This window comes from Clostridium gasigenes (assembly GCF_900104115.1).
Lineage (GTDB): Bacteria > Bacillota > Clostridia > Clostridiales > Clostridiaceae > Clostridium > Clostridium gasigenes.
Window position 1 is genome coordinate 675403 of record NZ_FNJM01000001.1, and the last position, 230686, is coordinate 906088.

Sequence of the window (230686 nt, forward strand, 5' to 3'; positions counted from 1 at the left end):
AAATGATACAGAGGAAAAACATGACAGGTGGGAGGACGGAGATAACTGGTCACATTATCAAATATTACACAGAACATTAAACTTCATGAAATCAAGAGGATTTGAAGTAGGAAGAGATCCAAGAATGGAAGAAAACTATAATTGTATTAGCAAAGACTATTGGAAGGGTAAAAAAGAAAACTTAGAATTTGAATGTAATAGGTATCCAAGAGGTTTCTCAATAAAATTTTATCAAAATATCAATACAGAAAATAAAAATGGTGGTCAATATGATTTTGATAAGTTTAAGAAAGCTCCATATCTAGTAAGATTACTGTGGATTAATGAAACTAAAAAAATGGGTGAATTTATTAAAAGCATTGTTCCAGAGGTAGTTTGCAGTACAGATGCTGATTATAAGAATTCAGAAGAAAAAATAAAGAATTATTTTGTTAAAAGCTGGCACCATCCTCAAGAAAATATGAATTTCAATTTAAGAGATTTTGATGGAGCCACTTGTGAAGATAATTATAACAATAAGGATAGAGACAAAAAGATAATATACAATGGTGAAACTAAATATTTTAGAGATTATAGAGGTAGATTAAAACGTGGAAAAGTCTATCACAATATTAATAATATGTGGTGGGTAATACTAAATGATACAGAATATACTAATGAGGCTTGTTTTAGTTTATTTGATGCAAGTGGAGAAGCGTTTAAGAATAGGCGTATTCAAAAGAATAAAAAACAAGCATATGAGACAAGTAGAACAGCAGCTAGAAAAAAGTTTGATAATAATTTTGTTTATAAAGATATAACAAGAAAAGATATTGAAAAATTACATGAATTAGTAGGAGTTGAAATAGAAGAAGGTGCTAACAATGGTGAGTCTATGGATACTATGAGGATTAGTACAAAGATAAGAACTAGGTGTACAAGTAGTAAAAAGATACAACATGCGTTTCTATATGTTGATTCACATTATTTTAAAAAAAGAGAGTGCATAAGTTTTAATAAAAATTGTTTTATAGGATTTGCTGGATGGGCAGATGGTTCTAATGTTAAACCTATATTAAAAGGCTTTAATAAATGGTGTGATTATTTATTGGAAAATAAGTAGATTAAATTCAAAGGTATAAATAGGGAGAGAAGATGGAGTATATAGAGTTAACTATAAAGTTCATAAAAAAAATGATAGATGTAAATGGACTAGCTTTAGTAGGAGCAATAGTATTACAAACTATATTAATGGCAACAGTAACAAAAATAACTGGTGATAAAAGCTGGTTTAAAAAAATGATGGAGGGAAGCAAAAATGAGAAATACAGGAATAGTAAGAAAAATTGATGATTTAGGAAGATTATGCATACCAAAGGAACTTAGAAAGGTTTTGAGTATAGATATACAAGATCCTTTAGAAATTTATATGGATGGTGAAATGATTGTTTTAAAGAAATATGAGCCAGCATGTATATTTTGCGGTGAATCAAATGACATAACAGAATTTAAAGGAAAGAGAATCTGTAAGAAGTGCAAAAGTGATTTAAAGTAACTGAATAATATGAGAATAGTGATTGAAATGGCTATTGTTATAAAGTGCTATTATCATATGAAAATCAAATGATAGGAGTGGTAAAAATGAATAACTTAACAATTGTCAATAAAGAGGGACACTTAATGGTGGATAGTAGAGAAGTAGCAACAATGGTAGAAAAAGAACACAAGCATTTAATGAGAGATATAAAGGGGTATCAAGAAATTTTAGGACAGTCCAATTTTGGGCTTACCAATTTCTTTATAGAAAGCACTTATATAACTTCTCAAAATAAAGAATTGCCTTGTTATTTATTAACAAGAAAAGGGTGCGACATGGTGGCAAATAAAATGACTGGAGAAAAAGGAGTTTTATTCACCGCTGAATATGTAACTCAATTTGAGGAAATGGAAAATAAACTTAAGGAAGTTAAACAACTATCCCCAATGGAAATTATGAAGCTACAATTCGAAGCATTAGAAGGAATTGATATCAGAGTTGAAAAGTTAGAGAATACTATGACTATTGATTATGCACAACAAGAGCAACTACACAGATATGCAAGAGCAAGGCTAGTAAAAGTCTTAGGTGGTAAAGAAAGCCCGGCTTATAAAGAGTTAAGTAAAAAAGTATTCTCTAACTTGTGGAATAGGTATAAGCAAATATTTAAAGTAAGTAGCTATAAAAATACTGCGAAAAAAGATTTTGTACAAGCAATAGATTATATAAATGTATGGGAACCATCTAAAGAAATGGGATACATGATAACTGGAGCGAATAGTCAAATTCAATTTAACAATTAAAGGAGATTAAGAATGGACAAACAGTGCATAGAGTGTGGACATCATCATCCGGAAGAGCATCATATTGTTTTTAGGAGCCAACAAAAAGCCATGATAAATTGTCCTCATAATAAGATAACATTATGTTATAAGCATCATAGAGGCGACAGTAGTCCTCATATGGTTAGGGAAATAGATGTTGAGTATAAAAAGAATCTCCAACAGAGATTAGGATATTTATTTAGCCTTAAGGAATGCTATTCAGAAGAGGAAATAAAAGAAATACTTATGATAACAAATAGTGATGCTAGAAAGCTGGTTAAATCATTGATAACTATAATAATTGATGATGATGTTGGTTATAAAGTTGAAGATATTATAAGGCAGTGCATGGGAGGTAGATTGTATATATGAGTAAAAACATAGGAAAAGTTTTTGAAGAAGAGTTTAAAGGTTCTGTAAATAAGGAGCATTTTTACTATAGATTTAAAGATGGGACAGCTGCTTATAACAAAGATATAGAAAATAAAAACATTAGATTCCAAGCAAAGAACATTTGTGATTGCCAAGTAATGGCTAGGGACAAACTGTTTCTATTAGAGCTTAAGAATACTAAAGGTGCAAGCTTACCATTTACTAATATAAAAGCTAATCAAGTAGAGGGATTAAGCAATATTAATCACAATAAAATTAAAGCATATTTCATTGTGTGTTTTAGAGATAAGGAAAAATGTTATGCAGTAGAAGCCAAGCTGGTTAAATACTTTATAGATAAAGCAACCAGTAGATCAATACCTCAAGCATGGTTTAAATCTAACGGTATAGAAATACCAATGATTAAGAAGAGAGTTAGATATAAATACGACTTAGAATTATTGTTCCGGGAGGTAGTTGAAAGTGACAATTAGAAAGTTGCAGCAGTTAGAGAAAAGTAAGTTAATATTGGAAGCATTAACTGAAGAATTAAGAAAAAGAGGTTACAAGAAGGCTCAAAGCGAAAGAGATTATAGAAGATCTCTAGCAAAGAAAGAATTAACTTTAAAAACCAGGGGAAATAACTTCCCAGCAGGTATGGTATCGGATATGGCTAGAGGTGACGATGAGGTATCAGAACTAAGATATATCAGAGATATATCAATAATAGAATATGAAGTATGTAAGGACAAGCTGAGAAATGAAAGAAGTCAGATAGAGGCTTTAAGAAGCTTGATTGCATATGATAGAGCTACCTATTTAAATTCATAAAGGGATGTGATTGATAGTGATAAAAATAGATATAAATCAAATTAATGTAGAACTTGGAAAGAATGATATTGAAATAGGAACAGTAAGTCGAAGTGATAATAAAGCAGAAGTAATTCTTGAAAATAAAGTAAATGATATTACTATAAATTTAAGGTTTGGCACAGTAGAAAGTATAGATATTGTTATAGATGAGCTTCAAGAAGCTAGAAAATATCTGGTAAATAGATAATGAATAAAGTGTAGCTATTATTCATTAGATAGGAGGGACTTTAAGTGGTTGATGTTGATAAGTTATATACGAGATTATCCAATACAGTAAAAACCATAGGGAGAGTAACTGGAGAAAAGCCAAGTGTATTGAAGATAACAAGTGAGGAGTTTGAAGCATTAAAAGAAGATTTCATAAAATTTACTGGAAAAATACCAACGGAAAGAACTTTTATGGGAGTTCCTTTAGAAGTAATAGCAAATAATTTTGAATAGTTCACAATACTTGAATTAAGCGAAGAGAATAATATTAAGGAACAAAAGATAAACTTTACATAATATTATAAAAGTAAAGTATAAATGGTATAAGACAGGGCACTTTTGAAAGGAGAAGTTATAGTGAAAGATGAAAAATTCAAATTAATAGAGAAAAACCTTTATAAGTTTTATGAAGACCAGAAGAGCATTAAAACTATCGAGAGAGAAATTAATATTTTGAACAATCAATATGATGAAATTGAAGAAACCTTAAGAAGTAGCAGGTTCAATATCGAGGAACAATCATCGTCACCAGACTTTAGTGAAAAAGTTCAGAGTAGTAGCGATAGTACAAGCTATGTAGAAAAACAAATGATTAAAAGAGTAGAAATACTTCAAAGAGAACAGCAGTTAATACTAGATAAAGAAGTAGAAAGAGAAGGGAAATTAAGAGCTATAAGAAGATCATCTGAGGGCATGAAAGCTAATATAGAAATGCTTTCAGAAGAGTATAAAACATTTATTAAATTAAAGTATGCTGAAAAGAAAGCTATAGAACAGATATATCCCCAAATTAATAAGAGCAGATCTCTTACATTTGAGTTAAGAGGAAAGATAATAGAAGAAATTGCAAGATGGGAATATATGATTATGGAGGTAAATTACCATGAAATGCAATCATGAAGGTGCAGATGGAGAATCAGCGGTAGTTGATAATAAATGTGGAATGTGCGGAATTGTGGTACCAATAGATTTAGAAGAAAAATTACAAGCTCAGATGAGTGAATTAAAAGAGTATATAGATAAAATTGAACTTCAAAAAGACAGGTATATAGAAGAAAATAAAGCACTTAGAGAAGTAGTTAGAAATCTTAGTAAAGTTATTTAAAAAATTAATTTAGTTAAGGTTTTGTATAAAGTGAGAACAAAGGAGGGTAAGGATGATTGAATTAAATAAAATATACAATATGGATTGTATGGAAGGAATGAAGTTAATACCAGATAAGTACTTTGATTTAGCTATAGTAGATCCACCCTATTTCAAAGGTCCAAATAAAAGAAAATATTATGGAAGAACGGTAAATAAGTTAAATATAAAAAGACGTAACTATGAAGTAATAGAAAATTGGAATGTACCAGAAGAAGATTATTTTAAAGAGTTGCTAAGAGTATCAAAGAATCAAATTGTATGGGGATGCAATTATTATGACTATTACCTTGGGCCTGGATTAATTATATGGGATAAGGTTAATGGGGAAAGCTCCTTTAGTGATTGCGAGGTAGCTTACTGCAGTATGCATAACAAAACAAAGATGTTTAGATATATGTGGAATGGAATGATGCAAGGGAAGTCTATAAGTGAGGGACACACACAACAAGGTGATAAAAGTAAAAATGAGGTTAGAATACATCCAACACAGAAGCCAGTCAACCTTTACAAATGGATATTAATGAATTATGCAAAGCAAGGAAATAAGATTTTAGATACTCATGTAGGAAGTGCATCAAGTTTAATTGCTTGCTATGAGTTAGGATTTGACTTCTTAGGATTTGAATTAGATAAGGATATGTATAATCTGGCCAGTAAAAGATTAAGCGATGTTATGAATCAAATAAATATGTTCAACGAGATATAGTTCACAATTCAAGGAAAGGAGTGATTAGTTTGGAAAAGCCAATATTATTTAATACAGCAATGGTACAAGCAATTATAGAAGGTAAAAAGATTGTTACAAGGAGATTAATAAAAAATAAATACCCAAATGCAGATATTAGATTTTTTGAAAATAAGTATGGAAAGAGATTAGTTCATATGCAAAATGATGCTCCGGAACCAGTTAAATTAGAAAATGGCTGGACTAGGCATAGTTTAATTGCAATGGAAGAAATAAATAAACCTTACCAGGTAGGGGATATTCTTTATGTAAGAGAAACTTGGTGTGATACTTCAAAAGACTTGAAAGAAGATTCAGAACTTGAAATTGGAGATTGCAAATATATATTTAAAGTTGATGATTTAGGAGAAAAACATCCAATAGTAGACATTGATATAAAAAGATGGAGACCAAGTATTCATATGCCAAAAGAAGCCGCAAGGGTATTTTTAAGAGTAATAAGTATAAGAGCAGAAAGGTTACAAGAAATACAAGATAGCGATTGTTTAAAAGAAGGTATAAGAGAATATTCTAAAGCTGGTAATGTAATAAAATACGCAGTAAATGAAGAGCAGTTTCATTGGTTTGATATGCCTAGGAATCCGCTAGAAGCCTTCAAAATATTATGGAATACTACCGTTAAAAAGGATGCATATAAAGAATATGGGTTCGAGGCTAATCCTTGGGTATGGGTGATAGAGTTTAAAAAGGTTGATAAGGAGTGAATAAAATGAGTAAAATTTTAATTCGAATAAGTTACAAAAATGCATGTATTTTAAAACATGCATTAAGAGATAATGTAGTTGAAAAAGAAGAATGGATAAATGCTAATAGGGATGGTGTTTTCAATACTTTAGATTCAGAAGTAAAAGAATTAGAAGAAGAACAAAGAGCTTTAAAAGCTATTACAGTAGAAATAGATAGGAATAAAGAAAGGTGCCATATGTAGATAGAGTGTGAACCAGTAAAATTTAAGGAGGCGTTATTATGGATAAATGGATGTATTCACTTACAGATAGTGAAGTGTGGCAAGGTGAGGAATTTAATACAAAAGAGGAAGCTATAACAGAGGGACGAAAAGAAGCTATTAGAGGACAAGAGGAAGAGTTTCGTAATGACTATTTTTCAGTAGGTCAAATTGAAAAAGTTTTCCCAAGTGGCGTAGATGTTGAGAATATATTAGAAAATGTAGCTGAAAATACAAGAGCTGATATTTGCGAAGTTGGAGACGATTATTTATATGATGTTACTGAAAATCATAGTCAAGAGTTAGAAGAAAAGCTTAATGAAGTGTTGTTTGAATGGATGAAAAAGTATGAATATGAACCTACTTTCTATGCAATTAAAAATATAGAACAAATTGAATTATAGTTCACAATTCAAGGATAGAGGGTTAGTAATGAAAACTTGTCTAATGTGTAATGTTACTAAAGAAGATACAGAGTTTTATAAGATACAAGGGAAGAGGCTTCACTCTTATTGTAAGAGGTGCAAGTTGGAAGCAGACAGGAAATGGAGGAGCACTCATCATCATGAGTGCAAGTCATATAATGAATCGAGAAGGAGTGACAGATGTGTTAGTAGAATCAAAGGTTAAGAGTTGCAGAGGTGTAAAATATAAAGAGCAAAAGATGGCTATAGATACAGGAGATTATGTAACGGATATAAATATACAAGAAGCGGTAATTCATGTGTTGGACCAAAATGGAGATGGACCAATACTAAATGAATATGCTCTTGATTTAAGTGATGATACGTATAATTTCTTATATAGACATATAGAAAAATGTTTAAAAGATGAAGAGTTAAGGTTTGCAATATTTAATCCTGAAAGAAATATAGTAAAAGAGGTTGTTCAAGAGTATTTAAATGGGACTAGTAGTGATTTTATAGGAATATCTAAGGAACTATCAAGACAACTATTTGCAATAATGAAAAATAACATTAGCATCCCATCTTGTGATTTAATAGTTGCTTCAATTGTTACGGATCAAGGCCCTATGGTTGGTTTATTAAAAATGGATTATGTTAAAAACTTTACTCACCAAGTAGATTTTGTTGATAATAAAATTGGTATTGGAATAATACCTCAAGCTGCAGGTCTTCCTGGTAACGGTCAAAAGATACAGAAAGCAGTCTTTATTAAACCTATTAGAGAGGGACAAGCGTATGATTTAATGGTATTAGATAAGATAAAGGCTAAAGAAGAAGAGTATGGAGCTAATTACTTTAACAACAACTTTTTAGGATGTTCTATATTAACTAGTCCTAGGGATGCAACTAAAATATTTATGACAGCTACAGAGAATTGGACAAGAAATAATATAGTTGAAGATGCAGCTAAGGCAGAAAATATAAGGACAAGAATAAAGGGAAAATTAGAGACTAAAGATGATATAAATATAGAAGAACTGGCACATGAATTATTTAAGTCTGAACCAGAAGTAAAAGAAGATTTCTCAAATTATATAAAAAGTCATGGATTAGAGGAAGAAATAAAGATAGATAAGGCTTATGTAGAAAAGAAACTTAAAAGAGTTAGATTAAAGATAGATAAGGATATAGATCTTTATATAAATTCAGAGGCATACAAAGATAATACAAGATTCGAAATACAAAAGAATGGTGATGGTAGTATCAACATGGTAATTAAACACATTAATAATTATATGGAAAAGTAGAGAGAGGAATTTTGATGTATGAAATAAGATTTTATTACAAAAATGAGGATAAAAACTTTAATAGTACGATAGCTTATCATGTTTATGAAAGATATTCTACTTTCGAAAAAGCGTATGAAAACCTTATAGAATTAATTGAACTTTATACCGAAATAGGAGTTGATGAAGTTGTGTTCATGCCTGGAATACCTATTAAAATATTAGAAGCATATGTATTGTTCTTGAATAAGAAAGGCAAAGATCTAACAACTATAGTTGAAAATAGTAAAAGAAAGGACTGATAGATTATGAACAAAGTAATGCTTATTGGAAGGCTAACAAGAGATCCAGAGTTAAACTTTGCAGCTAACAGTGGAACAGCAGTATGTAAATTCAGTATAGCTGTAAATAGACAATATAAAAAAGAGGAAACAGATTTTATTAATTGCATAGCATTTGGGAAGACTGGAGAAATAGTAGGACAATATTTTATTAAGGGCAAACCAATAGCAATTGTAGGCAATATAAGAACCGGGAGCTATGATGCTAAAGACGGAACAAAGAGATATACAACAGATGTAGTTATAGAATCATTTGATTTTATTGGGGGCAATAAGGAAAACCAATCAGATAAACCTAACAGTAACCAAAATGACTTTGGTGGAACTAACTTTGAAGAGGATATGACTCCTGTAGATGATGGAGATATGCCTTTTTAGAGATAGTTTGGAGAAAATATGAAATAGATAATAAATTATCTTCTTTGAAAATTGAATAATGTGATATTTAAAAAATATGTTATAATTAATTTATAATGGTTAGATAATGAGAAGTAAAAATATTCATAAATTACTAAAAATGTTGGAGGGACGTATGAATAATTTTTTAGATAAGATTAAAGAAATGGTTTTAGCAAACTATTTTATATTAGTATATGTGTTTATATTTGGATTTAGCCTATTTCAGGGGCAAATAATAAGTTGGTTTTGTGAAAATGGAATAAAAAAAATTATGAGATCAAGATATGAAACAGTAAACGAATTAATGGATGATTTAATTGAAGAGCGTAAATTGAAAGATAGATGGACAGAATGTTATAATTGTTTATGGAAAGCCCTAATGTATTCGCTGGTGGGTATTGCTTGTTTGGGGCAATTAATTCTATTTATGATTGAACCAAGTGTTGACAGAGTAGGTACAAATGTATGCATGTTGACAATTGCAATTTCTTTTCTAGAATTTCGTGATAATATAAGTATATCAAAAAAAATGAAAAATGAAATTCACGTTGAAACTATAAAAATAGCAAGAATTTTTACAGACCTTGAAACAATGGCAATACAGGATTTTACACTTGATATATTAATGGAAAAAAAATACATTAATGAGGGAAAAAGAGTAGAAATAATAAGAGATTATAAATAGTGAACATTTTATATGAGAGATAATAGAATAGTAAATGTTTATAATCTTAGGATATTATTACTGAATAAAAATAAATAGCAGATAAAATATCTCATTATTACCTCTGAATAATGACATATTTTTATGTTTGTGAAAATGTAGTGAATAAAGAAAAAAACTGGACAAATATCGGACAAATATCGGACAAAATAAGCGAAAAAGTATGAGATAATAATATTGTTAAAAGAATATAAAGAAAAGACATCTATTACACCAAGATAAGTTTGGGGTAAATAGGTGTCTTTTTTATTAAGTGAGGTGAGGGCATGCAAGAAATATATACAAGCTATCAATGTAAAAGGTGTAAAAAAGAATTTGTATTAGTAACAGAGGATTTAGAAGACCATAAACATATAGGAAAGTATGTAGTGTGTCCTTATTGCTGTAATAAAGAATTAAATAAAGAAAAGAGAAGTGATAGCCTAAAAGAAATAATGAAGGCTAGAAGTTATAAGAGAAAAAATGGAGCAATCCAACAAAAATAGAATAAGAAATATTAAGGCATCTAATTTATGTTAGGTGTCTTTTTTATATATAAAAGGTGGTAGTAGTATGATTAAGTTATTACAAGAAAAGAACATCAGGATGATATGGAGCAATGATGGCAATGAAATTTGGTTTAGTGCTAATGATATTGGAGAGGAACTTGGAGTAATAAATATAAGAAATGTTTTACCAAATATCGATAGTGAATTTAAAATGAAATTCAAAGAACAAGATATTTCAGGTGTCCATAAAACATACAGCCGAAATTTTAAAGAACTGTTAAACAATTTTGGAGAAATGTTTTTAACTGAGGAGGCTGTATATCAAATTTCATTTAGAAGCAATAAGCCAGAGGCTAAATTATTTACTAAATGGGTATCTAAAGTATTGAAACAAATAAGAATACATGGATACTATATAGCTACAGAAAAATATGAGCAATGGTTTGGAGCAAGAAAAGATAGTAAAACTACAAGAAAAGAGTTTACAGATGAGGTTCAAGAATTTGTTCATTATGCTATAAATCAAGGTAGTAATAAACCGAATATGTATTATATGCATTTTACTAAATTGGTAAATGATAAATTAGGAATACCTAAAGGAACTAATAGAGAAGATTTAGATCAAAAAACATTAATGGATATAATGGCACTTGAAAGAGTAATGGCTATGAAGTTGCCTAAACTTATAGATAAAGAAACAAATTATAAAGAAGCGTACAAAGAAATAAAGAAATTAATTGAAATAATATAAGTGAGGTAAAAAATATGAGAAAGATAAGTAAGTTAGAAGCAAAGTTACTAAGATCTAAAGGTGAAAAAATAAAGTCTACAAAGAATGGATATTACACTATAGGATACTAAAGATAATACAAAGAAAGTAAGAGGTGAGGTGATGGCAAGAGCAAGAAGTCCCGCAAGGGAGAAAGCTAGAGAAATATACTTAAAAGCTAAAGGTAATATTAAGTTATTAGATATAGCTAAAGAGTTAGGGGTATTAGATACTCAAATAAGAAAGTGGAAGTCACAGGATAAATGGGAACAGGAACTAAAAGGTACGTTACCAATTGAAAAAGAGAATAAGAAGAAAGGGAACGTTACTAAAAAGAAAAAAGTTACTATTTCAGATGAAGTTAAAGAGGTGTTAGATAATACAGAGCTTAATGATAAGCAAAAGCTTTTTTGCGTTATATATGCTAAGTGTTTAAATGCAACTAAGGCTTATCTGAAAGCATATACTTGTACTTATGAGACTGCTATGGTAAATGGAAATAAAGCACTTAGAAATACTAAGATAAAAGAACAAATTGATTTATTGATATCAAAAGAATTTAATAAGGAATTTATTAAAAGAAGTTTATTGCAGAAATATATAGATATAGCATTTTCAGATATAGGTGAGTATATTACTTTTGGGAAGAAAACTAAGAGAGTATGGGCCAGGGATGATAAAGGTAACAACATACCAGTAATTGACCCAGAAACATTAGAACAAAAAGAAGTTGAATTTAATTATATTGACTTAAAAGAAAGCTCTATGATAGATACTACTTTAATAAGTGAAGTATCTGAAGGAAAAGATGGAGTTAAATTTAAATTACTAGATAAAATGAAAGCTATGGATTTCTTAACTAAACATGTTAATTTATTAAACGATGAAGAAAAGACTAAGCTAGATTTAGAATACAAGAAACTTCAAAATGAAAAAACTGAGATGGAGATTGCTAAGTTAAAACAAATTATTAATAGTGATGATGAAGAAGAAGTTGAAGATGATGGATTTATAGCAGCACTAGGAAACAAAGTAACTGAGGTGTGGGCTAATGAAGAAGATAGTTAATAAGATAAAGAAAGCAGTATTTAAGTTCAGTAAGTTTTCTAATAAGCAACTTCAAGTATTAACTTGGTGGATGCCAACGTCACCTGTAAAAGAAAAAGATGGAATAATAGCAGATGGAAGTATAAGAAGTGGTAAGACTTTATCAATGTCACTTTCGTATGTTATTTGGGCAATGGAAACATTTGAGTTCCAAAACTTTGGTATGTGTGGGAAAACAATAGGAAGTTTTAGACGGAATGTGCTCTTTTGGTTAAAGCTAATGCTTAAGTCAAGAGGATATAAAGTAGAAGATCTAAGGTCAGATAATCTTATAATTATTACTAGAGGAAAAGTATCTAATTACTTTTATATATTTGGTGGTAAAGATGAAAGGTCACAAGATTTAATACAAGGTATAACTTTAGCTGGTTGTTTCTTTGATGAAGTGGCATTGATGCCTCAATCATTTGTAAATCAAGCCACTGGTAGATGTTCTGTAGATGGTTCTAAGTTTTGGTTTAACTGTAATCCGGATGGACCTTATCATTGGTTTAAGCTTGAATGGATTGATAAAAGAAAAGAAAAAAATATTTTGTACTTACATTTTACGATGGAAGATAATTTAAGTTTATCTGAGAGAGTAAAAGAAAGATATAGAAAAATGTATTCAGGAGTTTTCTTTAAAAGATATATATTAGGACTTTGGGTAATGGCAGAGGGTATTATTTTTGATATGTTTAATGAGGATGTACACAAGAAACCTACTATAGATAGAAAATACACTGAATACTATGTTAGCTGTGATTATGGAACTCAAAATGCTACTGTATTTATATTATGGGGTAAGTATAAAGGCATATGGTATGCAGTTAAAGAATATTGCTATAGTGGAAGAGAAGAGAATAAGCAAAAGACTGATGAGGAGTATTATGAAGATTTAGAGAAGTTTTTAGGAGATATAATTCCTAAGGCTATAATAATAGATCCATCAGCTGCATCATTTATTGCTACCATTAAAAAGAAAGGTAAATATAATGTTAAAAAAGCTAATAATGATGTGTTAGATGGTATAAGAAATGTTGGAACAGCTCTAACAAAATCATTAATAATTTTTAACGATTGTTGTGTGAATTGTTTCAGAGAGTTTTTCTCTTATATTTGGGATGAAAAAGCAGTTATAAGAGGTGAAGACAAACCCATAAAGGAAAATGATCATTGTATGGATGCTGTAAGATATTTTGTAAATACAATATTATTCAAAGGAATCAATGTTGTATATGACGAGGAGATTTACAAGAAAGGTATGGGACTTAGTGGTAAACAACCGGTATCTTATAAGAAAGGAGGTTCAGTGTTCTAATGACTATAAAAGAAACATTGCTTAAACTAAGTGATAAAGAAAAGAAGGAAAGAGAAAAAGCTAGAAAAGATTATTTCTTCTATCTAGGAGAAACAGAAAATAAAGAAGCCTCTATTTCAGATAATGCACTACTTGGCCAGAGTTGGATAACATTAGATGATTTAGATTATATGCCAAGCCAAATAATAGATAACAAAATCAAGCCACTTATTAATAAACAAGCAAGGTTTATGTTTGGTAAAGAGCCTGATATTCTATTCAAACCTTTTGATAATAATGATAAAGAAACGTGTGAAGAATTAAGACAATATGTAGATGCTATACTTAATGCCAGTAAGTTCTGGAGTAATACACTTAAGGCATTTAGACTAGCTACGGTAACTAAGAGAGTTATGTTAAGAATAGAAGCTAATCCAGGACAGCCTATAAGGATTTATTACCATGACATAAATGACTTTAACTATGTGATGGATATAAATGATATAACCAAACTTAAATCTGTGACTTTAATAAGACAAGATGCTGCTACAGCTAATAAAGAAGAGACAGAACAATTATGGTATAGGTACACTTATTATATGGGTAATGAAGAGGGTAGCGAGGAATTAAGCTGCTATTTAAAGAAAGAAACATTCAAAGCAAATGAGCTTGATATTCCTATAGATATAGAGGATAAGGATACTGGACTTAGCAAAATACCATGTTGGATTATTACTAATGAACAGAGTATAACTAATCCTTTTGGAGTAACAGATATAAAAGATATGAAGCCACTCCAAGATAGTTACAATAGGAGATTAAGTGATTTTAATGATTCTTTAAGATTCTTAATGTTTGGTCAAACTGTATTTATAGATGCGGAAAAAGAGGGAGTTAATAGTGCTAAGATAGCCCCGAATAGTGTTATAGCATTAGTTAGTATAGATGATGAGGGGAAAAAGGCACAAGCAATCAGATTAGAGAGTTCTTTCTCAAATTCTGAGCCTGTAGACAAGTATTTAACTAGATTAGAAAATTCTATGTATGAAAAATTAAGCATACCTAGACCAGAACAAATAGCAAATGTTCCAAGTGGAAAGGCGTTAGGATATTTATATATAGAATTAGTAGGTCGGAGTGATGAAAAGTGGAATGATTGGGAACCACCTATAAGATCTATGCTTAGATTAATAGTTGAAGCATGTGGAAAGTTCAAATGTTACTCAGATTGGAAAAAAGAGTGGAGTAATTTAAATCATTCAATTGTTATAAATAAGAATTATCCTATTCCAGAAGATATAGATAGTAAAAAGAAATCAGCCATAGAGGAAGTTCAGAATAATGTCAGAAGCCATAGAAGCTATATTAAGGACTTTACTGACGATGAAAATTATGAAGAACAATTTAATGAGGTTATAGAAGATATAACAACTATTAATTCAGCAGAACAGGATCAGTTCCAAAAAGGTATAGATAGTGAACTAAATAAAGGTAAAGATACCGGTGGTGATTCATAGTGAATGAATACCAAAAGAGAATTTTAAAAGGTAGAAAAGATTTTTCAAAGCTTATGCAGCAACAAGAGGAAGAACTTCTAAATATTTATGAAGAGGCTAGTAAACAAATATCTAGGAAGTTATCTAAAGCTAAATCAGGTGGACTTACACAGCGGTATCTAAGTGAACTAAATATATCTATTTATAGATATACATTAGAGCTTAGAACTAATTTAAGTAAGTCTATTACAGATGGCATGCTAGCGAGTTCACAAATAGTAAGTACAACTCAAGCTGAGTATTTTAATATAATAGCTCCAACTCAAGATATAAATAGTAAATTCAATAAAATGTTTGCTTTATTACCGGATAGAATAACCAAACAATTGATAGGAACTAATTATTATAGTGATGGTAAAACATTAGATAAAAGATTATGGGATATAACATCTAAAAATTCTAAGGATATAGATAGACTAATAAAAATTAATATAGCTAAAGGAACAAATGCTAAGGATCTTGCTAATGAATTAGATAGTTATATTAACCCAAAGAGCAGAGTGATTCCTAAGACACTTGAAAGTGGAATGAGTAAGAATATAGCATACCAGGCACAACGGCTTGCTAGAACCTCATTAACTCATGCTAATACTGAGACATATATCCAAGGTTCAAAAATGAATCCATTCTGTGAAGGCCTTAAGTGGAATTTAAGTCCTAGTCATAGTACAAGAATGCATGGAAAAATAGATATATGTGATGAATATGCAGGTAGAGTATTTAAAGTAAAGGAAACACCAATTCAACATCCAAACTGCTTATGCTATTTAACTCAAGAGGTTATGGATACAGATAAAGCTAGAGATGAACTTATAGATTGGGTAAATGGTGAAGATAATCCTAAACTAGATAAATGGTTAAATGATTATGGTGAAGAATTTGGAATAGATAAAAATGAGTCGAAAATTAGTAATAAATTATTTGAATCAAAAGAGGAAAATAGTGGTATAATAGATACAGAAGAATCTATTAAAGAAAATATTAAAAAGGGCAAATATCCACTAGATATAAATGTCCAGGCACAAAATAAACATATTAGAGGGACTAATCAATATATTGAAGGCAGAAGCCTTTTAACTATATCTATTGATGAAGCGCAAGAATTAATTAATGAATACTCTGGAATAGGAATTCCGATTATCATTGATGGAGAATGGAAGAATAAAGAAAGAATTATAGAGAATGATAAGATAATAGGTGTATGTAAAGATAGTGAGGGCGAATCTTCCGATACTTCTAATTTTATGATTCATTATAATTATTCTAATAAAAAGCAGAAGCAAGGTACACATATAGTACCAAGTAAGCCATAAAGGGGTGTGGATTATGAATTTAAGTAAATATCAAGATAAAAAAATAAGGGTTAAGTTGACTGATGGTAGAGAGTTTGAAGCTTTAGGAACTGACTATATGATAGGGGACGATTTTGAAGAAGAATATAATAGTTTATCATTAGAAATAACCAAGGTAATAATTAATGGAAAAGTTCCTAAATATAATTTGCAACCATATATAGATGGGAAAATATTATATGCCATATATGAAAATCAAAATGTGATAATTGAAGAAATATAACAAACACTTACTAAGTAAAAATAGTAGGTGTTTTTATTTTGGAGGGAAATATGAAGACAATATGTAATGATTGTACAAAAGAATTCGAAATGACACAGGATAAGCTACGAGAGAAATATTTAGGAGCAATGATTACAGAAATTTATTATCATTGCCCTAATTGCAATAATAAATATAGTGTATGTATTATGAACACTAAATGTAGAAGTTTAAAAAGAACCATGCAATTTGAAATAAAAAAGAAGTTTGCAATTACAAATGATATTGAATCTATATTACAAGATGAAAAAATAGATAATATTCAAAAAGAACTTCATAAGGAAATGAATAGGATAAATGGTAAGGCATAGAGATATGTCTTTTTATTTTGCTTAAAATTAAGGAGGAGTAAGAATTATGCCAAATTTAAAAGAAATATTAGGAGCATCATACGATCAAGTTCCAGAGGATTTAAAAAAGAAATATAAAGATATTGATTTAGTAGATAGTACAAATTATGTAGAAAAAAAGGGACTAGATACTGCTAATGAAACAATTAAGCAATACAAGAAGGATATAGCAAAGAGAGATAAAGATCTATTAGATTTACAAGGCAAGGTTAAGGATAACGGAGAGCTTAGTGCAGAGATAGAAACTCTTAAAAATGCAAATCAAAAGGCAAGTGAAGATTATGAAGCAAGATTAACTCAGATTGGATTTGATAGTAAGTTCGAAAAGGCTTTAGGGGGTTATAAAACTAAGAATCCGAAAGCTATTAAAGCACTTTTAGACATGGAAAAAGTAAAACTTGATGGAGAAAACTTCTTAGGATTAGAAGATCAGATGAAAGCATTAAAAGAATCTGATTCTTATTTATTTGCTGAGGAAACTCCAGGAGGAACAGGCAGTTTAGGAGGTGGTGTAGCAGGTTCATTTGGAAAAGATGGACAAGAAGGCGGGTTAGGTTCAAGGCTTGCTAAAGAGAAGACAGAAGCCGTAAAGGCAACAGATTCACAAAATAATTTTTTTAAGTAGGAGGAAAAATAAATGATAGAAACTAAACAAAGTTACATGGGTGAAAATAAAACTATACTGCAATTTGCAGGGGATCTATTTCAAAATACTTTAGTAAAGGTTAAAAAGACAGATGTTGCAGAGGCAGAAGGTAAAAGAATATTAAAAGCTGGAACTATTGTTAATAAGGATGGTAGAAAAGCTAATGATGCTACTGCATTTGGTGTAGTCTATAGAGATGTGGACTTTACGTTATCAAACGGAACTGAGAATATTCCAGTAACTATATTTGGATTTATAAAAGCTTCAGTATTGCCAGAGGTAGTAACAGCAGAAGCTAAAGCAGCATTAAACATGATTAAATTTCTATAATAAAGAGGAGGAAAAGGGACTATGGATTGGAGAGATATTATAAACGTTAAGGAAATAGCAACATACATCAGGGAGTTACCACCACAAATGCTAATAGGTGAAAGCTTATTCCCAAGAACTAAGCAATTAGGTATGGAGTTAAAATATATTAAAGGAGCTAAACAAAAACCAGTAGTACTTAAACAAAGTACTTTTGATGTTGCTGTTAAAATTAGAGCATTAAAGGCACAAGTTGATGAGATTACTAAACAAATGCCATTCTTTAAAGAATCTGTACTTATCAATGAAGCAGATAGACAACAACTATTATTAGCTATGCAAGCACAAAATAAATCTATTATTGATATGATAGTATCAAAAATATACGATAACTACTTGGCGCTTGTAGATGGCGGCGATATGCAAATGGAAAGAATGAGAATGCAACTTGTAACTGATGGTACTATCAATATAGTTTCAGAAGATGGTGATGTTGTATTTGATTTTGGAGTACCTGCTAACCATAAGGAAGTACTTGTAGGAACAGCTAAGTGGAGTGATTCAACAGCTGATATTATAGGTGACATTGAAAGATGGAAGAGAGCACTAAGAGACGAAGGTTACTCAGTTCCTACTAGAATGGTATTGTCTTCTAAAACATTTGGATATATTGGACTTAATAAAGCTATTAAGCTTGATATAGATAAAGATGGAAGAGTAATAATGACTGATGAAATGATAAAGAGCTACCTAAAGAATAAGGTTGGTTTATCTGTAGCTATAGTAAGTGGATCATACAAACTAGAAGATGGAACAGAAGCTCCTTATTTCCAAGATAATAAAGTTACTTTATTACCAGATGGAAACCTTGGTAAAACTTATTATGGAACAACACCTGAAGAAGCAGATAAGATGTTTGGAGCAGGAACAAACTGTGAAGTAGTTAGAATTGGAATAGCTGTTATGACAATGAAGAAAGAGGATCCAGTAACAGTTCAAACAAAGGTATCTCAATTAGGGATGCCAAGTTTTGAAAGAGCAGATGAGTGTTTTTTTGCTGTAGTAGGATAATATGAGAGGATTTAATACCTTCTCTTTTTAATTTAAATATGAAAGGAATTGATTTATATGGCAATAGCTGATAAAAAAGAAGAAGAAATTTTAACAAAAGTTAAGGCTTTGGTTTATTTAAAATATGATACAGAAAATCATAAGCCTGGTGAGGAATTTGATGTAAGAGAAGAAGATAAAAAAGAACTGGTTGAAAAAGGTTATGTTGAAGCGATGGAAGTACCTAGAGAAGGTGAATAGTTATGACAGCACCTATAGCGTTATTAAAATTTAATCTTCAAGAAAGACAGTATCCTTATTTTAATGAAGAGGAACTGCAAATGCTACTAGAAACTAATGATAACAATGTATTAAAAGCAAGCTTTAAGGGGTGTACATTGAAAGCTACTGCTGATGACGGTATTAATGTGGGTCCAATTAAAACTGCAAGTAATAGAGAATATTGGATAGGAATGGCTGATCAATATAAAGCAGAATATGAAAGAAGTTTATCAAGTATTAATAATGGAGTTGGATATAAAACCTCTATGAAAAGAGCTGATGGACAATGATAAATGAAATAAGAATTAAACAACAAGTAAAAAAGGCAATAAATATTAAACCTATTCATATTAAGCTTATGAGAAATGAAAAAATAAGTAATGGTATGAGAGGGGGCTCAGAAAAACCAGCGGTAGTTGGGGAATTAGATGTATTTTTAGATGATAGTAAACACAATTTAATTTCTGAAACTACAAAAGAAGCTGGTAGCTTTAAAAGGACTAGAGGAATTTCTATGCTAGCAGTAGTAGATGGTATAGAAATAAAAGAAGGGGATTTTTTTGAAGTTAATGGTCCTAAATACAGAGTAACTTATCCTGGAATGGTTATAAAAGATGTTTATAATGCTGACTTAGAGGTGATTAAATGAGTGATGGTTGTAAAATGGAAATGCATGGACTAGATGAAGCTATGAAAAGATTAAAGGAATTTACACCGAGACTTAAAGCCGCATTAGCAATGGATGCTCAAAATATTGCAACAGAAATGGAAAAGTGGGCTAAAGAAAATATTGTTTGGACTGATAGGACAGCTCATGCAAGAATATTTCTTAAATCTACTGTTAAATGGACTAATTCAAATACATTAATGGTGGCACTTAGTCACCAGGTAGATTATGGAGTGTATTTAGAACTTTGCAATGAGAGTAAATACGCAATCCTTGAAAAAGCTATACAGGAGTTTACGCCTCAGTTTATGAAAGGGTGGAAAAAGATAGTAGAATCAGCGAAGGTGATATAATGGCAAGAAAAGAAATATTTGATTTAATAGATTCTTTATATCCTTGTTATGCAATAGGTGAACACCAAGGAGAATGTACAGAGTCTTATATAGTTCTAAAATTTGATAATCAAATGCAGAGCATGAATAACAGTCAATGTGGTTGGCAGTTTGTTCATGTTTTTTTATATGTTCCTTTATCAGATATAACTTTGTTAGATGATATGCTAAAGATTATCCAGCCGGCTCTTAGAAAGAATTTAGAACCAACAGGTGATATTACTCCAGAGTTAATAGATGATGAAAAGAAAGCTTATTTTAGAAGAATAAAATATAAAATACCTAAGGAGGTAATGTAGATGGAAACAAGTTATGCTCAATTAGATGGAGATATTCTTTATAATGTAAAAAGGGTTGAAATAGAGGAATTGGATATATTAACAGGCGATATTAAGGTGGCAGGCCAAAAGTTTATATTGAGCTGTGATAGTGAGATAGGTCTTGATCCTGAAATAAATGAAGGTAAGAAGCAAGTATTAAGGGATGCTACAAGAATATTAGCACAAACAAAAGAAGAGGATTTGTTAGAATCTATGAAGCTGAAATTAACATCGGTTAAATTTCCTGTTGCAGCACTACCAATAATACAAGGTGGTACTATAAGATTTGATGCAACAGATAAATTAAAAATAGTTGGTTATGACGCACCTACTATGGCTGAAGGTTCGAAAAATAAAAAATCATTTAGGCTTACTGCTTATGTTGAAAATTATGAAGGTGAAGCAGTTGTTAACTATGTTAAATTTTCTTTCTGGAAGTGTAAAGGAAAGCCAATTAAATTAGATTTTAAGAAAGATTTCTTTGCACCAGAATTTGAAATTACAGCGACTGAAAATACTAAGTTGAAGAAATCGGCATATAGTTTTGACTATGTAGATACATTGCCAGCATAAGGAGAGCTTAAAAGGCTCTCTTAATTTATTTTAAGGAGGAAACAATATGCAAATTACAAATATAGAGGAATTAAAAGCTAGAAAATATATAGAGGTGGATTTGCCAGGATGGGATATTGACGATGTATTTACATGTAAGTTACAGAGAGTTAATTTATTGGATTTGGCAGCTAAAGGAAAAATACCTAATCCACTTATAGGTAATGTCGTAGAATTGTTTCAAGGGAAAGGTCCTCAGCCAGATAGTGATGACGGTTTAAAGACTTTAAATGAGTTATCGGAACTATTTGCAGAGGTTACTATGGTAGAACCTACATTTGCAGAGGTGAATGAAGCAATAGGGCTTACAGATGCGCAAAAAATGGTGATATATAATTTTGCGTTAAAAGGTGTTAGCGCTATAGAACCCTTTCGTAGCAAGTCCAAAAGTATTGGGACTAGTGAACATGGTAAAGATGTATCAAAAGACACCAAGCCAAATAATGAGAATAAAGGATGATTATATAGCTTATTGCTTAGATGAAGCTATTGCTGAGTTTATTATTCGTGTTGAAAAAGGAAAGAAACCTCGATTTAAGAGAAAAGAAACTAAAAATAATTCTAAAGGGTATAATCCGGGATTAAATATGTTGGTAGGTAAGAAATAAATATTAAGGAATCGCATTTGCGGTTCTTTTTTTATACCTAAAAACAGGGAGGTGAGTGAAATAGGTGTAGATTTAGGAAGTATTCATTCAAGCTTAGATTTGAGATTAGATAAATTTGAAGGATCTGTAACAAAAGCTTTAGCCGGTTTTTATAAAATGCAAACCAGTGCAGAAAAATCAAGTTCTATAATGGATAAATCAGTTTATACTGCAGTATCTAATATAGAAAAGAGTTATAAGATTTGGGAAAATGCAAATAATTCGAGTGGTAAAAGTTTAGAAAATAATAGTAAGAAGATTGATGCTTATAAATCTAGTATGAAATTGCTTGATGTAGAAATTAATAAATCTGAAAAAACACTAGCTGACATTGAAAAGCAATGTGGTAAAAATTCAAAAGAATATGAAAACTTTAAATCTCATGTATTGGATTTGAAAATTAAGCATTCAGAACTCTCGAAAGAGTTAGAAAAAACCTCTAAGACTACGTATAATGTAGCGGAGAATATGGAAAGGCTTGATGAGAGTTATAAAAAAACAAGCATTCAAATGAGTAATATAGAAAAGGGTTATAAATTATTTAATTTAACTCAAGACAAAACGGGTAAAGGTATTTTTGATAATTCTAAGAAGGTAGATGCACTCAAAGAAGAATTGAATCTATTAGAAGGAACTATTAAAAAACATGAATCTCTTTTAAAAGCAGTTGAAAAAGAATATGGTAAAAATTCAAAACAAGCTGAGGAATATAAATCTAAAGTATTAGATTTGAAAATTGCTCACGTTGAGTTAGGAAAAGATCTTAAGGTTGTAACTAAAGAAACTACTACTTTAGCGGGCAAGTTAGACATCTTAGGTAAAGAATTTTCTAAAATAGATGATAAGTATAGAGCATTTGATAAAATAGGAAATTCTTTAACTAATTTAGGAAGTAAGCTTACTATGGGAGTTACTTTGCCCCTTGTTGGTATGGGAACTGTGGCAACTAAGTTATTCGGAGATTTTGAACATGGAACTTCTAAAATAAGTACAATAGCAGATACAACTAAATTATCCATGGATCAAATAAGTGAGGGTGTAAAAAATCTGTCAACAACAACAGGAGTAAGTACTAATGATTTAAATGAAGCTCTATATGAAACACTTTCAGCAGGTGTTGATACTTCTAAAAGTATTGATTTTCTTGATGTTGCAGTTAAAGCAGCAAAGGGTGGGTTTACTGATACAACAACTGCAGTAGACGGACTTACTAGTGTTTTGAATTCCTATGGGCTTACTGCAGATAAAGCTAATGATATAGCGAACCAGATGTTAATTACACAAAACTTGGGTAAAACAACTTTCGGAGAGTTAGCGAGTGCGGTAGGTAAGGTTACACCAGTATCTGCAGCACTTGGAATTACAACTAATGAATTATTCAGTTCATTAGCAAGTACAACATCACAAGGGTTAGCAACATCAGAATCAGTAACGGCTTTAAAAGCAGCAATGTCTAACATAATTAAACCAACAAAAGAAGCAGGAGAAGCAGCACAAACTCTAGGAATAGATTTTAGTGTGAGTTCTCTACAAAGTAAAGGGTGGATTGGCTTCTTAGGAGATTTAAAAACAGGGTTGCAGAAAGCTAGTCCTGAATTTGATAAATTATCAGTCACATTTGGTAATAATGCAATGAAAATGCTTGAACTTGAAAAGACTGGTAAAAAGACATCAGCAGAGTATAAAAATCTTCAAAAAGAGAATAAAAGTTTAAATAAAGAATTAGAATTATTAGCACAAGCTGCGGACTCTCCAATTGGGGCTATGGCTACTATGTTTGGTTCAGTAGAAGGGCTTAACTCAATATTGATGTTAACATCGGATCAAGGAATGAAAATTTATGATGATTCTATGAAACAAATGACCGAAAATACAGAGGCACTTGAGGATGCTTATAAGAAAATGTCTAACACTTCAACTGAAAAATTTGCTATTCAGCTAAACAAACTTAAAATAGCGGGTATAGAGATGGGAAACAAACTAATGCCTCTAGCTGAAAAAGGTGTTAAGTTTTTAGGAGATTTAGCAGAAGGCTTTAGTAATTTAACACCCAGTACTCAAGAATGGATAGTTAAAGCTGGATTAGCTACAGCTGCATTGGGACCATTAACAAGTGCTATAGGCGGAACTTTTAAAGTCACAGGAGATTTACTTAAAACAGGTAAAAAGGTTGGAACATTTTTCGGATTATTTAAAGCAGTACCAGTAGCGGCGGGAGCTGTTAAAGGGTTAGGAACTGCTACAACAATAACTACAGGATCGATGGCTGGATTAGGTGCAGTAGCATTGCCACTAACTTTAGCAGTAGCGGCGGTAGGTGGAGCAATTTATGCAACACAGGAAAATAATGAAATGCTATCTAAGTCTTGTAATGTAGCATCGGAGGAACTAAGCGGTATGGAGCGTGTAATGGCTACTCTTGGAGGGGTCACTCTTAATACCAAAGAAGAAATGAGCGCAATGGGCATAAAGTATGGGGAATGGAATAAGAATATTAGTCCAGAAACCCAAGCAGCTCTAACGGATATTACTGAAAAAATAGGAACTTTGAAATTAGAAATAGCAAATGGAAGCGGAATAGAAAACTTTATTTCTACAGCAGATGGTATTCAAGTACAACAGCAGGCGTCGGAACTTATAGAGGGTGTAAAGAAAAATATAGAAGAGAAAACACCCGAAGTTCAAACAAAATTAAAAGAGTTATTTAACAGTGATGGAATAATAGATGAAGAAGAGCAAAAAACATTAGCGGCTATGGATAATGGAAATAAAAATAAATTAATAAAGCTAGAAGAACATAATGTTAAATTTAAAGAATTAAGCATTAAAATGGAGAAAGAAAGTGGAGATGCAAAGATAGCAACTAGAAAACTTATAGATGAAGAGTTGGATGCTATAGGAGAAATTGGAAGACAAGCAACTGTTAAAAATGAAGAAGAAGATTTAGCAAGTAGGGCAGATTTTAATACAAGGATAAAAGGTTTGGATGTGACCGCACTTTCTGAAATAATGGTTGAAAAAGCTAAAATGAGAGATGAAAATGTAGCAAAAGAAACTTTAGACTATAACACTATGATAGAAGCTATGAGACTTAGTTTAGAGGGAAAGAATGAAATTGAGACAACTTATATAAAGGGTAGTATTGCAAAACTTGAGAAACAAAGAGATGACTCTATACAAAAAGAAAATGAGAAATATGCTGGATATTTAAAGATTGCAGCAGAGGGCAACTCACAAATAGGAACTAGTATGGATTTGCACAATGGTGAAATGCTTACAAAGGCTGAAAAGGCTAAGCGAGAACAATTACTAGAGTATGGCTCACGAATGGAAGGTTTGTTGGGAATTACTACAACAGGATGGTACAATGTAAAAAATACAACAGATGGAAAAATGCATGAAACTTTTGTGTCTGTAGATGAAAAAACAGGGATGATAGAAGGCGTTTGGGATGCTACAACTAAAAGCATTATAGGAAAGCCAATTACAGCAGAAGAGAGAATAGATCATCCAAAAATAGCGAGTGCATTTAATACAATTGAAGGTAATTATGATGGCGTTAAAGATAGTATTTTAAGAAATGGAGTTGAGGTGGAAGTAAAAGAGACATCCAATCCATTTGGGTGGCTTACAGCTGCGTGGTCGATTGCTAAATGGGCAATAGGTGGTAGTCCTTTATCCGTAGGTATTAGTGGTGGGGGAGTGCAAGAAAACTGGACTGGGACAGATAATTTTTCAGGTGGTTTAACAACTATGCATGAGCGTGGTTATGAGCTTTATAACCTCGGAAAAGGGTCCAAGATATGGAACCATGATGCCAGTGAAGCTATGGTTATGGAAAGTGCTAGACAAGTAGCGACAGAAGTTGCTCGAAGTGTTGTAGGCAATATGAATACATCTAGTGGTGGTGATATTATAATACCAATTTCCATAGCTGGAGAGGAGATTGATAGAATAATAGTACCTAGAACAAGTAATAGAATGGCTTTGAATACTAGAGGAAGGAGATGATTATATGCTAATAAGTAATATAGATATAAAAAACTTTGGTGCAGAGCTCTTAGATAAGAATATAAGTACTGCTGAATTTACTTCTAATAAAGAATGGCTTAAAAATGCATATAAACCTCTGATCTTAAGTAAAGAAAATAAATACACTAGTATTAGATGCAGTTTTGTATTGAAAGCTAATAATAGACAAGAATTAGAAGAACAAACTAGCCATTTCTTAAAAAAAATGGAGGAATGTATAATAAAATTTGATGATATAGAATTTTATTATAACTGTACAATGCAATCTAAATCCAATGAATATATAGGAATAGATATAAGGGGTAATTTAGAAACAGAAAGTATAGAAGTTATGTTTTTATCAGATTATAAATATAAACCTGAAATAACAGAAGTAATGAACAGAATAACTTCTAAAACTATCAATGTGGCAGGGAACTTAGAAACACCTTGTATAGTAGAAATTACTCCAACTATAGATATTATTGATAGCATTTTGGAAGGCTTGGCTGATGATCCTATAATAATTAGAAATTTAAAAGGTAGTAAAACAGTTATTTTAGATGGAGAACTCCAAAAAGTTACAGTGGATGGAGTAAATAAATATGGAGATACAGACATGTGGGATTTTCCAAGTTTGCAACCAGGCACAAATAGTCTAAAATTTAGCAGAAATAATTGCGATATAAAAATAAAATATAAACCACGATTTATCTAATTAAAGGACATTATCCTTTTATGTCGAATAATGACAAAAGGAGATGATGGAATATGAGTCTAATATTAATAGCAGCTATGGAAGACTATATTATAATGATGAGTGATGGTAGGGTTAGCCGAGGGAACGATAATGAATTTCATATCTTAGATGATAATTATAAAAAACTTTTAAGATTAAATGAAACGATCTGCATCGGATATGGTGGGAGTAAAGAACCTTGCGTGGAAGTTGTAGATTATTTAAAGATGTACTATAAAAACGAAAAAGATCTAGATAAATTATTCAATTTACTAAATCAAAAGGCTGGGAATGTTTTTGGAAATTATATAAGTAAAGGGATAAAAATTAAAATGCAAATAGTAATCGGAGGGATTAATAAAGGACAAATTAAATTCAAAACAATAAAGTCAATAGATTATGATTTTAATAAAATATATATTAAATCTTATTTTACAACCGAAGAGCATATACCGGAGGGAGACACCTTAAGTTATTGTATGATGAATCCAGATGGTATAGAGGATTTGTTATTTTATAAACTGCTGTGTAGGAATACAAGTTTTGGAGTAGACGATATAAAAATAACAATGAAAGAATGTATAGATATAGCATCTGAAAAATCTAGAACAATAAATAAGAATAAATTTTTTGAAGTAATAAGGAGATGATTTAAATTTTTGATTCAGGTAAAATTGTTTTGAAAACTGATATTACAGTTAAAGAGACTTATATAATTAACCTTGATAACATTGATATAGATATAAGTGTTAATGATAAAAACCTACAAATAACTTTAAACCAAAAGAGACTTTCGAAAGAGAGTCTCTTTTAATTTAGGAGGAATTATTAATGATAAAAGAATTAGATTTTAACAAAACAAAGAGTATTACTGAAGAATGTATAGTTATGGCTGATAAAATTGATGAAATAATAAAGGTAGTAAATTCAATAACTGACCCAAAAGCCACTAAGATATTAAAAGATGGTATTGAAATAATAGGTGGAGAGTTAAACATTACGGGTACTATATGTAATGTGGAGTGTTGCAAGGCTACTGTAGGCTACTTGCAATGTGATTCTTTTAAAAATGATTCGCTTGCTATAAGTGATTGTAAGATGAAAGTTGATGAAACACTTTTAAGAAAAGCTAATATTGAAACTTTAAAAAATAATAAATTAATATAAAAGGAAGGATGATGTAAAATGTTAAAAATTAATAAAAACATAACTTTAAATGGAGTATCAGAAATAGGAGGGGTGCAAGTAGTATATATGAGTGCTGCTATTTCAACAGATGGGAATAGCAATGCGAATATAAATAAATCTATTAGCAATCAAGAACTTTATAAAGCTAATAAAGTGGAGTGTAGAAAAGACATGGATGCATTCGATACTGAAGTATATGAAGTAGAAGATCAGATTTCTAAAGAAATGGAAGAAGCAGCAGCGGTAACTAAAGGAGGAATAAAAAATGAAATTAACTAATGAAAGATTATTAAATGATGCAAATGGATTAAGCCAAATTACACAGAAGAATTTACCGGTGAAAGTTAGTTATGCTATAGCCAAAAATGTTGCCAAGATCCAATCGGTTTTAAAGATTTATAATGGTGAAAAGCAAAAGCTAATTGATAAGTACAGCGTAAAAGATGCAGCGGGCAAAACTGAAGTAGGAGAGAATAACGAAATTACAATTCAAAAAGAATCTTTAGATGAGTGGAGCAAGGACATTAAGGAGTTAGGTGAAATAGAAAATGAAATAGACATTCACAAATTCAATATTAATGAGCTTTTAAATGGAAATTATGCTATATCACCAGGCGAATTAATGCTAATAGATTATATGATAGAAGAATAGTTATGGCCACAAATTTTTAAGGAGGGAGGTGTGGCTATGCTTCAATTATATGATTTAAATAAAGTTAAAATAGCAGGATTAAAAAACTACAAAGATTATTGTATAGAGAGCAACTTATCGAATGGAGATAAGAAGCTCTCTTTTTTATACCCTTTAAAAATGTCTAATGAAATTGTGGCAGAAGGGTATATAAGGACCAAGACGGATGAATTTGTAATTAAAGAACTAGGTACCGCTGGAGAATGGAAAACCATAAAGGCAGATTTAAATGTAGAAGATTTAGAAGGCAATGTATTTGAGCACTTCGATACAACTAATAAGACTATAAATGAATCTCTTACATTGGCATTAGCAGGTACTGGGTGGATTGTAGGGACGTGTAATGTAACTAGGCGAAGAACTGTAAGAAAGACTAATAGTAGTACTTGGGAAATCATACAGGAAGCTAAAAAGAATTATAGGGCAGAGATAGAATTTGATACTTTAAATAAGAAAATTAATATCTTTGAAAGGTGTGGTACTGATAAAGGAACTTATTTTATTGAATCTTTGAATCTAAAGGATCTTGATGTACAGAGTAATAGTTATGATTTTTATACTAGAATTATTGCAATTGGAAAAGATGATTTAAGAGTTACTTTAGAGAATTATCAGTATAGCTCTAAGAAGAAAACTTTTATTTGGGTAGATGATAGATATACAGATATAAATGCGCTTACAGAAGATGCTATGGCTAAGCTAAATGAACTAAGTAAACCCTACAGGGCATATAGTGCTAATGTTATAGATTTAGCAAGTATGAATATTGAATACAAAGATATTCTAAACTATAAGCTAGGAGATACCATTACTTTAATATCTAAAGATAAAGAAATTAAAGAAAAACAAAGAATAGTTAAAATTGTAGAGTATCCAGAAGAGCCAGAAAGGAATACTTGCGAAATTGCAAATACAACCTTGAAATTTGAAGATCTACAGAAAGAATTTCAAGATACCTCGAATACTGTAAATAATATTACAGTAGATGATGGAACAATAGATGGCAATGCTATAAATGGTATTAGTTCAAAAAAGATATATGACTTAGAAGCTAATGTAGTAAGAATAACTGACTTAACGGCAGTTAATGCTAAAATAGAACATCTATATGCAGATAAAGCAGATATAGGCTCTCTTAATGCTGTGATAGCTAATATAGGGATTCTTAATGTAACGAAAGCCAATATAACTGATTTAAAAGCAATTAATGCTAGCATAACTGATTTAAAAGCAGATAAGGCTAATATACTAGATCTAAAGGCAACTAATGCAAGAGTGAATGTATTAGAAGCAGATACAGGAAATATTCAAACATTACTAGCAGGTAATTTAACATCTACAAATATCCAATCTTTAAATTTAACAAGTGATAAAGTAACAGTTGCAAATGGATTTATTAAAAATGCAATGATAGATACCGTAGATGTATCTAAAATTAATGCTGGTATAATAAACACTAATAAATTTACAATTAAAAGTGCAGATGGTGGAATAGAAATTGTAGGAGCTACTCAACAATTTAAAGATAAAAATGGCAAAGTTAGAATTCAAATGGGTAAAGATACTCAAGGAAATTTTAACTTTATTTTACGTGGAGAAGATGGAGTAACAGCATTAATAGACCATACAGGCATAAAAAAAGATGCCATTGCAAATGATTTAATAGTAAAGGAAATGATTGGAGCGGATGCTATAGGAGAGAAGCAATTAGATTATAGTAGTTTTGCAGAAGGATTTAATAAGGACACTAATACAACTACACTTAAGGCAACTAAAATTAAATTAGATAACCAAAACCAAACTTTGGATTTAGCTTTTAATGGTTTGAAAAGCCAAGCAGATGGAACAAAGAATTTAACAGAATCTCATACTACATCAATTGGAGTTCAGCAAGGTAAAATAGATACTTTAATATCCGACACAAGTATAGTTAAAGATGGAGTTACAACAAAATTAAAGGATGAATATAGTAAAACAGTTGCTACAGTAAATAGTAGTGTTGAAACGATAGGGAAACATACAACTTTACTAGATGCCCATACAGGAGATATTAAAAAAGTTACCACAGATGTTGTGGAAGTTAATAAGAGCCTAGATGGTATAACAACTAGAGTTGGAAGTTCTGAAACTAGTATAGATGGCATTAATAAATCTGTAAGTACTGCCAATAATGAGATTTTACAGTTAAAAACTACAATATCATTGAAGGTATGTCAAACAAACATAGATACAGCTATTACTAATATAGTTGTTGGGGGTAGGAATTTAATAAGGAACTCTAGTAAACCTGTAACCACAAATAGCTGGAGTGGAGCTATAATTCGCAATAGTATTCTGCTAGACGAGAATACCTTCATTATAACTAACACAAGCTCAACATCAGAAAAGTATGCTAGTACGCAAAGATGCAAATTAGAAGGGGGTAAGGAATACACTTTTTCTATAAAAGTATTTTTGGAAACCAATGTGGATAGTATAGATGTATTTTTCCTTATGAGAAAGAAAGATTCAATTAAAGATTGGGATTATGCACCTCAATTTATAAATATGTACAAAAGTATAAAAGGGGAATGGATTACTCTTACCGCAACAATGAAAATCCCAATAGATGTTTATGACGGATATATAAGAATAGATAATAATAAAGCGAATGGGCCAACTGGGAATACGCTTTGGTTTACTAATATTAAATTAGAAGAAGGAAATAAAGCTACAAGCTATGTATCAGCTCCAGAAGACGTAGACCAGCAAATTGCAGATACTATTACTATAAATACAACTAATATTAACCAAGCTAAAGCAGAAATATTACTAGAAACAAATGCTATTAAGTTAGCCGTATCTAGTGTAGATAGTACAGTTACTGCTACAACTAAAACTGCTAATAGTGCTTTAACTAATGCAGGTACTGCAACAACAGCAGCACAGAAAGCGGCAACTGCTGCTAAAAATGCTCAAGATGGCGTTGAGTCTATAAGTGGTAGCGTGCGTAATTTAAAGGATTCTACTGAAAAAACTATATCAATTACAAATAATAAATTAGCAGATGTGGCAATAGAATTAAATGGAATTACAAGTAGAGTTAGTGCAGAAGAAAAGAAGTCTACCTCAATAGATAATAAAGTTATAGCTCAAGATACTAGACTTAAAGCGGCGGAACTTAAAATAACAGATAGTGCAATAATTTCTACCGTACAAGCTACTATTACCACAGCTAAAACAGATGCTATTAATAGTGCTAATGCTAGTACAGATGGTAAATTAAATGCTTATTCAAATACTAGTGCAATGACTAGTGCTATTAATCAAAGTGCAAATAGTATCAAGCAAGAAGTATCTAATACTTACATTACAACTGGTAATGCTAATAATACTTTTGCGACTAAAGGTTCGGTTGTACTTACGGATAGTGAGTGGAGAGCGACATTTAAAAGCAGTGGCGGATATAATTTAATACCAAATGGAAAGGCTTTATTAAATACGAATGGTTGGCGTAATAATGGAGGTACCAGGTTCAATAGAGAGTATTATGAAATGGGAAGCGCATTTGCTATGTCAATGCCTAATGGTATAAATTTCGAGGGCTGGATAAAACTCGAGAGAGGTGTTGATTACGTATACTCCGCTAAGTTCTATTCAGACGTTGCAGGATCAGGAAGTGCTAGCACCCCTTTACATTTTTGGGTAGGCACAAGTGAGGCTAATAATTCATTCGTAACTGTTATTGACCATAATCAAGGAACTATCTTAGCACGGTGGCAAGACTTATATGTACACTTTATTACAAGACCTGATGTAGACACATTCTTTAAACCATTTATATACGGCGGGCCAACCACAGCAGTTGCTTCGATAACTAATATAATGCTAGCCAAAGGAACAATGGTAACTCCTTGGGTACCCAATAGTAATGAGGTATATAGTGGGAACACATCAATTGATTCAGGTGGTGTAACTATCTACAATGGAGCAATAAGGGTGCTTGATGGAGCTGGTAACGAGGTTCTAAAGGGTGATGCTAGTGGAATTAGTTTTAGTGGTAGATTACAGCCACGGGATAATCAAATTAAGTTATTTGGTGAAAACTGTAAGATTGATGCTAGTGGCGGAGCATTAAGAATGCAATTAAACCCATATGACTACGTATTAATAGATACTGCATATACTAGATTTTTTAACGGAAATTCAAATAATGGAACTAATTTTGTTTCTTTAGGAGTGGATGGGCAAGGACATACTTCACTTTTTGGTAAAACAACAATGCTAAAATTATTAGGTAGTGGGACACCTAGCGTACAAGCTAGATGGGCAGGTGATGGCGGTTATTGTATGATTCAAGCTAGTAGTTTTACGGTGTCTTCAAGCGAAGTGTTTAAAGAAAATATTATGTCCCCCGATACAGTAAATTTCAAAGATATTTTAATGAGTTCTACTATAAAAGAATACAATCTAAAGAAAGATTTAGAACAAATAGAAAAAATGCCGACAGTCTTACTTCCAAATGGGGAAAATCCCATAAAGGCAGATGTTAAAATTGGAGTTATCTTAGAAGAACTTTCAGAAGATGGTAGGGCATTCATGCACCCCTCTAGTTCAGATGGTATTGACTTATACTCTATGTGTTCTATTCTATGGAAAAATGTACAAAATCAGCAACTAACAATAGAAGAATTAAATAAAAAACTAGAGCAATTACTTAAATAGTAGTTGCTCTTTTAATATAAAAAAAATAAGGGATGGTGTGGAATGGCTGATATAGATGTAATACAAGAGATTCGAGAAAGCTTAATAGAGATAAAAGGTACTCTTAAAAGCATGGTGGAAACAACAGATCTAAAATTTTTAAATTTTGAAGATAAAATCAAAGTAGCAAATAACAGAATTAGTGATTTAGAAGATACAAATAAATGGTTATGGAGGGCTATTGGAGCAGCTTTAATTAGTGCTTTAATAGCTCTTATTATAAATATTAAATAAAAAGGATGGATGTAAAATGAAGAATTATTTATTAAGATTTAAAAATGTAGGTACAGTCATTAGTGTGGTAAGTATAGGTGCTTTAATAGCTAACCAATTTGGGTTTAAAGTGGATTTAGTATGGCTAGATAATACTATAAAACTTGTATGCTCATTAGGAGTTGTATTGGGCGTGATGAATAATCCAACTACTCCTAAAATGGATTTACCGTTTGTATCAGAAATCAAACCTGCAGGTGAAGTAACAGATTTTAAAGGTTAAATGGGAGGGCTGAAAAGCTCTCTTTTATTATAAAAATATAAGGAGGAATTATTATGGCGGTTTATACAGTAGACTTTGGACATTGCCTTTCAGGCTCAGATACAGGTGCGGGAGGTAATGGATTAAGAGAGGAGGTGCTGACAAGAAGAATAGGGAATTTAGTTGTACAAGGTCTAATAGCCAAAGGTCATATAGCATATCCAATACAATTAGAATCAGCTAATAGTGTAGCACAATCTTTAAATTATAGAGTAGATAAGATCAAGCGAATAGAACCTGTACAATCTATTTCTATCCATATAAATGCTGGTGGAGGAACCGGTGTAGAAGTATGGGGGGATAATTTATGCAAGGATATGTGTAATAGGATTTGTAGTAATATAGCCACTGGATTTGATATGGATAATAGGGGATTTAAAAATGGTTGTGAAAGTCTAGCTTTAGTTGGACTTTATGGATCAGCTAGTATTCCAGCTTTATTAGTAGAGTGTTTCTTTATAGATAATAAAGAGGATTGCAATAAATTAAATATACAAAAATATGCAGATTGCATTGTAGCTGGGATATTAAATCAAGCAGTAAAACAAAATAATACAATAATAGAAGAAGGAGTGAAGTACAATATGAAAAACGTAGTAGTATTTACAAGAGAATTTGAGGGCGATGGTATTTTAGCAGAATTCTGGGCAAGAACATTATCAGAAGGTATCGCTGTTAATAATTATAAACTAATAGATTGGAGTAAGGTAGAAAATATATATGCAATAGGTGGGAAAATAGGAACATATACAGGATATTTAAAACCAGAAAACTTTGTAGCTGGTGGTGTAGATGGTTGGGCGACTTTAAGAAATCTACAAGCTAAATTAGGAAAATAAATAAAAATAATCGAATGATAAAAACGTAAAGTACAAAGGAGAAATAAAATGTTAAAGCCACCAATCTCCCGCATGGGCGGGAAGTCAAAATTAAGAAAAGTGATAATAGAAATGTTACCAGAAAGTACATGCTATGTAGAATTATTTTTTGGAGCAGGATGGGTCTATTTTGGAAAAGAACCATCAAAAATAGAGGTAGTAAATGATGTGGATAAAGAACTTATTAATATGTTTAAAATGATTAAACATCATGGTCCAGAAATGGAACGATTATTAAAATATGAGTTTTCAGGAAGGGGTATATTTGAGGAATATAAAAATTGCACTTTAGAATATTTAACAGATATTAATAGAGCAATTAGGTTTTTATATCTTATAAACTATAGCTTTGCATCTAAAGGGGACCACTATGGGTATGGGACAACCACTTTACCTAATCAAAAAATGTTTAAAGAAACCTATCTAGAGCCAATAAGAGATAGATTGCAAAATACATTTGTTGAGAGTTTATCCTTTGAAGAAATAATAGAAAAGTATGATAGAGAACATACAGTTTTCTTTGCAGATCCTCCATATTATGAAACAGCAGGATATAACAATGAATTTGGAGAAAAAGAACAACTAATATTGTTTAAAAAATTAAGTAATATTAAAGGTAAGTTTTTACTTACTATAAATGACCATGAAAGAATAAGAGAATTATATAAAGATTTTAACATCAAAGAAGTTGAAGTTGTTTATTCTGTATCTAGACAAACAGATGCGAGAGGTAAATACAAAGAACTTATAATAACTAATTATTAATCAATAAGGCTAGAAAGTAGGGATAATCCTTATTTTCTAGCCTTTTTTATTTCGTAAAATAAATAATAAATATTGGTAAAAAGTGTTGACTTATTATACTACATGTAGTATAATAATATTATAGGGAGGTGAGGAAATGCAAAAGAAAAAGAAGAAGAAAAAAGGAATTGAAATAAAAGATTTAATAGTTTTTACAACGGTCTTGGTAAACTTGGTAATAGCTATAATAAATCTAATACTTATATTAAATAAGTAATCAAGAGGAGGGGCACAAAGCCCTTCCGTTCCTTAAATCTTCTTCTTAACTTTATTATATCATAAAAGTTAAGGAGGTAAAGCATTATGAAAAAGATAGATAAAATCACATTAACAATAAGTATAGTATCATTAATAATAAGCTTAATATCTATTTTTATATTATTAAGTAAATAAAGGAGCAAATTAATCATGGCAGAAAATACAACCACACAAGCATCGGCAAATAAGAAGTGGGAAGAAAAAAATAAAGAGTACTCTAATTATTTGAAGAGTAGAAGTTCAGCTCGAAGTTTTATAAAAAATAAAGCTACATTAGAAGACTTGGAAGAACTGGAAAGTTTAATAAAAATTAGAAGAGAAGAACTAAAATAATTAGCTAGAAAGTGGGGACGTGATCTCTACTTTCTAGCTTTTTTTATTTCATATTTATTTAAAATCCCATCCTTAAATTCATTCATAATAGAATTTTTTTTATCTATAATATAAAAAAACAAATAGATATATCATATAGCACATAATAAAATTAAATATATAAATGTAAAGTCATTGAAATATTTGTATAGAATATGAGAATGTTGTAATATATTAAGGTATTTTGATTTTAAAGGAAAATAGTATAGTAAATATAAAGGGAGGAAAGTAAAAGTGAAATTTGCAATAATAGTAATAATAATTTTAATGATTATATTTCATAATTCGGACAAAAAAGAAAGTGAAAGGAAACCTAATATAGAAAGAAAAAGTGGGAATAAAGAGGAAAAAGAATTAACGTTAGATGATAAAAAGAGGAAAAGACAAAATCAAGCTAAATTTTATCATTCCCAAAAAGAAAAATTTTGGGATAGCAAAGAAGAATTTAAAGTATATAAAATGATACGGGATATTATAGGTAATAGAGTACTGGTATTTCCACATGTATCCTTAAGGGAATTATTTGTTCCTAAAGATAATACCTATAGGAATAGATCTCACCTAAGCAGTTATCATATAGATTTTGTTATTTTTTCTAATATAAGTTTAAGACCTTTAGTTGCTATAGAATTAGATGGAAAAGAACATAATGAAGAAAGTCAAATACTAAATGATACATTTAAAGATGAAATGATAAAAAAATATGGTATAGATCTAATACGAATAAAATCAGGTAAATATACAAAAGAAACTTTAGAAGAGTTAATTGTTAAGGCGATTAGGAAAGCTCCTATTTATTGTAGTGAATGTGGAGCTTTAATGAAAAAGATAAAAGGGGTAGAGGGGAGAAAGGACTTCTACGGGTGTTCTAACTATAAAGATAACAATTGTAAGAATACGGAAAATATAGATTTTAATATATTATAATTAATTTATATAAGGTAAATTAAAAGAGCTAGAAAATAGAGAGAAATCTTTGTTTTCTAGCCTTTTTTATTTGTTGTTTTGGATTTTAAAACAACAAAATTATGTTTTTAATATCATATATTAACATTATGTGATATTATATGCAATATAGTTATAAAATGGGGATAACTATATTACATATAATATTAAAGGAGGATGAGTATGAAAATCAAAAAAAGAGCTATATCAATTTTCATTGCAACGTTAGTAATTTTTACAATGTTGCCAAAAGATATTGCACATGCGGCTAAAGCAGGTGATGTATGGTATATATCACAGGTTCAAGATGTAGGTTGGCAAAATGCAGTATCAGATGGACAAACATCTGGGACTATTGGTTTAGGTAAAAGACTTGAAACATTTAGAATGGAAGTAAACCCTTCTGCGTCTTATACTATAGAATATCAAGCACATGTGCAAGATAGAGGATGGTTACCGTGGAATAAAAGTGGGGAAAATGCAGGAACTATAGGAGAGTCTTTAAGACTTGAAGCTATAAAAATTAAATTAAAAGATAAAGTAACAGGTGCAGATCCTGGAATAGATATATTTTATAGAGTCCATGTAGAACATACAGGATGGTTACCTTGGCAAAAGAATGGTGAAATAGCAGGTACAGTTGGACAAGCTCGTAGGATTGAAGCAATGGAAGTTCAAATTAGAACAAGAGGGGATTATCCAAATACAACGACACCTACTATTGATCGTGGTCAAGCTATAGTAGATCAAGCTAGAGCCCATAAGTCACTTGTATCATATGTATATGGTGCAGATAATCAATCAAATCATGTATTTGATTGTTCATCATTTACTAAACATATTTTTGCGCATCAAGGATTATCTTTAGGTAGAACTACTTGGAATCAAATGAATCAAGGTAGTGTTGTTTCAAGAGCTGATCTTAAAGCGGGAGATTTGGTATTTACAATCGGTGGAAATCATGTTGGAATCTATACATCAAACGGACAAATGATCCATAACTCCCGAGAAGGTGTTAATGTTATCGAAGGTCCAATATATGATTTTTATACTGCAAGAAGAGTACAATAAAAATAATTAAAAGAAAAAATTAGAGAGTATTAATTTACTCTCTAATTTTTTTGTTTTTAGTCATACTTATATTCAAAAGCTATGAATTTAAAAAAATCATAGCTTACAAATGGCTTAAAATCTATTTTCTAGCCTTTATTTTATTTAAATATCTTTATAAAAGTAATTGTCTTAAAGAATGAACCTATTACAGGGATTATCAATACTCTAAGATATAATTAGCCTTTAATTTAATTTTTATATCTATTGAAACAAGTTTATTTTAACTAAATATAATATAAAAATAAGGCTATTGGATTACCAATAGCCTTATTTTTGTATTTAAAAGGAGAATTCATTTTGTTTGATTGTTTATACTCTGTAAATATAGGATATTTACAATTAACTAAATACCTATAAATTTACTTTAAACTCAGGCGTTAATTATTTTTTAGCAATTAATAGTATAACTACGATAGCTAAAAAAGTAATAACTATTCCCAATAAAGTAAATAAAAGAATATAAAAAACTGTATTTGTCAAAATAAATACTCCTTATTTATTTTTAGAATCAATCCTAGGTCGATATTATATTATATGCCCATATTAAAAATTATATACATATATTCTAAAAAAGTTTTTATTTACAATATATGTTTAGTTTCTTAAGTTAAATTCCATTGAAAGTAATGATTTGATTATAAATATTATATAAAAAAATGGATGAAAGTATTGTTTTGTCGAATTCATTGATTTGAAGTGGTCCAAGCTATATAATGAAAGAAACCACTATGACGACTAATCATAATTGGTTTCAAAAGAAAATATGTGTTTCAGTTAATATATATTATATTAACACATATTTTTCTGAATATAAATAAATATAAGGAAAAGAGGAAAAAATGTGAGTATAAATATAAAAAGATGGGAAAGAATTGAACTATTAGATATAAATTTTAATTATATAAAAAAAATTATAAAAAAGAAGTTTGCATATGAAATTAGAGAAATATCTGTAAAAGATTTTGCAAGAAATATAAAAGCATATAAAAATATAGATGAAGATATTCTACTTTCTTTAATAGAAAAAAATTATTATAAAAGGTTATCTATTTTATCTATGAAACCTTTAAAGAGTAATCCAGAATTTCCAGTTCATGAAGAATTAACTAATAGTGTTTTTAATTCAGAATTTAAAAGGAATAATAGAATAGGAATTCAATGTAATAAGGAAGTTGTTGGAGAATTAGATGATATTTATAAGGTTACTTATTATTATGAACAGGAGAGATTTGTAGAAATTAAATTAGCTAAGATAATAAATTATTCTGAAGAAATAAATAATAATGGAATACATATGAATAAAAATACTAATATTTATGATTGCTATAATATAATAATAGATTTATCTGAAAAAATAATATTTATGTTCTATAATGATTTACCAGTAAATAACATAAATAATGGGAGTGAATATACTAAAAAGAAAAAAGCTTTTTATGAACTGTTTACTAAGGCTACTCAAGGAAATATACTTTCTTATATAATAAGTGATTCATTAAGATTATATTTTTTAGAATATATGGAAGAAATTGAAAATAAAGATAGTAGAAAAATGATTAGTTTAGTTGAAACAATGAACTTAATTGGTAGTAAAAAATCTACTAGAAGTATAGCACATGAATTTACGCATGATGAATGTTCTATAAATGCAATTAAAGAACTTGTTATAAAACATAATTATTCTATAAGCGCTATAGAGTGTAAAATTAACTCAGAGTTAGTAAAATTAAAAAGCACAGGAGAGATTAATATAGAAACAGGGATATTTGATGAGGAGGTATTACAAAGTGTGTGTGAAGAATTCATTGATGGAAACGAAGTATATGACTTCTGTAAATTGCGATATTAAGTTAATTGTAGAAAAATTTGTTTTAGTGGAAAAAGAATTAGGAATTAAAGATATCGATTTAACATACTTTTTATTTACACTGAAATTATCCAAAACAAGACTTTATGATGCTTTTCACATTATGATAGAGCAAAATATAATAAAACAGCAAGACTATTCAATATGTGATAATTGTATGAATGAAGAAATAGTTCATACTTCATTAAAATTAAACAAATGTAACAGGTGTAAAAAATATTATGAACAAGATCATATGATTGAAAAATTTAGGTTGGTGAAAAGTTAAATATGATAATTAAAATATTGAAAAAATATAAGTATCAAGTATTATTATTATTTTTAATTATTTCGTTAGGTTTATTTATAGCTATATTTTTATTAAATACTATTTATTATTATGGTAATTTTAAATTAAAAAATTTATTAATTAATTTTATTGTTTTCTATAATTTCTGTATTACTTCATTTATTTATATTATTAAAAGTTTCTTTAATTCATTGATTAAAGAATCCATATTAAAAATAATAATTATAGGAATAATATCAATAACTATATTAAATAAACTTAAAGAGATGAAAGTGATTAGTAGTATTACAAGTTTAGAATTTAAAGATTTCAAAGTTAATATTGATACAAAAAAAACTAAACTAGACGAGGAAAAAAAATATAATGAAACAAATAACAATATATATAATGTGCCGGAACATGTATTAAAAGATCAAAAGCAAGAAATAGAAAGCTTGATAATCGATATGCCATTTATGGCATCTATAATAGATTCATATTTGAATAGAGGATTGTTAAATATTAAATTAAATCTTAATTTAATTCCTTATAAGATTACCTTATCGAATTTATCAAAAATATTTGAGTACAAGCTTAGAGCAAACTCAGTAGAGATAATTAAGATGAGAAATGATATAGAACCCATAGTTGTTGATTGCTTCAAGTCACTTCTAGAAAAGGGAATAATTTATATTGAAAATTAGTAGTTTGAATATATAAAACCATTATTGCTACTCTTTTCTATACAAAATATTATGAGTTGTTAGATAAGTTTGAATACTATTGATAATTAACAATTAATTATCAATAGTAATATATACAAATAATAAAATGAGGTGAATTTTAGTGATAGGTATATATGTAAAAGCAAACGACTTAGTTAGTGAGAATGAACAGGCAAATTTTTGCGAAAAAGGATTAAAATCAGATGAAAAATCAAAAACAACTATTTATAGTGATATTGGGAATTGCAGAATTGAATTAAAACACTTGATTGAAAATGTTAAGGCTGGTAAAATAAAAAAAGTTATTTGTAGTGAACTAAGTAGATTTTCAAGAAGAAATAATGAAATAATAGAATTGCTTGATATTTTCATTGAAAATAATGTGAGATTAGTTATAAATAATGAGGATATAGATTATTCAATTATGAAGAGAATTGTATTAGATATTAATGAAATAAAAACAACTTAGAGGATAGAGCAATCTATTCTCTTTTTTATATAAGAAAATGATTTATTATGTAGTGGACTGTAAAAATTAAATAAAAATACAGTTGTGAAAAGAACATTAGTTCGGTATAATTAATATTATAAATATGGGTATGGAGGTACAATATGTTAACTAAGATGCAAAATAAAGTTTTATCGGAATTACATAAACACATAGAAGTTAATGGGGTGGCACCAACTGTGAGAGAGCTGTGTTACAAATTAGGGTTAAAATCAGCAAGCACTATGCATACACATTTAAGAAAGCTAGAGAGAGATGGATATATAGAAAAGGTAGCTAAAAGTCCTAGAAATATAAAGATATTAAAGTTAGATGATTCTGTATTTGAAGGATGTGATAATAATATTATTATATGCTCAGGTGAAACAGTTTTAGCTAATGGTAATAAAACTAAATCAGATTTAAAATACAGACTTTATAAAAAAGATTTTAATATAATAGAAAATGAAATAGCAGCTGATCTATATAAGTACGATTATGTAGATATTATTTATAATCAAATAAGAGGAATAACTGTATTGGAATTTACGTCTTCTGAAGAATATGATCCAAAGGGTATAATTCTAACTGAGTGGACAAGGTGTAACTTTTTTACTATTATAGGTAAAATCATGGGGGAACTATTATAAAAAAATTCAGTTATCAATTCTATAAAGCTACAAATTGAATTGAAATTTTTGATTTGCTAATATATAATGGAAATAATTACATGAATAATAGGGGGATAAATATGAAGAAGTTTTTAATAAAATTAAAATCAAAATTGAATTGGGTAACATTAGTATTAGTTGTAATAACTTTTATGGTTGCTTTTGTGGTAGGTGGTAGAACAGGGGCTAACTGGGCTCGTGAAACAGCTGTTAATAATCAAGAATACAATGGAAAACCAATAAAACTAGATAGGGACGATAGTACAGAAAGTGTAGTAGACAGTATGGTACAAGCTTCTACAAAAGCAAACCATAAAAAAATAATAAATGGAGAAATGCAAGGAAAAGTAGTCTTTATAACTGGAATAGTTTCATCTTCGGATTTAGAAACATTTAATATAGAGTCTAGTGATTCTAAAATTTATTTTATAAGAAATGGTAGCGACACTAAAGAAGTGAAGAACGGCGATAAAATTAAAATTTATGGTTCAGTAAGTGGAGAAAGCATAATGAGTAATCCTATTATAGATGCTGTGAAAATAGAAAATCTATAATTTTTTTACAACAACAAAATCAGCAAAAAATAAGTAATCCATATAGAGAGTAATATTAAATAATCTCATAAATTATGTTGTAAATTTATTCCAATAAATGTATAGTATAATTATTGGAGGTATTTTATGAGTATAGGGAATAAGCTTAAAGAAATTAGGATGAAAGATCACTTAATGTCTCCAGGAGAATTTGCTAAATATATTGGAACAGATATTAAAAATTATAGCAATTGGGAAAATGGAAGAAGTAGACCCAAACTGGAGGTAGCGTTAGAAATAGCTAAAAAATTGAATAAGTCAGTTGAAGAGATATGGTTTTTAGAATAATCATATCTCTTTTTTATTTAGAAAAAAATAAAAATAATTTGGAAAAATAAAAATAATTTGGAAACTTTTCCGAATTTGGAGCATATAAATATACAGAAGTAAGAAATTAGGAGCAGAAAAGTATGATAATTGGGATAGACTTAGGTAACTTTGGAGTCAATACTTCGGAAAATGACTTCTTTTATAGTAAGATTTCGGAAGGTTCAAGTTTCACAAATAAAAATAGCATTATATATGAAGGAAAAGAATTTCAAATAGGAGAAGGGGAATTTAGCACTGATTGGAATAAGAGTGAAAAAGAAACTACATTACCACTTTTATTTAGTGCATTAGCTAGGAGCTCTAAAGAAAACTTTTTTCAAGTAGTTTTAGGACTTCCTATACAACAATATAACGCTAATAAAGCAAATTACAAAAGATATATAGAAGAAAATAGGGGTAAAACAATTATATACAAGGGTATTAAAAGGGAAATTATTATATCAGATGTTATTATAGCTCCAGAAGGTGCTGCTGCTTATTATAATCTTTCAGAAGAACAAAAAATATTGATAGGAAATAAACCACTTATAATAGTTGATATTGGAGGTAGAACTACTAATATTTGTTTATTTGAAAAGGGTAAAATAACTAAAATTTGGACTATTCCAACAGGCATGCTTAATATTTATCAAGATATTATAAGTTATATAAATACTACTTATACAGAAGAATTTAAGTTAGAAGATGGGGAAGTAATACTAAAGGAAGGTCTATTTTTAAGAGGTAAACAACAAGATATTAGATTTATTAAACCTATTTTACAAAAACACTTCAATAGTATATATAAGGATCTGCAATTAAATTTTAATACCAGTAAAGGATATGTTTTGTTAACTGGAGGAGGAAGTATTACCCTTGTAAAAGCTTTTAAGAATAGATTAGAAAATTTAATAATATCAGATGATCCTCTATTCGATAATGCAAAAGGATTTAAAAAGTTAGGAGTGAGTTTATGGTGTGCAAAATAAGCGTAAGTTTTAGACGTAGTACAAAAGAACAAAAGATATATACGTATTTTAATGGTTTAGAGGATAAGAGTATTGAAATTAAAAATATATTAAGTGAATGGTATGAAAAGAATGTTGAGAGTGAAGAAATAAAAGAACCTAAGGGAATTGAAAAAGTTAATTTAGATACAGATATAACAGATTTTTAAAGAAGTATTATGAAAAGTAATTCAGGCCAAAAAAATACCACCTCTTTTGTGAGGTGGACTAATTTACTAATGCTAACTCGTTACGCTTTAGTATATGTATGCAATCTATTATTAATTCCTATTTTTAGTAGTATTTTAAAATTATTTATTATGTTATTAGAATATAACTACTGCAGCTACTATTGTAAAACACGCTAAGTAACCAAGTGCAAATGTAAACATAAAATTCAACTCCTTTATTACAGTGTTTTTAGTATTACCAACTTTCTAAAAAATATACAGGGGGAATTAAAAATGAAGGGGATCAGTTTAATTTTAGATAATAAATTAGTTTTTAATAAAGAATTTTACAATAGAAAAGAAATTAGACAAACAAATAAATATATAGGCAGATTAGATAAGAGATTATATAAAATGTTAGTTTTTACGATTGCAAGTGTTGGGTTTGCAAGTAATAAAGTTTATGCGAATAGTGAAGAAGGACTAAGAAGGACAGATGTTGTAGGAAACGAAATACTTACAATCTTACAAAGGGTTGGCTTTTGGGTGGCGGTTATTGGGTGCATTGTAGAAATATTAATATCCGTTTTTAAGAAAGGTGGAGGAACAAAAGAAATAATGGCAATAATTTTCAAATGGCTTTTAATCTTTTCTAGTTTTTATATAGTACCAACGTTGTTTAATTTTATAAAAGATTCTTTTGTGTGAGGTGGGAATAATGGAAACTATTAAAAATGACATAGTAAATGGAATTACAGAAGGACTTAAAACAAAGTTTGTAGAAGGTTTTAAATGGCTTAGTATAACAATAATAGATAGTAGCTATATAATATGTTTAAGTGTAGCTATGGTAGGTTTATTATTTTATTTAAGTGGATATAAGAAGGGGGCTAAGGCAGTTACTATAAGCTTAATAACCTTCTTTGTATTACAAGCAATAAAAGGGCTATATATATGAAGGAAAAAACTTTAAAACTAACAGATTACTTTGAATTAAGAAAACCAACTTATCGCTATATCCGAATAGTTCCGCATAAATCTATTAGAAATTATACTAGTAATAATATAGCAAAGGCTATAGCTCATACTTATAGATCTATTAATAAAAGAATTTATAGAGAACAAAAGAAGCTTATAATAGAAATAAATTTTAAAATTTCCTACATTATAGATATAGAAAATAATAATGCTAATTTTTACTTTTTAGTACCAAAACCATTTTTAAATATAATTTTAGAAAAAATTAAAGAAATATGGAGTAAAGCTACAGTTGAAATTATGGACCAAGGGATTAGATCTTTTGGCGCTGGTTCAGAAATGTATAGTCTAAGTTATAAAAAGGAAGATGCAATGTCTTTACTTACAGATAGGAAAAGTAACGAACCTTTGAATTCTATTTTGAGTGTAATGGAAATAATGAAAGAAGAAGACCGGGTTACTATTGTTTATAATTTTATGCCTAATAGCCAGTGTTCATGGCTTGAACAATATAATAATACTCTTCAAAAGATTACTGAAAAGAAATCAATAGAGAAAAAGGTATTCAGCTTTGATTATGTATTAAGAAATGGAGCAGTAGCAGTTCTAGGAATATTAGATTCTCTTATTACTGTAGTAAATGACTTTGTAGGTAATAATGAAACAGGTACACAAGAGAGCCTATATACTAGTATTTTGGGAGTGTTAGAAAGACAAGATGTTTTAAGTACATCTACAAAAAAGAAAAAGGAAAGTACTATATTAAATACTCAAATAGCAGTTATTTCAAATAGTTCAGATGTTACCAGAAGAGATAATAATGCATTAAGTGTATGTCAATCATATAGAGTGTTGGATGAAGATAATGAACTTGTCTATAAGAAAGTAAAGAAAGTAGCCCATATAGAAGATTATAATTTTAATATAGCTTCTAATATAATGAGTGCTGAAGAAGTAGGTAATTTTATTCAAGTACCAGGAAGATCACTATTGATGCAGCATGGTATAAAATTTATAAAAACAGAAGAGAATTCAGTTCCAGAAGAATTGAAAAAAGGATATATAAGTCTTGGGATAAATACTTGTAAAGGTAATAAAGTTAATGCTTATTTAGAAGATCATAAAGAAATAGGGAGTTTGCCTTTAATGATGTTAGGACGCCAAGGTGGAGGTAAAACAACTTATATATGTAACTATGCTAAAAACTGTATAGAGAGAGGGGAGAGTATAGTTCATATAGATTTTATAAGAAATAATGAATCTAGTAAAGATATAGAAAAGGTAGTTGATAAAGGAATTATATTATTAGATTTTAGTACAGAAGAGGGACTTCAATCATTAGCTTATAATGAAATAAAATTCACTAATAATATGAGCTGGTTTGATAAACAACAGTTAGCTAATAAAAAGACTGGATTAACAATAGAATTAATTAATAGTATAAATGAATTTGGGGAACCATTGAGTCCTAAGATGGAACGTTATTTATGTGCATGTACTGATATAGTATATCTAAATGAAAATGCAACTTTAAAAGATGTTATAAGATGCCTACAAGACTTTAAATATAGAGAGGGAATAATTAATACTATTCCATTAGAATTAAAGAACGAATTATTTGAAGAGATAGAAACATTAGAAGAGTTAGATGAGTGGAGTAAATCTAGTAAAGATAGTCCTAGTGAGAAGATAGGGACCAGAGATAGTAAAATTGAAGGTATTTTAGATAGAGTAACATTATTAAAAAGAGATTTCTATTTAAAGAAAATGTTTAATAAGACACCCGAAGATAATATAGATTTTATAGATGCTATGGAGAGTGGAAAGGTTATATTAGTTAGAATGCCTCAATCAAAATTCAAAAGCTATGTTAAAAATGTTATAACTACTTTTATAATCACTAAATGTTGGTTGGCTTGTGAGCAACGAGGAGAATTATCGGATAGAAGTAAGCGAAGTCACATAATAATAGATGAAATAAGTCAAACAAAGACAGCAGAGAGATATATGGAAACAACATTAACCCAAACTAGAAAATTTGGCATGAAATTTGTATTAGCAGGTCAATACTTAGACCAATTAGATAAGAAAACTATATATAGTCTAAAAGGTGCAGGAACTTCATTTATGATGCTTAAAGGAACTATAAAAGAAGATTATATGTATTTTAAGGATGAACTTGATGGAACTTTTGAATATGAAGATCTTAAAGAGATGGAAGAGTATAGTAGCTTAAATATAATTCAATACACAAAAGGTTATAGTAGTTTTATAACAAAATTACCTGGACCAATATAAAAGGCTAGAGAAATTAATCTCTAGCCTTTTTTCTATGACTCAAATATTAGGGGGAACTATGTATTTTAATTATAGACTTAAAAGATAAATTTAATTCAGTATGTAAAAATTATTTTTTAAAATTGAAATAATTTTCATCTAAATTGTAAATACTTATAATATAAGAGATAGAATCTTTATTTGGGAAAGTGAGCTCTTGTTCCCATTTGGTAATAGTTCCAAAACCTCTATGTATAGATTTAGCAAACTCTAATTGGGTAAGTTCATAAATAAGTCTAAGTTTCCGTATTTTTTGACCTATAGTGGTTTCAGGAAGATTAGAGTATAATGAATCTATAATTTTAAAATTTACACATTGGAATACTTCTTTTATTGTTGCACTTTGGGACAACCTGCATGTGCTAGGTGGACAAGAGTGCAACATTTTACCAAAGTCCACCATATCAATATTTATTTTTTTTTACAAAAAATCACCCCTGTGTCTAATAAAATTATATTTTCGGCGAACTCTTTAAGGGCATATTGTTGACAAACCTTTGTTGCGAGCTTATCGTAGTTTACATCTTCCTTTGGAATCTCAAGAATAACAACACCAGTTTCATCTAGTTGATTTTGTATTTCTTTTGAAAGACTTTCTTTAGCTAATTTACAAGATCCTGAGAATGCACCTAAAATATCATCTTCTCTTTCACCTTGAATATCTGAAACACCACATCTTTCACTTACACTTAATCTAGGCCCAAATGATGGACATCTAAGTATGCACATAGAACATCCATTACCGTAACGTAAACAGTTGCCCATAGGCCCTGTAGTCCCTGTGGTTTCTATAAATACATCTGCTTCTTCATAGGTGTCATCGCTTAAATAAATACCAAATATTTTTCCATCTTTAAAATTAACATCAACAACTCGACTTTCCATATGAATGTTAATACCCATATTAACAATATATTCGCGTACGTTACCTTCAATTAAATTAACATCATAAAGAGTAACGTGTTTATGCCCTGGAAACTCTATATCTGTATGCCTTGCAGTGTTATCAACAATATCTATTAAATCTCCAGCCCCAAGATAGTTTAATTCTTCAGAAGCTGTATATCTACCATTATTCCTCATTATTCCGCCAACGTTTCCAAGTCCTAATAATAAATCAGTTTTTTCATATATATGGACTTCAGCACCAGCTTTTTTAGCAGTAATTGCAGCAGCAACACCAGACCAACCTCCACCAATAATAATAACCTTCATATAAATCTCCTTCCTTCAAAAACATTTCTAGGATCTGCTTGAACCTTACAAAATCTTTTAACTCTATGACCAGAAAATCTAGTAGTACAACTTCCACAAATACCTTCACCACAACACATTTTAGTGTTATTACAGCAGGATAGTAAAACTTTAGTATTATTTATTTCATTCATATAGTCAATTATTTTATAAGTTAAAATATCAGCTCCGGCTATATGAATATTTGAAATGTTTTTTTCAGAGATAAATGTATTTATCATAGATTTACATTCAGATGAAATATCGCCCTTGTCAATAGTATTCATAAAGATAGGAGTTACATTATATTTATCTAAATATTCTTTAACGTAGTTATCTTTGTAAGGTTCCTTATCTAATAAAAGATAAACCTTATTGTTATTCGCTGTAAATTTTTGAATTACAGGCATCATAGGAGCCATTCCTATTCCCCTTGAAATAATTAATACATTTCTATTTTTTTGCTTTTGTATGTTTTTAAGTCCAAAAACGCCGTTCCAATAAGGTCCTCTTATTGTTATTTCGCCACCTTTTTCAATTCCTAATAGTTTTTTAGTTTTAATCCCTCTAACTTCAATCATTATTGTTATAATGTTAGTTTCAATATCAGATTCTAAAATAGAAATTGGAACATCAAAGTAAACATTAGGGTCAGTTCTTATAAATATATATCCTCCAGGCTTAACTAAGTCTATAGCTAATTTATGAGGTGCTTTGAATTTGAGTAATAGAACATCATTTTCATATAAAAGTTTTTCCTCCACTAAACAGTTAAAAGTCTTTCTACCTTCTTTAGCCTTTTCACCATTGTATTTAAACTCTTGGTAAATACAAACTCCCTTCCAGTTTGAACAATCACAAAAACAACTTCCATGAAGTTGTGAGCATAATATACAATCGCCAGACTCGGCTAAATGGCAAGGACAATATTCTGAACCTGCATCAATACAATCAATAGTTTCTTTAAACATGTATTCTCCTCGCATTAATTTCTATATACTAATAGGTTATTTAAAAAAATTAAAATTGTTACAAATATTATAAATTGGGTTTATTAAAATAGAAATTAGTGCTAAACTAAAGAAAATTAAAGAATGGTTGGAGTTGATAAAGTGTTTAATATTGATTTAATGAATATATTCCAAGGATTAGTTAGAAATTACTTGAAATTCAACTTAACTACGGAAAGCAATAAATTTGAAATTTTAAAAAAAGAATTAGATTATATTGTAGAGGTAGGAGAAGTGCTAGGTTATTCTTCAATACTTACAGGTATTAATGAGGAATCAAGATCTATAACTGATATAATTGAAATAAGATGGCACAATTATGATGATAAAAATACTATTAGTAATGAATTGTTTTTATATTTTTCAAAAGAATTAGATTTAATTGAAGATGTTAAAGCTATTAATAATTTAGTTAATACAATAGATACTAAAAGTGAAACAAAGTTTTTTGTTCAAATTATAGAAGTTTCATCTAAGGATAGAGTAGATTATTTAAATAAACTTTTACAATATGCTAAAAGATTTAACTCTATAGATGTTCTAATTATATATAAAACATCTAATATAAGAGAACAAACTAGTGAGTATTACTCATATTTATTTAAAGAATCTAAATTAGTAAAACAAAAAAATGCCTGCTCATATTATGATGTATTTGGATCTCTTAAAATGAAATTTCATTAAGGCATTTAAAAAAAATAACAAACCAATCTTATATATATATTGGTTTGTTATCTATTACTATGTCTATTATATACGCCTTTTAAAAAATTTTAACAATTGTAGATAGTCTAAGTTCACCATTATCTAAAATTCTTAAATACCACTCTATAGGTATTAAATCCAAAACTATGAAATTGTTAGTAATATTTTGGGAACTGTTTTTTATTATTGGATTTAAAAAAGAGTAGACACTATCTTTTTTTATAATCAATAACAGCATGAACTCATTATCGGTACACATAAAGCTTAAAGATTTAAGATTTATATTAAGAAAGTCATTTTCAATTGAATGTTCTGCAATAAATATATCTCTAGTTTTTATATTCTTAAGTATAACTTCTATTTCATCTGCCTCTTTAAAATCTATATTATTTAATTTTAATTTAATTTTATACATTATTAATTCAAGAGATGAAAGACTAACATTTTTAATAGGATAATTTAATAGATTGTTTTTTATAATTAACTCTTTGCTTATGTCAGTTTTCATAGAAAATCCCCTCATAAAATTAGTTTTGAAAATTCCGTGCATATTAAATAATATTTGTTGAATAATAATATAATATAGAAAGAAATGAATTAAGTTACTAACATTAATAATTTTTTAATAAAATTACAAAAGATAATAGTGGTTAGAAGGGAGGTTAGAATTTGAATGACAATCTAATTACAACACTAATTTCAGGTAGTGCAATTATAATTGGATCACTAATAGGTGCAAGTTTTAGTTGGTTAATAAACAAGAAAATAACGTCTAAATCTATTAAAGAGCAATATAAATTACAAGAAGTTAATAGAAGGTATGAAGAAAGTTATAAAATGAAAGAATTATGTATATACGCAAATGTAGTAAGATTAGATATATGTACTGCTATATTTCAAAGTATTAGAAGTTTACAAAATCAAGATGAGATGTCGTATCTTTATATATTACCAATAAGTAAAGAATATCAAAAAGCAGTAGCATCTTTAAGTGATAAATATAACTTAAAAGAACTAAGTTATATTTATCAACTTTATGGAATTATAGAAAAAGTAAATAAGGATGTATATAAATGGGAATATGGGGATAAGAAAACCTATGAAAATATTAGAAATGGGTTAAAGGATATATTGAAAAAAATATATGGTGAAAACTATAATAAAATAGTAAATACGGATATAGAGAAATTAAGCTATGAGGACTTATATAATAATGATTTAATTAAAGATGGATTTAAAGAGGTGCTAATAATACTAGATCATCTATGTTATATTGAAAATCTTAAAAAAGAAGATACTAAGCTATAAATAGCTTAGTATTTTTCATATTAAGAAAATTTTAAGAACTTACTAATATAAGTTAAGGAAATCTTAATTGCTTAAGCTTTAAAAAAATAATATAATTAGACTATACTATATCAAGTATGGTGTTTTTTGGAGGGGAAATATGAAAAAATCAACATGGTTTGCACTTATTACAGTTATTCTAATAATATTAATACTTCAATCTGTTGGATCAAAAATAAAAGTTTATGAAAAAAGAAAAGAATATGTGTCACAAGAAGAAGTTATAAAGGATTATTTGAAAAATATTAATCTTATGTGGGGAAATAGAGGTCGTGACGGTAATATATTAAAGATAATTCCAAATTTGGATTTATACGAAACTATTTCAGAGAGAGCTAGGCTAGTGGTTGAAAATGAAGAAGATATTAACTATATTCAAATTCCAAATTTTAAGGAGTATAGCTTAGAAAATGTAACTAGTAGCGAAAGTTTAACTTTAGAACAACATTTGAATACTTATAAGAATATTGGAAATTATAAAGTGCCAAAAAAACGTGAAATTTATAAAATATCGGGCAAAGCAATATTAAATATACAAAAATATACTATTGATGAAATTGATAAAATTAATGATATTAATAAGGAGTATGAAGACATATATATTCTCCTAGTGTTGGTAGATGAAGGTGATGGATATGTAGTAGATCAGTGTATTAGTAGATTTTAATATTAAATAATAAAAAATCAATATATATTTTAGGAGGAAAAAATTAAATGTTAGAAGTTAAAAATCTCTCCTTAAAGTTTGGTGAAAAAAAAGTAATTGATAATATAAGTTTACAAGTAGAAAAAGGAAAAATTCTTGGGATTATTGGACCAAGTGGAGTAGGTAAAACTTCATTAATAAGAGCTTTAGTTGGTATTTATGAAGGGGATTTGGGACAAGTTTTAGTAGATGGAGAAAACCTTTATGATAACTCATCAGCAAAGAAAAAAATAGCTTATGTACCTGATGAACATAATAGTTTTTCTCTTATAAAATTAGCAGACATAGTAGAGTTTTATAGAAGTATATACCCTAAATTTAATGAAAACAAATTTAATAAAATAAATAAAATATTTAAAATACCATTAGAGAAAAGATTTTTCCAACTTTCTAAAGGTATGAAAGTTAGAGTAAATCTTATGTTAGCATTTTCTATAGGTGGAGAGTACTTAGTTTTAGATGAACCTACATCAGGACTAGACCCTATTCTAAAAGAAAAGGTTTTAAAACTTATAATAAGAGAAGTACAGAAATTTGGAGCAGGAGTAATAATCAGCTCCCATCATTTAGATGAACTTGAGAGGGTTTGTGATAATATTATAATAATTGATAATGGGAAAATAGCTTATCATAATTCCTTAGAAGAAATGAAGAAAAATATTAAAAAAATTCAAGTGGCTTTTGAAGCACCTATTTATGAAGAGGATTTAGATATTGAAGGTATATTTAGTATAACCCACTTAGGACGGGTGTTTACAATAATTACAGATAGATATGATGAAGATTTTAAAAATAAACTTAATAAGTTTAATCCATTATTTATAGAAGAAATAAATTTAAGCTTAGAGGAAGTGTTTATTTATAAACTCGATAAGGGGGACAATTATGAAGAAATATTTAAATAAAAATATATTTTTTCAGGGGGATGCTAAAATATTTTCTGTATTAATGTCCTTACTTTTATTAGTAGGAGTTTTTTTAGATATTACTATGAATAATTCTAACTATAATGATTATAGATTTATGTTGTATAACTATTCAGATCAAGTTAAAAATCCGCTAGGTATAGTTGGAATGTTTATATTGGTGGTATTTTTAGTAATATGCTTTGTTTTAATATGTGGAATGTTTAAAAGGAAAAAGTGGGCTACTCTTTTATCAGGTCCATTTAGCAGAATTGACATAAGGAAAAGAGAGTTGACCTTAATGATAGGATGTATAATGGGATTTATACTTCTGTTTTTACTGGTATGTGAAAGGAATTATATAGCGAATGATGTTTTAAATTCATATATTAAAGGATTTTGGATATTGGTAGTAATAGATATTATTAGAATAGTAGTAGTATCAGCAGCTTTAACATCTATATTATTTTTTATAGATTCATTAACTTCTAATATGTATGTGACATTAGGTTCAATGTTTGCAATAGGTGCATATTGTATAGTTGTGATAATAACAATAGGAAGCTCATTTTTATGGGCATATAATAGTATAGTGCGTAAAATTTGGGAATATATTACTATTATGATTGATTCTATATTATTTGGAGCGGAAATAAATATACACAAATATCTATTTTTCACAGGACTAATACTACTTATAATAATAACAATAGTATGTACAATAATAACTAAAAAATTAACTGAAAAAATAAAAGTTGAAAATATGGGAGATGCTTTAATATTTAGATCTATAAGGAAAATTGCACCAATTTTGTTATCCACACTAATAGGAATGATAGTTGGTACTATTATATTTAAAGGATTATTAGTGGATAATAGACTTGAAGTAGTCTTAAATACAGTAACATATCCTCTTATAAGTATTGGAATAATAACAATAATTTCAATACTAATTTATATAATTATAAAATCTATTAGTACAGTATTAAAAAATAAAATTCCTGGAAAATATATATAGGTTGATGAAATTTGTAGAACAATTAAAACCTTCTCTGAATAGTATATAGCATACAGAAGAGAAGGAGATGGTAAACATGTCAAAGAGATGTTGTTGTAATAGAAGTTGTTGTAATAGAAGTTGTAATAGCTGCTGTAATAGCTGTTGTAGAAGAGAAAGCTGTGGATGTGGTAATAACTTTGGAGGCTGTGGATTTGGAAACAACTGCGGAGGTGGATGTAGCCCACTAATATGGTTATTATTACTAGGTGGCGGTTGCTTTTAGTAAACCCATAAAAAGGTGCTTAAGTTTAGGCACCTTTTTATTATTAGTAGATTGCTAAAATACAATTTAAATATGCTTAATAGATATAATAAATATTTTTTTATTATATCTATTTTTTTAGGTTTAAATGTAAATAATAAAAAACCATTTAAATAAATAGGATTAATAGAATTTATTAAAATTGTATGGATACATTTGACAATAAAACCTTTAGAAAATATGATATAAATATAGAAATAAGAGAAGTAGTTAAGGGGGGATTCAAATGAGATTTAAAACAAAGAGGTTAGTAGTCATTGCACTTTTAGCAGCAATATGTTATGTGGGGACATTAATTAATATTAGAATACCTATAGGTCCAACTCAATCAATGATACATCTTGGGACAACAGCTATCTTTGTAGCAGCAGTTATAATTGGTAAAGATGCAGGCCTTGCAGGGGCAATAGGTTGTTCTATATTTGATTTATTAAATGGTTTTGCTGCCTATACAATACAAACATTTGTAATAAAAGGATTGACAGGATATGTAGCTGGAACTATAGCCTTTGCCAAAGAAAAAGAAGGGAATAGTATTAAATATAATTTAATAGCTTTTATAGCTGGAGGATTAGTATCTATAAGTGGTTATTTTTTAAATAATTTATTATTTCTTGGCAGAACATGGGCAGTAGCTATATCAAGCTTAGGGACTTCATTAATTACTACAACTATTGGAATAATAATTGCAATACCCTTAGCAAGTGCTATAAAAAAAGTAATGAATAAATCAAATTTTAAATTACAATAAAATGAAAGATTAAAGGTAAGTATGTTTTGAAAAAGCCAGTAAATAAAATTGCGATTATTCATGATTTATGCGGTATTGGAAAAGTCGCTTTAACTAATATTATACCAGTTCTGAGCATTATGGGTATAGAACCGTGTCCCATACCTACCCTTGTTTTATCTACACATACTGGAGGTTTTGGAATACCTATAATAAAAAATATTCCAGGATTTATAGATGAAACAGTTAAGCATTATAAAGATAATAATATAAAGTTTAAAGGAATATTTGTTGGATATTTAGGTAATGAAGATAATATAATTAGTGCAATTAATTTCATAAATAATTTTAAAGTAGAAAATGGAATAGTCTTATTTGACCCTATATGTGGGGATAACGGAAAGTTATATTCAAATTTTAATAAATATTATGTTGACCAACTAAAGTGTATTATAAAATTATCAGATATTATAACACCAAATTTTACAGAAGCATGTTATTTAACTAATAGTTTGGAAAAAGATATTATTGAAATTAATGATGTTAAAAGGTTATGTATAAAACTTTCAAAACTTGGAAGTGAAAATATAATTATAACAAGTGTACCTAGTGATAGTATTGAAGAGGTTTCGTTAGCAATCTATAATAGTAAAACTGATTATTTTAATATTATAACTCATAAAAAAGAAAAGAAAAGTTATCCGGGAACAGGGGATATATTTGCATCAGTATTACTTGCTGAACTTACAAATGGAAATGATTTAGAACAAAGTGTTATAAAAGCAAGCAATTTTGTGGTAGAATGTATAAAAGAAAGTAGTAAATATGATTATGATACTAAAGAAGGTGTCTTATTGGAAAAATGCTTAAAAAAACTTTTATAAAATAATTAATAATTAATTTGAATTTTAAGAATTGATAAAAGGATTAAAGTAAATACTAATATCATATTTAAAATATAATCCAATACAAAAATTTAGAAATGATAAAAAGGAGCCACAAATGAAAGAAAAGTATTTAAATGAAGTTAAAATAGGTGAAAAAGTTGAAATGTCATTAATGATAATAAAAATATTATCAAGAGATGAACTTACAATGACAGCGTACATAGGAGATAAAACAAAAGAAGTTAAAGCAGTGCTTAAAGATGAAAAGAAAAAACTTACCGTGGGACATGTAGTTAAAACTAAAGGTACATATGGAAATCTTTACAAAGCAGAAGTCTTACAAATTATAGAAGACTTCGATTTACGGGATTATGTGCCATCAGTAAAGAGACCAGTTGAAGATATAATGAAAGAATTAGAAGAACTTACATCTATAGAGTTTAAAAGTCCAGAAGTAATCTCTTTAAATAACTATTTCTTTAAAGATGAGAAGTTTTTAGAACGATTTACAAAAGCTATTGGAGGAGTATATCAACACCATAATTATTTAGGTGGGCTCGCAGAGCATACTTTAGGGGTAACTTATTTAGCAAAAATGTTTGCAGATAGATATAATTGTAGACATAAAGAAATCGCTATACTTGGAGCTAAACTACATGATATTGGTAAAATAAAAGAGATGAATTATGATGGACCATTTACTTACTCACTAGAAGGCGAAATGGAAGGTCATATAGTTATCGGAGTTACAATGCTTGAAGAAGCATTTAGAGCAAATCCTGAGTTATATACACATGAGTTTAGACAAAGAATTAAAGGTATTATAGTTCAACATCATGGAAAGCTAGAATATGGATCACCAAAAACAATGAAGAGCCAGGAATCTTATATAGTTCATTATTCAGACTATGTAGATTCAACTATGAATAAAATTGATATTGTTATGGATGGTGTAGAAGAAGGCGAGTGGACTTCTTATGAAAGAAGAATGGATGGAAAGCTTTTTGTATAAAGTATAAATTTAATAAAAAAAGAGTGCAAAAATTTATTGGGTTTTGCACTCTTTTAAATTTGTTAAAATCAATAATTATTTAAGTAATTATCTCATTTAATAAATATAAAAATACACGTTTATTTATGAATTTTAGCGTGTATTTTCTTTTTTTATTTACTAAATGTCAAAAAGCATAGTATATGCATATTTTATAATGAGGTGATTAAAATGAAGATTGTAATAGATTATGGACATTGTCTTTCAGGATATGATACAGGTGCATCTGGAAATGGATATAGAGAGGAAATATGCACTAGAGAAATAGGAAAAAGAATTAAGAGTAAATTAGAGAAGCTTGGACACGCTGTTTATGCAATAGCTCCAGATTATTCAAACTCAGTTAGAGAAAGCTTAAATGTACGAGTAAATTCTGCAAATTCAAAAAGTGCAGAAATTTCAGTTTCAATCCATTTGAATGCAGGTGGAGGAAGAGGGATTGAAATATATACAAAAAATGGACAAGCATTTTCTCAAGCAACAAATATTTTGAAAAATATTTGTGAGATGGGATATGTTAATAGAGGAATTAAAGATGGCTCTGAACTTGCTCTGGTAGGTAGTATTTGGACAAATTCTATGCTTATAGAATGTGGGTTTATTGACAATGAATCAGATATGAAAATATATAATCCTGAAAAAATTGCAGATGCAATAGTAAAGGGATTAGTGGGTTCAACAGTTTCTATACCTGATAGAGAAACAAGTGGTGAGAATTCTAATGGGGGAACAATAAACAAAAATAAATACTTGAATTTAAGTCCTAGCGTAACTAGTTGGAGGGTATATCCATTAGGTAAGTCTCCAGTAGTTGGAAATGAAGTTGGAAAGCTTGCACCGTCTCAATATGGAGGATTATCGTATTTAATACTAGGAAGTCCATCAGTAGATATATATACTATAGAGACATCTGTTTGGGGTAAGGTAAATATATATGCTCCATCTAATGATAGTTCATGTTCATTTACAAATAATTCTAATGATGGAGGTAGTCCAAGTGTGCCAAGCACTGTTAAATATTTAAATCTGAGCCCAAGTGTAAGTAGCTGGAGAGTTTACCCATTAGGTAAAAATCCTGTTATAGGAAATGAAATAGGTAGTTTAGCACCAGTAACTTATGGAGGATTATCTTATGAAATTAAGGGGAATCCTATAGGGGATGTATATACTATAATAACATCAGTTTGGGGAAAGGTTAATATTTATGCACCTAGGGATAATGAAAGTACAATAACATCAAGACCATCATATTAATTAGAAGATAAAAAATAGTTATATACTATGCTTAAAGCTGGAATTAGTAATAAAGAATCCTAATATAAAACAGGATATTTTTATTGTTAATTCTAGCTTTTTTATATTTCACTAAATTGATATTAAAAAAGAAAATTATTTGGGCTAATAGGGCCAAATTGAGCCGGGAAATCTACAATTATAAGATCTATACTTGGTCTTATAAAGAAAACTAGTGGAGAGATTAAAGTTAATAATAAAAATATAGAGACTAATGAAAAGGAAATAAGAAGTAATATTGGATACTTACCATGAGAGTGTAACTATTATAGTGATATGAAAGTTAAGGATATACTTAAGTATTCTCAAAATCTTTATAAGAAATATAATATATCAATTGAAGAGTTAGCAAATAAGCTAAAGTTAGATTTAACAAAGAAAATAGAGGATTTATCTTATGGAAACAAGAAAAAGGTTGGTATAGTAGATGCAATTCTATCTTATGGTGATATTTATATATTTCATGAAACAACAGGTGGATTAAATCCTTTAATTCAGGAAGAATTTTTAAAAATTATTGAAGATTTAAAATTGAAGGGAAAGACTATTATTTATTCAGCACATGTATTATCAGAAGTTAAAAGGTTATGTGATAGAGTTTGCATTATTAAAGATGGAAAGATTATCAAAGTAGAAGAGATAAGTGATATAAATGAAATGAAACTTAAACATGTTATCTTAAAAGTTCGTAATGAAGAAAAAATAAATATAGAAGGAGCTATGGATATTAAATATGAAAAAAATAATATAAGGTTCAGTTATACTGGAGACATTAATAAGTTAATGAGTGAATTAGGAAAGTGAACATTGTAGATATTAATATAGAAAATCCATCTTTAGAAGAGGTTTTTTTAAATTTTATGAAAGATGACTTAGAAAAATTAACAGAAATGATGGATGTTATGCCAAAGGCACTTCTTGCAGTGTTTGGAATGGATAATTTAAATATGACTAAAATTGAAGGATTTTACGAAAGTAAAGGACATTTAATTGTTATATTAATGGGATCCATTTTTGCTGTATATTTATCATCAAGTTTACTTGTAAAAGAAGAGGATGATAAAACTATAGAATATTTATTAAGTAAACCAATAACAAGAAATGAAATTTATTGTGCCAAATATATGGCTTTCGTTACAATAATTACAATGGTTAAAGAGGAAGTTGCATTTGAATTTAAAATGGAGTCAGGAATAGTAGTTCAAGCTTTTGGAGAGTTGTATAATGAGTTTAAAGCTGAGTTAGAAGTGGACTATAATAGATATGTGCTACTTACTAATGAGTTATTACTTAAAAATATAGATTATTCGAAATTTAAAGAAGATGTTAATGTAAATAAGGTTTTGGAAATAATTATTTATGTTTCAGAAGGGTTGAATAATAAATTTATAGCACAGTATAAAGGTGATTATAAAGAAATTATGAAAAATACAGTAAAGATAAGAGACGAAGCCTTAAGTTATATGGATATTATAATGAAAGAATAAGGTTATAGGGTAGTGATACAACAGGAGTGCTAGTGGTTCATTTGAGTTTATTATAGTCAGGTAAATAAGTTATAATAAAAAGCAGTTTAATTATAAAAAAATACAATTAAACTATAAAATGTTAAATAAAATCTAGACTTAATATTAAAAAGTAGTTATAATAATTAAATACTATTTTCTTAATATTGATAATTTATATAAATAATAAATTGTAAGGAAGTTTTTAATATGAGAGCACTTATTATTGGATTTGATCCATTTGGTAAAGAAAATATAAACCCGGCATTAGAAGCAGTTAGATTATTACCAGAAAACATAGCTGGAGCAGAAATAATTAAATTAGAAATACCAACAGTATTTGGGAAGTCTTTAGAAAAAATAGAAGAAGCAATAATTAAACATAGTCCAAACATTATAATATCAGTAGGTCAGGCAGGTGGGAGATTTGGAGTTACTCTAGAAAGAGTGGCTATAAACTTAGATGATGCTAGAATAAAAGATAATGAAGGAAATCAACCAATTGATGTTTCAATATTTGAAGATGGAGAAAATGCATATTTCTCAAGCCTTCCAATAAAATCAATGGTATTTGAAATGTCCGAAGAAGGAATCCCTTCATCAGTCTCAAATACAGCAGGTACATTTGTATGTAACCATGTAATGTATGGTATTCTTTATTTAACTAATAAGAAATACCCTGGAATTAAGAGTGGATTTATACATGTCCCATATATACCAAGTCAAGTTATAAGAAAACCTAATATGCCATCAATGTCTTTAGAGGATATTTGTAAAGGATTAGAAATATCAATAAAAGCAGCAGTAGAAAATAATGAAGATATTGAAAATGGAGATTGGACAAAAAATAGAAAATGTAGTAAAATTAAATAGAGATTAATAATCTTCATGAAGTTAATTTTATTTTTGTGTTAGAAGAAGGCAGGTATTTTACCTGCCTTTTTTGTTTATTATTTCATAGGCCGCATTTTTAACTTGCTTTGGTATTTCAGTTTTAAAGCTTTTATTACAATTATTAGAAATCGTATTCCAATAAATAGCAGCATTCATGCCTGCAACATTTGTTAAACTCCATGCAGTAATTTCAGAATTATCATGCTCATCTTTAGCAACTTCAGGAACAATCTGTTTGAAAATATTCGAATTTTTATTTATAATATCTAATCTAGTTTCACCAGGTTTTGGGGCAACCTCAACTGTAATTATATAGTATCTTTATATTCACTAGTTCTTATATCAACTGCGTTGACAAAAGAGGCTCCATGAGATAAATCAATAGCTTCAGCTTAGGATTTATCTTTCTTAATATTTTTTATATTTATATAACAATGTAATATTATAAAAAATAACGGAGAAATATATATATCACAATAACTATTATTTTTTAAATGCCTAATATAATAATGAAAGGTTAGTTAAAATAAAGTTAACTGTGAAATATTAGTAAACTACGTTAAATTATGATATTATAATTTAATAAATATAGTTTTATAAGGAGATAAAAATGAGTGAAAAAATTACGCTAGAGGATATTTTAGAAGTTCAAGAAATGGAAATGGAAGAAATGACTAGTTATTACAATATTATATCGCAATGTATGGTTGTATTATCAAAAGATGATATGGAAATAGCTAAAAGCAATGGAGATACAATGAAGTTAGAAAGCTGGAAACGAGAAACAGCAGAACAAGCTAAAGATTTTCTGGAAAATCCTAATAATTATATAAATTTTCCAAAACAAGAAGAATATAATGAATATGTAATAATGGAAGATTTTATTAAACAATGTAATAATGAAGATTTATTAAAAAAGTTAAATATTAATTTAAGTGGAGAAGAAGCTTTTAGAAAATTCAAAGATACAGTTTATGATATTGGATTAGTTGATGAATGGTACTATTTTAGAGATGAAAGATGTCTAGAAGTGGCGAGAAAATGGTGTGAAACAAATGGTGTAGATTACGAAAAGTAATACATAAGGCATATAAAAAAACAGGTAGAAAACTTAAATAATTTATTTGAACTATTTTATGTATAAGAACCTATGTTTGAGTTAATAATTAAAATAACTCAAATATTAGGAGGTTTTTATTATGAATAAAGTAAATATTATTGGAAATGTAACAAAGGATTTGGAACTTAGAACAAGTGAGAGTGGAGGAACCCCATATGTTCAATTTATAATAGCTCTAAATGAATATATATATGGAACAAAGGAAAAGAAAGCAATATTTTTAGAAACTGTAGCATTTGGAAGACAGGCAGAGGTTTTAGCTGCGCATTTAGTAAAAGGAAGCAAAATTGCTATAGAAGGAAAGCTAAGTACTGGTAGTTATATAAATAAAAATGGTGTAAAGTCTTATAGTACAAAAATTATAGTTGAAGACTTTACTTTTGTAGATTCAAAAAGAGCAATAAGTTAATTAGAGAAATTGATATCAGGATAGAAAAATATACTAAAAATTATTTAAAAATAAAAAATAAAAAAACGAGTTTAATATTATGAGTATAATTTTAAACTCGTTTTTTCATACTAACTTTTATTTTCATATTCCTACCAGTAGAAATTTATAAAAGGCGATAGTAGAACATAGTTCATATAATGTAGTATAATATAAAGAGTACGTATTTAAAGTAATAATAAATACTATAATAATAAAATAGATACTAAAGAAGGAGATCAAATTATGGCTAAGGTTATAGTTGTAGGGGCAGGCCCTGCTGGTATTATGGCAGCACTAAGTGCATCAAAAAATAATGATGTAACATTAATAGAAAGAAATAATGAGATAGGAAAAAAGTTAAAGCTTACTGGTGGTGGAAGATGTAATATTACAAATAATAGAAGTATTGAAGAGATATTTGATAAAGTTGTTAGTAATAAGAAATTTTTATATAGTGCTTTTTATACTTTTTCTAATACAGATTTATTAGATTATTTTACTGAAAATAATCTTGAATATAAAGTTGAATATGATGAAAAAGTATTTACTAAAAGTGATAAATCAGAAGAAGTAATTCAGCTTTTTAATAATGATCTTATAAAAAATAATGTTAAAATTTTATATAATACTAAGGTAGATGATTTAATAATTGAGAATGGAGAAATAAAAGGGGTTATAACTAATTATGGCAAAAATATATATGCGGATAAAGTTATAATAACAACTGGTGGTAAAAGTCATCCACTTACTGGTTCTGATGGGAGTATGTTTGAAATAATAAGGGGGGTTGGGCATACTATAAACCCATTATATGCAGCGTTAATTCCTCTTGTTATAAAAGAAATGTTTGTTAAAAATTTACAAGGCGTAGCGATGAAGGAAGTTGTATTTAAAGTTAAAATAAAAAAGAAGAAGATAGAAATTACAGGTGATATGATATTTACTCACTTTGGAATATCGGGTCCAGGAGTTTTAAAATTATCTTCACATATTAATAAAGTATTAGAAAACGAAGAAGTGGAAATTACATTGGATTTTTTAAGTGATAAGTCTAGAGAAGAAATTTCAAACATAATTAAAAGTAATCCAAATAAAACAATTTTTAATAATTTAAAAGGACTTTTAACACAAAACTTTTTAAAGGAAATTTTAGGGGCATTAGATTTATTGGAAACAAAACCAACAGATTTAAAAAAGGAAGATGAAATAAAGATTATAGATTTTATTAAAGAAATGAAACTTACAGTTAGAGAAACATTAACAATAAAAGCAGCGATGGTAACTAGTGGAGGAGTTAGTGTTAAAGAAATAAATGCATCAACTATGGAGTCGAAAATAATAAAAAATCTTTATTTTGCGGGTGAAGTAATAGATGTTGATGCTGAAACTGGTGGGTATAACCTCCAAATAGCATTTTCAACGGGGTATTTATCAGGGTGTGACTATTAATTTAATATAATTAATTCAAATATATGTGCATTAATTTGGAGGCAATTATGAAGACAGAGTATTTTAAGATAATAAAAAAAATTAAAAATGTAGATATTAAATCAATTGATTTAGTATGGTTCTTATTATTTCCAATATTAAATATAAATTATATTGTAGCTGCTAATATAGTTGAATCAGGTAAAAATATTGAACTTGGATTTGATAGACTAATTCCTTTTGAATCAATTTTTATAATTCCATATATCTACTGGTATATATTTATTACAATAGGGTTAATCTATATTTTATATAAAAGTAGAAGTGAATATATTAAAGTTTTTATAGCAATAACAATTGGAATGAGTTGTTGCTATGTTATTTATTATATATTTCCAACTCAAATAATTAGACCAGTTGTAGATAAGTCTAATATATTAAATAAACTGGTAAATATCATATATTTAAAAGATAAACCTTTTAATTGTTTCCCATCAATACACGTTTTGAACACATATTTTATTATGAGATATACTAAGTTTGAGTATAATAAAAAATATTTTTATTATACTCAAACAGTGGGCGTACTAATAATTCTTTCTACTGTTTTTATAAAGCAACATTTTGTTTTAGATATTATAGCATCTATTATTTTATGTGAAGAAATAATATTTTTAATTAATAAAATAAAGAATGAAAGTTTAAATAAAATATTAGATTTACCATTACGTATTAAAAATAGATTTGATAAAAATAACGAAATAACTTACTAAATTTGTATTAAATGGAATTGTATCAATGATTATCTTTTATTTTTCTAATATCACGCATTATAAAGTTGATCCTATTAATAATACTATAGTAAATAAGATAAAAAAAGAAATAATAGTGAACTATTATTTCTTTTTTTATGAAAATTAAATTACTAAAAATAGATTTAATTGTAGTATTATATATAAATATATTCTGTTAATAAAATAATATACGAACTTAGTTTTTTATATAAAAAAGCAACCTTTAAACATAAAATAAAAATAAATCATCTAAGAAAAATAGGAAATATGAAGTTAAATAAATGACTCTAACTTCATATTTAAATTAATTAAAGTTGGTTAACATCAATAACTTTAAAGAATAGATCTTCTATAGATCCACTCTCTTTATATTTTTCACGTAAAGAGTATTTATTTCCAAACTCTAATATTTTTCCTTCCTTCATAATTATCATTGTATCACTTATTTCATCCATAGACGCAAGAACATGAGTACTAACTAGTATTGTCTTACCGAGATTCTTTAATTTAAGCATCATTTCTCTAAATTCTTTAATTCCTTGAGGATCTAATCCAACAAAAGGTTCGTCAATAAAGAAAATATCAGGATTATGAATAAGTGCCATTATAATAGATACCTTTTGTTTCATACCTTTAGAAAGTTCTTTTGCTAATGTATCTTTTTTATCAACTAAATTAAAAGCTTCTATATATTCTTCAGCTTTAGAGGTCCAATCCTTTATATTATATGCTAAAGCTATAAATTTAAAGTGTTCCCAAATTGTAAGAAGCGGATAAAGGTCAGGGGTTTCGGGGATGTATGCTAAAGTTTCTCGAACACTTCTATCACTAGAAGGTATGTCGTTAATAAGTATTTCACCACTATCTTTTTTTAGTAGAGAAAGTACGCATTTCAAAGTTGTAGTTTTACCAGCACCGTTAGGACCACATAAAATTGCAATTTCTCCTTTATTTAAGGAAAATGATATATTATCAATAGCCTTTACTTTTTTAAATGATTTAACTAGATTTTTAATTTCTAACATAATTTCTCCTCTTTAATATTCTATTTTATTAAATAATGTATTACATAGTAGCATTAATAAACCAAAGTAAATACTTATAACAATGGTTAATGCTCCAAAAGCTATATAAGGATTTGTAGTAATTGAATATGTTAATACAGTAATGCCTACAGGAACCATAACAATAATCATTGAAAATAATATTGAAAGCATTCCAGGTCCTACATCTTCTTCTCGAGGTAATAGTAATATCATGACTAAATTTTGCATTCTAAGAACAAATGTTGTTAATATAGTTATTATATAAACTCCTATACCTAAAATTAAATATTCATGTCTTAATACTATAGATGGTACAAACATTATAGTTATTCTAATTACTAGTAATAGTATCTCATCTAAAAGTGTAGCAAAAATTTTAGCAATAGGACTACCGGGTATTAAGTAAATATATAAATTTTTTAACTCTCTTGGTAGTTCCGAAGCAGCTGTAAATATTAATACCCCATAAAGTGTTGAAACGCTAATAGATACTAATGCTATTAATTGATATCCTTTTAAAGTAGCATAAGCACCCCCTATAGAAATAGCAATATTTAATACGAATACAAGATACTTTTTTATAGAGGTTTGTCTTCTTTTACGTGCTACAGAACATTTCCAATATAAAGCCATTACACCAGCTCTCTCTTTTGATGATATGCCTATATTAACTTTTTTTATTTTATTTTCAACCTGAGTATTATAATTAAAACCTCTTGAGGCTTTAGCTACTTTTATTTTTTCATTAAGATCTGAGACACTATTTGCTATGTCTTCATAATAGTCTACATTTAATATGGTAAATATATAGCAGTTTAATATAATTAAACTAAGTAAGAATAGCAAATCTAAAATTGGTGGTACTAATGTCTGCATTAATATTAATGATGAAAATTTAGATATTGAGCTTATTATAGGAATAGATATTAAATAGCTAGAACCAATATCTTTTAAAAATAATGATATATCAAATTCATAAGTATATAATTTGTAAATATAGTATGAAATTAATATAAATAATAATCCAGTAAAAATACGTGAAATAAGTTTTAGTTCTTTCTCAAGTCCAGTCTTTACTTTTATTGCGAATAATAAATATGATAAAGATATAAAGAATAATAAAATAAAAAAGAAACCTATAGCAACTGGAATAAGTCCAACTAGCGAAATATTAGTTTTTGAAACTAGTATAACTATTAAAAATATTATCGATAAGAAAAACATTCCGACTCCTTTTATAGCACTTTTTACCATGGAATAGAATAGTATAATTTTATTATTTAATGGAGAAGGAAATAAATATTGAATATCTGAAAGTGTAAAATTTTTAGGGGTATAATCACATAAGTAAAAGGAGAAAACTCCTAAAATTAATATTGAGGCAAATATAGCTATTCCACCTAGAACTTGTGTGTAAACTATATTAGAAATAATGAAGGTTATATTGCTTGAATTATCTGTGTTGCTATAATTTCCTGAAAATATTAAAAAAAATACTAAGAAAAATATAGCAGGTCCAAATCTTTTTAGAAATATTAATGGGTTATGAATAGCATCAAGTAATCCATTTTTTATCTTTAAAAAGTCTAAGTATAATAAAATTTTTAAATCTTTCATAAAAAATAGTCCTCCTTTTATATAAGAATAGTATAACTCTAAATACAATTATATACAAATTAGATGTAGAAATTGAAAAAAATCCTTCAATGTATATAGTTATTTTATAAAGTAAAATAATGTATACATACAATTTGATGAAAATATAATGTATGGTATAATTAGTGAAAATAGAAGTAGTAGGTGATAAAGTTGATTGAAAAGATAAAAAAAGTAGCAACAATACAAGATATGTCGGGAATAGGAAGAAGTTCTTTAACAGTTGCATTACCTATAATATCTACTCTTGGGGTACAGTGTTGTCCCTTTCCAACAGCAATTTTATCTTGTCAAACAAACTATCCAGAATTTTCATTTTTTGATTTAACTAAAGAAATGAACAATTATAAAAATGTTTGGACTAAAATGAATATTGGATTTGATTGTATTTATAGCGGATTCCTAGGATCAGAAGCACAAATAGACATAGTAATTGATTTCTTTAAGTCAAATAACAAAGCTTTAATTATGGTTGATCCTGTAATGGGTGATAATGGAATTATTTACGATACGTATACAAGTAATCTATGTAATAGAATTAAGGAGTTAGTTAGTTATGCAGATATAGTAACTCCAAATGTTACTGAGAGTTTTATATTAACTGGAGAAGTGTATAATGAAAAACAAATCAATTTAGGGTTTTTAGAAAAGTTAGCAAAAGAAATTTCAAATATGGGACCAAGTAAAGTTATTATTACTGGAATAATAATAGATAACGAAGTGTGTAATTTAGCTTATGAAAAAGAAAAAAATGAAATTTTTATAATAAAAAATAAATATATTAAAAAGTATTATTGTGGAACTGGAGATATTTTCTCATCAATAGTTTGCGGAATGCTTGTTAGAGGATTTGATTTTAAAGTTACTATAGAAAAGGCAAGCGAATTTATATACAATGCTATAAAATACACTTCACAATTTGATACAGACCCAAATGAAGGAGTAATGTTCGAAGTATTTTTAAAGGAGTTAATATTAATAAATGAACAAAAATAGACCAGAATATTACTAGTTATTTATTTGAAGATCGATTAGCTATTATTAAAGTATAATAGCTAAATAACCTTGTATAAGTATTATTATAGGGATACCTAAGGTAAACTTCAGGCTTTTTGTTTTATGTCTAAAGCAATACATTCCTAAATAGGAACCAATAGAACCTCCAATAATAGATACAATAAATAAATTCAACTCACTAATTCTCCATTCGTGTTTAATAGCTCGTCTTTTATCCACTAACATAAGTAAAAATCCGACTAAATTAATTATGGAGAAATATAAAAGTATTAAAGTTTGCATAATAATCAATCTCCTTACTAGGAATTGAAAAAAAGATAACTAATCTCAAAATTCCTTATATAATATTATATTATATAGTCTACTTTAGTATAATGTATATGTTTTTTTTATTATATCTTAAATTCTATATAATTTTATAGGGTGTTATATAGAAATTAAGGTATAATAATAGAAGTTGATAACATGGGATTTTACTTTGGGAATCTTCAAAAAGTGATATAATGCAAACATAAATAAATTTGGGAGGAAAACATATGAAAAAAATTGCAGCGTTCTTTGATATTGATGGAACAATATATAGAGAAGGGTTAATTACAGAAGTTTTTAAAAAAATAATTAAGTATGAATTATTAGATGAAAAAAAGTGGTATAGAGAAGTAAAACCTGCTTTTATAAATTGGGATAAAAGACAAGGGGATTATGATACATACCTTTTAAAAATGGTTGATATTTATATAGAGGCTATAAAAGGTATTAATAAATATCATATAGATTACATAGCTAAAAAGGTTATAGAACAAAAGGGAGATAGAGTATATACATTTACTCGTGAAAGAATAAAGTGGCATAAGGAACAAGGACATATAGTTATTGCCATATCGGGATCACCTATAGAATTAGTTAGCGAAATGGCTAATAAATATAATATGGACGATTATAGGGGTACAATTTATAAATCTGATGAAAATAACATGTATAATGGAGACATAATTCCAATGTGGGATTCTGAAAGTAAAGAGAAGGCTATACTAGAAATGACTTGTAAATACAATATAGATTTAGATAAAAGTTTTGCTTATGGAGATACATCAGGCGATTTCACAATGTTTAAATCAGTGGGAATACCATATGCTATAAATCCTACTAAAGAACTTTTAGATAAGGTATTAAATGATGAAGATATAAAAGAAAAAATTAAAGTTATAGTAGAGAGAAAAGATGTTACATACAGCTTAGACATAAATTCATTAAACATAGTATAATTATAAATACAAGATAAAAGTATTATAAGACTTTTATCTTGTATTTATTTTTAAAGTGTCTTAAATATATTTATAAATCACTGAACCTGTATTTTATAATCATTTAAACTAATTTTATACTCTGATAACATTTCAATTACAGTATCTCTTAATTCATTTTCATGAGATTTTTTTAGTACAATAGTATTGTGCTCAGGAAAAATCATTTCAGATTCTTTATTATCTTTATAATTTTTAGTTAACATAGATGCAGTTTTCATTATTAAGTCATCCCAATTTTCAACATCTACAGAAAAATTGTTAAGTGAAATCCTAACTGGCGTTAGACCTGTAAAATCATTATAAATAGGTTTATATATATCTAAATTACTTTCTTTAATTTTATCATTTTCTATAAGAGATGCTTTATCACCAATAACATCCATCCATTTAACATATTCATTTAAACTTGTACTGATTTCATGTAATCTTACACAAGTTTCTCTATACTTGTTACTTAGTTCAAAATCTCTATTAATTTTAATGATTTCACTTGATTTATCCTCAATAAAATCAATTGATTTTTCTAGAGTAACTTGAAGGTTTACTAATGCTTGCCTTATATCTTTAGTAGGGGTTGGGAATTCATTGATAATATATTCAATAACCTTAGTATCAATTATTGGATCATCTCTTATATCTTTTTTTGTTTGTAATTCTCTATTGGCTAAAAAATTTAATTTTATAGCAGCCAAAATATCACACCCTTTATTAAAAGTATTAAATAGGAATTTATCCTATAATTAGAGTATATTAATTAGTTAATTAATATATAACTTGAAAATTTAATTAATAATGTTATTGTTTAAAAGTTGTGTTTAAAAATATAGTTGTATATAATATATTCGAGGTGAAATACGTGATTATAGAAGATTTAGAGAATATTGTTCTTAATAATACTTCAGGACTTACCTTAACTAATGGAGAAAGATATTTTAGAAGAGGATTAGTTAAAGAAGTGTCGACAGACATTCACGGTGGTCTTTTAGATTTGTTTGGGACTGTACAGTCAGAGTATAACAATGAAATATTTAATACTCTATTAGAAATAGATTTAAATTGTTTAATGATTACTGATACACAATGTGAATGTGATGATTTTTATAGAGTTTCAAAAAATAAAGATATATATTTATGTAAACATATAGTAGCAGTTTTTAAAAGATATCATAATATTATTGATTCTAGGAATAAAGGGGCTAATAGTGAAAATATAGATGCAACGGCAATAATAGAAGCAAGTGAAATGTTAATAAATTGTATAGATAATAATCTAAAAGATAAAGAAAGAATTAAATTAGAAGTAAGTTTAACTAGAGTTAATAGTTATAGAAGAGAGTATTATGAAGCCGAATTTAAAATAGGATCAAATAAATTATATGTTTTGAAAAATTTAGAAGCATTTATAAATGCTAAAAAATTTGAAACAGAATTAAAATATGGTCAAGAATTTAATTATAATCCAAATAAATATTATTTTTCAAAGGAAGATGAAAATGTAATAGATTTTATTGAAGAATATGTTTCTATTAATGAATCTTTAAGAGGAAATTCTATTTCTGGAACAATATATAGAGTAGTAAATGGTAAATCTTTAATGATATTACCCGATGCTTTAAAGAGATTTTTAAATTGTATAAAGCATAAGGAGATAAGGTTTATTTATGATGAAAAGACTGAATCTTTATTAAAAGATTCACCAGTTAAGATAATTAATGAAGATATACCTTTATGTTTTAACCTAGAAAAAAAGGATGAAGGGATAATTTTAAAAACTGAAAATGATATTCCGACACCCTTAAACTTAAAAGGTGATGTGTTTTTATATAATAATAATATATATTTACCGTCAAGAGAACAGTTTAAAGCATTTAAACTGTTCTATGATTTTTTAAAAGAAAGTAAAGAAATTGAATTTAAAAAGGATAAAGCTAATGAAGTATTTAATAAAGTCTTACCTCAACTTGAATGTATAACAAATGAAATATCATTAGATAATAGCCTTAAAAAATCAATAATAAAAACTGGTTTAATGGCAGAGTTTTATTTTGATAGAAATAGAGATAAAATCTGGTGTGATATTAAATTTAAATATGGTGAAGATAAACTTGATTTAAATAGAGCTTTAGAAAAAGGAAAATTTATAATTAGGGATATTAAACAAGAACGTAAAGTAGAAAAAGCCTTAGAGGATTTTAAATTCTTTAAAGAGGGAAGTAAGTTTATGTTTGCTGGAGATGATAATGACCTATATAATTTTTTAAATGAAGGAGCTTTAAACCTTAAGGATATTGGTGAAATTTATTATTCAGATAGATTTAAAGAACAAAGAATATATAAATCTCAATCTATACAAGGAAATATAACTGAAACAAAAGAGGGGTATTTAGAATTTAATTTTGAAATTGGTGATGTTGAAGAAGATGAATTTAACAGTATACTAAAAGCTTTTAGAAATAAACGCAGATTTTATAAGTTGAAAAATAATAGCTTCATTGATTTAGAAGAGGAAAAAACTTTAGAATTCATAAATCTACTGGATAATATTAGTGGTGATGGGAAGGTTAATAGTAAAAGTATAAAATTCCATAAAAATAAAGCTATATTTTTAAATGAGGCAATAGATGATAAAGGCCTTAATTTTATAAAAGGAAAAGAAAATGTTCAAAATATTGCAGATAAAATAAAGACGCTAGATAATATAGACTATAAGGTACCACTTGAGCTTAAAGCAACTCTTAGAGAATATCAGATTACAGGTTTTAAATGGTTTAAAACAATAAGTCATTTAGGTTTTGGTGGAGTACTTGCTGATGAAATGGGACTTGGTAAAACTATCCAAACTATTGCATTCTTGTTGTCAGAAAAAGGAAGTAAAACGCTTATTGTTACACCAACATCTTTAATATATAATTGGAAAAATGAATTTGATAACTTTGCACCTACAATGAAGGTTATAACAATATATGGTAGCAAAGCTGAAAGAGCAATTCAAATTGAAAATATAGATGATTATGATGTTATTTTAACAACATATGGAACTTTAAGAAATGATTTTACAGATTATGAAGATAGAAATTTCGATTACTGTATTATAGATGAAGCTCAAAATATAAAAAATCCTTTAGCTCAAAGTAGTGAAGCAGTTAAAGCGATTAAAGCAAAAGTTAAATTTGCATTAACAGGTACTCCTATAGAAAATAATCTTATGGACTTATGGTCTATATTTGATTTTGCTATTCCAGGATATCTTTATAATAAAAGTAGATTTCAAGAAAAGTTCTTAAATAATAGAACTGGTAGTTTTAACGATTTAAAAAAATTTATTCAACCTTTTATGATAAGAAGATTAAAAAAGGATGTTATGACTGAACTTCCAGAAAAAATAGAGAAGAAGTTTTTTGTAGAAATGACTAAAGAACAGAAAGCTGCTTACAGCACATTTGTAAAAGATGTTAAAAGTAAAATGGAAAATAAAGAGTTTATAGATAATAAAATAACAGTATTTTCCTATCTTACGAAACTTAGACAATTATGCTTAGATCCAACTATTTTACTGGATAATTATACTGGTGGAAGTTCTAAAATAGATGTAGCAATAGATTTAATAGATCAAAATATCCAGGAAGGTCATAAAATATTGTTATTTTCACAGTTTACAACAGTGCTTAAGAATATATCAAAACTTTTAGATCAAAGTTCTATTAACTATAGTTATTTAGATGGTTCAACAAAAGCTAGTGATCGAATAAAAATGGTTAATGAGTTTAACAATAGTAAAAGTAAAAACATTTTCTTAATTTCACTTAAAGCTGGTGGAACAGGTCTTAATTTAACTAGTGCAGATGTAGTAATACATTTTGATCCATGGTGGAACCCCGCTATCGAAGATCAAGCAACAGATAGAGCACATAGATTTGGTCAAAAAAATGTAGTAGAAGTTATAAAACTTATAGCAAGAGGTACCATTGAAGAAAAGGTATTAGCTATGCAAGATAGTAAAAAGGAGCTTATAAATAAAGTAATAAATGGCGAACTCGAAAATGGTAGTTTTTTGAAAAGCTTAACCCAAGAAGAGTTATTAGATTTATTAAGTTGACGATTATACTATAGGGGGAATATATGCAAACTGAAGTGAAAAGTATATTGGATAATGTAATATATTTAAATATTGAAACAACAGGACTAGATGAGAAAACTTCTGAAATAATTGAAATAGGTGCAGTAAAGATTAAAGACTCTATTGTAACAACTTTTAATACTTTCATAAAGCCAAAGGGGAGAATCCCCCTTTCCATTTATGACCTATGTATAGATTTAAGAGAAGAAGACCTCTTAAGTGCTAGAAATATTGAATATGTTAAAAGTGAGTTATTGGGATTTTTAGAAGTCTTGCCTTTAATTTGTTCTAATGGGGAATATGTTAAAAGTTTTTTTGAATATCACATTATAGAAGTGAAAAATGAAGTGCTAGATTTAATGGAAATGGCAGCTATTTTAGAACCGTGGAGAAAAGAATATAATTTGCAAGCACTTTTAAATGATGTAACAACACTAAATAAAAATCAAATGCATAGAGGTCTTCAAGATTCTCTTGATACAATTCTAGTGGTAAATTCTTTTTTATGCAGGTTATGGACTAAAGAAGAGGTTTTAGGGGCTCTAGAGCCTATTTATAAAACAATTATTAAAGGTAATAGCCTTCTTAAAAAGTGGAATTGGACTAATTACTTGCTAAAACCAATTATGTTTAATAATGATGAATATATATATGTTTATTACAAAGATAATAAAGAAGAAAATATTCATTTAAAAAGAATGGATATTGACTACAATGAATATGAGGATTTACTAAAAAAATCTGAGATATGGGATAATGGAGGAGATTTTAGCTACGAGTATAGAGAGGAACAAAAGAATATTTCATCTAAAATACGACAAACAATTGAAAATAAAGAGAGGATATTTATAGAAGCGCCAACAGGTAGCGGTAAAACATTTGCTTATGTATTAATAGTTGCTATAAGCACTTACTTAAATAAACTAGAAAGAAACATTGAAGAAAGTAGTGTAATAATATCTACAGATACAAAAGAACTTCAAAATCAATTAATAGAAAAAGATATTCCAAACATATTAAAAAAATTATCTTTATACAAAAAAATTAACTTTGGTGCAATTAAAGGTAAAAGTAATTATTTATGTACAGAAAGAGTTAGTGACTATAAAGAATTTGAGGGTGATATAAATGGTCCGCTTGTAGAATTATTTATTAAAAGGCTAATTATTGGTGGTAAATATGGAGATATTGAAAATATAGGCTTTTGGGCTTATAAGCATTTTGAGCTTGATAAATATATAAAGCATATATGTTGTGAAAGTGAAAATTGTAATTTAGATAAATGTATTAGAGAGTGCTATTTAAAGAATAGATATAATGAATTACCTCTTGATAATATAACAGTAATTAACCATTCACTTTTAGCTAATTGGCCCTATGGCGAAAAAAAGAAAATTTATCATTTAATTATAGATGAAGCTCATAATTTAATGGAAAAAGCTTATGATTTTTTTTCAGAAGAATTTAATTCTAAGGAGTTTTTAGATTTACTAGATGAAATTGAAAATGGAAATCCAAGTATTTATTTTATATTAAGACGATTAAATGCTAATTTTGGATATAGAGAATCGGTTGAAATAAGTGATATTAAAATTAGAAGAGATGATATAGAATATAATATTTTAAATATGATTAATGAATTTAGAAATATGAATCTTCAAAATAAGGAATATAACTTTACAACTGAGTTTTTTAATTCAAGAGAAGAATATAAATTATCTATGGAAAGTGTACGGGAGCATTTAAGCAACTTGAAAGTTAGTATATATAGTTTGTATAAACTCCTAGACACATATATAAGTAACATAGTAAGTGATGAGGACCCTCATGGAGATAAAGACTATAGAAAGCTCCTTAATTATATAATGAAGCTTAAAGGGCAGTTTGATGTAATTGACACCTTTATTACACAATCCAATGAGTATGCTAAAATTTTAGAAGTACATAAGGAGTTTAATTATTTTAAAATTACTAATACACCACTAAAAGTTGGAGAGTTAGTCAATGATAAAATATTAAGTGATGTTAAAAGTACAACATTTCTTTCGGCAACTTTAAGAATAGATAATTCTTTTAATAATATAAAGAAACATTTAGGTCAGGAAAGTGCAAATGAGTATAAAATACCAGCAGTATTTAATTTAAAAGAGCAAACAAGAATATTCACTTTAAAGGATTTGGGAAGTTATAATAGTATGAATTATATAAAAAATATTTCTGGTTTTATATTTGAAACTGCTAAAAAATTAAATGGTCATATGCTTGTTCTTTTTAATAATAATAGTAGAAGAGAACAAACTTTAGAAGAATTATCAATTCTAACTAAAGGAACTACTATAGAGCTACATACAAATAAAAAAGCTCTAAAATATTTAAGAGATAAAAACAGACAAATTATAATGCTTGGAACTAAAGGTTTTTTTGAAGGGATTGATTTGCCAGGGGATGCTCTGACTTGTGTAATTATTGACAAGTTACCAAATCAAAATGTAGAAAACCCTCTTGTAAAAGCTATAACAACTTATGAACATAAGAAATACTATGAAGTTAACTATCCTCAGCTATGCATTAAAGTAAAACAAAGTTATGGAAGGCTTATAAGAAGCACTTTAGACTATGGATATTTTATAATTTTAGATGGAGGGACTAATAATATTACATTAAGAAAACTTGAAAAAGATCTAAGTGGGCCAAGGATAGAAAATGTAAAATCAGAAGAACTTTTAAGTTATATGGATAATGATTATAAAATTTGGAAGATGAATAACTTAAGAACTTTACTAAATAATTTAAGAGTAAAAAGCAAGGATATACCCTCTTCAATTAAAAATGAAGCTGTTTTAAACAACTTATTTTGGGAATTTAAAAGATATGGAGAATGGAGTACACAATGGTATTTTAAAAATATAAATACTACAATAAAAGTCAATGACTCAGTTAAGGGAGTTGAAAGAAAATACACCAAAGGCGGGCAGGGCCACTAGTTAAATATTCTGAGTATATTTTATACTAGGCAAATAGCCAGCACTTGCGAATAATTAGTGTTATGGTTATGATGCATATCACAAAATAGACACGAATCTGACTAGTTATTTTGCGGAAATTCCTAAATTATAAAAGTTAGGAGGATAGAAATTGCATACAGAGACTTTAAAATTAAACCATATACATAAAGGGCGAGTAATTGAATTTGAAGTAGTTTATAGAAAAAGAAAAACAATGTCTATAGAAGTTAATTTAGAAGGAAAAGTACGTATTTGTGCCCCTATTAAATTAGAACTTAAAAACATTTTAGATGTAGTTGAAAAAAAAGCTAATTGGATTTGTAAAAAACAAGATGAACTAATAGAGAAAAACTCTATTAGAAGAGTCAATAAATATATAAATGGAGAAACCTATCTATACTTAGGAGAAAAATATATTTTAAATCTACAATGCAATGAAGATTTAACGAAACCTAAAGTAGTAATTAAAGATAATATTATTCAAATTTCATATAAAGAAATAAACAGTGATACAGTTAAGTCTATATTAGAACTATGGTATAGACAGAAAACCTTAGAAGTCGTAATTGAAAGAGTTTCTAATTATACAAAATTCTTTGCTGTTTCTCCTAAAGAGTTAAAAGTAAAACAACAAAAGAGAAGATGGGCAAGTTGTACATATGACAATAGAATTCTTTTTAATTGGAGAATATCTATGGCACCTATAGATGTAATTGATTATATAGTAGTACATGAAATGTGTCATATGGATTTTAAAGATCATTCAAACAACTTTTGGAATAGAGTAAAATCTGTAATGCCAGATTACGAATTGTATAAGTTATGGTTAAAAGATAATGGATTAAAATTAGAAATATGATTAGGAATTCTAAAAAAATGACAAGTCATATATATTGGGTTGTTTTTTTTTGAAGATTCATTAATGAAGGTAATGGTGAAAAATGAATTTTGTTGCAATTGATTTCGAAACTGCTAATGAAAAAAGGAATAGTGCTTGTTCAATTGGAATTACAGTAGTTGAAGATAATAAAATTATAGAAGAAAGATATTGGTTAATTAAGCCTTATGAGATGAGGTTTGAGCCAATTAATATATGGATACATGGGATTAAAGAAGAAGATGTTGAAAATGAAAAAACATTTTTGGAGCTTTGGAGTGAAATTAAGCCTTACTTAGACGGGAAGCTTGTAGTTGCACATAATGCTTCTTTTGATATGAGTGTATTAAGAAAAACATTAGATAGTTATAACATTCCTTATCCAACTTTAGATTATTTTTGTTCAATGATAATATCTAGAAATTTTTATTCCTATTTAGAGAATTCTAAGTTAAATACTATTAATAATCATTTAGGATATAAGTTTAATCATCATAATGCAAGTGCAGATGCATCTGCATCTGCAAATATAGTATTAGAAATAATAAAGGAACTAAAAGTTGAGGATATAAAGGAATTATCAAAATTAGTTTGTTTTAAAATAGGTAAAATACATAACAATGATTACACTTCGGCGGGTAAATTACAAGGCACATCAATAATTTCCACAAGAGTAAATAAGAATGTGTGTAATAATAAAACTTTAATAAATACTACTGATTTTTTTAGAGACAAAATAGTTGTTTTTACTGGAGGGCTATCCTCTATGTCGAGATTAGATGCTATGCAGTTTGTAAAACAAAATGGAGGAAGCACAGGAAGTTCAGTAACCAAAAAAACTAATATATTAATAACAGCTGTAAAAAATGTTCATGATATTAGTTATACTAATATGAGTACAAAATTAAAAAGAGCTAAGCAACTTAATGAATTTGGACAAGGAATAGATTTGTTAAATGAGGAAGAATTCTTAAGCTATGTGAAATAAGGTGACTGGGGGAAATAAGAAGTCAAGGCGGTATTTATATTTTTTGAAAATGACTAATAATAAAACAGAGTAATATAATTATATATAGTACTCTGTTTTCTCATATTAATACATTTGATTTATATTGAATTTATTATCAATAAAAGCTTTTTTAACTATTTCAATATGTTCATGTCCATTAGTTTCAACAGTAACTTCTAGAAGAACATTTCTAAGCGTGTTTCTTGCCTTAAATTGATTATGTTCAAGTCTTACAACGTTTGCATTTACATCTGAAAGTATTTTTGAAATTTGAAGAATTTGACCAGGAGTATTAGGTAACTCTACTGTAAAGCAGAAAAGTCGGCCCCTTGAAACAAGTCCATTATTTATTAAAGACGATATAGTTAACATATCGATATTACCACCACTGATAACTGAAACAACATTTTTATTTTTAAAGTCTAATTTTTTTAAAGCAGCAAGTGATGTAGCTCCTGATGCTTCTGCAATCAACTTATGTTTTTCACTTAAAGTTAAAAAAGCTTCAACGATTTCATCATCTGAAACAGTAACAATATCATCTACATATTCACGAATTATATTAAAAGTTAAATCACCAGGTGTCTTAACTGCAATTCCATCAGCAATTGTATTCACAGTTTCAATAGATGTTAATTTATCTTTTTTAAAACTCTTTACCATTGCATCAGCACCTTCTGCTTGAACGCCTATAATTTTTATATTTGGATTGATTTCCTTTGCGGCTAGAGATATTCCACTTATTAAACCACCACCACCAATTGGACAAATAATAACATCTACATCTTTAAGATCTTCAAATATTTCAAGTGCAATAGTACCTTGGCCATAAATAACATCAATATCATTAAATGGATGAATAAAAACAGAACCTTTTTTATTTTCAATTTTTTTTGCTTCATTATAGGCATAATCATAACAAAGTCCATGAAGAATAACATTTCCACCATAATTTTTAGTAGACTCTACCTTTAAATAAGGAGTAGTAGTTGGCATAACAATAGTTGCGTTAACATTACATAGAGAGGATGCATAGGCAACTCCTTGCGCATGATTTCCAGCGGAAGAACAAACTACGCCTTTAGATTTTTCTTCGTTAGTTAGAGAAAGTATTTTATTTAGTGCGCCTCTAAGTTTGTAAGCGCCTGTTAACTGAAGATTTTCACACTTTAAATATACATTATTATCACATATATTAGAAAATATATTGCTATATAATAATGGAGTCTTAGTTATGATATCTCTAATAGCACCTCTTGCCGTAAGTATTTCTTTTAAATGCATTTTTTCACCTCATTAGTTTTATTTTTTATTTTTATAGATTTATTATACCATTTTTTTATAAAGTCTTAAGTCTTTTTTGAAAGTAAGGAATTTTCACTAAAACCAAGTTTCTTATGTTAAATTCCTAAAACTTGAATAAAAATAAGAAGTAGTATAAATACTAATAAAGTAAGGAGAGGATATAATGAATATAGATTCAAATTTCCCTAAAAATTTACCGCCTCAACATCAAGATAAGCAACCTGGATGTGAAAATTTAATGAATCCAAAACCTATTTATAACCTAGAGGGTTATAACTTTCCAATTGGAAAGTTAAAAGATAAAGTTGCAATAATAACAGGTGGAGATAGTGGCATTGGTAGAGCAGTATCTTTAGCTTATGCTAAAGAAGGGGCTAAAGTTGTAATTGTATATTTAAATGAGGATGAAGATGCAAATATTACAAAAAAACTAATCGAAAATGAAAAAGGCGAGTGTTTTTTAATTAAAGGCGATATTGGAAATGAAAGTTTTTGTGATTATGTTTCAGTAGAAGTAATAAAAAGATTTAAACAAATAAATATTATTGTTAATAATGCCGCAGAACAACATGAAGCTCAAAATATTACAGATATAACACAATCTCAACTTGAAAGAACTTTCAAAACAAATGTTTTTTCTGCATTTTATATGATAAAGGCAGCCCTGCCACATTTAAATAATGGAGATTCTATTATAAACACAACTTCAATAACTGCATATAATGGTCATGAAACTTTAATAGATTATTCGGCTTCAAAGGGAGCGTTAACAACTTTAACAAGATCTCTTGCACTAAACCTTGCAAGTAAAGGTATTAGAGTGAATGCAGTAGCTCCAGGACCAATCTGGACACCTTTAATTCCTTCATCTTTTGATAATGCAAAAGTGGCTAAATTTGGTCAAAAGACACCGATGAAAAGGCCAGGGCAACCAGTTGAACTAGCAGAGGCTTATGTGTTTTTAGCTAGTAACGGTGCTTCATTTATAACAGGAGAAACCATTCATATTAATGGAGGAGAATTTGTTGCTACATAAAATTTAAATAAAAAGAGCTAGATATAACACTATTTTAGCATTAAATCTAGCTCTTTTATCAATAAGGTATCTAAAAAAATAAATCAATATGATAGTATGTTTTTTATTATAATTTGTTATTTTAAAAAAATGATTAATTTATAGGTTCTAAACTTTCATTAACATCTAAATGTATATTTTTAAGAGCAAAAATTAAATATACAATACCTATTCCATAATAAAGTATAAAGAACACAGGTATTGTTATTCCAACCAATTTTAAAAATGTTTTAAGTAAAATTGGAACTGTTAGTGCATATGCACTAATTTTTATAAGATTACTGTAAGATAGCTTTTTATTCAATATAGATGCAATTACAAGAGCAGCTAAAGGCATTATTGCAAATACACTTATTAATTTACCTATAATTAAAAATATAAATATTAATACTAATCCAATTATTATAAATATATTACCGAAGGTATTTATTATACGACTAACATATTCAGAAGTTAAGCTATTTTTCAATTCTAATGATGAGTATTTGATAGTTGTAAACTTAGTGGAACTTTCTTTTGAAATCAATTCATTTTTACCTATAAAAACCCCCCTATTATACTTATCAAGAGATGTAATATCTAATTTATTGCTAGTATCAATAACAAAAATAGTATTATCCTCTTCATAAATAATAGGCATTTCAGAATCAATTATAAGTTCATCATTATCTAAAGTAAATGAGGGCATTTCTTCATTTAAGATTGTCTTCATTTTAGAAAATTCCTTGTTAAAAGAAAATCCCTCCTTTAAAACCATAAAGCCTGATGATACAAAAGCCAATAGTAATAAATAAAGAACAGCCTTTGAGAGTTTTTCTGAAATAAAGTAATTGTAAGACTTAAAATTATAGGTGCTATTTATAAACTTTTTTAAAAAGCTCATTTTTTCGTTTTCATACATATTTATAATTATCCCCCTTTTTTATTAGTTATATAATTGTAACATATTAGAAAAAAATAAGATATATTACTAATAATATACCTGCACTAAAAAAATTAGTAATCTCCAAATAAAGAGATTTCAAATGAAATCTCTAGTTAAAAGCACTTGTATTAGAAAGAATTTAATTACAAATTAATAAAATAGAGCAAAGTAATGTAAAACTTTGTTGCAATAATGCTTATGTAATAGTAGTATAATAATAGTTAATTAAAGAGATGGAGTGATAATAATGGAAGAAAGATTACAAAAGTATATGGCTAAATGCGGTATTGCATCTAGAAGAAAATGTGAAGAATTAATTTTAGCTGGCAGAGTTAAGGTTAATGGAGAAATAATAAAGGAACTTGGAGTTAAGGTACTTGAAAATAGAGATATAGTGGAATATGAAAATAAGGTAATAACTCCTGAAGAAAGAAAAAGATATATAATATTAAATAAACCAGAAGGATACATAACTTCTCTTTCAGATGAAAAGGGAAGAAGAACTATTCTTGATATAGTTAAGGTTGAAGAAAGGATATATCCAATTGGAAGACTTGATTATGATAGTTCAGGCTTAATAATACTAACAAATGATGGAGACATTTATAATAAAATAATCCATCCAAGAGTAGAACTTGATAAAAAATACATAGCTGTTTGTGATGGAGCTTTTACTGAAGAAGATATACAAAAGTTTAAAACTGGTATTAATATTGATGGGTATGTAACGGCGCCTGCAACTATAAGAACAATAAGTGTTGAGCCAAGCCGTGATAGACGTTTCTCTGATGATGCCAAAATATCTACAGTTGAAATAACTATTCATGAGGGAAAAAATAGACAAGTAAGAAAAATGTGTGAAGCGCTTAACGTCCCTGTTTTAACTTTAAAAAGAATATCAGTTGGTGAGTTAGAACTTGGTTACTTAAAAAGAGGAGAGTTTAGAGAACTTACTGAAAATGAATTAAGTTATATTAAGGGACTATAAAAGGAGATTTAATATGTTTAGATATGTTGCAGATATAAGTAATTTATCTCACTTTATTATAAAGAATTTCTTAGAAAATAAAGTTGTTGCAATAGATGGAACTTTAGGAAATGGATTTGACACAGATTTTCTTTCAGATAATTTTGAAAAGGTATATTCATTTGAAATACAAAAAGATGCCTGTAATAAATATGAAAATAAAAATAACGTAGAAGTAATAAATGATTCACATCATTTATTTAAAGATTATGTGAAAGAAGATGTTGATTGTATAATGTATAATCTTGGCTTTTTGCCAGGAGGGGACAAAGGTGTAACAACAATGCATATAACATCCTTGCAAAGTATTAAAATTGGGCTTGAAATGCTTAAATCTGGTGGGATAATGACAATATGTATTTACAAGGGACATATTGAAGGTCAAATTGAAGAAACTTGCATTTTAAGTTATTTATCTAAGTTACCTAAAAGTAAATACGGAGTAATGTCTCATAATTATTTAAATAGGGCAGAAGCAGCACCTTTACTTGTAGTTATAGAGAAAAAATAAACTTTTAACAAAAAAATGAAGTATTGATATAATATTCATTAGATGATAAAATTAATGAGACTTAATATTGGATGAAAAGAAGGGATAACGGATGGATAATAACCTTACAGAAAGCTCGAAAGATTTAATGAGATTAATTCAATTAAAATTTTCAAGATTGAGTAAAGGACAAAAACTTATAGCTGAATACATATTAAAAAATTATGATAAAGCAGCCTTTATGACGGCAGCAAGACTTGGTAATTCTGTAGGAGTATCAGAATCGACTGTAGTAAGATTTGCAAATGAGCTTGGTTTCTCTGGATATCCAAAATTGCAAAAAGCGCTTCAGGAATTAATAAAAAATAAGCTTACAACGGTTCAAAGGTTAGAGTTATCAAATGACTATGTAATGGAAGGCCATGCACTTAAAGGTGTTTTAAAAGCTGATATGGAAAATATTAGAGCGACACTAGAAAAAATAAATTATAATACATTCGAGGATGTTGTTAATAAAATATTTGAAGCAAAAAGAATTTATATAATTGGTCTTAGAAGTTCCACAGCATTAGCAGAATTTTTAGGGTTTTATTTAAATATTATTTTAAAAAATGTTAGAACTGTAAGTTATGGAATATCAGATATATTTGAACAAATGATAAATGTTTCTGAAGGTGACTTAGTTATTGGAATTGGATTTCCAAGATATGCAGCTAGAACAATAGATGCATTAGGTTTTGCAAAAGATAGAGGGGCTGAAGTTGTAGCTATTACAGATAGCTTATTATCACCTCTAGCAGCTAAGACCGATTACACTCTTATTGCACAAAGTAATATGGCTTCTTTTGTTGATTCATTAGTAGCACCATTATCGGTGATAAATGCGCTTATAATTGCAGTTGGAATGAGAGAAAAAGAAAATATAGCAGATACTTTTGGAAATCTTGAAAAAATATGGAAAGAATATAATGTATATTCATATAATAATAAAAATGTCGGTGACGATTAGTTGAATAATTTAGTGGTTAGGAAATTATATTTCCTAACCACTTTTCTCTTGGAAATATAATGAAAATATATATATCAACATTGAATAAGCATTACTAAAATGGTATTATGTTAAAAGGTATATTCAAATTACCATTAGGAGGATACACTATATGAAAAAAGTAATTGTAATTGGTGCAGGACCCGCTGGGATGATGGCAGCAATAACAGCAGCAAAAGAAAATGAAGTTGTTTTAGTAGATGGAAATGAACGTGTTGGAAAAAAACTATTCATAACTGGTAAAGGAAGATGTAATGTTACAAATGCAAAAGATATATCAGAATTTTTTGATTTTATTCCAGGTAACCCACATTTCCTATACAGTGCTTTATATACATACACAAATTTAGATACTATGAAGTTCTTTGAAGATGAAGGAATAAAGCTAAAAGTTGAAAGAGGTGGAAGAGTATTCCCCGAATCAGATAAAAGTTCAGATATAATTAAAGGATTGTCTAGCGGGCTTTCTAAAGCTAATGTAAAAGTAAAACTTAAGAATAAAGTAACAAATATTATTTATAACGGAAATGAAATAATTGGAGTTGAAATTAATAATAACGAAATTTTAAAGGGTGATTATTTTATAATGGCTACAGGTGGAGCCTCATATCCATTAACAGGTTCTAGAGGAGAAGGCCAAGAATTTGCAAAGAAACTTGGACATAAAATTATTACTTTAAAACCAACTTTAGTGCCTATTGTATTAGATGAACCTTGGGTTAAAGAAATTATGGGACTATCTCTTAAAAATGTTGAGCTTTCAGTTATACAAGAAGGTGTTAAAAAGCCTTTATATAGTAATCTTGGAGAATTGTTATTTACTAATTATGGGGTATCTGGTCCTCTTATATTAAGTGCTTCAAGATTTATTCATGAAGGGTTAATTTATAAAATAAAGTTAGATTTTAAACCAGGATTAACAGAAATAGAATTAGATAAAAGGATCCAAAAGGATTTTCAAAAGATTTTAAATAAACCTTTTAAAAATGCTTTAGACAATCTTTTACCTCAAAAAATAATACCATTAATGTTACAGTTATCTGGGATTTCAAAAGATAAAATGATAAATGAAATTACTAAAGAAGAAAGAAGATGTTTAGTAAATTTATTAAAAAACTTTAATATGAATGTTAAAGGATTGAGACCCCTAGCAGAAGCTATTGTTACAGCAGGTGGAGTTGATACAAAGGAAATAGATCCCTCAACTATGAAATCTAAATTAATAAATAATTTGTCATTTGCAGGAGAGTTAATTGATGTTGATGCTTTTACAGGTGGATATAGTGTTCAAATAGCTCTTGCAACTGGATTCTTAGCAGGAACTTACTTATAATTTATATAAACAAGGGAACTGAAATAAAATAAAGAAGAATCTGACTAGTTACTTTTTGAAGATCCCTAACTACATTTGAAAGGTGGAAATAAGATGAGAATATCAGTAGCAATAGATGGACCAGCAGGTGCAGGTAAAAGTACAATAGCGACATTAGTTGCAAAGAAATTTGATTTAATGTATATAAACACAGGAGCTATGTATAGAACAGTAGCCCTAAAGTGTAAAGATAATAATATATCTATAAATGAAACTAATAAGATTTGTACACTTATAGATAATATGGAAATGAAGTTCGAAAATGATGATTTAATATTAAATGGGGAAAATATTCAAAGTAAACTTACTATGCCTGAAATAAGTGCAGTAGTTTCTAGCTTTGCATCTATAAAGGAAGTTAGAGAAAGACTCGTGAAGCTTCAAAGAGATATGTCAAATAAATTTAATGTAATTATGGATGGAAGAGACATTGGAACAGTGGTTTTAAAAGACTCTAAGTACAAATTTTTCTTAACGGCTACTCCAGAAGAAAGAGCAGATAGAAGATTTAAGGAGTTAGATGAAAGAGGCATAGATGTTAATTATGATGATATATTAAAAGATATTATTAGAAGAGATTATGAAGATAGTAATAGAGCAATTGATCCATTAAGAAAAGCAGAAGATGCTATTGAAATAGATACTACTGGATTAAATATTCAAGAAGTTACAGATAAAATATGTTCATATATTAAAAAAAATTTAAAATAAATATATAAAATATATTCTTAATTTTAATATTTGTAATATATATAAATATATATAGGCGAGTATCTTTTATATAGGAGTAGGAGTAGAAAAATGAAAAATATAATTTTAGCAGAATGTGCTGGTTTTTGTTTTGGAGTTCAAAGGGCGGTGGAAGAGGCTCTAAAAATAAAAAAACAAGCTAATAAAAGAATCTATACATTAGGACCGCTTATTCATAATAATGATGTAGTAAGACATCTAGAGGAAAATGATATTTATGCTATTGAATTTAATAAGCTAGATGAGTTAGTTAAGGGTGACGTAATAGTTGTACGCTCTCACGGAGTATCAAAGGATGTAATGAAAACTCTTGAAAACTATGGATTTGAAGTTTTTGATGCAACGTGTCCGTATGTAACTAATATTCAAAAAAAAGTAAATAAATATTCAAATCTTGGATATAGTATTGTTATACTTGGTGATAATAAACATCCAGAAGTAGTTGGCATTAATGGTTGGTGTGATAATAAGGCTATTATAACAACTGATGGATCTTTTAAAGAAGCTATACCAAATAAAATTTGTGCTGTTTCTCAAACAACAGAAAAAAAAGATAACTGGGATACAACGTTGAAGAATATTTCATCTAGTTGTAAGGAACTATTAGCATTTAATACAATATGTTCAGCAACCGAAGTTAGGCAAAAAAGTGCAAATGAGCTATCTAAGTTAGTAGATACTATGATTGTTATTGGTGGAAAGAATAGTTCAAATACTACTAAACTTTATGAAATAGCTAAAAATAACTGTGAAAATACTATTCACATTGAAAATTCCAATGAATTAACAAAAGAATTTATTGAAAATAATAACTTTAACAAAATAGGAGTTACAGCTGGTGCATCTACACCAGATTGGATAATAAAAGAAGTTATAGATATTATGGAGGGGAATTTTAATATGGAAGATCAGTTAAAATTAATGGACGAGTTAGATAGAAAATTCTGTATCGGAGATGAAGTTAAAGGAGAAATTTTATCTATTGGTAAAGATGAAGTTGTGGTTTCACTTGTAGGATATAAATCAGATGGAGTAATTCCATTTAGTGAATTAACAATTTTAAAAAGTATAGAAGAAGCTATAAGTGAGCTTAATGTTTCAGATAGTATTACTGCAAAAGTTATTAAACTTCAAAACGAAGATAGAAATGTTGTATTATCAAGACTAGAGTATGAAAAAGATATAGCTTTAAATGAATTAGAAAATTTATTTAATAATAAAGATACATTTAATCTAACTATTAAGGAAGCTAAGGAAAAGGGCTTAGTAGCATATTATAAAGGCGTAAGAATATTTATACCAGCATCTCAAATAGATAGTAAATTTACAAATAGTAAAATTGAGTTTGTAGGAGAAATTTTTGAGGTGAAATTAATTGATTTTTCAAGACAAAATCCATCTAAAATTATAGCTTCTAGAAGAATTATAATTGAGGCTAAGGAAACTATTAAGGAAAATGCTATTTGGGATAATATAAGTATCGACGATATTTTAAAGGCTCAAATAAAAAGATTTACGAAATTTGGCGCATTTGCTGAAGTAAATGGTGTAGATGGATTAATTCATTTATCACAAATTTCATGGAGCCATGTTAAGTCGCCTGAAGATGTATTAAAAAAAGGTGATATAGTAGATGTTAAGGTAATTGATATGGATAGAGATAATAAAAAATTATCTCTAAGTATTAAAGCTTTATTACAAGAGCCATGGGCTAATGTTGAAGAAAAATATCCAGAAGGATCTGTAGTTCTTGGTAAGGTTGTTAGACTTAATGATTTTGGTGCCTTTGTAGAGCTTGAGCCTGGAATTGACGGACTAGTTCATATATCAAAGATAAGTCATGATAGAGTTAATAATCCATCAGATGTTTTATTTGTTGGACAGGAAATAAAAGCAAAAATATTAACTGTAGATAAAGCAAATAGAAAAATTGGATTAAGTATGAAGGATGTTGAATAGATAATATAAAAATTAGAGTAATTTACAAGAAAAGTCATGCATATAATTTTATATGTATGACTTTTTTCTTGACTAAAAATAAATGGAAGATTTATACTAACGGTATAGAGATTAATATTAGAAAATAAAAACATTGAATTTCTGGATAATAATAAAAAAAGATACTTAAAAAGGGGACAGGTTATGATATCATTAAAAAAGTTAACTTCACAAAATTTAGATGAATTTAAAAAAGTATACTCTCAAAGTAAACTTAGTGAGAACTATGATAGAGATTTTTTCAAACTTTATGATGAACAAAATTTTGTTGTGAAATTTATATTTAAAAGGTTTTTAAAATTATTTGCATATAATAATGATATTATTGGTTTTATGTGGTATGAAACTCCTATGGATATAAATATAAGAATTTGGGCTTTATATATTGATAATAGATATTTAAGTTTATTAAATGAAAATTTATTAAAAAGTTTTAATAATAGTCTTCTATCATATGAAGCTGTAGATAGTAATAGAAATATAGAGACTTTGCAAAATCTTGGGTTTAAAATGGTTAGGCCAACAGTATTTATGAAATTACAAATAAGTAATTATAATAAAGATAGTTACTTATTAAAATACGAAAATGGAAAAGACAATACTAGTAAAATCATTACATTTAGAACCTTTAAAATAGGAGAAGATGAAGAGATTAGGTGTAAAATACAAAATGATATCTTTTCAGATTATAGTAGAATCCCTTTAACTATTGAAGATGTATATAGTGATTTAAATCAAGATTATTATATTAATGACCTTGCTATATTTATGGAAGTTAATAATGTTATAATTGGATATGGACAAATAGTTTTCAATAGAGATATCTATACAGTAGTTAATTTTGGTATTATTGCAGCCTATAGGGGAAGAGGATATGGGAGGTTATTATTAAATAAATTAATTATTCTTTCAACTGCAAAGGCTATGCAACATCTATATATTAGAGTAGATAAGAATAATACAAAAGCAAGAGAATTATATAAATGGGCAGGCTTTGAAGAAAAGTATATGATTTCGAAATGGGAAAGATAAAGGTTTTGAGAAAATTTTTACTGAATTAACAATAGAGATTTATCTGCATTAATAAAAATGGTATAAAGCCATCAGCATTGTGTTTAGCTTGTTTAGTATGCCAATCTATTACTACATTCTCCACAAAGCAGTAGTGACGTAAATACATGGGTATTAGCCTTGCTTCTAGACCAAGTAACTGATTTATTAGCGTTCTCATACATTATAGAATTACAATTAGTCCATAAGTCTTTTTCAATTATAGATGATTAATTAATCATTTTGATTTAGCGGGTGGTGAAACAGTAACTATTAGAATAGATACTGAGTACAAAAAGATTGTTGAAAAATATAATGATAAATGTATGGAATGTATTCCTATTATATTAGAGTATGAAGATGTCTATAATAAGAGAATATATAAGTATTATATAAGGGCTGTAAGAATGAGTAAACATTCACATTTTGAAATATTTGAGAATGAAAAAAAGAAATTATAAAGAATTAAGGAACTCTCATAACTGATGGTTCTTTTTTATATGGATTAGTAGCGTAATGGTAGCGCAACAGTCTGTTAACCTGTGGGTTGGAGGTTCAAATCCTTCCTAGTCCGCCAGTTTAAGAACCTCTTTTTGGTTTGCAACCCTTTTGTGAGTATAGTGACAAAATTAAATTGCTAATTAAAGGAATTATTATAACTTTGTGGAATAATGTATTTGAAAGGTGGGATGATTATGAGTGATATTCTAGGAACAGTAGCATTTTCAAATGTAGGAAAGCTGGAAGCTAGAGTTGAAAAGCTTGAAGTCGTTGAAAATGAAAACAAGAAACTGAAAGAAAGAGTAGAAAAATTGGAAAAGAAATTGCAAGAAGTAGCTAAAATATTAAGTAAATAAACAAACAAGGAACTCCAAATGGGGTTCTTTTATTTTACAAAAGAAGGTGATAACATGCATGAAAGCTAGAAAATATAAAAGAAATTCACATGGGCCCATTGAAGAAATAGGTTAAAAGAGGAAAAAATACTTCTTTGTAGAATATTGTTTTTTATAGAAGGTGGTGAAATTTGTTGATTAATGAAATAAAAAAGTTTTATGAGAATAATATGATGCTTAGTCGTATAGGTATAGGTTCATTTGTACTAGATATATTATATATTTGGTATAGAGGCGGAGGTGAATTATTTGAATTCATATATCATCTATCTTTAGCATATTTGGTATTTTTAATATCTTATATTGTCAAAGTATATTTAGTAGACGAAAAGAAAAAATCTATGAAGAAAGTAATAGCAGATTTAAGATTTTGGATAGGTGTTATAATACTGTTTATTATTTGTGGTAACATATCTATATATTTGTCTCCATTTGACTATAAAGAGAAATTTCCTAATTATGTTTCTTTAAATGGTTCTCTATTGGGTGGTTTGATAACACTGGTTTCTATTTTTATTACGAACCAATATTATAATAAAGAAAAAATACTGCAAGATAAATCGAATAAAACTAAGAAAAATGATTTTAAGATTAAGGCGTTAAAACTTTTGAAGTATGAGTTTGAGTTAAATAAAGAAAATTGTGAAAAGGTAAAAGCACATGGTGGTAAAGACGTATTTCAAACTGTAGTGTGGAAAGAGTTTAGAGGGTTATTTGTAGAGATATTTACTGAAATTAGCACTGATAAAACTCGAAGTAATATATTTAGTGTGCAAAAATTTTATATTTTGGCTGATACACTGGATGGATTAATGTTGCCATATCACGGAGCTTTTGACTATATATTTGAGTCTTTTGATAATATAAATAAAATAATTGATGCGGCTATAAGTTATTATGAAAATATATACTAGATATTTGAAGGAGTGATAAAGTTGAATTTAAATACAGGAATCATAATTATTGGTTTTTTTTTATTAGGTTTATTTACTAAATCATACTTACCCAAATACATGGAGGAAAAAGGGAAGAATCTTGCAACTAAAGAAGATATAAAAGGTATAACAGAAAAAACAGAAGAGGTTAAAGTACAATTCAAAAAAGAATTTCATGATTTTTCAAGTGATAATGAGTTTAAGCAGGAGTATTATCATCAGCAGTTTTCAGGTTTGTATTCTAAGTTATATTCTATAATTAGTCAATCAGAATATTATAGATATTTTAATAGTCTATATGGTGATAAAAAAGCTAACTTTGATGAATATCCATTTTTTGAAGTAAGTAAAAGTACTAAGAAAGAAAAATCAAATCTATTTACTGGTGAAATTTTGCAAAATCAAGTAATTGAAGTTAATGATTCTATTACGGGTTTTAATAAAAAAGAATTATGTGATTATATTATAGCAAATTCCAATTTAGCTTCTAGGAGATTATTAAAAATTGCTGTAGCTTATAGGTTTGCTAATGATCATTATTCAAGAAGTGAAACAAAAATATCAGATAAAAAAATGAGTGATGGATTTGATAAGGAGGAGTTACGTCTAATTAGAGAACTGGTGAAAATAATTATATCTGATTATAATATAGTGGCCAAGAAATTAAAACTTGATTATAATAAAATTGAGATGGAAACTGGATTATTTCAACATGAAGAGTTATCTTCTAATACAATAAAATACTAGTAAACAAATAATTCAAAGAGGAGTGATAAAGCTTGAAAATACCATTTGATTTCCCAAGTGATGAAGCAAGAAACAAATGGCTGCTTTATCACTACTTAAAAAAATCTTATTTAGATATAGGAATACAGGAAGAAAAAGCAATTGAATTAACAGATAAAAGAATTATAGAAAACTCTAAGAATTTGTTTCGATTCCATGGATTAGCATGGCAACTTAGGCAAATAAGCTTGGAGTTTTTTTGTATGTATTTTATGCAAGATGTTTATCTTCCAAAAGAAGATAATGCAGCAGCTCCTATAGCTTTAGTTCATGAAGAGGTATGGATAGATATTCAGAATAGCATTATTTGAATAAGCTAGGGTAAAGAAGTGGAAAATATATAGTGATGATGTTAAGTTTGCTAAGCAAAGCGTAATGGTAAAGTAGTTAAAAAAGGTACTGTTCTTATGGCTAGAGTTTAAAAATATATTAAATAATTTTAAAGATGATGATAGACTTCAAAATGCTAAAGAATTTTATTATAAGAATGAAAAAAATATGCAATATGATACTATTTGGAGTGAGTTTTAGGATTGTTTAGAACTAGCCCTGGATTATTATGAAAATCCTAACTCTTTCAAACAAGAAGTTCAAGGGGATGTAGATTCTATAGGTGAAAAATGGTTCAAGTCAACGCATACAAAAACTAGGGAAGAAATTGAAAGTCATAAATTTATAAAAACAATGTTATTAGATAGATGTAAGGAGACTGAATAATTAAAAAAGCATTTTCAAATTAGAAATTAGGTTAATTTACAGTTGATAATTATGGTATAATATTGGGATAATTTATAATTAAAGGGGAATAATATATTATGGATACTAATATGATAAAATTAAAAAACAACCTCTTCTTTATTCAAACTTATGGATGTCAAATGAATGAGGAAGATTCCGAAAAATTGTCTGGAATGTTAAAAACAATAGGGTATTCTAGTACAGAAGTTAAGGAAGAAGCGGGAATAATAATTTATAATACCTGTTGTGTAAGAGAAAATGCAGAGACTAAAGTGTTTGGAAACCTTGGACATTTGAAAGCATTAAAAAGAAAAAATCCTGATCTTATAATTGCAATTTGCGGATGTATGATGCAGCAAGAGGGCATGGCTGATAAAATTTTAAAGAATTTTCCTTTTGTTAATATAATATTTGGTACTCATAATGCGTTTAAATTTCCAGAGTATTTAAATAGAGTAAAAACAGAAGGGATACAAGTTAAAGAAATATTTAATAAAGAAACTGAAATAGTTGAGGGAATTCCAATAGATAGAAAAAGTGAAGTAAAGGCATTTGTAACTATTATGTATGGTTGCAACAACTTCTGTACATATTGTGTAGTTCCTTATGTTAGAGGGAGAGAAAGAAGTAGAACTCCAAAAGATATTGTTAAAGAAATAGAGGGATTAATTTCAAAAGGGTATAATGAAATAACTCTACTTGGGCAGAATGTTAATTCTTATGGAAAAGGTTTAGATGAAGAAATAACTTTTGCCATGTTACTTAGAAAAATTAACGAAGTACCTGGAATAGAAAGAATTAGATTTATGACACCACACCCAAAGGATTTAACTGAAGATGTAATCTTAGCTATAAGAGATTGTGATAAGGTATGTGAACAAATACATTTACCAGTTCAAAGTGGATCAAATAGAATATTAAAGAAAATGAATAGGAATTATACACGTGAAAATTATATAGAGTTGATTAAGAAAATAAGAAAAGAAATACCTGGTGTAACAATTACAACTGATTTAATTATAGGCTTTCCAGGTGAAACAGAGGAAGATTTTGAAGATACATTAAACTTAGCTAAAGAAATTAAATATTCATTAGCATTTACCTATCTTTATTCTAGAAGAAATAATACACCAGCAGATATAATGTTAAATCAAGTTGCTGATAATATAAAACATGAAAGGTTTAATAAATTAGTAGATGTAATTAATAAAGGTGTTATTTCACAAAACAAGACATATGAAGGACAAACTGTAGAAGTACTTGTAGAAGGTAGTAGTAAAAATGATTTAACTATGTTAACTGGTAGAACTAGAAATGGTAAACTTGTAAACTTTAAAGGTGAAAATATAAAAAGTGGAGATTTAGTTTTAATAAAAATTATAAGAGCTCAACCATTTTCCCTTATTGGAGAAGTAATATAGATAGAATTTCAAAGCATAATAAAGATTCAAAAAGAATAATAAAAAGAGAAACTCTGATTTAGCAGAGTTTCTCTTTTTGTGATATAATATAGGGATAAGAAAACTTAGGCAGATTTTTTTAATAGACTACAATATTAGTCTGTTATTTTTCAATACGCCTTGAACAAAAGGGGAATAATATGATTAAAGAGATATTATTAGAAAGTTTTAATAGGGATACAACAGGAAGAAATGGTATTAAAGGTAAAAGGATACTAGATAATGACTTAATATCAACTTTTAACTCATTTGTGGAAGATGATTTGATTTATATAGATGCTAAGGTTATTTCGGAAAATTTCTTTAATGAATATTCAACTAAAATTGAAATGGATTTTAGAAATAAATCTATTATTTCTACATACTGTACTTGTGTAGATTATGAAAAACATGAATTTGCTAAAAGTAATTACTGCTGTAAACACTTAGTAGCAATTTTTTATAAATTTTTAAGAGAGCTCGATACAAATAGTACTCTTAAAGAAAGGTTTATAGATAGGGAAGAGGGAAATGTATTTGCAAATGCTAAAAATGGAATTTTAGATATGTTATTATCTGATATTAATTCTAATGAAGAGTTAAAATTAGATGTATATGTAAATAGACAAAACTGGAGTAATAAAATTAGTGCAGATTTTAAAATAGGTCCAAAAAGCATGAGCTCTAATAAGCTGTATGTAATAAAGGATATTAATCAGTTTTTAACAGCTATACATAATAAAGTTCCTGTAAAGTACGGAAAAGATTTTACTTTTGATATTAAAAAGCAAAAAATTAGTGTAGCAAATAGACGATTAATTGATTTCATGGATCAATTAAAAGATATAGATGGAAATTCTAATTCATTTACAAAAAGGCAAGATAAGAATATTGAAGGTAAATCAATTATTCCTCCTAAATATTTAATTAGGGAATTTTTTGAAAGAATACAAAAGCATAGAGTATATCTAAATGAAGGCTTTTTTTATAGACCTGTTGAAACAGATATAATACTAGGTCCGCCAAATATCGATTTAGAATTAAAGCTTATTCGTGATACATACATTCTAAAAAGTTCTGGGGGAATGCCGGAATCATTAACAGATAAAGGGGATGTATTTTTTTATGGAAGCTCTATATTTATACCAAATTATGAGTTTTGTTATAAGATAAATCCATATTTAAGTGTGTTTAATAACACAAAAAGTGTGACTATTCCTGCAAGCGATGAGAAAAAGATACTAACTAAATTAATACCAGAGATGCATATGCTATCAGACAATGTGAAATTATCTGTAAATATTAAAAATAAAATAGTTAATGAAGAGGTTGAATTTAGATTTTATTTTGATAAAGAAAATAGTGCTGTCACATTAACTCTAAAGGTTAAATATGGAATTTATGAATTTAACATATTTGAAGACTGTATAGAGAAAATAATATATAGAGATACAAAAAAAGAACAACAAATGCTATCTATGCTTAGAGGTCTTGGATTTGAAGAAATAGAATGTATCTTCCATCTTATAATGGGAGACGACTATATATTTAGATTTTTCAAAAATGAAGTGGATAAACTTCAAGAACATGGAGAAGTTTATTACTCAGAAAACTTCAAAGGAATAAAACATTTAGGCTCTAAATCTATAAATGGAGATATAAAAGCGGGAAAATATAATTATTTTGAGATGGACTTTATTTTAGGTGACATTAACACTTCAGAAACAAGCAATATATTAAGAGCTTTTAGAAGTAATCTTAAATATTACAAATTATCAAATGGTGAATATTTAGATTTAGAAGAAATAGAGTTAAATAAATTTCTTAAACTTCTTGATGTTATAAATCCAGATGATGAAATAATTAATAATAAAGTAAGCTTTAATAAAAATAAAGGTGCTTTTGTAGATAATTTCTTAGATGATAATAAAATTAGATTTATTAAGGGAAAAAAAGAATTAAAAGAAATTAGAGATAAATTTAAGTCTATTGATAAATTAAAGTTTAAAGAGCCTAAAGATATTAAAGCTGATTTACGTGAATATCAAAAGCATGGTTATAATTGGTTTAAAACATTAGATTATTTAGGATTTGGTGGAATACTTGGAGACGAAATGGGACTTGGGAAAACACTTCAGGCAATAACTTTTATATTATCTAATGAGTCTTCTAAAACTTTAATAGTTGCACCAACTTCACTAATATATAATTGGCATAGTGAAATAGAAAGATTTGCACCAAAGCTAAAGGTTGCAATTGTTAATGGAACCCCTGATGAGAGAGAAACTATGATTAAAAATATAGATAAAGTAGATGTAATAATTACTACCTACAATTTATTAAAAAGAGATTTAGAAACTTATAAAAACTTAGAATTTGACTATTGTTTTTTAGATGAAGCACAGTATATAAAAAACTCACATTCTCAAAATTCAAAAGCAGTTAAGGAAATTAAGGCTAAATCAAGATTTGCACTTACAGGGACTCCTATAGAAAATTCTCTTATGGAACTTTGGTCTATATTTGATTTTGTAATGCCTGGATATCTTTATGATGAAAAAAAGTTTAGTGTTAGATACCACAAAAAGTTAAAAGAAGAACCAGTGGTATTAGAAGAATTAAATAAATTAATTAAGCCATTTATACTTAGAAGACATAAAAAGGATGTTATAACTGAACTTCCAGATAAAATAGAGAAAAAATTAGTAGTTTCTTTAAACGACGAGCAAAAGAAAATATATGGAACATATGCAAGGCACGCTACAGATCTTATTGCTAAAAAAGTTCGGGATGATGAGTTTAAAAGTAGCAAGATAGAAATTTTATCTTATATAACAAAACTTAGACAACTTTGTCTTGATCCATCTATATTAGTTGACGGTTATACAGGTGGAAGTGGTAAAATAGATGCATTAATAGAACTTTTACATCAAAGTATAGAAGCAGGTCATAAGATTTTAGTGTTTTCACAGTTTACATCAGTATTAAAGAATATTTCCGAGAGATTAAATAATGAATATATAACTTATAGTTATTTAGATGGGTCTATTCCATCAGAAAAAAGAATGTCTCTAGTTAAGGATTTTAATGAAGGTGATAATTCTGTTTTCCTAATTAGTTTAAAAGCAGGTGGTATTGGTTTAAACCTTACATCTGCAGATATTGTAATACATTTTGACCCATGGTGGAATCCAGCAGTTGAAGATCAAGCTACAGATAGAGCTCATAGAATAGGGCAAAAGAATGTAGTGGAAGTTATTAAACTAATATGTAAGGGAACTATAGAAGAAAAAATAATTTCACTTCAAGATGAGAAAAGAAGTCTAATAGCAAAGCTTATGGGTGATGATTTATCTAGCATAAATAGCCTTACAGCTTTAACAGAAGAGGAAATCATAGATTTATTTAATTAATATTATAAGCTTCTAACAGATATAGGTTGTATTTGTTGGGGGCTTTATTTATATTTATAAAATCTAATTGGGACACTTTTGAAAAATAATCCAGTATTATATCTATAAACTATTTAATAATAGTATTAGAACAAATATAGAACTTAAATATATATTAATAATGATAGTATATAATATTGGAGGTTTTTATGAGTTATAGTGATATGTATAAATCAATAGGTCTTAAGACCGAACTTAATAGGCTTGAAGTGCAAGTAAATATAGGATGGGAAAAGGAACTGCGAACACTTAAGCTACTGGGGTTAAAAGATAATGTTAAAATTTTAGAAATTGGTAGTGGGCCTGGATTTGTAACTGAACGGTTATTGAATGCTTTTCCGAGTAGTAATATAGTATGTTTAGATATAGATGAATTAATGCTTAATATTGCAAAGAAGAGACTGGGGCATTATGAGAACAATAGGATATATATTATGCAAGGAAATGTAATGAATATGAAAATAAAGGATGATTTATTTGATTTTGTAGTTGTTAGATTAGTTTTTCAACATTTAAAAGATCCTATAGGTGCTTTAAAGGAAATTTTCAGAGTTTTAAAACCAGGTGGAAAAGTTATAATAACAGATATCGATAGTGGTATGTGGGGAGTAAGCGAGCCTGAGGTTAATAAAGTTATTAATAAGTTTGGAAACATTCAAAAAGCTGGTGGAGGAGATAGAAAAATTGGAAGGAAGCTCTTAAAAATATTGAAAAGTTCTGGATTTATAGATTTAGATTTTGAAGCTGTTGTTAAACATAGTGATATGGATGGAATGGATTCATTAAAACCTAAAGTAGATATAAATTCAATAATGAAAAATAATAACTTTAATAAAGAACAATTAAGAAAAATTATTTCGATGTATGATAATATATCAGATTCTACAGAATCGGTAGTAATACTAATATTATTAATGGCAAGTGGTAGGAAGCCATCTAATTTAATAGAAACTTAACTAAATAATCTTTTTATGATAAAATAGAATAAAATAAAATAGTAATAAGGGCATTTAAAAATGTCCTTTATAAATGGAGGATACATAATGGCACTTACCCCAATGATGGTACAATATTTTGAGATAAAGGAAAATTACAAGGATTGTATAGTCTTCTTTAGACTAGGTGATTTTTATGAGATGTTTTTTGATGATGCAAAAACTGCATCTAGAGAATTAGAACTTGTTTTAACAGGACGAGATTGTGGAATGGAAGAAAGAGCTCCTATGTGCGGAATTCCTTATCATGCATCTACAACCTATATATCAAGGCTTATAGCTAAAGGATATAAAGTTGCTATTTGCGAACAAGTAGAGGATGTTTCTGTGGCAAAGGGCATAGTTAAGCGAGATGTAGTTAAAGTAATGACTCCAGGAACATATATAGAACAAAATGCAGGTAGCGAATATAAAAACACATATATAATGACTATTTATGAGGAAGGTGGGTACTTTGGTGTTGCCTCTTCTGATATATCAACAGGAGAATTTAAAACAACTGTTTTTATAAATTTAAGAGCTACCCTTCTAGATGAAATATCTAAAGTGTCCCCAAAGGAAATTATAATAGATAATAATTTTTCAGATAGTTTATTAAAAGAGATAAGTGATGTAACCACTGCCTTAATTACAAAGCGTGACTTGCAAAAGTTCCTCACAAGTGATGAAGAGTTAATTAGTCAATTTAGTGAAGCTGAAGTAGTAGGATTACCACGTGCTTCTAAAATGGCTTCAGCAGTATTACTTAAGTATATATACGATACTCAAAAAATAAGTTTAAGCAATATAAATCTTTTAGAATACTATGACATAATAAATTATATGACTATTGATTGTAATTCAAGAAGAAATTTAGAACTTACAGAAAACCTAAAAGAAAAGTCCAAAAAAGGAAGTCTAATTTGGGTTTTAGATAAGACTGCTACCTCTATGGGTGGGAGAAGTATTAGAAAATGGATAGAAGAACCTTTAATTATTAAATCAGAGGTAGAGAAAAGATTAAACGGCGTAGAAGAACTCTGCAATAAGATGTATTTTAATGAAGATTTAAGAGTGTCACTTAAAGATATCTATGATATTGAAAGAATTGTTGGTAAAATATCAAATAAAAATGCTCATGGTAAGGATCTAGTATCATTAAGATCATCTTTAAGTAAAATACCTGATATTAAGACTAGACTTAAAGAATGCAATTCTAACCTTTTAAAAGAATGGTTTAATGATTTAGATGAACTTTTAGATGTAAATGAACTTTTAACTAGATCACTATTAGATGATCCAACTCTATCACTTAAAGAAGGAAATATTATTAGAGATGGATTCAGTAGTGAAGTAGATGAACTTAGAACTGCAAAACTTCATGGTAAGGAGTGGATAGCAGCCCTTGAGCATAAGGAAAGAGAATTTACTGGAATTAGATCATTAAAGGTTGGATATAACAAAGTATTTGGTTATTACATAGAAATTTCAAGAGCTAATTATGGATCTATTCCTGAAGGAAGATATATAAGAAAGCAAACTCTATCTAATGCTGAGAGGTTCATAACGCAAGAGCTTAAAGAGATGGAAGAAAAGATACTAGGAGCAGAAGAAAAGCTTGTAGGGATTGAATATGACCTTTTTATAGGTATAAGAGAACAAGTTGAAGAGGAAATAGGAAGACTTAAACAAAGTGCTAGAATTCTAGGTAACTTAGATGCGTTATCAACACTTGCTTTAGTAGCAGTAGAAAATGATTATATAAAACCTGAAGTAAACGAAAATGGCATTATAGATATAGTAGACGGAAGACATCCTGTTGTAGAGAAAGTAATTGGAAACGGAGAATTTGTTTCTAACGATACAATTTTAAACAGTGAAGATAATCAACTTCTATTAATTACTGGACCTAATATGGCTGGTAAATCTACTTATATGAGGCAAGTTGCGTTAATTACACTTATGGCACAAATAGGTTCTTTTGTTCCTGCTAAAAAGGCTAACATATCACTATGTGATAAAATTTTTACTAGAATTGGTGCATCCGATGACTTAGCAGGTGGAAAATCAACTTTCATGGTAGAAATGTGGGAAGTATCTAACATTTTAAAAAATGCAACTTCAAAGAGTCTTGTTCTTTTAGATGAAGTTGGAAGGGGTACTTCAACTTATGATGGGTTAAGCATTGCTTGGTCAGTAATAGAACACATATGTAATAATAAAAATTTAAGATGTAAAACATTATTTGCTACTCACTATCATGAGTTAACAAAACTTGAAGGTGTTATTCAAGGAGTTAAAAATTATTCAGTAGCAGTTAAAGAAATAGAAGAAAATATTATTTTTCTAAGAAAGATAGTTGAAGGTGGGGCAGATCAATCTTATGGTATAGAAGTTGCGAAGCTTGCAGGTATTCCTATGGAAGTTATAAATAGAGCGAAAGAGATATTAGGTTCTCTTGAAGGAAATAAAACTTTGGAAATAGCACATACTAGAAATACTAAAGAATCTATTATTAATTTAGATACGCCTTGTGATGAACAAGAGATCTGTGTAACTTTAGTGAAAGAAAATAATGAAACAGATGAAAATGTCAAGGTAGACAAAGTTAGTGAAGTATATGATACAATAGAAGAAAAAATAACAAATAATAAAATAGATATTCATAATAATAACTTCCAGATGGATTTTACAATGATGGAAAAGGAATCTTTAATAAATAACATATCATCTATTGATATTATGGGATTAACACCTATGGATGCTATGAATACTTTATATAAAATTGTGCAAGAAGCTAAAAGTTTTAAATAAAAATTAAAATAGAGGTAGGGTGGGAATATGAAAAGAATTAATATTTTAGATCAGAATACTTCAAATAAAATAGCAGCTGGAGAAGTGGTAGAGAGACCCTCCTCTGTTGTTAAAGAACTAATTGAAAATTCTATTGATGCAAATGCTAAAAATATTACTATAGAGATTGAGGATGGGGGATCTGCATTAATTAGAATTATAGATGATGGAGATGGCATACATAAGGATGACATATCAAAAGCATTTTTACCTCATGCAACTTCAAAAATTAAATCAGTTGAGGATATTTATTCTATAATCTCACTAGGGTTTAGAGGAGAGGCATTAGCTTCTATAGCATCAGTTAGCTGTGTAAATTTGAAAAGCAAGCCTCAAGATGAAGATTTTGGTGCTGAAATTACTATAGAGGATGGAAAAATATTAGAGGTTAAAGAGGTAGGCCTAAATAAGGGAACTATTATGGAAGTTAAGGACTTATTCTTTAACATCCCAGCTAGGAAAAAGTTTTTGAAAACCTCATCAAGAGAAGGCTCTTTAATTAATGATATAGTAAATAGAATAGCCTTATCTAACCCAGGTATTTCTTTTAAATATTTTAACTCTGGAAAGAAAATTTTACATACATATGGAAGCGGAAACCTCAAAGATGTAATAAGAACTATTTATGGGAAAACTATAAGTGACAATTTAATTTATTTTGAATCTAATGGAGATGAGATATCTATAAGTGGATATATAGGAAAAGAAGAAATAGCAAGAGGTTCTAGAAATAATCAAAGTATTTTTGTTAATGGAAGATATGTAAAAAATAGAACTTTAGTTGCAGCAGTAGAAAATGCCTTTAAATCTTTTGCTACAGTTAATAAATTTCCTTTCTTTGTTTTATTTGTAGATGTATATCCTGAATTTGTAGATGTTAATATTCATCCAAGTAAAGAAGAAATTAAATTTAAAGAAGATAGAGTTGTATTTAAGAAAATTTTCGAGTCTGTACATAGAGCTTTTAAAGAAGAGGTATTTAACTCTTTCCAAGTGCCAGAAGAAAGATATAATGAACAAAATGAAATACCTTCTGTAGTTGTAGAGAATATGTCTTTTAATATTAATTATAAGGAATCTCCTTATAATTATGAAAAAGAAGAAAAATTAAAAGAATCACCTGAAAAACCAGTAATAAGAGAAGTGATGACATCTATAACTATCGATGATGTTAAAAAGGAAGAGGATCTATATAACAAGTTACGCTCCTTAGGAGATAAAGGTAAGTTAAATCCTAATGAAGGATTTCCATTTCAATATACTACTGACATAAGCGTTAAAGAAAGACATGTTGCTTCATCTGATGATAAAGCAACTAATGTAATAAATAGTTTAAGTGATAACAGCATAGATTATGAGAAAATAGAAGTTTATAAATCAGAAGTCCATAAAAGTGTTGAAAACTGCCCTAAATTTCCAAATCTTAGAATTATAGGGCAGTTTAATAAAACTTATATTTTAGCAGAATATGAAGAGGTGCTTTATTTAATAGATCAACATGCAGCTCATGAAAAGATATTATTTGAGAAGTATTTAAAACAAATTGAAAGTGGTAGTATTATAATTCAACCATTACTTATTCCAGCTTTAATTGATTTAACTATTGATGATTATTGCTATTACGAAGAAAATAAAGAAATTTTCAATAAGGCTGGATTTAATATAGAAGCATTTGGAGGAAATACAGTATCTATTAAGGAAGTACCTTATTTCCTTGGGAAATTAGATCCTAAGAATTTATTTATAAGTATATTAGATAACCTTAAAAACTTAGGGTCAGGAAAAACAACTGAAGTAAAATATAATAGGATATCTACAATGGCATGTAAAGCGGCCGTTAAGGCTAATGACTATTTAACTGAAATAGAAATGCAAAAATTAATTAGTGATTTAAGATTTATAGAAGATCCATTCCATTGCCCGCATGGTAGACCAGCTATTATTAAATTTACTGCTTATGAGTTAGATAAAAAATTTAGAAGAATCGTCTAGATAAGGAGACTACTAACTATGAAAAAAAAAATACTGGTTCTTGCAGGGCCAACAGCAGTTGGTAAAACTGAATTATCTATTAAACTTGCTAAAGAATTAAATGGAGAGATAATTTCTACAGATTCTATGCAAATTTATAAACATATGGATATTGGTTCAGCTAAAATTACCGCTGAGGAAATGGATGGGGTAGCTCATCATATGATAGATATAGTTGAGCCACATGAAGAATTTTCAGTTGCAGAGTTTAAGCGAATTGCTGAAATATGTATTGAAGATGTTTTAAGACGGGGTAAGCTACCTATTTTAGTTGGAGGCACAGGGCTATATATAAATGCCCTAACTTGCAATATGACATTTACAGAGGCAAAGAAGGATGATACCTATAGAGCTGAACTTGAATCCTTAGCTAATGAGCATGGAAATGAATACATTCATGGGTTACTTAAAAAAATTGATCCTATAAGTTATAGGGATATTCATGCTAATAATAGAAAAAGAGTAATTAGAGCATTAGAGGTATATAAAATAACTAGCAAACCTTTTAGTTCTTATAATCTAGGTAAAGATATTTATAATGGTAAATATGATGTTTGTTATATAGTTTTAAATATGGGTAGATCTAAACTTTATGGACGAATAGACAAAAGAGTAGATATGATGATGGAAAAAGGATTAGTAGATGAATGTATAAATCTTAGGAATTTAGGTAATACTTCAAATATGCAGTCAATGAAGGGAATAGGATATAAAGAAATGTTTTACTATTTAGATGGAGATATATCTTTAGAAGATACTATTGATCTAATAAAGCAAGGGTCAAGAAATTATGCTAAAAGACAATTAAGTTGGTTTAGGCGTGACCCAAGAGCAATCTTCTTAGATAAAGATGCTATGAAAGGTGACGAAATATTCAGAAAAATAGTTGGTGACATTGACAGCTTATAAGGTTATAATTAATTTATAAATATAACTAATGTGTCGGAGGTACTAGAAGTGAATAAACAAATAAATAATTTGCAAGATATTTTTCTAAATGGAGCTAGGAAGAATACGGTTCCAGTTACTATTTATTTAACAAATGGTTTTCAATTAAAAGGTTATGTTAAGGGTTTTGATAGTTTTACTGTTGTTTTAGATTCTGATGGTAAACAAATGTTAGTATATAAACATGCAATTACTACTATAACCCCAGGAAAGCCAATATCATTTAATAATAATATTGAAGATAATGAATTTTAGGAAATAGGCAAAATAATTTTGCCTATTTTATTTTTCGTGTTTTTTTAGTATAATTAGTAATAAGGTGTTTAATTTTGTTTAAAAACGCTGAATTCAAGGAGGCTTATTATGTTAAATATAACTAAAGAAATGATGATGAAATCATATAATATAAAAGAAAATACTTTTGAATTATATAAAAAAGCTTTAAAAGACGTTGAAGAAAGCTTTAAAATTTACGATGAAATAAGAGAATTTAATCAATTAAAGGTTCTAAAAGCATTTCAAGAAGAAAGGATTAGTGATGCACATTTTACTAATTCATCGGGATATGGATACGATGATATTGGAAGAGATTCATTAGATAAGGTTTATGCACGAATATTTAATACAGAATCTGCTTTAGTTAGACCTCATTTTGTAAATGGAACACATGCTATAGGCTGTGCATTAATGGGAAATTTAAGACCGGGAGATACTATGGTTAGTATAGCAGGTACTCCATATGATACTTTGCTTAATATTATAGGAATTAACGGAAAAGAAAATATAGGTTCTTTAAAAGAATATGGTATCAAATATAAACAAGTTGATTTACTTAATGAAAAATTTGACCATGAGAAAATTAAAGAAGTTTTAACTTCAGATAATTCAATAAAACTTATACATATACAAAGAAGTACTGGGTACGGGTGGAGAAGGTCATTTTTAGTATCCGAGCTTGGAGAAATAATTAACTTTATAAAGAGTATAAGAAATGATGTTCTTGTATTTGTTGATAATTGTTATGGAGAATTTATAGATATAATAGAACCAACTGATGTTGGAGCTGATTTAATAGCAGGTTCATTAATTAAGAATATCGGTGGGGGAATTGCACCAAGTGGAGGATACATAGCTGGAAAAGCTAATTATGTTCAGCAAGCAGCATTTAGATTAACTACGCCTGGAGTAGGTGGAGAGTGTGGAGCTACATTTGGACTAATGCGAACTTTGTATCAAGGGTTGTTCTTAGCGCCTCATATATCTATGGAAGCGGTTAAAGGAGCTATTTTTGCATCAAGAATAATGGAACTTGCAGGGTTTGAAGTATTACCTAAATATACAGATAAAAGAAGTGATATTATTCAAGCTATTAAAATAGGGAATAGAGAACAGCTTATAAAATTCTGTACTGGAATACAAAAAGGATCTCCAATAGATTCATTTGTAGAGTGTGAACCGTGGGCAATGCCAGGATACACAGATGAAGTAATTATGGCAGCAGGCGCATTTATTCAAGGATCATCAATAGAACTTTCTGCTGATGCACCAATAAGAGAGCCTTTTATTGCTTATTTACAAGGTGGATTAACATTTGATCACGCTAAAATAGGTATTCTTATTTCGTTAAATAATATAATTTAAATATTTATTGATAAATAGGGGACGTGAAAATAAATAGCAAGTCAAATATGCGAAATAAATTCGATGTATTGACTTGCTATTTATTTAAAGTTAACCTTATTATTTTATAGATTCAGATTTAAAATAAAAATCATATTCATTAACTATTAATTTCCCGTTTGGGGGTGCATTTTTGATAACAAAAATAAAATTTAATAAATCCACTCCAGATTTAATTGAATTTGCACTAGCTATAGCATATAAGAATAAATTAAATCCTAATAAATAGCTTGCTACAGTAGGTATAATAGTAAACACTATAAATGGCAGTATAATTAATACTAATGCTCTTGATTTAGATATAGTCCCGTCGAAATAAGAAACTAATTTTAATTTTATTAAAGAATATCTGATAATTACATTATCTTTAGTTTTATAACATAGTACATGTAAAAATTCATGAGGAATTATTATAAACAAATAACTCACTACTAATAAAACTAAGAATATAAGTCCTGTTTTTAATACTCTATCTAAATAAAAAAGATTATAACCTAGCCCAAAAGCATAAATACAAGCCATAATCAATTCAATAAGTAGTTTTATAAAGCTAAAATATTTTTTTTTAAGTGAATGAATTGCTTTCCATTCATTATTTAAATCTAAACAGGTACAGTTATATGGAGTATTTCCTTTTAAAAATTTCATAAATAACCCTCACAATCACATATTATTATGTGACTCTAAAGGGTAGGGAACTGAAAGAAAATAAAAAGCCAAAGAACCTGACTGGTTATTTTTTAAAAATTCCTTATACATATTAAATAAAAAAGAGTCACACAATAATGTATGACTCTTTTTTATCTAATATGTTCTAAATAATCCGACCAACTTTCCTAATATACTACAGTCTTTAACTATAATAGGGGATAAAGCATCATTTTCGGGTTGTAATCTAATATGATCACTTTCTTTATAAAAGGTTTTTATAGTTGCGTGATTATCTATTAAAGCAACAACAATATCTCCATTAACAGCTGTTTGATTTTGTTCTATAATAGCTAAATCACCGTCGTTTATACCTGCATTAATCATACTGTCACCAACAACCTTTAGCATAAATAGTTCCTGATTATGTTTAATATAATCAATAGGAATAGGAAATAAATCTTCTATATTTTCTGTAGCTAAAATAGGTATTCCGGCAGTAACTCTACCTATAATGGGTATATAAAGCATTTCTTTTTTAGGGCAATTTGGATCTATAATTTCTAAAGCTCTAGGTTTAGTGGGATCTCTTTTTAGCAATCCCTTTTTTTCTAATCTTTTTAAATGACCATGAACAGTAGAGGTTGATTTTAAATTCACTGCATCGCATATTTCTCTAACCGATGGTGGATACCCTTTACTGGCAGTGTGTATTTTTAAAAATTCAAAAATTTCTAATTGTTTATCCTTTAAAATATTCATTTTAACACCTCGCTATTATCAGATTATAACATATATATATTAGGTAATCAAACTTATGTTCTTGTTTTAATATTGGTCAATTTTATTATAGTATATACATTAAATAAAAAAAACATCATTTTTCATTGCTTAAATGTATAAAGTTAGCTATAATTAAGTTTGCTTAAATTTTATAAAATAAGTTTATAACTAATAGGTGGTGTTTATATATGAATAAAAAAATATATACAGAAGATGATTATTGTGATGTGTATGAAGGTAAAATATGTGATAATTGTGGAGATTGTTTACAACAAGAAGGTATAGATGTAAGAGCAATAAAAATTGAAGAAATATCTAAAACTGTAGAAGAAAATGAAATTTTAGAAGCGAAATTTAAAACAGAACTAGAAAAATTAAGATTAGAAACTGATAAGGAATTAGAAGAAAAAACTATTACAGCGGAAGAGTTTCTAGTTGAGGATGATGCTGAAACAGAATACGTAGATGCCTTTGAAAATATAGAATATCTAGATGATATGGAATTATTTGATGAATTAAATTTAGAGGAAATGACAGAAGAAGTTTTTCCAGGTGTTAGAAGATTTAAAAATAAATAATGAATACTTTTCCCTCCTTTGTTTACACTATATTTATAAGGTAAATAAAAGGAGGATATTTTTATGAAAAAAAGAGTTGTTATATCATTACTGACATTAGCTACTATAATAACTGTATTTGTATCTTGTTCTACAAATGAAAAATCAATAGATAATACTAAAAATATAGTGGAAAAAGGAAAAGAGATGATAACTGGTGATGAAACTACTGGAAAAACAGTTAAAAACTATAGTGATAATAAAAAAGTAAGTGATTATAATCTAGAAAATTTCAAGTTAGATATGGAGTCAAAAAATTATAGAGTAGAAATCATAGCCAAAGATAAAGATTTTTTTGACGCTCCGAAGTTTGAAGTAGAAATTGGGGAAGATAAGGTTTCTGCATATGATTATGAAGAACTTAGTACTTTAGAAAAAGATACCTCAGCTATAACAGAGAAGGGGTTAGTTATTAACGGGACAAAATCATCTTGGAATAAAACACCTCATTATTATAAGAAAGGTGAACTTCTTATAATTTATGATGGAGATGATATTAAAATTATAAACTCTTTATATGAGATACTAGGTTCAGAATTATACAACACATAATAAACATTATGTAAAACTAATTTAAAATATTTTTTAATTATAAAAGAGAAAAATGCCATTTTCAAAGCTTTAGAACGTATGTTCTGAATCTTTGAAAATGGCATTTTAATAAGATATCTAAAAAATAATAAATAGATTATTTAATATTAGCAAGAGGATTAGAATTTACAGCATCACGTAACGTATCATTATCTACATGTGTATATATCTGGGTAGTTGCGATGTTTTCATGGCCTAGGATGCTTTGAAGACTACGTATATCCACATTGCCATGCTTGTACATTAAAGTTGCAGCTGTATGTCTAAGCTTGTGAGGTGTATATTTATCATTAGTCATCCCTGAACTGCGAACATGTTTTTTGACTAGGACCTCAACAGTTCTTTTATTGATAGGTTTTTGATGAGAGGAGAGTAGTAAGTATTTTTTTTCATCATCAGTAGCTTTAAAATCCTCTCTAACAGCTAAGTAAGCATAAATAGATCTAATGCAAGCTGCATTTAAATAAACAGTCCGTTCCTTATTTCCTTTACCTATAATAGTTAGAATATCACCTTTTATTTTATCTATTTTAATACTGCATAACTCCGATAATCGCATACCGCAATTCAAAAATAGAGTAATTATACAATAGTCACGTTCAAAATTTTTATTTTCTTTATTCATTGAATGTAATAAATTTACACTTTCATCTAAGGTTAAGTAAACAGGTTGCCTTTTGTTTATTTTAGGAGATTCTAACTCTAAAGTTGGGTTATCATCAATAATTTTAGATTTACCTTGTAAGAATTTAAAAAATGATTTCAAGGTTGCTACTTTACGAGCCCTTGCGTGAGTACCATTACCTCTTTGTTTTTCGGTAAAGGATAAAAAAGCATATAAATCCGTAAGTTTTATTTTTCTTATGAAGCTATTGTCGATATCGTTTATTTGTATTTCTTCAAATTCTAAATTTTTATCGAATACTAGACCTTTATAAACTTTTAAAAATCTAAAAAACATAGTTAAATCAACTTTATAAGCTTCGATAGTGTTATTTGACTTACCTTTAATAGTTTCTAAATAATTCAAGAAATCTATAACACATTGAGGTAAATTAATTATTTTAGCTTCTGAAATTCCGAATTTATCTTTAATTTCTAACTTGTAATTACTATCTGTTAGTTTATTTAAAACGGGGCTAATTTTATTTTTGCTAGATATTTTGCTAGCTTTTTTTAGAGTTCTATTTAAACCTAATTCTTTAAGCCAAATTTGAATATATCGAATGCCAACATTATAAATTTTTGATAGTTGACTAGTTGGCAATTTATGCTTTTCTACTAATATATATAAATCCTCGATTATAAACTCATATATTCGTTCTGAATTCAAATTATAGTAATTAGAATATATATTATGAAGTTTCTTTTTGTCAGTAGAATTTAAATCTATATTAATTAAGTCTTTAATTTCTTTAGTGTACTCATAATTTTTATATTTATAAGATTTCGTTGTTAATTGCACTTTTTTCAAACCCCCAATAGGCTTCAAAGCCTTGAATCTATTATAACACAGCTGTTTTTTTCTTTCAAGTACACGAATTGCGCTAAATATACATTTAGCGCAATGTTTTTGAAGTGAAAGTTATAGTAATTTTTTATAATATAAAAATTTCATATTATAAAACTAGTTTTAATAACTTATTTTACTAATATACGCACTCTTTTAGTCTAATCTTAGTAAAATAGATATTCTCAATGATAAATGCACAATCGATTTATAGAAAAAAATGAATTGAAGTTTTTAATAATAATAGATTTACTTGCTATGAAATATTTTAAAAATAATTTTGTCGTTAAAATCGATTATGTGTCGTATGCTATGTATACCTAAAATTTTATATATTATTTTGCTATACATTAATTTTGTATTTTTATGTGCACAATTATATCCACAATATGTTATTTATTGCTAAATCAATAATATTAAAAATTGAAACTTTTTATAACACTTTATTTCCCGTAAAGTATTTTTTAAAAAACGTATCTACTATTAATTATCAAAAAAAAAAAAAAAAAAAATACACCAAAACTAATAGGTGTTATAATTGCATATTTTATAAATGATCTATCAATAGCTAATATCATTATATCTATTATTTTCTAAAGATTTTAAAATCAACTCATCAGAATTAATAACTTCTTCTTTAAGTAAAGACGTGAATATTTCTTTTGAATAACCTCTAGCAAAAATATTAGAATAAATATCTTTGCTAATGCTCTTGTTTAAACTCCCCTCCTCTATTTGCCAAAACTTCAATTTTGGCATTATGTAACCGGATGTTTTCCATTTATTTTTTATCAACTGAATATCATTACTTTCTTTATATTTATGCTCTAAATCTAAATCAGATATAATTAATATGTTTTTAGGGATTTTATTGTTTGATAAATCTTTTTTGATTGAAGTAAATAGCAACAAGTCTAAGGCTGATTCAATATTATTTGGAGTTGATAACTTAAAATTTTTCATGTTATTAACTTGTTCGACTATGCCACAACTCTGCACTTTAGCAAAATAAGGATCTTTTTTAAAGTACATATAATAATCTTTAAAACTACTAGAATTAAAATTATTAAAAAAAAGAACTGTTGATATACATACTTTATACGCTTCAGCACATGCTTTTATCGCTTTATCAGATATAGCAATAATAACATAGGTATCCTGTAATATTTCTTTATAATTATCACAAACAATATTCCATATATTTTCATAAATAGATTTAGTTTCATGAGTTATACTCCCCTTATTGTTCATAATTAATTCTATTATATTAAAAGGAGTTTGGGTTAGATTCTTTATTCTATCAGTATTCAATTTTAATTTATCATTTTTATTATATATTTTAATATGTTTCATATAGCGTTCTCTATCATTGCGAATAAATGAGTTTTTATATCTTAAACACGTATCTAATGAAAAATTAGAATAATCTATAGAATTAAAATTTCCTGCACTAATTTTTTTCTCTATTATATCTATTTTTTTTCTTAATGATGATAAGATCAATCTATACTGTTGAGAGGTATATCCTAAAAGTCTACGAGTTCTAACGGCTAGCTTCCTTGAATTCTTAGATGAGGTATTTTCAGATTTTAACCATTTACCTAGCATTGATGGAGTTTTTGAATTTAAATCAATAGAAAGTTGATTTTTGAATAATCTAATTACTTCTTCTTCTAAAGGCGTATAAAACAAAACATAATAATCATCCCATCGACCATATTTATAAATCAACTGTAAATTTTTTACTAATATTTCACTTTCATTAAGGGCTAGATAATTTATTATTACTTTAAAAACCCTTCGTTCACCTAGTCCGCAAACTTTATCACGAATATAGAAAAGAGCTTTAATTGCTAGTAATCCATTACATTCAAAAGCAGAAATAAAGCACTCTATAATTTCAGCTTCACTTTTATTGCGTAAATCTTTTGAAGTTGTTAAAAATTTTAGTATAGCCTTATTATCATTTTTTAGATCCTTAATTACATATTCAAAATCTTCCACTTCCGATACGTTGTAGAGTTCTTTTCTTAATTTAGTCAAAAATTTTATAGCCATACTAATACTCCTCCTAAAAATTATTACAAGACACATTATTATTTAAAACAAATTACATTGTGTGAATAATTGCTGTAAGTGTCTTTATCAAGATACAGTTTAGATCACAATAAGTGATTATTTGCTGTCTGTATCTTTACTTAATAATATATTATATGAAATCAAATTAATTTATAGAACAAAAAAAAGTGCCAAATTGACACTTATATCTTTTCTTGAAATTTAATTATTAACGCATTATTTATTAACTCTGATTTAGAAATTCCTTTTCTAAAATATCTTATTTGTTTATATTTTATTCCTTCCATTTCAAAATCCAAAATATCTATCCTATCACCTGTATATATAATAGGCTCTTTTTTACCCTTTACCGTAATCCATAATTCCATAAAAGACACTCCTTTTTACTTATATATTATACTAAAAAAGAGCCTAAATAAGGCTCTTAAAATTACTTTTTAAATATTCCAAAAGGCTTTCCTACAGGTAAAAATATTCTGCCAAAATGTTTGTTTAGAACAGCAGCCCCTGATCCGTAAAATGACATTATAGCAATTGATAATTCTGACCAAGCAGCTAAACTATGTGCAAAGTGTGGAATAATTTCAAAAGCATTTAAAGTTAATCCTAAGAATAAAAAATCAATAAATACAAATATTATAAATAATACTTTATGTGTTTCCATTGCTCCTATAGTCATAAATATAGTGAATATTAAATATCCAAGAAAAGCAAAACCTAATTGCTTAGTATCTGCACCGGCTGCAAGCTTTTCTCCAAATACTCCATTTTGTATTAACCAAGTGAATCCCATAGCATACCAGAAGAATGCATATGCTCCAAAAGCAGTTGATCCAAATGTATTATCATGTTTAAAATCATTAATACAAGCTAATAATTGAGCTGAAGCACCTAAAAATATTGCCCAAGGCAAAACTAAAGATACCCCGCTAGTTAATCCTAATTTTTGTGACGATGCGACTAATGTAATTATAGCTAGTCCAAATAATCCTAATGCCGAGGGATCGGCTGTAACTATCTTAATTTTTTTTATTTCTTCCATGATTTCCTCCTTAGTAAAAGTAATTATATTTAACCTTAACAAAGATAACAGATTTTTAAGTTGTTGTCAATATTATTATATATTAGAAGTTAACCTATAAAAATATATTATTAATAAAATAAATATGATATTTATTTTATTAAAAGTATATCTTTATATAATTTACCATTGAATATTTAGCGTTATATTACATAATAGGGTATAATATAACTTGATAAGATGTATTATTATATAATTTAAAATTTCTTAAATAAATGGAGGCTTACTATGGATGAATTTTATATGAACATAGCTATTGAATGCGCTAAAAACGGAATTGGACGTGTACAGGCTAATCCCTTAATAGGGATTGTAATAGTTAAGGATAATAAATTAATAGGTAAAGATTTTTATGAAAATACAGATAAAATAAATTTAATAGAAAAGGTCATATTAAATAATAATATAATCGATATGCAGTTAAACAAGTCAACTATATATATTACTTATCCGGATTTTAAAGAAGACACCATTAAATATATTGAAACGAAAAACTTTTCACGTATTGTTTCTGGAACTCTAAATCCAGAAGTAGTATTAATGAGTTCAAAAGTAGCAAAGATATGCGGATTAGGATTGCAAGTAAAGGTTGGTATCTTAGAAAATGAATGTAATAATTTAAATGAAATTTATAATAACCAATTTATTAATAATAGACCCTTTGTTCATGTGAAATGGTGCATGACACTGGATGGTAAAGCAGCCTCTTATATTGGTAATAATTTAGATATTACTACTAATAAATGTTATGCATATTCTCACGAACTAAGGAATAAATATACAGCTGTAATGGTTGGAATTAATACTATATTAAGAGATGATCCAACCTTGGTTTGCAAACATCCAGGTGGTCGTAATTCATATAGAATTATAGTAGATAGTAAATTACGAATACAAATGGATTGCAACGTTCTTAACGATGCTTATAATACACCAACATTTATAGCCGTTACTCATAATTATGATAAAGTTAAAGCTAAAATATTACAAACACGGGGAGTTAGATTTATTATATGTGAGGAAATTAATGGAAAAATTGATTTAGTAAATTTAATGGTTAAGCTATCAGAGTTAAATATTGATAGTGTTTTAATAGAAGGAGGAGGAAATTTAATATTCTCAGCAGTTGAAGATGGAATTGTTGATAAAGTATCTGTATTTATAGGAGCAAAGATTATAGGTGGTAAAAATTCCCTTTCTCCAGTAACAGGCAATGGGATTGATTTTATGAAAAGCGGAATACCATTAAATGATATAAGTATAAAACAGTTCGGAACTGATATATTAATTGAAGGGTATATATAAAAGAAGCCCCATAAATTAGGGCTTCTTTTAGTAAAAATTAAGAAGTCTTATACCCTTCTATTTTTAGTAGTATTTCATTTAAGTATTCCCATCTTTCATACAACTTCTCAAGTAACTCCTCTAATTCTCTTTTTGACTTAACTAATTCATTTAGCAATCCATAGTTAGAAGAATTTTCATTAATTTTTTTAGTAATTGACTCTATTTCAGATTCTGTTTTTATAATATTATCATCAATAGCTTCGTACTCTTTTTGTTCTTTAAAAGTAAATTTAGGTTTATCTTCCCGCTTCTTTTGTTCTGATTGTTTAGTTTCATCTTTTATTTTATATGGTACAGATTCTTCTTTTTCTTTAAAATTCTCTATTTCTTTTGAAATTAAAAAATTACTATAATTACCAGGGTAATTTTTTATTTGGCCATTGCCTTCATAAGAAAATATTTTATTACAGATTCTATCTAAAAAGTATCTATCATGAGAGACAACTATTACAACACCCATAAAATCATCTAGAAAATCCTCAAGAGTTTTTAGTGTTTCAATATCTAAATCATTTGTAGGTTCATCTAGTATTAAGACATTTGGAGCTTCCATTAAAATTCTTAATAAGTGAAGTCTTCGTCTTTCTCCACCTGATAACTTAGATACCGGAGTATATTGCATGGTACCATCAAACATAAACCTCTCAGCAAGCTGAGATGCTGTTATTTTAGTACCATCTTCAGTAGGGATAGTCTCTCCACCTTCTTTTACATAATCAATAGCTCTTAAAGAACCATCCATTTCTTTATCATCTTGAGTAAACACTCCTATTTTAACTGTTTCTCCAATTTCTAATGTTCCTGAGTCTTGTTTTAGAACTCCGGTTATAATGTTTATTAGTGTAGTTTTCCCCATACCATTATCTCCAACTATACCAACTCTATCATCTCTTAAGAATATATAGTTAAAGTCAGAAATAAGATTCCTATCACTAAATGATTTTGATATATTATATAACTCTACTACTTTTTTACCAAGTCTTCTACCAACGAAAGGCATTTCGATAGCACCTTTAACTTCTATATGTTCTTCATTAACTAAATCATCATATCTTTGAATTCTAGCCTTTTGTTTTGTAGTTCTTGCTTTAGCACCTTTTCTAACCCATGCTAATTCTTTAATAAGGAGTTTTTGCCTTTTATCTTCCGTAACTGATTCAAGTGCTAATCTTTCTGCCTTTTTCTCTAGAAAGTCACTATAATTACCTTCATAAGAAAATAGTTTTCCCCTATCAAGTTCAATAATTCTATTAGCGACTCTATCTAGAAAATATCTATCATGTGTAATCATTAATAATGCGCCTTTTCTAGCGTTAATATATTCTTCTAACCACTCTATAGAGTTTGCATCTAAGTGATTAGTAGGCTCGTCTAGAACTAATAATTCACAAGGGGTTATTAATGACGAAGCTAAGAATACTCTCTTTTTTTGACCACCGGATAATACTCCCATTTTAACAGTATAATCCGTTATTCCAAGTTTGTTAAGTATGGATTTGGCATCACTTTCTAAATCCCAAATGTTCATATCATCGATTTTTCCTTGAAGCGATATTAACCTGTTATTTTTCTCTTCATCATAATTAGCATCATTTATATCCTCAAGTAAAGTTTCATACTCCCTTAGTAATTTCATCTCTGGAGTATCCCCTCTAAATATTTGTTCTAGTACTGTAAAATCCTTATTAAAATCAGGATTTTGGGATAAGTACTCTACCCTTATATTTTTTCCTTTTATAACTGAGCCGTTAAAAAATTCATCTCGTCCAGTTACAATTTTTAATAAAGTAGATTTTCCTGCACCATTTATTCCAATTAATCCAATTTTCTCTCCAGTTTCTATACCAAGAGATACATTGTCTAATAATACTTTCTCACTATAACTTTTACTTATGTTCTCTAATGTAATTAAATTCATACTTTTCTCCCTTATGTAATTAAATTATAACTAATGTTCAATTGTTATTCTATCACTATCATAGACAATTTAAAACACTGTTTTACTTATTTATTAATTAAACTTAAAAGGAGAAGTAATTAAACCTCTCCTTTATGCACAAAATTATTAACTTTTAGCTAAATTAAGTTTAGTCCCATATTTATTCTTTAATAATAAAGCTAATGGAACTCCTATAATTGAAATAATTATAAATTCACTTAGTCCAACCTCTACCATTGTTAACAATAAAGGAGCTCCTGACACTATATTTAACATCCAACCTATAATTACTCCGTTAAATACTACTGGCCATATAGAAGCAATTGCAAGGCTGAATTTATTAGTTTTCAATATTCTGGACGTTAAGCTTATAGATACAACACTTATAAACGTTGCAAAAGTTCCAAGTATAATATCTAACGGACCATTACCACCAAATATGTTTGAAATTAAGCAACCAAGTGTTAATCCACCAATATAAAGTGGATTAAAGAAAGCTAGTAATACCATAACTTCTGATACTCTAAATTGAATTATTCCATAGGAAATTGGAGCGAGCATTACAGTTAAAACTGTATAAAGTGCTGCAACTACTGCTGTTTTTACTAATTTGTTTGAAATGTTTTTTTTCATAGTAATCACCTCTAAATATTTGATTTAAATTCTATTCTTCATTGCTATATTTTTTAATCATATTATCTTTTAAAGTCCAAAGTTCTTTAGATAAATCTACATAGAAAGTATGTGGATTTTCAAACCTTGTTACCTCTTCCCATAAAGTATTAACTTGGCTTAAGCAATATGATCTTATATCATTTAAACAAGGAGATGTATATACAACCTCTCCATTTTTAAATATAGGAACCTGTAATTCTTTAACATAAAAATTTTTAAGTTTTTTCTTCTTCCAAATATGAACTGGATCGAAGATAGTATATGGTTTATTAATATCTATAACCTCATGAGCTAATGTGATAACGTCACAAATTGCTTTGTTACTATCTTTATCAAAAAATCTATATACTTTCTTATGCCCAGGATTACTTACTTTCTCAGCATTTTCTGAAATCTTAATTCTAGCTTCGGGCTCCATATTTTCATTTTCTACAGCAACTAGTTTATAAACCCCTCCAAATACAGGCTCAGCTTTTGAAGTTACAAGTCTTTCTCCTACTCCAAAAAGATCTATTTTTGCACCTTGATTAAATAAAGATGTAATTGTATATTCATCAAGCGAATTAGATGCAACTATTTTACAATCAGTTAACCCAGCTTCATCTAACATTTTTCTTGCTTTTATTGAAAGATATGCCATATCACCACTATCTAGTCTTATGCCTTTTAATCTACAACCCATAGGCTCTAATACTTCTTTAGATACTTTTATAGCATTTGGAACACCAGATTGTAGAACAGAGTAAGTATCTACTAAAAATGTACTTGAATCCGGATAATTTTCAGCGTAAGTTTTAAATGCAGTATATTCATCTTCAAACAATTGTACCCAGCTATGCGCCATTGTCCCTGATACAGGTATTCCAAACACCTGTCCAGCTAAAGTTGTAGCAGTAGCTATTACGCCACCAATATAAGCAGCTCTAGCACCATATATTGCACCATCATATCCTTGAGATCTTCTTGCACCAAATTCCATAACTCCTCTTCCATTTGCAGCTCTAACTATCCTATTAGACTTTGTAGTTATCAATGATTGGTGGTTTAAAGTTAATAAAATCATAGTTTCTATAAGCTGTGCTTCTATTACAGGAGCTTTAACTGTTAAAATAGGCTCATTTGGAAATATAGGTGTTCCTTCTTCAAACGCATATATATCCCCTGTAAACTTAAAGCTAGATAGATATTGCAAAAATTCTTCATCTAAACAATTTTTAGATCTTAAGTAATCTATATCATCTTCATCAAATTTTAAACCTTCTATATATTCTATTACTTGTTCAAGACCTGCCATAAGGGCAAATCCACCATTTTCAGGAACTTTTCTAAAGAAAACATCAAAATAAACTACTTTATCCTTTAATCCATTTTTAAAATATCCATTACTCATAGTTAATTCATAGAAATCCATTAGCATAGACATATTTCTTTTATTTTTCAAATTTATTTTACTCATAGTCATCCTCCGTATTTATTGTACTATTTGAATCTAAGGGATGTTCAATAAAACATTTATAAATTATTGTATCTTAATTGATTTTACAACCTTGATACCCTTTGATTTAAGCTTATATAAGTCTAACATTTTAAAAATCATCCTATATATTTATAAATTCTTTTAATATTAGTTTTTTATTTAATGTATATAGTTTTGAAGGTCTATAACTACCTTCTCTTTTAGTATATGATGTTTCTTCAACTATTTTAGATATCCACCTTCTAAAGTTAGGTTTAGTAAGCTTGCGACCAAGCAATAGTTCATATACTTGTTGAAGTTCTGTTAAAGTGAAATTTTTAGATAGTAGGCTAAATGCAATTGTTGTATATTGTACTTTATTACTCATTCTTTCTAATGCATAGCTTAGTATTTCTACATGATCAAAAGCTAACGTAGAATTCGAACTTTTTTCAACTTCGAACTTATAATCAACTTTTGTATTGAATCCTATAAAAATATTAGTTTCTTTGATCTTATATATAATTTTTATATCTTTTTCATTACTTATTAAAGATATAATGTAGTTTTTAATAAGTTGACCATTTTGAGTTGTATAATCACTTATCAACTCTTTACTAATGGAGAACCAAGCTAAATCATTTACCTCATCCCCTGCCTTTTCTTTTAATCCTTGTTTATTAACTAATGCAATATATGAAGCAGATACTACTCTCATTCTTGGATCACGATTAACCTCTCCCCAGGTATATAGCTGTTCCATATAAACATCTTCTATATTCGCGTCTTTGGTAAGTTCTCTATAGGCTGCATTATCTACACTTTCATTAATATCAACAAAGCCACCAGATATTCCCCAAGTTCCTATGAATGGATGCTCATTTCTTTTAATAAGAAGAATCTTAAGTTCTTTTTCAGGTAACCTCTTAATATCTTCGTTTCTAATTTCATCTAATGTGAATAATAGTATATCTACAGTTAAGGAAGGTTTTTCATATTTAGATGAATTATATTTTTCTAAATATTCTTCTTCAGTTAGACCTTTAATATCCTTCATAAATAACCCACCTTGCTTATTATCTGTTTGATAATATGTATGTTTATAATATATTACTAACGCCTTAAAATGTCAATAATAACTTAGGAATATTCAAAAAAATAACAAGTTGATATGCTCGTCTAGTTTAATAGGCTACGTCGCATTCTGACTTATTATTTTTTTGAAAGGTCTTATCAAATTTTAAATTCCAATAAAAATTCTTCTGCAATTTCTTTAATCCTTCTAATTTCATTTTTTTTATTTAACCACCAATCCCTACTCCAAACTCTAACTATATTACAACCGATACTTTCTAAATAGTTACGTCTATATATGTCAACTTCTCTAGCATTATAATTACTATTATATATAATGTCATCACACTCTAATATTAAAATCGGTATTTTATAGTTATTATTATAAAATACTAAATTAAGATTATATCCTGAAATATTAACGTTTATTCTAATTTTATAGCCTAATCCTATAAATGTATCATAAAGTTCTTTTTGCAAATAACTTTTGAATTTAAAATCATCTTCAAATAATTCATCTAAATTAGAGCATTTAGATTTCAATTTTGTAGTCGTGTATTTTGAGGAGGTAGTATTTAATAAGCACTTTTTAGGGTTTTCAACAGATTCTCCTGTAATTATATGTGTATTTTCCTTATATATATCATCTTCTATATCATCTTCATAAATATTACTTCCATCATAGAAGATAACAACATCAAATAATCCTTTTATATTAGGTAATACATTATGAACATTATTAAAATTCAATATAACACAAGGGTATATATCAAATATAATAAATTTAAATAATGTTAAAAAATCATAAATTTCTAATTTAGGTTCAGGATTATTTAAATAATCAGCTATATTAGGATTAGTTATATCTTTTATTCTTAATAATTCTGAAACTTTATTATCCCAAATATATTTTATTCCTAAAGGAATAAATGAAATCTTAGTATTAATAGAAAGTTGAATTTCTTTTAATATAATCTCAAAATTTTTATAATAATAAAGAATATCTGTTTCAGTAGTTTCTATTTTTTCTATATTATAGTTTACATATAAACTAGGGATACATCTTAATAAAATTTTTATATCTTCTTTTTTTTCAGTATTATTATAGCAGTAAGTTAGAATTTCATTTTCTATATTATCGAAATGATTTATTTCTTCAGTTGATTTTTTAAAGCTTTGATATATATTTAATATATTTTTTAAGTTTGTTAGATAATCAATAATATCTTCATTTTTTAATAAAGTTTTTATGAAATTATTGTACTCATCCTTATTTATAATATCTTTCATAAAATCAAAAGCTTTGATATAAAAGTTGATATTTTCTAGATTTTCTAAAAATTCTAAATAAATTTTTTTTTCAAGATTATTAAATATAACTTCTTTATCTTGTTGAATCTTAATTATAGATCTATGCCTTATCCAATAAATAGGACTCCATTTATTTATTATAGTATCTTTATTAAGCATAGAAGAATTATGCTTTGAATTTATAAGTTGAGCCAATGCTTTAATAGAGTCAACTTTAAGTGTATTATTAATTGAAAATGCAGAAATAAAGTCATTTTTATACTCTGAATTATATAGAGGTAATTCAAAGGCTAAAGGATTATTTAAAAGCGAGCTAATTTTTGATATTGCTACCGACAAACTATTTTCGCTAATATTATTAATTAATTTAGAAAATAATTTATTCTTTTTAAAACGTTTATATTTAACATATCTATCTATAATATCTTCATTAAGCAATTTATTAACAGAGCTATTTATTTCATCATATTTATAATTAACAAATGGGTTTTTAATTCTATAAATTTTATAATACTTATATAAAATATGGGTATTATTTATTTTTTCAGTTGTTTTATACATATCTAGTAAATTTAAACCACAGGGTCTAACTGTATAGAATAATTCATTTATGCTATTTAATATTTCAATTTTTTTATCTATATCTCTTGATAAAACTTTTATTTTACTTAATGTGGTACTACCAGTATTTTTTGATAATTGATTTATTGATCTAGATATATTTTTATAAAAACAATCTAAATCAATATCAGAATCTACTAGCAAGCTTATTTGATTGTTTATATAATTTAATCTTCCATAGATACTATTAAGTATATTTAAGTTCTTAGATATAAGTAAGACTCTCTTTCCTTGATATAAGCTGTTGGAAATTATATTAATGATAGTTTCTTCTTTACCGCTGCTAGGTGGACCATCTATTATCAAGCTATTATCTTTATTAGCAAGGATTACAGCTATTTCTTGTATATAGTCCAATTGGGATATAAGGAATAAATTTTCTTCTTTAACATCTAAACATTTCATAAATATACGCTGCTAAAGTGCAGCCCCCCTTTTTATATTGAATTTTAAACTATCACATTAGTTATATAGATAAAAGCCTATACTAATTGATATCTATATATTCTATGAAGACTATTCAAACATAATTACAAATACTTATTTAAATTTAATAAACACTTAAGAATAAACTATAGTAATTTATTCTTAAGTGTTTTTTTATTTACCTTTTATTTCTTTTTCAAAATTATAAATTTCTGTTTTCTCTTCCTTGCTAAGTTCTATTTCAAGTTGACCTTTTGCTTGTTTCTCTCTTTTTTCAATTAGCTTCTTATATCTTTCAAATCTAGCATCTCCAAGTTTTTTCCTTATAGTATCACTTCTAAGTTCTGAAAGTATTTGTCGTTCTTCTACAGTTAAATTTTCACCTCTTTCAACTTTGCATTTTAATACATTTAACTTTTCTTTTTCTTCAGAACTTAAAAAACTTTCATTCTCACTATTCCAAAAACTCTCAATTTTTTCTTTATCATGAGGTCTTTCTATATTAGTTTTATTTATATAATAGATTAGATTCCCTTCTATTGGATTATTTAATGTAGTTGAATTAAAGGTAAGAGTAGAATATTGCTGAAAGTTTAAGCTAGCTATTAGAATCACAAGTAATATATTTTTTTTCATCTATATCCTCCTTAAATGTATTTACACTTAATAGTATGTGAATAATAAATTTAATTAATCATATACTATATTAAATTTTTAAATATAAATACTTAAAGGAACTACTAATAGATAATGATCATTAATTATTAGTTCAGGCATAATAGGTAAAATAAGACCTTCATCCTGTAATAGATCTAGAAATGGTTTAATAGATCTAATTAATTTTTCATAATATTCAACTTGAGCTGTTTTTCTTAGGAGGCTTAAATTTTTCCCGTCATAACAAGTTCTCATAATTTTTCCTAATATCTCACAAGGACAATTAACTTTATCAAAAATTGATGAATTTTCATTCAAGAAAAATTTTGTATTTACAGTTACTATTAATGTTTCTTTATTACATTTTATAATAAGATCTTGAGTATTGTTTTTAGTTAATAATTCTAATAAATGATTTAACATATTTAAAATTTTAGTATAGTTTAATTTCCCTAAATTTTTATCAATTAATAATGAATCAAGATATTCTGTTCCATAACATTTTAAAACATCAGTTAAAATATCTAAGTAAGAAACAAGGGAAACTGTTGTAATATCTCCTCTTATTTTAATATACTCTCCTTGGGATATCTCTCTATTACATATAGTGAGCTCATTAATTTTTGTTAATATTTTCTTTTCATACATAGCATTTATTAATTGTCTATGAAGAGCAAAAACAGTAAAAATCCGCTTTGTTTCTTCTTCTTGTCTTATAACTTCACGAGTTTCAAAGGATTTATTATTTTCAATACTATTTTGATAAGTGCCTACCTCACTACAAGTCTTTCCTTTGTACCCTTCTCTAATATCTTTTGAATATCTATCTTCATCATAAAATTGTTCTTTATTTCCTTCTAGAAGTTTACCATCAATACAGTTATCATTAATTTTTCTATAAGTTCTAATGTCTATGTACCCGTAAAAAAATACTGATGATAAATTCTTAATTAAATTTTCATCTAAATAAATTAAGAGTTCTAAATCATCTCCCATCTATTCACCTCCTTATAACACAAAATATAATAGATATATTTTAATATATTTTAAAATAGATAGAAAAATGACTAGTTAATAATTTCTAAAAATTATAGGCATATATAAAAAGGAATAAAGGTATTTAATATATAAAATATAATTTAAGTATAGTTAATATATATAAATAAAAAGCAAGCTAGTTCAAATAGAATCCAGCTTGCTTAACGTTTACAAGAATGAGCGTTTTACTATACTCTATAATTAGTATAGGCTATTTCTTCAATTCTAATTATTAATTTTTCAAATATACCATCTCTAAAAGCTTTTGCTATTATACCTTGATTAAATTTATCAATTCTTATAATACTAGTACATATCCTCTTAATACAATCTACATCTGCATTTTCTATTACAGAAATATCATCAAAACATTTAAGGTATTTTAAATAGCCTTCATAGTTTAAATCTTTAAATGGATAGACAAATTCATTTTTGTATAATACCTCTATAAAGTCATGTTCAATTGAGCGGTCGTCATTACATATTTTATTTTTGAAGCTTAAAATCTCATCATATCCTTTTTTGCAAATTCTTCTCTTCATTTTATGCACACTCCTTATATAATTAACTCTATAATTATATTATATCACAATATTCAGAATATTGAATCTTTTAACAGTTATATTTAAATTAATTAGAAAAAATTATAAGTGAGATAAAAAAAATTTAATTTCTAATTTATCTCACTTTAGGTATCTTGAAAATTTACTAATTAAGTTTCCAAATAATAACTAGCTTTATAATTATTTTGAGTTCTCATTATCTATAGAGTTAATATAAATTATTTCTTCTTTATATTTTTTATAAACCCTAAATAAATTATGTGCATCATCTAAAGCATTATGTTGACTTCCCTCAAATTCAACTTTATAGTAAGTTAAGGCATTTTTTAAAGAAATCGCCTGATTAGATTTTCTATGAAGTCCATATTCACTTTGGAAATCAATAAAATTAGTTTTTATTGTATTAATTATATCTAATTTATATCCGTTCCTATCATTGTCACCTAGAAGAACTCTAATGTCATCTGGACCCCAACTAACAAAAATACATTTTTCTTGTTTAACCCAGTCTTCTAATGTAAGAAGAACCTCTTTAAAACTCTTCGCTTCATTTACTTCATCCTGAAGTAAATTTGTTAATTCAATTATCTTAGAACTCATAACATTATTAAAGGTTGGCCTAATAATTGAGTAAAAATCTGTTGTTTCTTCAGTACTAATCTTATACTTTACAGCTCCAATAGATATTGTTTCACCTACACCATGATTTTCTTCTTTATGAAAACTACAATTCATTTCAAGATCAAAAAATATAATACTTGTAAATTCTGACGTTAACTTATCATTAATTTTTATAACTTTTAAAACTTTCTTTTTTTTATTAGACTTGTTATTTTTCAGTTTATTTAATCTATAATAGTTTTTATATTGTTGTTTGTTTTCCATGTAATTCACCTTAAGTTTCCACTTTCTTTTATATTAATACTAGTATAGCAAATTTTTTTTAATTTCTAAACAGTTTATTATATTATTATTTGATTGAATTAGACTTTTTACTATTATCTTCATCATAAAAAATTAAAGATAATAAAATACTACCTAAAAGTATTATAATTATTATTAAAACTGATATTAAAGCTGATATTTCTATATTAAAATATAGAATAATTAGTTTTATTCCTGTAAACATTAAAATAACTATAATTCCATATTTCATAAATTGAAATCTATCATTAAGTTTAAATAATAAATAATACATACTTCTAAGACCTAAGATTGCAAATATATTGGAGGTATATACTATAAAAGGATCAGTAGTTATAGAGAAAATAGCTGGTATTGAATCTAAAGCAAACATTACATCAGAACTTTCTATAATTAATAAAATTGCAAATAACGGGGTAGCACACAATACATTGTTTTGAAACACAAAAAATTTATTTCCAACTAATTCACTAGTTACTGGAATTATCCTATTTAATCCTTTAATGATAATATTTTCCTTAAAATCTTTTACTTGTTCCATTTTGAACAACATTTTAAAAGCGCTAAATATTAATAAAAAACCAAATATGTAAATAACCCAATGAAATTTATTAACTATTTTTACTCCAAGTATTATGAATATCATTCTAAGTATCATAGCTCCGAATATTCCATATTTTAATACTCTTTCTTGATATATTAATGATATTCCAAATGAACTAAATATCATTAAGAATAAAAATAAATTATCCAAACTTAATGACATCTCAATTATATAACCTCCAAAATATTCTACTGCAGCCTGCTCTCCTCTAGCTATGTAAATAAACAAATTGAAAATTATTGATAAGGTAACCCAAAAGGCTAGTTTAGTAAAATGTTTTTCCTTTTTTATTTTCATATAAACATACTTCCTTATTAAATATTACTAAATATTTATATGAGAATATAAGTACCTATATGAATAATTCTATTTATTTGTACACCTAATTAAATTTCAATATAATTAGGCTAACCACCTATAGTTTATAAATGATTAGCTTTTAGATCCTCTAATATATTAAATTATATTATTTTATGCTCTCAAAAAACTCTAATAATATTTCTTTATTATCTTTTGCGAAGTCATATTCATCTAATACTCTTTTATTTATCCATTTACTGCCTATAATATCTTTATGTAATATAATGCTTTCTTTTATTATACCTGTATACGATGTATTTATAGCATTCTCATTTATAGTAAATTCCTTAAAAGGCGTGAAATTAAAAACAATACCTTTCAAATCATCTTTGGCAATTTTTTCAAGACATTTTTCTATTGTTTCTTTTCCTTTAATCTCTCTGTTTAGAAGACTCCATACCTTAGGTTGTCCTTTTTTAACCTTCCTCTGAATAATTAATACATTATTAAAATCGTCCTTAATTATAAGTGAACAGCTAATAACTTTACTCATTTTGATTACCCCCTTAACTTTTAAATTAGCAGAATAATATTTTATCTAAAAGCATATAAATTATACTTTATCAATATTTTACCACACTTATACTATATTTTTCTATTACTTTTTCTATTTACATTTTATTAAAACCTATATATTTCTTAATTATAGTAAAAAACACCTATGTAATTAATATTACATAGGTGCAATTTATAATTTCAATAGGTTACTAATATTTTAAGAGTTACCTCTATTTTTTCTATAATTTAGTATATACCCTATTACTATATTTCCATGATAATAGGAATTATACTAGGTCTTCTTTTTGTTACTTCATATATATATTTTTCAACTGCTTTTTTTATATTAAGTTTAATTATATACCACTCTATTATTTTATCATCTAAGCATTTTTCTAGTTCACTTCTTGCTATGTTTTTAATATTACTTAATATCTCTTCTGCTTCTTTAACATAAACAAAACCTTTAGTAATTATATCTGGTCCTGCACTAATACTATACGTATCCCTTTCTATTGTTACAACAATTGTTACCATTCCATCTTGTGCTAAAAATCTTCTATCCCTCAAAACTAAAGAACCTACATCTCCAACCCCTAACCCATCTACAAATATTCTTCCTGTTTTAACCTTACCTGTTACATTAGCACTTTCCTCATCAATAGATAAAACTTCGCCATTTTCTAATATAAATATATTAGATTTAGGTAATCCTAGATTTTGAGCTAAATCACTATGATGTTTCAAATGTCTATATTCGCCATGTACCGGCATAAAATATCTTGGATGAACAAGAGTATGAATTAGTTTTAATTCTTCTTGATATGCATGCCCTGACACATGTATATCTTCTAAATCCTCATAAATTACATCAGCTCCATTTTTAAATAATTGATTAATAACCTTAGATATCATTTTATCATTTCCAGGTATTGGTGATGCTGATATTATATATAAGTCATTGGTCTCTATTTTAATCTTTCTATGATTATCAAAGGCAATTCTATAAAGACCAGCCATTGGTTCACCTTGGCTTCCGGTTGTAATAATAGTAATATCATTTGGTCTATGTTTATCAAGATCATCAAGTGATATTTCTATCCCTTCTGGTATATGTAAATATCCAAGTTCTATTGCAACCTTTGACATATTTTCCATACTACGACCACTAAAGACAATCTTTCTTCCAAATAGAATAGATGAATCTATAATTTGTTGTATTCTATGAATATTAGATGCAAATGTTGCAACAATTACACGACCTTCTGCCTTTGCAATTATTCTTGTCAATGTTGTACCTATGGATTTTTCAGACATTGTGTGACCTCTGCGCTCTACATTCGTACTATCTGCCATTAATAATAAAACACCTTGCTTTCCAATTTCAGCAATACGTTTTAAATCTATAACCTTTCCATCAATAGGAGTATAATCAATTTTAAAATCTCCAGTATGTAGTATTGTTCCAACAGGTGTAGTTATAGCTATAAAGCATGAGTCTGCAATGCTATGAGTACTTTGAATAAATTCTACTTTGATTTTTTCTAGCTCAATTATATCTCCCGGATTTACTTTGCAAAGAGTACACTTATCTGAAATTTCATGTTCAATAAGCTTATTCGCTACTATTCCTAGTGTTAAATTAGTTCCATAAATAGGCACATTAAATTGTTTTAAAATATAAGGCAATGCACCTATATGGTCCTCGTGACCATGAGTTAAAAAGATACCTTTTACTTTATCAATATTTTTAAGCAAATATGTAACATCTGGAATTATAAGATCTACTCCATACATATCCTCATCGGGAAAAGCAAGACCACAGTCTAAAACAATTATCTCATTATCATATTCAAATACGGTAATATTTTTACCTATTTCCCCAAGGCCTCCAAGTGGTATAACTTTTATTTTCTTTTGTTCTATCAAATCTATACACTCCTTACTTTTTCAAATTTCATACTTCTATTTTATCTAAGTAAGTCTAATCTTATTCTTTATTATGTCGTGTTTTTTTAAACCACTAATTTATTTTGATACAACCATTTGAATAAATGATATTGAAGCGGTTAGATTTGATAAAATTTATTTCTTATGAGTCTATTTGAGAATTAGATTCTTTTTAATTTTTCTATTTCTTTATCCTTTTCTTTTAAAAGCAGTTTATATTCTAACTCCTTTTCACTCCACTCTTTACTAAATCTACTAATTAAAGATGCCATTTCATCTGCACTTCCTGCTATTCTATTAAAAAGAAGCAAATTAGATTTTAGTATGTTTGGAATGTCATTATGAGAATATCTTAATATATGATCTATTTCACCATATCCTTCTTCAAATATTGTTCGCACTTGTATTTCGGCAATAACCTTTTGGCTTGTTGGATAAAACTCTACCAAATAGTGAACAGAGCGATATCCTGATGCCCTTGATCTCACTTCTATTCCTAAATCATCGAATATTTCTGTATTATCACCATCCCTCACATTTGCAGTAATCTCTATAATTTTCCATGTGTTTATAATAAAGTCATGAATATCTTCCCACTGCTCTTTAAATATATGTATAACTCTTATACCAATTAAATCATTAATTTCATTTTTGTAATTATTAATAGTAAATTCAAAGTCGTTTCCATATTTGATTTTTCTATCTTGAGTTTTCCTAATAATTTTTTCTATTAGGCGTTCTGGCTCTTTAATTCTAGATTTAACAGAATGAATAGTTCCTTCACTACGTAATATATTCGCTATAAAATTTGCTTGATTTTCATAAGAGTGTCTATAGCTAATATAATCTTCATATATATCACTCAAATTTTTTATATTTATATTATTTATTTCTATAATATCTTTTGAATAAGAATATTTTTCTAAGAATTCTTCTATTTTAAAAATATTTTCCATTATGGATACCTCACTTAAATTATATTTTTCTAAATATAATTTTATTATAATCTATATTATTAGTATAGTAGGACTTTTTTCCTTACTTTATATTTTTTTTATAAATATGTTAATATTTTTTAGTTATTGACGATAATAATTATGTAGATAAAAATGTGAGGTGAATATTAGTTGTTATATAGATTAATTATTACTAAAGCAAAAAAAAATTACTATGTAGGAGTATCATTCAGTGGTACAAAGTACAAAGTATATAATAATGAATACATAGGTAGTTATAAAGTTGGATCCGATATCTCATTTTATGCTAAGAAAGAAAGTGGATTTTTTAAAGATGTTCTTATTCCTATTTCAGATGAAGAGGCAGGCGTAAAAATTATTAATAATGATTTGTAGTCTATAGTTAGATTTTTTTCAGTACATAACTATTATAAAAATAAAAAAGCAGAACAAATTTGTTCTGCTTTTCTAATAACTTAAATTGCCCATTTCTTATTTCCAGTAAATGAGACGTTTAGCCATTTTTCATATTTTATATGATTAGTTTCTTTATCAATTTTTTCTCTTACTTTATCCATTTCTTCTAATGATTCCATTTTAGATTCTCCGTTAAATATAAAATCTATTTCTATTCGTAAGGAGCTTCCCATTTTGCTAACTCTAGTAATAGAATCTTCAAAGTTATATTCCTTTTGAATATCTTTAACAATTACGTATATTTCATCATTAATTTCATCATTAGCCTTTACTAAAATTATTTCCTTAAACACTCTTATAAACTGTGAAATAGGAACTTTCAAGAAAATAATTGAAGTTATAATAACCATTACTGGATCTATATATATAGTTAAGTAATATAATTTAGTGTTTTTTATAATTAAGAGAATAATAAATCCTAATAATACACCAGCACTAATTGCTGTATCCATTAACCATTGGCTACTCTCAGCCTTAATTATATCTGAATTTAATTTTTGTCCTTTAGATTTCATATAAGAATAAATTAACCCACATCCAATTACTGATAATATAGCGTAGATTAGAGCAAATCCTGTATCTACAGGATTACCTCCAGTACGTATTGTTTTTATAGCATTACTTAATGTTATAAAACACATTATTATAAGTACAATTGATTTAAAAGCTACAACCATTGGTTCTAATGCTTTCTTTCCAAAAGGGAAATTAACTTTATCATTTTTAGCTATAAACTTACATATAACTATTGATATTATTGATAAGAATAAACTTATTAAAGAATATACTCCATCAAACATAATCATTTCTGAATCTATAAATAATCCCCATCCTATACCAACAAGAGCGAAAAATAATCCACCTGCAGCTGAGAACTTTAATAACTTATTTTCTGTTTTCATGATACACCTCTATCTAATTTATATTATACTAATATAATATAACAATTAGATAGATTTATTAACTCACTTAAGGGTTGTATAACTTCTACTAATACGCTTATTTTTTTACATAGTATTTTTTCCAAAAAGCATAAAAGTACTCTTATTTTATGATAATAATACAAATCCTTATATCTTTTATGCTGTTTATTGCAATTTCAGTATATATAATAATTAAATCTATCTTTTAATTATATAAAATAGATAACTTTTGTTAAATGTCTTTATAAAAATATAGATGTTCTTAAGCGTATCTTAAATTCATTCTATAAAAGACTTAACAGTAACAGGTTTATTATGTATAATTAAGATGTTATTCTATTAATACACAGTAACTAATAATAATTACTAAATATGAAAGAGGTTTTTAAAATGTTAAAAGAATTATTAAAGAAAAATGAAATAACTGCAATGAAGGCAAGAGATAAGGCAACAGTAAGTGTTTTAAGATTAGTAAATGCTGATATCAAATCCTTTGAAGTAAATGAAAGAGAAACTATTTCTGATGAAGGAATAATAAAAATAATTGAAAAGCATATAAAACAATTAAAAGAAGCATTGCAATATGCTATTCAATTAAATCATGAAGAAAAAATTGCTGAAGGAAATTTTGCAATAGAATTATTAACACCTTATCTTCCAGCACAAATAAGTGATGAAGATGTTAATTCAATGCTTCAAGAAATTATAACTAATGGGAATTATACGGCATCAGATATGGGGAAAATAATGAAAGAAATTATGCCAAAGGTTAATGGGAAATTTGATAGAGCAAAAATTAACCCAATGGTTAAAACTCTTTTAGGATAGCAAAATATCAATAAACTCCCAATAGATAAATAATATATTTATCTATTGGGAGTTTTAATAATTAATCTAATTATTTTAGTCTTCGTCTTGCATTTCTTCAAATATATTATTATCTATAATATATTCTATTACTTCTTTGTCACTTTTGAATTTTTTTTCAATTTCTATTACATCCTCATCAAATGGTACATAAGTATACTTACCTTCTACATATATTTTTCCAGTCATACTTGATAATATTTCTTTATATAACTTATCTCTTTCGTTCATAATTTTCTCTCCTATCATAATTATTTCCCTTTTATTATACCACTTCAGCTAATATTATAAAATCTCTTTTTAAATAAGCCAATGGTAGTTAGCATTTTTTTAATAACTACCATTGAGCTTATTTTACTAACCTAATGCTACATCTAACACCATCATAACTAAAAAGCCTAAAATTAGCCCTATAGTTGTTAGATTTTTATTTTCCATTGATGCTTCGGGAAGTAGTTCTGATCCAACTACTGCTATCATTGCACCAGCAGAAAATGCTAATAAAAGGGGAAGAATACTTCTCATTGTTATAGCTGCAATAACGCCTATTACTCCAGCTATTGGTTCAACTAATCCAGATGCTTGTCCATAAAAGAAACTCTTACTTCTTGAAAGTCCCTCTCTCCTTAATGGCAATGAAACGGCTGCCCCCTCTGGAAAGTTCTGTAGACCTATACCAAGTGCTAAAGTCATGGCCGCAATTAACGTTGTTCCTGGAATACCAACGGCTACTCCTCCAAAAGCAACTCCTACAGCCAATCCTTCTGGAATATTATGAAGTGTTACTGCCAAAACTAATAGTATACTTTTTTTATATTGTTGAGATTTTGGTGTTTCTAATTGTAATTTCCTCTTTATTATAACTCCATATGAATATTTATCCATTAGCTTATCAGCAAAAATAATAAATATTCCGCCTAAAAAGAAACCTATTCCAGGAATTATAAAACCACTCTGACCTAATTCTTCACTAAGCTCTATTGCTGGGTTTAAAAGTGACCAAAAACTAGCAGCTATCATTACGCCTGCTGCAAAACCTAACATAGTATTAAGAATTTTTTTATCAACCTTTTTAAAGAAAAATACTATTGATGCTCCCAATGCAGTTATTCCCCAAGTAAATATAGTTGCAAGTAATCCTTGAAGTACAGGATTTAAATTTATAAACCAGTCCACTAACTAGTCCTCCTAAGTATATTGTTAATTAAATATATTATATAATATACTTATAATACTCTAATTGTTACATAAACCCTTAATTACTGCTAACTATAATTCAATATTTCTTAAAATAGAAAACACTTTACTTATTTTAGAAAATGTACTATTTATTAATTATTATTCTAAGTCAGTACAAGTACTTACTTTTTAAATTTTTCTATTATATATATTATTTTATTTGTTAAATCTTCACTTTCTTCTAAAATACTAATGCTATATTTTTTGTTATTTTCATGAAAAACATATTCAACTTGATTGAAAATATATTTATTATCTATTAAATCAACAGATATTCCATATTCGTTATTTTTATCAAATTCCATTTCACCAGTATTAATTGAATTTAATTTAATTTTTTCTCCATTTGCTAGACTAAGGGTATCATATATATCCTTTCTAGCGAATGGAATATATAAGCTTCCTTCTTGCACATTACTAAAAAAATTATTTATATCTTTCATATTTAAAATTCTATCTTTTCCTATAATATTATAATATTCCTGGTCAATAAAACATTCATTAAATAGGATTGGTATAGTTGATGTTGGAATATCACTGATATAATTTTCTCTTACCTCATTAATTAATCCCTCTAAATTATAATCCGCACAGCTTACTTTCATTAATGCACGATCTTCACTAAATGGAATATCATTTTCATCTGTAAATTCTTCTATATTATGTTCAATATAAAAAACACCGTAAGTATTATATCCACAATCTTCTAACTCCTGTTCTATATTATATAGTTCATCTATTTTATTTTTTAAATGTGGCATATCCTCACCAGTTTCTACATTTCTTATTCCAGCAATAGTTGCATAGGATCTATCAGGTATTTTACCAAATCTATTTACTATAGGTGCTATCATTTGTTCTATTTCAACTAATGAATCAATAGAATACGCTTTATTAACATCTCCAGAAAACCTATTAGCTAAGTATTCAGGATTAAAGTTTTCTAAACTATCTATAATTTTTCCCACGGGACAGATGATAGCGAGTTTTTTATTTTCATATGTACAAGTTACTGCACAAAGTATTTCAATTGATTTATCCAATACATTTCACTCCTTTAAAACTTTTGTAATTAATATATCATGTACTAAATTGAATATACAATAATAAAATTAAACTTTAAATTGAGCTTTGCTCCCTTTGTTTGTTAAGCTTATTTCTAATCTTGCATCTATTCTTTCTTTTAATTCCTCTACATGAGATATTACACCAACTAATCTACCGTCATTTTGAAGGTCTATTAAACATTCTATGGCATTATCTAGGGATTCTGGATCCAAGGTTCCAAACCCTTCATCTATAAACATTGTATCTAGTTGAATTCCGCCAGCATGTGCTTGAACTATGTCTGCAAGTCCAAGTGCCATTGATAAAGATGCCTTAAAACTTTCTCCTCCAGATAGTGTTTTTATATCTCTTGATTTTCCTGTATAGTTATCAAATACTTCAAGGTCTAACCCTTGACCTTTTCTCATATCTCCTACAATTTGTTTTCTTAGAAGTTCAAATCTATTTGAAGTCATCTTATTAAATCTAATATTTGAGGCCTTAATTATATCCTCAAAATATGCAGCTAGAACATATCTTTCAAAACTTATTTTCTTAGGGTTATCTCCATTAATAATATTAGAAAGCTTCCCTACAGTTTTATATTCCTTTTCATCTATTTCTATTTCCTTATTATATTTTTCACATAGTTCAATTACTGAAGAATTATTTCTTATTCTAGAAAATAATTCTTTGCTTTTTTCCAATAACTCTATCCTATTATTAATTTCTTCATTTAATTTACCTTTAATTATTGCTAAGTCAACTATTACTTTTCCATGAACGTCCTTTAAGGAAACTTCGTATAATTTTTGTGTTGCTGCTAATTTAGAATTGAAATTATTAATTTCTTTATTTAAACTAGCTATTTCAAGCTCTAATAACATACATAGTTTATAATCCTTATAATTTTCAAATCCTAAATCTAAAACTTTTTCTTTAAATATTGTTAAAGCTTCTTTTAACTCTTCCTCTGCTAAATTTCTAACTTGCTTAGCTTTCTTATAGCTACCCATTTCTTGATCTAGTAAAGTTTTTGAAATGTTAAAAATATTTTCAGATTCATCATAATCACTTTTAAGTTTTCTTATTTTTATAGTTAAACTATTTTCAATAATATCTAATTCTTTTAAAGTTCTCATTTCACCTTTAAATTCATTTTTAATATTATCTAGGTTATTAATTAGAACTCTTAAACTTCCTTCATTAAGAATATATTCCTCATTTCTAACTTTTAATTCTTCTCTTAATAATTCATTATCTTTTTCTCTTCTTTGTTTTTCATTTATTTTATGATTCTCTTTTATGATAACATTATTTAATATTTCGATTTTACTTTTAAGTTCTAATAAAACAAAATTATTATTATTTATAAGAGCTATTACTTCAACTTTTATTTCTTGTAAATTCTCGTATTGAGCCTCAGTTACTTGATTATTATTAAGTAACCCTTTATTTAGCAGTTCACTAGATAGTATATCTATAGAATTCTCTTTTATAGATTTTAAGGTAGAATTAATATCTGTTAACTCTGTTAGTTTATTTTCTTTTACCGCTCTTATTTTTTCTAGTGAATCTTTACTATTATTTACATACTCTTCAGTTATTTCACTATTTGCTAATTTTGCTAATTTGGGATGATTAGATGATCCACACACAGGGCAGCAAATCCCGTCTTCTAATCCTAAAGCAATTAACCCTGCCTGACTTTTCCTTAATGTATCTTCTAAGCTCTCAGTTTGCGATTTTTCTTTATTAAACTGCTCTTCTAATTTTTTAAACATAATTCTTTCAGTTAAATGTTTTTTATAATTTATATTCCATTGATTAATACTATTACTTAAGGTATTTAGTTTTAAATTTTTATTAGTGTATTCTAATTTTTCAGCTTCTAATTTACCTTTTTCTTCTTTAGCTAAATTGATTTTTTCTATATCTTTGCTAAATTTATTGATATTAGAAGTATTTTCTTCTTTATTTAATTCTATTTCTTTAATTTTATTTTTTAATGTTTCTACTTCTATTGAAAATTTATTAACCTTATTAAATATTTTCTCGTGTTCTAATACCTTTGTTTTTAATCTTAGGTTTTCATCTATATCTTTTATTAACTGATCTTTCTCTTTTTCTTTGCCTTGCTGAAGTCTAAATTGCTCAGTTGCCTTTAAACTACTATCTTTATAACTTTCTATTTTCTGTTCTATTTCTAATATTTCTTCCTTAACCTTTTTTAAATAAATATTTTTCTCATTATACTTATCTTCATAAACTTTAACACTTATTGCTTTTCTTCCTCTATCTAATGCTACTGTTTTTTCTTCAAATTCTTTAATCAGCTTAGTTAAATCATCTAACTCTTCTTTATTATTTTCTAAGCTTATAAATTTATTATTTGTTTCCTCTCCAATAGTTAAACTTCTAGATGTTTCTTCTATAACTTTATTAATACTATTTATTTGATTTTCTAATAGAAGTTGGTCTTCTTTATCATTTTCTGTAAATCTATTAAAACTTTTCATAATAACCTCTATATTAAGATTGTCTGCATTTATAATCCTAAATAATTCCTCATCTTTTTCTTTACAAATAAAGCTCCTTATTTTTCCTAATCGATCCCTTTCTACTTGCTCTATAGTCTTTTTTAGTTTGATTGATTGCTCCTTTATATCCCTTTGAATTTTTTCAAATATTTCTGTTCCAAATATCTTTCTGAAAATTGCTTCCTTTTCATCACTTTTGGAGTTCAAAAGTTTTTTAAACTCTCCTTGGGGAATCATAACTAATTGTTTAAACTGTTCTGAACTTATACCAAGAATACTTTCTATTTCTCTAGTTACTTCTTTAGACCCTGTGATGGTTTTGCCCCCTATAATTCTTAGTTCTGCTGTTGGCTTACTTTCTGTGAACCCATCCCCATTTTTTTTAGGTTTAAAATAGGAAGGAGTTCTTGTAACATGATACTCCTTCTCTCTTAGTGAAAAGAAAATTTCCACTTCTGTTTTAGTATCTGCTTCTGCGAAGTCACTTCTTAAAGACTTACTTTCTCTGTCGCTTCCACTTGGCTCTCCATAAAGAGAAAAATTAATTGCATCAAATATTGTTGTTTTTCCTGCTCCAGTATTTCCTGTAATAACAAACATATTCTTTCCTTTAAGGTTTTCTTCAAAGTCTAATTCCTGTCTTGATGCATAAGGTCCAAACCCTGTTATTATTAATTTTTGCAACTTCATTATCATTCACACCCTTTTTGAGCTTTGGTTATCACTTTTTTAATTACTTCTATCTCTTCTAATGAGCACTCTTCCCCAATAATATCTTCATAAAAATTTTGAAATAAATCAAACTTTGATTTCTCATTTATATTACTTGCTACAACCTTATTATTTAATGAAGCTTTAAGTCTATCTTCTCTAACTAACTCCATAACATTTGGATAAACACTTCTAAGCTTTGCCATTGGATCTAAAAGTTCTCCGGTATCTTTTAGTATTGCCTTTATATAATCATCTTTATTTTCTAGTGCTACTACATTTTCTTTTAATAATTGCTGTAGTTCTCCAGTAATTATTCTAAAATCTTTTCTTGGCTTAAATTCAGACAACTCGATTTCAATTTCACCGTTACTATCTATATTTACAATTGTTATTCCTTTTTTTTGTTTTATTTCTGAAAAAGAATATTTTAATAAAGAGCCTGAATATCTAATTTTATTACTTCCAACCTTTTGAGGCCCATGTAAATGGCCTAAAGCTGTATAATTGAAGCCCTCAAAACAAGATGAATTTATAAGATCAGTTCCTCCTATTGATAAAGGTTTTTCTGAGTCACTTTCCTCTAATATAACTAATTCTTCTTTATCATTTTTACTATAGGTAACATATCCATGCGCCATAACAATATTCCGTTCCTTAGTATTTAGAGTTTGTTTTATTGAATTTACAATCTTATTCATTGCATCATTATGTGTTTTGATTAAATTATCATCAAATAAATCTCTTACAATTGGTGGATCTGCATATGGAATTGGGTAGAAATTAACAGGCCCATATTCATCTGTTAAAGTTATCTTTTCAATATTTCTTTTTAAATTACCACTTATATATAATCCACTTCCTTTTAATAGGACACTTCCAAAATTTAATCTTTCATTACTATCATGATTTCCAGCTAATGCTATTATAGGTGTTTTTAAACCTCTAACTATTTTATCAAATATTCTATTTAACAATTCTATTGCTTGAACTGGTGGCACTGATCTATCATATAAATCACCTGCTATTAACACAACATCAGGTTTTTCTGTTTTAATTTTTTCAAAAAGTTGATCAATTACAAATTCTTGGTCTTCTGTCATATAGAACCCGTTGACTAATTTACCTATATGCCAATCTGCTGTATGAAATATTTTCATATATTAAAACCTCCAAAGTATATACTTTAAATATAATTATAATTTTATCATATTTATATTTTTTTGTGAATTTTAGGTTTATTTAGTTAATAAAAAACATTTTAGTATATTATTATATTATTAGTTAAATTTCGCAAATATAAATGATATAATCAATATTTTTTTGCTGTATTACTGCGTTCTATTGATATTTATGTTAAACTTCTATTATTAATATAAAAAGGTGGGCGAAATTTATGAACGTAGAAAAAATTGCTTTTGAAAAGCTTGGTTTTGTTAATTATGTTCTTTCTGATTATATTGAAAATTTTAGAAAATATATAATTAATTCTCCTAGCTCTATTTCTAAAGAAACTTGTAGATTACATTGTTTGAATTTATTAGGATTTGATAAATTTTTATATTTAAAATATAAAGATATAAATTTTAATATTTGTGATTTAAATGAGGAGGATATTAAAGATTATAGAGATTTTTGTATGAAGGTTTTAAATAATAGCAGAATTACTGTCAATTCTAAACTATTATCAATTAGATTGCTAATTAAATATATGGTTGATATATTCAAAGTCTATAAATATAATTTTTCATTAAATATTCCAAAACTTAAAGTAGAAAAAACCGCTCCAAAGCATGTTAATCCTAGCCATATTAAATTGATTTTAAATATTATTAGAAAAAATAATTATGGTATTCGTGATGTTTGCATTTGTAAAATAATAATTTCTACAGGTCTGAAAATGAAATCCATATTTTCTCTTAATATGTCTAATATAGATTTAGATAATAGACTTATTCGATTAATAATAAATAATACTAATTGTAGTTATCCAATAAGTGATAGTTTATTTAAGGATTTAAAAGATTATATAAATTTTAGAGATTCATTATCACCTGATACAGATTCATTATTTGTTAACGACAAAGGTGGAGTGAAAAATATCCGATCTTTTCAAACAACTTTTAAAAATGCCGTTATAGCTTCAAACTTACCGGAAGAGTATACTCCTCAAAACCTAAGAGCAAGTTTTATGTATGTTATGGCCTCTAAAGTTGAAGAAGACCAATTAAAAGAACTTTCAAACCAAAAAATTGTAAAACAATACTGTGATCTTAAGAATAATCCTTTAGCTGGAATAAATTAAAACTATTCAAGTGATTTTTCAAAATTCCTAAGGGCCCGTCAAGAAAATAATTAGTCAAATTCTTAATCTTAAAAAGACTGAAATTGGTAATAATAACCCTTGGCTGAAGGTTATTATTTATACTAATTTCAGTCTTTTCTTATTAATATTTATCATATGTTATTGCCTGGGAAATTTTACATATTTATACTATTTTTAATTTAAGTTCATTATTTTCTAGCTCTATATTACAAGCTCCTCCTTTACATAACTCACCAAATAATATTTTGTCTACTAGCAATGGTTTTAACTTTGAATTTATTATTCTAATTATTTCTCTTGCTCCAAATTCTTTTGAAACACCTGCCTTAGAAATAAATTCTATACACTCTTTTGTAAAAGTAATGGTTACATTTTTACTCTTTAGTTTTTCTTTAAATATACTTAACTCTTTTTTTACTATTTTTTCAGCCATATCCTTATCGACATGATTAAATACAACTACCTTATCTAATCTGTTTCTAAACTCAGGAGTAAATATTTTCTTGATTTCTTCTGTTATTGCTTCGCCCTTAATTTCTCTTTGTCCAAATCCTACTAAGTTTTTTCCAATATTTCTTGCGCCTGCATTAGATGTCATTATCAAAATTACATTTCTGAAATCAATTTTTCTTCCTTGATTGTCAGTTAGTGTTGCATAATCCATCACTTGTAATAATACATTTAATATATCTCCATTAGCTTTTTCTATTTCATCTAATAAAAGCACACAATTTGGTTTCTTTCTTATTGCATCTGTTAAAAGCCCACCTTCTTCATATCCTACATACCCAGGCGGTGAACCTATTAATTTTGAAGCTGAATGTTTTTCAGCATATTCACTCATATCGAATCTAACTAAATCTACTGATAATGTTTTTGATAATATTTTAGCTATTTCTGTTTTACCTACACCTGTTGGCCCTACAAAAAGCATTGATGCAACTGGTTTATTATCATCATTTAATCCAGCTCGTGACATTTTTATACATCTTACAACTTCATTAATAGCTTCACTTTGCCCAAATACATTATCTTTTAATATATACTCAAGTTGTTTTAGGGAATTCACCTCTTCATTTTCTACTTTTTGTTTTGGTATACTACATATTCTTGAAATAATATCTTCTATTATATTTTCGTCTATAGTCTTAGTTTGATCTTTTTCTGCATTCATAGCTATAAATGCTCCAGCTTCATCTATAATATCTATAGCCTTATCTGGTAAAAATTTATCATTAATATATTTATGGCTTAATTTTACTGCGCTTATAATAGCCTCTTCTGTGTACTTTACATTATGATAAGATTCATAGTTTTCCTTAAGTCCATTAAGTATTTTAATTGTTTCTTCAATAGTTGTTTCTTTAACCTCTATTTTTTGAAATCTTCTACTTAATCCTTTATCTTTTTCAAAATGCTTTTTATATTCATCAAATGTAGTTGTTCCTATAAACCTGATTTTTCCTTCCATTAAGTATGGCTTAAGTAAATTTGATGCATCTAATGCGCCTGCATTTAATGCTCCTGCCCCTACTATGTTATGAATTTCATCTATATATACTATTGGGTTTGCATGACCACTTAACCCATCTAAAACACCTTTTATTCTTTCTTCAAAATCCCCTCTATATTTTGTTCCTGCGAGTAACGATCCTATATCTAACGAGAATATTTCTGCATCCTTTAGCTTGTTTGGTATTTTACCATCAACAATTAATTTTGCGAGTCCTAATACAATAGCTGTTTTACCAACTCCAGGCTCTCCAACATGAACTGTGTTATTCTTAGTTCTTCTACAAAGTATTTGAAGTGTTCTATTAATTATATCTTCTCTGCCTATTAAAGGATCACTTATATCTGACTTAACAAAATTAGTCATATTGGTTGTGTATTTTTCAACAATAGATTTGTTTTTCTTTGACTTTTTACTAGATTTACTTTCTATTTCATCTTTTTCACTGTCCCTAGTATCATTGCTATATTCATCATCTATTACTTCTTCCATTGAATCCTCATCTTCATAACTTATATAATAATTATTTTCATTACCATCTTCGTTATCATCATTTTCTTCTCTATGACATAAATTAAATAATAACTTTGCCTTAGTTACCCCTTCTTCTTGAAGATAATAAAGTGCATAGCTATCTTCAAGTAAAAACATAGCTGCCATTAGATGTTCTATTCCTATTTTACTTTTCTCACTGTATTTTGCTTGCTCCGTTGCTATATAAAATATACTTCTAAATCCAAAGCTCTCCTCTACATCAATCCCTTCTTCAACCTTTGAAATATGCTCATTTATGTATTCCTCTATCTGGTTTTTTAGATTATCTACATCACCACCACATTTAACAATAGCCATTTTAAACTCTTCATTTTCTAATGCACTATATAATAAATGTTCTGGTGTTATATATTCATGATTATTGATTCTTCCATAATTGAAGGACTCTATTATTATTTCGTTTAATATTTTATCTATTTCCATATTTACACCTCTTCTATTGCAAGTTTTAGAGGAAACTCTTCTGATTCTGATATCCTCATAGCCGTAGATAATTTTGATACTGCTATATCATAAGGATATATTCCAGCTATCCCTTTGCCTTTTTTATGGACATCTATCATTACTTTATTTGCTTCTTCTATGTTCTTGTTAAATATATCTATTAATATGCTAACCACAAACTCCATTGTTGTGAAATCATCATTATACATAACTACTTTATAATGCTTCGGTTTTTTTATTTTTATCTTGTTTTTTTCTGCTATTATTGTATTAGTCTCCATATTTCCTCCATTATTATAAATATTCATAATTTCTATATTACCACGTATTTATAATCTTTTTATATTTTTTATTATAATATTTTTTCTAATATAATAACCCCACTATTATACTATGGACCATTTTTTTTAGTATAATAATGGGATTATCTAGATATTTAGATCTTTTATATTTTTCATATACAGTTCTTCTTTATTATTTATTTCAGAGGCCTTAATATAACATTCTAAAGCTTTATTAAATTGATCATTAGCTTTATAGCTATCACCCATCTCATTCCATGTATAATCATCATCTGGATTTAGTATTAACAGTTTATTAAAGTATTCTATTGCTTCATAATATCTTTCTTGTCTATTCATCTCAAAGGCTATCTGTAATAATATACGGTTATCTTCTGGTTCTAAATTCTCAGCCTTAAACAGAAGTTCTTCAATTGATTTAAAATCTTCTAATGCTTTATAACATAAAGCAATCATAAAATAATTTTCTGCATCCATTATATCTAAAGCTTTTGCCTTTTCGAATAATCCTATAGCTTCTATATATTTTGCTTCTGTTATATATATAATTCCAAGTCCTGTGTATGCCCTTGAACAATTTTTATCTATTTCTAAGGCTTCTTGAAAGGCTATTTCTGCCATATCTGGTTCGTTTGTATCCTCCATGTATATCCACCCAAGAGTTGATTTCATTCCTGCTATTACTATGTTGTTTCCAGGATACTCTATAATATACTCTTTACACTTTTCAATTGCATCTTTGTATTTATCTTCTCTAATATCTAATTCTACTAAAAATTCTTTAGCTAACAATTGCTCTTCATCACTTTCTAAAACTTTTATAAACGCCTCTCTACTTTCTATATACATACCTAGCTCTAAAAAAGCTTCGCCTTTAACATTATAAGCATATACATAGTAGTCACTTCCACTTTCTAATGCTATATCAATGCATTCTAATGCTTTTTCATATTCTCCTAAAATTAAATATGTATGTCCTAAATATATTGCATAATCAGGATTCTCACTCTCTTTTAACCCATTCTCACAATAGGTTAATGCCTTTTCTGGATCTATTTCTAATATTTTATTAAATACTTCTTCTATATCATTATTTCCTAACGCTTGATTAATTATATTTTTCATAATATCTTTATTAATATTACTCATTAATTTACCCTCTTTTCCCATTTGCCTTTTCTTTGGCGGTCTCTAGTCCTTTATATACTATATCGTAGCCTTCATCTAATTCTAATGCTTTCTCATAACTATTTATTGCTTCTATATATTCTTCTTTATATAAATAATAGCTACCTAGTCCAATATAAGCAGTTCCACAATCTCTGTCTTTATTTAAAGATTCTTTAAATAATATGAAAGCTTCTTCTTGTTTTTCTAAATATTTAAACATTATCCAGCCTTTTTTTGTTTCCATAAATGCAGTATCTTTATTATTTAGAGTTTTTGAATTTAATATTATATTTATTCTATTTATCCCATCTAGATATTTACCTTCAGCTATATCTATATCAACAATATATACAATTGCAAAAAAACTATTTTCTTTATTTTTTATAACTTCCTTAAACGCTGATCTGCTTTCTGTATATTTTTCTAAGTAAAACAAAGCTTCGCCTTTTAAACTATATGCAAAAACTTTATTTGTACAGTTTAACTCTATCCCTCTACTTATAGTTTGGGATGCTTCTTCAAAATCTTCATTTGCCATTAATGCATCTCCAAGATATACAAGTATATCTGCATTTTCACTATCTTCTAAGCTGTCTATGCAATACTTTAATCCCGCGTCTATATCATCTTCCATAAGTTGTTCATATTTCGCTTTAAATACATCTATAAATTGCATAATAATCTCCTTAATTAATATAATGAAGTTTTTCTTGTCCTAATGTACTTTCAAAAAAATTAAATATTTAACTTAACTTTTTGAAATGCAATTTCCTTTTCAATGGACATACTATCTATATTTATTGATACCTTGTATATATTAGGACAATTTTCTTCTCTCCATAACCTCATATATTTTGCATTTGCAGTTAATGTATAATAGTATTTCTCATCAAAATCATCTGAAAACTCTAAGTATGATAAAATACTATTTTTATCTATTAGCAGGTTTTCTTTAGGTAGATTATTAAATATAGGTATAAAATATCTTAATGGAACTTCATAGTTATATATTCCAGTTAGTTTTTTACTATCCATTAAAGACCTTTTTAAAAATTTGTATATATTTAAATCCTTCTCCTTAATACCCAATTTCAATATAGGCTCTTTGTCATTATTTTTTTCTAATTTAACTTTTATCATTCGCTACTTCCTTACTTTAAAATATAATTATCCATTTATACTATTGTATTTTCTTATTAGTATGTTTAATTCAATTCTTATTCTAGTATAAATTCTTCATTAAAACCAGTACTTTTTACAGGGGCTTTACTATACTTATTATAAACTTTTTTAAAACTACTCCCATTTTTGCCAAATTTCATTCTTATATCCTAATGTAGCTAATTTCCCGTTTCTAACAATTGGAGTCTTTATTAGTTTTGGATTATTTAATAAAATTTCTTCCTTTATTTCTATACTTCTAATCTTATCTAAATTTAGTTTAGTATAATCTTTCGATGAAATATTTATTAATGTATTTATAGGTACTGATACTTTAACTGAGTTTAATTCGCCTTTACTTAATCCCTTTATATCAATATCAATAAATTGATATTTTATACTTCTTTCCTTAAAGTATCTTTCTGCTTTTTTAGTATCAAAGCATTTTTTTCTTCCAAAAATTTGTATATTCATTTATTTCTCCTTTTTATGATTAATAGGGTTATTTTATCACAACTATTGTATTAATTAAATTATTTAAACATCATATTTTATAGAACTAAAAATTCTTATTATAGATACTTATAGAAAATAGTATCATATCTAAACTTTATAAATATATTATATATAACTACTGTTTTTTATAAAGGATGGTGCATTTTGTTTTATATTATAATGTTTATAAAATCTATTTTACTGGAATATATTTTAATTTTTTGTCATGAATTAATTCATTTAATTTGCTCGTTTTTCTTAGGCTTAAAAATAAGTTTTTTTCAGGTTATTCCTTTTACAATTTATAAAAAACCTAATGGTATAGGAGTAAATATTAAATCAGGATACGAACCAGGATTTACAGGAAGGCTTCATTTTAACTCTTGTAGGTTAACTTCTTCTTTAGATTATTCAAAACTTCTAAAAAAGCTTAGAATATTCCTTTGGGTGGGACCTATTTTTGATTTTACTGTTTTTATAGTTTTATTTATTTTAGGAGTATCCCTTAAGGATTCATTATATCTTACTATTACTGCCTTGATTCATTTAGGTGTTGCTTCAATGACATTTTTTAATAGTGACGGTAAATATAGCATAGGTTCTAAAGAGGATGCTAGAATAGCTTACGCACTTGTTAATGCATTCACTTTATGTGGTAATGGTGATGTTAACTATGAAACTAAAAGAATTATGACTGACAAGCATGTAGAAATTAGTCAAAATATTGATTGGACGTTTTTTCAAGTTCATGATTTATGGAACTTTTTAAACAACCTATCCTTTTATACCTACTCCCTTTGTAACTATTTAAACAATGATTTATTATCTCTTGATGATAAAACCGAATTTTTTATGGAAACTCTTATTACTGATTTCGATAAGATAAAAACTTTTGACTATAGACAGGTAACTAAAACTTCAAGTTCTATTTTACTATATTATATTTATAGAAAAATACAATATAAAAGTTTTATTCCAGATAAGCATGTAGTAATTGAAGCTCTTAAATACTGTAACTCAATTTATTATAGAAACCTTTATAATTATTATTTTAATGATGATAATTTCGATTTCACTTCTTGTAAGGCGTATCTTCTTACAGAAGATAATATGCCTATGTTGTGTCATAACTGTCCTGGATATAGCAAATTTTTTTATAAACTTGTGAAATTAAAAGACTAGTCTTATATTAAAATAGAGCAATTATATAACGTTGTTATATAATTGCTCTATTTTAATATAAATTTTTAATTTTAGCTATTTTCTATTAACAAATCCTTTGGGCTCTTAAACGGTACTAGCCCAATCATAATTTCACCTATAACTTGCTCTTTACAATCGAAAACTCCATAAACTCTACTATCAGCAGAGTTTTCTCTATTATCCCCCATTGCAAATATTTTATCTTTTGGTATAGTTATTTTACTAAAATCCTCATATTTTGTATTTTCTCCAAGCTTTGTATATTCCTCATCTAGTTCTTTATCATTTAATAAAATCTTATTATTTTTTATTTCGAATGTATCGCCTTCTATTGCAATCACCCTTTTAATTATAAAATTATTTTCCCCATTAAATGTATCAATAACTACTATATCTTTATACTCTGGACTTTTCTTCTTATAACTTCTACGGTTAAGTAAAAGAATATCTTTATCCTGAAGTGTATGTTCCATTGATTTCCCTTCTACTTTTGTTATTCTAATAAAACACATAACTATTCCACTTAAAATAAATGCTATAAAAATTATTTTGATATATTCAACTACCACTTGAAGTACTTTATTTCTTTTATCTACCTTCATTTATTTTCCACCTTTTATTTTATTACCATTTCTAACGGACACTCCTAATTATATTACATAATTTAACTATACAATCAATTTTTCACATTGTCGACTTTTTATTTTACTTATACTATAGAAAGTAACCTAATTATTATTATTTTTCTTTTATGTACTTATAAATTAGATTTTTTAAAATTATCTATAATCCATGGTTTTTTTATTTCTTCATTATTCGAGAAATCCATTCTTATTATTGTTATCTTATTATTTTTATCTACTTTAACTATTAACCCTTGACTTCCTTCATCTATATTATTTTCTTCAATATCAACGCCGCCTATTCCACCAGCTGTAATAACAGTATAATTGTTTTGATATATTCCTCTTTCATCATTAAGTGGAAAGTGAGAATGACCTGCAAATAAAATTACTTGTTTATATTCATTAAAAACTTCTTTCAAGTGGTTATTACCCCATATATCACTTCCATAAATAGTATCTTTAGGTGGTTGGTGTGTAAATATAAATATAGGTTTGCTCGGATTATAATTTATAGACTTTTCTATTTCTTTTTTCGCAAAATCCAAACTTTTTTCTGAGTAATATCCATGTACCTCATCGTTTTCTGTGCTTAATAAAATAAATGTGTATCCCTTTATTTTACGACTTGAATTTAGTTCTTCTTTAAGCTCATTTCTAAATCTATTTTTTGAATCTTCAATGTTTAACCCATTCCAGTAATCATGATTTCCCATTATTGTTATTCTTTTTTCATTGGATGAAACATTTCTAGAATAAATTTCATTAAGCAACTTATATTCTTCAATATATCCACTATTAGTGTAGTCTCCTGTAAATATGTACTTATCTATATTTGGTACTTTTTTATTAATAATAGAAAGAGCATTCTCTAATTTTTCACTTTTAGTTTTATCTTTTTCATTAATATGTACATCGGATAAAATTGCAAAAGCAAGATTTTCTTTCTCTTCACTTAAGTTTTCAGCATGTATATTGAAAAATGATACAAATAAAACAAAACAGCTACTAAAAAATAATATTTTCACTAATATCTTCTTCATAAAATCACCTTACCTTTAAGTTTTCCTATTATATTTTTTAGATTCCTTACCATACTAGTTTAACCATATAGAACTTTTCTATCCTATTTCACCCTATTATTCACTCACCTAATTTCATATTTTTTCATATCATTAATTCAAATATCATATACTTTATTAATAATAAAACTCTATAATTTCTTTATTGAGTTTTACAAAAATATTTAGGATGGTTTACATGTTATATAAATTAATTTATGAATATTTCAAGCTAAATACATTAAGTAGTTACTGCAAATGTGAATTTAATGCTAGAAAATTAATTAGTAATGAAGTTTTATTAGAAGATACGTTGGCTAATTTTATATTTAAAGATGAATGGTATAAAAAACTAAATAAGAAAATTAAACATCATCATTTTGATTTTTCTATAACTTCTATAGAGAACCTTAGCAACTTATATCGTATTCATGTTAATCGTAACAGAGTATTTTCTTATAATATTAGTTCGAAAGTTTTCCATAAATCAAATAATGAAAAATTTATATTTCTCATTTCTCAGAAAAATAATAAATATTATATTAACACTGTGGTCTATAAAGAAGAAAACCCTATTTTTTATGAAACCTTATCAACTAGTAGCCTAGAAAACATTTCATCATCTAGAAATTCAGGAGAATATTTATGGAATCAACGTGTTAATAACTTAAATATTTTATATAACGGTTATACTATTTTAAAGAATTCATTATCTTCTAATAATATTTCAAGTATTACTGAAATAAAAGATACTAGAAATAGTCAAACCCAATTATACAAATCAAACATCCAGATCCATTCAACTCTTATTAATGGTGAAAAGTTAATTAAATATGCCCGTACTTATGCCTTAAAGTATAATAAAAATTATACTAACTTCAATAATAGTGGTGGAGATTGTACCAATTTTGTATCTCAAGCTCTTAATTTTGCTGGTTTAAATCAAACTCATAATTGGAAGCCTTATACAGCTTCTTGGATAATGGTAATCCCCTTTAGAGATTATATTGTTAAAAATAATTTTGCAATTGAATTTCAGGAATTATGTCCAAATCCTATTGGGACTATTATTCAATTCTTTAGTCCTATTAAGGAACGATTTTCTCATACTGGAATTATAACCGACATGATGGATGACGGTGAATTACTTTATTGTTGCCATGATTATGACAAATTAGATTTTCCACTTAGTGAAACTTACCCTATCTTTTATAAACGCATTAGAAATTTGCAAATCAAATAAGGTAGATAAAAAAAATATCAAATAAAAGGAGTATTTCTTATGCTAGATAATCAATCATTTATACCTTTACTATTATCAGTACTTGCTGGTTTATCTACTGTTATAGGTGCATTTATTGTATTTTTTTCAAAATCAGAAAATAAAAAACTTATTACTTTTTCACTAGCATTTTCTGCTGGGGTTATGATTACAATTTCTTTTACTGATTTATTTCCAATGGCTGAAACAACACTAAGTAAATATCATGGAAAGCCTACTGGCATATTTTTTTCTCTTCTATTTTTAATTATTGGAGCATTTATAGCTATGCTTATAGATTTTTTTATTCCCGAACAAGATAAGCATGTAAACAGTTCTAAATCTTCAGATTCTAAACTTTATAGAGTAGGATTTGTATCTATGATTGCCCTTATGCTACATAATTTTCCTGAAGGAATTGCTACCTTTGTTTCAGCTTATGAAAATACAACTTTAGGTATTTATATAGCTATTGCTATTGCACTTCATAATATTCCAGAAGGTATCGCCATTGCTATGCCTATTTATTATTCTACAGGCAGTAAACTAAAAGCGTTTAAATATACCTTTTATTCAGGAATTGCAGAACCGCTAGGTGCTTTTATAGCTTTCTTATTTTTAAAACCTTTTATTAACGATATTATTTTAAGTGTTATTTTTGCTATTGTTGCAGGTATTATGCTATATATATCTTTTGCTGAATTAATACCAGCTTCACGAAAATATGGATATCATAAAACTTATGTATTTTCAGTATTTCTAGGCATATGTATTATTCCAATTAGTCATATTTGGACTTAATCACAATACTTTTAATTAAAAATTTAAATACTTTATACATTGTTTATATTGCTCTACTTTTGTATAATAAATTTACAAGGTGCATTACGGTGCGTAATAAATTTTAGAGGTGATTAATTGTTTGGATATGTAACTCCCTTAAAACAAGAACTGAAAATAAAAGATTTTAATAGATTTAGAAGTTATTATTGCGGATTATGTTTTCATATAAAAAAAGATTTTGGTAACATTCCAAGGATGACTTTGAACTATGATATGACATTTTTGGCTCTTCTTTTAGATGGCTTGTCTTTAGACGAAGTTGAGTTTGACCTAAAAAGATGTGCTCCACATCCAACTAGTAAAAAGCCTGTAATTATTAATAATAAACCTTTAAGTTATGCAGCTGCCATGAATGTAGCTTTAGTTTATTATAAGATTTTAGATGATGTTCAAGATGACCACACCTTATATAGTAGGGTCCAATTGCTTACATTATCTCCATATAAAAAGAAGTTCGATAAATCTATAATTGAACTTAACAAACTAATTTCTATCAAATTAAAAGATTTAAGTGATTTAGAAAACAACCTGAGTTTTTCATCAATTGATGAAATATGCCATCCATTTAGTGAAATAGTGGCTAATATTCTTAAGTGCTATCCTCATAAATTAATAGATGATAGTAAAGAGCTTAGGGACAATCTTTATAATTTAGGATATACTTTAGGCAAATGGATTTATTTAATTGATGCTTTGGATGATTTAAAGGCGAATATGGAAAAGAAAAAATTTAATCCTATTAATTTTCTATATAATGATAAGAATTTATCTTACATTGAACTTAAAGAAAATATTAAAGAAAGAATTGAGTTTACCATATTAAATTGTTCATATAATTGTGTTGAGTATTTATCTAAACTACCAATACATAGAAATATTGATCTTTTAAATAATACACTAGAGCTTGGCATGATGGATAAATATATTAATGTATTAAATAATACTAATGAAAATAAAAGGAGTGACTTTAAAAATGAATCCACACGAAATATTAGGAATTAAACCCGGTGCTACTCAAGAGGAAATTAAATCAGCTTATAGAAAGCTTATAAAGCAATATCATCCAGATCAATATGGGGATAACCCGCTTCGTGAATTAGCTGATGAAAAAATGCGAGAAATTAATAGTGCCTATGATCAATTAACTAAAGGAAATGGTAAATCAAGCTCAAGCTATAGTAATTCATCTAATTCCACTGGCAATTCAAATGATACCTATGATTTAAGTGAAGTTAGAAGACTTATTCAAGGAAGACAATTCTCAGCTGCTGAAGCTAAACTTAATTCAATTAATAATAAAAATGCAGAATGGAATTTCCTTTATGGAGTAGTCTTAAGTAATAAGGGTTGGTATGATGGCGCTCTTAAGCATCTTCAAGCAGCAGTAAACATGGATCCAAACAACTTTGAATATAAGCAAGCCTTAAATTCAATAAATCAAAGAGGCCAATCTTATGGAGGGAACTTTTATAGACAAACAGGAAGAAATAATTCAAATAATTTAGATTGTTGTATAAATCTTTGGTGTCTTGATAGCCTTTGTGAATGTGCTGGTGGAGACTTAATTGGTTGCTGCTAATATTATAAATATATTGGAGGTTTAAATTTTGAAAGCTAAAGACTTAACTCTTGGTGGTATTTTAATAGCTCTTACACTAGTAATATTATATTCTAGTTCTATACTACCCATAAGTACACTTACAATTTTAACCTTAGCCTCTTGTTTAATTCCTATATGTATAATCCGTAGTTCTGTTAAAACAGGTTTTCTTGTTTATATTGGCTCTACAACTTTAGGATTCTTTATAATTCCTATTAATATAATTGTATATTATGGATTATTCTTTGGAGTTTATGGGATTATTAAATATTATATTGAAAGGCTACGAAAATTATCTCTTGAGATTATATTAAAACTTATAATATTTAATATAATTTTCATAATAAGTTTTACAGTGGCAACATTATTCTTAGGTAATGTTGTAATCAATATTCCTTTATGGCTACTATGGCTACTAGCTCAACCAACATTCATAGTATTTGATTATGCACTAACTCTTATTATTGGTTATTATTTAAATAGATTTCATAAGGTGATGTAAGAGAATGCCTAATTAAGATAAGCTGAAATAAGTGATTATATTTAACACTTATTTCAGCTTCTTTTAGGTATTAACTTAAGGGGCATTTTAATAAATAACAGTCAGTATGCTAGTCTATTTTGCACCATACCTTGTCGACTGAACCAGCTGATAGAATAGGTCTGTCTCCTTACTATTGCACAAAATATCCATCCCATCTTTAACTTATTATTTACTTTCACAGCCCTAAGTTCTCCTTCTATATATTCTTATTTATAATACTATAATTTCCCAAACTTATTTGCTCATATTTTCTTTTTTGGGTTAATTATGTTATACTAATACTGACAACCTAAAACCAATAATAAGTTGTCGTTGTCTTTAAGGAGGTATGAATATGATAAAATTCGAAAATATAACAAAAAAAATTGGCTCAAAAACTATTTTAGAAAATATAAACTTAACTATAGAGAAAGGTTCTCTTATTGTTCTAATAGGATCTAGTGGATGCGGTAAAACTACTTCATTAAAAATGATAAATAAACTTATCGAGCCTACGTCTGGTGAAATTTATATAAATAATATGCCTATTTCTAAAATGAATACCATAGATCTTCGACGAGGAATTGGTTATGTTATTCAAAATACCGGTCTCTTCCCTCATATGACTATCAAAGAAAATATTTCTTTAATTCCTAAATTGAAGAATATTGAATCTAAAGAATCTATTGCTACCAAAACCAATGATCTATTAAATCTTGTTGGTCTTTGTCCTGAAGATTACTTAGATAAATATCCTAGTGAATTAAGTGGTGGACAACAACAAAGAGTTGGAGTTGCAAGAGCCTTTGCTAGTGATGCTGAAATAATTTTAATGGATGAGCCTTTTAGTGCTCTTGATCCTATAACACGTAGTTCTCTCCAAGAGGAACTTTTCTCATTGCAACAAGAGCTTCATAAAACAATAATATTTGTTACTCATGATATGGAAGAAGCTATAAAACTAGCTGATAAGATTTGTATTATGATTAATGGAACAATTGCACAGTTTGACACGCCTGAAAATATTCTTAAAAATCCAGCTAACGATTTTATTAAAGATTTTATTGGAACAAATAGAGTTTGGGACAACCCTGAATTTATAAAAGCTACTGATATTATGATTAAAACTCCTATTTCAGTTTCTTCTTCAAGAAATATCCTGCAAGCAATTGAAATTATGAGAACTAACAAAGTAGATAGTTTACTTATTGTTGATAAATCTAATATTTTAAAAGGACTTGTAACTTTAAAAGATATTAAGCGTAGTACTGCAAAAGAAACTAAACTTGAGGATATAATGGAGCATGATGTTATATCTGTTTATGAAGATGATAATATTTTAAAAATACTTGAGCTAATTAACGCTCACTCATTTGGCTATATTCCTGTTATAACAAGAGATAATCACTTAGCTGGACTTGTAACTAGAAGTAGTTTAATTTCTGTCTTAAGTGAACAATTCTTAGATATGGAGGATTCAAGTAATGAGTAATTTTTTTGAATTTGTAATAAATAGAAAAGAGGAAATTTTAAGTCTTTTTCTTCAACATATATATTTAACTTTCGGTGCTATTTTAGTTGCTATTTTAATAGGTATTCCAATAGGTATTTTGATAACTAAAATTAAATCACTTCAAAAACCTATTTCCGGTTTAATAAATATAATACAAGCTATTCCTTCTATGGCTCTTCTTGGATTATTAATTCCTATCCTTGGTATTGGAAGTGTTCCAGCTATTACTATGGTAGTTTTATACTCCTTACTACCAATTGTTAAGAATACTTATACAGGACTTACAAATATTGATCCTAATATACTTGAATCAGCTAAAGGTATGGGGCTTACTAGTAACCAAACCCTTAGACTAGTTCAAATGCCACTAGCTCTTCCACTAATCATGTCTGGTGTTAGAATATCTGCTGTTACCGCAGTTGGACTTATGACTCTTGCTGCATTTATAGGCGCTGGTGGACTTGGATACCTTGTTTATTCTGGAATACAAACTGTTAATAACAATATGATTTTAGCTGGAGCTATTCCATCTTGTATATTAGCTCTTTTAATAGATTTTCTTTTCGGAAAAATTGAAATTCTTATTACTCCAAGGGGATTAAATCCAACTAAGCGTAAATCTAAATCAACTGTTTTAAAAGTTACTTTATTTATAATTTTGTTTGCTTTTATAGGTTCTTCACTCTTTGCTATTCTAAAACCAAAAACCGAAAAAATAGTTATTGGTGCTAGAAGCTTTTCTGAACAATTAATTTTAGGAAATATGTATGCGGAGTTAATCGAAGAACATACTGATTTGAATGTAGATAGAAAATTCAGTTTAGCCGGTAGTTCTGTTAGTATGGCTGCACTTTATGCTGGTGAAATTGACCTTGCTATTGAATATACAGGAAGTTTATATATTAATGTATTAAATCAAGAACCGTCTACTGATAGTAAAGTTGTTTATTCAAAATCAAAAGAACTTATGGAAAAAGAACGTAATGTGACTTTATTAGATCCTATAGGCTTTAACAACACCTATAGCCTTGCTATGAAACCTGAAGTTGCGGATAAATATGGAATAAATTCAATATCTGATTTAGCTAAAGTAAGTCCTGAATTAGTTTTTGGACCAACTTTAGAGTTTTTAAATAGAGTAGATGGATTTCCTAATTTATCTAAAGCTTACAATTTGAATTTCAAGAATTCTGTTGGAATAGATGGAGCGCTGCGTTATACTGCTCTTAATAGTGGTGAATCTGATGTTATAGATGCGTTTTCAACTGATGGGCTTTTAAAATCCTTTAATCTTAAGGTTTTAGAAGATGATTTAAATTTCTTTGCACCTTACGATGCAATCCCACTTGTAAGAATGGAAACTCTTGAAAAATATCCTGAACTTAAAACCGTATTAAATATGCTATCTGGCACAATTAATGAACAAACTATGATTGACCTTAATTATAAAGTAGATGATCTTGGTGAGGATGCTTCAAATGTTGCTAAAGAATATCTTCGATCACAAGGTCTAATTGATAATTAAAAATAAATCCCGTGTTAAGATAATCTGGTTCTTACTCAACTTTGGGTAAATAACTCTACTTTAATAAAGACGAATGTATTAATTTAAGGCATTCGTCTTTATTAATTTTTGCAAGCTAAAATCCTTACATTTTACCTGAAATGTTACATAACATTTCTTAAAAAGATTGACTAAATTAGCTCTACCATATAAAATACGTTTTATGAGTTTGAATTTGTTGTTGTTTCCTTCAACAAATCCACTACTTTCACTATGAGATATCGCATTCTTGACGGGGGAGATATCTTTTTTTATTCCATCTATGAATCCTTTGATAGGGGATGATTCATAATCATTAATAAATGTTTCTAATTGATTAGGGTCATTTCCCATAAGTGTTGTATAAAATGAATAATATGCATTTTTCAACACATTAACAATGTCATAGCGTTTTTTTATTGCTTCAATATGCTTTTCTAGCCCATCTGCCTTAGTTTCTTCAGAATCTTTTCTTAATATATAGCGTAATACTTTATGACGTTTTATTAGAGTTATATCTTTTGGATACTCTTTTTTATATGCCCAATTTATTTGTAATTTATAATTGAAATTATTTTTAGCAAATAGTTCTATATAAGTTTGTATTGTTCTTATATTTCCTGTATATCCCATTTTGATTATATATGCCAAAATGATAGCAGGTTCTATTTTATCAGCAAGCATTTTATAAATTATATTAAGATAATCATCAGCTACCGTTTTTCTTTTTTTGTAATTTGTTGGCTGATCCAATAACTTAATATCTTCTTCACTCATCTGGATATACTTTTTTGCTGTAAGCACACCGATACTAAACTCATCAGCTATTAATTTGATTGATTGAGGTTCAATTTCCATCCACCTTGACTGTATAGAACGAATAAGCTGTTGCTTTATTTTTCTATTTTCAGATTGTCTCTTATATTGCGAATTATCAAGGTTACGGCTCTTATTGTCGTATATAATTATCAAGCCCTCTTCATTCACAGGAGTATCATTATTATATGAATATATATCTAATGCCTTTGAAATAGGGTCTATTTTTAAAACATTTACTTGTTGAGGAGTATAATCAAGTACTTGGCCATTTTTTATAAATATTTCTTTCGGTAATGTGACTTTAAATATATCACGTAGGCGTTGTACTAGATTTTGTAGTAAATGAAATCTATCCGCAACCTGAGTACACTCAGGCAGTATTTCGTTAATCGCCTTTGCATAGGCGCTAGCCCTATCACGTGCAATGAGTTTGATTTTTTTGTGATTCTTTAACCATTTTTTTAATGTCTCTGCATCTCGCCCGTCTAATAATGCAATTAGATGATGGTCATTTAAATCATAGATGGCTGTGGCATAAGTTTGACCTTTTCTAATGGCAACGTCATCAATACCTATGGCCTCAACATTAGGTTCATCATCAATAATAATTTTATCATAGATTCTTTTAATTGTATCATTGCTTACTTTAACCCCTATAAGGGAAAGAACCTTGCTAGCCCCTTCATTACTAAGAAAGATTGAAACTGCTAGAATAAGTGAGGTGAGTTCTGTCGTTCTTACCTGCGATGCGGAAGCGAAATTTAGCGTCTCCATAATTACTTTTGTTTCACATGCATCATTAAGACATTTATACTTATAGGCAGTAACATGAAGATAAGTAGTCTTTAAATGCATAGGGACCGTCTGTATTTTACGAACATAGGTAGCATGAAGAAAGCTACTTACCTTTCTACAATCTGGACAAATAGCTGTATGTGATTTAGATTTTATATAGATATGTATTTCTTCGATCAGATTCTATCCAGTCATGGATTAAATAATCTTTTCCGAATAATTTTTCATTAATGTTTACTTCTTTGTATTTAATTTATGTCGTTACCCTTCGTTGAGATAATCCTAGTCTACCAAAATACTTAGATATAATAAATAGCTTAACAAAAAGAAATGGCATCCGAAAATGCCATTTCTTTTGTTGAGTTAGATATCTTTGAAATACCCATAGTTGAGTAAGAACCAGATAATCTTAACACGGGATTTATTTTTAAAAATGACTAAAGAATGTAAAATAATTAATTTATTCCCCTTCTTCTTCTTTTACATACCAACCAATTCCATAAACTTCTGGATTTAACCCTATGGTACTTACAATTCTTTCACATATCACATCATCACTTCTTGATCCCATTACATTAACTTTTACCTTTACCGATCCATCTTCTTCATCATTGCTATCTAATCGCCTTAAAAATAGCTTTTCATCTTTTATCATAGTCATTATTAACTTTCTAACATTACCTTCTTGATTTTCAGAACATCTAATCTTAATTTCATATAAAAGTTCCTCTTCAATGTCCTCTTGTTTTAATCTATATAATTTTCTACCAAGTGGTCTTAAAATCAAATTCGATATTATAATCATTGATGCACCTATAATTGCAAATAAAATGTATCCGCCACTAGCTAGCACTCCAACAGATGCAGTGCACCAAAGGGTTGCTGCTGTATTTAACCCTTTAACATTTAAACCTTCTCTAAGTATTACTCCTCCACCTAGAAAACCTACCCCTGTAACTACTTGGGCTGCAACTCTTGTACGATCTCCAGTTCCATCTATTAATGAAAACATTACAAATAAACAAGATCCTACAGAAACAAGCACATTGGTATGTATCCCCGCTTTTCTTTGTCTATATTGTCTTTCCAGCCCAATCAGCATTCCTAATATACATGCTGTTAAAAGCCTCACTACAAAATCCCTTGTTGTCATATTTTATCACTCCTATTAATTATATATATCCTCATTTTAATAGTTTATATTCTAAAAACTTAATTATTCTATTTTAAATATTAACATTAATTTGTTAAAACTATTAGTTAATTTTATTAATTAATTTTTATTTTAGTCATTAAGGTGTCTTTATAATAATAGCAAGTTAATTTTTTCCTTTTAATTGCTCTATTTAGTATCTTTTTTCAATATTTACCTAATTAAATACTAAATATTAATAAAAAAATATTTTTTACCACCATATCCCTTTATTTTTTCTTCATTGTAGTTTAAAATTAATAATAAAACCTAATATATATTTATTTGCTTATTATAAATAGTTAAATTTATTTACATAATAAGTGATTCTTTAAATCTATGATTTAGTTTAGTTGAACTTACTCCTTTGAATGTATAGAAAAAGGAGTTTCCCATAATAAACTTTAATTTAACCTGCAGATAAATATAATTTTTTTATAAGAGAGGTAAAAATTATGACTAATGAAATTAATTCATCAAACTTTATAAGGAATATAGTTATTGAAGATTTAGAAAATAAAAAACACGACGGGATAATAACTCGTTTTCCCCCTGAACCAAATGGCTATCTTCACATAGGGCATGCAAAATCTATAGTTCTTAACTTTGGTTTAGCAAATGAATTTAAAGGTAAGGCTAACTTAAGATTTGACGATACAAATCCTACTAAGGAAGATACTGAATATGTTGAATCAATTAAAGATGATGTAAAATGGCTTGGATACAAATGGGATGAGCTTTTCTTTGCATCTAATTACTTTGATGTAATGTATGAAAAGGCAATACTTCTTATAAACAAAGGTTTAGCTTACGTTTGTGATTTAACACCTGAAGAAATGAAGGAATATAGAGGAACATTAACTACGCCTGGAAAAGAAAGTCCTTACAGAAATAGAAGCATAGAAGAAAATCTTGATTTACTTCATAAAATGAAAAAAGGTGAATTTAAAGATGGAGAGAAAGTTTTAAGAGCCAAGATTAATATGGCTTCTGCTAACATAAACATGAGAGATCCTATTATATATAGAATATCCCATGCGTCTCACCATAACACTGGTGACTCTTGGTGCATCTACCCTATGTATGACTTTGCTCACCCACTTGAAGACGCTATAGAAAACATTACTCATTCTGTTTGTACTTTAGAGTTTGAGGATCATAGACCTCTTTACGAATGGTTTGTACGCGAATGTGAAATGAATTCTACTCCAAGACAAATTGAATTTGCAAGATTAAATATTACAAATACAGTTATGAGTAAACGAAAGCTTAAAGAACTTGTTGATAACAATATAGTTGATGGATGGGATGATCCAAGAATGCCAACTATTGCAGGTCTTAGACGAAAAGGATATACTCCTGAGTCTATTAGAAACTTTTGCCTAGCAATTGGTGTTTCTAAAGCTTCATCAACTGTTGATAGTCAAATGCTTGACTTCTTTATAAGGGAAGATTTACAACCTAAAGCACCATCTGCTATGGCTGTTATGAAACCATTAAAACTAGTAATAACTAATTATCCTGAAGGTCAAAGTGAAATGCTTCCAATAGAAAATAACGCTAAAGATGAATCTCAAGGATTAAGAGAAGTTTCATTTTCAAGAGAACTTTACATTGAAAGAGAAGATTTTATGGAAGTACCAGTTAAAAAGTACTTTAGACTATTCCCAGGAAACGAAGTTAGATTAAAAGGTGCTTATTTTGTTAAATGTAATGAGATTATTAAAGATGAAAATGGAGAAGTAACTGAAATCCACTGCACTTATGACATTGAAACTAAAAGTGGTTCAGGATTCACAGGACGAAAAGTTAAAGGAACAATCCATTGGGTTGATGCAAACAACTGTAAACCTGCTGAATTTAGGCTTTTCGAACCTTTAATATTAGATGATGCTCCTGAAAATGAAGGGAAACACTTCCTTGAACAAATAAATCCTAATTCACTTGAGGTATTAAATGGATTTATAGAAATTACGGCAGTTAAAAATGCTTCATTTGGAGATAAATATCAATTATTTAGACATGGCTTCTTTAATGTAGATAATAAATACACTACTGAAGATAAATTGTCCTTTAATAGAATTGTTTCATTGAAAAGTTCATTTAAACTTTAATTTATTTAAATATAAATACCAATTCATATTTAAATAAAAAACACCTAAGGAATACTATTTACGTAATCCTTAGGTGTTTATTTTATACCTATTTATAAAATGTCATTTTAAATTATATTTATATATTAAAATAGCATTTATACTTCTATTCCTACTTTAGTATGTTCTATTACTTTTGGATTATTCCTTTTAATTAGGACTGTTCCAACTGCGGTTATAGCAAACCCTAAACTTAATACGATTATAAGAGAAAATACTGTTTCAAGGCTTTCTCCTAAAATTGATGATGCAATTGTTGAAACTGTATTATTAACCATATGCATTATAATAGCTGGCCATAATGATTTAGTTTTATAAGTTACATACCCAAATAATATTCCAAGTAATGTTGCATATAACCCTTGAACAATATTCATATGATAAATTCCAAAAAGTACCCCCTGAATTATTATCACAGTTGGTATAGACATACTTTTACTTAATGTTTTGTATATTATTCCTCTAAATAATAACTCTTCTGCAAAAGGTGCTACAATCCCAACTACTAATATTGTTAAAAATATATTACTTTCCACCATAAATGACATATTCTTCTCCAAAGCATCAAATGACCCTTTAAATAATCCTGCCTTACTAAGTAAACTAATGAATCCAATATTAAATAAGTACACAGAAACTCCAAGTAATAATGCTACCCCATAATTAGACGCCTTTGTTTTTTTAAATCTTAATTCTTCTGAAAGTTTCTTTTTTCTTAATTTGTATATTAGCATAAATATTAATATTGTAGTTATTGATGATGCTAATAAAATATAATTCATATTTCCCATTATTTGTTTAGCAATCATTACAGTTGTGTCTTCTTTTCCAGCTCCTGTTAATGAATCTGCTCCTTGTTTTACAGTATAGCTAACTGCAATTATTATTCCACCAATAATCGAAACAATAATTTGAACTGAAAACCCAATAGCCATGTACATTAGCGCTACTAAAAAACCTTTTATTTTGTTTTTCATTCATACTCACCACCTTTACCTTAATATTACATTAATACATTGTTTTTGTAAACTCTCCTTAGTCTTTATAAAATAAAAATAAGACTACCAACCTGTTATTTATTTTATAATCCTTTAATAAGCTACATACTTCTATTGTAATATTAAAAAGGAGGAGTCCTTCCTAATGATATTAATAACCATTAGGAGAACCCCTCTATTAAATACTTAAATTGACATAAACTTTTTAAATCTATCTCTAACTTTTTCTTCACCCATAATTTGCATTATAGTATAAAGATCTGGTGTATTAGTTCTATGTGCTATTGCAGATCTTACTGCTCCTGCCACATCTGAAATCATTCCTTTATAAGCATCTGGATTTGCTTTAAACTCTTTTCTATTTGCACAATACCCAAGATTTATAGCTATTACCTTTAACTCCTCAAACCATTCTTCTGCATTTGTATTAAAATTATATTCTTTTGCATATGCTTCAATTATTGATTTTGCAGTTTCTAAAGTAACCCCTTTAGGTAATTCTACTTGCTCTGCAGTTTCTTTTTCAAATAACTCATCAAAGAAATAGAATGTTTTTTCTTTAACATCACTCCACTTTGCAAAATCTTTTCTTGGCTTTGGACCTTCTTTATCTATATTAAATACTTGTTTACTTAATTCTTCTTTACTTGTTACTAGTTCAAACATTTCTGCATCAAATTCTTTTGCCCAAGCTGTGTAATAATCATAAAGCACTTCTGGTTTCATTTTACAAATTACATCTTTACTTACATCATTTAATTTAACCGTATCAAATAAAGCTCCACTTTTACTCATCTTATCTAAAGCTACAGAAAAATCATGATAATCTGTTAATGGATTTTCAACTCTCCATTCTTCAAATGTTGAATTAATAATATTTAATAAATACTCTATAACAGATACCATAGGGTGTCCAACTTCCTTATAATAAGAAACAGCAGCTTCTGCATCTTTTCTCTTTGAAAGTTTTCTTTTTGACCCATTATCATTTTTCATTATTGTTGGGATATGAGCATATTCTGGTTTGTCTAATCCTAGTATTTCAAATAATTGAACATGTATTGGAAGTGAAGATAACCACTCTTCTCCTCTTATAACATGGGTCGTTCTCATTAAAGCATCATCAATTACATGTGCAAAGTGATATGTCGGAAGCCCATCACCCTTTATTATAACTATATCTTGATTACTTTCTGGGAAACTAATGTCTCCTTTTATTAAATCATGGAATTCTACTCTATTTTCAAAATTTCCTGGTGACTTTATTCTTATTATGTATTTTTCACCATTATTTATTTTTTCAATAGCTTCTTCTGGAGATAAATTTCTAAATTTAGCATATTCTCCATAATATCCTGTTGTTATTTTTTCTGCTATTTGTTTTTCTCTAAGTTCTGTTAACTCTTCTGGTGTACAGAAACATGGGTAAGCTAATCCTTTTTTAACTAAGTCTTTTGCAAAAGTTTTATAAATTTCTGATCTTTGACTTTGTCTATAAGGTCCATATGATCCTTTCTCTGTGTTATCTCCAGTAGTTCCTTCATTAAAGTTCATTCCAAAATTATGCATTGTATCTATTGTATCTTGTATTGCACCTGCAACCTCTCTTTTTTGATCAGTATCTTCTATTCTTAAGTAGAAGATACCCTTTGTTTGACTTGCAAGCCTTTCATTTATTAAGGCAGCAAATACTCCGCCAATATGTTGGAAACCAGTTGGACTTGGTGCATACCTTGTAACTACAGCACCTTCTTTTAATTCTCTTTTTGGATACTTTGCTATAAAGTATTCTGGTGTTTTATCAACACCTTTAAATAACATTTCTGATAATTTTTCTAAACTCATTTTTCCACCTATCCTTTTTGTAAGTCATCTTCAAATAAATAACAATCCATATTATAGAGTTTTATCAATTAAAAATGCTTGAAATATAAAAAAACCCTTCGTCCTAAAAAACCTTAGGACGAAAGATTACTTCCGCGTTACCACCTAAATTAATTAAACAAAAGTTTAATTCACTTATTTCTCTTTAAGGGAAGAACCCCATAAACCTACTCTACTAAATGTAATTTCCGGCATATAGCTCCAGAGTTTCTTTCTATAATGTTATTTTCTAGGCTTTCACCTTCCCTAGATCTCTTAAAAATAACTACTTATATACTTTTCTCTTTCAATGCTTAATATTTATTTATATTTTTTCCTAAATACATTCTAATTATACCTTTGTAATTAATTCTTGTAAATACTTTAATAGTATTTATTATCTATATATATCTATCTTTAAAATACCTAATTTTATCTTCTTCAGTTATTTTTCTAATTACTTTGCATGGGTTGCCTACAGCAATAACATTAGCTGGTATATCCTTAGTTACTACACTTCCAGATCCTATTACTGTATTTTCTCCAATAGTTATATTTGCATTTATAGTAGTACCTCCCCCTATCCACACGTTATCCTCTATCGTTATAGGAAATCCATACTCTAGGTCCATACTTCTAAGTGTTGGATGTACAGGGTGTCCTGCTCCAAATATATTTACATTAGGCCCCATCATTACATTATCTCCAATTGTAACAACACAACAATCTAATATAGTCAAATTGTAATTAGCATAGGAATTTGCTCCCCAAAAGATATTATATCCATAAGCGCATTGAAAAGGTGACTCAATAAAGAATTTTTCACCAGTCTTCCCGAATAAACCTTTTAATATTTCATATCTTTTTTCTACCTCACTAGGTCTAAGATTATTAAAGTCAAACAATACCTCTTTTGCATGTTGACGTTCTTTTAATAATTCATCTCCACATGATGAGTAAAGTTCCCCATCTAACATTTTTTGCTTTTCTGATTTCATATTAAAGTCCTCCTTTTTTTTAATTTAACGATAAGCTACCTATTCCAATACTTAAATTAAATTCATAGGTGTTTTCTCCGGATGTACTTGCATTAATATTTGCATTACCTAAACCTGATGATGTTTTTATTCTTACAGGTGATTTGTCAGGTATATATATATCAGTTTCTCCAACTCCACCCTCATAAGCTAGATCTCCGCCTACTTCTGACATTCTAAGAGTAAGATTACCTACACCTCCGCTTATTTTAATATTACCACATTTTTCTTTTAAATCTATATCTGTATTTCCAACTCCTTGTTCTAAATCTAATGATGAAAAGACTATGTTTTTCATATCTAAATTACCAGCTCCACCTTCAACATCTAATTCACTTACATTTATTCCTTTAACTGTAACGTTTCCAGCTCCATATTCTAAAGATAGCTTATCTATATAACTGCTTGGAATACCTATTGTGACTTTTCTATCTTTAAATGTATTTTTCCCATTAATCCAACCTGACTTATATTTCTTTTCTTCAATTACTATAGTATTTCCTCTTTTTTCAACTATAGTTTTCTCCGCTAAATTACTTTGTCCTAGAAAATCTACCTTTACATCATTACCGTCTATTTCATTAATAGTTATATTTGCTGCACCTATAGAAATATCTATATTTTCTATACTGTCAATTGAAATAGATTGATTTACCACTTCTTCATTATTATTTTCATTTCTTGATTCTACTCCAAATTTTATATTACACGATGTTAAAGCTAATGCTAAAACACCTATTATAACTGCCATTATTGTTAATTTAATTTTCATTTTTAACACCCCTATTTAATTTATAATATGTCTATTTTTTTATCAATATACTTTCCAGCGATAATTTGAAGTGCTAGTACTGTTAGAATACCTATAATCGATGATATTACATCTATTTCTATTATATAACTATTTCCTATAGTTATATAAACATATGGCATAATACTTAATATAATTGAAGTTATAAAGTCATATATTAAACTTCCAATACTAAAAATAATAATAATTGCAATTATTGATAGGAATGTATTTCTAATATATGATGAAAATATTCCTATTAGTGCAGTAATTATTAAGTATGCTGTTATAAGACCCATAATCACCGTAACACTTGTTTGTAATATACCGCTGTTTATTTCCCCAATATTTATTAAATTCACTATTAATGCTATTATTATAACTATTAAATTTGCAGATACTAATCCTAATAGGTTCCCTATTATAAATTCAATACCTTTAATTGGCGTTAAAAATAATAAATATCCATAATCTTTAGAAATTTGTTTTGAAAATAAAATTATATAAGATATAAAATTCATTGTAGCAATTGTAGATACTATTGCTAGTACATCCCATCCTCCAGTAAATTGTGATAAAAACTTACCACTAACTAATCCTACTAATAATATTAAGAATTCTATAAAATATAAAATTCTTAAAGATTTAAAACTATACTTGATTATATTTAATATATTTTTCATACACATCACCTATTCTGCAAATACCTTTCTATATATTTCGTCTATGGATGCTCCATATTTTTCCCGAAGATCCTCAGCATCACCTTTTTCAATTATGGATCCTTCACCTATAAATATTACTTCATCAAAAAGTTTCTCAAGTTCTCCTACATAATGGGTTGTTATTATCATTGATGTATCTTCATCTAAATTATTTATAATTGTATCAACTATTTTATCTCTACTTATTGTATCTACTCCTGATATTGGTTCATCTAATATATATAATTTACTCTTCCTACTTAAAGTTAGACTAAGTCCTAATTTTTCTAACATTCCTTTAGATAAGGTTTTTATCTTTGATTTTTTATCTAATTTCATAAATTTAAGTAATTCACTTAGTTTAACTTCATCAAAATCATTAAAAAAGTCTTTATAAAAACAAGCTGCATCCTCTACAGTCATCCACTTATATAAATAATCCTTTTCTTGAAGATATGACACTATTTTCTTAGTTTCATATCCAACTAAAATTCCATCTACTTTTATTTCTCCCATGGTTGGTTTGTATAGACCTGCAATTAAGTTTAATAAAGTTGTTTTCCCTTGACCATTTGGACCTAAAATGCCAAGAACTTTTCCACGCTCTAAGCTTAATGTTATATCATTTAATACACTTTTTCCTCCTAATCTTTTTACTAGGTTATTAATTTCTAAAACCTTACCCATATTTTATACCTCCTCATACATCTCTGTAATTAGTTCTACTATTTCTTCCTTAGAAAATCCAAGAACCTTGCTTTTTAAAATAAAGTCTTTAAGTAGATCTGTTGACGCTTGCTTTCTTAGTACTTTTATATTTTCTACATCTTCAGTTACGAACTTACCTATTCCTCTTTGCGTATTAATTAGACCCTCATTTTCAAGTTCTGCATAAACTCTTAAAATAGTATTTGGATTAACCTTAAGCTCACTTGCATAATCTCTTACAGACAACAATCTCTCCCCCTCTTTTAATTCACCTGAAACAATCCTCATTTTCATAAACCTTTTTATTTGTATATATATAGGTTCCTTTGAATTTAATTCGAATTCCATACTTATACACCTCATCTTCATCAGTTTCACTGTCTTAATAGTATAATACACCTATGTTGAGCGAATTGTTAATTGCATTTTAAGCATTTAATATCAATTATATTATTATACCTATTATTCTCTTGCATTTACTCAATATTTCTTAACTTTATAATTATTTTTCTAAAAAGTATTTACAACAGCTCTAATCAATGTTATTATTTACCTAATAAGTATTTAAAAGGAGGTAGGGTTTAATGATAAATTATTATAAATTTACTAAAAACATCTATATTAATTCAAAATTTAATATAATCATTGGTAACTCTACGTCCAGTATAGTAAAGACTGTACTACTTTAAACTAAAAAAAATAAAATAGTTTAATTTTCCGTGAGTTATTATTACTCATGGATTTTTTATATTTATTTTTAATAATGATATTAAAGCCATGGACTATCCATGGCTTTTTTATATAAAAAAATAATGCATATTAAAATATGCTAATTATGAAAGGAGACTATATTATGAAAGACAATGCAAACACATTTATGCTAAGTTCAAAAAGAGAGGAAAATATGATAAAAGGAGGGCTTCGACATGTCAAATTTCGAACAATACGACTTATATGCTGATACTAAATATAGAGAAGATAGACTAAATTCGGATTTTAAAATTTATTGTAAAAATGAGGGTATAAACCTTGAATATTTTAAATATCTTTTAACATTAGTAACAGGTAAATAATTAATAATATAAACAATATGCTTGTTCTAATTATATAGAACACATAAAAAGGACTATGAAACAATTTTTGCGAATTATTTCATAGTCCTTTTTTTATATTTTATTCAATATGTAACCCCGCCTTTTATTAACATTCTGTAATATAATATAATTCAATCTATACCATTATTACTTTATTTACGATTTATTACTAAACCTTATATAATGATATTTATTGTTAATTGACATAATATATTACCATTAGCCTAAAAATATGTTAATATATTATTAATAGTCTATTTGCATATTATTTTTATAATAGTATATGCTATAAATAATAAAACTAATGTTACATAAATTCATGTAATTGATGAAAGGAACTAAAATAATGAAAAAATTTAAATTAACTAATATTAAGGATTCTGCTTTAAACATAGCCGTTAATAAAGCAGAGGCAACTGAGCAGCATGTAACTAACGGTATATATGAAGGCGAAGGCGTAAATGGTAAAAGAGATGGATTTGGAATATTTACCTTTACTAATGGTTCAAGATACGTTGGAAATTGGAAACAAAATAAATTCCATGGCGAAGGAACTTTAGAATGGTCAAATGGTGAAGTTTATCAAGGAGCTTGGGTTAATGATGATATAACTGGATATGGGATATACACTTGGCCAGATGGTGAAAAGTATGTTGGTAACTGGTTAAAAGGTGCCAAAACTGGTAATGGTATCTATGTTTATGGAAATGGAGATATTTTCATAGGTTTATGGAATGATGATAACAGAATTGGTGATGGAATAATGACTTATCACGATGGTGAAAAAGTTGTTGGAGTCTGGAAAGATGACGAATTAGTTAAATAGCACTAAAATGAGATGTCTTATAATGATTACAATCATTATAAGACATCCTTTTTATCTTTTAGATACTTATTATAATATATATTTTTACTTTTAACTTAAATTATCCACTTCGCTATTTTATCCATTTCTTGGTTTCTAAATATATGTCTTTAGCACCTAAAATTGCAGATATAATTGCATAACCATCTATATTACATTCTTCAATTTTTTTTATATTTTCTAAAGTTAACCCTCCAATTGCAACTATCGGTAAATCTATATTTTCATTTATGTATTTTAAAGTATCTATACTAACAGCCTTTGCATCTAATTTAGTGTTTGTTTCAAACATCGCTCCTACACCTAAATAATCTGCTCCATTTTTCTTAGCTTCTATAGCTTCCTCTAATGTTCTTGCAGACACACCAACTATTTTATCTGAGCCTATTAGCCTTCTAACTTCTAATGGAGAAATATCACTTTGTCCTACATGTACTCCATCAGCCTCTACTAAAATCGCTATATCAACTCTATCATTTATTATAAACATAACATTATATTTTTTAGTTAATTCTCTTAATTTATAAGCTTTATCTAAAAATTCTTTTCCTGATGATTCTTTTTCTCTTAATTGTACTGTTGTCACTCCACCTCTTAAAGAATCTTCTATACACTTATAAAAATCTCTACCCTTTAATATTTTTGAGTCTGTAACTAAATATAATTTCAATTTTTCTTTCATAAAGTTTCTCTCCTCTAATAATACAGATCTTTTTTATTAACTGCCCTATTTAGCCTATTTAGTGGTAATATACCTATTACAATTGTAACTACTAAACCTTCAACTCCTGCACTACTTACATTATATAATAATGAATATACTAACAGATTCATTCCTGGAGGGGCAAATTGCCCAAAGTAAACTACTCCAGAAAGTACACTTATAGAAACGGATACAACAATTGCTAATATGCATCCATATACTACTTTATACTTTTTATTATTTCCAAAGGTTCCTGCAAGACCTAGTGCCATAGTTGCAAATATAAAATCTAATAAGAATTGAGCTGGATTTAATATCATTGCTCCATCAAATACCTTAAGTAATCCAAATATTAATCCAGCTGTTAGCCCAGATTGTCTTCCACATAATATAGAAAGTATCATTACTGGCATCATGGAAAGTAGAGTTATTCCTCCACCTTGTGGGTATTTTATAAATGGTATCATATATAAAATATATGATATTGCACATGTCATCCCTACCATAACAATTTTTTTTGTATCTATTCTATTATTTTTTATATCAATTAAGTAAAAACTTAATAATATTAAACTAACTAATATAATAATAGCATTAACCATAATATCACATCCTTTTACTTAATATTTTCATAAGCCATATCCCAAAATTTCATTTCATGAATACTTGAGTTTATAAATATCTTTTTTAATTTTTCCTTTTCCTCTTCTGTTAAATCTTTACAAAGTTCATTAATATAATCTATCCAAAGAATTGTAAAATCAGTATATCCTTGTGATGCATATGATTCTATCCAAGGTTTATAAAAATTATTTTCTAAATTTTCTCCATATGTTTTAAATAAATATTTTCCTATATAGCTGTAGCTCCAAGTACAAGGCATTATAGTAGCTACTATTTCTTTTAATTCCCCTGTTAATGCTAATGATTGCATATAGCTTGTATAACTTGAAGTAACTAATTTACACTCACAGTTTTCAACTTCCCCTTCTGACATACCAAATCCTTCTAAATATTTTATATGAACTGTGGTTTCATCATCCATGGTACCTTTTATAGAATTATAGAAAAATCTCATATCTTTCATTGTTGTAGCCTTAACTATTCCTATACAAAATATTTTTGAATACTCTTTAAGATATAAATAATCTTGTATAAGATAATTTTTGAATTTATCCTTATCTAAAGTACCTTCTCCCATCTCTTTTACAAATGGATGCGTTAAATAATTATCCCATATTTCTTTTACTTCTTTAAACAAATAATCTGTAAACTTCATATAAATTCTACCTTTCCATATTCAAATAATTTTTCTTCACTCATATTAAATACAGTATCCATTAAATTAACTTTAAATGTTCCAATTGCGATATTATCCCTATCTGCAAGTTCCCCACTTAATCCCATTGTAAGCACTCCCATGGCCACTGCATTAAGTTTATCTTCGCATGCACCTATATAACACCCTATTAAGCTTCCAGTCATGCAGCCTGTCCCTGTAACACTTTTAAGCTTACATGTTCCATTATTTATTTTTATTATTTTTTCTCCATCAGTTATAGTATCAACTTTCCCAGTTGCAACTACTATACACTCTAACTTCTTTGCTATTTTCTTTATTATTTCAGATATATCCTCGTCATCATCAAAAGAATCTACCCCTTTTCCTTTAAAATCTAATCCTCCAATATATTTAATTTCCGCAACATTTCCTTTTATAACATCAAATTTAACTTTATTTAATAATTCATTTATAAAATTAGATCTAGTTTTTGTTGCAAATACGCCTACGGGATCTAATATAACTGGTTTATTATATTTATTTGCAGCTTTTCCGGCTTCAATAAATAGATTCAATCTTGAAGAGTTCATTGTTCCTATATTTATAATTACTGAACTTGCAATACTGACTATTTCTTCTACCTCTTCATAGGAATAGCTCATTAATGGACTTCCACCTAATGCTAAAGTTGCATTAGCACAATCATTAATAGTAACTTCATTTGTATAATGAAGTACCAAAGGATTTACTTCTTTTACTTTGTTTATTAATTTATACACAATTACACCTCCTAAAATTTATAAAAATGATGTACAGGCCCTATTCCCTTGCCTATATCAAAACTATTTCTTATTGCTTCTGTTATATATTCTTTACTTAATTTTACCGATTCATCAATACTCTTTCCTAGTGCCAAATATGAAGTTATTGCTGATGACAAGGTGCACCCTGTTCCATGAGTATTTTTTATATTTAATCTTTCTTCCCTGTACACTTCAAACTTATCCAGTCCTATAAGTACATCTACTGCATCACCATCTAAGTGCCCGCCTTTCATAAGTACATATTTAGGTCCAAGTTCTAATATTTTATATCCCGCTTCTTTCATATCATCTAAATTATTTATTTTTATTCCGGTTATTTCTTCTGCTTCTAATGTATTTGGAGTTATTACATATGCCATGGGAATTAAGTATTCTATTAAATTCTTCTTTGCCTCAGGCTTTAATAATGAATATCCACCTTTTGAAATCATAACTGGATCTACAACTAAATATTGTGGATTATACTTTTTTAATGTATCCACTATTATCTTAATTATTTCAGGGCTTGATACCATACCTATTTTTACTGCCTTAGGCTCAATATCATCAAAAACTACCTCTATTTGTCTCTTAATTATTTCCTCACTTAGCTCTTCAACTAAGAATACTCCTTGAGTGCTTTGTGCAGTCACTGCAGTAATAACGCTCATTCCATAAGTTCCTATTGCACTAAATGTTTTTAAATCTGCTTGTACACCTGCTCCCCCTGATGAATCTGATCCTGCTATTGTTAATGTGGGTATTTTATAATTTCTCAATTTTCATTCCTCCTCCTTTGATTCAAACTATATTCAATTTAACATACAAAAAAGCTACATCCAAAATTTGGATGTAGCTTAAATAGTTAAATTTAATAAATATACTTTATTGATATATTTAAAAAGCTTTCCTACGCTGGCATTATCCAGATCAGGTACGAGGGTCGATACTAGTATCTCTCAGCATAAAATGCACCCCTAGCTATTAGTTATTCTATTAATTTAATTATATACTTATAGATGTTTTTGTCAACTTAACTTTTTTTATTAAAGTTTTCCTATATTATTAGCATGATCTCCGATTCTTTCTAAATTACTTATTATGTCTAAAAAGATAATACCAGAATTAGGTGAACATACTTTATTATTTAATCTATCTATATTGTTTCCTCTTAATGATTTTTCTAATTTATCTATTTCTTCCTCATTTTTTTCAATGTTATTTTTATTTCCAATTTCTCTTTTCTCATACATATTAATTGCATAATCTAAAGCCTCTAATGTTTTATTATACATTATAGTTAACTCATTAGTTGCTTCTACCCCGATATCAATTCTACCATTTATTTTCTCTACCGCTAAGTCTGCAATATTTTTAGCATGATCTCCAATTCTCTCAACATCATTGATTACATGATAAGTTGAAGCAAATGTCTTTATTTCAGCTTCTGGTAGTTCAAGCTGTGAAAGTTCTATTAAATAGTCTGTTATATCTTTTTCTAGCGCATTTATTATCTTTTCATTATGATAAACTTTTGTAATAGCTGCTTCATTATTTTCCATAAAAGCCTTCATAGCAAGCTTTAAGTTTTCTTTTGATTTATTTGCCATTCTTACAGTTTCTTTTGCAACTTGATCACAAGCTACTATTGGTATATTTAATGATTTTTTATCTAAATATATTGCGCCTTCTTTTTCTATTTCATCCTCACCTGGTAATATTTTGTTTGCTAATTTAACTAAATATCCTGCAAGTGGAAACATTATTACAGTTACTGTAATATTAAATATAGTATGTGCGTTTGCAACTTGTCTTGCAACATTAGAATCTGTACTTTCAACTAGTCTTATTAACGGATCCATAAATGGTAGGAAAATTAAAGTTCCTCCAATATTAAAGAATAAATGTATTAACGCTGCTTTTTTTGCTGTTTTATTTGTTCCTATTGACGCTAACAATGCTGTTGCGCAAGTTCCTATATTACAACCAAAAATAATTGGTAATGCAATATTCATATTAATTGCTCCTGTTGTTGCTAAAGCTACTAATATACCTGTTGTTGCAGAAGAACTTTGTACAACCGCAGTCATAGCAAGTCCTGCTAATACGCCTAAAAATCTATTTTCACCAACAACTAATACAAAGTCTTTGAACCATTGTGCGTCGGCAAGAGGCTTCATTGAACTTGACATTAGCCCCATTCCCATAAATAATATACCAAACCCTAAAGCTATATTTGCCATATCTCTTGTTTTTTTCTTTTTTGCAGTAACTACTACTACTGCAGCTACGCCAATTACTAATGGTGCTATTGCATCTAATTTAAATGATACCATCTGGGCTGTAATTGTTGTCCCAATATTAGCTCCCATAATAACGCCTGCTGCTTGCATTAATGACATTAACCCTGCATTAACGAAACTAACTACCATAACTGTAGTAGCAGATGAACTTTGTATTACGCAAGTAACTAACGCTCCAACAATAACTCCTATAAATCGATTACTTGTTAATTTTTCAAGTATTCCTTTAAGTTTATCTCCCGCTGCATTTTCTAATCCATCACCCATTAGTTTCATTCCGTATAGGAATAATCCAAGTCCCCCTATAAGCCCTATTATAGTTTCAAAATTAATCATTTTAAATCTCTCCTATCTTAAGTAATTTAAATATAAAATAATATCATTTATTATTTTATCATTTTTCTACAACTAAATAGGTTAATTCTATGTTAAATTTATTATTTAATAGTATAAAAATATAACATATTACAATACTTATGCACTTTTTAAAAAATAACAGAGTAATTTGCTGGTCTATCATTTTTTTTAGTGCTTTACTTATTTAAAATATTATTTCTTCTACTTTTTCCATATCAATATTCTCTTCTAGTAATGCTGCTAACTTATCGTATTGTTCTAATTTATATTTTTCATAATCTAGATTTTCTTCATTATATAATTTTATACCATTATATTCTTTTATATTATTAATTAATTCTTTAGCAAAGTTACCCTCATCAAATATCCCATGAAGATAAGTTCCAAGTATCTTTCCATCTGTGCTACATACTCCTACTACTTCACCATTTATATCATTTATAAAAACTTTAGAATCTTTACTTTTAATTGTTTTTCCATTATGTATTTCATAACCACTAACAGTTATGCCATTACAACTTTTAATAATATTACTATTTACTGTAACTACCCCTTTAATCTGTCTTGTTAATTTTTCCTTATTAAATATAGTTTTTATATCTAGTAGTCCAAACCCTTCTTCACTAGTTTTTTCACCCTCTACACCATCTAAATCTTCAATAAGTTTTCCAAGCATTTGATATCCACCACATATTCCAAATATAAATATGCCTTCTTTTTTAAGACTATTTATCTTTTCAAATATTCCATTTAATTTAATTGCTTTTAGATCTTCTATGGTGTTTTTAGTTCCAGGAATTATTATAACATGAGGCTTTTTAATTTCATTTACCTCTTTAACATATCTAACTTGAACTCCTTCTAATCTTTCTAATGAATTAAAATCTGTAAAATTAGACATATGAGGAAGCTTAATTACTACTATATCTAATCCTTTTGCTTCTTTATTTTTTATTCTGTCTGTAACACTATCCTCATCTTCTATATCAAATTCTGCATAGGGCAGTGCTCCTAATACTGGAATCTTAATTATTTCTTCTAATTGTTTCATTGCAGGTTTAAAGTACTCCATGTTCCCTCTAAACTTATTAATAATAACACCTTTAACTCTATTTTTTTCTTCTTCATCTAAAAGCATTATTGTCCCTACAACAGAAGCAAATACGCCTCCTCTATCTATATCTGCTACTAAAATCACTGGTGAATCTGAAATCTTAGCCATAGACATATTTGCTATATCACTTTCTTTCAAGTTTATTTCAGCGCAGCTACCAGAGCCTTCTAAAACCATCAGTTCATAATCTTTTTCTAAATTATAAAAAGTATTTTTTGCAACTATTCTTAATTCTTTATTTAACTCTTTATACTTATATGCATCCATAGTACAATGAACTTTTCCATTAAGTATAACCTGTGTTTTTAAGTTTCCACTAGGTTTTAAAAGTATTGGGTTCATAAATGCGGTTGGAACTATTTCACAAGCTTCTGCTTGAACCACCTGTGCTCTCCCCATTTCTAAACCATCTATTGTAACAAATGAGTTTAAAGAAATATTAAGAGCTTTAAAAGGGGCAACCTTTAACCCTTTATTTTTAAAATATCTACAAAAAGCTGTAGCTACTGTACTTTTACCAACTGAAGATGCTGTTCCAAGCAGCATTACTTTATTTGCCATTGTCTTCATCAACTATATCTAAGAAACCATGGGTTCCATTAGTTATATTTCCTTGTGTTTTAAATTTTATAGGAAACTTAAATAGTGGTCCATCATATACAAATGTATGATATTCACCGTTTTCTCCGCAAGGATCTGCCCCAGTTGCTTTTATATCACTAACTACTTCCTTAGTTAGTATTTTTCCTAAAAATTCTTCTTTAAGAAATTCTAATTTTACATTTTTAAGTACAGTTTTAAATCCTCTATCTATAAATTCATGAGTTAACCCTTCGCGATCTTCATTCCAAAGTGGGAATATAGCTTCAATTTCAACTTCATTACATCTATCTGTGCACCAAGTTCTATGAGCTTCTAAATCAATATCCCCAAATACACAAGCCTCAACTCCAAGTTCATTTTTCGCTAGTAATAAAGTATTCTTAAATGCATCTGCATATTCAGCACCTTCACATTTCACTAATAAAAGTGGAATATTTAATGATTCTGATACATTATGCAATAAATTTTCTGGTACTCCATGAAACCATGATCTACATAAATTTTTATCTACCGTTATTAATAACGCTACTGGTGTATGTCCATTTTCTATCATTCTATTCAATGCAAGTGTGCTATCTTTACCACAACTATATGACATTATAAATTTTTTACTCATTTTCTATCTCCTCCGTAATTTCAATATACTATATTCATATTTTTATGAATATTAAATTAATTAGAATTTTTTATTGTTCCCATTTTCTTAAAACATTTAACATAAATGTTTTAATATTAATACCATAGACATTTTTTAGTTTTTCTTCTTCCAAAACATGTTTCGGTATTCCTTTTGCAACTACTTCACCATTGTTTAACATTAATACTGATTCTCCAAAACTTTGAACTAGATTTAAATCATGTAATACTGCTACTACAATCCTATTATTTTCTTTTGTCCATTTATTTAAATACTCTAAAATATCTATTTGACATCTTAAATCTAAATGATTTGTTGGTTCATCTAGTAAAATAACCTCTGGGTCTTGAGCAAAAGCTCTTGCTAAAAATACTCTCTGAAGCTGACCTCCAGATAATTCATTTATTAATTTATTTTTCAAATCTAATAAAGCAACATTTTCTATACACTTAACTATAATATTATTATCATTTTCTGAAAGAGTTGCAAACACTCCTTTTAAATGAGCATATCTTCCAAGAGCTACTGTTTCATAAACTGTATATGGAAAATGAATATGACTTGATTGTGTCATAAGTGCTATTTTAGTAGCTAACTCTTTTCTATTTAAGCCACCTATTTCTTTTGAATCTAACAATATATTTCCTTTATAGTTAATTAAATTTGCTATTGACTTTAAAAGAGTACTTTTACCACATCCATTAGGACCGACTATACAAATATTTTCCCCTCTATTTACTTTAAAGCTTACATTTTTAACTACATTTAATCCATCATATCCACAACTTACGTTATTTACTTCCAACAATTTAAAATCACCTACTTTGACTTTTTAAAATAAAGATATGCAAAGAATGGAGCACCTATTAACGCTGTTACTGCGCCTACCGGCAGTTCAGAGGGAATAATAATAGTTCTTGCTACCAAATCTGTAATAATCATTAATGATCCACCTAAAACAATAGACATTGGAACTACATATGAGTGTTTTGATCCAAATATTTTTCTTACCATATGAGGTGCAATTAAATCTATGAATCCAATTGTACCACTTATCGCTACAGCACTTCCTGTTAAAATGGCCGTAAATAAAAAAAGTCGTTTTTTTACTTTTTTTGTATCCACGCCTATTGATTTTGCTGCTTCTTCTCCAAATGTTAATACATCCATTTCTTTAGAATATATCATAACCCCAACAACTCCTACAATAAAAAATGGAAGTCCTGCTTTTAAATATGACCATCCTCTCATTGAAAACGAACCCATTTGCCACATAGTAATACTTTCAATTTTATCTGTAAATAATGCTGTAATAGTTGTAAGTATTGCATTAAAGAACAATGAAAATACAAGACCTGCTAATATTATTGTATTGTTAGAAAGACTTTTATCTACCTTTGAAGCAAATTTTAATATTAATATAACTGTTAATAAACTACATATAAATCCTATAAGTGGCAACGTTAAGTTTCCAATCAATGGAATTGAAACTCCTGTTACTATTACAATACCAACACCAAGTGAAGCACCAGATGATATACCTAATGTATATGGTGATGCTAATGGATTTTTTAATACCGATTGAACAACCGCTCCACTAGCAGATAAGGCTCCCCCTACTATAAATGCTAAAAGAACCCTTGGAAGGCGTAAGTTCCATATAATAGCTACATCTTTACTATCTATTTCAGATCTTAATGTAATTCCCAATATTTTATGTCCTATTACTGAAATACTATCCAATATGCTAATATCGGAACTCCCAGATGAAGTTCCAATACATATTATTAAAAATACTAAAGGAATGGATAATATCATTAACCTTTTATTTTTATTTGTTTCCATATACTTCTGGATAAACATATCTAGCCATTTCCTTTAATGCTTTAATTATATTTTGTGATGATCTTGATGAAGAATTTTTATCAAGAGTAAATATTTTTTCTTCTTTTATTGCATTTATACTATTCCATCCATCACGGCTATTCACATCTTCAACAGCTGTTTTTCCTGCTGTATTTTTTCCAGGTGTATTTACTAATATAACATCCGGATTTGCATCTATTATTGATTCAGCGCTTGGAGAAATCCAAGATTTTTCATTTTTAAATATATTTTCTGCTCCAATTATTTCTATCATTTCATTTAAGAAAGTTTCGCTACCAAAACTACTTAATTTTGAACCAGCTCCTATTTCAAAATAAACCTTTTTCTTATCTGTAATTTTATCTCCAATTGCTTTTATTTCAGCGACTTCTTTTTTCATGTCTTCAATTATTTCTTTTCCTTTTTTTTCTGTTCCAGTAATACTTGCCATAAATTCTATATCTTCATATATTCCATCTATGCTGTAGCTACTTGGAATGTATGCTACTGGAATCCCAGCTTCTTTTATTAATTTAAATGGATCATTATCTCCAACTTTGTTGTGTCCTGAAGCTATTATAATATTAGGATCTAAAGATATTAATGTTTCTGCATCTGGATTTCTAAACTCAATTTGAGGTAAATCTGTATTAACACCTTCAACATCTGCTGAATATTTATCGATTGCAACTAACTTATCTGCTAGTCCAAGTGCTACTAACACCTCGGTATTTGATGGTGCTGTTGATATTATAGTCTTAACCTCTTTAGGTGCAGTAAACTCTGTTCCCTCTCTATCTGTCCTTGTTATTATCTTCTCTGTGCAACCTGCAAATAACATTGTTGTAAAAGTCATTGCAAATACTAGTGATAAAATTTTACCTTTCTTTTTCATTAATTATTCCTCCTTAGTATATATATCTAGGGCTCTCTTAACTTTATTAAATTATATTACTAAACTATAATTTAATGCAGTAATAATTTTTTCGTTTTCCTCTCTAGTTCTTACTGCTATTCTATAAAAGCTACTATTCAAACCTTCATAATTACTACAACTTCTAATTAGTATACTGTGTTTCATCATCTCTTCCTTTAAATCTAAGTTATTTAAAATTTTAAACATAATAAAATTAACTGATGGTTTAAACACTTTAATGTTTTTTATTTGTTTTAAATTATTATATAAATAGTTTTTTTCCTTTTCTACGTACTCAATACTGTGTCTTATATAATCTTCTTCTTTAAGAGCTTGTATAGTCCCTTCGGATGCAACTACATTTACAGTCCAAGGAACTGTAACTTTCTTTATTAGAGTAATAAACTCTTCATTTTTAGAAATTCCATAACCAATTCTTATTCCTGGCATTGCAAAAAATTTAGTTAATGATTTTATAATTATAATATTTTCATATTTTTGTAATAAGTCTTTAGATGTATACTCTTCTTCTGAGTTTAAAAAATCTAAAAAAGATTCATCTATAACTATAGTTGTTTTTGTTTCTAATCCCCTTTTTGCTAATTTTTCAATAAAAGTATTTTTAGTTAAAACCCCTGTTGGATTATTTGGATTACATATAAATATCATATCTATGCTTTCATTTAAAGAGTTTATTAATTCATTATTTAATTTAAAATTATCTTCTTCCTTCAAATGATAATACTCTATACTTCCGTCTATACTTAATACAGCTTCTTCATATTCTGAAAAGGTCGGTGCTGGAAGCAATACTTTTCTAGGTTTTAACCCCCTAATTATATTGAAAATCACCTCTGCTGCTCCATTTCCAAGTACTAAGTTCTTTATATCTATATTTTCATAGTCGCTTATAGATTTTTTCAAATTAAAATAAGATATGTCTGGATATTTTTCGATTTTATCTAAAGCATTAATCATGGCATTTTTAACATTTTTATTTAATCCACTGGGATTAATATTAGCAGAAAAATCAACTATTTCTTCAGAATTTATTTTGTATTTTCTTGATATTTCTTCTACATTCCCACCATGAACTATTTTACTCATATAATCTCACCTCAAAACCTTTGCAAACTTTTTTATATAATTAAATTTAAACCTATTGCTAATATGTATCCAAAAATAGCAACTCCATAAAGTATTTTATTAGTCTTATATAAATGATCTATTTTTATTTCGTCTAAATCATCACCTATAGTTGGCTTTTCAACTATTTTACCGAAATAATAATTTGATCCGCCTAGCTTAATTCCTAAAGCTCCAGCTACTGCAGCCTCTGGATGAGCGCTATTTGGACTGCTATGATTGTTTTTATCTCTATTGTAAATTTTATAACTATTTCTCCAATTCATTTTTAATATAAACGCTACTATTATTGTAAAAATACCTGTTAATCTAGCGGGGATATAATTAAATAAGTCATCTAATTTTGCCGGAAAGTATCCAAAATCTTTATACTTTTCATTTTTATATCCAAACATTGAATCCATTGTATTTACTGCTTTATATGCCATGGCAAGTGGCGCACCACCAATCCCTATATAAAATAATGGCGCAATTATACCATCAGACATATTCTCTGCTACTGTTTCTATAACTGCTCTTATTATTGATTTTTTATCTAATGATTTTGTATCTCTCCCTACTATATAAGATAATTGAGTTCTTGCAGACCCTATATCATCTTTAACTATATAGCTAATAACCTTTAATCCTTCTATTTTTAATGCTTTTGTTGAAATACAAAAATATATTATAATTCCACTTAGCGTTATTCCAATTATATTATTAAATGAAAAGGCTAATTTTATAAGTAATAAATTTACTGCATAAACCACTATTACTGCAATTATCCAAGTAAATCCTCCTGCTAGTTTAAGTGAGTTTTTAAATACTGCTCTGAATATCTTTTCTAACCACTTACACAATGTTCCTATGATCCTTACTGGATGATAAGGATTTTGTGGATCTCCAATTATAAAATCTAATATAAAACCTATTGTTATTTCTATCATTATTCCACCCTATATTTCTTTTTTATTATTTTAACTGGATATTACTTTCTATTTTAACGGTATCAACTTTCTTATCCCATAAAACCGTTAGCTTATATCCTAAGCCACATTCTGGCTGCCACTCATAGAAACTTTTCTCATTACTATAAAATAGTTCTAATATAGTGCCTATTGTTCCACCATGAGAAACTAGTAATACTGATTTATAATTTTCTAGACTACATTGATTTAGAAAGTTCTTAAAGGCTTTACTAATTCGTTCTCTATATTCGAATTTACTTTCACCATTAAATCCGGTGACTTTTCCTTCCTTATCCATAATCCAATTTATATATGTTTGATTTTCCTTTAACATATCATAGGATTTCATTTCAAAATCACCGAAGTTATATTCAAAGAACTCCTTTATAACTTCATACTCTATTTTGGGATATAATATTTCAAATGTTTCATTTGCTCTTTTCGCTCCGCTTGTATAATATTTTTCACATTTTGGATATTTAAATTTACTTGTAGATATATCTAATTTCTCTAATTTATTTGAATCACTCAAAGCTTTAAATTCTAATAATTCTCTTTTCCCTTCTATACTTAGATGTATATCAGATACCCCGCAATAAAGTCTTTTTTCATTGCAAGTTGTTTTTCCATGTCTTATTAAATAGACTTCTAACTTATACATCTTTTAAAACCATTTCAAGTCCACAAAATATTCTAACTACCGTGCATGAATTTTTAGTTAAGTACTGTAAACATCTACCTGTATCTTCTCTCCATATTCTATTACTTTTTTCTAAAGGTACTATGCCGCTAGATATTTCATCACAAATAATTATTTTATCTTCAAGTTCTTTAATATTTTCTTTTAAAATATCTAAAGGATTTTCACCATATTTGCCTAGTTCATAAATGAATTTGTGCAATCCGCAAATAATTTTTTTAGAATAATTTAATTCTTTTTCATTGCAAAAAAATATTTCTTCATCTTTTATATTATATTTTGCCTTAGCATACTCGAGCTTACCATTATAAGCTCCACCAAAAACTAAAATCACTATAATCTTCCCCCTACATTAGTGCTACTATTAAAAGACCAATCGATTCTGCTATAACAAGTCCAAATCCAGCAATATCCCCAGACATTCCTCCAAGTTCCATACAACTATTATTAACAAATATAATTGTAATACCAATCATTGCTAAAGGCACTCCTAGGGCTTCAATACCTAATATAAGTATTAATACTATTGATGGTATTAATATAAATATAAGTAACAGTATTTTATCTATTATCCCTGTACCCTTTTTAAAATATGAACCAAGAGAGCTTTCTGGCATTGATTCCTTTGTTAATAGCAAAAAACCCATAAAGCTTCTTGAAATAACGGGTATTAAAACTAATGCTATAAGGTTCCATCCATTATCTATAACTGTATATGTAGATGCAAAGTTAACTATAAATAACATTGCTAAAGCTATTACTGAAAAAGCTCCTGTATTTGGGTCTTTTAATATTCTTATTTTCTCTTTTTTATCACGCCTTGATAGCATTGCATCACAAACATCCATATACCCATCTAAATGTAACATTCCAGTGATTATAAATGGTGTTACCATTGTTAGAGCTGAAATAAGTATTATTGATGCATCTATACCTACTAGTAACTTGCAGACACCATACCAAAATCCGCCTACTATCAATCCTATTAGCGGATAAAATTTTAATATATGTTTAGCTCCAGCATCATTCCACTCATGCTTTGGTAATGGAATTATTGTAAACATACTTATGGCCATTAATAATCCGTTTACTATTTTACTCACCTCAAACTTTCAATTTGCATTAGATATTCTGTAACTCTCTAATATATCTTTTCCTTTATGTATAATTATATTATTAAATACACATTCGATAACTACATCACAAAATATTGCTACGTTTCTATTAACTAGTCCTATCTCTTTTCTAAAATTTTCAGTATAACTATCATATGTAATACTGTCACTTGAAATATAATCTGACACCATAACTAGATTTAAAGCATTTTTACTAATATTTCTTAAACCCATTATTATATTATTTTGTATATTTTCATTAAACTCATTTAAAACAAACATTTCATTTGTAACTAGTGAAGTTAAGCTATCAATTAATAATGTATCATTTTTTTCTATTTTATTAATTATATTATCTATATTTCTTTGTACTTCAATAGTTTGAAATCCATATCCTTCTCTTTCTTTTAAATGATTTTCTATTCTTTTTAGATCATCTTCATCATAAGGACTCATAGTTGCCACATAATACAAATTGCTGCCTTTATTTTCTAATTCTTTTGAAAGATTCTGAGCATACATAGATTTACCGCTTTTAGCTCCACCAATTACTAAACAAATCACATTTCTATACCAATTCTTGAAGGAATTCCTTCTTCAAAAGGATGTTTGATTGGATTTATTTCTGATACGTAGTTAGCTATATCTATTAGCTTTTGATTTGGATTTCTCCCAGTTAAAACAACTTCTAAATTTTTTGGCTTATTTTTCAAAAATTCTAGTACTGTATCTAATTCTAATACTCCATAGTTTAAAGCAGCCATTGTTTCATCTAATATAAGTAAATCATAATTTTCATCTATAGCTTTCTTAGTTATTGATAAAAATCTATCTCTATGTTCCTTAATCACTTCTTCTTGCCCTTCTTTGTCTAAACAATTAAACCAATCCTTCATTGGAGCACCTTTTACTACATGAAAATATTCATTTAATTTTTCTATTGAAACAAGCTCTCCAGTATTATTATCCTTTAAAAACTGAGTTAACAGAACCTTATTTTTTCTTCCTGCACATCTCATACCAAGTCCCATAGCTGCTGTTGTTTTTCCTTTTCCATTTCCACAATATATATGAATTAATCCTATTTCCATAATTTTTACCTCCTCTTGTTTTATTATTTTTGAAGATCACTTATACTATATAATCGTCTTCACTTCTTACTGTATCTAAATAGCCATTATCTATTTCAGCTTCTGCAAAAGTGGCCATATTATTCATCATTGCACAAGCATATTGAACTATAGAAAAAGCTATTGGACATCCACTTCCTTCTCCAAGCCTCATGTCTAAATTAACCATAGAATCGAGTTTCAACTCATCGAGCGCAATGTTATATCCTATTTCTTTAGAACAATGTGATGTTATTAAGTAATCTCTTACTAATGGATTAATCTTAACTGCTGCTAGTGCTGCAACTGCTGATATAAACCCATCTACAACTACAGGTATTTGATAATAAGCTGCCCCTATAAACACTCCTACCATAGCTGCAATATCGAATCCACCTACTTTTGATATAATATCTATTGGGTCTTTTATATCTATATTATTTATTTCTAAAGCTGTTTTTATTACTACCTTTTTTTTCTCGAAGGCTTCTTTTGTTACACCTCCACCCTTACCAACTGCTTTCTCCAGGACACAATTTGTAAGTGCAATTAGTACAGCACTACTTGTTGTAGTATTTCCTATTCCCATCTCTCCTACACCTATTATGTCATATTTTTTTCCCTTTACCTTTCCTACCATTTCAATACCAATATTTATAGCGTTTACACACTCTTCATAACTCATAGCTGGTCCTTTAGCTATATTGCTTGTCCCTTTTCTTATTTTTCTATTATAGACCTTTGGTATTTCTTTATCACTATTAATACCTATATCAACTACTATTAAATCTGAGTTACTTTCTTTAGCAAGTACAGCTACTCCTGTTAATCCTTTTGTAAAATTAATAGTTTGAGCAAGTGTTACATATTGAGGTGCTGAGGCTACCCCCTCCTCTACAACACCATTATCAGAACACATTATAATTATACATTTCTTATTTATACTATTTTTAACGTTACCTGTAATGCCTGCAAGCTTTATTGATATTTCTTCCAATTTCCCAAGGCTTCCAAGGGGTTTTGCCAACGAATCCAACCTTTCCTTTGCCAGTTTACAAGCTTTCTTATTTGCAGGTTTAATATCATTTATAAATTTTTTTAAACTATCCTTATTTTCAAATCGCACCTTATACCCCCTAATAAAAATATCTCAGACATACTTATTTTTTGAAGTGCCTTACTAAGCATATCTATATTCATAACTTTAATTTTCTTTCAAATCTATTTGAACGTCAAAAAAGCATCTTACTTAACATAAGATGCTTGCATAACAAAATAAATAAGAATACTTTTCTTACTTAAAATACAATACACCCTTAATACACCGTTAAGTTGAGGGTGCTGAAAAAATAACAAGTCAATCATTTGATGAACTATCTATATTTTAAAAGCTCCCTAATAGCGTTAATGTATTGGCAGGTATTCCGACTTAAATTATGTTAAGACTTTTATTTTATTAATTTCTATAAATAAAATAATTGAAAAAACTAACTTTCACGGTGGCGGGACCGTATAGGCTTTTAACCTATTTCCCTTTTAATGTATTTAAACAACCATTACATATTTATTACCTTTTTGTTATAATACTTATAATTAATACAAAAGTCAATAAGTAAGGAGATTTTATGAATTCTATAATAATTGATTTTTTAAAGTATTCCTTAAATTGGGATATGAATTTTTTATCTTCACTAGAACAAATTGGAGGGCTTAGTAATAATAATTACAAAGCAATTTATTATAATAATTTATATTTTATACGTCTATGTAATCCAACTCCATTTAATATTAGTAGAAGAAATGAATTAACTATTTTACATACTGCTTGCGATTTAAATTTATGCCATATGCCTATTTACTTTGATGTGGAGACTGGAAATATGGTATATAAATGGATTAATGGAAAAATGCCTACAGAAATAGAGTTTAATTCTGAGCGCTTATTAAGGAAATTATGTATCAACTTAAAAAAATTACATTTAACAACATCTTTAACTTATTTCAATCCATTTAATGAAATTAGGGCGAGAATAAAAATATGTATTAATCTAAAACTTCCACTGCCTACTTATATATATTCTTTAACAGAAAAACTATTTCGGCTTGAAAAGGAACTAGAAATAAATAAATTCGTAGGCCTTTGTCATAACGATTTAAATGTTTCTAATATAATTATAGATGATAGAAATTTATATATTATAGATTATGAGTTCTCAGCTACTTGCGATGTTTTTTTTGATTTAGCAACTGTTGCATGGTTACAAGATTATAATGGACGTGTTAATTTATTAAAGGCCTATTTTGGAAGCTTTAACATTAAAGATTATAATAAACTTATTAGCTATATTTATGTTGTTAAACTTCTAAATGCTCTTTGGAGTTTAATAAAATCAGCACAATCATTAAGTAACTACAATTATGAAAAAGCTTCTAATATTATTTTTGATGAATTATATTCTAATCTATAAAAATTCTAGATTTAAAATAAGGCTATATTAAAATTTAACTCATTATTAAAGGAGGCTATTACGCCGCCTTTAATAAGTGAAATATTATATTCTCAATAAAATTTCATTTATATTATTACTTATTTCCCTTCTTTCGTTATAAATCCACTCTGCATCAAAAGGTAGGTTAAACACCTTACTAAATGAGTAATATAAATTTACTTTTTGATAATAAATCTCTAAGTCATCTAAATTACCTTTGAAACATTGAGGTTTTGTGATTTCCTTAGAATTTATTAAGAATAATTCCTCAACATAGTCTAAGAAAGCATTCAGCATAACCTCTTCTGATACATCAAATGGAATCTTCAATAAATTCCATTGAATTTCTTCCTTTAACTTATATCTCTTTATATTGTCTAATACAATAATATACTCAGTTATATCCATTTTTCTATAATAATTTAACGTCTCTTCTCTCGTGCTCCAAATAGCTAATTTTTCATTAAGTGGGAGAGTTTTTATTTTCAATATAGCTTCTGAAGGTCCTATTACCGCCGAATATACCGGCTTATCTTTTTCCTCTAATTTATCTTGTAGAAACTCTGCTCCTCCTCCTATACTTAAAACATAGCCTATTTCATATATTCCTTTTCTTCCTGCTCTGCCTGCTATTTGTTTAACTTCCTGTGATGTCAAATCACGTATTTCATATCCATCAAATTTCTTAGTAGATAAAAATATAATTCTTTTTATTGGTAAATTCACACCCATTCCAATAGCATCTGTTGTTATTAAAATATTTGTTTCCTTATTTACAAATTGCTCATATTGTTTTCTTCTAACTTCTGGTGGCAAATCTCCATATATAATACTTGCCTTTACTCCTTGTTTAGAATAACTTTCTGCAATTTCTAAAACTCTTTTTTTAGAAAACACTACTATAGCATCTCCAGGCTGTGCATCTTTAAAATAAAAACTTTTATGATCTATTTCAAGAGGAATTTGCCTCTTATATTCTATTAACTCATATTCTTCGCCGCAATCTTCCAATATTTTTATTAGTACCTCTTTAGCATTTAAAGCTCCACATAAGTGAATTTCTTTACATCTAATTCCTAGAAGTGCTTTTGTCCAAGCATCCCCTCTTTGCGAATCTCCAATCATTTGGATTTCATCTATAACTGCTATTTCATAATTTTTCTTTATATTCAATTTTTCAACTGTACAAGATGTATGCGTTGCCCCAATAGTTATTATTTCTTCTTCTCCGGTTAGTAAGTCACATATTACCCCTTCATTATTCATTCTTTCATAATTTTCAAGAGCTAATATTCTAAGTGGGGATAAGTATATTCCACATTTAGCCTTTTTTAATCTCTCGATTGCATTATAGGTTTTACCTGTATTTGTATCCCCTAAATGAATATAGAATTTTCTTTTTATAAATCTAGCTTCTCTATACTCATCTTTTGGATTTGATGGGAAATTCTTTTCAAATTCTTTTGATATTAAATCCGGTATATGATGTTTAACTAAAACTGTCATTATACCTGAATTAATTAAACTATTATCCTGTCCCCGGACAACCTTATAATAATCAAAACTTGTATCATTTTTCTTATTATAATCACTTAGAATTTTCTTGGATACATATTCAAGCAAATCATCATATCTTTCACATAAATTATTATATTCCTTAAAACCTTCTCCACTCATATCTTGAAGCTCTCTTATCTTTTTTCTTATAGTCGCTTCATGTTCAAGCAATACTCCTGGTTTAGAATTATATACTATTTCTTCTATTTGATTTATCTGACCCTTCAACTTTTTAAACTCTCTTTGCATAGAATTTTTTTTCAATATTATCCCTCCAAAACCTAGTTGTATTTTACTTAAGAAACTAAAAAAACAAATCTTCTACCATATAATATTACTTCTTATTATCCTTTTATTCATTAGCTTGCTCATTTGTTCCAATTTTTATAAGTTCAAAAAATATTAATTAACCATTAAAACACATAAGCAGGTAGTTTAGTATTTATATCTATACTAAACTACCTGCTTATCTATATATGTTATTTTTTTAAATTATGATTAATATGCTATTATTTCAACACCGTTTTCTGTTACAAGAATGGTATGTTCCCATTGTGCTGAATAAGAGCCATCTTCTGTAATTGCTGTCCAATCATTTTCTTCGTCAACAAATAAATTATAATCTCCTGCATTTATCATTGGCTCTATTGTAAATACCATTCCTGGAACTAAAATCATACCAGTTCCTTTTTCTCCAATATGACTTACAAATGGATCTTCGTGAAACTCTAGTCCTATTCCGTGTCCACCAAAATCTCTAACTACTGAATAACCATTTTCATCTGTTAATTCCTTAATTGCAGCTCCTATGTCTCCTATGAATCCCCAAGGCTTTACAGCAGCTACGCCTCTTGCTAAAGACTCTTTTGCTACATTAACTAATCTTTTATCTTCTTCGCTTACGTTACCTATCATAAACATTCTTGACGCATCTGAAAAATATCCATTTAATATTGTGGATACATCTACATTTATTATATCTCCATCTTTTAGTATTATATCCTCACTTGGTATTCCATGACATATTTCTTCGTTAATTGATGTACATACGCTCTTTGGAAACCCTGAAAAATTAAGAGGTGCTGGTATCCCCCCTTGAGAAATTGTATAATCATGTATTATTTTATTTATTTCTTCTGTATTCATACCAATTTTAATTCTCTCAGCAATTAAATCTAAAGCAGAATTATTTATTTTAGCACTTGCCTTTATCCCTTCAATTTGTTCCTTATTCTTAATCATATCTCTTGAGGGTACAATAAACCCTTTCATTTGTAGTGAGTTTACCTTTTTATCAAAATCAATATGACATTTCTTATATTTTTGTTTGCTTCCACACCAGCATTCATCATTTCTATTTAAATTCATTTTTAAATCTCCTTTTCAAAACAAAAATTTATATTAACTAGTTTATTTTTGCTTTAGTAATTATATACATGTATTATACACCTATACTCTATTTTTTCAAATCCATATTTTATTTTTATAAAGCTATCATCCTCTATTATGCGCTTTTACTACATTATAAGACTATTTTTTTGAAACTTTTTTCTAATCATGGTATACTATACTAGTAGAAATCTATTTTACACTTATTTATTATACAAAGGAGCGATTATATATGAAGAAAAAACTTTTAGTAATTTTATCTATTCTTACATTTTCACTAATGCTTATTTCCTGTAATAAGGAGATTTCAAAACCTAATACAGAAGCCGACTTATCTCAAGATGATAACATTAAACAAAATGATAACATTAAAACTAACTTTGAGGAGGCTAAAGATACACAATCTACCGATACTGACAATACTGATGTAGTAAAAAAAGAAAATAAATCTGTACGACTTTATTTTTATGATGTCGTAAATGATAATATTATTTACTATGATGATACTATTGAAGTAACTGATAAAGCTGTAACTAATGCACTTGTAAATGCATTGAAAAACCCAACAAAACCTGATGTTACCCCTGCTATTGCTAAAAATATCAGTGTAACATCTGCTAAGTTAGATAAAGAAAATAATATATTTACTATGGATTTCAAAGATAACTTCGTAAGTGAAATGAACTTAGGTAGTGGTTCTGAATCTAATACTTTAAAAGCTATTGTTAATACTATTGGTTATAATTTTAAGGTTGATAATGTAATTATTACTTTAGGTGGTAAGCCTTATAGTTCAGGACATATATCAATGAATGATGGTGAAAGCTTTAAAGTTTCTTTAGAGAATGTAATTAAATTAGATTAAGTTTCAGGATTTTTTAAAAATAATAAGTTTTTTAATATTTACTTATTTATATATTTATTTAAAATAGGCAGTCTATATTTTGACTGCCTATTTTTTATATTTATTCTTTTATTAATCACAAAAACAACAATTTTGATTAGAATAAACTATACTTTAATATTAATAATTAAATTAAAAAAGGGGTGAATATAAGTTGGATCCATATAAAGTTTTAGGTATACACCAAAATTCATCAGAAGAGGAGATAAAAAAAGCTTATAAAAACATTGTTTCTCAATACAGTTTGACTAAATATCAAGATACACCAAACGAAGCTCTAGCTAAAAACATATTGTCTGATGCGAATGATTCTTATGAATTGCTTGTTAACGGTAATATCTACAAAGAAATTAGAAATTTAATTGATACTAAAAATTTTGTAATTGCTGAAACTAAATTAAATATTATTGATGATAAAAATTCTCCTGAATGGAATTATCTTAAATGCTTTGTTTTTTTAAATAAAGGTTGGTTTGACTCCGCTGTATCTCATTTAACTACTGCAATTGAACTTAATCCAGACAATTTCGAATATATAGATAGTTTAAATACTTTAAAAACAAGAGCTCCAGAATTTGCAAATTACTATAACCAAGAAAATGTTCAGCCAAATACAAATAATATGAATGCTTGTGGTGGAGGGAGTTCTCCTTCTAGTGGTAACAAGGGAATGTGTTAACTATTAATCAAAATATGATTTACAAACATAATCACAAGATAAAATTTAAAGACTGATAAAAAGCTACTTAATAAATAGATTTTCAACTTTTTATTTATCTAAATCTATTTTAAAGTTCGCTTTTTTCAGTCTTATTAAGGAATCATAAAATAAATAATAGACCAGTATTCTTTTTTTACAATGCCTAATTTAAATTTTCTATAGAATATTCAATTCTTTGATTATCCCTAATCTACAGATTTTAATGATTCTACCATTGGAGTTTTCTTTAATTTGAAATACATTACAAAATTTACTATTGATGCAAATGCTAATGTTAATATTGACGCATAAAGAAAGCTCATAAAGTCTATATTTCGTCCAAACATCATATTATCTGGCTCTGCTGTTATCATTATAAATTTATGCAATAAAACGCCTAGCCCAAGACCAGTTAATGTACCTATAAATGTTAACACAAAGTTTTCTCTATAAACATACGCAGAAACTTCATTATCATAGAAACCCAATACCTTAATTGTTGCAATTTCTCTTATTCTTTCACTTATATTTACATTAGTTAAATTGTATAATACAACAAATGCTAATGCTCCGGCTGAAATAATCATAATTAATACTACATAGTTTAAACTTGAAATTGTCTCCTTAAAACTATTCTCACTTAGCGAATTAAAACTTACTGATGTTACTTTAGACTCTTTTAATATATCTTTAGATAATTTATCCTCTGATTCTTTTGATTTATCCGCTAATATTGCAAACATTTTATTAAACTTTATTTCTTCTTTAAAAATTTTCTCGTAAAGATTATCAGTCATATAAACATAATTCATTACATATTGTTCTGAAATACCTCTAATTTTAACAGGTACTTTTTCATTTTCTTCTTTATCAATGTATATTGTATCTCCGATTCGTACTTTTAATTGTTTTGCAGCTTTTTCTGTTAATATAATTCCATCCTCTTGAATTTCTACTTCTTCTTTGTTTTTTCTACTCTTTAAATCTATAAAATTATTAAATTCATTTTTATATTTTGGAACTATTATTGTTACTGCTTCTGTAGCTTCATCACTAGATACATCTACATTTTTAGTTTTAATGCTTGTATAATCTGTTATTTCTCCATTTTTAGAGACCTCTTTTATGATTTCCTCTTGATTTTGCATATCTGTATTTGAATCAAATCCTATTGTCATATTATATTTATATACTTCTCCAAACTGCTTTTCTACAATCGCTTCTATAGAATCCTTTATTCCAAAACCTGCAAGTAACAATGCAGTACAACCTGCTATTCCTATTACTGTCATAAAGAATCTTTTCTTATATCTAAATATATTTCTTGCAGTTACTTTTTTACTAAAATTAAATCTATTCCATATAAACGGTATTCTTTCAAGTAATATCCGCTTTCCTTCCTTTGGGGCTTTTGGTCTCATTAATAATGACGGCATTTCTATAAGTTCTTTATTGCATGCTAAAAATGCTGCTAATGTTGTTATTAATACTGCTGATAGAGTTGCTATACTTGCATATAGAACATCAAACTTCAGTATAACAGGTGGAAGCGTATATAGCATGCTATAAGCATCAACTATTACTATTGGAAATACTGTAAATCCTATTGCAATACCTGCAATACTTCCTCCTATACTTGCAAATGCTGCATACAAAATATATTTTGATGCAATTGCTAGCTTACTATAACCTAGTGCTTTTAATGTGCCTATATTAATCCTTTGCTCATCTACCATTCTTGTCATAGTTGTTAAACAAACTAGTGCCGCTACTAAAAAAAAGAATAATGGGAATACTTGTGCTATAGCACTAACTCTATCTGCTGATCCATCATAATCTACAAAGCTATAATTACTATTTCTATCTAATACATACCATTTAGATTCTCCAATATCCTCTAATGAATTCTTACTTGGCAAAATAAAATCTTCATATTTCTTATTAAATGAATTTAATTTTTTAGCATCTTTTATAGTAATAAGAACTTCTTTATAGCAATCTATTTCCATGTCTTTTTCAGAAACCATTATAAAATTACTAACTCTACCGTTTCCTATATTACTGGTCCCCTTCTCAAATGTTAAGTAATATGGTGTTTCTACAATTCCAACTACTTGGAACTCATCTATTTTAAAACTTTTACTTATATCATCATTTGTTCCTGATGTAATCTTTAATTTTGATCCTATTTTTACATCTGCTTCTCTAATATCCCCTTTTCCAATTACACATTCACCAGGGTTTTCTGGCAGTCTTCCTTCAACTATTTTGGGTCTATTTATATAGTCTTTATTATCATTTGAAAGATTATTCTTTGGAAGTGCATGTATTTTTAGTACTAGCTCATTATTATTTATAGTTGTTAATACATCCATTGAACTAGTAGGAAATATGCCTTCTATATTTCCATATTTTTTAATTTTATCTATATCATTTTCATTAAATCCTAAAGTTGATAACAACCTCAAATCCATAAAATTATAATCATCATAATATTTATCAGCTGTTATTCTCATATCTGGTGCAGCCGCTTTAATTCCTGCAAAAAACGCTACTCCTAAAGTTACAATTGCAAATATTGATACAAATCTTCCAAAGGATTTTTTTATTTCTCTAAAAGTATCCTTTAATAAAGCATTTTTCATTACTACCACTCAATCCTTTCCACAGGAGTTGGCTTTTCGTTAATAGTAACACTTTCTACCTTACCATTTCTAACTTTTATTACCTTGTCTCCCATTGGTATAAGTGCTAAGTTATGAGTTATAACTACAATAGTCATACCCATTTTTTTACTTGTATCTTGAAGTAACTTTAAAATAGACTTACCTGTATTGTAATCTAAAGCCCCTGTAGGCTCATCACAAAGCAACAGTTTCGGATTTTTAGCTAGTGCACGTGCAATTGCTACCCTTTGTTGTTCTCCTCCTGACAACTGCGATGGGAAGCTATTTTTCCTATCCTTTAATCCTACTGCATCTAAAATTTCTGAAATATCAAATGGATTTTTACTTATTTGTGTCGCAAGCTCAATATTTTCAATAGCTGTTAGATTTTGAACTAAATTATAAAATTGAAATACAAATCCTATATCATATCTTCTATAAGTTGTTAACTCTTTTGAATTATATTTACTTATATCATTGCCATCAACTATTACACTTCCATAAGTTGGCTTATCCATTCCACCTAAAATATTTAATATTGTACTTTTACCGGCTCCACTAGCCCCTGCAACAATAACAAATTCTCCTTTATTTATAGAAATATTAACCCCGCTTAGTGCTTCTATTTCTACCTCACCCATTTTGTATATCTTCTTAACCTCGTTAAACTCTATATATTTTCTCAAAGTTATTCCTCCTACTTATAAATTTATAATTTATAACTGTACTTACTCTATTTTCTTATTTAAAACATCTTTTGACCAATTATAAATTTTATATAATTTAGGATAATTTTCTTCTTCCTCTTTTTCTTTTTGAAAATTAGCCATCAACATTATTGGTTTTAATAAAATTTTAGTATCATTATATCCTTCTTTAATTCTATTTCGCTTTGATTCTTTATCTAAATTTAATGTTCCAGTTAATATTGTTTCCACAAGATTTCTTGGATAAATTTCTATTATATGTGTATTTGGATAAAGTAACCTGTCCACTTTAGCGTCTTTAGATAGGGATACTACAATAATAACATCACAATTTTCCCCATACACTGGTTGAATTGGAGTATTATCAACTATTCCACCATCAACATAGCTATTTTCAAATACAGGTGTACTATCATATATAAGTGGCAATGATGCCGAAGCTAAAATCATTGCTTTAGCTATTTTAGAATCATAATCATTTAACCTAAAATATTTAACTTTTAATTCTGGAAGTTCCGTACATGTAACATAACATATCTTTTTACGTTCTTTAATCATATCTACCTTTAAATATTTTTCTATAATTTTTACTGCTCCATCTTTTGAAACAGTTCCTTCTTCTAATTTCTGATTCATATATTTCTTGGCAAAATTCGGATTTTTGGTACCAATAATTAACCCCATTCCTTTTTTAAAAAGTTCGAACTTACTTATTGGAACCAGTTTATCCATTGTTACTTCATCCCATAATTGTTCTGCAAGCATCATATCATCTTGTGCAAATAAAACTGCGTTAAATGCACCTATAGATGTTCCTGAAAAAACACTTATATATTTATCTAAACCAAGTTCTTTTAGCGCCTTCCAAACTCCTAGTTCATAAGCACCCTTTCCTCCACCACCAGATAATACTAATCCTATTTTCATTTTTATCTCGTCTCCTCTTTTACCTTACCGTTAAATAGATTATAACAATAATATATTTTAAAATCTATTATTGTTATACTGAATGTTTTATTTTATGAATACTTTTTTTAATTTTTTTATAAAAATTTCCCTTTACTTTGAACCCTAAATGCTTTAATATATGTGATGTTAATAATTAGGTTGTTAATTATTTATACAATCTTTTTATTTAGGCATCATAACATAAATAGTAAACCAGTATCCTTGATTATTTATTTTACAACGCCTTATTTAAATTTATATTAATAATCAAATTTCATAATAATATATCAAATTATCATTTATAAGGATGTGACCATATGGATAACAAAAAATCCTATTCTAGTGAAGAAAATAAACTAAAAGAATCAACTAATCCAAATGACAATAACTCTCTATCTACAGAAGGTTATGATAAAGAAACTACACCTATAAATAAAGCCGAAAATTTAGCCAAGCCTAAATCATTTGAAAAAAAAGAAAATTCCATAACTAAATTTAAATATTGGAAATCTGCTATTATACTTTCTATTATTATTATTCTATCTATTCCAATATTTCTTGGAATTAAAAATAATAATCTTATAAAGAGTTTTTCTAACACGGTTTATCCAGAATCATATGTTTTGGATAAAGATCTTTCAGGGTTAACTAAAGATACTCTTCATACTACCCTTGAAACTCTCATAGGAGAACTGGGAAACACTAAGATAAAAGTTAATATTGGTAAAAAGATTTTTGAAACTACTTATAAAGATATTGATGTAACAATTCCATATGATGAATTTGAAAAGAAAATATTTGATTATGGTAAAGATCAAAGCTTCTTTACCAAAATAAATCTAATAAAAAAACCTGTAAAAAAAGACTATGAATTTGAATTTGCTTACAGTGAAGAAAAATTCAATAACTTCTTAGCTACTATTGCAGCAGATGTTAATGTAGCCCCTGTAAATTCAACTATTAATATAAATGGTGGCAACATAAGTATTACTGAAAGCAACGGTGGATATGTTTTAAATTCCGAGGAATTACTAGCTAATTTAAAAGTAGCTATGAAGGATATATCTCATAAGGTTGAGTTAACATTAGATACTACTTTACTACCCGTAGAAGAATCTATAAAAAAAGAAACACTGCAAGGTGTACAAAGTAGGATTTCTACATTTACAACTACTTACAAAACAGGTCCAAGCAGTGTTAATTTGGAACTTGCTACTCGTAATATAGATAACATTCTACTTATGCCAGGAGAAAGCTTCTCTTGCGAACAAGGAATTGGACCAACTACACCTGAAAATGGGTTTGTTCTTGCTAATACCTATGTTGGTGGTCAAATTGTTAAAGGTTATGGTGGTGGTGTTTGTCAAGTGTCTTCTACACTTTATAACACAATGCTCCGTGGTGGAATAATTCCATTTGAAAGGCAAAATCATATGATGCCAGTTTCTTATGTTCCTATGGGGCTTGATTCAACTCTTGCTGATGGATTTATTGACTTGAAATTCAAAAATGATTATAGCTATCCTATAGTTATAAATTCATCAGCATCAAACGGAAGCTTAACTATTGAATTTTGGTCAAATGATAGTGTACTAAAAGGACTTAGGTATGAACCAAAAAGTGTTCAAAAAAATAGTTTAAGTGCTGATGCTTATTTATATTCTTACGATGCAAATGGCACTATGGTTTCTGAACAATTTTTAGATACTAGTACTTATAAACCATTTCCAACTTAATAATAGCAAATTAAAAAGCAGTAATGATATTTTTCATTACTGCTTTTTTTGTAATTAAGACAGTTTAAGGCACCATAAAATAAATAACAGACTATCACATTAGTCTATTATTTATTTTACACTGCCTTATATATCCTATTTCTAATATTCTTCAAATGCTATATTTCTATTATAAATTTCTGTAGCTACGCTAATTCCAACATATCTAATATGCCACGCTTCGTATTTATATCCAGTTATATCTTCTTTCCCTTTAGGATATCTCACAATAAATCCATATAGATGAGCATTCTCCCTTACCCATTCTACTTCTGTGCCAGTTTTTATTAAATTACCACTTTCATCTCCTAAATCTATAGCCAGACCCATTTGATGCTCACTTCTCCCTGGAATAGCTACATAGTTATTAGTATATTCTTGTCCGTTATTAGCTATATTTATATCATAAATATTCTGTTGTAATTGATAAGACCTATATCCAGAAATCCCATATAAGGCTATTCCATCTTTTAAAGCACCATCAACAAGCTTTTCTACAGCCTTTGCTCCTTCATATTCCATATGCATTTCTTCATCAGATGATGCTCCTGAAAAAGGTATATTTACTTTTTCTAAATTAGCAGGAACAAAACTTTCATCTAACCAGTGCTTATCATTTACCATCATAAGCATTGGGTTATATTCTACGTTACTTTCTCCCTTTTCAATATCCTCACTTGGTTCATTTGAGTTATCTATATTTTCAACATTATTTTTATTATTCGTACACCCATTAAAAGTAAGTAGAGTTATACATCCTACAACTAATAATTGTAATAACTTATTTTTTTTCATAAAATAATCCTCCAAGATATATTATCTTTTTTAATATTATTATTTTACGCTATTCCTCTAATCACTAAATTAGCTGTTGCAATATTTGTTGCTACAGGTATTTTATAAACATCACATAACCTAAGTAATGCACTTATATCCGGTTCATGTGGCTGTGATGTTAGTGGATCCCTAAAAAATATAACCATATCAATATCATGAGATGCTATCATTGCGCCTATTTGTTGGTCACCACCAAGGGGACCACTTTTATATCTGTATATATCTAACTTTGTATTTTCCATAATCCTTGTCCCAGTTGTCCCAGTAGCAACCAACTTCACTTTTGATAAAATATTTTCATTTTCTTTAGCAAAATTAATCATTTCTTCTTTTTTCTTATCATGTGCTATTAATGCAACCTTCATATTTGACACTCCTTAAAATACTATATTTCACTTATTTTAGGCACTTTCAAAAAATAATACATTAATAACTTTGTATATTTTTTTTAAAAGTTCCTTATATTAAATTTTTATTTCTTTTGCTTGTCTTGATATATTTAAAAGAACTCCCATTGCTGCTAAATTAAAAACCATAGACGTACCCCCATAACTTATAAAGGGAAGTGGAACGCCGGTTACGGGCATTGATCCTGTAACAACTGCAATATTTATCATAGCTTGTACTGCTATTATTGATATTATTCCAGTAGCTAACATAAATCCATAATTATCTTTAGCCCTTATAGCAACTGATATACCTCTAAGTATTAAAAACAGAAATAATCCCATTACTAATATGCAACCAATAAGTCCGAGTTCTTCTCCTATTATGGCGAAGATAAAGTCATTATATGGTTCTGGCATATATAGCGCCTTTTGAGTTGACTGTCCAAGCCCAACTCCGGTTATCCCCCCAGATCCTAAAGCATAAAAAGATTGAATAAGTTGAAAGTTTCTGTCACCTGCATCAGCCCATGGGTCTAAGAAACCTAAAAATCTCTCCATACGATATTCACTAGTAAATATAAGTGCCATTCCCGATGCAATACCCAAAGGTATTAAACATGCTATTTGTTTTATATTTGCACCCCCAACTAAAATCATAATAAAGGTTACTATCATTATAATAGAAGCTATGCTTAAATTATTTTCTAATAATATTAATCCAGCGAATATAGCTGCTATAAATAGATACAAAATAGTCCCATTAAAAAAACCATCCATTTTTTTCTTTCTATTGTCAATGCTCATAGCCATAAACATTACTACTACATATTTAGCTAGCTCTGAAGGTTGAAAAGAAAAAGCCCCAATATAAATCCATCTTGTTGCCCCGTTCATAGGTTTTGAAAACAAAACTGCTACTAAACAACCTATTGTAACTATAGCTGCTAAAAGGGTCATTTTCTTATATATATGGTAATCTATAGACATTGTAAATATCATTACAATAATACCAACTATAGTCCATATCAACTCTTTCTTTAAAAAGAATTCCGTACTTTTTTCTTGTACATGTAATGCATAATAAGCGCTTGATGAGTAAACCATAACTATACCTATACATACAATAAGAATTATAGTGCAAAATATTTGAAAATCTATCTTTCCTGCTTTCTTTTTTATACTGTTTAATTTCATAAATATTACTCCTATTCCACAAAAATTAATTTATTCTAATTCAAGTTGTACCTTAGTTCCTTTTTCAATAATCTTACCTTTTTCAATATTTTGTTTAGTTACTAAACCAGTTCCAGCAGCATTATAAGTAACTCCAATTTTATTTAATGATTCATCTACTTTTTCTAATGAGTATCCTATCAAATCTGGCATAACAATTTTATTTTCTATAGCTTCTTTATCTCCAGAATATATATTTATTTTAGAATTTTCTTGCATGGCAGTTCCTGGATCTGGATTCATTTTAACTACAATAGAATCTTTACCTTCTAAAGTAACTTGTAATTTATTATCCTTAAGTATTTGTTTTGCATCCTTAACAGATTTCCCTCTTACATCCGGAACTATTATATTATTAACATTCTTTGTAGTTTGTTTATATAGAGGTGAATCTATATAAACACGAATTTTTTGGAAAAATTCTTTAACAATAGAATTTGTTACTTGTCCCCCATAATACTTTGCAGGGTTTGGCTCATCCACCTTTATATATATAGTTATTTGAGGATTATCTACAGGATACATAGCTAATACAGATGCAATATATTTATCTTTTGCATATCCACCATTAACTGTATCAGCTTTTTCCGCGGTACCCGTTTTAGCCCCTATTCTATATTCTTTTCCCATAAATGATCCAACTGGTCCGCCTTGATTAATTGTTCTTTCTAAATAATCTCTTAAGACACCAGTATTAGCTTCAGACATTACACCCTTGTTTATTGTAGGTTTAAATGTATCATCTATTATTCTTGTTCCATTTTCATCAACATGAGCTATTTCCTTCATAACATGAGGTTGTATTAAATCCCCACCATTAGCAATAGCATTAAACCCAGTAATTAGCTGAATAGCTGTAGTGGTGTTTGTTTGCCCAAAAGCTATGGTTGCAAGATCCATTTCACTAATATTTTCTGGTTTCTTTAGTATACCTTCAGATTCTCCAGGTAAATCTATATTTGTAGCTTGTCCAAATCCATACTTACGCATGTATTCATCTAACTTTTCTTTACCAAGTTTAGCTCCTACTTGCATAAACCCTACATTACAAGAATTTTGAAGTATTTGAGGAAGAGTTTGTGTTCCATGACCGCTTAAGTTCCAACATTTAACTAATGTAGACCCAAACATTGTACCTCCATTACAAGTAAAAGTATCATTTTCACTTACTACACCTTCTTCTATAGCAGCCATCATACTAAAATTTTTAAAAGTAGAACCAGGTTCAAAAGCATCACTTACTAAGCTATCTTTAAACATATTTTGAAGTTTTTCAGTATCATTTTCGCCAGGAAAGGCCTGATATTCATTAAATGTATTGTTAGGATTAAAATCTGGTTTATTTGTCATAGCTAAAATTTCACCATTGTTTGGATTTGAAACAATAATAGAAACTCCTTTAGCTATATTCTCAGTCATAGCCTTTTCTGCTAACTCTTCTATTATATACTGAATGTTTTCATCAATTGTTAATGTTACATCCTTTCCAGGAATTGGAGGTGTGACTATTTTTGAGTCACCTGGTAACTGTGTTGATGCTCCATCAACCTGAGAAATTCTTACTCCTGATATTCCTGCTAAATATTTATCGTATTGTAATTCAATTCCATTTAAGCCCTTATTATCTAAATTAACGCTACCTAGTGCATGCGCTAAATAATTATTACTCGGATATAATCGCTTAGTATCCCCTGAAATAATAACACCATATATTTTAAGTGCTTCAACTTTATCTGCCTGACTTTTTTCTATTCCTCTAACCAAAATTGTTGAAGAAGCCTCTTTGCCATCTTCATTCTTTGTTTCGAGTTTTTTAAGAACAGTATCAAAATCCATTTCTAAAGCATCTGCTAAAGATTTAGATATGTCTTTAATTGTAAAATTATTATCAGATATATATTCTCGTATTGAATCTAAATCTAAATCTATTCTATATACACTTATTGTTGATGCTAAAGTAGCACCATTCCTCGCTAAAATATCTCCTCTTTCTGCTAGAACTATATATTGAGCTTCTCTCTGTGCTTTTGCCATTTTAGAATATTCCCCATTTTTGTATATCATTATATAAAGTAATCTTATTGTTAAAAAAACAAATACTACACATATACAACTACTAACAAACAAAAGTCTATTAGATGACTTCATCCTACTTATACCTTTTTCTTTTACAAATTTCTTGTTTTTAAAATTCATTTTACACTCTCCACCTTAGACCTATAATATATTTATAAATATATTATACATTTTTCTGATTGCTTTTACAATTTCATCTTTAATTATATATATATAAACTTCTTTTTTTTATTTCTTTATAAACAAAAAAGGACTAGCTTCTAAAATAATTTCAAAAGCTAATCCCTTTTCGTTATACTTTATGCAGTTTCAATTACTCTATCTTCATCATCTTCTTCTATTTCTACATCTTTTTTTCTATTCATAATATAATCTACAATAATTGCAAGGGCTCCATCTCCAGTTACATTAGTTGCAGTTCCAAAACTATCTTGAGCTGCATGTAATGCAATCATAATTGGCTTTTCTAGTCCACCAAAACCTAGCATAGATTCTAATAACCCAAGTGCAGACATTACTCCTCCCCCTGGAATTCCTGGAGCTGCTATCATTGTAACTCCTAGCATTAATATAAATGGCATCATTATTGAGAAAGTTGGTACTCGTCCATTCATATACATAACTCCCATTGATGTTAATACTAAAGTAATAGTATCTCCAGCTAAATGTATAGTAGCTGCTAGTGGCACTACAAAATCAGTTATCTCCTCACTAACACCATTACGTCTAACAGCTTCTCTTGTTATTGGAATAGTCGCTGCTGATGATTGTGTTCCTAATGCAGTTAAGTATGCAGGTACCATATTTTTTAATAACTTAAAGGGATTTTCCTTTTTCAATGTTCCAGCTATTAAATATTGAACTAGAATATACAAAGCTTGTACTGAGAATAAAATTGCATACACTACTCCAAAAGATTTTAATGTTGTAAATATTTCACCACTAAAGCTTAATTTTGCAAAAATACATCCTATATAGATAGGTACTATTGGTATTAACACATTAGATATAACCATCATAACTATTTTATTAAATTCTTCTGTTACTTCTAAAAACACACTATTTTTAATCTTTGATAATCCTATACCTAGTACAAATGCAAATACTAAAGCCGACATTACTCCAATTATTGGAGGCATTTCTACTGTGAAGTATGGTTTAATACTTCCTCCACTTTCTTGCATTAATATACTTCCATTAATAAACTTAGGCAATAATACTGATCCAATCATAAATGAAGCTAACCCCGCTACAATAGTTGAAACATAAGCTATTATTGTTGTTACTAAAAGTGCTTTCCCTGATCCGCCTCTTAAAGACGCTATTCCTGGAACAATAAATCCTATAATTATTAATGGAACCATAAACGATAAAAAGTTTCCAAACAATTCTGAAAATGTCCCTAAAATTCTTATTGGATAATCAATTCCTATACTTTTACACCAAAGGCCTAAAAGTATTCCTATTACTAGTGCAATAAGTATTCTGCCTATTAATGATATTTTTTTCATTATAACCGCCCCTTTTTCTTCTCTTTTGTATCTCTTGCGAATACATTTGTATTCTCTTTAAATACACTTTACATTCTTAATTCAATTTTGTCAAATATTTTTTTATATTTTCACTTTATTCTATTGAAATTAAAAAAAATCACCCCCGGGGTGTAAATATTTACTTTTACAGTAAATATTATACCCCAGGGGTGATAATTATTATTTAATTTCTTTTTCTACTATTAAATCCATTATTTCTAGTTTTCTTAGATGAATCCTCATTTGCGAAATCATCCTTTGAAGAGGAGCTTCTACTTGAGCCATTCTTATTTGAAGTATTTCTACTTGAACCATCTCTATTTGAAGAACTTCTACTTGAAGCACTTCTATTTGAATCGCTTCTTGATGAATTAGATCTAGACGATCCAGATCTAGCTGAAATTCTTGCATTCTTTTTAGCTGTTTCTTGCTTTTCAAATGCTGCTTCATCTGCAGTTATTGGATATATGTGTCCTCCTATTACAGGAACTTTCTTTGCTGTAAGTTTTTCGATATACCTAAGTAATTCTTTTTCTTCTTCACAACAAAATGAAAGTGCAACTCCCTCAAGTCCCGCTCTTCCAGTACGTCCAATTCTATGAACATAAGTTTCTGGAACCTCTGGTAAGTCAAAATTAATTACATGTGATAATTCATCTACATCAATACCTCTTGCTGCAATATCTGTAGCTACAAGTACTCTAATTTTTCCTTCTTTAAAGTTTTTCAAGGCAAGTTGACGTGCATTTTGCGACTTATCACCATGAATAGCTTGAGCCTCTATTCCTGCGTTCTCAAGTTCTTTTGTTATTACATTTGCTCCACGCTTTGTTCTTGAAAACACTAAAACAGATGCAATAGATTCATCTTTAAGAATATCTACAAGTAGAGATTTCTTATTTTTTCTACTAACAAAGTATATTCCTTGTGAAATTCTATCTACAGTAGATGAAACTGGTGCAACTTCTACCTTTACAGGATTTCTCAAAATAGAATCTACTAGTTTTGAAACTTCATTTGGCATAGTTGCAGAGAATAGCATATTTTGTCTAACTTTTGGAAGTCTTGCTATTATCTTTTTAACATCATTAATCATACCCATATCAAGCATACGATCTGCTTCATCAAGAATAAAATATTTTACATTTTGTAAATCAATAAATTTTTGGTTAATTAAATCAATTAGTCTTCCTGGTGTTGCAATTAATACATCCACACCTTGTTTAAGAGCCCTCGTTTGAGGATTTTGTGGTACTCCACCAAAAATAACTAAATTTTTAATATTTAAATGCTTTCCGTAAGCAGTAAAACTTTCTTCTATTTGAATAGCTAATTCTCTAGTCGGTGCTAGTATTAATGCCTTAATTTGTTTTGGACCTTTTTCAGCCTCTTCACTAGTAAAAATATTTTGTAATACTGGAATAGCAAAAGCTGCTGTTTTACCAGTACCGGTTTGTGCACAGCCAAGGATATCTTTTCCATTTATTAAATGTGGAATAGATTTTTCCTGTATTGGCGTAGGTTTTGTATATCCCTCTTCTTTTAAAGCCTTTAAAATAGGCTCAATTATATTTAGATTCTCAAATAACATTTTTTTCTCCTTCGAAAGTGGTCATTATAAATTTTAAATATCTTAAATCAACTATATACTTATATACAATTTTTATTCAAATTTGTATATAATGAATTCCGTTATTATTTTATTATATCTAACTGTCCACATTTTTTTATTTACTTAAAATTAATAAGCATTCTTTATAACTTATCTAATTTGTACTATTTAGATAAGTTTCTCTTTTTCTATTTTGTGAGAATAATAGAAAAAGAGACTCTCACAAAATATGTTAAGTTACGAAACTAAACATATTACGAATGTCTCTTCCAATCATTATACAGGATTTTTAGAAAAATAGCATTAATTTTTATTAAATAATATTTAATTTAATCTACTATTTTTTTAAAAATACACTTGATGCTATGTTAACTATATCCTTAACTATATCTACCTTATCGAATAATCCTTCTTTTAAAATTATAGCTTCTGCTGTAGTTTCAAGAGCTACATCACTGATATCTCTAACATTTTCAGATATATCATTAATGTTTTTAAGCGTATTATCTAAATTAGTTTTATTTTTTTCAATAGTTTTATTAAGGTTGTCCACTAATTTTCCTACTTTTATTAATATTACTATAAGATATGTTAATGCAATAATTGCTGTTATTATTAAAATCCCTAATAATAGTGTCTTCATATTAACTTCTATAATCATATTTACCTCACTTATAAGGGAGCTTAAAGAAAATAGCCTAGAATATGACTAGTTATTTTTTCAATCTCCCTATCCTTTAATTTTAAAGTATTACGTCTTCAATTGTTGCAGTTCTGTTATCTTCCTTAATAGCTGCATCTAATCTAACTTTTTCATCTTTTTTATCTTTTAAATACTCTGAAACTTTATTTTTAACTTCCATAGTTTTATCTTTTGCTGTTGTGCTTATATTGCTTGCTGATTCCTTTAAAGAATCTCTAGTTTCTTTTCCAGCCTTTGGTGCAAAAAGAAACCCTCCAGCTATTCCTGCTAATATACCAACTGTTGCCCCAACTGCTATATTCTTTGTTTTCTTAGTGTTTTCTTTCCTACTCTTTGCTTTTCTCTTTTCTTCAATTAATTTTGCTAAACTCATGTATAGTCCTCCTTAAAATCTTTTCTTTAATAATATTATACTACCATTTACACTATGTGACAATATTCTACATACTAACTTAGTATTTATTTTAATATCCCTTAATAAATACATTATTTGAAATTAATAACAAATCAAATATTTTGAGGATATTTTCTACTCGATGAAAAACCACACCCTTTACATAGTTATTCTATGTAAAGGGTGTGGTTATTAATCATAGTCCCAAATAGATCATAATATGACTTGTTATTTTTTGAAGTTCCATTAGGTATAGCTTTTTATACTATTCTATTTCTATGATAATTATAAATATAGAATGGAATGCCCATTAACATCATTATGAAGCCCCACATTACTGTTTCTGCTCCTGATCCATATATTGTCCATATTGTATAAATAAATGCTAATAAGGGCACTATTGATTTCTTTATAAATATCCAAAATGTAAATTCCTTTGAGTCTTTAAACATTAACATAATTTCTGCTGCTGCCGTTAATAAATAAACTGGTAAAAATGATAATGTAGCCAATATTGTAATAAACGTAAATGATGAAACCATCCCTTTTTGATAATTCATAATTAATAATATATTTACTAGTATTGAACTTACTATTAATGAGTTAACTGGCGTGCCATATTTAGGATGTATTTTGCCAAAGAATTTTGGAAAGACGCCATCTTGACCTGCTGCATATGAAATACGAGCAGTTGATAATAACCAACCAATTATTGTACCTAAAATCGATACTACTATTGCTATAGTTAATATCTTGCCTACTGAAGGTCCAAGAACATTAGTCAGTATATCAGTTAAAGGTGCTTGACTTACTGCAAGCTGCTCATTTGACATAGCGCCCATGCTTACAATACTTATTACTAAATAAATCGTTGCTGCAATAATTAATCCATATATTGTGCTCTTTTTAACATTTTTTTCAGGATCTTTTATTTCTCCTGCTGTAACTGTGGCGCTTTCCATTCCTACAAAAGCCCATAAAGTGGCAGTAGCTGCTAATGGTATTGTAGAAAGTCCTTTTCCTTCTGGTAATAGTGGAATTAAATTTGAACTGTCAAAGGCGAAGAATGAAACAATAATAAAAATTGTAAAGAATCCTATTTTAAATACTGTAGCAAAACTTTGAATTTTCCCAGCTTTCTTTACTCCTACTATGTTTATTATGGTAAATGTCCATAATACTACACTTGAAAAAACAATCGCATATATAGGCTTATTTAATGCAGGCATAATTGCTGTACTATAACTTACTAACGCTACCACGATTGCTGCATTCCCTATCCATGACCCATTCCAATATAGCCATGCACTTAAAAACCCTGCGAATTCCCCAAAGGCTTCTTTTGTATATTTATAGGCTCCTCCTGTACTTGGATACTTGGATCCTAAATTTGCAAAGGATAGAGCTATAGTTATTGATCCTAAAGTTGTTATTATCCATGCTATTATTGTAGCCATTGGTCCCGAAACCTGAGCAAGTGTAGCTGGCAACATAAAAACACCTGATCCTATCATGTTCCCACATACAAGCATAGTTGCCATAAACAGACTGATTTCCTTCTTTAAATTCTTATTTTCCATTTTGTCCTCCTTAAGTTTCAGGTAAAAAAAACAAGCTCAGAGGCTATTCTCTGAGCTTGTATAAATTCTTAAGTAACAAACACAAAGATAGCTCTCCATAAATATTATGGCAGTTTTGCATATATTTTATACAAACCCAACATATAGCCTTAAAACATTAACTATATACTTCGGCAATAATACCTTTCATATTAAATCACAGCGTTTAACTCATTAATATTACTTTTTATCATTGCAACCTCTATCTTTTCCCTATTAAATTGTTTTTTTCTTATTTTAACATTTTTTTTATAAATGTCAAATATACCGAGTTCTAAAATAACAACTCAAATATTCTTAAATCTTTTTGATATGCCTAACCTAGCTTATTAATGATATAATATTTTTACAGGAACTTCCCATAGACGAAATTTATTTTCTAATGCTAAGAACCTAATCAAAATCGTAAATTTTGCTTATATTCTTATATACTTGAGCTTTTATAATTAATATTCTAAAAGAGAGGTATCTTATGATTAATTTATTAAACAATCTTATAAATAACTTAGGTTATTTAATATTTCTAGCTTTTATTATTTCTAATTTATCTATATTCAAGAATATAATACAAAAAAATGAATTTCAAAAATTTGATCTTATTATATTATCTATAACATTTGCCATTTTTGGAATAGTAGGCACCTATTCTGGTGTAGATGTAAATGGTGCAATAGCTAATACAAGAATCATCGGAATAATGGCTGGTGGTATATTCTGTGGCCCTTTTGTTGGTATTGTATCTGGTCTTATTGCAGGTATTCATAGGTTAACTTATGACATAGGTGGCATAACCTCTATTCCTTGTGCTTTAACTACTATTATTGCAGGCTGTTTTTCTGGTTTTATATATAAAAGATGCTTAAAATATGAAAAATGGCTTTACGGTTTAATTGGAGGCATTATTATTGAATTCATTGAAATTTTTTTAATTTTATTATTATCAAAACCTTATTCTAAGGCTTTTCATATAGTAGAAAATATATATTTGCCTATGATTTTTATAAACGCTTTAGGTACATGCCTTCTAATTTTACTAATTCAAAGGATATTTAATGAGAAAGATCAAATAGCCGCAACCCAAGCTAAAATTGCTCTTGATATAGCAACTAAGACACTACCCTATTTTCGAGACATTAATAATAATTCCTTAAAAATTATTTGTTCAATAATACATAATTCTACTACAGCAGCCGCTGTAGCAATTACTGATACTAATACAATATTAGCTCACGTGGGACTAGGCTCTGATCACCATATATGCACCGATAACATTCAAATTATTGCTACAGAGAAAGTTATCAACGATGGTATTATACGTATTTTAAACACGGGTGAAGAAATTAATTGTTTTTCTAAAAGTTGTCCCCTAAAATCTATAATTATTGTACCTCTTAAGGACGATACTAAAGTTATAGGCACCCTGAAATTATATTATGAGAAAGAAAATAGTATATCATGTACAACTAAGACACTTGCAAGTGGATTGTCTCATTTAATATCAACTCAGCTTGAAATAAGTAAGCTAGGCAAACTAAAAGATCTAGCTACAAAGTCTGAAATTAAAGCACTTCAATCCCAAATAAACCCCCATTTTTTATTTAATTCACTAAACACAATTGTATCTTTTATGAGGTTTAATCCAACTGGTGCACGGGAGCTTATGATAAACCTCTCAAATTATTTAAGATATACTATAGATGAAATACAGACTTTCGTGGATATAAGTAAGGAACTTGAACACGTTAAAGCCTATGTAGAAATAGAAAAAGCAAGGTTTGGACATAAACTTAATATTAACTATGATATTGATAGAAGTGTACATATTAAAATACCGTCACTTATAATCCAACCCCTAGTTGAGAACTCCATAAAGCATGGAATTTTAAATGGTAAAGGATTTGGAACCGTGAATATAAAGGTAAAAAAATATAATTTAGATGAAGTTAAAGTTATAATAGAAGATGATGGTATAGGTATTCCACAAAATGTAATTGACATCATATATTTAGGAACAATTGAAAAAAATAAGATCGGTATCTCTAATGTAAATAATAGACTCAAATACATATACGGCACTGGTCTTATAATAGAACGTCTTCATACAGGAACAAGAATTAGTTTTGTTCTTAACAAAACTAAAAATTTTAATTTTGATATTATTTAAGAATTATAAAACAAATATGTAATAGTAAAATAATTACTAATTATTTTACTTGTAAATCCCTTAGTAAAAATGGAGGTTAACCTTTATGAATTGTATTATACTAGATGATGAAATTCCAGCGATACGAGAATTAAGTTATTTTATTACTACTTTTAGTTCAATTAAAATACTAGCAGAATTTGATGATAGTATAGCAGCTCTTGAATATATGCAAATTAATTCTGTAGACGTAATTTTTCTTGATATAAGTATGCCAAAGCTCAATGGATTAGATTTTAGTAAAATTATAAATACATTAAAATCAAAACCTATTATTATATTTTTAAGTGCTTATAAACAATATGCAATTGAAGCATTTGAAATTGCTGCTTTTGATTATGTTTTAAAGCCTTACTCTGAATGTAGAATAATAAATACTCTTACCCGACTTGAAAAGTGGACTAATATAAATAGTTCCCCTTATATAAATAATAAAATAACTATTTGTAATAACGAAAAAATGTTTGTATTAAATGTAAATGATATATATTATTGCAAATCTCAGGAACATGATATATTTATACATATATCAAACGAAGAGTATAAGGTTTCATCAAGTACTAAGGAATTTTATAAAAAGCTTCCACAAAGCATTTTTTTTAAATGCCATCGTTCATATATTGTAAATTTGGATAAAATAACTGAGATAATCCCTTGGTTTAATAATACATATATGTTAAAACTCCAAGGGTTAGATGTAGAGATACCTGTTAGTCGTCAAAACATTTCACAATTTAAACAATTAATGGGCATATAAATGCATTTCATGTGTCCATTTTGTTCTTTGGTGCAACATTTATTGAAATCGTATACACATTTGTTATAATTAAATTGTTTAGGGCATCTTAAAATAACAATCCCGAAGGCTTTATATATTTTTTTTGAAGATGCCTAATTTTATAATATTAAAGGGGATGGATTATTCATGGTATCATTTTTATTATCTATTGTTGCTTTATTACTAGGTTATTTTTTTTACAGTAAGATTGTTGAAAAAGCTTTTGGTTTAGATGACAGCATTGAAACTCCAGCAATTAGGTTAGCCGATGGCGTTGATTTCGTTGCTATGCCCAGTTGGAAAATATTTTTAATACAATTTTTAAACATTGCAGGTCTTGGCCCAATATTTGGTGCAATAGCTGGTGCTCTTTGGGGCCCTGTAGCTTTCCTTTGGATTGTATTTGGATCAATATTTGCAGGTGGAGTACATGACTATTTCTCAGGGATGTTATCTGTACGACATGATGGTGCAAGTATTCCTGAAGTTGTAGGAAAATATCTAGGATCTGGTTTTAAGAATTTTATGAGAGTTTTTTCAGTTATAGTTCTTATCTTAGTTGGCGTAGTTTTTATACTAGGACCTGCAGAGCTTTTAGCTGGACTAACTCCAACTAAATTCAATACAGCTTTTTGGGTTTATATAATCTTTGCCTACTATATACTAGCTACTTTACTCCCAATAGACAAACTTATAGGTAAGATTTACCCTCTATTTGGAATTTGTCTTTTAATAATGGCCATTGGGGTATCTGGTGGTATAATATTTGGTGGGTATCATATACCTGAAATTACTTTAGCTAACCTTCATCCAAACAATCTACCTATTTGGCCATTGATGTTTGTAACAATTGCTTGTGGTGCTATTTCAGGTTTCCACTCAACGCAATCACCTATGATGGCTAGATGCATCACTTCTGAAAAACAAGGTAGATCAATATTCTACGGTGCAATGATTGCTGAAGGTATAGTTGCTTTAATATGGGCTGCGGCTGCTATTGCTTTTTTTGGAAGCACTGGAGAATTAGGTTCACAAATGAGTGCTAATGGTGGTCAAGGTTGGGTTGTAAATATAATTTCTACTACATTACTTGGTAAAGTCGGAGGAGCTCTTGCTATATTAGGAGTTATCGCTTGCCCTATAACTTCTGGCGATACAGCCTTTAGAAGTGCACGACTTACTATTGCCGACTTCTTAAATTATAAGCAAGGTCCAATAAAAAATAGACTTGTTCTAACCCTGCCATTATTTGTAATAGGATTTATACTAACAAAAATAGATTTTAATATAGTTTGGAGATATTTTGCATGGTCTAACCAAACTTTAGCTATGATAGTACTTTGGACAGCTGCAATGTATCTTGCACTAAGAAAACAATTTCATTGGATAGCTACAGTACCAGCAGTATTTATGACTGCTGTATCTACAACTTATTTACTTGTGGCTCCAGAAGGTTTTAAAGTTTCACCTTCAATAGGATATCCTGTTGGTATTCTGATTTCTATAGGATCTCTTATATTATTCCTAATAGTAGCAAAGAAAAAAATTGAACTTGAAAAATAGTTTCCTAAGGATACTTTGTATAGTATTTTCAATAAGTATTAATTAATAACCTAATAAAGGAAGCTAGCTCACTGCTAGCTTCCTTTATTTACAATTATTTATTTGCCATTATATAATTACATCGGTCAATTATTTTTTTAAAGCTTTAACTTTAAATTCTGCATTTGTATTAAACTGCCTATATCTTTATGGCACAAATTATCTTTATTATGATTAAAGCTACTACTGAAAATAAAACTCCTATTGAAATAAAGCTTATTACTATACAATTTAATATTAAAAGATTATGTATAATGCTATCAATATTAAAATTTAATGTAATAGCAATAATACTTCCTATAACACTTAATATAACTATAGCAAATATACCATCTATAGAATTTTTTAAATCTGCTTTACTTAAAGACATATGCGTGCTTATTGATACTGCTATAAATAAGTAAATCCAAAACCTAATATTAATTAGATTTTTTGCTACAAATATTTTTTTTACTATTATAGTCAAATTACTAAATAAAACATAAAAAAAGCCTTTAATGTTAAAGTCATTACTATCTAACACATACTCTTTAATATTAACCCTACTATAAATATCATTAAAACTTTCTGGCATTAGTATATAAAAGCACGCTACTAAAATTACTGTCCCAACTACTATAGGTGCTACCCCTATAAAAAAATTCCCAACTCTTTGATATATATTTTTCTTATTATAAGAATGTGACACATATCCTAGTTCAGAGCTTTCATTCGCCGAAATAGAAAACCACTTAACAGAATTAACCTTATGCCCAAATAACTTGCACATTATATAATGACTAAATTCATGGATAGTAGTTCCAATAATTCCAGTAACTATTACAGCTTTTCTACCAAATCTTAACTGAATAGTTCTATTACTTATACCTTCAATCCATCCAATTAGTAATCCTAATGTAATAAATGCACCTATTATTCCAAGCGAAAATAAACTACTTAATTTTAATATTTCTATTATCATAATACCTACTCCATCTATTTTTATTTATAAACATAATACTATTATATTTATATGTGTAATTTATATTAACATTATTTCTTTTTAATTTCTTCAATATTATAAATTATTCTTTTTTAAGAATCTATTAAGGGAGCCTAAATAAAATAATAAGTCAAGATTTATGACTTATTATTTTTTTGAAGCTCCCTAATCATTATCATAATACATTTAATACTATTAGTAGTCATTAAGATTTAAGATAGAATCATCCTCATTAAAAGTATTTACATTATATAAAAACATTACATCTGTTATCCCTTTATCATTTATTAATTTTTCTAAATCATCAGCATAATATCTTAAATCTACCACATTTATTTCTCCATAGTGAGAAGTTAAAAATGGTAAAAAACTATTTGCATAGGAATCTTTTATAATTAATAGTTTCTTTTCCGGATCTTGTAGTGTTTTAATATTTATAAGAGGGTGATTTCCCCCAGTAAATACTTCATACTTATCTTTTTTATTTAATGCTGTACTATCAAAAAGACTAGTGCTCTTTTTTTGTTCTGTTATATAATTTACTAAAACTTTATCATTAGTATTAAAATAAACTTCTACTTCATCCGCTTCTTTACTTTCCAATCCTATTTTTGAGGATAAACTACCACTAAAAGAATCAGTTACCTTTTCTATAGTAAAATAATCTTCATCCTTTGCTATTAATCCTAATTCACTACACATTGTCCTATAACCAATATAAGCCCCTTTACTGGTCCAATGATGATCCGTTTTATAATAAATATATTTATCTCTATTATCATATAAATTTTTATATGGATTTATAAATTTAATATTAGAATTTAACCCATCCTGTAATTTATCTATATACTCTAATTCATCGTCAATAGGTGCATATTTAGGTAGCTTTTCTTCTAAAACCTTGCTTGCCGTAGGCACTAACATAAAAGCAGTGCTTAGACTCTTATGTTTTTCAAAAAAATCATTAATAGCCTTAATTTTTTCATTAGTTTCCTCTTGATTTTCCTCTTTAAAATTGTTTATAAGCTGATTATTCTTCCCTATATATACATTATTGCTTTTATTTTTTCCTACTAATTTATCTATATTTCCTTTAATAGCCACAAAAATATTTCTACCTGGGAATTGGTCAGATATATAACTTGTATATTCTCTAGAAAAATCTCTGTTTACAAAAGATTTTAAAGTAAATTCAGGTTTCTTACTTAAATTTCTATTTTCCTGTTCTGAAAATTCTTTATCATTTTTAAAAATTCCAAATATAGTTATTGTGAAAATAACTCCAATAAAAACAATAGTTATTATTGCATTAAGACTTCTATTAAATTTTCTAATATTTTTTTCTTTCATATATATACTATATGGTTTTCTATTTGTTTTTTTCAATAAAAACACCTCGTCTTCCAGATCCTAAAACCTAAAGTATAAGAACGGATTATAACTTTCACTCACTAAAAAGGCTATGCTAACTATTAAAATCAAAGTTTGTATAACTATAATTAATTTCAAATCCATTTTTTTAAAATTAGCATTTATTTTCTTATTACTTTTTATACTTAATTGTGTGCAAGCTATTATTGCTACAGCTAATATTAAGAAGTTTGTATAAACTATATACTTATCCATATTATTTATAAATAGATTATTTCCAAAACCAAACATTACTCCAATATATCCTATTGCTGAAGAAATGCTATCTGTATCAAAAAATACCCATCCTACAATTACAATAACCATGGTGTACATATGATTAAACACATCCGGTATTCTCTTTAAAATATTTCCTAAAAATATTTTTTCAGCGAATATTATCAGCCCAAAATATAACCCCCAAAATATAAAATTCCAGCTTGCTCCATGCCAAAGTCCAGTTGCAAACCACACTATCATTAAATTTCTAAATTGAATAACTAATCCGCTTCTATTACCACCTAAGGGTATGTACATATATTCTCTAAACCAAGAACCTAAAGATATATTCCATCTTCTCCAAAATTCCGTTACACTTTTTGAAGTGTACGGGAAATTAAAATTTTCAATAAAATCAAACCCAAACATCTTTCCAAGACCTATTGCCATATCTGAATACCCACTAAAATCAAAATAAATTTGTAATGTAAATGCACCAATCCCTAACCATGCAGATACAATTGATATATTTTCTAATGGTAAGTTTTTAACTTCTGTCCATATTATAGATATATTGTTTGCTATAATAGCCTTTTTCCCTAAGCCTATAATAAACCTTTTGACCCCCTCCCCAAATTTATCCAAACTTTTTTTTCTATTCTTTAATTGTTTTTCCACATCACTATATTGTATTATAGGTCCAGCTACTAATTGTGGAAACATAAGAATATAAGCACCAAAATCTATTATATTTTTTTGTGGTTTTACCCTTTGTGTATAAACATCTGCTACATAAGATATTAACTGGAAAGTGAAAAAAGATATCCCTAAAGGTAATGGCAAATTTCTTATATGTAAACTCACACCTAATAAATTATTAATATTTTCTATTAAGAATCCATAATATTTGAAAAATAATAAAATACTAAGATTTATAATAATTAATGTTATAAATATAAATTTATGTTTCTCTTCATCTTTATGATTTTTTCTAATTAATAATCCTCCAAAATAATTTATTAATATGGAGATTAAAATTAGATATATGTACTGGGGTTCTCCCCAAGCATAAAATATTACACTTGATATAAGTATTATAAAATTTTTTCCTACACTAGGTACAATATAATGTAAAATTAAAACTGCTGGTAAAAATATAAATAAAAATATTAAACTACTAAAAACCAAAGTTAACCCTCCAATTCCCTCTTGAAAATTTCTGAAAAATAAACAGTCACATTGTGATATATTTTCTTTTATCTTACTTAAAGTCTTTTTTTATAGCCTCTTTTATATTATAAGAATCCTGTGAAATTATAAATATTAAATATTGACCTTCATCTTCCAATACAGCATTTTTAATTATTTCATACTTTTCAGGTCTATAATTTTTAAAACTTTCTGCCTTTTTATCTATTCTCTTCTGAATTTGACTCTTAATAATTGGTATGTTTTTTTCATCTTTAACCTTTAAAACTAGAATTTCATCTTCATCCATATTACTCTTTGGAGCATAATAAATAAAATCTTCTAAATCCTTTATATTTATGTAATATAATTTTTTGAGAATTTTTTCATTTCCCATATCCATTCTATCTAAACTAACACTTTTTTCTATACTATTTCTAATATCATCCATATTAGCTTGTCTTACCTTAACAATAGGATATAGCCCTATAAATATCACTACTATTATAATTATTTGTATTAAATAATATTTTTTATATGTACTTTTTTTCATAACCTTCCCTCAATTACAATTAATTTTTAAATATATTCTCTAAGATAATCTAACCAAATTAAATAAAATTCATATTTAAAATGTATTCCATCTTTTTCATGTAAGTAATCTTTTTTATTTATTTTTGTTTCTATATCAACATAATTAATGCCTGTTTCTCTAACAACTTCCTGTGCCTTCTCTCTAAATTCATCTAGATTACTATTTGTTAATCTCTCATTTATATTAACTGCCTTATCCATTACAGAAAGGGGTGAAATTAAATATATTTTTGTATTTGGTAAAACTTTTTTTATTTCATTAACAAGTTCAATATACTTTTCTTTAAACTTCATAGAATTATCAAATTCTATGACATCATTCATACCATATAATAAAACTACATTTTTAGGATTAAGGTTTGTTAAAGTATCTATGCTATTAATAGCTTTAATTACTGTATCCCCTTTATTAACCAATACATTATATTCTTCTATTACTCCTAATTCTGATAAGCCTTCAGTAATGGAATCTCCCATAAAAATTGTGTTTTGAAAATACTTGCTATTATTTTCTTCTCCTTGAGTTTGATTAAATCTATCTTCCTTTGCATCCTTATCTTGAAAATACTTATTCTTATATGTATCAATTTCATTTTCTACATCGCTTAAATTTCTTTGTTCTAATTGAACTAAAATTTCTTTACCTATAAAATTATTTTCATTAAAGCTTTTATTATCAATACCATTGATTGCACCCTTAATTATAGAAAAAATCAATATTCCACTCATTACCAATAAGACTGTTCTTTTCATCACTTCTCCCTCTTATCTTCTTTTATTTTTCGACATATTCTTTTAAATATCCCTAATTATCTTAATATAATAACTCTGTACTTAGGTTACAAAAGATTTACATATTTATTATAAAAAATTAACTTTCAAATATAATATAAAATAAAAAGGCGATTCATTACGAATCGCCTTTTTATTTTATATTATTTATTTTCATTAACTATTTGTTTATAAGCATCTAAATCTGTATGAATTTCTTGTGTTAATGGGTTACGTTTATTCTTAAATACCTTATAGAAATGATATCCAAATACCGCTATATTTGCAGCTAAAGATATTGCACTTACTATAAATAATGCTGTTTCATTATGTGATGACTTAACAGCAAACTTTGAAGTATCAACAAAGCTTGGGAATGACATAACAAACATCATCCAAAATGCTAAAGTTTGTGCACGACTTTGTAACCAAGTCCCTTTTTTTATAAAGAAAGCTGGAATTGTACATGATAATAATAAGGCTGCTCCCGCATAAAATGCGTGATCAGATACACAATTATACACATATGCAAAGTTCCAAAAATCATATGCAATTATCCAGAACCAAAGTTGATCTGGCCACAGCATGTCCTTATTTTTATCTTTTCCAATAAATATTCCAACGAAACCTGAAATAGTTATGATATTAAGAATACCTGCAATACCATTCATTATATTCCATGGTCCACCAATCATAAGCATTCCATCAACTACGCCATCGAAGCTATAGCATTGGAAATCACGAATAACCGCTTCCATAATATTAACTGCTAATATTATTGCAGGGAATGCTAAAAGATATTTATTTTTACTTAATTTTTTACTATAACGTAAAGCCATAAATCCTAAACATCCTGCTAATGCTGAATATACTTTTGCCCAATGGAACCAAGATCCTACACTAGAACCTGGACCAGCTGTATTTTTCCAAACTGCAAATGGTAATATTATTGGTAAAACTATAAATGATATAATAGCTATATATTTATTTCTACGAGCTAATTCATTGGAAAGCATTAATCCTCCAATCACTAAAACCCATATTACTACTGAATACCAAGGTATCGATTCAAATAAAAACATTTTTACTCCTCCATCTACTTCTTTTATTACTTTTGATTAACTCTTTCTAATACAGATTTTAAATCTACCAATATATCATTTGCTTCTGACATAGGTATCCCTGTATCTTCTAGAATATTTTCTGGTATATTTCTTACCTTTTCTTTAAGCTGCTGACCAATTGGAGTTACCCGTACAAAAACATTCCTCTCATCACTGATATCACGAGCTCGTTCTACCAAGCCCTTACTTTCAAGTTTTTTTAAAAGGGGCGTTATAGTACCTGAATCAAGATATAATTTTCTTCCTAATTCATTAACCGTAATATTATCTCCATTCCATAAAACCAACATAGCAATATATTGAGTATATGTTAGATCTACGTTCTTAAGATATGACTTATAACGTTTTATAGTTTCCTTTGAGCAGGCATACATTATGAAACTAAGTTGATTTTCTAGAATTAAATTTTTATCACTAACCATAATGTTTCCCTCCATTTACGAATTAAGTTGTTATAAATTAAATTGTGCACAATTTATTTATTTCTATCATACTCCTCTAAAAATAGACTGTCAATAAAAACTTCTAAACACTTAATTATTATAATAAACTAGGATATTAAATCTCCTAGTTAGAAATTAGTTAAATCCATTTTATAATATAAAAATGGTGAGGTAGATTAGCCTACCTCACCATTTAATACTATTTTAATGTAGCTATTACTTCTATCTCTATCATCGCATCTAATGGTAATTTTGCAACTTGCACACAGCTTCTTGCTGGAAAATTCTTTGTGAAATATTCTGCATATACTTCATTTACTAAAGCAAAATCCTTTAAATCTTTTACAAAAACCATAGTTTTAATTACATTATCAAGATTTGTACCAGCACTTTCTAAAATTGCTTTGCAATTTTCTAAACTTTGCTTAGTTGCGGATTTTATTTCGCTCTCCATAACTTTTGTTTGAGGATTTATAGGTAACTGTCCTGATGTATATACTAAATCACCTATAATTACCCCTTGTGAATATGGTCCTATTGCTGCTGGTGCATTTACTGTATTAATTATCTTTTTCATGTTAATCTCTCCTTTTATAATAAGTTTTGTAGTTAGATATTACTGAGTTTCCATTATCTTTAAATATTATTTTTTATAAAAAGTATTTTTCAAAGGTAGTTCTGTTCTAAATATTTTATCTAACTTGTAATAAGCCCCTTGAACTGCGGCAGCTGTAGGAACACATGTTATTTCCCCAACACCTTTTGACCCAAAGGATAACTCTTGGCTATTTTTTTCTATAATAATAGATTCTATTTTAGGAATTTGAGTAGCTCTTAATAATCCAAGTGTTCCAAATTTTGCTTTAGGCACCGAATTTTCTAATTTATAATCTTCAGTTAAAGCATAACCTAGTCCCATTACCACTCCACCCTCAATTTGTCCTTCTACATTTTTAGGATTAATAGCTCTACCTACATCATGAGCTGCCACAACTTTATTTAGCTTTCCATTTTCATCTAAAATCACTACTTGTGTTGCATAACCATAGGCAACATGGCTTACAGGATATTCTTTTTCACTTCCCATTTTATCAGTAACTCCAGAGTATTCGCCTATAAATTCTAACCCCTCTAACTCAATCAAGGTTTTTTTAATTAATTCTTCCTTTAACTTAAGTGCTGCTATTTTAGTTGCCTCTCCAGTAAATACTGTTTGCCTTGAAGCTGTAGTTGTTCCTGAATTTGGTGTAATTCTAGTATCTGGCATTTCATGCACTATTTCTGAAGGATTAATCTTTAATACTTCTCCTACTATTTGCACTAGTATAGTTCCAAGTCCTTGTCCTATACAGGCTGCTGATGTTCTTATGTGTATCTTTCCATTTTCAATCTTTATCTTACATCTACCTACATCCGGTAATCCTACCCCTATACCTGCATTTTTAAATGCACAAGCCACTCCTGCTTTTCCTTTATTTTTATAATAAATATCTTTAACTGCTTCTAAAGTTTCGATTAATGCAGTTCCTTCATCTGCAACTTGTCCATTTGGAAGAACTTGTCCTGGTCTAATTGCATTTATAAATCTCATTTCAAAATCATCTATACCAACCATTTCAGCTAATTTATTTATATTACATTCCGTTGCAAAGTTTGATTGGGTAACCCCAAAGCCTCTAAAGGCACCTCCTACACAATTATTAGTATATACTGCAGTTCCTTCTATATCTATATTTTGATAGTTATAAGGGCCTGCCGCATGTGTACATGCTCTTTGTAGTACTGGTCCTCCTAAGGATGCATAAGCTCCTGTATCTGAAATAATCTTTGCCTTCATAGCTGTTAATATACCATTTTCATCACAAGCTGTTGTTACTTCCATATCCATTGCATGTCTTTTAGTATCTACTATAAGGCTTTCCTTTCTACCTAAGCACATTTTCACAGTTCTCTTAGTAAGATAAGCTAGTAGAGCTGCATGATGTTGACAACTCATATCTTCTTTACCACCAAAACCGCCTCCAACATACTTAGAGACTATTCTTAATTTATCATCACCTAATCCTAATAATGATCCAATTTCACGTAATTCATCATATATACTTTGAGATCCTGTATATACTATTAATTCATCTCCATCGGATACTGCAACTGTACATTCTGGTTCTAAAAATGCATGCTCTGTAAAAGGAACTTTATATTTATATGTTACTTTATATTTTGATTTTTCAATTACCTCTTCTGCATTTCCTCTTATTAAATGCTCATGTGATAATATATTTCCTGATTTGTGTATTTTAGGCGCATCTTCTTTAAGGCCTTCCTCTTGTGATGTAATTGGAGTAAGTTCACAATAATCCACCTTTATTTTATCTAAAGCTAATCTTCCTATTTCTTCACTTTCAGCCGCTACTAAAGCTAAAGCATCTCCTAAATATCTAGTTTCCTCACCTATATCAATTAAGACTGGCCAATCTTTTTTTATATGACCTAAATATCTTTCACCTTCAATATCCTTAGCTGTTACAATTTTTATAACCCCGTCTAATTTTTCAGCTTCACTTATATCAATATTTTTTACTAGCGCTCTAGGATATTTAGTTCTTAATGCCACGCCATATATCATTCCAGGAAACCTTATATCATCTGTATATTCTGCAGTTCCCAATGTCTTATCATGAGCATCAATTCTTCCCATTCTTTCCCCTACTAAGCCTTTACAAGCTACCTTTGGGACCTCTTTATTTTCTCTTAATATTTCTGCCGCCATTAAAACTGCTTCTTCAATTTTCACATATCCTGTACACCTACATATATTTCCTATTAAAGCCTTTTTCACTTCTTCCCTACTAGGATCTAAATTTTTATTAAATAAGCCTTTTGTACTAATTACCATACCTGGGATACAAAAACCACATTGTACAGCCCCAGCTTCAGTAAATGCATAAGCAAATACATCTTTTTCTCTTTCAGTAAGTGATTCTATAGTATTAATATTTTTTCCATTAATTTTTTCTGTAGTTAATAAACATGCTTTTATTGCTTTTCCATCTAATAAAATCATACAGGTACCACAAGCACCTTCTGAGCAACCGTTTTTAACTGAGGTAATACTACAATCCTCTCTTAAAAACTTTAATATATTTTTATTTTCATCTGTTACTTTTTTTTCTCCATTTACAGTAAATTCAAACATTATTAATCACCTCTCAAATTCAAAACTTCTTCTTTCCATATACTTGCCTAAATGTTCATTTTCTTGAAATTCATTTTTATCCATAAACCTTTTTATCTTTATAATTAATCATATAATTTTCCCTTCTATGACAATTTACAAAATCTATTATGGTAGTGTTACCAAAGGAGCGATTGCTGCTTTGGTAACACTTTGGAAATTATCTGAGGTTTTGAAATTAGGCAATTCTAAATAAAAATGAGTATGAGTATCAATTCCGCCTTTAAGTGCAATTGCCAGCACTGGTTGTCCTTTTAATTATATTGTATTGATAAAGCTTTCTTTGGACATCTAGTTACACATAACCCACATCCAAAACATTTTTCCTTATCAATAATTAATTTTTCTCCAACCTCTATAGCCTCATATACACAACTTACTTTACATTGTCCACATTTTATACAAAGTTCCTGCTTTACAGTAGGTGCTATGGCTTCTACTCTGAAGTTTCTTTCTTCAGATTTCTTGTGTGCTAGCCCAATTATTTCATTTACATCTTTATATCCATGACTATCTAAAAATTCATTTAATTCTTTAGCAATTTTTCCATAAACCCCTGGTCCTTTTAAAATTGCTTCTGTACAAACTTGTACTGATTGTGCTCCAGCCATTAACATTTCGGCAGCATCTCTTCCACAAGTAATTCCACCAACTCCTATTATTGGTATATTTATCACCTTAGAGGCATCATAAATATTTCTAATAGCTACTGGTTTCACTGCTGATCCTGATAACCAGCCATATCCATTTTCACTTCCCATAATTGGATATCCAGTTTCCACATCAATAGCCATACAAGGTCCTAATGAATTTATCATTACAAGTCCATCTGCTCCAGCTTCTTCTAATGCTTTAGCTATTTTTTGAATATCTGTATGAGGACTCATTTTCATAAACACTGGGCAATCTAATGCAGCCTTAGCCGCCTTCATAGCTTCAACTATTGGAGCAACATCAGTTCCAACATAATGAGTTGATAGTTCTACAGCATCTGCATATGGTCTTACAAGTGGAGCAACTTTTTTTATTTGCTCTGCAGTATAACCCATGCTTACTATCATTGGTACTCCGGCTTCCTTTGCTCTTTTATACTCTTTTTCTATCCACTGCTCTTTTGGAAGTTCTGACCAAAGCTCTGTATTTAAAAAACCTGCATTTGTTTTTGCCATACATGGTCTTGGAACTGGTGCAGGTTCCACTGAAATTGTTTTTGTAACCAATCCTCCAGCTCCACCCTTTACTGCTAGAACGCATAAGTCTCCATCTTTTGCTCCAGGTCCCGCTGCTGTGAATATTGGATTATCAAACTCCATCCCTAATATATTAACTTTTAAATTTGCCATATCGTTAATCCTCCTACTAATTAATTTTTTAATAAATTTTTAGGCTTTTTTTATAAGTCTTTCAACAGCTTCATTAGCCTCATAAGTAATTTTTTCTTCATCAATATTAACAAGTTTACCTTCTTTTACAACAACATTTCCTCCAACTATGGTATAATCCACAGCCCCTTTAAAACCAACCGTTCCGAGTATTGACTTAGGATCAAATTGAGTTCCTACAAATTCTAATTTTTTAGAATTAATCATAAATAAATCAGCTGCCTTGCCTACACTTAATTCTCCAATATCATCTCTTCCAAGAACACTTGCACTTCCTTTTGTGGCAAGTTTTAATATTTCATATCCTGTTGGAGCATCTGTACTTGATTTTAATCTATGCAATAAATAAGCAACTCTTATTTCTTCTAATAAATTAGATCCATCATTACTTGCACTACCATCAACTGCTAATCCAACAGGAATACCCATTTTAATCATTTCAGGTATCCTTGCTATTCCCGATGATAATTTCATATTTGAGATTGGACAATGTGCCACTCCGGTTTGAGTTCTGGCTAAAATTTTCAGTTCATAATCATTAAAATGTATACCATGCGCATACCAAACATCTTTTCCAACCCAACCCAAACTTTCCATGTATTCAAGAGGTCTCATTCCAAATTTCTCTAGCGTAAACTTTTCTTCATCAATTGTTTCTGCTAAATGAGTATGTAATCTTACCCCTAATTTCCTTGCTAGCTTTGCTGATTCTTTCATTAAATCACTAGTTACACTAAATGGTGAACATGGAGCAAGTGCAACTTGATTCATAGAAAACTCCTTATGATCATGAAATTTTTTGACTAATCTTTCAGAATCATAAAGTATTCTATCTACTGTCTGAACTACCGAATCTGGAGGTAATCCCCCATCTTTTTTACTTAAGCTCATACTTCCTCTTGATGCATGCATTCTTATTCCTAATTCTTTAGCTGCTACAAATTGAGTATCTATTAATGTATCATCTACACCCTTTGGAAATACGTAATGATGATCAAAACAAGTAGTGCATCCACTTTTCATTAATTCTCCCATACCTACTAATGAGCTATATCTAATAACTTCACTATCTATTCCTTTCCAGATTTCATATAGTGTTGTTAACCAAGGAAATAACTCCATTTTTTGCACCTTGGGCAAATTTCTTGTAAATGTTTGATATAAATGATGGTGAGTATTTATAAGTCCTGGATACACTAACATATTTGTTGCATCTATACTTTCATCGGCTTCATATAACTCTTTTCCTATATATTTAATGACTCCGTTTTCAATAAGCATATTTACAGATTCATATAAATTGTCATTCTTGTCACAGCTTATCAAAGATTTAATATTTTTAATTATTAATCTTTTATTCATGGCTTCTCCTCCATGATCTCAATACTTTTATTAATACTAATTTTATCAAACATATCTGCTAATGTAATATGGGCGTATGCATCAAAATTATAATTTAATATTTTTGCCGCAAACCCTATTGCGTATCCAAGTGTAACCACTGTAACTACAGAACCAATTCCATAAGGACCTCCTACTACTATTCCTAATGCTAAGGCTACACCTTCAATAATTGATCTTATTTCAATAACAGATTTCTTTGTTGATCCTATTAAATATTCCATAAGTTGATCTCTTGACCCTACACCGATTTTTGCCTTTAGAGATATTACTATTCCAAAAGCAAATATCAGTATACTTCCTATTAACATAAGTATGCTAAAGATAATTGATTTAGGTTCTGAAATTTTAATATACTTATAAGTGAAATCAATAAAATATCCTATGAAAATTGTATTTAATATGGTCCCAACCCCAGGTATAATACCTTTATACCAAGTAAACAACATTAATATTAATGAAATACCCTGTGATGCTTGCCCGACTGTAATTGGCAAGTAATTTGTAGTCCCTGCCTGCAGAACAGCCCATGGACTTGCTCCAAGACCGCTTTGAATTGCTAATACAATCGAAAATCCACATAAAAATAATCCACATAAATTCATTGATATCTTTATTAACCATTGACCTAAAGTTAATTTCCCTTTCACAATAAAGGCCCCCGAGCTATTTTAATTTTTCCCATAACTTTTCAGCAACTTCTCTTGACTCATCAAATATTTTTTTCTCATCTACTGTGATAATTTCTCTATTTTTCATTATGACTTTTCCATTAATAATTGTTGTTTCTACACTTCTTCCGCTTAGTCCAAACATTATATGTCCATTTAAATTATTTTTGTTTATAGGTGTCAATGGATTATAATCAACAACTATTATATCCGCATATGCACCTTCTTTTAATATTCCAAGTGGTTTATTAAAATATTGTGCAGCTATTTTGCTGTTATTTTCAAATATCATTTTACTTGTTTCTGCAAATCCTATATTTGAATCACATAAATTATGTTTATGAATTATATTTTCCATCTTCATTGACTCAAGCATATCCGATGTATATCCATCAGTTCCTAATCCAACTGTTACTTCATTTTTCATCATTTCCATTACTGGCGCACAGCCCACAGCATTACCCATATTAGATTCTGGATTATTAATTACATTAGTATTTGTCTTTTTTAAAATATCAATTTCTTTTTTATTTATGTGAATACAATGAACTGCTAATGTTTTTTCTCCTAATATTCCAAAATCCATTAACCTTTCTACTACTCTCTTATCATGATATTCTAAACAATGATTTAAATCTTCAATTCCTTCAGCTACATGAATATGATATCCTGCATCAAGGCCCTTCATACTTTCTACACATTTATTTAAACTTTCATCACTAAGAGTAAATGATGCATGCATTCCAAACATACCTTTTGTCATATCATCTTCTAAATTGCTTGCATAGTTAATAAAGTTAACGTTTTCTTTTATGCCAGTATTTAAAACTTCATCACCATCTCTATCGGAGACTTCATAAGAATAAACCCCTCTAATTCCTAAATCCTTAGCAGCATCGGCTATTATAAATAAGCTTCCCTCTATTGCCATAGGACTAGCGTGATGATCAAATACTGTTGTAACTCCATTTTTAACACAATCAATTAAAGTTGTATAAGCACTATATTTAATATCTTCTGAATTTAGTTTCTTATCTATTTTCCACCAAACATTTTTAAGAATATCTGTAAATTTTCTTGCAGGAGGGTTATCTAATATTAACCCTCTTGCAAAAGCACTATATATATGATGATGAGTATTTATTAATCCAGGCATTATAATATTTCCCTCTGCATCTATAAACTCATAAGCTTTATACTTTTCTTTAAGGTCCTGTGTATTGCCAACTTCTAAAATAATATTATCTTTTATTGCAATACATCCATTTTCTAAATAGGGTTTTTTATTATCCTGGGTTATTACTCTTCCATTTCCAATTAATAACATTATGCCACCCTCTTTAATTATATAATCTTTTACTGCCCTAATTCACCGTTCCAAACTATTTCTTTATACTTCTCTGGATCAGTATCTCCTTCTGTACTAAATAACAATACCTTTGAACTTTCATCTAATTTTAATGATTCTTTTAAATCTTTATATTTAGGATTTTTCATTATTTCATAAAGTAACCCTAAAGTAACAGCACCTGATTCTCCTGAAATTACTTTTTTGTCTCCTCTTAATGGATTTCCAAGTACTCTCATACCATTTGCAGCAACATAATCTGGAGATGAAACAAAAGTATCTGAATGTTCTTTTAAAACTTCCCATCCAATAGTATTTGCTTCTCCACAAGCTAAACCAGCCATTATTGTTTGCATATCTCCATCTACTATTCTTAGATTTCCATCATTAGCTACTGCAGACTTATATAAACAATCCGCTAAATTTGATTCTACTATTACTGTTTTTGGACAATCTTCATTAAATACAGAAGCAAAGAACCCTTGAATTCCTCCAGCTAAAGAACCTACCCCAGCTTGTATAAATATATGAGTTGGTTTTTCAACTTTATATTCATTTAATTGATTTAAGGCTTCAAGACCCATAGTTCCATAACCTTGCATTATCCATGCTGGAATTTCTTCATAACCTTCCCATGCAGTATCTTGTATAATTATTCTATTTTTTCCTTCTGCATATTTAGCTGCAAGTCTTACTGCATCATCATAATTCATATCAGTTATAGAAGCTTCTGCTCCTTCTAATCTTATATTTTCTAATCTTACTTGTGATGATCCCTTTGGCATATAAACCACAGATTTTTGTTTTAATTTATTTGCAGTCCAGGCTACTCCTCTTCCATGATTTCCATCTGTAGCCGTTACAAATGTAACTTCTCCTAATTCTTCTCTTAATTCAGATGAAATTAACTTTTCATAAGGTAATTCAGATATGTCTTTATTTAATTTTTGAGCCATATATTTTGCCATAGCAAAAGAACCACCTAATACTTTAAAAGCATTTAATCCAAATCTATATGATTCATCTTTTATATAAATGCCACCTAACCCTAAGTCCTTACTCAAATTTTCTAAATTAACTAATGGTGTTTCCTTATATTGAGGAAAACTTTTGTGAAAATCTCTAGCTTTAGCTATTTCCTCTTTACTTAAGAAATCTAGCAAATTTTCCTTTTTCAATTTAGGCAATGTATTCTTTTTCCATTTTATATCTTCTCTCATTTTTTCTCCTCCAAATCGACGTAATATTTATTCTTACTACTTTATTCTAGTACCAGTTTTTCGACTTATACCATCTTTGGCTTTTTCAAGAAGAGTAATTAATGCATATCTGTCTTCTTTTGATGAAGCAAAATCTATTGCAGCCTCTACCTTTGGTCTCATTGAACCAGGTGCAAAATGACCTTCTTCCACATATTTTTTCATGTCAAAAGTAGTAACTTCATTTAACCATTTTTCATTTTCAGTTCCAAAGTTTATAGCAACCTTTTCAACAGCAGTTAAAATAATTAAGCAATCAGCTCCAAGTTCCTTTGCAAGTGTGCAACTAGCAAAATCCTTATCAATTACAGCTTCTACACCTCTTAATTTGTTACCTTCCTTTATAACAGGAATTCCGCCTCCACCACAAGCAATTACCACTTGTCCAGCGCTAATCAAGCTCTTTATAGTTTCTATTTCGACAATACTAATTGGTTTTGGTGATGCTACTATTCTTCTATATCCTCTACCAGAATCCTCAACTACTTTATCACCATTTTTAATGGCAACTTCTGATTCTTCCTTTGTCATGAAGCTCCCAATTGGCTTTGTTGGGTTTTCAAAAGCACTATCTTTTGGATTTACTTCAACTTGTGTAATAATTGTTGCTACACCTTTATTTATATTTCTATTTAATAACTCTTCTTTAATTTGATTTTGTAGATCATATCCTACATATCCTTGACTCATAGCTACACAAACTGACATAGGACAAAGAGAATATTTTGAATGTAGATTATGCAATTCGCTCATAGCTACGTTTATCATTCCAACTTGTGGTCCATTTCCATGAGAAATAACCACTTCATTTCCATCTTCAATTAAGTCAACTATAGCTTTAGCAGTAGCCTTTACAGCACTCATTTGCTCTTCTAATGTATTTCCTAAGGCATTCCCACCAAGGGCAATTACAATCTTCTTTTTCATATTTTTCCTCCTTTTAATAGTAGAAACTAATTGTTTAATATTTCTGTAAATATAGGCTCTTATGGATTTCACCACAAGAGCCTTATCCTCTAAAAATTATTTAACTTTACGATCTTTACTTTCTTTTACTAGCTTATCTAAAACTTCTTGTGGATTTTTAATCTTACTTAAGAAGATCATAGATGCTATAATGTATGGTTTAAAACTTGCTTCTTTATATAATGATTTTCTGTATCTATCAAATACTGTAGCTGCAACCTCTCCCTCTGCGCAACTTACCCCAGTAATATCTGCTGGTAAACAATGCATATATATAGCCTTGCCTTCCTTTGTAGTCTTCATTAATTCCTCTGTACATTCCCAATCTTTATGTTCTGCATTTTGCTTAAGCAATTCTTTTTCTAATTGATCAATTCCAGCTTGATCTCCTTCTGAATATAAATTAGTTCTCTTTTCCATAGCCATGAACGGTGCCCAGCTCTTTGGATATACTACATCTGCATCCTTAAATGCTTCTTCCATAGAGTTTGTTCTTGTGAAAGATCCTCCGTATGTTTCTGCATTTTTCTTTGCAACTTCTTCAACTTCGCTCATTACTTCATAGCCTTCCGGATGTGCT

The 230686-nt window shown here is 28.0% G+C and carries 232 protein-coding genes, 1 tRNA gene, 3 pseudogenes, 3 riboswitches and 1 other annotated feature (2 of these 240 running past the window's edge); of the genes and pseudogenes, 134 read left to right on the forward strand and 102 right to left on the reverse strand.

The genetic code is table 11. The features are described 5' to 3' along the window. The 65 genes from BLS77_RS03250 to BLS77_RS03565 form a co-directional block, all read left to right on the forward strand. Window positions 1–1102 carry the 3' portion of a hypothetical protein gene (locus BLS77_RS03250; RefSeq protein ID WP_089965814.1) on the forward strand. The gene continues 53 nt to the left of window position 1, outside the view, so the window shows 1102 of its 1155 coding nt (coding positions 54–1155); its start codon lies off the left edge, out of view; its stop codon occupies window positions 1100–1102. 32 nt (window positions 1103–1134) lie between these two features. After that, a complete protein-coding gene (locus BLS77_RS03255; protein ID WP_089965817.1) occupies window positions 1135–1329 on the forward strand; it encodes a hypothetical protein in 195 nt (64 codons plus the stop codon). After that, a complete protein-coding gene (locus BLS77_RS03260) occupies window positions 1298–1534 on the forward strand; it encodes an AbrB/MazE/SpoVT family DNA-binding domain-containing protein (protein ID WP_089965819.1) in 237 nt (78 codons plus the stop codon). The genes BLS77_RS03255 and BLS77_RS03260 overlap by 32 nt, the downstream gene beginning before the upstream one ends. 86 nt (window positions 1535–1620) lie before the next feature. After that, window positions 1621–2319, forward strand: a complete 699-nt coding sequence (locus tag BLS77_RS19705) for a Rha family transcriptional regulator (protein WP_175490751.1) — start codon at window positions 1621–1623, stop codon at window positions 2317–2319. Window positions 2320–2331: 12 nt separating this feature from the next. Then, complete coding sequence (locus BLS77_RS03270; RefSeq protein WP_089965821.1) at window positions 2332–2712, forward strand: hypothetical protein; 381 nt, start codon at window positions 2332–2334, stop codon at window positions 2710–2712. Further along, a complete protein-coding gene (locus BLS77_RS03275; protein ID WP_089965823.1) occupies window positions 2709–3206 on the forward strand; it encodes a Holliday junction resolvase RecU in 498 nt (165 codons plus the stop codon). Before BLS77_RS03270 ends, BLS77_RS03275 begins: the two co-directional genes overlap by 4 nt. Next, a complete protein-coding gene (locus BLS77_RS03280) occupies window positions 3196–3543 on the forward strand; it encodes a hypothetical protein (protein WP_089965825.1) in 348 nt (115 codons plus the stop codon). Before BLS77_RS03275 ends, BLS77_RS03280 begins: the two co-directional genes overlap by 11 nt. Window positions 3544–3559: 16 nt before the next feature. After that, a complete protein-coding gene (locus BLS77_RS03285; RefSeq protein WP_089965828.1) occupies window positions 3560–3772 on the forward strand; it encodes a hypothetical protein in 213 nt (70 codons plus the stop codon). Window positions 3773–3816: 44 nt separating this feature from the next. Continuing rightward, the gene (locus BLS77_RS03290) at window positions 3817–4026 is read left to right on the forward strand and encodes a hypothetical protein (protein WP_089965831.1); all 210 of its coding nucleotides are present in this window, start codon (window positions 3817–3819) and stop codon (window positions 4024–4026) included. A gap of 123 nt (window positions 4027–4149) precedes the next feature. Next, complete coding sequence (locus BLS77_RS03295) at window positions 4150–4692, forward strand: hypothetical protein (RefSeq protein ID WP_089965832.1); 543 nt, start codon at window positions 4150–4152, stop codon at window positions 4690–4692. Continuing rightward, the gene (locus tag BLS77_RS03300; protein WP_089965834.1) at window positions 4676–4897 is read left to right on the forward strand and encodes a hypothetical protein; all 222 of its coding nucleotides are present in this window, start codon (window positions 4676–4678) and stop codon (window positions 4895–4897) included. The genes BLS77_RS03295 and BLS77_RS03300 overlap by 17 nt, the downstream gene beginning before the upstream one ends. A 52-nt stretch (window positions 4898–4949) precedes the next feature. Continuing rightward, window positions 4950–5645, forward strand: coding sequence for a DNA methyltransferase (locus BLS77_RS03305; RefSeq protein ID WP_089965836.1), 696 nt, complete (start codon window positions 4950–4952; stop codon window positions 5643–5645). 29 nt (window positions 5646–5674) lie between these two features. Next, a complete protein-coding gene (locus BLS77_RS03310; RefSeq protein WP_089965838.1) occupies window positions 5675–6388 on the forward strand; it encodes a hypothetical protein in 714 nt (237 codons plus the stop codon). 5 nt (window positions 6389–6393) lie between these two features. Further along, window positions 6394–6612 (forward strand): hypothetical protein, encoded by a 219-nt coding sequence (locus BLS77_RS03315; protein WP_089965840.1) that lies wholly within the window; start codon window positions 6394–6396, stop codon window positions 6610–6612. Window positions 6613–6650: 38 nt separating this feature from the next. Next, window positions 6651–7034, forward strand: coding sequence for a hypothetical protein (locus BLS77_RS03320; RefSeq protein ID WP_089965842.1), 384 nt, complete (start codon window positions 6651–6653; stop codon window positions 7032–7034). A gap of 260 nt (window positions 7035–7294) precedes the next feature. Further along, window positions 7295–8344, forward strand: coding sequence for a nucleoid-associated protein (locus tag BLS77_RS03325; RefSeq protein WP_089966532.1), 1050 nt, complete (start codon window positions 7295–7297; stop codon window positions 8342–8344). Window positions 8345–8358: 14 nt separating this feature from the next. Next, the gene (locus BLS77_RS03330) at window positions 8359–8625 is read left to right on the forward strand and encodes a hypothetical protein (protein ID WP_089965844.1); all 267 of its coding nucleotides are present in this window, start codon (window positions 8359–8361) and stop codon (window positions 8623–8625) included. 6 nt (window positions 8626–8631) lie between these two features. Further along, window positions 8632–9042 (forward strand): single-stranded DNA-binding protein, encoded by a 411-nt coding sequence (locus tag BLS77_RS03335; RefSeq protein ID WP_089965846.1) that lies wholly within the window; start codon window positions 8632–8634, stop codon window positions 9040–9042. A 154-nt stretch (window positions 9043–9196) separates the two neighbouring features. Further along, window positions 9197–9748, forward strand: coding sequence for a hypothetical protein (locus BLS77_RS03340; protein WP_089965847.1), 552 nt, complete (start codon window positions 9197–9199; stop codon window positions 9746–9748). 305 nt (window positions 9749–10053) lie between these two features. After that, window positions 10054–10272 carry a hypothetical protein gene (locus BLS77_RS03345; RefSeq protein WP_089965849.1) on the forward strand — a complete coding sequence of 73 codons (219 nt, stop codon included), beginning with the start codon at window positions 10054–10056 and terminating at the stop codon, window positions 10270–10272. Window positions 10273–10339: 67 nt separating this feature from the next. Then, window positions 10340–11026 carry a BRO family protein gene (locus BLS77_RS03350; protein ID WP_089965851.1) on the forward strand — a complete coding sequence of 229 codons (687 nt, stop codon included), beginning with the start codon at window positions 10340–10342 and terminating at the stop codon, window positions 11024–11026. Window positions 11027–11167: 141 nt separating this feature from the next. Further along, window positions 11168–12112: a terminase small subunit gene (locus tag BLS77_RS03355; RefSeq protein WP_089965853.1), complete on the forward strand. Its 945-nt coding sequence runs from the start codon at window positions 11168–11170 to the stop codon at window positions 12110–12112. Then, window positions 12096–13451 carry a PBSX family phage terminase large subunit gene (locus tag BLS77_RS03360; RefSeq protein WP_089965855.1) on the forward strand — a complete coding sequence of 452 codons (1356 nt, stop codon included), beginning with the start codon at window positions 12096–12098 and terminating at the stop codon, window positions 13449–13451. The genes BLS77_RS03355 and BLS77_RS03360 overlap by 17 nt, the downstream gene beginning before the upstream one ends. Further along, on the forward strand, window positions 13451–14947 hold the full coding sequence (locus BLS77_RS03365) for a phage portal protein (RefSeq protein ID WP_089965857.1): 1497 nt from the start codon (window positions 13451–13453) through the stop codon (window positions 14945–14947). Before BLS77_RS03360 ends, BLS77_RS03365 begins: the two co-directional genes overlap by 1 nt. Beyond that, window positions 14947–16299, forward strand: a complete 1353-nt coding sequence (locus BLS77_RS03370; protein WP_175490752.1) for a polymorphic toxin type 50 domain-containing protein — start codon at window positions 14947–14949, stop codon at window positions 16297–16299. Before BLS77_RS03365 ends, BLS77_RS03370 begins: the two co-directional genes overlap by 1 nt. 13 nt (window positions 16300–16312) lie before the next feature. Beyond that, window positions 16313–16561 carry an LSm family protein gene (locus BLS77_RS03375; protein ID WP_089965859.1) on the forward strand — a complete coding sequence of 83 codons (249 nt, stop codon included), beginning with the start codon at window positions 16313–16315 and terminating at the stop codon, window positions 16559–16561. 50 nt (window positions 16562–16611) lie between these two features. Beyond that, window positions 16612–16911, forward strand: coding sequence for a hypothetical protein (locus tag BLS77_RS03380; RefSeq protein WP_089965861.1), 300 nt, complete (start codon window positions 16612–16614; stop codon window positions 16909–16911). Between the two features lie 46 nt (window positions 16912–16957). Further along, window positions 16958–17575, forward strand: coding sequence for a phage scaffolding protein (locus tag BLS77_RS03385; protein WP_089965863.1), 618 nt, complete (start codon window positions 16958–16960; stop codon window positions 17573–17575). Between the two features lie 12 nt (window positions 17576–17587). Beyond that, window positions 17588–17926: a hypothetical protein gene (locus BLS77_RS03390; RefSeq protein WP_089965865.1), complete on the forward strand. Its 339-nt coding sequence runs from the start codon at window positions 17588–17590 to the stop codon at window positions 17924–17926. Window positions 17927–17947: 21 nt separating this feature from the next. Beyond that, entirely contained in the window at window positions 17948–18976 is a 1029-nt protein-coding gene (locus BLS77_RS03395) for a major capsid protein (protein WP_089965867.1), read from the forward strand. A gap of 57 nt (window positions 18977–19033) precedes the next feature. Further along, entirely contained in the window at window positions 19034–19216 is a 183-nt protein-coding gene (locus BLS77_RS03400; RefSeq protein ID WP_089965869.1) for a DUF7210 family protein, read from the forward strand. A 2-nt stretch (window positions 19217–19218) separates the two neighbouring features. Next, window positions 19219–19527, forward strand: coding sequence for a hypothetical protein (locus tag BLS77_RS03405; RefSeq protein WP_089965871.1), 309 nt, complete (start codon window positions 19219–19221; stop codon window positions 19525–19527). After that, window positions 19524–19886, forward strand: coding sequence for a hypothetical protein (locus BLS77_RS03410; RefSeq protein WP_089965873.1), 363 nt, complete (start codon window positions 19524–19526; stop codon window positions 19884–19886). The genes BLS77_RS03405 and BLS77_RS03410 overlap by 4 nt, the downstream gene beginning before the upstream one ends. Further along, window positions 19883–20257 carry a hypothetical protein gene (locus tag BLS77_RS03415; protein WP_089965875.1) on the forward strand — a complete coding sequence of 125 codons (375 nt, stop codon included), beginning with the start codon at window positions 19883–19885 and terminating at the stop codon, window positions 20255–20257. The genes BLS77_RS03410 and BLS77_RS03415 overlap by 4 nt, the downstream gene beginning before the upstream one ends. Continuing rightward, window positions 20221–20595 (forward strand): hypothetical protein, encoded by a 375-nt coding sequence (locus BLS77_RS03420; RefSeq protein ID WP_242873922.1) that lies wholly within the window; start codon window positions 20221–20223, stop codon window positions 20593–20595. The genes BLS77_RS03415 and BLS77_RS03420 overlap by 37 nt, the downstream gene beginning before the upstream one ends. Then, the gene (locus tag BLS77_RS03425; RefSeq protein WP_089965879.1) at window positions 20596–21189 is read left to right on the forward strand and encodes a hypothetical protein; all 594 of its coding nucleotides are present in this window, start codon (window positions 20596–20598) and stop codon (window positions 21187–21189) included. A 46-nt stretch (window positions 21190–21235) separates the two neighbouring features. After that, window positions 21236–21688 carry a hypothetical protein gene (locus tag BLS77_RS03430; RefSeq protein ID WP_089965882.1) on the forward strand — a complete coding sequence of 151 codons (453 nt, stop codon included), beginning with the start codon at window positions 21236–21238 and terminating at the stop codon, window positions 21686–21688. Beyond that, complete coding sequence (locus BLS77_RS03435) at window positions 21672–21836, forward strand: hypothetical protein (RefSeq protein WP_242873923.1); 165 nt, start codon at window positions 21672–21674, stop codon at window positions 21834–21836. The genes BLS77_RS03430 and BLS77_RS03435 overlap by 17 nt, the downstream gene beginning before the upstream one ends. Window positions 21837–21887: 51 nt before the next feature. After that, on the forward strand, window positions 21888–25886 hold the full coding sequence (locus BLS77_RS03440) for a phage tail tape measure protein (RefSeq protein WP_089965884.1): 3999 nt from the start codon (window positions 21888–21890) through the stop codon (window positions 25884–25886). Window positions 25887–25890: 4 nt separating this feature from the next. After that, entirely contained in the window at window positions 25891–26604 is a 714-nt protein-coding gene (locus BLS77_RS03445) for a phage distal tail protein (protein ID WP_089965886.1), read from the forward strand. A gap of 53 nt (window positions 26605–26657) precedes the next feature. Beyond that, on the forward strand, window positions 26658–27275 hold the full coding sequence (locus BLS77_RS03450) for an Ntn hydrolase family protein (protein WP_089965888.1): 618 nt from the start codon (window positions 26658–26660) through the stop codon (window positions 27273–27275). Between the two features lie 29 nt (window positions 27276–27304). Then, window positions 27305–27439 carry a hypothetical protein gene (locus BLS77_RS20490; RefSeq protein ID WP_278336635.1) on the forward strand — a complete coding sequence of 45 codons (135 nt, stop codon included), beginning with the start codon at window positions 27305–27307 and terminating at the stop codon, window positions 27437–27439. 17 nt (window positions 27440–27456) lie between these two features. Next, a complete protein-coding gene (locus BLS77_RS03455) occupies window positions 27457–27792 on the forward strand; it encodes a hypothetical protein (RefSeq protein WP_089965891.1) in 336 nt (111 codons plus the stop codon). Window positions 27793–27810: 18 nt separating this feature from the next. After that, window positions 27811–28092: a hypothetical protein gene (locus BLS77_RS03460; RefSeq protein WP_175490753.1), complete on the forward strand. Its 282-nt coding sequence runs from the start codon at window positions 27811–27813 to the stop codon at window positions 28090–28092. After that, complete coding sequence (locus BLS77_RS03465; protein ID WP_089965893.1) at window positions 28079–28465, forward strand: hypothetical protein; 387 nt, start codon at window positions 28079–28081, stop codon at window positions 28463–28465. Before BLS77_RS03460 ends, BLS77_RS03465 begins: the two co-directional genes overlap by 14 nt. 36 nt (window positions 28466–28501) lie before the next feature. Next, a complete protein-coding gene (locus BLS77_RS03470) occupies window positions 28502–33208 on the forward strand; it encodes a phage tail spike protein (RefSeq protein ID WP_139164810.1) in 4707 nt (1568 codons plus the stop codon). Window positions 33209–33250: 42 nt separating this feature from the next. Then, complete coding sequence (locus BLS77_RS03475) at window positions 33251–33481, forward strand: hemolysin XhlA family protein (RefSeq protein ID WP_089965897.1); 231 nt, start codon at window positions 33251–33253, stop codon at window positions 33479–33481. 16 nt (window positions 33482–33497) lie between these two features. Next, complete coding sequence (locus BLS77_RS03480; protein ID WP_089965899.1) at window positions 33498–33743, forward strand: phage holin family protein; 246 nt, start codon at window positions 33498–33500, stop codon at window positions 33741–33743. 53 nt (window positions 33744–33796) lie between these two features. Next, complete coding sequence (locus BLS77_RS03485; protein ID WP_089965901.1) at window positions 33797–34621, forward strand: N-acetylmuramoyl-L-alanine amidase; 825 nt, start codon at window positions 33797–33799, stop codon at window positions 34619–34621. A gap of 48 nt (window positions 34622–34669) precedes the next feature. Next, complete coding sequence (locus BLS77_RS03490; protein ID WP_089965903.1) at window positions 34670–35425, forward strand: DNA adenine methylase; 756 nt, start codon at window positions 34670–34672, stop codon at window positions 35423–35425. Between the two features lie 447 nt (window positions 35426–35872). After that, window positions 35873–36055: a hypothetical protein gene (locus tag BLS77_RS03495; protein WP_089965905.1), complete on the forward strand. Its 183-nt coding sequence runs from the start codon at window positions 35873–35875 to the stop codon at window positions 36053–36055. A 273-nt stretch (window positions 36056–36328) separates the two neighbouring features. Next, on the forward strand, window positions 36329–37021 hold the full coding sequence (locus tag BLS77_RS03500) for a DUF2726 domain-containing protein (RefSeq protein ID WP_089965907.1): 693 nt from the start codon (window positions 36329–36331) through the stop codon (window positions 37019–37021). Between the two features lie 201 nt (window positions 37022–37222). Then, on the forward strand, window positions 37223–38110 hold the full coding sequence (locus BLS77_RS03505) for an NlpC/P60 family protein (RefSeq protein WP_175490754.1): 888 nt from the start codon (window positions 37223–37225) through the stop codon (window positions 38108–38110). Between the two features lie 883 nt (window positions 38111–38993). Then, complete coding sequence (locus BLS77_RS03510; protein WP_089965910.1) at window positions 38994–40001, forward strand: hypothetical protein; 1008 nt, start codon at window positions 38994–38996, stop codon at window positions 39999–40001. Then, window positions 39961–40287: a hypothetical protein gene (locus tag BLS77_RS03515; RefSeq protein WP_089965912.1), complete on the forward strand. Its 327-nt coding sequence runs from the start codon at window positions 39961–39963 to the stop codon at window positions 40285–40287. The genes BLS77_RS03510 and BLS77_RS03515 overlap by 41 nt, the downstream gene beginning before the upstream one ends. Window positions 40288–40574: 287 nt before the next feature. Beyond that, window positions 40575–40991, forward strand: a complete 417-nt coding sequence (locus BLS77_RS19710) for a hypothetical protein (protein WP_175490755.1) — start codon at window positions 40575–40577, stop codon at window positions 40989–40991. 142 nt (window positions 40992–41133) lie between these two features. Continuing rightward, entirely contained in the window at window positions 41134–41481 is a 348-nt protein-coding gene (locus BLS77_RS03525; RefSeq protein ID WP_175490756.1) for a recombinase family protein, read from the forward strand. A 143-nt stretch (window positions 41482–41624) separates the two neighbouring features. Further along, complete coding sequence (locus tag BLS77_RS03530; RefSeq protein ID WP_089965919.1) at window positions 41625–42149, forward strand: LexA family protein; 525 nt, start codon at window positions 41625–41627, stop codon at window positions 42147–42149. Window positions 42150–42250: 101 nt separating this feature from the next. Next, complete coding sequence (locus BLS77_RS03535) at window positions 42251–42724, forward strand: hypothetical protein (protein ID WP_089965921.1); 474 nt, start codon at window positions 42251–42253, stop codon at window positions 42722–42724. A 126-nt stretch (window positions 42725–42850) separates the two neighbouring features. After that, window positions 42851–43051, forward strand: a complete 201-nt coding sequence (locus tag BLS77_RS03540; protein WP_089965923.1) for a helix-turn-helix transcriptional regulator — start codon at window positions 42851–42853, stop codon at window positions 43049–43051. Between the two features lie 122 nt (window positions 43052–43173). Next, window positions 43174–44061: a ParM/StbA family protein gene (locus BLS77_RS03545; protein WP_089965925.1), complete on the forward strand. Its 888-nt coding sequence runs from the start codon at window positions 43174–43176 to the stop codon at window positions 44059–44061. After that, window positions 44046–44249 carry a hypothetical protein gene (locus tag BLS77_RS03550; protein ID WP_089965927.1) on the forward strand — a complete coding sequence of 68 codons (204 nt, stop codon included), beginning with the start codon at window positions 44046–44048 and terminating at the stop codon, window positions 44247–44249. Before BLS77_RS03545 ends, BLS77_RS03550 begins: the two co-directional genes overlap by 16 nt. Before the next feature lie 294 nt (window positions 44250–44543). Continuing rightward, window positions 44544–44957 carry a hypothetical protein gene (locus tag BLS77_RS03555; RefSeq protein WP_089965929.1) on the forward strand — a complete coding sequence of 138 codons (414 nt, stop codon included), beginning with the start codon at window positions 44544–44546 and terminating at the stop codon, window positions 44955–44957. A gap of 10 nt (window positions 44958–44967) precedes the next feature. Then, complete coding sequence (locus BLS77_RS03560; protein ID WP_089965931.1) at window positions 44968–45207, forward strand: hypothetical protein; 240 nt, start codon at window positions 44968–44970, stop codon at window positions 45205–45207. Then, complete coding sequence (locus tag BLS77_RS03565; RefSeq protein ID WP_089965933.1) at window positions 45204–47525, forward strand: type IV secretory system conjugative DNA transfer family protein; 2322 nt, start codon at window positions 45204–45206, stop codon at window positions 47523–47525. The genes BLS77_RS03560 and BLS77_RS03565 overlap by 4 nt, the downstream gene beginning before the upstream one ends. Before the next feature lie 474 nt (window positions 47526–47999). Here BLS77_RS03565 and BLS77_RS03575 read toward each other — a convergent pair. Next, a pseudogene (locus tag BLS77_RS03575) lies at window positions 48000–48779 on the reverse strand (FAD-dependent oxidoreductase); the annotation flags it as partial. Next, window positions 48776–49768 (reverse strand): sulfide/dihydroorotate dehydrogenase-like FAD/NAD-binding protein, encoded by a 993-nt coding sequence (locus BLS77_RS03580; RefSeq protein ID WP_089965939.1) that lies wholly within the window; start codon window positions 49766–49768, stop codon window positions 48776–48778. The gene BLS77_RS03580 and the pseudogene BLS77_RS03575, both read right to left, overlap by 4 nt. 141 nt (window positions 49769–49909) lie before the next feature. On the opposite strand from BLS77_RS03580, the gene BLS77_RS03585 reads away from it, so the two are divergent. After that, on the forward strand, window positions 49910–50491 hold the full coding sequence (locus BLS77_RS03585; protein ID WP_139164811.1) for a hypothetical protein: 582 nt from the start codon (window positions 49910–49912) through the stop codon (window positions 50489–50491). A 79-nt stretch (window positions 50492–50570) separates the two neighbouring features. Here BLS77_RS03585 and BLS77_RS03590 read toward each other — a convergent pair whose 3' ends face one another. Next, complete coding sequence (locus BLS77_RS03590; protein WP_089965943.1) at window positions 50571–51020, reverse strand: hypothetical protein; 450 nt, start codon at window positions 51018–51020, stop codon at window positions 50571–50573. A 161-nt stretch (window positions 51021–51181) separates the two neighbouring features. Between BLS77_RS03590 and BLS77_RS03595 the strand changes: the two genes are divergently transcribed. From BLS77_RS03595 to pcp, 13 genes and pseudogenes are all read left to right on the forward strand, one after another. After that, the gene (locus tag BLS77_RS03595; RefSeq protein WP_089965945.1) at window positions 51182–51820 is read left to right on the forward strand and encodes a hypothetical protein; all 639 of its coding nucleotides are present in this window, start codon (window positions 51182–51184) and stop codon (window positions 51818–51820) included. A 139-nt stretch (window positions 51821–51959) separates the two neighbouring features. Next, the gene (locus BLS77_RS03600; protein WP_089965947.1) at window positions 51960–52526 is read left to right on the forward strand and encodes a hypothetical protein; all 567 of its coding nucleotides are present in this window, start codon (window positions 51960–51962) and stop codon (window positions 52524–52526) included. Window positions 52527–52573: 47 nt separating this feature from the next. Continuing rightward, window positions 52574–53470 carry an ABC transporter ATP-binding protein gene (locus BLS77_RS03605; RefSeq protein WP_089965949.1) on the forward strand — a complete coding sequence of 299 codons (897 nt, stop codon included), beginning with the start codon at window positions 52574–52576 and terminating at the stop codon, window positions 53468–53470. Beyond that, a complete protein-coding gene (locus BLS77_RS03610; protein WP_089965951.1) occupies window positions 53451–54488 on the forward strand; it encodes a hypothetical protein in 1038 nt (345 codons plus the stop codon). The genes BLS77_RS03605 and BLS77_RS03610 overlap by 20 nt, the downstream gene beginning before the upstream one ends. Window positions 54489–54564: 76 nt before the next feature. Further along, on the forward strand, window positions 54565–54753 hold the full coding sequence (locus BLS77_RS03615) for a hypothetical protein (protein WP_089965953.1): 189 nt from the start codon (window positions 54565–54567) through the stop codon (window positions 54751–54753). 265 nt (window positions 54754–55018) lie between these two features. Continuing rightward, window positions 55019–55543: an ECF transporter S component gene (locus BLS77_RS03620; protein WP_089965955.1), complete on the forward strand. Its 525-nt coding sequence runs from the start codon at window positions 55019–55021 to the stop codon at window positions 55541–55543. A 26-nt stretch (window positions 55544–55569) separates the two neighbouring features. Then, window positions 55570–56406, forward strand: a complete 837-nt coding sequence (locus tag BLS77_RS03625) for a pyridoxamine kinase (RefSeq protein WP_089965957.1) — start codon at window positions 55570–55572, stop codon at window positions 56404–56406. Window positions 56407–56524: 118 nt separating this feature from the next. Then, window positions 56525–57421 (forward strand): HD domain-containing protein, encoded by an 897-nt coding sequence (locus BLS77_RS03630; protein ID WP_089965959.1) that lies wholly within the window; start codon window positions 56525–56527, stop codon window positions 57419–57421. Between the two features lie 210 nt (window positions 57422–57631). Next, complete coding sequence (locus BLS77_RS03635) at window positions 57632–58714, forward strand: N-acetylmuramoyl-L-alanine amidase (protein WP_089965961.1); 1083 nt, start codon at window positions 57632–57634, stop codon at window positions 58712–58714. A 174-nt stretch (window positions 58715–58888) separates the two neighbouring features. Next, window positions 58889–59008, forward strand: a pseudogene (locus BLS77_RS20710) (ABC transporter ATP-binding protein); the annotation flags it as partial. A 21-nt stretch (window positions 59009–59029) separates the two neighbouring features. After that, the gene (locus BLS77_RS03645; protein ID WP_089965962.1) at window positions 59030–59557 is read left to right on the forward strand and encodes an ATP-binding cassette domain-containing protein; all 528 of its coding nucleotides are present in this window, start codon (window positions 59030–59032) and stop codon (window positions 59555–59557) included. Further along, window positions 59554–60240, forward strand: coding sequence for an ABC transporter permease subunit (locus BLS77_RS03650; protein WP_089965964.1), 687 nt, complete (start codon window positions 59554–59556; stop codon window positions 60238–60240). The genes BLS77_RS03645 and BLS77_RS03650 overlap by 4 nt, the downstream gene beginning before the upstream one ends. 228 nt (window positions 60241–60468) lie before the next feature. After that, window positions 60469–61131 (forward strand): pyroglutamyl-peptidase I, encoded by a 663-nt coding sequence (gene pcp, locus BLS77_RS03655; protein ID WP_089965966.1) that lies wholly within the window; start codon window positions 60469–60471, stop codon window positions 61129–61131. Window positions 61132–61194: 63 nt separating this feature from the next. On the opposite strand, the pseudogene BLS77_RS03660 reads toward pcp, so the two are convergent. Continuing rightward, window positions 61195–61580 (reverse strand): annotated as a pseudogene (locus BLS77_RS03660) (lactate/malate family dehydrogenase); the annotation flags it as partial. Window positions 61581–61762: 182 nt separating this feature from the next. Between BLS77_RS03660 and BLS77_RS03665 the strand changes: the two are divergent. The 4 genes from BLS77_RS03665 (at window position 61763) to BLS77_RS03680 (ending at window position 64903) form a co-directional block, all read left to right on the forward strand. Then, a complete protein-coding gene (locus tag BLS77_RS03665) occupies window positions 61763–62230 on the forward strand; it encodes a UPF0158 family protein (protein WP_089965968.1) in 468 nt (155 codons plus the stop codon). A 121-nt stretch (window positions 62231–62351) separates the two neighbouring features. After that, window positions 62352–62681 carry a single-stranded DNA-binding protein gene (locus BLS77_RS03670; RefSeq protein WP_089965970.1) on the forward strand — a complete coding sequence of 110 codons (330 nt, stop codon included), beginning with the start codon at window positions 62352–62354 and terminating at the stop codon, window positions 62679–62681. A 264-nt stretch (window positions 62682–62945) separates the two neighbouring features. Beyond that, window positions 62946–64151, forward strand: coding sequence for a BaiN/RdsA family NAD(P)/FAD-dependent oxidoreductase (locus BLS77_RS03675; RefSeq protein WP_089965972.1), 1206 nt, complete (start codon window positions 62946–62948; stop codon window positions 64149–64151). A 47-nt stretch (window positions 64152–64198) separates the two neighbouring features. Next, window positions 64199–64903: a phosphatase PAP2 family protein gene (locus BLS77_RS03680; RefSeq protein WP_089965974.1), complete on the forward strand. Its 705-nt coding sequence runs from the start codon at window positions 64199–64201 to the stop codon at window positions 64901–64903. A gap of 329 nt (window positions 64904–65232) precedes the next feature. Here the strand turns inward: BLS77_RS03680 and BLS77_RS03685 are convergent, their stop codons facing one another. Beyond that, the gene (locus BLS77_RS03685) at window positions 65233–65949 is read right to left on the reverse strand and encodes an ABC transporter ATP-binding protein (RefSeq protein WP_089965976.1); all 717 of its coding nucleotides are present in this window, start codon (window positions 65947–65949) and stop codon (window positions 65233–65235) included. 12 nt (window positions 65950–65961) lie between these two features. After that, entirely contained in the window at window positions 65962–67587 is a 1626-nt protein-coding gene (locus BLS77_RS03690; RefSeq protein WP_089965978.1) for a putative ABC exporter domain-containing protein, read from the reverse strand. Between the two features lie 192 nt (window positions 67588–67779). On the opposite strand from BLS77_RS03690, the gene BLS77_RS03695 reads away from it, so the two are divergent. Continuing rightward, on the forward strand, window positions 67780–68622 hold the full coding sequence (locus tag BLS77_RS03695; RefSeq protein ID WP_242873924.1) for a pyridoxamine kinase: 843 nt from the start codon (window positions 67780–67782) through the stop codon (window positions 68620–68622). A gap of 45 nt (window positions 68623–68667) precedes the next feature. On the opposite strand, the gene BLS77_RS03700 is transcribed toward BLS77_RS03695, so the two are convergent. Continuing rightward, complete coding sequence (locus tag BLS77_RS03700; protein ID WP_089965980.1) at window positions 68668–68925, reverse strand: DUF1294 domain-containing protein; 258 nt, start codon at window positions 68923–68925, stop codon at window positions 68668–68670. Between the two features lie 254 nt (window positions 68926–69179). On the opposite strand from BLS77_RS03700, the gene BLS77_RS03705 reads away from it, so the two are divergent. Then, window positions 69180–69908 (forward strand): HAD-IB family hydrolase, encoded by a 729-nt coding sequence (locus BLS77_RS03705; protein WP_089965982.1) that lies wholly within the window; start codon window positions 69180–69182, stop codon window positions 69906–69908. 77 nt (window positions 69909–69985) lie between these two features. Here the strand turns inward: BLS77_RS03705 and BLS77_RS03710 are convergent, their stop codons facing one another. Continuing rightward, window positions 69986–70642, reverse strand: a complete 657-nt coding sequence (locus BLS77_RS03710; RefSeq protein WP_089965984.1) for a hypothetical protein — start codon at window positions 70640–70642, stop codon at window positions 69986–69988. A 164-nt stretch (window positions 70643–70806) separates the two neighbouring features. On the opposite strand from BLS77_RS03710, the gene BLS77_RS03715 reads away from it, so the two are divergent. The 4 genes from BLS77_RS03715 to BLS77_RS03730 all read left to right on the forward strand — a co-directional run bounded on the left by BLS77_RS03715 (window position 70807) and on the right by BLS77_RS03730 (window position 78937). After that, on the forward strand, window positions 70807–74046 hold the full coding sequence (locus tag BLS77_RS03715) for a DEAD/DEAH box helicase (protein ID WP_089965986.1): 3240 nt from the start codon (window positions 70807–70809) through the stop codon (window positions 74044–74046). 23 nt (window positions 74047–74069) lie between these two features. Next, the gene (locus tag BLS77_RS03720; protein WP_089965988.1) at window positions 74070–77051 is read left to right on the forward strand and encodes a helicase C-terminal domain-containing protein; all 2982 of its coding nucleotides are present in this window, start codon (window positions 74070–74072) and stop codon (window positions 77049–77051) included. A 151-nt stretch (window positions 77052–77202) separates the two neighbouring features. Continuing rightward, the gene (locus tag BLS77_RS03725; protein WP_089965990.1) at window positions 77203–77931 is read left to right on the forward strand and encodes a M48 family metallopeptidase; all 729 of its coding nucleotides are present in this window, start codon (window positions 77203–77205) and stop codon (window positions 77929–77931) included. Window positions 77932–78013: 82 nt separating this feature from the next. After that, window positions 78014–78937, forward strand: a complete 924-nt coding sequence (locus BLS77_RS03730) for an exonuclease domain-containing protein (protein ID WP_089965992.1) — start codon at window positions 78014–78016, stop codon at window positions 78935–78937. Window positions 78938–79042: 105 nt separating this feature from the next. Here the strand turns inward: BLS77_RS03730 and ilvA are convergent, their stop codons facing one another. Further along, on the reverse strand, window positions 79043–80242 hold the full coding sequence (ilvA, locus tag BLS77_RS03735) for a threonine ammonia-lyase (RefSeq protein ID WP_089965994.1): 1200 nt from the start codon (window positions 80240–80242) through the stop codon (window positions 79043–79045). Between the two features lie 184 nt (window positions 80243–80426). On the opposite strand from ilvA, the gene BLS77_RS03740 reads away from it, so the two are divergent. Further along, window positions 80427–81299, forward strand: a complete 873-nt coding sequence (locus BLS77_RS03740) for an SDR family oxidoreductase (RefSeq protein ID WP_089965995.1) — start codon at window positions 80427–80429, stop codon at window positions 81297–81299. A 133-nt stretch (window positions 81300–81432) separates the two neighbouring features. Here BLS77_RS03740 and BLS77_RS03745 read toward each other — a convergent pair whose 3' ends face one another. Further along, complete coding sequence (locus BLS77_RS03745; protein WP_089965997.1) at window positions 81433–82239, reverse strand: DUF1189 domain-containing protein; 807 nt, start codon at window positions 82237–82239, stop codon at window positions 81433–81435. Between the two features lie 271 nt (window positions 82240–82510). Here BLS77_RS03745 and BLS77_RS03750 point away from each other — a divergent pair, with 271 nt between their 5' ends. The 20 genes from BLS77_RS03750 to BLS77_RS03840 all read left to right on the forward strand — a co-directional run bounded on the left by BLS77_RS03750 (window position 82511) and on the right by BLS77_RS03840 (window position 106691). Next, window positions 82511–83251 (forward strand): pseudouridine synthase, encoded by a 741-nt coding sequence (locus BLS77_RS03750; RefSeq protein WP_089965999.1) that lies wholly within the window; start codon window positions 82511–82513, stop codon window positions 83249–83251. A gap of 13 nt (window positions 83252–83264) precedes the next feature. Next, window positions 83265–83801: a tRNA 5-(aminomethyl)-2-thiouridylate-methyltransferase MnmM gene (mnmM, locus tag BLS77_RS03755; protein WP_089966001.1), complete on the forward strand. Its 537-nt coding sequence runs from the start codon at window positions 83265–83267 to the stop codon at window positions 83799–83801. A 91-nt stretch (window positions 83802–83892) separates the two neighbouring features. Continuing rightward, window positions 83893–84789, forward strand: coding sequence for a MurR/RpiR family transcriptional regulator (locus BLS77_RS03760; protein ID WP_089966003.1), 897 nt, complete (start codon window positions 83893–83895; stop codon window positions 84787–84789). Window positions 84790–84940: 151 nt separating this feature from the next. Further along, on the forward strand, window positions 84941–86161 hold the full coding sequence (locus tag BLS77_RS03765; RefSeq protein ID WP_089966005.1) for a BaiN/RdsA family NAD(P)/FAD-dependent oxidoreductase: 1221 nt from the start codon (window positions 84941–84943) through the stop codon (window positions 86159–86161). A 93-nt stretch (window positions 86162–86254) separates the two neighbouring features. Then, entirely contained in the window at window positions 86255–86911 is a 657-nt protein-coding gene (cmk, locus tag BLS77_RS03770; RefSeq protein WP_089966007.1) for a (d)CMP kinase, read from the forward strand. Window positions 86912–87001: 90 nt separating this feature from the next. Next, complete coding sequence (locus BLS77_RS03775; RefSeq protein WP_089966009.1) at window positions 87002–88909, forward strand: bifunctional 4-hydroxy-3-methylbut-2-enyl diphosphate reductase/30S ribosomal protein S1; 1908 nt, start codon at window positions 87002–87004, stop codon at window positions 88907–88909. A gap of 183 nt (window positions 88910–89092) precedes the next feature. After that, complete coding sequence (locus BLS77_RS03780) at window positions 89093–89980, forward strand: GNAT family N-acetyltransferase (RefSeq protein ID WP_089966011.1); 888 nt, start codon at window positions 89093–89095, stop codon at window positions 89978–89980. A 520-nt stretch (window positions 89981–90500) separates the two neighbouring features. Next, window positions 90501–90575, forward strand: a tRNA-Asn gene (locus tag BLS77_RS03785). A gap of 118 nt (window positions 90576–90693) precedes the next feature. After that, window positions 90694–90855 (forward strand): hypothetical protein, encoded by a 162-nt coding sequence (locus tag BLS77_RS19715; protein ID WP_175490757.1) that lies wholly within the window; start codon window positions 90694–90696, stop codon window positions 90853–90855. A gap of 173 nt (window positions 90856–91028) precedes the next feature. Further along, entirely contained in the window at window positions 91029–91808 is a 780-nt protein-coding gene (locus BLS77_RS03790) for a hypothetical protein (protein ID WP_089966013.1), read from the forward strand. Between the two features lie 99 nt (window positions 91809–91907). Next, complete coding sequence (locus tag BLS77_RS03795; protein ID WP_175490758.1) at window positions 91908–92576, forward strand: hypothetical protein; 669 nt, start codon at window positions 91908–91910, stop codon at window positions 92574–92576. A 32-nt stretch (window positions 92577–92608) separates the two neighbouring features. After that, on the forward strand, window positions 92609–92926 hold the full coding sequence (locus tag BLS77_RS20200) for a hypothetical protein (RefSeq protein ID WP_242873925.1): 318 nt from the start codon (window positions 92609–92611) through the stop codon (window positions 92924–92926). Between the two features lie 516 nt (window positions 92927–93442). Further along, window positions 93443–94774 (forward strand): tRNA (N6-isopentenyl adenosine(37)-C2)-methylthiotransferase MiaB, encoded by a 1332-nt coding sequence (gene miaB / locus BLS77_RS03805; protein WP_423231023.1) that lies wholly within the window; start codon window positions 93443–93445, stop codon window positions 94772–94774. 179 nt (window positions 94775–94953) lie between these two features. Further along, window positions 94954–98205 (forward strand): DEAD/DEAH box helicase, encoded by a 3252-nt coding sequence (locus BLS77_RS03810; RefSeq protein WP_089966017.1) that lies wholly within the window; start codon window positions 94954–94956, stop codon window positions 98203–98205. Window positions 98206–98393: 188 nt separating this feature from the next. Then, window positions 98394–99200, forward strand: a complete 807-nt coding sequence (locus tag BLS77_RS03815; protein ID WP_089966019.1) for a class I SAM-dependent methyltransferase — start codon at window positions 98394–98396, stop codon at window positions 99198–99200. A gap of 87 nt (window positions 99201–99287) precedes the next feature. Beyond that, window positions 99288–102032 carry a DNA mismatch repair protein MutS gene (gene mutS, locus BLS77_RS03820; RefSeq protein ID WP_089966021.1) on the forward strand — a complete coding sequence of 915 codons (2745 nt, stop codon included), beginning with the start codon at window positions 99288–99290 and terminating at the stop codon, window positions 102030–102032. Between the two features lie 27 nt (window positions 102033–102059). Beyond that, complete coding sequence (mutL, locus tag BLS77_RS03825) at window positions 102060–104063, forward strand: DNA mismatch repair endonuclease MutL (RefSeq protein ID WP_089966023.1); 2004 nt, start codon at window positions 102060–102062, stop codon at window positions 104061–104063. Between the two features lie 18 nt (window positions 104064–104081). Beyond that, a complete protein-coding gene (miaA, locus tag BLS77_RS03830; RefSeq protein ID WP_089966024.1) occupies window positions 104082–105011 on the forward strand; it encodes a tRNA (adenosine(37)-N6)-dimethylallyltransferase MiaA in 930 nt (309 codons plus the stop codon). 48 nt (window positions 105012–105059) lie between these two features. Beyond that, a complete protein-coding gene (hfq, locus tag BLS77_RS03835; RefSeq protein WP_089966026.1) occupies window positions 105060–105305 on the forward strand; it encodes an RNA chaperone Hfq in 246 nt (81 codons plus the stop codon). A 108-nt stretch (window positions 105306–105413) separates the two neighbouring features. Then, the gene (locus BLS77_RS03840; protein ID WP_089966029.1) at window positions 105414–106691 is read left to right on the forward strand and encodes a methionine gamma-lyase family protein; all 1278 of its coding nucleotides are present in this window, start codon (window positions 105414–105416) and stop codon (window positions 106689–106691) included. A 99-nt stretch (window positions 106692–106790) separates the two neighbouring features. Here BLS77_RS03840 and BLS77_RS03845 read toward each other — a convergent pair whose 3' ends face one another. Together BLS77_RS03845 and lexA are read right to left on the reverse strand one after the other, a co-directional pair. Then, entirely contained in the window at window positions 106791–107378 is a 588-nt protein-coding gene (locus tag BLS77_RS03845; RefSeq protein ID WP_089966031.1) for a DUF3267 domain-containing protein, read from the reverse strand. Window positions 107379–107534: 156 nt separating this feature from the next. Continuing rightward, window positions 107535–108140, reverse strand: coding sequence for a transcriptional repressor LexA (gene lexA, locus BLS77_RS03850; protein ID WP_089966033.1), 606 nt, complete (start codon window positions 108138–108140; stop codon window positions 107535–107537). Between the two features lie 209 nt (window positions 108141–108349). Here lexA and BLS77_RS03855 point away from each other — a divergent pair, with 209 nt between their 5' ends. Together BLS77_RS03855 and BLS77_RS03860 are read left to right on the forward strand one after the other, a co-directional pair. After that, window positions 108350–108739, forward strand: coding sequence for a hypothetical protein (locus tag BLS77_RS03855; RefSeq protein ID WP_089966035.1), 390 nt, complete (start codon window positions 108350–108352; stop codon window positions 108737–108739). A 63-nt stretch (window positions 108740–108802) separates the two neighbouring features. After that, the gene (locus BLS77_RS03860) at window positions 108803–109330 is read left to right on the forward strand and encodes a hypothetical protein (RefSeq protein ID WP_089966036.1); all 528 of its coding nucleotides are present in this window, start codon (window positions 108803–108805) and stop codon (window positions 109328–109330) included. A 136-nt stretch (window positions 109331–109466) separates the two neighbouring features. Here BLS77_RS03860 and BLS77_RS03865 read toward each other — a convergent pair whose 3' ends face one another. From BLS77_RS03865 to BLS77_RS03880, 4 genes are all read right to left on the reverse strand, one after another. Next, window positions 109467–110447 carry a tyrosine recombinase XerC gene (locus BLS77_RS03865; RefSeq protein WP_242873935.1) on the reverse strand — a complete coding sequence of 327 codons (981 nt, stop codon included), beginning with the start codon at window positions 110445–110447 and terminating at the stop codon, window positions 109467–109469. A 993-nt stretch (window positions 110448–111440) separates the two neighbouring features. Next, the gene (locus BLS77_RS03870; RefSeq protein ID WP_175490759.1) at window positions 111441–112937 is read right to left on the reverse strand and encodes a DUF2828 family protein; all 1497 of its coding nucleotides are present in this window, start codon (window positions 112935–112937) and stop codon (window positions 111441–111443) included. Between the two features lie 203 nt (window positions 112938–113140). Beyond that, entirely contained in the window at window positions 113141–113326 is a 186-nt protein-coding gene (locus BLS77_RS03875) for a hypothetical protein (RefSeq protein ID WP_089966040.1), read from the reverse strand. Between the two features lie 62 nt (window positions 113327–113388). Next, window positions 113389–114000: an acetate uptake transporter gene (locus BLS77_RS03880; protein WP_089966041.1), complete on the reverse strand. Its 612-nt coding sequence runs from the start codon at window positions 113998–114000 to the stop codon at window positions 113389–113391. Window positions 114001–114267: 267 nt separating this feature from the next. Here BLS77_RS03880 and BLS77_RS03885 point away from each other — a divergent pair, with 267 nt between their 5' ends. Next, the gene (locus tag BLS77_RS03885) at window positions 114268–115344 is read left to right on the forward strand and encodes a RibD family protein (protein WP_089966043.1); all 1077 of its coding nucleotides are present in this window, start codon (window positions 114268–114270) and stop codon (window positions 115342–115344) included. Window positions 115345–115381: 37 nt separating this feature from the next. On the opposite strand, the gene BLS77_RS03890 is transcribed toward BLS77_RS03885, so the two are convergent. From BLS77_RS03890 to BLS77_RS03950, 13 genes are all read right to left on the reverse strand, one after another. Next, window positions 115382–117304, reverse strand: a complete 1923-nt coding sequence (locus tag BLS77_RS03890) for an ABC-F family ATP-binding cassette domain-containing protein (RefSeq protein WP_089966045.1) — start codon at window positions 117302–117304, stop codon at window positions 115382–115384. 147 nt (window positions 117305–117451) lie between these two features. After that, on the reverse strand, window positions 117452–117958 hold the full coding sequence (locus BLS77_RS03895) for a QueT transporter family protein (RefSeq protein ID WP_089966047.1): 507 nt from the start codon (window positions 117956–117958) through the stop codon (window positions 117452–117454). A 31-nt stretch (window positions 117959–117989) separates the two neighbouring features. Continuing rightward, a complete protein-coding gene (locus BLS77_RS03900; RefSeq protein WP_089966048.1) occupies window positions 117990–119456 on the reverse strand; it encodes a nicotinate phosphoribosyltransferase in 1467 nt (488 codons plus the stop codon). 142 nt (window positions 119457–119598) lie between these two features. Continuing rightward, window positions 119599–120513: an NUDIX hydrolase gene (locus BLS77_RS03905; RefSeq protein WP_089966049.1), complete on the reverse strand. Its 915-nt coding sequence runs from the start codon at window positions 120511–120513 to the stop codon at window positions 119599–119601. A gap of 176 nt (window positions 120514–120689) precedes the next feature. Next, window positions 120690–122867 carry a hypothetical protein gene (locus BLS77_RS03910; protein ID WP_089966051.1) on the reverse strand — a complete coding sequence of 726 codons (2178 nt, stop codon included), beginning with the start codon at window positions 122865–122867 and terminating at the stop codon, window positions 120690–120692. 195 nt (window positions 122868–123062) lie between these two features. Continuing rightward, window positions 123063–123524, reverse strand: coding sequence for a hypothetical protein (locus BLS77_RS03915; protein WP_089966053.1), 462 nt, complete (start codon window positions 123522–123524; stop codon window positions 123063–123065). A gap of 78 nt (window positions 123525–123602) precedes the next feature. After that, window positions 123603–124541, reverse strand: a complete 939-nt coding sequence (locus tag BLS77_RS03920) for a DUF6414 family protein (protein ID WP_089966055.1) — start codon at window positions 124539–124541, stop codon at window positions 123603–123605. Between the two features lie 230 nt (window positions 124542–124771). Further along, window positions 124772–125125, reverse strand: coding sequence for a DUF6508 domain-containing protein (locus BLS77_RS03925; protein WP_089966057.1), 354 nt, complete (start codon window positions 125123–125125; stop codon window positions 124772–124774). A gap of 201 nt (window positions 125126–125326) precedes the next feature. Beyond that, window positions 125327–126031 carry a 3'-5' exonuclease gene (locus tag BLS77_RS03930; protein ID WP_089966059.1) on the reverse strand — a complete coding sequence of 235 codons (705 nt, stop codon included), beginning with the start codon at window positions 126029–126031 and terminating at the stop codon, window positions 125327–125329. 85 nt (window positions 126032–126116) lie between these two features. Beyond that, window positions 126117–126965, reverse strand: coding sequence for a TerC/Alx family metal homeostasis membrane protein (locus BLS77_RS03935; protein WP_423231024.1), 849 nt, complete (start codon window positions 126963–126965; stop codon window positions 126117–126119). Window positions 126966–127140: 175 nt separating this feature from the next. After that, entirely contained in the window at window positions 127141–127527 is a 387-nt protein-coding gene (locus BLS77_RS03940) for a hypothetical protein (RefSeq protein WP_089966062.1), read from the reverse strand. 269 nt (window positions 127528–127796) lie between these two features. Then, window positions 127797–129461 (reverse strand): ribonuclease J, encoded by a 1665-nt coding sequence (locus BLS77_RS03945; RefSeq protein ID WP_089966064.1) that lies wholly within the window; start codon window positions 129459–129461, stop codon window positions 127797–127799. Between the two features lie 182 nt (window positions 129462–129643). Then, on the reverse strand, window positions 129644–130438 hold the full coding sequence (locus BLS77_RS03950) for a RelA/SpoT domain-containing protein (protein WP_089966066.1): 795 nt from the start codon (window positions 130436–130438) through the stop codon (window positions 129644–129646). A gap of 171 nt (window positions 130439–130609) precedes the next feature. On the opposite strand from BLS77_RS03950, the gene BLS77_RS03955 reads away from it, so the two are divergent. After that, entirely contained in the window at window positions 130610–130834 is a 225-nt protein-coding gene (locus BLS77_RS03955) for a hypothetical protein (protein WP_089966068.1), read from the forward strand. Window positions 130835–130914: 80 nt separating this feature from the next. Here the strand turns inward: BLS77_RS03955 and BLS77_RS03960 are convergent, their stop codons facing one another. After that, entirely contained in the window at window positions 130915–131817 is a 903-nt protein-coding gene (locus BLS77_RS03960) for a cation diffusion facilitator family transporter (RefSeq protein ID WP_089966070.1), read from the reverse strand. 411 nt (window positions 131818–132228) lie between these two features. On the opposite strand from BLS77_RS03960, the gene BLS77_RS03965 reads away from it, so the two are divergent. After that, on the forward strand, window positions 132229–132666 hold the full coding sequence (locus BLS77_RS03965; protein WP_089966072.1) for a GatB/YqeY domain-containing protein: 438 nt from the start codon (window positions 132229–132231) through the stop codon (window positions 132664–132666). Between the two features lie 75 nt (window positions 132667–132741). Here the strand turns inward: BLS77_RS03965 and BLS77_RS03970 are convergent, their stop codons facing one another. The 5 genes from BLS77_RS03970 to BLS77_RS03990 all read right to left on the reverse strand — a co-directional run bounded on the left by BLS77_RS03970 (window position 132742) and on the right by BLS77_RS03990 (window position 139402). After that, a complete protein-coding gene (locus tag BLS77_RS03970; protein WP_089966074.1) occupies window positions 132742–132936 on the reverse strand; it encodes a hypothetical protein in 195 nt (64 codons plus the stop codon). 126 nt (window positions 132937–133062) lie between these two features. After that, complete coding sequence (locus BLS77_RS03975) at window positions 133063–133881, reverse strand: ZIP family metal transporter (RefSeq protein WP_089966076.1); 819 nt, start codon at window positions 133879–133881, stop codon at window positions 133063–133065. Window positions 133882–134066: 185 nt separating this feature from the next. Further along, a complete protein-coding gene (locus tag BLS77_RS03980; protein ID WP_089966078.1) occupies window positions 134067–134987 on the reverse strand; it encodes a hypothetical protein in 921 nt (306 codons plus the stop codon). 69 nt (window positions 134988–135056) lie between these two features. Next, window positions 135057–138221: an AAA family ATPase gene (locus BLS77_RS03985; protein WP_089966080.1), complete on the reverse strand. Its 3165-nt coding sequence runs from the start codon at window positions 138219–138221 to the stop codon at window positions 135057–135059. Window positions 138222–138223: 2 nt separating this feature from the next. Next, window positions 138224–139402, reverse strand: a complete 1179-nt coding sequence (locus tag BLS77_RS03990; protein ID WP_089966082.1) for an exonuclease SbcCD subunit D — start codon at window positions 139400–139402, stop codon at window positions 138224–138226. Window positions 139403–139638: 236 nt separating this feature from the next. On the opposite strand from BLS77_RS03990, the gene BLS77_RS03995 reads away from it, so the two are divergent. Beyond that, a complete protein-coding gene (locus BLS77_RS03995; RefSeq protein WP_089966084.1) occupies window positions 139639–140547 on the forward strand; it encodes a tyrosine-type recombinase/integrase in 909 nt (302 codons plus the stop codon). A gap of 184 nt (window positions 140548–140731) precedes the next feature. Here the strand turns inward: BLS77_RS03995 and BLS77_RS04000 are convergent, their stop codons facing one another. From BLS77_RS04000 to BLS77_RS04025, 6 genes are all read right to left on the reverse strand, one after another. Next, on the reverse strand, window positions 140732–143059 hold the full coding sequence (locus BLS77_RS04000; RefSeq protein WP_089966086.1) for an AAA family ATPase: 2328 nt from the start codon (window positions 143057–143059) through the stop codon (window positions 140732–140734). 2 nt (window positions 143060–143061) lie between these two features. Further along, the gene (locus BLS77_RS04005) at window positions 143062–143361 is read right to left on the reverse strand and encodes an ATP-dependent Clp protease adaptor ClpS (protein WP_089966088.1); all 300 of its coding nucleotides are present in this window, start codon (window positions 143359–143361) and stop codon (window positions 143062–143064) included. A 147-nt stretch (window positions 143362–143508) separates the two neighbouring features. Next, a complete protein-coding gene (locus BLS77_RS04010; RefSeq protein ID WP_089966090.1) occupies window positions 143509–144531 on the reverse strand; it encodes a tetratricopeptide repeat protein in 1023 nt (340 codons plus the stop codon). 4 nt (window positions 144532–144535) lie between these two features. Then, the gene (locus BLS77_RS04015) at window positions 144536–145228 is read right to left on the reverse strand and encodes a tetratricopeptide repeat protein (protein ID WP_089966092.1); all 693 of its coding nucleotides are present in this window, start codon (window positions 145226–145228) and stop codon (window positions 144536–144538) included. A 59-nt stretch (window positions 145229–145287) separates the two neighbouring features. Continuing rightward, window positions 145288–145692: a hypothetical protein gene (locus BLS77_RS04020; RefSeq protein ID WP_089966094.1), complete on the reverse strand. Its 405-nt coding sequence runs from the start codon at window positions 145690–145692 to the stop codon at window positions 145288–145290. A 156-nt stretch (window positions 145693–145848) separates the two neighbouring features. Next, window positions 145849–146187, reverse strand: a complete 339-nt coding sequence (locus BLS77_RS04025; protein ID WP_089966096.1) for an arsenate reductase family protein — start codon at window positions 146185–146187, stop codon at window positions 145849–145851. Between the two features lie 186 nt (window positions 146188–146373). On the opposite strand from BLS77_RS04025, the gene BLS77_RS04030 reads away from it, so the two are divergent. Continuing rightward, window positions 146374–147390 carry a zinc metalloprotease gene (locus BLS77_RS04030; protein ID WP_089966098.1) on the forward strand — a complete coding sequence of 339 codons (1017 nt, stop codon included), beginning with the start codon at window positions 146374–146376 and terminating at the stop codon, window positions 147388–147390. Between the two features lie 71 nt (window positions 147391–147461). On the opposite strand, the gene lepB is transcribed toward BLS77_RS04030, so the two are convergent. Beyond that, entirely contained in the window at window positions 147462–148013 is a 552-nt protein-coding gene (gene lepB, locus BLS77_RS04035) for a signal peptidase I (RefSeq protein WP_089966100.1), read from the reverse strand. Between the two features lie 155 nt (window positions 148014–148168). Next, on the reverse strand, window positions 148169–149077 hold the full coding sequence (locus BLS77_RS04040) for a metallophosphoesterase family protein (protein WP_089966102.1): 909 nt from the start codon (window positions 149075–149077) through the stop codon (window positions 148169–148171). Window positions 149078–149294: 217 nt separating this feature from the next. On the opposite strand from BLS77_RS04040, the gene BLS77_RS04045 reads away from it, so the two are divergent. From BLS77_RS04045 to BLS77_RS04075, 7 genes are all read left to right on the forward strand, one after another. Continuing rightward, on the forward strand, window positions 149295–150338 hold the full coding sequence (locus BLS77_RS04045; RefSeq protein ID WP_175490760.1) for an amidase domain-containing protein: 1044 nt from the start codon (window positions 149295–149297) through the stop codon (window positions 150336–150338). Window positions 150339–150377: 39 nt separating this feature from the next. After that, window positions 150378–151157 carry a zinc transporter ZupT gene (gene zupT, locus BLS77_RS04050; RefSeq protein WP_089966106.1) on the forward strand — a complete coding sequence of 260 codons (780 nt, stop codon included), beginning with the start codon at window positions 150378–150380 and terminating at the stop codon, window positions 151155–151157. 117 nt (window positions 151158–151274) lie between these two features. Beyond that, a complete protein-coding gene (locus BLS77_RS04055) occupies window positions 151275–152201 on the forward strand; it encodes a DUF5685 family protein (protein WP_089966108.1) in 927 nt (308 codons plus the stop codon). Next, a complete protein-coding gene (locus BLS77_RS04060) occupies window positions 152173–152778 on the forward strand; it encodes a J domain-containing protein (protein WP_089966110.1) in 606 nt (201 codons plus the stop codon). Before BLS77_RS04055 ends, BLS77_RS04060 begins: the two co-directional genes overlap by 29 nt. 28 nt (window positions 152779–152806) lie before the next feature. Beyond that, on the forward strand, window positions 152807–153301 hold the full coding sequence (locus BLS77_RS04065; protein ID WP_089966112.1) for a hypothetical protein: 495 nt from the start codon (window positions 152807–152809) through the stop codon (window positions 153299–153301). Between the two features lie 376 nt (window positions 153302–153677). Further along, a complete protein-coding gene (locus BLS77_RS04070) occupies window positions 153678–154814 on the forward strand; it encodes a betaine/proline/choline family ABC transporter ATP-binding protein (RefSeq protein WP_089966114.1) in 1137 nt (378 codons plus the stop codon). Next, window positions 154807–156360, forward strand: coding sequence for an ABC transporter permease/substrate-binding protein (locus tag BLS77_RS04075; protein ID WP_089966116.1), 1554 nt, complete (start codon window positions 154807–154809; stop codon window positions 156358–156360). The genes BLS77_RS04070 and BLS77_RS04075 overlap by 8 nt, the downstream gene beginning before the upstream one ends. 78 nt (window positions 156361–156438) lie before the next feature. Here the strand turns inward: BLS77_RS04075 and BLS77_RS19440 are convergent, their stop codons facing one another. Then, entirely contained in the window at window positions 156439–158172 is a 1734-nt protein-coding gene (locus BLS77_RS19440; protein ID WP_341423412.1) for an ISL3 family transposase, read from the reverse strand. A gap of 280 nt (window positions 158173–158452) precedes the next feature. Then, the gene (locus BLS77_RS04090; protein WP_089966118.1) at window positions 158453–159145 is read right to left on the reverse strand and encodes an MgtC/SapB family protein; all 693 of its coding nucleotides are present in this window, start codon (window positions 159143–159145) and stop codon (window positions 158453–158455) included. Between the two features lie 494 nt (window positions 159146–159639). Here BLS77_RS04090 and BLS77_RS04095 point away from each other — a divergent pair, with 494 nt between their 5' ends. Continuing rightward, window positions 159640–161298: a glutamine--tRNA ligase/YqeY domain fusion protein gene (locus tag BLS77_RS04095; protein WP_089966119.1), complete on the forward strand. Its 1659-nt coding sequence runs from the start codon at window positions 159640–159642 to the stop codon at window positions 161296–161298. Between the two features lie 137 nt (window positions 161299–161435). Here BLS77_RS04095 and BLS77_RS04100 read toward each other — a convergent pair whose 3' ends face one another. The 7 genes from BLS77_RS04100 to BLS77_RS04130 all read right to left on the reverse strand — a co-directional run bounded on the left by BLS77_RS04100 (window position 161436) and on the right by BLS77_RS04130 (window position 167785). Then, a complete protein-coding gene (locus BLS77_RS04100; protein ID WP_089966121.1) occupies window positions 161436–162314 on the reverse strand; it encodes a CPBP family intramembrane glutamic endopeptidase in 879 nt (292 codons plus the stop codon). 207 nt (window positions 162315–162521) lie between these two features. Then, the gene (gene gltX, locus BLS77_RS04105) at window positions 162522–164180 is read right to left on the reverse strand and encodes a glutamate--tRNA ligase (RefSeq protein ID WP_089966123.1); all 1659 of its coding nucleotides are present in this window, start codon (window positions 164178–164180) and stop codon (window positions 162522–162524) included. A 111-nt stretch (window positions 164181–164291) separates the two neighbouring features. Then, window positions 164292–164518, reverse strand: a binding site (T-box leader). 81 nt (window positions 164519–164599) lie between these two features. Continuing rightward, window positions 164600–165196 carry a sugar O-acetyltransferase gene (locus BLS77_RS04110; protein ID WP_089966125.1) on the reverse strand — a complete coding sequence of 199 codons (597 nt, stop codon included), beginning with the start codon at window positions 165194–165196 and terminating at the stop codon, window positions 164600–164602. A gap of 19 nt (window positions 165197–165215) precedes the next feature. Further along, window positions 165216–166007, reverse strand: a complete 792-nt coding sequence (locus BLS77_RS04115; protein WP_089966127.1) for a DUF4097 family beta strand repeat-containing protein — start codon at window positions 166005–166007, stop codon at window positions 165216–165218. A 20-nt stretch (window positions 166008–166027) separates the two neighbouring features. After that, window positions 166028–166708, reverse strand: coding sequence for a hypothetical protein (locus tag BLS77_RS04120; protein WP_089966129.1), 681 nt, complete (start codon window positions 166706–166708; stop codon window positions 166028–166030). A 9-nt stretch (window positions 166709–166717) separates the two neighbouring features. Continuing rightward, window positions 166718–167416 (reverse strand): ABC transporter ATP-binding protein, encoded by a 699-nt coding sequence (locus BLS77_RS04125; RefSeq protein ID WP_089966131.1) that lies wholly within the window; start codon window positions 167414–167416, stop codon window positions 166718–166720. A gap of 3 nt (window positions 167417–167419) precedes the next feature. Next, the gene (locus BLS77_RS04130) at window positions 167420–167785 is read right to left on the reverse strand and encodes a GntR family transcriptional regulator (RefSeq protein ID WP_089966133.1); all 366 of its coding nucleotides are present in this window, start codon (window positions 167783–167785) and stop codon (window positions 167420–167422) included. Between the two features lie 578 nt (window positions 167786–168363). On the opposite strand from BLS77_RS04130, the gene BLS77_RS19720 reads away from it, so the two are divergent. Together BLS77_RS19720 and BLS77_RS04135 are read left to right on the forward strand one after the other, a co-directional pair. Further along, the gene (locus BLS77_RS19720; RefSeq protein ID WP_175490761.1) at window positions 168364–168510 is read left to right on the forward strand and encodes a hypothetical protein; all 147 of its coding nucleotides are present in this window, start codon (window positions 168364–168366) and stop codon (window positions 168508–168510) included. Between the two features lie 367 nt (window positions 168511–168877). Continuing rightward, complete coding sequence (locus tag BLS77_RS04135) at window positions 168878–169357, forward strand: MORN repeat-containing protein (protein ID WP_089966135.1); 480 nt, start codon at window positions 168878–168880, stop codon at window positions 169355–169357. Between the two features lie 112 nt (window positions 169358–169469). Here BLS77_RS04135 and thiE read toward each other — a convergent pair whose 3' ends face one another. The 19 genes from thiE to cobT all read right to left on the reverse strand — a co-directional run bounded on the left by thiE (window position 169470) and on the right by cobT (window position 186126). Then, on the reverse strand, window positions 169470–170078 hold the full coding sequence (gene thiE / locus BLS77_RS04140; protein ID WP_089966137.1) for a thiamine phosphate synthase: 609 nt from the start codon (window positions 170076–170078) through the stop codon (window positions 169470–169472). A gap of 14 nt (window positions 170079–170092) precedes the next feature. Then, window positions 170093–170701 (reverse strand): energy-coupled thiamine transporter ThiT, encoded by a 609-nt coding sequence (gene thiT, locus BLS77_RS04145; RefSeq protein ID WP_089966139.1) that lies wholly within the window; start codon window positions 170699–170701, stop codon window positions 170093–170095. 14 nt (window positions 170702–170715) lie between these two features. Beyond that, complete coding sequence (gene tenA / locus BLS77_RS04150; protein ID WP_089966141.1) at window positions 170716–171378, reverse strand: thiaminase II; 663 nt, start codon at window positions 171376–171378, stop codon at window positions 170716–170718. Beyond that, window positions 171375–172160 carry a hydroxyethylthiazole kinase gene (thiM, locus tag BLS77_RS04155; protein WP_089966143.1) on the reverse strand — a complete coding sequence of 262 codons (786 nt, stop codon included), beginning with the start codon at window positions 172158–172160 and terminating at the stop codon, window positions 171375–171377. Before thiM ends, tenA begins: the two co-directional genes overlap by 4 nt. 11 nt (window positions 172161–172171) lie before the next feature. Next, window positions 172172–172963 carry a bifunctional hydroxymethylpyrimidine kinase/phosphomethylpyrimidine kinase gene (thiD, locus tag BLS77_RS04160; protein WP_089966145.1) on the reverse strand — a complete coding sequence of 264 codons (792 nt, stop codon included), beginning with the start codon at window positions 172961–172963 and terminating at the stop codon, window positions 172172–172174. A 111-nt stretch (window positions 172964–173074) separates the two neighbouring features. Then, window positions 173075–173173, reverse strand: a riboswitch (TPP riboswitch). A gap of 57 nt (window positions 173174–173230) precedes the next feature. Further along, window positions 173231–174823: a Na/Pi cotransporter family protein gene (locus tag BLS77_RS04165; RefSeq protein WP_089966147.1), complete on the reverse strand. Its 1593-nt coding sequence runs from the start codon at window positions 174821–174823 to the stop codon at window positions 173231–173233. A gap of 205 nt (window positions 174824–175028) precedes the next feature. Beyond that, window positions 175029–176519 (reverse strand): cobyric acid synthase, encoded by a 1491-nt coding sequence (locus BLS77_RS04170; RefSeq protein ID WP_089966149.1) that lies wholly within the window; start codon window positions 176517–176519, stop codon window positions 175029–175031. After that, on the reverse strand, window positions 176509–177177 hold the full coding sequence (locus BLS77_RS04175; RefSeq protein ID WP_089966151.1) for a Dph6-related ATP pyrophosphatase: 669 nt from the start codon (window positions 177175–177177) through the stop codon (window positions 176509–176511). Before BLS77_RS04175 ends, BLS77_RS04170 begins: the two co-directional genes overlap by 11 nt. A gap of 70 nt (window positions 177178–177247) precedes the next feature. Next, a complete protein-coding gene (locus tag BLS77_RS04180; RefSeq protein ID WP_089966153.1) occupies window positions 177248–178006 on the reverse strand; it encodes an ABC transporter ATP-binding protein in 759 nt (252 codons plus the stop codon). 11 nt (window positions 178007–178017) lie between these two features. Then, on the reverse strand, window positions 178018–179061 hold the full coding sequence (locus BLS77_RS04185; RefSeq protein ID WP_089966155.1) for a FecCD family ABC transporter permease: 1044 nt from the start codon (window positions 179059–179061) through the stop codon (window positions 178018–178020). Continuing rightward, window positions 179030–179959 carry an ABC transporter substrate-binding protein gene (locus tag BLS77_RS04190; protein WP_089966157.1) on the reverse strand — a complete coding sequence of 310 codons (930 nt, stop codon included), beginning with the start codon at window positions 179957–179959 and terminating at the stop codon, window positions 179030–179032. Before BLS77_RS04190 ends, BLS77_RS04185 begins: the two co-directional genes overlap by 32 nt. Before the next feature lie 51 nt (window positions 179960–180010). After that, window positions 180011–181087 (reverse strand): threonine-phosphate decarboxylase CobD, encoded by a 1077-nt coding sequence (gene cobD / locus BLS77_RS04195; protein WP_089966159.1) that lies wholly within the window; start codon window positions 181085–181087, stop codon window positions 180011–180013. Between the two features lie 32 nt (window positions 181088–181119). Continuing rightward, on the reverse strand, window positions 181120–182055 hold the full coding sequence (gene cbiB, locus BLS77_RS04200) for an adenosylcobinamide-phosphate synthase CbiB (protein WP_089966161.1): 936 nt from the start codon (window positions 182053–182055) through the stop codon (window positions 181120–181122). A 25-nt stretch (window positions 182056–182080) separates the two neighbouring features. Beyond that, window positions 182081–182737 (reverse strand): histidine phosphatase family protein, encoded by a 657-nt coding sequence (locus BLS77_RS04205; RefSeq protein ID WP_089966163.1) that lies wholly within the window; start codon window positions 182735–182737, stop codon window positions 182081–182083. Further along, complete coding sequence (locus tag BLS77_RS04210; protein ID WP_089966165.1) at window positions 182730–183110, reverse strand: bifunctional adenosylcobinamide kinase/adenosylcobinamide-phosphate guanylyltransferase; 381 nt, start codon at window positions 183108–183110, stop codon at window positions 182730–182732. Before BLS77_RS04210 ends, BLS77_RS04205 begins: the two co-directional genes overlap by 8 nt. A gap of 13 nt (window positions 183111–183123) precedes the next feature. Continuing rightward, a complete protein-coding gene (locus tag BLS77_RS04215) occupies window positions 183124–183879 on the reverse strand; it encodes an adenosylcobinamide-GDP ribazoletransferase (protein WP_089966167.1) in 756 nt (251 codons plus the stop codon). 9 nt (window positions 183880–183888) lie between these two features. Beyond that, window positions 183889–184455: a bifunctional adenosylcobinamide kinase/adenosylcobinamide-phosphate guanylyltransferase gene (locus BLS77_RS04220; protein ID WP_089966168.1), complete on the reverse strand. Its 567-nt coding sequence runs from the start codon at window positions 184453–184455 to the stop codon at window positions 183889–183891. Continuing rightward, entirely contained in the window at window positions 184452–184982 is a 531-nt protein-coding gene (locus BLS77_RS04225) for a cob(I)yrinic acid a,c-diamide adenosyltransferase (protein WP_089966170.1), read from the reverse strand. The genes BLS77_RS04220 and BLS77_RS04225 overlap by 4 nt, the downstream gene beginning before the upstream one ends. Window positions 184983–185022: 40 nt before the next feature. Beyond that, window positions 185023–186126: a nicotinate-nucleotide--dimethylbenzimidazole phosphoribosyltransferase gene (gene cobT / locus BLS77_RS04230; protein ID WP_175490762.1), complete on the reverse strand. Its 1104-nt coding sequence runs from the start codon at window positions 186124–186126 to the stop codon at window positions 185023–185025. Between the two features lie 271 nt (window positions 186127–186397). Then, a riboswitch (cobalamin riboswitch) is annotated at window positions 186398–186573 on the reverse strand. Between the two features lie 52 nt (window positions 186574–186625). On the opposite strand from cobT, the gene BLS77_RS04235 reads away from it, so the two are divergent. Continuing rightward, window positions 186626–187468 carry a choline/ethanolamine kinase family protein gene (locus BLS77_RS04235; protein WP_089966172.1) on the forward strand — a complete coding sequence of 281 codons (843 nt, stop codon included), beginning with the start codon at window positions 186626–186628 and terminating at the stop codon, window positions 187466–187468. A gap of 84 nt (window positions 187469–187552) precedes the next feature. On the opposite strand, the gene BLS77_RS04240 is transcribed toward BLS77_RS04235, so the two are convergent. Both BLS77_RS04240 and BLS77_RS04245 read right to left on the reverse strand, forming a co-directional pair. Continuing rightward, entirely contained in the window at window positions 187553–189310 is a 1758-nt protein-coding gene (locus tag BLS77_RS04240) for a helicase-related protein (protein WP_089966174.1), read from the reverse strand. Window positions 189311–189544: 234 nt separating this feature from the next. Further along, the gene (locus BLS77_RS04245) at window positions 189545–190414 is read right to left on the reverse strand and encodes a methionyl aminopeptidase (RefSeq protein WP_089966176.1); all 870 of its coding nucleotides are present in this window, start codon (window positions 190412–190414) and stop codon (window positions 189545–189547) included. Window positions 190415–190667: 253 nt separating this feature from the next. Between BLS77_RS04245 and BLS77_RS04250 the strand changes: the two genes are divergently transcribed. Together BLS77_RS04250 and BLS77_RS04255 are read left to right on the forward strand one after the other, a co-directional pair. Further along, a complete protein-coding gene (locus tag BLS77_RS04250; protein WP_089966178.1) occupies window positions 190668–191300 on the forward strand; it encodes a GerMN domain-containing protein in 633 nt (210 codons plus the stop codon). 193 nt (window positions 191301–191493) lie between these two features. Continuing rightward, on the forward strand, window positions 191494–192018 hold the full coding sequence (locus BLS77_RS04255) for a J domain-containing protein (protein WP_089966180.1): 525 nt from the start codon (window positions 191494–191496) through the stop codon (window positions 192016–192018). 227 nt (window positions 192019–192245) lie between these two features. Here the strand turns inward: BLS77_RS04255 and BLS77_RS04260 are convergent, their stop codons facing one another. Genes BLS77_RS04260 through BLS77_RS04270 form a run of 3 tightly spaced genes read right to left on the reverse strand, consistent with a single transcriptional unit; the run spans window position 192246 to window position 196339 of the window. Next, window positions 192246–194684: an ABC transporter permease gene (locus BLS77_RS04260; protein WP_175490763.1), complete on the reverse strand. Its 2439-nt coding sequence runs from the start codon at window positions 194682–194684 to the stop codon at window positions 192246–192248. A gap of 2 nt (window positions 194685–194686) precedes the next feature. Next, entirely contained in the window at window positions 194687–195391 is a 705-nt protein-coding gene (locus BLS77_RS04265; RefSeq protein WP_089966183.1) for an ABC transporter ATP-binding protein, read from the reverse strand. 42 nt (window positions 195392–195433) lie between these two features. Then, a complete protein-coding gene (locus BLS77_RS04270) occupies window positions 195434–196339 on the reverse strand; it encodes a patatin-like phospholipase family protein (protein WP_089966185.1) in 906 nt (301 codons plus the stop codon). Window positions 196340–196677: 338 nt separating this feature from the next. On the opposite strand from BLS77_RS04270, the gene BLS77_RS04275 reads away from it, so the two are divergent. Beyond that, window positions 196678–198096 carry a VanW family protein gene (locus BLS77_RS04275; RefSeq protein ID WP_089966187.1) on the forward strand — a complete coding sequence of 473 codons (1419 nt, stop codon included), beginning with the start codon at window positions 196678–196680 and terminating at the stop codon, window positions 198094–198096. A gap of 141 nt (window positions 198097–198237) precedes the next feature. Here the strand turns inward: BLS77_RS04275 and BLS77_RS04280 are convergent, their stop codons facing one another. The 9 genes from BLS77_RS04280 to BLS77_RS04320 all read right to left on the reverse strand — a co-directional run bounded on the left by BLS77_RS04280 (window position 198238) and on the right by BLS77_RS04320 (window position 208491). Then, a complete protein-coding gene (locus BLS77_RS04280; RefSeq protein WP_089966189.1) occupies window positions 198238–198930 on the reverse strand; it encodes a M15 family metallopeptidase in 693 nt (230 codons plus the stop codon). 44 nt (window positions 198931–198974) lie between these two features. Next, on the reverse strand, window positions 198975–199337 hold the full coding sequence (locus BLS77_RS04285) for a methylglyoxal synthase (protein WP_089966191.1): 363 nt from the start codon (window positions 199335–199337) through the stop codon (window positions 198975–198977). A 99-nt stretch (window positions 199338–199436) separates the two neighbouring features. After that, window positions 199437–200555: a putative lipid II flippase FtsW gene (gene ftsW / locus BLS77_RS04290; protein ID WP_089966193.1), complete on the reverse strand. Its 1119-nt coding sequence runs from the start codon at window positions 200553–200555 to the stop codon at window positions 199437–199439. 30 nt (window positions 200556–200585) lie between these two features. Beyond that, on the reverse strand, window positions 200586–202790 hold the full coding sequence (locus BLS77_RS04295; protein ID WP_089966195.1) for a PASTA domain-containing penicillin-binding protein: 2205 nt from the start codon (window positions 202788–202790) through the stop codon (window positions 200586–200588). Window positions 202791–202969: 179 nt separating this feature from the next. Further along, complete coding sequence (locus BLS77_RS04300; protein ID WP_089966197.1) at window positions 202970–204181, reverse strand: dicarboxylate/amino acid:cation symporter; 1212 nt, start codon at window positions 204179–204181, stop codon at window positions 202970–202972. A 205-nt stretch (window positions 204182–204386) separates the two neighbouring features. Further along, window positions 204387–205793, reverse strand: a complete 1407-nt coding sequence (locus tag BLS77_RS04305; protein ID WP_089966198.1) for a DEAD/DEAH box helicase — start codon at window positions 205791–205793, stop codon at window positions 204387–204389. A gap of 358 nt (window positions 205794–206151) precedes the next feature. Continuing rightward, on the reverse strand, window positions 206152–206475 hold the full coding sequence (locus BLS77_RS04310) for a DUF948 domain-containing protein (protein WP_089966200.1): 324 nt from the start codon (window positions 206473–206475) through the stop codon (window positions 206152–206154). 82 nt (window positions 206476–206557) lie between these two features. Beyond that, entirely contained in the window at window positions 206558–206890 is a 333-nt protein-coding gene (locus BLS77_RS04315; RefSeq protein WP_089966203.1) for a YtxH domain-containing protein, read from the reverse strand. A 281-nt stretch (window positions 206891–207171) separates the two neighbouring features. Continuing rightward, window positions 207172–208491, reverse strand: coding sequence for an APC family permease (locus BLS77_RS04320; RefSeq protein WP_089966205.1), 1320 nt, complete (start codon window positions 208489–208491; stop codon window positions 207172–207174). 80 nt (window positions 208492–208571) lie between these two features. After that, a riboswitch (Lysine riboswitch) is annotated at window positions 208572–208743 on the reverse strand. A gap of 259 nt (window positions 208744–209002) precedes the next feature. Here BLS77_RS04320 and BLS77_RS04325 point away from each other — a divergent pair. From BLS77_RS04325 to BLS77_RS04335, 3 genes are all read left to right on the forward strand, one after another. Continuing rightward, a complete protein-coding gene (locus BLS77_RS04325; protein ID WP_089966207.1) occupies window positions 209003–210694 on the forward strand; it encodes a LytS/YhcK type 5TM receptor domain-containing protein in 1692 nt (563 codons plus the stop codon). 85 nt (window positions 210695–210779) lie between these two features. After that, entirely contained in the window at window positions 210780–211490 is a 711-nt protein-coding gene (locus BLS77_RS04330) for a LytR/AlgR family response regulator transcription factor (protein ID WP_089966209.1), read from the forward strand. Between the two features lie 168 nt (window positions 211491–211658). Next, window positions 211659–213074: a carbon starvation CstA family protein gene (locus BLS77_RS04335; RefSeq protein ID WP_089966211.1), complete on the forward strand. Its 1416-nt coding sequence runs from the start codon at window positions 211659–211661 to the stop codon at window positions 213072–213074. A gap of 178 nt (window positions 213075–213252) precedes the next feature. On the opposite strand, the gene BLS77_RS04340 is transcribed toward BLS77_RS04335, so the two are convergent. From BLS77_RS04340 to ygeW, 17 genes are all read right to left on the reverse strand, one after another. After that, complete coding sequence (locus BLS77_RS04340) at window positions 213253–214074, reverse strand: metalloprotease family protein (RefSeq protein WP_089966213.1); 822 nt, start codon at window positions 214072–214074, stop codon at window positions 213253–213255. A 216-nt stretch (window positions 214075–214290) separates the two neighbouring features. Next, window positions 214291–215481: a DHHW family protein gene (locus tag BLS77_RS04345; protein WP_242873927.1), complete on the reverse strand. Its 1191-nt coding sequence runs from the start codon at window positions 215479–215481 to the stop codon at window positions 214291–214293. Between the two features lie 24 nt (window positions 215482–215505). Beyond that, a complete protein-coding gene (locus BLS77_RS04350; RefSeq protein WP_089966215.1) occupies window positions 215506–216912 on the reverse strand; it encodes an MBOAT family O-acyltransferase in 1407 nt (468 codons plus the stop codon). Between the two features lie 73 nt (window positions 216913–216985). Continuing rightward, entirely contained in the window at window positions 216986–217465 is a 480-nt protein-coding gene (locus tag BLS77_RS04355) for a DUF4358 domain-containing protein (protein ID WP_089966217.1), read from the reverse strand. Between the two features lie 26 nt (window positions 217466–217491). Continuing rightward, entirely contained in the window at window positions 217492–218259 is a 768-nt protein-coding gene (locus BLS77_RS04360; RefSeq protein WP_089966219.1) for a GDSL-type esterase/lipase family protein, read from the reverse strand. 182 nt (window positions 218260–218441) lie between these two features. Next, complete coding sequence (locus BLS77_RS04365) at window positions 218442–219359, reverse strand: DUF5692 family protein (protein ID WP_089966221.1); 918 nt, start codon at window positions 219357–219359, stop codon at window positions 218442–218444. Between the two features lie 26 nt (window positions 219360–219385). Further along, complete coding sequence (locus BLS77_RS04370; protein ID WP_089966222.1) at window positions 219386–219823, reverse strand: MarR family winged helix-turn-helix transcriptional regulator; 438 nt, start codon at window positions 219821–219823, stop codon at window positions 219386–219388. A 220-nt stretch (window positions 219824–220043) separates the two neighbouring features. Next, window positions 220044–220421, reverse strand: coding sequence for a RidA family protein (locus BLS77_RS04375; protein WP_089966224.1), 378 nt, complete (start codon window positions 220419–220421; stop codon window positions 220044–220046). A 66-nt stretch (window positions 220422–220487) separates the two neighbouring features. Continuing rightward, a complete protein-coding gene (gene xdh, locus BLS77_RS04380; RefSeq protein ID WP_089966226.1) occupies window positions 220488–223040 on the reverse strand; it encodes a selenium-dependent xanthine dehydrogenase in 2553 nt (850 codons plus the stop codon). Between the two features lie 147 nt (window positions 223041–223187). Beyond that, window positions 223188–223322 (reverse strand): hypothetical protein, encoded by a 135-nt coding sequence (locus BLS77_RS20495; RefSeq protein WP_278336636.1) that lies wholly within the window; start codon window positions 223320–223322, stop codon window positions 223188–223190. 11 nt (window positions 223323–223333) lie between these two features. After that, on the reverse strand, window positions 223334–224422 hold the full coding sequence (locus tag BLS77_RS04385) for a 4Fe-4S binding protein (protein WP_089966227.1): 1089 nt from the start codon (window positions 224420–224422) through the stop codon (window positions 223334–223336). A 39-nt stretch (window positions 224423–224461) separates the two neighbouring features. After that, window positions 224462–225823 carry an 8-oxoguanine deaminase gene (locus tag BLS77_RS04390; protein WP_089966229.1) on the reverse strand — a complete coding sequence of 454 codons (1362 nt, stop codon included), beginning with the start codon at window positions 225821–225823 and terminating at the stop codon, window positions 224462–224464. After that, window positions 225820–226512: a YczE/YyaS/YitT family protein gene (locus tag BLS77_RS04395; protein ID WP_089966231.1), complete on the reverse strand. Its 693-nt coding sequence runs from the start codon at window positions 226510–226512 to the stop codon at window positions 225820–225822. The genes BLS77_RS04390 and BLS77_RS04395 overlap by 4 nt, the downstream gene beginning before the upstream one ends. A 16-nt stretch (window positions 226513–226528) precedes the next feature. After that, window positions 226529–227860 carry a putative aminohydrolase SsnA gene (gene ssnA, locus BLS77_RS04400; RefSeq protein ID WP_089966233.1) on the reverse strand — a complete coding sequence of 444 codons (1332 nt, stop codon included), beginning with the start codon at window positions 227858–227860 and terminating at the stop codon, window positions 226529–226531. 29 nt (window positions 227861–227889) lie between these two features. Next, on the reverse strand, window positions 227890–229101 hold the full coding sequence (gene dpaL / locus BLS77_RS04405) for a diaminopropionate ammonia-lyase (protein WP_089966235.1): 1212 nt from the start codon (window positions 229099–229101) through the stop codon (window positions 227890–227892). A gap of 36 nt (window positions 229102–229137) precedes the next feature. Beyond that, window positions 229138–230067, reverse strand: coding sequence for a carbamate kinase (gene arcC, locus BLS77_RS04410; RefSeq protein ID WP_089966236.1), 930 nt, complete (start codon window positions 230065–230067; stop codon window positions 229138–229140). A 96-nt stretch (window positions 230068–230163) separates the two neighbouring features. Continuing rightward, window positions 230164–230686, reverse strand: the 3' portion of a protein-coding gene (gene ygeW, locus BLS77_RS04415; RefSeq protein WP_089966238.1) for a knotted carbamoyltransferase YgeW. It continues 671 nt past the right edge of the window; the window shows 523 of its 1194 coding nt (coding positions 672–1194); its start codon lies beyond the right edge, outside the window; the stop codon is at window positions 230164–230166.

Bases quoted from the DNA above. Each gene is read 5' to 3' on its own strand.
- BLS77_RS03255 (WP_089965817.1), top strand. From the start codon at position 1,135: ATGGAGTATATAGAGTTAACTATAAAGTTCATAAAAAAAATGATAGAT.
- BLS77_RS03260 (WP_089965819.1), top strand. From the start codon at position 1,298: ATGAGAAATACAGGAATAGTAAGAAAAATTGATGATTTAGGAAGATTA.
- BLS77_RS19705 (WP_175490751.1), top strand. From the start codon at position 1,621: ATGAATAACTTAACAATTGTCAATAAAGAGGGACACTTAATGGTGGAT.
- BLS77_RS03270 (WP_089965821.1), top strand. From the start codon at position 2,332: ATGGACAAACAGTGCATAGAGTGTGGACATCATCATCCGGAAGAGCAT.
- BLS77_RS03275 (WP_089965823.1), top strand. From the start codon at position 2,709: ATGAGTAAAAACATAGGAAAAGTTTTTGAAGAAGAGTTTAAAGGTTCT.
- BLS77_RS03300 (WP_089965834.1), top strand. From the start codon at position 4,676: ATGAAATGCAATCATGAAGGTGCAGATGGAGAATCAGCGGTAGTTGAT.
- BLS77_RS03305 (WP_089965836.1), top strand. From the start codon at position 4,950: ATGATTGAATTAAATAAAATATACAATATGGATTGTATGGAAGGAATG.
- BLS77_RS03315 (WP_089965840.1), top strand. From the start codon at position 6,394: ATGAGTAAAATTTTAATTCGAATAAGTTACAAAAATGCATGTATTTTA.
- BLS77_RS03320 (WP_089965842.1), top strand. From the start codon at position 6,651: ATGGATAAATGGATGTATTCACTTACAGATAGTGAAGTGTGGCAAGGT.
- BLS77_RS03325 (WP_089966532.1), top strand. From the start codon at position 7,295: ATGGCTATAGATACAGGAGATTATGTAACGGATATAAATATACAAGAA.
- BLS77_RS03330 (WP_089965844.1), top strand. From the start codon at position 8,359: ATGTATGAAATAAGATTTTATTACAAAAATGAGGATAAAAACTTTAAT.
- BLS77_RS03335 (WP_089965846.1), top strand. From the start codon at position 8,632: ATGAACAAAGTAATGCTTATTGGAAGGCTAACAAGAGATCCAGAGTTA.
- BLS77_RS03340 (WP_089965847.1), top strand. From the start codon at position 9,197: ATGAATAATTTTTTAGATAAGATTAAAGAAATGGTTTTAGCAAACTAT.
- BLS77_RS03345 (WP_089965849.1), top strand. From the start codon at position 10,054: ATGCAAGAAATATATACAAGCTATCAATGTAAAAGGTGTAAAAAAGAA.
- BLS77_RS03350 (WP_089965851.1), top strand. From the start codon at position 10,340: ATGATTAAGTTATTACAAGAAAAGAACATCAGGATGATATGGAGCAAT.
- BLS77_RS03355 (WP_089965853.1), top strand. From the start codon at position 11,168: ATGGCAAGAGCAAGAAGTCCCGCAAGGGAGAAAGCTAGAGAAATATAC.
- BLS77_RS03360 (WP_089965855.1), top strand. From the start codon at position 12,096: ATGAAGAAGATAGTTAATAAGATAAAGAAAGCAGTATTTAAGTTCAGT.
- BLS77_RS03365 (WP_089965857.1), top strand. From the start codon at position 13,451: ATGACTATAAAAGAAACATTGCTTAAACTAAGTGATAAAGAAAAGAAG.
- BLS77_RS03375 (WP_089965859.1), top strand. From the start codon at position 16,313: ATGAATTTAAGTAAATATCAAGATAAAAAAATAAGGGTTAAGTTGACT.
- BLS77_RS03380 (WP_089965861.1), top strand. From the start codon at position 16,612: ATGAAGACAATATGTAATGATTGTACAAAAGAATTCGAAATGACACAG.
- BLS77_RS03385 (WP_089965863.1), top strand. From the start codon at position 16,958: ATGCCAAATTTAAAAGAAATATTAGGAGCATCATACGATCAAGTTCCA.
- BLS77_RS03390 (WP_089965865.1), top strand. From the start codon at position 17,588: ATGATAGAAACTAAACAAAGTTACATGGGTGAAAATAAAACTATACTG.
- BLS77_RS03395 (WP_089965867.1), top strand. From the start codon at position 17,948: ATGGATTGGAGAGATATTATAAACGTTAAGGAAATAGCAACATACATC.
- BLS77_RS03400 (WP_089965869.1), top strand. From the start codon at position 19,034: ATGGCAATAGCTGATAAAAAAGAAGAAGAAATTTTAACAAAAGTTAAG.
- BLS77_RS03405 (WP_089965871.1), top strand. From the start codon at position 19,219: ATGACAGCACCTATAGCGTTATTAAAATTTAATCTTCAAGAAAGACAG.
- BLS77_RS03410 (WP_089965873.1), top strand. From the start codon at position 19,524: ATGATAAATGAAATAAGAATTAAACAACAAGTAAAAAAGGCAATAAAT.
- BLS77_RS03415 (WP_089965875.1), top strand. From the start codon at position 19,883: ATGAGTGATGGTTGTAAAATGGAAATGCATGGACTAGATGAAGCTATG.
- BLS77_RS03425 (WP_089965879.1), top strand. From the start codon at position 20,596: ATGGAAACAAGTTATGCTCAATTAGATGGAGATATTCTTTATAATGTA.
- BLS77_RS03430 (WP_089965882.1), top strand. From the start codon at position 21,236: ATGCAAATTACAAATATAGAGGAATTAAAAGCTAGAAAATATATAGAG.
- BLS77_RS03435 (WP_242873923.1), top strand. From the start codon at position 21,672: ATGAGAATAAAGGATGATTATATAGCTTATTGCTTAGATGAAGCTATT.
- BLS77_RS03445 (WP_089965886.1), top strand. From the start codon at position 25,891: ATGCTAATAAGTAATATAGATATAAAAAACTTTGGTGCAGAGCTCTTA.
- BLS77_RS03450 (WP_089965888.1), top strand. From the start codon at position 26,658: ATGAGTCTAATATTAATAGCAGCTATGGAAGACTATATTATAATGATG.
- BLS77_RS03455 (WP_089965891.1), top strand. From the start codon at position 27,457: ATGATAAAAGAATTAGATTTTAACAAAACAAAGAGTATTACTGAAGAA.
- BLS77_RS03460 (WP_175490753.1), top strand. From the start codon at position 27,811: ATGTTAAAAATTAATAAAAACATAACTTTAAATGGAGTATCAGAAATA.
- BLS77_RS03465 (WP_089965893.1), top strand. From the start codon at position 28,079: ATGAAATTAACTAATGAAAGATTATTAAATGATGCAAATGGATTAAGC.
- BLS77_RS03470 (WP_139164810.1), top strand. From the start codon at position 28,502: ATGCTTCAATTATATGATTTAAATAAAGTTAAAATAGCAGGATTAAAA.
- BLS77_RS03475 (WP_089965897.1), top strand. From the start codon at position 33,251: ATGGCTGATATAGATGTAATACAAGAGATTCGAGAAAGCTTAATAGAG.
- BLS77_RS03480 (WP_089965899.1), top strand. From the start codon at position 33,498: ATGAAGAATTATTTATTAAGATTTAAAAATGTAGGTACAGTCATTAGT.
- BLS77_RS03485 (WP_089965901.1), top strand. From the start codon at position 33,797: ATGGCGGTTTATACAGTAGACTTTGGACATTGCCTTTCAGGCTCAGAT.
- BLS77_RS03490 (WP_089965903.1), top strand. From the start codon at position 34,670: ATGTTAAAGCCACCAATCTCCCGCATGGGCGGGAAGTCAAAATTAAGA.
- BLS77_RS03495 (WP_089965905.1), top strand. From the start codon at position 35,873: ATGGCAGAAAATACAACCACACAAGCATCGGCAAATAAGAAGTGGGAA.
- BLS77_RS03505 (WP_175490754.1), top strand. From the start codon at position 37,223: ATGAAAATCAAAAAAAGAGCTATATCAATTTTCATTGCAACGTTAGTA.
- BLS77_RS03515 (WP_089965912.1), top strand. From the start codon at position 39,961: ATGGAAACGAAGTATATGACTTCTGTAAATTGCGATATTAAGTTAATT.
- BLS77_RS19710 (WP_175490755.1), top strand. From the start codon at position 40,575: ATGAAAGTGATTAGTAGTATTACAAGTTTAGAATTTAAAGATTTCAAA.
- BLS77_RS03530 (WP_089965919.1), top strand. From the start codon at position 41,625: ATGTTAACTAAGATGCAAAATAAAGTTTTATCGGAATTACATAAACAC.
- BLS77_RS03535 (WP_089965921.1), top strand. From the start codon at position 42,251: ATGAAGAAGTTTTTAATAAAATTAAAATCAAAATTGAATTGGGTAACA.
- BLS77_RS03540 (WP_089965923.1), top strand. From the start codon at position 42,851: ATGAGTATAGGGAATAAGCTTAAAGAAATTAGGATGAAAGATCACTTA.
- BLS77_RS03545 (WP_089965925.1), top strand. From the start codon at position 43,174: ATGATAATTGGGATAGACTTAGGTAACTTTGGAGTCAATACTTCGGAA.
- BLS77_RS03550 (WP_089965927.1), top strand. From the start codon at position 44,046: ATGGTGTGCAAAATAAGCGTAAGTTTTAGACGTAGTACAAAAGAACAA.
- BLS77_RS03555 (WP_089965929.1), top strand. From the start codon at position 44,544: ATGAAGGGGATCAGTTTAATTTTAGATAATAAATTAGTTTTTAATAAA.
- BLS77_RS03560 (WP_089965931.1), top strand. From the start codon at position 44,968: ATGGAAACTATTAAAAATGACATAGTAAATGGAATTACAGAAGGACTT.
- BLS77_RS03565 (WP_089965933.1), top strand. From the start codon at position 45,204: ATGAAGGAAAAAACTTTAAAACTAACAGATTACTTTGAATTAAGAAAA.
- BLS77_RS03580 (WP_089965939.1), bottom strand. From the start codon at position 49,768: ATGTTTAAAGAAACTATTGATTGTATTGATGCAGGTTCAGAATATTGT.
- BLS77_RS03590 (WP_089965943.1), bottom strand. From the start codon at position 51,020: ATGAAAACTGACATAAGCAAAGAGTTAATTATAAAAAACAATCTATTA.
- BLS77_RS03600 (WP_089965947.1), top strand. From the start codon at position 51,960: ATGAAAAAATCAACATGGTTTGCACTTATTACAGTTATTCTAATAATA.
- BLS77_RS03605 (WP_089965949.1), top strand. From the start codon at position 52,574: ATGTTAGAAGTTAAAAATCTCTCCTTAAAGTTTGGTGAAAAAAAAGTA.
- BLS77_RS03610 (WP_089965951.1), top strand. From the start codon at position 53,451: ATGAAGAAATATTTAAATAAAAATATATTTTTTCAGGGGGATGCTAAA.
- BLS77_RS03615 (WP_089965953.1), top strand. From the start codon at position 54,565: ATGTCAAAGAGATGTTGTTGTAATAGAAGTTGTTGTAATAGAAGTTGT.
- BLS77_RS03620 (WP_089965955.1), top strand. From the start codon at position 55,019: ATGAGATTTAAAACAAAGAGGTTAGTAGTCATTGCACTTTTAGCAGCA.
- BLS77_RS03630 (WP_089965959.1), top strand. From the start codon at position 56,525: ATGAAAGAAAAGTATTTAAATGAAGTTAAAATAGGTGAAAAAGTTGAA.
- BLS77_RS03635 (WP_089965961.1), top strand. From the start codon at position 57,632: ATGAAGATTGTAATAGATTATGGACATTGTCTTTCAGGATATGATACA.
- BLS77_RS03645 (WP_089965962.1), top strand. From the start codon at position 59,030: ATGAAAGTTAAGGATATACTTAAGTATTCTCAAAATCTTTATAAGAAA.
- pcp (WP_089965966.1), top strand. From the start codon at position 60,469: ATGAGAGCACTTATTATTGGATTTGATCCATTTGGTAAAGAAAATATA.
- BLS77_RS03665 (WP_089965968.1), top strand. From the start codon at position 61,763: ATGAGTGAAAAAATTACGCTAGAGGATATTTTAGAAGTTCAAGAAATG.
- BLS77_RS03670 (WP_089965970.1), top strand. From the start codon at position 62,352: ATGAATAAAGTAAATATTATTGGAAATGTAACAAAGGATTTGGAACTT.
- BLS77_RS03675 (WP_089965972.1), top strand. From the start codon at position 62,946: ATGGCTAAGGTTATAGTTGTAGGGGCAGGCCCTGCTGGTATTATGGCA.
- BLS77_RS03680 (WP_089965974.1), top strand. From the start codon at position 64,199: ATGAAGACAGAGTATTTTAAGATAATAAAAAAAATTAAAAATGTAGAT.
- BLS77_RS03685 (WP_089965976.1), bottom strand. From the start codon at position 65,949: ATGTTAGAAATTAAAAATCTAGTTAAATCATTTAAAAAAGTAAAGGCT.
- BLS77_RS03690 (WP_089965978.1), bottom strand. From the start codon at position 67,587: ATGAAAGATTTAAAAATTTTATTATACTTAGACTTTTTAAAGATAAAA.
- BLS77_RS03700 (WP_089965980.1), bottom strand. From the start codon at position 68,925: ATGCAAACTTTAATACTTTTATATTTCTCCATAATTAATTTAGTCGGA.
- BLS77_RS03705 (WP_089965982.1), top strand. From the start codon at position 69,180: ATGAAAAAAATTGCAGCGTTCTTTGATATTGATGGAACAATATATAGA.
- BLS77_RS03720 (WP_089965988.1), top strand. From the start codon at position 74,070: ATGCAAACTGAAGTGAAAAGTATATTGGATAATGTAATATATTTAAAT.
- BLS77_RS03730 (WP_089965992.1), top strand. From the start codon at position 78,014: ATGAATTTTGTTGCAATTGATTTCGAAACTGCTAATGAAAAAAGGAAT.
- ilvA (WP_089965994.1), bottom strand. From the start codon at position 80,242: ATGCATTTAAAAGAAATACTTACGGCAAGAGGTGCTATTAGAGATATC.
- BLS77_RS03740 (WP_089965995.1), top strand. From the start codon at position 80,427: ATGAATATAGATTCAAATTTCCCTAAAAATTTACCGCCTCAACATCAA.
- BLS77_RS03745 (WP_089965997.1), bottom strand. From the start codon at position 82,239: ATGTATGAAAACGAAAAAATGAGCTTTTTAAAAAAGTTTATAAATAGC.
- BLS77_RS03750 (WP_089965999.1), top strand. From the start codon at position 82,511: ATGGAAGAAAGATTACAAAAGTATATGGCTAAATGCGGTATTGCATCT.
- mnmM (WP_089966001.1), top strand. From the start codon at position 83,265: ATGTTTAGATATGTTGCAGATATAAGTAATTTATCTCACTTTATTATA.
- BLS77_RS03760 (WP_089966003.1), top strand. From the start codon at position 83,893: ATGGATAATAACCTTACAGAAAGCTCGAAAGATTTAATGAGATTAATT.
- BLS77_RS03765 (WP_089966005.1), top strand. From the start codon at position 84,941: ATGAAAAAAGTAATTGTAATTGGTGCAGGACCCGCTGGGATGATGGCA.
- cmk (WP_089966007.1), top strand. From the start codon at position 86,255: ATGAGAATATCAGTAGCAATAGATGGACCAGCAGGTGCAGGTAAAAGT.
- BLS77_RS03775 (WP_089966009.1), top strand. From the start codon at position 87,002: ATGAAAAATATAATTTTAGCAGAATGTGCTGGTTTTTGTTTTGGAGTT.
- BLS77_RS03780 (WP_089966011.1), top strand. From the start codon at position 89,093: ATGATATCATTAAAAAAGTTAACTTCACAAAATTTAGATGAATTTAAA.
- BLS77_RS19715 (WP_175490757.1), top strand. From the start codon at position 90,694: ATGAGTGATATTCTAGGAACAGTAGCATTTTCAAATGTAGGAAAGCTG.
- BLS77_RS03795 (WP_175490758.1), top strand. From the start codon at position 91,908: ATGGAGGAAAAAGGGAAGAATCTTGCAACTAAAGAAGATATAAAAGGT.
- miaB (WP_423231023.1), top strand. From the start codon at position 93,443: ATGATAAAATTAAAAAACAACCTCTTCTTTATTCAAACTTATGGATGT.
- BLS77_RS03810 (WP_089966017.1), top strand. From the start codon at position 94,954: ATGATTAAAGAGATATTATTAGAAAGTTTTAATAGGGATACAACAGGA.
- BLS77_RS03815 (WP_089966019.1), top strand. From the start codon at position 98,394: ATGAGTTATAGTGATATGTATAAATCAATAGGTCTTAAGACCGAACTT.
- mutS (WP_089966021.1), top strand. From the start codon at position 99,288: ATGGCACTTACCCCAATGATGGTACAATATTTTGAGATAAAGGAAAAT.
- mutL (WP_089966023.1), top strand. From the start codon at position 102,060: ATGAAAAGAATTAATATTTTAGATCAGAATACTTCAAATAAAATAGCA.
- miaA (WP_089966024.1), top strand. From the start codon at position 104,082: ATGAAAAAAAAAATACTGGTTCTTGCAGGGCCAACAGCAGTTGGTAAA.
- BLS77_RS03840 (WP_089966029.1), top strand. From the start codon at position 105,414: ATGTTAAATATAACTAAAGAAATGATGATGAAATCATATAATATAAAA.
- BLS77_RS03845 (WP_089966031.1), bottom strand. From the start codon at position 107,378: ATGAAATTTTTAAAAGGAAATACTCCATATAACTGTACCTGTTTAGAT.
- lexA (WP_089966033.1), bottom strand. From the start codon at position 108,140: ATGAATATTTTAAAGGATAAACAATTAGAAATTTTTGAATTTTTAAAA.
- BLS77_RS03855 (WP_089966035.1), top strand. From the start codon at position 108,350: ATGAATAAAAAAATATATACAGAAGATGATTATTGTGATGTGTATGAA.
- BLS77_RS03860 (WP_089966036.1), top strand. From the start codon at position 108,803: ATGAAAAAAAGAGTTGTTATATCATTACTGACATTAGCTACTATAATA.
- BLS77_RS03870 (WP_175490759.1), bottom strand. From the start codon at position 112,937: ATGGCTATAAAATTTTTGACTAAATTAAGAAAAGAACTCTACAACGTA.
- BLS77_RS03875 (WP_089966040.1), bottom strand. From the start codon at position 113,326: ATGGAATTATGGATTACGGTAAAGGGTAAAAAAGAGCCTATTATATAT.
- BLS77_RS03880 (WP_089966041.1), bottom strand. From the start codon at position 114,000: ATGGAAGAAATAAAAAAAATTAAGATAGTTACAGCCGATCCCTCGGCA.
- BLS77_RS03885 (WP_089966043.1), top strand. From the start codon at position 114,268: ATGGATGAATTTTATATGAACATAGCTATTGAATGCGCTAAAAACGGA.
- BLS77_RS03890 (WP_089966045.1), bottom strand. From the start codon at position 117,304: ATGAATTTAATTACATTAGAGAACATAAGTAAAAGTTATAGTGAGAAA.
- BLS77_RS03895 (WP_089966047.1), bottom strand. From the start codon at position 117,958: ATGAAAAAAAACATTTCAAACAAATTAGTAAAAACAGCAGTAGTTGCA.
- BLS77_RS03900 (WP_089966048.1), bottom strand. From the start codon at position 119,456: ATGAGTAAAATAAATTTGAAAAATAAAAGAAATATGTCTATGCTAATG.
- BLS77_RS03905 (WP_089966049.1), bottom strand. From the start codon at position 120,513: ATGAAGGATATTAAAGGTCTAACTGAAGAAGAATATTTAGAAAAATAT.
- BLS77_RS03910 (WP_089966051.1), bottom strand. From the start codon at position 122,867: ATGAAATGTTTAGATGTTAAAGAAGAAAATTTATTCCTTATATCCCAA.
- BLS77_RS03915 (WP_089966053.1), bottom strand. From the start codon at position 123,524: ATGAAAAAAAATATATTACTTGTGATTCTAATAGCTAGCTTAAACTTT.
- BLS77_RS03920 (WP_089966055.1), bottom strand. From the start codon at position 124,541: ATGGGAGATGATTTAGAACTCTTAATTTATTTAGATGAAAATTTAATT.
- BLS77_RS03925 (WP_089966057.1), bottom strand. From the start codon at position 125,125: ATGAAGAGAAGAATTTGCAAAAAAGGATATGATGAGATTTTAAGCTTC.
- BLS77_RS03930 (WP_089966059.1), bottom strand. From the start codon at position 126,031: ATGGAAAACAAACAACAATATAAAAACTATTATAGATTAAATAAACTG.
- BLS77_RS03940 (WP_089966062.1), bottom strand. From the start codon at position 127,527: ATGAGTAAAGTTATTAGCTGTTCACTTATAATTAAGGACGATTTTAAT.
- BLS77_RS03950 (WP_089966066.1), bottom strand. From the start codon at position 130,438: ATGGAAAATATTTTTAAAATAGAAGAATTCTTAGAAAAATATTCTTAT.
- BLS77_RS03960 (WP_089966070.1), bottom strand. From the start codon at position 131,817: ATGAAAACAGAAAATAAGTTATTAAAGTTCTCAGCTGCAGGTGGATTA.
- BLS77_RS03965 (WP_089966072.1), top strand. From the start codon at position 132,229: ATGTTAAAAGAATTATTAAAGAAAAATGAAATAACTGCAATGAAGGCA.
- BLS77_RS03970 (WP_089966074.1), bottom strand. From the start codon at position 132,936: ATGAACGAAAGAGATAAGTTATATAAAGAAATATTATCAAGTATGACT.
- BLS77_RS03985 (WP_089966080.1), bottom strand. From the start codon at position 138,221: ATGAAGTTGCAAAAATTAATAATAACAGGGTTTGGACCTTATGCATCA.
- BLS77_RS03990 (WP_089966082.1), bottom strand. From the start codon at position 139,402: ATGAAAATATTTCATACAGCAGATTGGCATATAGGTAAATTAGTCAAC.
- BLS77_RS03995 (WP_089966084.1), top strand. From the start codon at position 139,639: ATGAACGTAGAAAAAATTGCTTTTGAAAAGCTTGGTTTTGTTAATTAT.
- BLS77_RS04000 (WP_089966086.1), bottom strand. From the start codon at position 143,059: ATGGAAATAGATAAAATATTAAACGAAATAATAATAGAGTCCTTCAAT.
- BLS77_RS04005 (WP_089966088.1), bottom strand. From the start codon at position 143,361: ATGGAGACTAATACAATAATAGCAGAAAAAAACAAGATAAAAATAAAA.
- BLS77_RS04010 (WP_089966090.1), bottom strand. From the start codon at position 144,531: ATGAGTAATATTAATAAAGATATTATGAAAAATATAATTAATCAAGCG.
- BLS77_RS04015 (WP_089966092.1), bottom strand. From the start codon at position 145,228: ATGCAATTTATAGATGTATTTAAAGCGAAATATGAACAACTTATGGAA.
- BLS77_RS04020 (WP_089966094.1), bottom strand. From the start codon at position 145,692: ATGATAAAAGTTAAATTAGAAAAAAATAATGACAAAGAGCCTATATTG.
- BLS77_RS04025 (WP_089966096.1), bottom strand. From the start codon at position 146,187: ATGAATATACAAATTTTTGGAAGAAAAAAATGCTTTGATACTAAAAAA.
- lepB (WP_089966100.1), bottom strand. From the start codon at position 148,013: ATGAAGGTAGATAAAAGAAATAAAGTACTTCAAGTGGTAGTTGAATAT.
- BLS77_RS04040 (WP_089966102.1), bottom strand. From the start codon at position 149,077: ATGAAGAAGATATTAGTGAAAATATTATTTTTTAGTAGCTGTTTTGTT.
- BLS77_RS04045 (WP_175490760.1), top strand. From the start codon at position 149,295: ATGTTATATAAATTAATTTATGAATATTTCAAGCTAAATACATTAAGT.
- zupT (WP_089966106.1), top strand. From the start codon at position 150,378: ATGCTAGATAATCAATCATTTATACCTTTACTATTATCAGTACTTGCT.
- BLS77_RS04060 (WP_089966110.1), top strand. From the start codon at position 152,173: ATGAATCCACACGAAATATTAGGAATTAAACCCGGTGCTACTCAAGAG.
- BLS77_RS04070 (WP_089966114.1), top strand. From the start codon at position 153,678: ATGATAAAATTCGAAAATATAACAAAAAAAATTGGCTCAAAAACTATT.
- BLS77_RS04075 (WP_089966116.1), top strand. From the start codon at position 154,807: ATGAGTAATTTTTTTGAATTTGTAATAAATAGAAAAGAGGAAATTTTA.
- BLS77_RS04090 (WP_089966118.1), bottom strand. From the start codon at position 159,145: ATGACAACAAGGGATTTTGTAGTGAGGCTTTTAACAGCATGTATATTA.
- BLS77_RS04095 (WP_089966119.1), top strand. From the start codon at position 159,640: ATGACTAATGAAATTAATTCATCAAACTTTATAAGGAATATAGTTATT.
- BLS77_RS04100 (WP_089966121.1), bottom strand. From the start codon at position 162,314: ATGAAAAACAAAATAAAAGGTTTTTTAGTAGCGCTAATGTACATGGCT.
- gltX (WP_089966123.1), bottom strand. From the start codon at position 164,180: ATGAGTTTAGAAAAATTATCAGAAATGTTATTTAAAGGTGTTGATAAA.
- BLS77_RS04110 (WP_089966125.1), bottom strand. From the start codon at position 165,196: ATGAAATCAGAAAAGCAAAAAATGTTAGATGGGGAACTTTACTCATCA.
- BLS77_RS04115 (WP_089966127.1), bottom strand. From the start codon at position 166,007: ATGAAAATTAAATTAACAATAATGGCAGTTATAATAGGTGTTTTAGCA.
- BLS77_RS04120 (WP_089966129.1), bottom strand. From the start codon at position 166,708: ATGAAAAATATATTAAATATAATCAAGTATAGTTTTAAATCTTTAAGA.
- BLS77_RS04125 (WP_089966131.1), bottom strand. From the start codon at position 167,416: ATGGGTAAGGTTTTAGAAATTAATAACCTAGTAAAAAGATTAGGAGGA.
- BLS77_RS04130 (WP_089966133.1), bottom strand. From the start codon at position 167,785: ATGGAATTCGAATTAAATTCAAAGGAACCTATATATATACAAATAAAA.
- BLS77_RS19720 (WP_175490761.1), top strand. From the start codon at position 168,364: ATGTCAAATTTCGAACAATACGACTTATATGCTGATACTAAATATAGA.
- BLS77_RS04135 (WP_089966135.1), top strand. From the start codon at position 168,878: ATGAAAAAATTTAAATTAACTAATATTAAGGATTCTGCTTTAAACATA.
- thiE (WP_089966137.1), bottom strand. From the start codon at position 170,078: ATGAAAGAAAAATTGAAATTATATTTAGTTACAGACTCAAAAATATTA.
- thiT (WP_089966139.1), bottom strand. From the start codon at position 170,701: ATGGTTAATGCTATTATTATATTAGTTAGTTTAATATTATTAAGTTTT.
- tenA (WP_089966141.1), bottom strand. From the start codon at position 171,378: ATGAAGTTTACAGATTATTTGTTTAAAGAAGTAAAAGAAATATGGGAT.
- BLS77_RS04165 (WP_089966147.1), bottom strand. From the start codon at position 174,823: ATGATTAATTTTGAAACTATAATAGGGCTTATAGGGGGACTTGGATTA.
- BLS77_RS04170 (WP_089966149.1), bottom strand. From the start codon at position 176,519: ATGGCAAATAAAGTAATGCTGCTTGGAACAGCATCTTCAGTTGGTAAA.
- BLS77_RS04175 (WP_089966151.1), bottom strand. From the start codon at position 177,177: ATGAGTAAAAAATTTATAATGTCATATAGTTGTGGTAAAGATAGCACA.
- BLS77_RS04185 (WP_089966155.1), bottom strand. From the start codon at position 179,061: ATGTTTATCCAGAAGTATATGGAAACAAATAAAAATAAAAGGTTAATG.
- BLS77_RS04190 (WP_089966157.1), bottom strand. From the start codon at position 179,959: ATGAAAAAGAAAGGTAAAATTTTATCACTAGTATTTGCAATGACTTTT.
- cobD (WP_089966159.1), bottom strand. From the start codon at position 181,087: ATGAGTAAAATAGTTCATGGTGGGAATGTAGAAGAAATATCAAGAAAA.
- cbiB (WP_089966161.1), bottom strand. From the start codon at position 182,055: ATGATAGAAATAACAATAGGTTTTATATTAGATTTTATAATTGGAGAT.
- BLS77_RS04205 (WP_089966163.1), bottom strand. From the start codon at position 182,737: ATGTATAAGTTAGAAGTCTATTTAATAAGACATGGAAAAACAACTTGC.
- BLS77_RS04225 (WP_089966170.1), bottom strand. From the start codon at position 184,982: ATGGAAATAGGATTAATTCATATATATTGTGGAAATGGAAAAGGAAAA.
- BLS77_RS04235 (WP_089966172.1), top strand. From the start codon at position 186,626: ATGAATTCTATAATAATTGATTTTTTAAAGTATTCCTTAAATTGGGAT.
- BLS77_RS04245 (WP_089966176.1), bottom strand. From the start codon at position 190,414: ATGAATTTAAATAGAAATGATGAATGCTGGTGTGGAAGCAAACAAAAA.
- BLS77_RS04250 (WP_089966178.1), top strand. From the start codon at position 190,668: ATGAAGAAAAAACTTTTAGTAATTTTATCTATTCTTACATTTTCACTA.
- BLS77_RS04260 (WP_175490763.1), bottom strand. From the start codon at position 194,684: ATGAAAAATGCTTTATTAAAGGATACTTTTAGAGAAATAAAAAAATCC.
- BLS77_RS04270 (WP_089966185.1), bottom strand. From the start codon at position 196,339: ATGAAAATAGGATTAGTATTATCTGGTGGTGGAGGAAAGGGTGCTTAT.
- BLS77_RS04275 (WP_089966187.1), top strand. From the start codon at position 196,678: ATGGATAACAAAAAATCCTATTCTAGTGAAGAAAATAAACTAAAAGAA.
- BLS77_RS04280 (WP_089966189.1), bottom strand. From the start codon at position 198,930: ATGAAAAAAAATAAGTTATTACAATTATTAGTTGTAGGATGTATAACT.
- BLS77_RS04285 (WP_089966191.1), bottom strand. From the start codon at position 199,337: ATGAAGGTTGCATTAATAGCACATGATAAGAAAAAAGAAGAAATGATT.
- ftsW (WP_089966193.1), bottom strand. From the start codon at position 200,555: ATGAAATTAAACAGTATAAAAAAGAAAGCAGGAAAGATAGATTTTCAA.
- BLS77_RS04295 (WP_089966195.1), bottom strand. From the start codon at position 202,790: ATGAATTTTAAAAACAAGAAATTTGTAAAAGAAAAAGGTATAAGTAGG.
- BLS77_RS04300 (WP_089966197.1), bottom strand. From the start codon at position 204,181: ATGAAAAAAATATCATTAATAGGCAGAATACTTATTGCACTAGTAATA.
- BLS77_RS04305 (WP_089966198.1), bottom strand. From the start codon at position 205,793: ATGTTATTTGAGAATCTAAATATAATTGAGCCTATTTTAAAGGCTTTA.
- BLS77_RS04310 (WP_089966200.1), bottom strand. From the start codon at position 206,475: ATGATTATAGAAGTTAATATGAAGACACTATTATTAGGGATTTTAATA.
- BLS77_RS04315 (WP_089966203.1), bottom strand. From the start codon at position 206,890: ATGAGTTTAGCAAAATTAATTGAAGAAAAGAGAAAAGCAAAGAGTAGG.
- BLS77_RS04320 (WP_089966205.1), bottom strand. From the start codon at position 208,491: ATGGAAAATAAGAATTTAAAGAAGGAAATCAGTCTGTTTATGGCAACT.
- BLS77_RS04325 (WP_089966207.1), top strand. From the start codon at position 209,003: ATGATTAATTTATTAAACAATCTTATAAATAACTTAGGTTATTTAATA.
- BLS77_RS04330 (WP_089966209.1), top strand. From the start codon at position 210,780: ATGAATTGTATTATACTAGATGATGAAATTCCAGCGATACGAGAATTA.
- BLS77_RS04335 (WP_089966211.1), top strand. From the start codon at position 211,659: ATGGTATCATTTTTATTATCTATTGTTGCTTTATTACTAGGTTATTTT.
- BLS77_RS04340 (WP_089966213.1), bottom strand. From the start codon at position 214,074: ATGATAATAGAAATATTAAAATTAAGTAGTTTATTTTCGCTTGGAATA.
- BLS77_RS04355 (WP_089966217.1), bottom strand. From the start codon at position 217,465: ATGAAAAAAAGTACATATAAAAAATATTATTTAATACAAATAATTATA.
- BLS77_RS04360 (WP_089966219.1), bottom strand. From the start codon at position 218,259: ATGAAAAGAACAGTCTTATTGGTAATGAGTGGAATATTGATTTTTTCT.
- BLS77_RS04365 (WP_089966221.1), bottom strand. From the start codon at position 219,359: ATGTTTTTATTTGAATCGATACCTTGGTATTCAGTAGTAATATGGGTT.
- BLS77_RS04370 (WP_089966222.1), bottom strand. From the start codon at position 219,823: ATGGTTAGTGATAAAAATTTAATTCTAGAAAATCAACTTAGTTTCATA.
- BLS77_RS04375 (WP_089966224.1), bottom strand. From the start codon at position 220,421: ATGAAAAAGATAATTAATACAGTAAATGCACCAGCAGCAATAGGACCA.
- xdh (WP_089966226.1), bottom strand. From the start codon at position 223,040: ATGTTTGAATTTACTGTAAATGGAGAAAAAAAAGTAACAGATGAAAAT.
- BLS77_RS04385 (WP_089966227.1), bottom strand. From the start codon at position 224,422: ATGGCAAATTTAAAAGTTAATATATTAGGGATGGAGTTTGATAATCCA.
- BLS77_RS04390 (WP_089966229.1), bottom strand. From the start codon at position 225,823: ATGAATAAAAGATTAATAATTAAAAATATTAAATCTTTGATAAGCTGT.
- ssnA (WP_089966233.1), bottom strand. From the start codon at position 227,860: ATGTTATTAATTGGAAATGGAAGAGTAATAACCCAGGATAATAAAAAA.
- dpaL (WP_089966235.1), bottom strand. From the start codon at position 229,101: ATGAGAGAAGATATAAAATGGAAAAAGAATACATTGCCTAAATTGAAA.
- arcC (WP_089966236.1), bottom strand. From the start codon at position 230,067: ATGAAAAAGAAGATTGTAATTGCCCTTGGTGGGAATGCCTTAGGAAAT.